Origin of the sequence: Paraburkholderia sp. J12, from assembly GCF_905220215.1 — a bacterium.
In the GTDB taxonomy this organism is placed as follows: domain Bacteria; phylum Pseudomonadota; class Gammaproteobacteria; order Burkholderiales; family Burkholderiaceae; genus Paraburkholderia.
The window spans coordinates 448298-677118 of record NZ_CAJMZC010000002.1 but is presented as its reverse complement, the minus strand read 5'-3'; the positions used below and the strand labels follow the sequence as shown (position 1 = coordinate 677118).

The following is a 228821-nucleotide window of genomic DNA, read 5'->3' as shown; positions in this document are numbered from 1 at the left end:
ACCGGCAAGCCCGGCATCGCGTTCGTCACGCGCGGCCCCGGCGCCACGCACGCCTCGATCGGCGTGCACACGGCCTTCCAGGACTCCACGCCGATGATCCTGCTGATCGGCCAGGTGGCGCGCGAACAGATGGACCGCGAGGCCTTCCAGGAGATCGACTACCGGCGCATGTTCGGCCAGATGGCGAAGTGGGTCGCGCAGATCGACGACCCGCGCCGCGTGCCCGAATACCTGAGCCACGCGTTTCATGTGGCGACCTCGGGCCGGCCCGGTCCGGTGGTGATCGCGCTGCCCGAGGACATGCTGAGCGAACCGTTCCCCGCCGCGCAGGCGCAAGTCGTGGCGCCCGCCGCGCAGCGCGTGCAGGCCTCGCCCTCGGCCGTGCAGATGGAACGCTTACGCACGCTGCTCGCGAACGCGAAAAAGCCGTTCGTGATTGCAGGCGGCCACGGCTGGACGCCCGAGGCGTGCGCCGATCTGCAACGCTTCGTCGAGAACTGGCACCTGCCCATCGGACTCGCGTTCCGCTTCCAGGACACGCTGAACAACGATCACCCGAACTACGCGGGCGACGTGGGTCTCGGCGTGAATCCGGCGCTCGCGCAGCGCATCCGCGAGGCAGACGTGCTGCTCGTGCTCGGCCCGCGCCTCGGCGAAGCGACGACGGGCGGCTATGCGCTCTTCGACATCCCGAAGACGAAGCAGACGTTGATCCACGTTCACCAGGGCGCGGAAGAACTGGGCCGCGTCTATGCGGCCGATCTGCCCATCGTCTCGGGCCTGCCCGAAATCGCGGCGCAGCTCGCGGCACTCGATGCCCCGGCGAGCTCCGTATGGAGCGGCGCCGCCGAAGAGGCGCACCGCGCGTATCTCGCCTGGCGCGAGCCGCGGCCCATGCCCGGCGACGTGCAACTGGGCGACGTCATGCAGCAGCTGCGCGCGCGCCTGCCCGACGACGCGATCATCACGAACGGCGCCGGCAACTACGCCACCTGGCTGCATCGTCATTACGCGTACCGCCATTTCCGTTCGCAGCTTGCGCCCACGAGCGGCGCGATGGGTTACGGCGTGCCCGCGGCCATCGCGGCGAAATCGCTCTACCCTTCGCGCACGGTGGTCGCGCTCGCCGGCGACGGCTGCTTCATGATGTCGTCGCAGGAGCTCGCCACGGCCATGCAGTACGGCCTGGCGGTGGTGTTCATCGTCGTGAACAACAGCCATTACGGCACGATCCGCATGCACCAGGAGCGCCACTATCCGGGCCGCGTGCACGGCACGCAGCTCACGAATCCGGATTTCGCGGCCTTTGCGCAGTCGTTCGGCGCGCACGGCGAAACGGTGGAATCGACGGCTGCATTCCTGCCCGCGCTGGAGCGCGCATTGAATGCAGGGCGCCCGGCGCTCATCGAAATTCGCATTCCGAAGAATGCGAGCACGCCGACCGCCACGCTCGAGCAGATTCGCGACGCGGCGCTGAAGGCTTAGCACCCAAACAGCCCGCAAACGGCCCGCACAAAGAAAAACCCCTGCAGGAACGCATTCCTGCAGGGGTTTTTTGACTTTCGCACGTGGACGAAAGGCGGTGCACCGCCCTTCGCTCACGCCGCGAGGCGCGTTACTTGCCGCCCACGCTTTGCAGCGTCGTCCACTTGCCGTCGACAACCTTGTACAGCGTGATGCCGCCGTTCTTCAGGTCGCCCTGGTTGTCGTACGCCAGATCCTTCGTCGTCACGGCCGGCATGCTGGTCTTCGCGAGGAACGGCAGGTACTTGGCCGGATCCGTCGAGTTCGCCGCCTTCATCGCCGCGAACATCGCCATCGCGCCGTCGTAGGCGTACGGCGAGTAGGTCTGGACGTCTTCGCCGAAGCGCTTCTTGTACTTCTCGACGTAGTCCTTGCCACCCGGCATTTCGTCCAGCGGCAGGCCGGCGAGCGAAGCCACCGTGCCGTTCGCCGCGTCACCCGCGATCTGCAGGAAGGTCGGCGTGTGCACCATTTCGCCGCCCATCAGCGGGGCCTTGATGCCGAGCGACTTCATCTGCTTGACCATCGGCGCCGCTTGCGAGTCCGCGCCGCCGTAGTAGATCAGATCCGGGTTTTGCGCCTTCAGCTTGGTCAGGATCGACTTGAAGTCCACGGCCTTGTCGTTCGTGTACTCGCGGTCGATGATCGTGCCGCCGGCGGCCTTCGCGGCCTTCGAGAACTGGTCGGCGAGACCCTGGCCGTAGGCCGTGCGGTCGTCCACCACGGCGATCTTCTTCATGCCGAGCTGCTTGACTGCGAACGTGCCCGCCACCGAACCTTGCTGCGTGTCCGAGGTCATCATGCGGAACGTGGTCTTGAAGCCCTGTTGCGTGTACTCGGGCGCCGTCGCCATGGCGATTTCCGGAATGCCGGCGTTCGCGTAGATGCGCGAAGCGGGAATCGTCGTGCCCGAATTGAAGTGGCCGAGCATGCCCTTGATGCCGTCGTCGACGAGCTTCTGCGCGACGGTCGTGCCCGTGCGCGGGTCAGCCTGGTCGTCGGCCGAGTCCAGCACGAAGTGCACCGGCTTGCCGCCGATCACCGGTTTGGTGGCGTTGATGTCTTCCACGGCGAGCGTGATGCCGTTCTGGAAGTCCTTGCCGTAGTGGGCCTGCGCGCCCGTCATCGGGCCTGCGAAACCGATCTTGACGTCCTCCGCCTGCTGCGCGTGCGCGGTCCCCGCCAGCGACATGGCCGCGACGATCGCGGCGCCTGCCAGCTGCTTCATGGTGTGTTGCATAGCTTCTCCTTGATACCAGGTATGGATGGAGCGGCTTCGGGCCGGGGGCTTTGCCGCTTCCTTTTGTCCTGAGACGACCGGACGAATTATGGCCTTAGCTCAACCGATCGTCATCAGATTTGCATTGCCGCCGGCCGCGGCGGTGTTCACGCTGACCGAACGCTCGGTGAGGAGACGTTCGAGGGCGTAATCTTCGTCGCCGTTCGCGAGCGCGTGAGCCGCCACGCCCTGCACCGAAACAATCGGGCCTGGGCGCTTCGCGACTTCCTTCACGAGGGCGAGCAGCTCGTCGCTGTCCCCTTCGAAGAGGACGGCGTCGTATTGCGCGTCGGCGCCCTTTTGCACCGCGGCGTAGGCCTTCAGCGATGCCGGCAGCGCCTGCACGAGCGCCTCGCCTGCCGCGCCCGAGAAGAGCGCGCGGTTGCCGGTTGCCAGCACCACGGCGAGTTGCGCGCGGGCGCCCGTTGCCGTCGAGGGCACGCACAGCACCGTGCCGCGCGCCGAAAGCGTGTAGGTGTTGCGCTCGCCCGTGGGGCCGGGCAGCACGGCGGTGGCGCCGGCCAGCACGTATTCGAGGTAGCCCTCGCAGCGGGCGGCCAGCGCGGGTTCGCGCTCGGCGATCAGCCAGTCGCGCAGCGCGGCGAGCGCCGAATGGGCCGACTGCGGCGCCGACTGCGAACGCTCCGCATTTTCGCCGCCTGCGCCGTTGGCACTGTTGGCACCGTTCGCGCCGCCTTGCGGCGCATCGACCACGAGTGCCGCCGTAAGCGACTTCGGCAAACCGGCCGGACGCGTCGCGAGCAGACGCGACAGATAGAGCGCGCCACCGGCCTTCGGACCCGTGCCCGAAAGCCCTTCGCCGCCGAACGGCTGCACGCCCACCACGGCGCCGATCACATTGCGGTTCACGTAGATGTTGCCCACGTGCGCGCGGCCGACCACGTGCGCGATGGTCTCGTCGATACGCGTATGAATGCCGAGCGTGAGGCCGTAGCCCGTGCCGCGAATCTGTTCGAGCAGGCGGTCGAGCTGGCTGCGGCGATAGCGGATCACGTGCAGCACCGGGCCGAACACTTCGCGCTTAAGTTCGTCGAGGCTCTCCACTTCGATGAGCGTCGGCGGCACGAACGTGCCTGACGCACAGCCGTCGGGCAGCGGCAGCTGCATGACCTTGCGGCCCTTCTCGCGCATCGCTGCGACGTGCGTGTCGATGCCGCGTTTCGCTTCCACGTCGATCACGGGGCCGACATCGGTCGAGAGACGATCAGGATTGCCAATCGACAGTTCCTTCATCGCCCCGGTGAGCATTTCGAGCGTGCGCTCGGCCACGTCGTCCTGCAGGCACAGCACGCGCAGCGCCGAGCAGCGCTGGCCGGCCGAGTCGAACGCGCTTTGCAGCACGTCGGCCACCACCTGCTCCGCGAGCGCCGACGAATCGACGATCATCGCGTTCTGGCCGCCGGTTTCGGCGATCAGCGGGATCGGGCGGCCTTCGGAGTCGAGGCGCTCCGCGAGCTTCTTGTTGATGAGGCGCGCGACTTCGGTCGAGCCCGTGAACATCACGGCGCGGGTGCGCGTGTCGCCGACGAGGGCCGCGCCCACGGTTTCGCCGTCGCCGGGCAGCAGTTGCACGGCACCGGCCGGCACGCCGGCTTCGCGCAGGATGCGCACGGCCTGGGCGGCGATCAGCGGCGTCTGCTCCGCGGGCTTCGCGAGCACCGTGTTGCCGGCGGCCAGCGCCGCGGCCACCTGACCCATGAAGATCGCGAGCGGGAAGTTCCACGGGCTGATGCAGACCACCGGGCCGAGCGGGCGATGCGTGTCGTTCGAGAACTCGTCGCGGATCTGCGTGGAGTAGTAGCGCAGGAAATCGACGGCCTCGCGAATCTCCGCCACCGCGTTCGGCAGCGACTTGCCGGCTTCGCGCACGATCAGGCCCATGAGCGTATGCATCTGCGCTTCGAGCAGGTCGGCGGCGCGGGCGAGGCAGTCGGCGCGCGCTTCCACGGGCGTGGCCTGCCAGATCGGCGCGGCGGCCACCGCGTGCGCGAGCGCGGCGCTCACGTGCTCGGCGCTCGCTTCGACCACGGTGCCCACGAGGTCGCGGTGATCGGCGGGGTTGCGCACTTCGCGCGCGTCGCCCACGGCGATCTCGTTGTCTTCGAGCATCGGCGCCGCGCGCCAGTGGTGATGCGCGCTCGCGAGCAGCGCCGACGAGAGCGACGCGAGGCGATGCTCGTTCGACAGATCGAGGCCCATCGAGTTGAGGCGCTCGCTGCCGTACAAATCGCGCGGCAGGGGAATCTTCGTGTGCGGCGCGCCCGGCGGCACGACCTTCGCGGCATCGTCCACGGGATTCGTGACCAGCTCGCTCACCGGAATGCTTTCGTCGGCGATGCGGTTCACGAACGAGGTGTTCGCCCCGTTTTCCAGCAGGCGGCGCACGAGGTACGCGAGCAGCGTTTCATGCGTGCCGACCGGCGCATAGACGCGGCACGGACGGTTGAGCTTGCCGGCCGAGAGCGGACCCGTGACCTCTTCGTAGAGCGGCTCGCCCATGCCGTGCAGGCACTGGAACTCGTACTGGCCAGGATAGTAGTTCTGACCCGCGAGGTGGTAGATCGCCGAAAGCGTGTACGCGTTGTGCGTGGCGAACTGCGGATAGACGGCGTCGGGCGCGCCCAGCAGCTTCTTCGCGCAGGCGAGGTACGAGACGTCGGTGTAGATCTTGCGCGTATAGACCGGATAGCCTTCGAGGCCGTCCACCTGGGCGCGCTTGATTTCGGAATCCCAGTAGGCGCCCTTCACGAGGCGCACCATGATGCGGTGACGGCTGCGGCGCGCGAGATCGACGATGTAGTCGATCACGAACGGGCAGCGCTTCTGGTACGCCTGCACCACGAAGCCGATACCGTTCCAGCCTTGCAGCTCGGGATCGAAACAGAGCGCTTCGAGCAGGTCGAGCGAAAGTTCGAGGCGGTCGGCTTCTTCGGCGTCGATATTGAGGCCGATGTCGTAGCGGCGCGCGAGGATCGCGAGCGAGCGCACGCGCGGCAGCAGCTCGCTCATCGTGCGTTCCTGCTGCGCGCGCGAATAACGCGCATGCAGCGCCGAGAGCTTGATCGAGATGCCCGGGCCTTCGTAGATGCCGCGGCCGCCCGCGGCCTTGCCGATCGCATGGATGGCCTGTTCGTACGACGCGTAGTAGCGCTGCGCGTCGGCTTCGGTCGTGGCCGCCTCGCCGAGCATGTCGTACGAGTAGCGGAAGCCGCGCGCTTCGAACTTGCGGCTGTTCGCGAGCGCTTCGGAAATGTTTTCACCCGTGACGAACTGCTCGCCCATCAGGCGCATGGCCATGTCCACGCCCTTGCGGATCAGCGGCTCGCCGCCCTTGCCGATCATGCGCGTGAGCGCCGACGAAAGCCCCGTCTCGCTGTTCGTGGTGACGAGCTTGCCGGTGATCATGAGACCCCAGGTGGCCGCGTTCACGAAAAGCGACGGCGCGTGGCCCACGTGCGATTTCCAGTCGCCCTTGCTGATCTTGTCGCGGATGAGCGCGTCGCGCGTGGCGCGATCGGGAATGCGCAGCAGCGCTTCGGCGAGGCACATCAGCGCCACGCCTTCCTGGCTCGACAGCGAGAACTCGTGGATCAGCCCTTCCACGCCGCCGCCCGTGCGCTTCGCGCGCAGCGTTTCGACCAGACGCGTGGCGAGCTTCGTCACGTCGCCCGTGAGGTTGGCGGGCAGGCGCGCTTCGCCGATCAGGAACGGCACGCACTCCGGCTCGGGACGGCGATACGCCGCCGTAATCGCCGCGCGCAGCACCGACTGCGGTTGCACGTTCTGCGCGAATTCGAGGAAGGGGTGCGACGCCGCTTCGTCCTCGGCATCGACGGTGGCGCCGTCGGCCAGATCGGTAGCACCGACGTGGCCCGACAGTTCGGCGGGCAACTGGCCATGTTCGATCTTTTCCAGGTAGGCGAAGATGGCCTGCTTGATGAGCCAGTGCGGCGTGCGCTCGAGGCGCGTGGCGGCGTCTTTCAGCCGGGAGCGGAGGAGGTCGTCAACCTTGACGCCGAGGGTGGTGCTAGCCATGTTTCCTTCGTATGCCGGCTGATCCGCACCGGCCAAAGACAAAAAAGTTGGCGAATCGTAACCCTCCAATTAAAAAGGTGCAACCATCCTTTTAAGATGGTTGCACCACTCTGAAGCCCTTGTGGCGCCGGGGTTTGCGCCGGATCCGCGCCAGCCGGGCGCCGCCGGTTGCGCTCAGTATTTTCCCTGGCCCAAACTTTTTTTGACAACCCTTATCGAAACCGCCGCCGCGCCGTTATACATAGCGTAACTACGGGGAAAGCAGTCATTACAAGCGGTGGGGTCTTGAAATGGAAAAAGTCTTGGTGGTGGCGGGGATCTGGAGCATGTGCGCGTTGTGTGCCGTCCTGTTCATACGCGGTGCGACGGCGCCGGCCATGCGGCGGGTGAAGGTGGACGAGGCCGAAAGAGCCGATACGGTCCAGTGATTGCGGCCGTGGGGGAAAGGCCAGAGCGCGAGGCGCTCCGGGTCAGGCCGATTCAGGCCGATCAGGCACGCTGAAGCGGGATCGAAAACGCTCAGGCGCGGGCAACGAACTGCCCGCAGTAATCGCCCGGCGAAACCAGCCGGTCGTGAAGCCCGCACAGGCGGCTTGCGGCCACGCTCGCGCCAAAACCCGAACTGAACACGATCAGGCCGGCAACGCGCTGCTCCAGCACGTGCCGGTCGTCCTCGCGATGGGCGCAGCGCGCGCACGCCGGTGCGGCGGGCGGTGCTACCGCTGCCGTCGCGGCCATCGCTGCCGTCTCGTGAAAGCCGGCCGCCTCGTCGAAGCCGGCGGCCTCGCGCAGAAGCGCCGCGCGCCGCGCCACCTTGCTCATCGCGAGGCCAGCCCGAGGCTGTTCCAGTACGGCGCGAACAAATGTGCGGAGAGCGCATAGCCCAGCACGATATTGACCGCGACGCCCGCCGTGAAGGCGAGGAACGGCTTCGTGCCGGTGGCGGAAAGCGCGCGCAGCCGCGTGGTGAGCCCGATGCTCAGAAAGCAGAACGTGAACGCCCAGGTGCGCAGTGCCGTGATCGGCGCGACGAATTCGGGCGTGACCACCTTGCGGTAATCGGCGAGCGAGTAGTGACTCGCAATCCACGTCACCAGCGCCGAGGCGACCACGAAACCGATCACGAACTTCGGAAAGCGCGCCCAGATTTCTCGGACATCGGCTTTCGCCTTCACGCCGCTCTCGTCGGTTTCCCAGCGCGTTGTCGCGACGAGCGCGAGCAGGAAAGCCCAGATGCCGATCCAGATATCGCGCCCCACCACCTTCATCAGCGTGAACGCCTGCACCGAAGCCTCGGGTGCGCCCGCAATCGCCCCGGCGGCGTGCTTCGCGAAGTCGCCATAGGCCTGGGCCGCGGCGATGCCGGCGGCGTCGGCGAATTCCGAGGTGCCGATCCACGCCCCCGCCACGGCGGTCGAAAGACCGAGCGAGCGCGAGGCGAACGGCAGCACGAAGATCATCACGATGGCCCAGAGCACGACGAGCGTGATCGCCACCGAAGCCTGCTCGCGCTTCGCCCGCACGGCCCCGGCGATCGCGATGGCCGCCGAGACGCCGCACACCGCCCCGCCTACGCCGAGCACGGCGGCAAAACGCTTGTCGAGGCCGAGCGCACGTCCCGCGAGAAAGATCACGAAGAACGTGACGAGCGAGACGATGGAAGCCTGGCCAACCGCCACCGGGCCCGCCCAGACGAGCAGCGTGAACGGCAGCGTCGCGCCGAGCAGCACGATACCCACCTTGATATAGAACTCCACGCGCAGGCCCGCCTGGAACCACTCGGGCAGCGTGAACACGTTCGAGATCACGAGGCCGAGCGCCAGCGCGACGAGCGGCGGCTCCAGGTTCAGGCGCGAGGCGCTGGTCCATGCGCCCACGGTGAAGATGAGCGTGGCGGCGACGAAGAGGATCAGGAACGCGGGCAGGAAGTGCGCAAGACGCTGCCTGAGCGCCGCGAGGCTCACGCCGAACAGCACGGCAAAGACGACGAAAAGCGCGACGTAGTTCGGCAGATGACGCACGAGGTCGGCGCCGGCCTGGCCGATATCGGACCACTTCGCCGGCGCGACGGCGAGCCACTTGATGCTGCTGCCGCTCGCAAAAAGCGCCCAGGCGACGACGATGACGAACAGGCCGATCCAGACGGCCCACCAGTCCTCGGTGGAAAAGAGTCCGCCGCCGCGCGAAGTCGTGGTCGTCGTAGCTGTCGTGCCCGACTGCGGGGGTTGCGCCGGCGCGTGGCCTGCCGGCAAGGTGTGATTGGTGTCGCTCATTGCGTCATGCCCCTGGTGGTAGAGATGCCCCGGCACGGCGCGTCGGTATCGAGCGAAATTGTTGTTAAAACCGTGCCGATTACGCGAAATATAGGCGTGTCGATTCGGAAAGCGAAACGATCATTCGCTCTATGGATATGAGGGAAAGTGATGGAGCGGGCCGCGTCGAAGGAACCACCGACGTGCCCGCCCAGCCGCTAGATGTCGAGCGGATCGACTTCGAGATTCCAGCGCAGCACGCCGCGCATCGATCTCAGCACCGGCTGCCAGGCGCGCAGCGTGGCCTGGAGCGCCGCGCGCGACTGGCTTTCGACGAGCAGCTGCGCGCGATGGACGTTCATGACTTTCACGATCGTCAAGGGCACCGCGTCGTAGGCGGTCACGCGCCCGGCCGCGGGAATGTCGCTCAACGCGGCAGCGGCCTCGCCGAGAAACGCCAGCGCCGCTTCGAGGGTGCGCCCTTCGGCGCGCAGCAGCGCCTGATAGACGAACGGCGGCAGATGCGCGTCGCGCCGCTCCGCGAGCTGCGCGTTCGCGAAACCCACGTAGTCGTGGCGCGCCAGCGCGTGATAAAGCGCGTGACGCGGGTAGCGCGTCTGCACCATGACCTCGCCGGGCAGGCCGGCGCGCCCCGCGCGGCCGCTCACCTGCATGAGCTGCGCGAAGAGGCGCTCGCTCGCGCGGAAGTCGTGGGAAAAGAGCGCATTGTCGGCATTGATCACGCCCACCAGCGAGACGCGCTGAAAGTCGTGCCCCTTCGCGATCATCTGCGTGCCGACGAGGATATCGACGTCGCCCGCGTGCACATCCGAGAAAAGCGCCTGGGCGCTGCCCTTGCGGCGCGTGCTGTCGGCGTCGATGCGCAGCACGCGCGCGCCCGGCACCGCGCTCGCGAGCGCTTCCTCGATGCGCTGCGTGCCGCGCCCCATCGGCGCGATATCGACGTTGCCGCAGTCGGGACACGAGCGCGGAATGCGCGATTCCCAGCCGCAGTGATGGCAGCGCAATGCGTGCTCGGGCTTATGCAGCACCACGTAGGCGCTGCAGCGCGGACAGCCCGCCACCCAGCCGCAGGCGTCGCACGAGAGCACCGGCGCATAGCCGCGCCGGTTCAGGAACACGAGGCTCTGCTCGCCGCGCTCGAGCCGCGTCTTCATGGCCGCGACGAGCGGCCCCGAGAGGCCCTCGAAGGATGCCCGGCCGCGCCGCCGCTCTTCTTCGAGGTCGATGAGACGCACGGCGGGCAGCACGGCGTCCGCCACCGCGCGCCGCGCGAGCGTGAGGCGCGTGTAGCGGCCCTGCTCCGCCTGCCACCAGCTTTCGAGCGACGGCGTCGCCGAGCCGAGCACCACCGGAATCTCCAGTTGCTTCGCCCGCCACACGGCCAGATCGCGCGCCGAATAACGCAGGCCTTCCTGCTGCTTGTAGGCCGGGTCGTGCTCCTCGTCCACCACGATCATGGCGAGGCGCGGCAGCGAGGCGAGCACCGCGAGCCGCGTGCCGAGCACGATGCGCGCGCGGCCCGTGTGCGCGGCGAGCCAGTTGCGCGCGCGCTCGCCTTCGGCGAGGCCGCTGTGGAGCGTGACGATGGCGTCGTCGGCGAGGGTCGCGGCGAAGCGCGTACGGAACGCCGCCTCGAACTGCGGCGTGAGATTGATTTCGGGAACGAGGACAAGCGCCTGCGCATCGGGCTCGCGCTCGAGCAGCGCGGCAAGCGAGCGCAGATAAACCTCGGTCTTGCCGCTGCCGGTCACGCCGTGCAGCAGGAACGGCGCGAAACCACGGGCGGCGACGATCGCTTCGACCGCGTCGGCCTGCTCATCGCTCAACTTCGGGATCGGGACGTTGTCCCCGGTCGCAGGCGGGCTCGCCGCTCCCGATGCGGCGCGCGCGCCGAACTCGACGCGCTCGTATTCCACCCAGCCCGCCTCGTGCCAGCTTTCCAGTGTCGGCACTGCTTTCGGGTGCAGCGCCCGGGCGTCGGCGACATCGAGCTCACCCCGCTCGGCCAGCGCCTGCGCGAGCCGCCGCAGCGCCTGGGCACGGGCGGGCAGCGCGTCGGGCAGCGCCGCGCGGCCCGCCGGCAAGAGCCGATAGCGCTCCTCGGGGGCAAGCAGCCGCTCCCAGCGCGACGGATCGCGCAACGCCTGCGGCAAGGCGGGCAGCGCGACCTCACCCAGACCGCGCTGATAGTAATCCGCGGCGAACCCCGCGAGCGCGAGCCATTCGGCGGAAAGCGGCGGGCAGGCGGCACACACGGCGCCGACGTCGCGCAGCTTGTTAGCCGGGACTTCACTGTGTGCGCTCACTTCGCAAACAAGGCCAACCACGTCACGCCGGCCGAACGGCACGCGCACGAGCATCCCCGGCTGTGGCGCGGGGGCCTCCGCGGGATAGCGGTAGTCGTAAAGCGTCGGTAGCGGATGATCGAGCGCGACGCGGACGAACCCCGCGCTCACGGGTTTCTCCCAGGCGCCGTCTGTGCGCCACCGCATATGGGGCCGCACTTAAAGTAATACTTCACATTCCGCGCTAAGTTTTGGATTCCGCAGAACAATCGTGCCCCCAGCCGCGTGCCTGTGGATAACTTTGTTGAGAACTTGCCGCCGGCGCGCCGCTGGGGCCGCCGCATGGCCGTTGTGTTGGATGGCACACAAATCGCCGTGGAGCGCCGAAAGCCTTGTCTGTCAAGGGTTCGATTGTCAAATCGACGCCCACATTCTGCTGGAGCGGCAATTTTTTCCTCTTGCGCGCCGCAACGAGACAAGTGTGCATAAGTCAAGTCTTGACATCGGCGAAAGGGCGTCTGGATGGCCGTTTCGGCCCTGCTCCACCCTGACGCCCAGAGCCCACCACATTGCGCCGCAACAAAAACGTCACCGAATCCGCCTGCGCGCCGGTCAGCGCGCCTGATACCTCGCTGGATACTTCGCCTGGTACTTGTTTGCTACTGGTTTATTACTTGATACCGGCGTGGAGGGCCCGGCTGTGGCGATGCACCTCGTCCACCAGTTCCGCGACATGCTCCGGCGGCGTGAACTGCGAAATGCCGTGGCCGAGGTTGAAGACGTGGCCCGGATGGGCGCCGAAGCTCTCGAGGACGGCGCGCGCCTCGGCACGAATCGCAGCAGGCGAGGCGAACAGCACCGTCGGATCGAGATTGCCCTGCAGGGCGACGCGGCTGCCCACGCGCTCGCGTGCGCGGCCCAGGTTCACGGTCCAGTCGAGACCCACGGCATCGACGCCGGTTGCCGCGATCTCGTCGAGCCAGAGGCCGCCGCCCTTGGTGAACGTGATGACCGGCACGCGTTCGCCGTCATGCTCGCGCTTGAGGCCGGCGACGACCTGCTCGATGTACTTCAGCGAGAAACGTTGATAGGCGCCGTCTGCGAGCGCGCCGCCCCAGGTGTCGAAAATCATGACGGCCTGGGCGCCCGCTTCGATCTGCGCATTGAGATAAGCGGCCACGGCCTGCGCATTCACTTCGAGAATGCGCTGCATCAGGTCCGGCCGCGCGTACAGCATCGACTTCACCGTGCGGAAGTCGTCCGAGCCGCCGCCTTCGACCATGTAGCACGCGAGCGTCCATGGGCTGCCCGAGAAACCGATCAGCGGCACGCGCTGGCGTCCTTGTGCGTCGGTGAGCGCGCGACGGATCTCGCGCACGGCGTCGGTCACATAACCCAGCGTCGCGCCGATGTCAGGCACCGCGAGCTTCGCGACGTCGGCTTCCGTGCGCAGCGGATGCGCGAACTTCGGACCCTCGCCTTGCTGGAACGAGAGGCCGAGGCCCATGGCATCGGGAATCGTCAGAATGTCGGAGAACAGGATGGCGGCGTCGAGCGGGAAGCGTTCGAGCGGCTGCAGCGTGACTTCGGTCGCGTAGTCGGGGTTCTTCGCAAGCCCCAGAAAACTGCCGGCGCGGCTGCGCGTGGCGTTGTACTCCGGCAGGTAGCGGCCCGCCTGGCGCATCAGCCAGATCGGCGTGTACTCGGTCGGCTGGCGCAGCAGCGCGCGCAGGAAGGTGTCGTTCAGAAGGGTGTGAGCCACGGGCGGGAGCGCTTCACGCGCATCAGAATTCAGGAGCAAGCGTTCATTTTACCGGAGCGGGCGCGCGTCGATGGCGGTGATGGGCGGCATAACCGGCGCGCGGACGCCATCGGGTCAGCCGCGGCTTAACCGCCGCGCATGCGCAAGCTATCATCGAACGGCTTTCCAGATTCTTACATTGTCCCGGTTCGAGGAGACTCCATGAAGAAGAACAAGACCGCCGCGGTCCGCGCCGTTGCTGCCCTCGCCCTGCTCTGCGCCGGCGCCCAGGTGCCGCCGGCCAGTGCGCAGAGCGCAGCCGCAGTGGCGCCCGCCCCGTCCCGGCTCGACGACGTGATCGCGCGCGGCACGCTGCGCGCCTGCACGACCGGCGACTACAAGCCCTATTCGTACTACCGACCGGACGGCACGTTCGAAGGCATCGACATCGACATGACGGAGTCGCTTGCGAAGTCGCTGGGCGTGAAGGCCGAGTTCGTGAAGACGACGTGGTCGAACCTCATGAGCGACTTCCTCGCGAAATGCGACGTAGCGGTGGGCGGCGTTTCCACTTCGCTCGAGCGCCAGAAGCGCGCGTTCTTCACCGAGCCGTATCAGGTGGATGGCAAGGTTCCCATCGTGCGCTGCGACGACGTGGCCCAATATCAAACCGTCGCGCAGATCGACCAGCCCTCCACGCGCGTGATCGTGAATCCTGGCGGCACCAATGAACGCTTCGCGCGGCAGTTCCTGCCGCACGCGGCGCTCACGGTGTACCCCGACAACGTGACCATCTTCAAGCAGATCCTCGCGGGCAAGGCCGACGTGATGGTCACCGATGCCTCCGAGACGCTGCTGCAGCAAAAGCTCAATCCGGGCCTGTGCTCGGTGCATCCGGACCAACCGTTCCAGTATGGCGAGAAGGCATGGATGGTGCCGCGCGGCGACGTGGTGTTCCAGCAATACGTCGATCAATGGCTGCATCTGCTGCATGCGAGCGGCGAATACCAGACCATCTCCGACAAGTGGCTAAAGTAAGGCGGATGAAATGGCATGGCCGAAGCAGGCGGCCCGATGTCCGGTACGCCTGCCGCATCGCGTATTAAATGGCGAGAAGAGTTGCAACGGGGCATTGCAGTGTTTTGCGAAAACATGACTCGAATAAAGCGCGCTGAGCCGCCGCAATGCCATTCGCATTCATGCACGGCATGCATGCTTTTCGGTGTGCCGATCGTCGAATGCCCATGAGGCGGACATTCGCTCATGCACCGCGAATTACGCCGACGAATACGCTATGAACCCGTCTGTTCGGTAGCGCACACAGCGGTAAAAATGACCCCGCGATAACGATCAGGATGGCAAAAAATCCCGCAGAGCCTTATCTGGCGGGCGTTACAACCTGAAACACTTTGTTACCGCCAACCCCCATTAATTCGCCCACAATGCCTTCAACGGTTTCAACACGGATGTGGCAGGTGTCAGTGTGAGCGGACACAAATCACCGGCCGGTCGGCGTCATGCCGAAGCCCTTTCAAGGGGCATCCTTGTTGGAGCCGTGACCGGCGTCGTGTAGCACGTCACACACCCGGCTCCTCCTTTGGTCTCCTCGCGCTAACCCCGTAGCGTGTGGTTTTTAGCGGGCTCCAGGCCCGCTTTTTTTTCGTCCGCCTTTTTCTCCCTCAGTGCGTCTGCGCCGGGCCGGCATAGCCGGGACTATCGCCATGCCCCTTCGCTGCGACACTCAATTGTTCGGTCTCCCGATTATCCTCAAGAGATAGCGCCTGGCGTGCCGGCAAGGCACACCAGAGGCCCAGGCATCATGCCGTCTTTTGCTCGTTGAGCTTCAGCTCCTCGATCATGCGTGCACGCATGACGAACTTCTGCGCTTTGCCTGTGACCGTCATCGGCAGTTCGTCCATGAAGCGGATGTACTTCGGGATCTTGTAGTGGGCAATCTGCCCCTGGCAGAAGGCCTGAATGTCCTCGGCGCTGGCCGCTTCGCCCGGACGCAGGACGATCCACGCGCAGACCTCCTCGCCGTACTTCGCATCGGGCACGCCGAACACCTGCACGCTCTGCACCTTCGGATGCCGGAACAGGAATTCCTCGATCTCGCGCGGATAGATGTTCTCGCCGCCGCGGATCAGCATGTCTTTCAGGCGGCCCACGATGTTGCAGTAGCCGTCGGTGTCGAGCGTCGCGAGGTCGCCGGTGTGCATCCAGCCGTCGACGATCGACTCGGCCGTTTTCGCATCGTCGCCCCAGTAGCCGCGCATCACCGAATAGCCCTTCGTGCACAGCTCGCCCGTTTCGCCCACGGGCACCACGTTGCCGAGCGGATCGACGATCTTCACCTCCAGATGCGGCTGGATGCGTCCCACCGTGGTCGTGCGCTTGTCGAGCGGGTCGGTGGTGGAACTCTGGAACGACACTGGGCTCGTCTCCGTCATGCCGTAGGCAATCGTGATTTCGGCAAGATGCATCTTCGAGACGACGCGCTTCATCGTTTCGATCGGACAAGGCGAGCCGGCCATGATCCCCGTGCGCAGGCGCGAGAGATCGAAGCGCGCGAAGTCGGGATGATCGAGCTCCGCGATGAACATGGTGGGCACGCCGTGCAATGCCGTGCAATGCTCTTCGGAAACGGCTTCGAGCGTCGCGCGCGGGTCGAACGCCTCGCCGGGGAACACCATGTTCGCGCCCACGGACACGCAGGCCAGCACCGCGAGCACCATGCCGAAGCAGTGATAGAGCGGCACCGGAATGCACAGCGAATCCGCCTCGCTCAGACGCATCGCCATGGCGATGTAGCGGCCGTTGTTGACGACGTTGCGGTGCGTGAGCGTCGCGCCCTTCGGATTGCCGGTCGTGCCGCTCGTGAACTGGATGTTGATCGGGTCGTCGGCGTCGAGCGTGGCGCCCAGAGCGTCGAGTTCCGCGCGGCCGTTCCGGGCGAGCCGCTCACGCCCGAGCTCGATCACTTCGCTGAAGTTGAGCATGCCGGGCGTTTCGCTGTCGCACATGCGTATCACGGCACGCAGTTCGGGCAGCTTCGCCGCATGCAGATCGCCGGGCCTCGCATCCGCGAGCTCGGGCGCCAGCGCCTGCAGCATCTCCAGGTATTTCGAGGTCTTGAAGCTCTCGGCCGCGACGATCGCCTTGCAGCCGACCTTGTTCAGCGCGTATTCGAGCTCGGCGAGCCGATATGCGGGATTGATGTTGACGAGCACGGCGCCGATGCGCGCAGTCGCAAACTGGGTGAGGAGCCACTCGACCCGGTTCGCGGACCAGATGCCGACGCGGTCGCCCTTGCCGATGCCAATCGCGAGAAACGCCGCGGCCAGCACATCGACTTCTTCGGCGAATTCGCGCCAGTTCCAGCGGATGCCCTGCTCGCGAAACACCACGGCCGGCCGCTCCGGAAACCGCGTTGCCGTCTCCCACAGGAAAGCGCCGATGGTGGCGTCGGAAAGCGGTGTGTCGGCCGTACCACGGACGTAGGACAGTCCGTCTTTCGGCGCGACGAGCGCTTCGCGCGCACCTGCTGCATCGATTGCGTCGATTGCCATGCTGGCCGTCTCCCCGGGAGTCTGGCTCCCGTTTGAAATGTATTTGAAAACCGATTTTGCGCCCGTCCCCTGGGCTGCGGCATCAAGTTTTACCCGCAGCGCATGGGTCACGAACCGGCACGAAGCACTCGCTATTGCCATCCTCGAAGGCATGATTTCGCATTACCTTTCCGTAAACGTCAAGTGATTCTTAAAAGTCATTCAAACGGGAGGCGCAAAGAAAAAGGGCTCCCGTACAGGAGCCCTTTTCACTTCGCACGATACGGCGCGGCGCGCAAGCGCCAGCCGTGTGTGCGCCAGCTTAATGCTGGTTCATTTTCCGCAGACGGTGGATCGCCGCGAGTTGCGCCACTGCGTAGGCCAGTTCAGCCTGCGCCGTTGCGTACTCGAGGTTCGAACCGGAATTCTGCAGTGCTTCTTCAGCGCGCTTGCGCGCTTCTTCGGCCTTCGCTTCGTCGAGATCCGCACCGCGGATGGCCGTATCGGCCAGCACCGTCACGACGCCCGGTTGCACTTCGAGAATGCCGCCGGCGACGAACACGAACTCTTCTTCGTCGTTTTCCGCGACGATACGCACGGCACCCGGACGGATCCGCGTGATCAGCGGCGTGTGGCCCGGCAGAATGCCCAGTTCACCGGCTTCACCCGGAAGCGCGATGAACTTCGCCCGGCCCTCGAAGATGCTCTCTTCGGCGCTGACGACGTCTACCTTGATGGTTGCTGCCATATGTGTCGACTCCTGTCGATCGGAGTCGGCGCTTCAGCGCTGACCCCGATCCCATGCACGGCTCGTTGAGCAGGTTGCGTGGGGCGAGACGCTTCGCGAACGAAGCCCTGCGCCCCTTTTCGGCAACTCAACCCTTACTGGATCTTCTTGGCCTTTTCGAAGGCTTCGTCGATCGTGCCGACCATGTAGAACGCCTGCTCCGGCAGGTGATCGCACTCGCCGTCGACAATCATCTTGAAGCCGCGGATCGTTTCCTTCAGCGGCACGTACTTGCCCGGCGAGCCCGTGAAGACTTCCGCGACGTGGAACGGCTGCGACAGGAAACGCTGGATCTTGCGCGCGCGGGCGACGGCCAGCTTGTCTTCCGGCGACAGTTCGTCCATGCCCAGAATCGCGATGATGTCGCGCAGTTCCTTGTAGCGCTGGAGCGTCTGCTGCACGCGGCGCGTGATCGAGTAGTGCTCTTCGCCGATCACGTTCGGGTCGATCTGGCGCGAGGTCGAGTCGAGCGGATCCACTGCGGGGTAGATACCGAGCGAGGCGATGTCACGCGAAAGCACGACCGTTGCGTCGAGGTGGCCGAAGGTCGTCGCGGGCGACGGGTCGGTCAAGTCGTCCGCAGGGACGTACACGGCCTGAACCGACGTGATCGAGCCCTTCTTCGTGGACGTGATGCGCTCTTGCAGCTTGCCCATTTCTTCAGCCAGCGTCGGCTGATAGCCCACTGCCGACGGCATACGGCCGAGCAGTGCCGACACTTCGGTACCGGCCAGCGTGAAACGGTAGATGTTGTCGACGAAGAACAGCACGTCGAGGCCTTCGTCACGGAAGTACTCGGCCATCGTCAGGCCGGTCAGCGCGACGCGCAGACGGTTGCCCGGCGGCTCGTTCATCTGGCCGTACACCAGCGCGACCTTGTCGAGAACGTTCGAGTCCTTCATTTCGTGGTAGAAGTCGTTGCCCTCACGGGTACGCTCGCCCACGCCCGCGAACACGGAGAAGCCGCCGTGTTCCTTCGCGATGTTGTTGATGAGCTCCATCATGTTGACGGTCTTGCCCACGCCTGCACCGCCGAACAGACCCACCTTGCCGCCCTTGGCGAACGGGCAGACCAGGTCGATCACCTTGATGCCGGTTTCGAGCAGTTCCGCGGACGGCGAGAGCTCGTCGAACGCCGGCGCCTTCTGGTGGATCGCGCGCTTCGTTTCGCTGACGATCGGGCCCGCTTCGTCAATCGGGCGGCCCAGCACGTCCATGATGCGGCCGAGCGTCGGCTTGCCGACCGGCACGCTGATCGGCTCGCCCGTGTTCTTCACCACGGTGCCGCGGCGCAGGCCGTCCGACGCACCCAGACAGATGGTGCGCACGACGCCGTCGCCAAGCTGCTGCTGCACTTCGAGGGTCAGTTCCGTGCCTTCGAGAATCAGTGCGTCGTAGATCTTCGGCATGTGCTCACGCGGGAACTCCACGTCGATCACGGCGCCGATGCACTGTACGATCTTGCCTTCCGGCAAAGCAGTTGTACTCATCGATTTTCCTTTCAATACCTGAATTCTTCAGTCGCGCAAAGGCGCAGTCTCGAGCCGGGTTCCCGTCCGCTTACACGGCGGCGGCGCCGCCGACGATCTCCGACAGTTCTTTCGTGATCGCGGCCTGCCGGCTCTTGTTGTACGACAGCTGCAGTTCGCTGATCACCGTCTTGGCGTTGTCCGACGCGGCCTTCATCGCGACCATGCGCGCGGACTGCTCCGACGCCATGTTTTCCGCGACCGCCTGGTACACCAGCGCCTCGACGTAACGCACGAGCAACTCGTCGACGACCAGTTGCGCATCCGGCTCGTAGATGTAATCCCACGATGCTTTCGGCGTGCCCTCTTCGGCGTCAAAGTCTTCTGACGACAGCGGCAGCAGCTGCTCGATCACCGCTTCCTGCTTCATCGTGTTGACGAAGCGCGTGTACGCGAGATAGACAGCCGACAGCTTGCCTTCCGAATACAGATCGAGCTGCGCCTTCACGGCACCGATCAACTTTTCGAGGTGCGGCGTGTCGCCGAGCTGCACAGCCTGCGAGACCACCTTCGCACCGAGACGGTTCAGGAAACCGAGGCCCTTGCTACCGATCGCGGTGGCTTCGACCTTCACGCCCTTGTCGTCCAGCTCCTTGAGCTTGTGCAGCGTCGCGCGCAGCACGTTGGTGTTCATCCCGCCGCACAGACCCTTGTCGGTCGTGACGAGGATGAGACCAGCCGACCCGGCGCCTTCGTTCGGTGTCATGAACGGATGGCGGTACTCCAGGTTTGCACGGCTCATGTGCGCGGCGATGGCGCGGACCTTGTCGGCATACGGGCGAGCCGCGCGCATGCGTTCCTGGGCGCGGCGCATCTTCGATGCGGCCACCATCTCCATCGCCTTCGTGATCTTGCGCGTGTTTTGCACGCTCTTGATCTTGCCGCGAATTTCCTTCATTCCAGCCATAGCTTGCTCCTTTGTCGACCCGGGTCAGCGCTTGCGTGCCAACCCGAGTCCCAGTCCGTTTATCGTCTTGGATTCCCGGACGGATCAGTATGCGCCGGACTTCTTGAAGTCCTTGATCGCAGCGTGCAGCGCGTTTTCGTCGTCCTTCGACAGATCCTTGGTGTCCTCGATACGCTTCACGAGGTCAGCATGGCTCGTCTTCAGGTATTCGCGCAGGCCCTTTTCGAACGGCAGAACGTCCTTCACTTCGAGGTCGTCGAGGTAGCCGTTGTTCGCCGAGAAGAGCGCCACGGCCAGCTCCCACACCTGCAGCGGCTGGTACTGCGGCTGCTTGAGCAGTTCCGTCACGCGGCGGCCGCGCTCGAGCTGCTTGCGGGTCGCTTCGTCGAGGTCCGAGGCGAACTGCGCGAACGCTGCCAGTTCACGGTACTGCGCGAGGTCGGTACGGATACCGCCCGACAGCTTCTTGATGACCTTCGTCTGAGCCGCACCGCCCACACGCGAGACCGACACGCCGGCGTTGATAGCCGGGCGGATACCCGCGTTGAAGAGGTCGGTTTCCAGGAAGATCTGGCCGTCGGTAATCGAAATCACGTTCGTCGGAACGAATGCCGTGACGTCGCCTGCCTGCGTTTCGATGATCGGCAGCGCGGTGAGCGAACCCGTCTTGCCCTTCACTTCGCCGTTCGTGAACTTCTCGACGTACTCGGCCGACACGCGCGCAGCGCGCTCGAGCAGACGCGAGTGCAGATAGAACACGTCGCCCGGATAAGCTTCACGGCCCGGCGGACGGCGCAGCAGCAGCGAGATCTGGCGATACGCCCAGGCTTGCTTGGTCAGATCGTCATAAATGATCAGCGCGTCCTGGCCGCGGTCGCGGAAGTATTCGCCCATCGTGCAGCCCGAGTACGGCGCGAGGTACTGCAGCGCGGCCGATTCCGAAGCCGAAGCGGCCACGACGATCGTGTACTCCATCGCGCCCGTTTCTTCGAGCTTGCGCACCACGTTCTGGATCGACGAAGCCTTCTGGCCGATCGCGACGTAGATACAGATGAGGTTCTTGCCCTTTTGGTTGATGATCGTGTCGACGGCCACCGCGGTCTTGCCGCACTGACGGTCGCCGATGATCAGCTCACGCTGGCCACGGCCGATCGGCACCATCGAGTCGATCGACTTGAGGCCCGTCTGCATCGGCTGCGACACGCCTTCACGCCAGATCACGCCCGGGGCGATCTTTTCGATGGCGTCGGTCAGCTTCGCGTTGACCGGGCCCTTGCCGTCGATCGGGTTGCCGAGCGGATCGACCACGCGGCCGATCAGTTCCGGGCCGACCGGCACTTCCAGAATGCGTCCCGTCGTCTTGACGATGTCGCCTTCCGAGATGTGCTCGAATTCGCCCAGAATCACCGCGCCGACCGAGTCGCGCTCGAGGTTCAGCGCGAGGCCGAAGGTGTTGCCCGGGAATTCGAGCATTTCACCCTGCATCACGTCCGACAGGCCGTGGATACGCACGATACCGTCGGTCACGGAGATCACGGTGCCCTGGTTGCGAACGTCTGCGCTCGCTTCAAGGCCCTGGATCCGGCTCTTGATCAGCTCGCTGATCTCAGAGGGATTGAGTTGCATTATTCGCTCCTGATGTTCAATTCTGTTGCGTGCCAGCCATGGCGCGCGATCAATGCGCTCAGGCGGTCAGTGCGACCTGCATGCTGGCGAGCCGCGCGCGGACCGAGCTATCGAGCACTTCATCGCCGACCGTGACGCGCACGCCACCGATGAGCGACTTGTCGACTTCAACCGTGGGCTTCAGCTTGCGTTTGAACTTGTGTTCGAGGTTGGCCACGAGGTCGTTCAACTGTGCGCCTTCGAGCGGAAACGCGCTGACGATCAGTGCGTCGGCTGCGCCCTCTTTGGCGTTCTTGAGCGATTCGAACTGCGCGTGGATCTGCGGCAGCAGCTCCAGACGATGACCCTCGACCAGCATCTGCACGAGGTTCTTCGCCTCGGCGCTGTCCTTGAGCGGCGACTTCACCGCCGACAGCAGCAGATCGACGACCTGGGCGTGGCTCACTTTCGGGCTCGACGCGACCGACAGCACCTCGGGCAAGGCCGCAACCTGCGCCAGCTCCGCGACGAGCGAGGACCAGGCAGCGACGTCACCGGCTTCGGCCACGCCGAACAGGGCTTCTGCGTACGGGCGGGCGATGGTTGCAAGTTCCGCCATGATCAGAGCTCGGCTTTCAGTTGATTCAGCAGGTCGGCGTGTGCCGACTGGTCGACTTCGCGCTTCAGGATCTGCTCGGCGCCCTGCACGGCGAGTGCAGCCACTTCCGCGCGCAAACCTTCGCGCGCCTTGATGACCTGCTGCTCGGCGTCGGCCTTCGCCTGGGCGACGATGCGCGACGCTTCCGCGTGCGCCTGGCCCTTGATTTCCTCGGCGAGTGCCTGCGCGCGCTTTTCGGCGTCGGCGATTCGCTGCTGGCCGTCAACACGGGCCTGCGCCAGTTCCTGCTCGACGCGCTTGTGCGCCGCAGCCAGTTCCTCTTGCCCCTTCTCAGCGGCCGACAAACCGTCGGCAATCTTCTTCGAGCGCTCGTCGAGGGCGTTGACCATCGGCGGCCACACGAACTTCATCGTGAACCACGCGAGGATCAGGAACACGATCAATTGCGCAAACAGGGTTGCGTTGAGATTCACGGTGTTTCCTTCCAAACGTTGCTATAGAGATGCCCGGCAATCGGTGGCTGGATCCTGTGGATCGCCACCCCGGCCGAGCATCCCGTCACTGGTCCCACGCCCCGCCGGGTTGGCGGACTCCCTCGTCGGAGTCGCTGGCGACAAGTCGCCGCCAATCCCAGTATGGGCGAGACGCGGTAATCCAGGGAAACTTATCCCGCGATCTTCGACAACAGCGGGTTGGCGAACGCGAACAGCATTGCGATACCCACGCCGATCAGGAATGCCGCGTCGATCAGGCCAACCAGCAGGAACATCTTCGTTTGCAGCGGGTTCATCAATTCAGGCTGGCGTGCGCATGCCTCGATGTACTTGCCGCCCATCATGCCGATACCGATACATGCGCCACAAGCGCCCAGACCGATGATGATGCCGATACCGATGGCGGTCGGCCCCTGGATGAGAGCGGTCAGAGCGTGGATGTTGGCGAACAATTCTTGCATGATTATTCCTCTGAGAAGACTTGATTACTTGATTTAAAAAACCGCAAACCTGTTAGAAAAACCGGTAAAGCGAAACCAGAACCACAACCTGATGTTCGGGGTACTGCAGGGCTTAGTGCTTGTCGTGCGCCTGACCGAGATAGACCAGCGTCAGCATCATGAAGATGAACGCCTGCAGCAGCACGATCAGAATGTGGAAGATCGCCCACACACTGCCCGCAATCACATGTCCGATGAAGCCGAGCACGCCGAAATCGAGGCCGAAACCCCACATGCCGCCCAGCAGCGCGATCAGCAGGAACAGCAGTTCGCCGGCGTACATATTGCCGAACAGCCGCATGCCGAGCGAAACCGTCTTGGCGACGTATTCAATGATGTTCAGAGCCAGATTGGGAATCCAGAGCAGCGGATGTGCGCCGAACGGAGCCGTCACCAGTTCGTGCAGCCAGCCGCCCAGACCCTTGATCTTGATGCTGTAGTAGAGCATCAGAATGAAGATGCCGAGCGCCATGCCGAAGGTCGCGTTGATGTCGGCGGTCGGCACGATGCGCTGATGCGGAATCACGGAGGAAAGGCCGAGCACGCCGATGACGCGCGTCGCCAGATCGACCGGCAAGAGGTCGAGCGAATTCATCAGGGCGACCCAGATGAAGACGGTCAATGCCAGCGGTGCGATAAAGGTGCGGCTGCCGTGAATCATGGTCTTGGATTGATCCTCGACCATCTCCACCAGCCACTCGATCGCGCACTGGAAACGCGACGGCACGCCCGACGTGGCCTTGCGCGCAGCCAGCCACAGAATCAGGATGGTGGCGAGCCCGGTCAGAATCGACCAGAACAGCGTATCGTAATTGATGATGGAGAAATCGACGACGCTCGACTGGGGCTTGCTCGAGAAGAACGTCAAGTGATGCGTGATGTATTCCGCAGGATCGAGCAGGCGCGATTCACTTGCTGCCATTTTTTCTTACACCCTAGCAATATTAAAATACGTTCTGTCTGCCGCCCTCGGTCCATCGGCACGCCGGCCGCCAGGGCGCGCGCACGAATACCGAACTCGACAGACACTGATCAAAACGCCAGTGCGACCCAATATGCCTTGAGCCCCACCGCATAGGCCGCCAGCATCGGCAGCCAGTGCACTTCGTGATACGTCTCGCCGATAACGACAAAGAGCGCCAGCGTCATGCCGGTCTTGAGCGCCTCGCCCGCGACCAGCGCCATCCTCGAGCGGCTTCCCGCGCGCTTCAGGTACAGCGCAAACAGGCCGCCCGGAACCCAGCACGCGGCGCCGCCGAGCAGAGCCGACAGTGCGGCATGCAGAGACTGGCCGAAAAACAGCCAGACGACAAGCGCCACCAACACCGACAAAGCTATTTGTGCTGCCACGACCCGCAGCGGCGTTACGCGCGACGGGCGATCCACTCTCGGGCCGAACAGTTTCCTGGCTTCATCCCGGGTGAGTGGTGTAATTGTGTTTTCTTGATCGAGGTCCCAGTCGTTTCGCTGGGATAAGGTTCGATCGGTTCGATCGTCGGAGCGCTGGTGCGCCCCGCGCGGCGCTGCCGCCTCGGACGGCGGCAGATCAGGCGATTTGCGCATCATGCAGATCCTTGGTACGGCCCACGCCTTACACAAGGCCTTCAGGCACATCAAACTGTCAATCCGGCCAGATTGTAAGCGATAGTGGCAGGTGATTCAAGATTTTGGACTGCTCGGAAACGCCTATGAAACAACGCCTCATGATGCGAAAAAACGGGCTTTCGGCGTCACTGCGGGCGATGACTGTAAGGTGCGTCGCGCACGCGGGGAAAATGGGCAATGCCTATGCAATGCGGCTAAAAATGTGACAGCCACCAACCGCCCGCTGCGCCGCCGAGCAGCCAGAACGGTATCGAATAGAGGTGAAACGGCAGCCACACGCCGCGCTCCCCGGCAAGGCGCACGGCAATCAGATTGGCGAGCGAGCCGATTGCGAATCCGAAACCGCCCACGCTCACGCCGAAAGCCAGCGCCCGCCAGTCGTGCGTGAAGCCCGCGAGCACGATAGCCGCCGGAACATTACTGATAATCTGCGACAAAACTGCCCCTGCGACATATGCGCGCAGCGGCGTCTCCAACGCGAGCTCGCCGAGCAAACCGTGGATCCACGGCAACGCGGCGGCGCTGCGCAAGACGACGAACATCAGCACGAAAATGCAGAGCAACAACCAGTCGATCTTCAGCACGATACGCGCACGCCAGACCAGGAAGCCCGCCGCGACGCCCGCGAGCGCAATGCCCGCGTGATGCGCATCGGCGAGCAGCACGAACGCAACGAAGAGCACCCCGGCGACGCCAGCGAGCGGGCGATCCACCGGATGCGGATCGGCATCCGTCGAGAGATCGAGCGGCCGCGACTTGAAGACAAGCGCGGCAAGCGCGAACAGCATCGCCATCAGCATGGCGCAAAGCGGTGCGAGCGCGACCACGAAGCGGCCGAACGAAACGCCGCTCAATTGCCAGAGAAAGAGATTCTGCGGATTGCCGAGCGGAGTCAGCACCGAGCCCGCGTTCACCGCAAGCGCGATGACGATCACGAGCTGCCTGAGCGGCAACGGCGTGAGCCGGTGCAACGAGAGCACCAGCGGCACGACGACGAAAAGCGCCACGTCGTTCGTCACCACTGTGGCGAGCGCCGCGGCCAGCGCGACCAGAAACAGGGCCAGCGCACGCTCGGAATGAATCCGCCGTACGAGACGATGCGCGAGCCAGGTCAGGAGTCCTGAATATTCGATGGCCTTCGTCAGAATCAGCAGGCCCGCGAGCGTCATCACCGTCTGCCAGTCGACCAGCGCGGGCAGCGACATCCAGGCGCGCGGCGCTAACCCCTGAAGCAGCACGAAGGCCACGACCAGAATCGCGAGCACCGGCTCGGCGGCGACGAGCGCGCCGGCGCGGCGCAACAAGCCGCGCGGCCCGGACTCCAGTGGGCCGTCGTCGCGCGCGTCCGGCGCGGACGACTCAGGCCGCTGTTTCGCCACGCAGGCGCAGCAGGATGCCGTCGAGTGCATCCAGGTCGCCGAAATCGACGGTCAACTGTCCTCGCCCTCGCCTGCCCAGCTTGATTTTCACCGTGGCGGCCAACAGGTCGGAGAGTTCCTCTTCGAGCCGCCGCGTATCGCGGCCGCCATCGTGGGGCGCCTTCGCCTTCACTGCGGGCGCGGCCTTCGTCGTGGTCGACACGAGCTTTTCGGTCTCGCGCACCGACATTCGCTTGTTCACGACCTGGTTGGCAAGCGTGATCTGCGTCGCGGCATCGACGGCGAGCAGCGCGCGCGCATGTCCCATGTCGAGGTCACCCGCGAGCAGCATGGTCTGCACCGGCGCAGCCAGATTCAGGAGACGCAGCAGATTGGACACGGCGCTGCGCGACCGGCCGACTGACTCGGCCGCTTGCTCGTGCGTAAAACGAAACTCGTCGAGAAGACGCTGGATGCCCTGCGCCTCTTCCAGCGGATTCAGATCTTCGCGCTGGATGTTCTCGATCAGCGCCATCGCGGCGGCGGCCTGATCCGGAACGTCCTTCACGAGAACCGGCACTTCGGTCAGCCCGGCGATGTGCGCCGCGCGGAAGCGCCGCTCGCCCGCAATGATCTCGTAACGATCAGTGTCGATCGGGCGCACGAGGATAGGCTGCATCAGGCCTTGCGCGCGGATGCTCGCGGCCAGTTCCTGCAGCGCGCCCTCGTCCATGCGCGTGCGCGGCTGGTATTTGCCCGCCTGCATCTTCGTGAGGGGCAGCGTATTGGGTGCGCCCTCGATCTTCACGGCCTCCGTGATGTCCGCGCTGCCACCCAGCAACGCCTCCAGTCCGCGGCCCAACCCTTTCTTCCGTGCTACTGCGTTCATCGTGCTTCCTCAGTCTGCATTGGCCGCCGCGCGCGTCAGAGCGCACGCACCCGCTCGATCATCTCGGCACCGAACTGCACATACGCCTGCGCGCCGCGCGACGCGCGATCGAACACGACGCCCGGCAAGCCGTAGCTGGGCGCCTCCGCGAGCCGCACATTGCGTGGAATCACCGCGTCGAACACCTTGTCGCCAAAGTGCTCTTTCAATTGCTCCGACACCTGCTGCTGCAGCGTGATACGCGGATCGAACATCACGCGCAAAAGACCGATCACCTTCAGGTCGCGATTCATGTTCGCGTGCACCTGCTTGATCGTGTTGACGAGATCGGAAAGACCTTCGAGCGCGAAATACTCGCACTGCATGGGAATCACCACACCGTGCGCCGCGCACAAGCCGTTGAGCGTGAGCAGCGAAAGCGCCGGCGGGCAATCGATCAGCACGAAGTCGTAGTCGGCATCGACCTGCTCCAGCGCGTTCTTCAAACGGCGCTCGCGCTGCTCCATCGAAACGAGCTCGACTTCCGCACCGGCCAGCTCGCGGTTGGCCGGCAGCACGTCGTAGCCCACGGCTTCCGGGCGCTTGCGTGCGTCGAGCACCGTGATGCCGTCGACCAGCACTTCATATACGGTGTTCTCGCAGGCGGCCTTATCGATGCCGCTGCCCATCGTGGCATTGCCTTGCGGGTCGAGATCGATGAGAAGGACACGCTGTCCCTGCGATGCGAGGCTCGCGGCGAGATTGACCGTTGTCGTCGTCTTGCCGACGCCGCCCTTCTGGTTCGCAACGCAGAAGATTTTTGCCATCTTTCGTGTGTCCCTTTTACTGCCTTAAATAGTTTGCTTACGTTATAGCGTCTCGGCCGCGGTATCAATCCGGTCGTTCGGCCAACGTGCGGGGCAACCCGCGCATCAGGCCGCCACCGGTTCGACCGCCACTTCAACGAGGTGACGCTCGGCCTCCAGCATCGGCACGTCGAGGCGCACGGTCTGCCGCACCTCGGCGCCCGCGGGCAACCGCTCGATTTCGCCGTCGGGGCGCACGCCCTTCATCGCCCAGATCGCCCCGCCCTCGGCAACCAGATGCCGGGCCAGTGTAACGAAATCGGCGAGTTCCGCGAATGCCCGCGAGACGATCAGATCGAACTTTTTTGGTACTTCGACCCCGGGACGCAGTGACTCGACGCGCCCGGTGATAACGGAGAGATTCGTGAGACCCAATTCGGCCTTCGCCTGGGACTGAAAGGCCGTCTTCTTGTGCACGATGTCGTTGAGCGTCACCGACCAGTCCGGCCGCGCGATAGCGATGACGATACCCGGCAGTCCGCCGCCCGAACCGACGTCCAGCACCGCGGCCCCATCGCGTGCGGGCAGGTGCGGCAGGATCGAAAGGGAATCGAGAATGTGCTGGATCAGCATCTGGCGCGGGTCGCGGATCGCGGTCAGGTTATAGACTGCGTTCCACTTGGCCAGCAGCGCCACGTAGTCGAGCAACTGCACGTGCTGCGGCTCGCTCAGTTCCACGCCGAGCGCCTGCGCGCCCTCCTTCAACATCTGCGCCAGGGCGTCGCGATCCGCGACGCCGGGTTGCCGCGCGCGGCCCGTCATTGCGCCACCGGGGTGTTATCCGTACCGGCGTCGGCGGAATTCTGGCGTCGGCGGCCCAGACCACGCTTCAGATGCACCATCAGCAACGAGATCGCCGCGGGCGTGACACCCTGAATGCGCGATGCCTGGCCGATGGTCTCCGGTCGATGCTGCGTCAGCTTCTGACGCACTTCGAACGACAGGCCGCGCACCTCGGCGTAGTCGATGCCTTCCGGCAGGCGCGTGTTCTCCTGCGCGCCGTTGCGCTCGATCTCATCGGCCTGACGATCGATGTAGCCCTGATATTTGATACCGATCTCGATCTGTTCCTTGATCTGACCAAGCAGGACTTCGTCGTCGGCCAGCGGCGCTTCGGGCGCACAGGCGCCCTCGCGCAGACCGCACACGCCGTCGTAGCTGACACCCGGACGGCGCAGCAGATCCGCGAGGTTGTACTCACGGTCGATCGGCTTGCCGAGCAATGCGGTCGCTTCGTCGACAGAGAGAGTCTTCGGATTCACCCAGGTCGACTTCAGGCGCTCTGTTTCACGTGAAACAGCGTCGCGCTTGCGGCAGAACGCATCCCAGCGGACGTCGTCCACGACGCCAAGCTCGCGGCCGATTTCCGTCAGACGCATATCGGCATTGTCTTCACGTAGGCTCAGGCGATACTCGGCGCGGCTCGTGAACATGCGATACGGCTCCGAAACGCCACGCGTCACGAGATCGTCCACCAGCACGCCGAGGTAAGCCTCGTCGCGGCGCGGTGTCCAGGCGTCCTTGCTCTGGACTTGCAGGCCCGCATTGATCCCTGCGAGCAGGCCTTGAGCCGCCGCTTCTTCATAGCCGGTCGTGCCATTGATCTGGCCCGCAAAGAACAATCCCTGGATTGCCTTCGTTTCCAGCGAAGCCTTTAGGCCACGCGGATCGAAGTAATCGTACTCGATGGCATAACCGGGACGCAGGATGTGCGCGTGCTCGAGACCGCGCATCGAATGCACGAGATCGAGCTGAACGTCGAACGGCAGGCTCGTCGAGATCCCGTTCGGGTAGAACTCGTTGGTCGTCAGGCCTTCCGGTTCAAGGAAGATCTGATGCGATTCCTTCGACGCGAAGCGATGGATCTTGTCCTCGATCGACGGGCAGTAGCGCGGCCCCACCCCTTCGATCACGCCCGTATACATCGGCGAGCGGTCGAGACCGCTGCGGATGATGTCGTGCGTTTTCGCGTTCGTGTGCGTGACCCAGCACGGAATCTGGCGCGGATGCTGTTCGGCACGGCCGAGGAACGAAAACACCGGTACCGGATCGAGATCGCCTGGTTGCTCTTCGAGCACCGAAAAATCGATCGAGCGGCCGTCGATGCGTGGCGGCGTGCCCGTCTTCAAGCGGCCTTGCGGCAGCTTGAGCTCCTTCAGGCGGGCGGAGAGCGTCACCGCTGCCGGGTCGCCCGCGCGGCCACCCGTATAGTTGTTCAGACCCACGTGGATCTTGCCGTCGAGGAAGGTCCCCGCGGTCAGCACGACCGCCCGGCCGAGAAAGCGGATACCGACCTGGGTCACCGCTCCGACCACGCGATCGCCCTCCACCATCAGATCCTCAACCGCCTGCTGGAACAGCCAGAGGTTGGGTTGATTCTCCAGACGCCGACGGATGGCCGCCTTGTAGAGAATACGATCGGCCTGGGCGCGTGTCGCACGCACGGCGGGGCCCTTCGACGAATTGAGGATGCGGAACTGGATGCCGCCCTCGTCGGTGGCCGCAGCCATTGCGCCGCCCAAGGCATCGACTTCTTTGACCAGATGGCCTTTGCCAATGCCGCCGATGGACGGATTGCAGCTCATCTGACCGAGCGTCTCGATGTTATGCGTGAGCAGGAGCGTCTTGACGCCCATGCGGGCGGCAGCAAGCGCGGCTTCGGTGCCGGCGTGACCGCCGCCGACGACGATTACATCAAACTCTGTGGGATAAAGCATGGCCGGACCTCACGCACGGCAAGCCGCGTGAGCCTTCTCGAAATAAGTGGGATAGGCGAATTATAACGGTTTCAGGTTTTGGGCCGTTCACGCCCGAATTTCGTTCCATGCTTTCCGACGAAAGAACGAAAAAAAGCGGGGTGTTTCACGTGAAACACCCCGCTTCGTGAACAACATACAGACAACCTAAGCAGACTTCTTCGCCAGTCCGAGATAGGTTTCGATAACGCGGGGATTCTGTGCAAGCTCCGCGGCTGGCCCTTCCAGCGCCAGATCGCCCGTTTCGAGCACGTAGCCGTAGTCGGAAACCTGCAGGGCGGCGCGGGCGTTCTGCTCGATCAGGAGCGTCGCGACGCCGGTCTGCCGCAGCGCACTGATGATGTGGAAGATTTCTTTCACGATTAGCGGCGCCAGACCCAGGCTCGGTTCGTCAAGCATCAGCAGATCCGGCTTACCCATCAGCGCACGGCCCACCGCGAGCATCTGCCGTTCGCCGCCCGAAAGCGTCCCGGCCGCCTGCGTCCGCCGCTCCTTGAGCCGCGGAAACAACTCGAACACGGGGTCGAGCTGATCGAGAAAATTACGCTCTCCAGCCTGCTTGCGGCGATACGCGCCCAGCACGAGATTGTCCTCGACGGTCATCGAAGCGAACAACTCCCGCTTCTCGGGCACGAGGCACATGCCGCGCGCGACGCGACGCTCGATCGGCAATGTACCGACTTCGTCGCCCAGGTAAGCAATCCGGCCGCTCGCGTGCCCGGTTACAGGCAGCGCACCCATGATGGCATTGAGCAACGTGGACTTGCCGGCGCCGTTCGGCCCGATCACCGAGACGATTTGCCCCGCCCCCACCTTGATAGCCGCATGGTGCAACGCTTCGATCTTGCCGTAACGAACCGAGAGATTGGAGACTTCCAGAACAGGAGTTGCACTCATCACTCCACCCCACCCAGATAAGCTTCCAGTACGGCCGGATCCTTCTGCACGTCCTCCGGCAAACCTTCCGCGATACGCGTACCGAACTCCATCACAACCAGCCGGTCCGTGAGGTTCATCACGAAATCCATGTCGTGTTCCACCAGCAGCACACTCATCCCCTCTTCCCTCAGCTTGCGCAGCAACGCCGCCAACTGCTGCTTCTCCTGATAACGCAGACCCGCAGCTGGTTCGTCGAGCAGCAGCAGGGTCGGATCGCAGCAGAGCGCCCGCGCGATTTCGAGGATCCGTTGCTGGCCGAGCGCGAGGCTGCCCGCCTCTTCGTACATGTGCGGCTCGAGGCCGACGCGCCGAAGCTGCTTCGCCGCTTCGCTCATGAGCCGCCCTTCTTCGGCGGCATTGAGCTTCGCGACGCTGCGCAGCACCCCCGCATGGCCACGCAGATGCGCGCCGATCGCGACGTTTTCGAGCACCGTCATCGTCGGCAGCAGCTTGACGTGCTGGAACGTGCGGCCGATGCCTCGCGCAACGATTTCACGTGAAGTGAGCCGGTCGATGCGCTCGCCGCGGAATGTGATTTCGCCGCTCGTCGGTTGCAGCACGCCGGTCACGAGGTTGAACGTGGTCGATTTGCCGGCGCCGTTCGGCCCGATCAGCCCGACGATCTGCCCCGCCCTCACCTCGAAGCTCACATCGTTGACGGCCACGAGACCGCCGAACTGCTTGCGCGCCTTATCGACGGTCAGCAGCAATTCGCCTGCGGCCGGCTTGCTGCGCTGCGGCAACGGTTCGGCGTCTTCGGGCACATGGGCTTGCGGACCGCGCGGAAAGAAACGCGCGACGAACGGCCAGACGCCGCGACGCGCGTACTGCAGCAGCAGCACCATCAGAATGCCGAACACGATGATCTCGAAGTTGCCGTTCTCGCCCAGCAGCTTCGGCAGGATCGTCTGCAGCCAGTCCTGAAGCACGGTCAAGATCGCGGCGCCCAGCACCGCACCCCAGACGTGGGCCACGCCGCCCACCACCGCCATGAACAGATACTCGATGCCGTGATTCAAGCCGAACGGCGTGGGATTCACGGCTCGCTGCAAATGCGCGTAGAGGAAGCCGGAAACGGCGGCGAGCACGGCCGCATAGACGAAGATCACGACGCGCATCCACGCCGTATTCACGCCCATCGCCTCGGCCATCAAGCCGCCGCCGCGCAGCGCCCGGATCGCCCGCCCGGTGCGACTATTAAGCAGATTCTGAACAGAGACGACCGAGAGCAGCACGACCACCCAGATCAGGTAATAGATATGCCGCCCGGACTCCAGCGCGAAACCGAACACGTTCAGCACCGGAATGCCGTTGATGCCGTCGTACTTGCCGAGCGCGTCGAGATTGCCGAACAGGAAGTACAGCGCGAGGCCCCAGGCAATCGTGCCGAGCGGCAGGAAATGGCCCGACAGCCGCATTGTGACGAGTCCGAGCATGAGCGCCACGAGCCCCGTCACCACCACGCCGACGATCAATGCGAGCCACGGCGACACGCCGTACTGCGTCGTGAGGTACGCGGTGGCATATGCCCCGATCCCGACGAAGGCCGCCTGCCCGAAGCTCGTCATCCCGCCGATACCGGTGAGCAGCACGAGCCCGATGGCGACGATCGAATAGAGGCCGATGTAGTTGAGCAGCGTGATCCAGTACTCGGGCACCTGCACGGCGCCCGGCAGCACGGGCAGCGCGAACATGACCACGAGGAACAGCCAGAAGAAGCGGTTGTGCATGATGATCCGTTTCATCGCGTCACTCCTCTTCTTCCTCGGCGTGCGGCGTCGCAAAACTGCGCCACAGCAGCACCGGAATGATGAGCGTGAACACGATCACTTCCTTATAGGAGCTCGCCCAGAACGACGAATACGACTCGAGCAGTCCGACGAGCACCGAGCCCGCGGCAGCGAGCGGATAGCTCACCAGACCGCCGATGATCGCGCCCACGAAACCCTTCAGGCCGATCAGAAAACCCGAGTCGTAATAGATGGTGGTGAGCGGCGCGACGAGGATGCCGCACAGCGCGCCCAGCCCCGCGGCGAGCGTGAACGCGAGCCGCCCGGCCTGCGTCGTGCCGATGCCGACGAGCCGCGCGCCCAGCCGGTTCACCGAGGTGGCGCGCAGCGCCTTGCCCGAGATCGTGCGGCCGAAATAGAGATACAACGCGACGATCAGCACGGCCGCCGTGCCGATCACCCAGAGGCTCTGCCCCGAGATCGAAAGGCTGCCGATGTTGAACGTGGCGTCGGAGAACGCGTTGGTGCGCGAGCCTTCGGCGCCGAACATCACGAGTCCGAGGCCGACCATCGCGAAGTGCACCGCCACGGCGACGATCAGCAGCAGGAGCGTCGTGGCTTCGGCGATGGGCTCATAGGCGAGCCGGTAGATGAACGGTCCCATCGGCACGACGATCGCCAGCGCGAGCGCGATCTGCACGAGCATCGGCAACGGCTGCGCGGCGAGCCCGCGCGTGAGCGCAAAGAGCGCGAGAGGGAACAGCAGATACTTTCCGGCGAGCGTGACGAGCGTACGGGCCGCATGCCGGCGCCGCCCGGCGTGCCGCACGAACCCCGCCGTCTCCACGACGAAGCATGCCGCGCCGAGCGCCATGAGCAGCCAGCAGGTGGCCGGAAACTTCTGCGATTGCAGCGCGGCGAGCGTGAGCGCGCCATACGAGACGAACTCGCCCTGCGGAATGAAGATCACCCGCGTCACGGAAAACACCAGCACGAGTGCCAGCGCCAGCAGCGCGTAAATGGCACCGGTGGTAATGCCGTCCTGCGCGAGGATCGCGGCGATCGATAAATCCATACACCCCTCTTCCTGGAACTCTGGAAACCCGGAACGTCGAACGACGGAAATGCGGCAAGTGCGGAAAGCGCCGCCGGCCAGCCGGCCGGCGGTATGCCACGGCATGCGGTGCCGGGCAGTGAGATCGAAACAATGACGTGCAGGCGAGTTCGCGTTTCAGGCGGAACCGTCTTCCACCGGGACTCGCCGCAAGCGGTCCCGGCCGCCGACAGTCCGCGCTCATGCGAGCAATGTCGTCACTCGCCCTGCAGCTTCCACTTGCTGTCGACAATCTCCACGATCACGCGGGCACGGTCGTCGAGACCGTTGTGATCGGCGGCGGTCGTGTTCATGATGCCGTGCGAGAGCGGCAGCTCCTTCACGTTCTCGAGCGCATCGCGCAGCGCGACGCGAAACGCTTCGGTGCCCGGCTGGCCCGACTTCAGCGCGACCGGAATCGCGCGCTGGAGCATCTGGCCGGCGTCCCACGCGTGGCCGCCGAACGTCGCGACGGAACCGGCACCGTAGGCCTTCTCGTAAGCCGCCTTGTACGCCAGCGCCGACTTCTTGACCGGATTCGTGTCCGACAGCTGATCGGCCACGAGGATCGGACCGGCGGGCAGCAGTTCGCCGTCGCAATCCTTGCCGCACACGCGCAGGAAGTCGTTGTTGGCCACACCGTGCGTCTGATAGATCTTGCCCTTGTAGCCGCGATCCTTCAGCGTCGTGGCGGGCAGCGCCGCCGGCGTGCCGGAACCGGCGATCAGCACGGCATCCGGATTCGCGGACATCAGCTTGAGCGCCTGGCCCGTGACCGAAGAATCGGTGCGGTTATAACGCTCGGTCGCGACTATCTTGAGGTTGTGCTTCGCCGCCGCCGCGCTGAACTCCTTGAACCAGCTGTCGCCATAGGCATCCGTGAAGCCGATGAAACCCACCGTCTTCACGCCGTGCTTCTCCATATAGCCGGCCAGCGCGTCGGCCATCAGGCTGTCGTTCTGCGGCGTCTTGAAGGCCCACTTGCGCTTGTCGTCCATGGGCTGGATGATCGCGGCCGATGCCGCAAGCGAGATCATGGGTGTCTTGCCCTGCTCCACCACGTCGAGCATCGCGAGCGAGTTCGGCGTCACGGAAGAGCCGATGATCGCGTCCACGTGATCTTCGTCGATCAGCTTGTGCGTGTTCTGCACGGCCTTGCTCGTATCCGATGCGTCGTCGAGCACGATGTACTGCACGCTCTTGCCCGCGATCTCCTTGGGCAACAGCGCGATCGTGTTTTTCTCGGGAATGCCGAGCGAAGCCGCCGGTCCCGTCGCCGAAAGCGTCACGCCGATCTTCACCTGCGCCACGGCCACCCCGGCCGTGCCCATCAGCGCCGCTGCGAGTCCGGCGCTCACTGACCTCAAAGCCCACTTCATCGTTTTCATTGCGCGTCTCCAAACGCTTTGCCTGCGTGTCGATTGACCTGGCGCCGATCACTAATATCTTCGTAAATCTGCGCTGGCCCTTGAGTGTAGTAATCGGGATCGCGCGTGTAACGCATGGTTTTCCCTGCCTGTTGCGCGAACCGCTTTATCGGCTCCCTGACCGCTTTTGTGTGCCGCTGCTGCCCGCTCAGTGCAACAAAAAAGGGCACGCCGGTTAACCCGCTGTGCCCTTTTCCGATGCTTTGTCGTATCCGTCGCACCGGACTTTCGGAAGGTCCGGGTCGAGCGATTGCGATAATGCGCCGGCCGCGACCGGTGCATTATGCCGACCAGATAGTCAGCGAATGCCGAGTGTAGCGGACCGGCTGTTGCGCCCGCAAGCGCTTTCCAAAGCCTTACAAAGCGTGTCAGGGCGACGAGAAAATGCGTAATGCCCAAAGCCATGCCGCACGCGGCTTTTGCTTCGCAGCAGATCGATTTGCGTAAATCGGGGAAAGGGAATGGCGCGCGCAAGAGCAACTAGAAAGCGCGAGAGAAAAGCAGAAAACGGGAAAGGCGGGGGAAAGATAATCGACGAAAAACCGTCGGCTAAAATGAAAAGCGCTGTTGGGCTCCCGCCCAACAGCGCCTTCTTGTCCGGGCACTTGGTGCCTCAGTTGTCTCCTCGTTCTCCACCTGCAAATTCGGTGCATCAGAACTGGGTGAACTTTAACTTTCCGCCCCCTCTGCTACAACTAGCATTTACCCTAGTGGTGCAGCGCAGCACCGATTTGGGGCGAGCCGACACGATTCTGTCGCACTAGCGGGCTTCGTTCATGCGCAATTCCGGCATGCAGCGCCGCACACAAGTCAGCCACGTCACGCCCGCAGCGGCTTCACCCGCGCCACGATCTCACCGACGATCCCGCGCCGGAACGCCAGCACGCAGGCAATGAAAATGAGGCCGGTCACGATCGTTGCGGACTCACCGAGCGAGTTGAACCAGTCCACGCCCGTCACCGAAGCGAGCGCGCCGCCGATATCGCCCAGCCGGTCCTCGAGCGAAACGATCAGCGCCGCGCCGAGCAGCGGCCCGAACAGCGTGCCCATGCCGCCCACCAGCGTCATCAGGATCACGAGGCCCGACATGGTCCAGTAGGCGTCGCCGAGCGTCTCGAAGCCCAGCACGAGCACCTTGAGCGAACCGGCGAGACCCGCGAGCCCGGCCGAGAGCACGTAGGCGAGCAGCTTGAAGCGGTCGGTATCGTAGCCGAGCGAAATGGCGCGCGGCTCGTTCTCCTTGATGGCGACAAGCACCTGCCCGAACGGCGAATGCACGATGCGCACGATGAAGAGGAACGCGAGCACCATCACGACGAGCACGACGTAATACAGCACGAGATCCGACGAAAGCGACAGCAGGCCGAACAGCTTGCCGCGCGGCACGCCCTGCAAGCCGTCTTCGCCGTGGGTGAACGGCGCCTGCAGATAGACGAAATAGACCATCTGCGCGAGCGCGAGCGTTACCATCGCGAAGTAGATGCCCTGGCGGCGAATGGCGAAGATGCCGGTCACGAGGCCCAGCACCGTCGCCGCCACCGCGCCGGCCAGCACGCCCAGTTCGGGCGTGAAGTTGAGCGACTGCATCGCGTAGCCCGTGACGTAGCCCGCCGTGGCGAGAAACATGGCGTGGCCGAACGAGAGCAGCCCCGTGTAGCCGATCAGGAGATTGAACGCGGCGGCGAAGAGCGCGAAACACAGCACCTTCATCACGAAGAGCGGATACACCCCGGCGAACGGCGCGACCAGCAGGCCCACCAGCAGCAGTCCATAGAGCGCTTTTCTTTGCATCACCGTTCCTTGCCGAAGAGGCCTGCGGGGCGAATCAGCAGCACGATCGCCATGATCACGAACACCACCGTGGCGGACGCCTCGGGCCAGAACACACGCGTAAAGCCTTCGATCACGCCCAGCAGCAGGCCGGTGAGAATCGATCCCATGATCGACCCCATGCCGCCAATCACGACCACGGCGAATACCGTGATGATCATCGGCTGGCCCATCAGCGGCGACACCTGGATCACGGGCGCGGCAAGCACGCCCGCAAACGCCGCGAGCGCGACGCCAAAGCCATAGGTGAGCGTGATCATGAGCGGCACGTTGATGCCGAAGGCTTCCACGATCTTCGGGTTTTCCGTGCCCGCGCGCAGGTACGCGCCCAACCGGGTCTTCTCGATCACGTACCAGGTAGCAAAGCACACGCTGAGCGACGCCACGACCACCCACGCGCGATAGTTCGGCAGATACATGAAGCCGAGATCGGTTGCGCCGGAAAGCGCCTCGGGCACGTCGTAGGGCTGGCCCGACGAACCATAAACCGAACGGAACACGCCCTCCACCACGAGCGTCAAGCCGAAAGTGAGCAGGAGTCCATACAGATGATCGAGCCGGTAGAGCCAGCGCAGCATCGACCGCTCGATCAGGATGCCGAACGCGCCCACCACGAGCGGCGCAACGACGAGCATCGCCCAGTAGGGCAGATTGAAGTACGCAAGCCCCATCCACGTGAGCATTGCGCCCAGCATGAACAGCGCACCGTGCGCAAAGTTAATCACGTTGAGCATGCCGAAGATCACCGCGAGGCCAAGGCTTAAAATCGCGTAGAACGACCCGTTCACGAGCCCGAGCAACAACTGGCTCAGCATGGCCGGCAACGGAATGCCAAAGATAGTCATGGAAGCTGCCACCCCCTCAAGATCGCATTCGTGCGGCACGCGGCGCGCCGGCCGGGTCGCCCCGACCCCGGTCCTGCCGCGCCGCGTGCCGCGCTGGCGCTGCGGCTACTTCCAGAGCGCGCAGCGGCTCTCCTGCTTCGTCGTATAGGCCTGCTCGCCCGGGATCGTCTGCACGACCTTGTAGTAGTCCCACTGGCGCTTCGACTCGGACGGCTTCTTCACCTCCACCAGATACATGTCGTGGATCAGCACGCCGTCCTGGCGGATATAGCCGCCCTTCGTATAGAAGTCGTCGATCTTCGTCTTCTTCAACTGCGCCATCACCTTGTCGGCGTCGGTCGTGCCGGCCGCCTGCACGGCCTTCAGGTAGTTGGTCACGGCCGAGTAGTCCGCCGCCTGCAGCTCGGACGGCATCTTCTTCATCTTGTCGTAATAGCGCTGCGACCACTGGCGCGTTGCGTCATTCTGGTCCCAGTACCAGCCGGTCGTCAGCACGAGGCCCTGGGTCGTTTCGAGCCCGAGGCTGTTCACGTCGGGCAGGAACATCAGCAGCGCGGCGATCTTCATCGTCTTCGTGATGCCGAATTCCTTCGCAGCCTTGATCGAGTTGACCGTGTCGCCGCCCGCGTTCGCGAGGCCGAGGATCTGCGCCTTCGATGCTTGCGCCTGCAACAGGAATGAGGAGAAGTCGGAAGCGGAAAGCGGGTGGCGAACCTCGCCGAGCACCTGGCCGCCGTTCGCCTTCACAACGTCGGCGGTGTTCTTTTCGAGCGACTTGCCGAACGCGTAGTCGGCCGTCAGGAAGAACCAGGTCTTGCCGCCCTGCTTGAGCACCGCGAGGCCCGTGCCCTTCGCGAGCGCCACCGTGTCGTAGCCGTAGTGAACCGTGTACGGCGTGCATTGCTCGTTGGTCAGTGCGTCGGTGCCGGCGCCGGTGTTGAAGTACACCCGCTTCTTCTCCTGCGCGACCTGATTCATCGAGAGCGCGGTGGCCGAGTTGGTGCCGCCGAGCAGCATGTCGATCCCGTCGCGGTCCATCCACTCGCGCGCCTTCGAAGCCGCGATGTCCGCCTTGTTCTGGTGATCCGCGTACAGGACCTCGATCGGCTTGCCGAGCACCTTGCCGCCGAAGTCCGCCACCGCCATGCGAATCGCTTCGAGACCGCCCTGGCCGTCGTCGTCCGCATACAGGCCCGACATGTCGGTGATGAAACCGATCTTCACCGTATCGTCGGCGGCCTGCGCGCTGCCTGCGCCCATCACCGTTGCAGCCGCTGCGGCGGCAAAGAGCGTGGCGAGCCGCGCGAACGTCGTTTTCTTCATTGCAGTCTCCTTCTTTTCTGGTTGCGTTGTTATCCGGGCTTTACAGCGGAGGCAAAACAGCGAAGCAGGCACATCGCGCGCGGCACGGCAGGCTCATTCCCGCCGGCCGCAACGCGCGTTCCTCTGGATCCTAGACACCGAGCAGGTCGTGCAGCACGGGCATCTTGGCGTCGAGTTCGGCAACGCCGAACTGCTCGACGATATGGCCGTGTTCCATCACGTAGAAGCGGTCGGCAAGCGGCGCCGCAAAGCGGAAGTTCTGCTCGACCATGACGATCGTGTAGCCGCGCGACTTGAGCATGAGTATCATGCGCGCGAGCGCCTGCACGATCACGGGCGCGAGGCCTTCGGAGATCTCGTCGAGCAGGAGCAGGTTCGCCCCCGTGCGCAGGATGCGCGCCACGGCCAGCATCTGCTGCTCGCCTCCCGAAAGCCGCGTGCCCTGGCTGTGGCGCCGCTCAGCGAGATTGGGAAACATGGCGTAGATCTCGTCGAGCGACATGCCCGGCGCGTTCGCGTTGACCTGCGGCGGCAGCAGCAGGTTTTCCTCGCACGAGAGGCTCGCGAAGATGGCGCGCTCTTCGGGGCAATAGCCCACGCCGCAGTGTGCGATGCGATAGGTGGGCATCTGGATGGTTTCGCGGCCGCCGATGCGGATCGAACCCGTGCGGCGCCCCGTGAGACCCATGATGGCGCGCAGCGTCGTGGTGCGCCCCGCCCCATTGCGTCCGAGCAGCGTGACCACCTCGCCGCGCCCGACCGTGATATCCACGCCGTGCAGAATGTGCGATTCCCCGTACCACGCCTGCAATCCCGCAATCGCGAGCGCGGGCTCGCCGGACGCCGCGGCGCCCTCGGTCACCGGTTCTTTTTCCGTCACCGTGCTCATGCGTGGGCTCCTGCCAGGGCCGCATCCGCGCTGCCCATATAGGCCTCCGTCACGAGCGGATTCTTCGATACTTCGGCGTAGCTGCCTTCGGCCAGCACCTCGCCGCGTTGCAGGACGGTGATCGTGTCGGAGATGCCCGCGATCACGTTCATGTTGTGTTCGACCATCAGGATCGTGCGGCCGCTCGATACCTTCTTGATGAGCGCCGTCACACGGTCCACGTCTTCGTGGCCCATCCCCTGGGTCGGCTCGTCGAGCAGCATCAGTTCGGGCTCCATCGCGAGCGTCGTGGCGATTTCGAGCGCGCGCTTGCGTCCATAGGCCAGCTCGACGGTGGGCACGTCCGCGAAATCGGTGAGGCCCACCTGGGTGAGCAGATCCATGGCGCGGTCGTCCAGTTCGGCGAGCGTGCGCTCGCTCTTCCAGAAGTGATAGGCGGTGCCGAGCGCGCGTTGCAGCCCCACCCGCACGTTCTGCAGCGCCGTGAGATGCGGAAACACCGCCGAGATCTGGAACGAGCGGATGATGCCGCGCCGCGCGATCTGCGCGGGCCGCTCGTGCGTGATGTCGATGCCGTTGAAGACGATGCGCCCGTCGCTCGGTTCGAGGAATTTGGTGAGCAGGTTGAAGCAAGTGGTCTTGCCTGCCCCATTGGGTCCGATCAGCGCGTGTATCGTGCCGCGGCACACGCGCAGGTTCACTCCATTCACGGCCGTGAAGCCTTTGAACTGTTTGGTGAGGCCGCGGGTTTCCAGAATCGTGTCGCCGAGAATCATGTCCCCTTCCACGCGATGTAATGGCTAGCTACGCACGTTGTTCGCGCGAGCCGCCGCACGAATGCCGACAGCGGCGGGTGCATGTGCTTTTCAGCATCGCTGGAAGCGTCTCCACACCAACCGTTTCCGCGCATTGTCTCGCCAATGATGCACCGCAATCATTGGGATTTGCACTTAGGGTTCGTGGCCGCCGGGGCGCTCTGTGACAGCGCGGGGATGGCAGCCGTTCGACGCACGATGAATGCGCGATCACGACACATTGCCGGTGCGTTCGCGAAGACAGTCAACGCGTTCAGGAGCTTGGGATGAGCGACGGCGCGCGCGCCCGGAACCCCGGGTGCGCGTCCTGGATAGTGCGCTGCGCCGACCGTGTTTCAGCGCATCGGTCAGCTCACGGTCAACGGTGCAGCGGCATCGACGCTCGGGCGTGCGCTCGCGCCTTCTTTACGGTCGGCGCGCATCATGGCCGCGGCGCGTTCGGCAATCATCAGCGTCGGCGAATTCGTATTGCCCGATGTAATAAACGGCATCACCGATGCATCCACCACGCGCAGCCCCTCCACTCCGCGCACGCGCAGGCGCGAATCCACCACGGCGTCGGCATCGTCGGCGCGGCCCATGCGGCAGGTGCCCACCGGATGGAAGATCGTCGTGCCGATGTTGCCCGCCGCCTCGCGCAGCTGCGCCTCGGTCTGGAACGCCATGCCCGGCAGGATTTCCTCGGGCCGGTAGCGTGCGAGCGCCGCCGAGCCCGCAATGCGCCGCGTGAGGCGCAGCGCGTTCGCGGCCACGCGCCGGTCGTGATCGGTGGAAAGGTAGTTGGGCGCGATCGCGGGCGCCGCTGCGGGATCGGCGCTGGCGATGTGAATGCTGCCGCGCGACGTGGGCCGCAGGTTGCACACCGAGGCCGTGAAGGCGTTGAAACGGTGCAGCGGTTCGCCGAAGCGGTCGAGCGAGAGCGGCTGCACGTGATATTCGAGGTCGGGACGCGTGAGCGCCGGGTCGTCGGGGTCGGACTTCGCGAAGGCGCCGAGCTGGGACGGCGCCATCGACATCGGCCCGCTCTGGAAGAGCGCGTATTGCAGGCCGATCATGAGCTTGCCCCACCAGTGCGCGGAAGCCGTGTTGAGCGTGCGCACGCCGTTCACGCGATACGCCATGCGCAGTTGCAGATGGTCCTGCAGGTTCTCGCCCACGCCGCGCAGATCCTGCACGACCGGAATGCCGAGGTCCGCGAGCCGCCCTCCCTCGCCGATGCCGGAAAGCTCGAGCAATTGCGGCGAGTTCACCGCGCCCGCACAGAGGATCACTTCGCCGCGCGCACGCGCCACGTAATCGACGCCGCCTCCCCGGTATTCGACCCCCACGCAGCGCTTGCCTTCGAAGATCACGCGTTCGGTGAGCGCGCCGGTCACGGTGGTGAGATTCGGCCGCTTCATCGCTGCGCGCAAAAACGCCTTCGATGCGTTCCAGCGCACGCCGCGCTTCTGGTTCACGTCGAAATAGCCGACACCGCTGTTGTCGCCGCGATTGAAGTCGTCGGTAGCGGCAATGCCCTGTTCCGTGGCCGCCTCGGCGAACGATTCGAGGATCTTCCACTTGAGGCGCTGCTTCTCCACGCGCCATTCGCCGCCCGAGCCGTGGAATGCGTTCGCGCCGCCGTGATAGTCCTCGCTGCGCCGGAACACGGGCAGCACGGCGTCCCACGACCACGACGAATCGCCGGTCACGCGCGCCCAGGCGTCGTAGTCCTCGCGCTGGCCGCGCATATAGATCATGCCGTTGATCGACGACGATCCGCCCAGCACGCGCCCGCGCGGATACGCCAGCGCGCGCCCGTTCAGGCCCGCTTCCGCCTGCGTTTTATAGAGCCAGTCGGTGCGCGGATTGCCGATGCAGTAGAGGTAGCCGACGGGGATGTGAATCCAGTGGTAGTCGTCCTGGCCGCCCGCTTCGAGCAGCAGCACGGAGACGTCCGGATCTTCGGTGAGACGGTTGGCGAGCACGCAGCCCGCCGTGCCGGCCCCGACGATCACATAATCGAACTCGCCTTCGAGGCGACGCGAGGACGATCGTCCTTCCGAGGGTTCCTGGGTCGCGGGCATGGTTGTCTCCTGCTCGATGGCCTGACTGGGTTCGGCCTGATTGTTCTGGCGTTTCTGGTGCGGGTGACGCGATTGCGCGTCGCCCTCACCCTTTATTACGTTCTACTACGCATGACGATTCCGCCCACTCACTTCGCGACGGGCATCGTGAATTCGGCGCCCTTCGCGATGCTGTCCGGCCAGCGCTGCATGATGCTCTTGTAGCGCGTGTAGAAGCGCACGCCTTCTTCGCCATACGCATGGTGATCGCCGAACAGCGAACGCTTCCAGCCGCCGAACGAGTGCCATGCCATGGGCACCGGAATCGGCACGTTGATCCCCACCATGCCCACCTTGATCTGGCGCGAGAACGCCCGCGCGACGCCGCCGTCCGAGGTGAAGAGCGACACGCCGTTGGCGAACTCGTGGCGATTGATCAACTCGACCGCGCTCGCGAAGTCGGGCACGCGGACGACCGAAAGCACCGGGCCGAAGATCTCTTCCTTATAGATCGTCATATCGGTCTTCACATCGTCGAACAGCGTGCCGCCGAGGAAAAAACCGTCCTCGTGACCGTCGACCGCATGCGTGCGGCCGTCCACCACGAGTTTCGCGCCCGCGCTCACGCCGGCGTCGATATAACCCTTCACTTTCGCGCGATGCGCGCCCGTGACGAGCGGGCCCATTTCGGACGCGCTGTCCATGCCGTTGCCGATCTTCAGCGCCTTCACGCGCGGCGTGAGACGCTCGACGAGTTCGTCGGCGATATGGCCCACGGCCACGGCCACCGAAATCGCCATGCAGCGCTCGCCCGCCGAACCGTAGGCCGCGCCGATCAGCGCATCGACGGCCTGGTCGAGGTCGGCGTCCGGCATCACGACGAGGTGGTTCTTGGCGCCGCCGAGCGCCTGCACGCGCTTGCCGTGCTTCGTGCCTTCCGTATAGATGTATTCGGCGATCGGCGTGGAGCCGACGAACGAGAGCGCGGTGACGTCGGGATGCGCGAGAAGCGCGTCCACGGCCACCTTGTCGCCGTGCACGACGTTGAAAACGCCGTCGGGCAGGCCCGCTTCCTTGAGCAGTTCGGCGAGGCGCAACGACGCCGAGGGATCGCGCTCGGAAGGCTTCAACACGAAGGTATTGCCGCACGCGAGCGCCACCGGAAACATCCAGCACGGCACCATCATCGGGAAGTTGAACGGCGTGATGCCGGCCACGACGCCAAGCGGCTGGCGCAGGTTCCAGTTGTCGATCCCGCCGCCGATCTGGTCGGTGAAATCGGTCTTCAGCAGATTCGGAATGCCGCACGCGAATTCGACGATCTCGATGCCGCGCATCACCTCGCCCTTCGCGTCCGAAAACACCTTGCCGTGCTCGCGCGTGATGAGTTCGGCGAGTTCGTCGTGGTGCTGGTCGAGCAGATCCTTGAACTTGAAGAGAATGCGCGCGCGCTTGATGGGCGGCATCTCGCTCCATGCGGGGAATGCCGCGTTCGCCGCCGCGACGGCGGCATCGACTTCGGCGACGGTGGCGAGCGGCACGCGCACGCTCACTTTGCCGGTGGCCGGGTTGAAGACGTCGCCATAACGCTCGCCCGTGCCGCTTTGCGGCCGGCCGTCGACGTAGTGCGTCAGCGTGCGCACGGCCGCGTCGTTCAGATGTGTCTCGCCCATGTGTGCCTCTTTTGTCGGTTCGTCTGAATCCCGCCTGAATCGTCTGAATCTCAAAAGGAAGCGTAATCGCCAATACGCACGCCGATCCAATGATTAATGCTCAATAGCGATATAAGGCGGGTTAATATCACGAGATGGACCTGACCTTGCTCCGCGCCTTCGTCACGGTCGCCCGCGAGGGCAATCTCACGCGCGCGGCCGGGCACCTGCATCTGACGCAGCCCGCCGTGAGCCTGCAGATCAAGCACCTCCAGGAGACGCTGGGCGTCGCGCTCTTCACGCGCACCTCGCACGGCCTCGCGCTCACGCGCGACGGCCAGGCGCTGCTGCCGCATGCCGAACGGGCGCTCGCCGCCGCCGGCGACGTGCAGCGCGCCGCTGCTGCGCTGCGCCACGAAGTGCGCGGGCGCTTGCGCATCGGCACGATCCTCGATCCCGCGTTTCTGCGCCTCGGCGGCTTCCTGCGGCAACTGGTGGAAAACTGGCCGCGGATCGAAACGGCGCTGCGCCATGGCATGTCGGGCTGGGTGCTCGACCAGGTGCGGGCCCGCGAGCTCGACGTGGGCTACTACATCGGCCAGCCAGGCCCGGATGCGGCGACCTTCCACACCATCACGCTCACGCGCTTCCAGTACCGGGTGCTGGCGCCCGCCGGCTGGAAGGACCGCGTGAAAGGCGCGCGCGACTGGCGCTCGCTCGCCGCGCTCCCCTGGATCTGGACGCCGCCCGCCTCCGCGCACAACCGGCTCCTCACGCACCTGTTCGAAGCGGCGAACGCGAAGCCCGTCAAGGTCGCCGAGGTGGACCAGGAGCCGTCGATGCTCGATCTCGTGAAGTCGGGCGTCGGGCTCACGCTGGCGCGCGACGCCACTGCGATCGCCGAAGCTCACGCGCACGCGCTCACCATCGTGGAAGGCGTGACGGTGCCCACCGAACTCACCTTCATCACCCTCGATTCGCGCCGCGACGAACCGGCCATCGCGGCCGCGCTCAAGGCCATCGAGACCCAATGGGCGATATGAGCGCCGCTCATGAGGGCGACGCGCCACGGCAAGGCGGCAACCGGCGCGGTGTAACAGCGCGGTCACGCAAGTTTTGCTAGATTCGAATTTCGCCCGCGCGAATCGTACTGCCGCTGCATCCCAGGCGGCCTCACGAGCCATATCGCAACCCCGCAACCCCGCAACCCGGGCGCCGCGCGGCGAGCGTGGAGCCTCGCTCGCCAGAGCGCCTCCGCCCCCCTTCGTATCCCCGACAGACAGGAGCTTGCATGGCCCGCAACATCGAAATCAAAGCCCGCGCCCGCGAATTCGACGCGCTGCGCGAGCGCGCCGCCCAGATCGCCCCCGACGCTCCGCTGATCTTTCGCCAGCAGGACTTCTTCTACGACGTCCCGCGCGGCCGCCTCAAGCTGCGCCAGTTCGACGACGGCACGCCGCCCGAGCTGATCTTCTACCAGCGCGACGACCGCGACGGCCCGAAGGCCTCCTACTACACGCGCAGCCCGGTGACCAACGCCGAGGCCATGCATTCGCTCCTCGCCACGGCGCTGACCACGCGCGGCATCGTCTCGAAGGAGCGCCACGTGTACCTCGTGGGCCGCACGCGCATCCATCTGGACCGCGTGGACGGCCTGGGCGATTTCGTCGAGCTCGAAGTGGTGCTGGGCCCCGACGACGACGAACAGGGCGGCGAGGCCGAAGCCCATGCGATGTTCAAGAAGCTCGGCGTGGAGGAAAGCGACCTGGTGGCGCTCGCCTATGTCGATCTGCTCAACACGCCGGTCGCGGCTTGAGTTCCAGGCACCCGAGATAACCCGAAGTCAGGGCGCGCTCGCGCCCGGCTCCAGGTGAGAGAGCGGCAGCGGCCCGTTGCGCTTGAACGTGGTGAGCACGATGTTCGAGCGCACGCTGTCCACGCCGGGCACGCGCATCAGCTTCTTCATGACGAACGACGACAGCGCGTTCAGATCCGGCGCCACGATACGCAGCAGATAATCGGCGTCGCCCACCACCGCATGGCATTCGAGCACTTCGGGCAGCACGTCGATCTGCTGCTGGAACTGCTCGATGATCGAGTCGCCGTGATGCTTGAGCTTCAGGCTCGTGAACGCGGTGACGCCCAGGCCCAGCTTCTCGGGCCGCAACACGACGCGATACCCGTCGATCACCCCCGAAGCTTCGAGGCGCTGCAAGCGCCTGCCGATCTGCGAAGGCGAAAGCGGCACCTGCTCGCCCAGTTGCTGGTGCGTAGCGCGGCCAAAGCGCTGCAGGACGTCCAGCAGCGCGAGATCGAAGTGATCGAGTTCAAGCATGAATGAAATTCGCATCGATTCCGTATTTGATGCGTGATTATTGCATATTGAAACCTCACGGCGTCCAATACGCGCACATGCCGCGCGCCTCCCGCTCTACACTTGCATCTCCGTAATCGTATTGAGTGGAGCGTTACAAACATGGCCGCCGCTGCCGCCACCGCGAAGCTGCAGGAGCAGTTCGACGCCGGGCTGGAGACCCGTCCCGATTTCACGATCGACCAGCCGCTCGCCCGCTACGGCGCCGTCGATCACGCCGTCTGGGACCAGCTGTACCGCCGGCAGACCACCCTCCTCGCGGGCCGCGCGAGCGATGCCTTTCTCGCGGGTGCGGAAAACATCGGGTTGAACGTCGCGCACGTGCCGTCGTTCGAGGCCGTGAGCGCGCGCCTGATGCCGGCCACGGGCTGGCGCATCGTGGCAGTGCCGGGCCTCGTTCCCGACCGCATTTTCTTCGAACACCTTGCTAACCGGCGCTTTCCGGTGACCTGGTGGATGCGCCGACCGGACCAGCTCGACTATCTGCAGGAGCCGGACTGCTTCCACGATCTGTTCGGCCACGTGCCGCTCCTCACCGACCCGGTCTTCGCCGATGCCATCCACGCTTACGGCCGGGCGGCGCTCGCCGCGCACGAGCGCGACCCGCGCGCGCTCACGCTGCTCGCGAGGCTCTACTGGTACACGGTGGAATTCGGCCTGATGCACGAGGCGGGCGCACCGGATGGCGTGAAGATCTACGGCGCGGGCATCGTCTCCAGCAAGGGCGAATCGCTCTACAGCGTGGAAAGCGAGGCGCCCAACCGCATCGCCTTCGATCTCGACCGGGTGCTGCGCACGCGCTATCGCATCGACACGTTCCAGAAGACCTATTTCGTGATCGAGTCGTTCGAGCAGCTTTTCGAAGCGCTGGGCGATGGGGTCGCCGCACGTCTGGCCGATCCGGCTGCGCTGCTCGATGCGTCACCGTTCGGCGCCGGCGACGTTCTCGCAGACGATACGGTCCTCACGCGCGGCACGGGCGCAGGCTGGCTGGAAGACGGGGACATCTAGGCGCCAGGTCGTTGCATCGCGAGGCAACGTCACGAGAAGCATCGAACGCCGGACGCTGCGGGCTCGCCTGCCCGCCTGTCCGCTTCGCTCGCACCCCGGCGCCATCCGTGAAAAAATGACTGATCGGCCCCGATAACCCGCACCGGGCCCGCATCACGACAGGTGTAGACATGATCAACCGACTCACATCCGAAGAACGCGCCACCCAACTCGCCGAACTGCATGGCTGGCAGGCCGTGGCCGGGCGCGACGCCATCCAGCGCAGCTTCCGCTTCGCCGACTTCAACGAAGCCTTCGGCTTCATGACGCGCGTGGCCATCAAGGCCGAACAGATGAACCATCATCCCGAGTGGTTCAACGTCTATAACCGCGTCGAGATCACGCTCTCCACCCACGACGCCAACGGCCTCACTTCGCGTGACATCGCGCTCGCGCGCTTCATCGACTCGATCGCGCCCGGGCCGCTCAGCGTGTGAGCCAAAACCCGGATTTGAAAGCATAATGCAGGGTGTCAGGCGTCCAAACCTTCAGGGTTGAAGGCCGTTCATGAGGGATACGTAAGACTCCCATGCCGTGCGAGCGGCGGGGTCCAAACGTTCAGGTGATATGGCGTTCTGACGCTGTACAATCAGCAGCGCATACGGCTTGGAGAGCGCGCTAGCCTCCTTGCACAACGTGAGTTCATCGCCGCTCGAAGGCGAGCGGTTGCGCCAGAAGTTAATCGCGGCTTCGAGTTCGGTGATCGAAATATCGGACATGTTAGTCGTGACTCGCGCAGCCCTCGCACGCTTCGCATGTAGCGCAGCTCAGCCGCTGTGCAATTCCGGGAGACCGGCAGCGCTTGGCGAACTGCGTGCCTGAAACGCTAAACCCATTGTACTTGAGCGAATCCCATGCGACTCCTTCTGATCGAAGACGACCGCCCCATCGCACGCGGTATCCAGTCCAGCCTCGAACAAGCCGGCTTCACGGTCGACATGGTCCACGACGGCATCTTTGCCGAACAGGCTCTCACGCAGAATCGCCATGAACTCGTGATTCTCGATCTGGGCCTGCCCGGCATCGACGGCATGACGCTGCTCTCGCGCTTCCGTCAAAGCAACCGGCATACGCCCGTCATCGTGCTCACCGCGCGCGACGAACTGAACGACCGCGTTCAGGGCCTCAACTCGGGCGCCGACGACTACATGCTCAAGCCGTTCGAGCCCGCCGAGCTCGAGGCGCGCATCCGCGCCGTGATGCGCCGCAGCGGACCGCACGGCGACGTGCCGCGTCCCGAAGTGTCGCTGGGCGGCGTGCGCCTGTCGGGCGTCGATCGCCGCATCTTCAACGACGACAAGCCGCTCGAACTCTCGCCGCGCGAATTCGCGGTGCTCGAAATGCTGCTGCTGCGTCACGGCCGCGTCGTCAGCAAGGCCCAGTTGCAGGACCACCTCACGCACTTCGGCGGCGATCTGGGCGACACCGCGATCGAAGTGTATGTGCACCGCGTGCGCAAGAAGCTCGAAAACTGCCGCGTGGAAATCGTCACGGTGCGCGGCTTCGGCTACCTGCTGCAGGAAATCCGCCAGGCCGCCTGACGCAGACCGAGACCGGCAGACCAGCGGATGGGGGGCCGGGGCCGGCACGTGCCCCCGCCCCGCCCTTCCTGCCGCGCGGGCGGCCGCCCGCGTACAATGAATGGATCCAGCCGCATGGCACGCCATGCGGTGACGCGCCGCGCGCAAACGATCCATTCCTGGTCCAACATCATCATGTCTCATCCGGCCGCAAACAGTCTGCGCCGTACGCTGCTGCGCCGCCTGGCCGCCCCGTTGTCCCTGCTCGCGCTGATGAGCGGCCTGATCGCCTACTGGCTCGCGTGGCAATACACGCAGAACGTGGTTGACCGCTCGCTCGCCGACCTCGCCACGGCCATTTCCAGGCAGATCCAGATCGCCGGCACCGACGCGCCCATCACCGTGCCGCCGCTCGCGCAGGCCATGTTCTCCGACCCGATCGAGCACCTCGTCTATCGCATCAGCGACGGCGAGTCGGAGATCGCCGGCGACCACGATCTGCCGCTTCAGGGCACGAACGTGCGCCGCATGCACTTCGCTTATGTCTTCGAAACCGTGTATCAGGGTGTGACCGTGCGTGTTGCGCAGGTGCGCGTGCCGCAGGCGAGCGGCAATCCCATCGTGGTCGAGGTGGGGCAGCCCGTGCATCATCGCCTGCGCATCGCCGCGGAATTTCTCATCGCCATCATGATGCCGCTGCTGCTCTTGCTGCTGGCCGGCTGGGTGATCGTGTGGCGCGTGGTGAACCAGCAGCTCAACCCGCTCAGCGATCTCGCCGATTCGCTGAACCGCCAGACCCACACCTCGCTCGAGCCGGTGGACGAAACCTATGTGCCGGTCGAGATCCGTCCGCTCACCGGCGCATTGAACGCGCTGCTCGGCCGCCTAAAGACCGCGCTCGAAGGCCAGCGCAAGTTCATCGCCGACGCCGCGCACCAGCTGCGCACGCCGCTCACCGCCGTGAAGCTGCACGCCGAGCAGGCGGCCAACGCGCGCGAACCGCAGCAGGTGACCAACGCCGTGCGCGAGTTGCGCGCTGCCGCCGATCGCGCCGTGCGGCTGTCCAATCAGCTGCTCTCGCTCGCGCGCGCCGAACCGGGCGAACAGGCCGCGCGCTTCGTCGAAATCGACATGGCCGCACTCGCCTTCGAGACCGGCGCCGAATGGGTGCCGCGTGCGCTTGCGAGCCACGTCGATCTCGGCTTCCAGCGCCTCGATGCCCCCGAGAACGACCGGCCGCTGATGGTGCGCGGCAACCCGGTGCTGCTGCATGAAGTAATCGCGAACCTGCTCGACAACGCGCTCAAGTACGTGCCGCCCGCGCGGGTCGACGGCGGGCGCATCACGGTCACGGTCACGCAGGCGATCGCCGATGGCGTCCCGATGGCCGAGATCATCGTCGAAGACAATGGACGCGGTGTGCCGCTCGCGCAGCAGACCGACCTGTTCAAGCGCTTTTTCCGCGGCGACGGTCAGAGCGAAAGCGGCGTCGATAGCGGCGCGGGCCTGGGTCTCGCGATCGTCCACGACATCATGGCGCTCCATCGCGGCAGCGTGCATTACGAAGACGCGCCGGAAGGCGGCGCGCGCTTCATCGTGCGCGTGCCGCTTATGGGTCGTCGCATCGAGGCAGCAAGCCCAGGCGCAAGCGCTGCCGAAAAACACGAGCCGCGGACCACCACGCAGTCGAAGAAGGCCGCCAATCAGGCGCCCGTGGATCTGTAGCGCACGCCCGCAATCTGTGCGCCAAGCAACAAGGGCCGCACGTCGAAGTGCGGCCCTTGTTCGTTTTGCAGCAGTTTTGCAGCAGGTTGTGCGCCTTGCCTGCGCTCACTTCTTTTTCTTGCCCTTCTCCGCTTTCCCGGACTTCGCCGCCTTCTTGCCCTTCTCTTTGTCCTTCTCCTTCTCGGGCGCCGCGAGCATCGTACCGCGGCACTTGCGCGCGCCGCATCGGCATTCGTATTCGCGCTTGAGCTTGCGCGTCTGCTTCGCGTCGATCACGAGACCGTAGTCGTAAAACAGCTCCTCGCCCTCCGCGATATCGCGCAGCGCGTGAATGTACACGTGACCGTCGATCTCTTCGGCTTCGCAGTTCGGCGCGCACGAGTGATTGATCCAGCGTGCGTTGTTGCCGTTCACCTTGCCGTCGATCACACCGCCTTCGTCGAGCGCGAAATAGAACGTGTGATTCGGTTCGTCCGGATTGTGCGGATGGCGCCGCAGCGCCTCCTTCCAGGAGATGCGCTCGCCCTTGTATTCGATCAGGCGCACGCCCGCTTCGATCGGCATCGCCGCAAACACGCCCTTACCGTGCACGCCGGACTGACGTACCACGATCTTGCGTCCACTCATTGAGAATCCTTGTGATGTACGGGGGAGACCCTCCCGGCTGAGGCGAACGGCATTCACGCAACGCGACGATCGACAGCGCCGCGTTGCCTGTGCGTCTCCCTACGCAAACGCGGCGCCCTGAAGGCGCCGCGCGCGTGCCACGCCCGGGCGCGCCACAACTCGAATCGTACACGCTCGCGGCGTCTTCGTTCAACTTGTCGACGCGGTGTGTCGAGTCGTATGCCGCGTGTGCCGCGTGCCACCTCATACGATGCACGCCGCCAAGCGACGATCAACGCTGCCCGATCTTCGTCTCGCCAAAGAGGCTTTTCTGATCGCGCGGCTGCGAGCGCCAGTATTGCGGCGGCGCGTTCACGCTGGCGCCGAGCTGCGCCGCAGCGTGCCACGGCCAGCGCGGATCGTAGAGCATCGCACGCGCCATGGCGATCAGATCGGCGTCGCCGTCGGCAATCACCTGATTGGCCTGCAACGGATCGGTGATGAGGCCCACCGCGATCGTGACCATGCCCGTGGCCTCTTTCACCTTGCGCGCGAACGGCACCTGATAACCGGGGTCGAGCGGAATCTTCTGCAGCGGCGAAACGCCGCCCGAGGATACGTCGATCCAGTCCGCGCCGCGCGCCTTGAGGGCTTCGGCGAACGCGACGGTATCGTCGGGCGTCCAGCCGCCTTCGACCCAATCGGTCGCCGACACGCGCACCCCCACCGGACGATCTTCCGGAAACTCCGCGCGGACGATATCAAACACTTCCAGCGGAAAACGCATGCGGTTTTCGCGCGAGCCGCCATATTCGTCGCTGCGTTGATTCGCAATCGGCGAGAGAAACTGGTGCAGCAGATAACCGTGCGCGGCATGCAGTTCGATCGCATCGATGCCAAGCCGTGCCGCCCGGCGCGCCGACGCCCTGAACGCTTCGCGAATGCGATTGAGGCCGGCCACGTCGAGTGCGAGCGGCGGCGGTTCGTCCTCCTTGTGCGGGAGCGCCGAGGGTGCCCAGGGCAGCCAGCCGCCTTCGGCCACCGGAATCAGTTGACCGCCTTCCCAGGGCACATGGCTCGACGCCTTGCGCCCCGCATGCGAGAGCTGCATGGCAACGCGGATCGGCGAATGGCGACGGATAGCGGCGAGCACGGGCGCGAGCGCCTCTTCGGTCACGTCGTCCCACAAGCCGAGATCGCCCGGCGTGATGCGTCCATCCGGTTCCACCGCGGTGGCCTCGATGCACAGCATCGCCGCACCGGAAAGCGCGAGATGTCCAAGATGAATCATGTGCCAGTCGTTGGCTTCGCCGCGAACGGCCGAATACTGGCACATGGGCGAGACGACGATGCGATTGGCGAGCGTCATGCCGCGCAACGCGAGCGGAGTAAAGAGCGGGCTCATGGGAGATATCGCGAACGGGACAAGGAGCGTTCGAGAATAGCACGCAGACTTTTCGCGCGCAGACGCGCGGCCAAAGCCACGTGGACGGACCAAAGCGGGCTTCGATTGCGCCGCCCGCGCGACGCTGTTTCAGAGAGGCTTAAGGCTGCGCAGGCGTATCGACGGCATCGAGCCATTCGCCGAACATGCGGCTCGCCTGCTCTTCCAGACGTGGGCCGAGGCGCGCCGTATCCGCGCGCAAGGCATTGATGTCGACGCCCGCATGGGCGATCTCGGCCGCGTGCCCGATCAGCCAGGGCTCGAAACGATCGGCACGGACTTCGGGATGGCACTGGAGCGCGAGCACGTGCTTGCCCCATGCAAAGGCCTGGTTTTCGCAAACCGGCGTCGACGCGAGGCGCGTAGCGCCCTGGGGCAGATCGAAGGTATCGCCATGCCAGTGCAGCATGGAAGTGGCTTGGCCGTCCAGGTGACGGACCGGCGACGCACGGCCGGCATCGGTGAGCGTGAGCAGCGACCAGCCGATCTCGGCCTGCTGCGCCGCGTAGACGCGCGCGCCGAGCACGCGTGCGATCAACTGCGCTCCGAGGCAAATGCCGAGCGTCGGGAGACCGGCAGCAATGCGCTTTTCGATGAGGGCCGCAAGCGGTCCGAGCGTGGGATAACGGGCGTCGTCGCAGGCATTGATCGGGCCGCCGAGAATCACCATCAGCGAAGCCGAAACAGGATTAAGCGCATGCAGGCGCGCAAAGCCGACATCGAGGTAGCGCACGAGCCGGCCGCGCTCGCCGAGCACGCGCTCGAAGCTGCCGAGGTCCTCGAAATACACATGGCGGACAGCCAATACTTCGCGATTCATCGACGCTTTCCAGTTCGGCGAGGCTTGTCGGCCAGAAAAAACGGACGCGCCGGCGGCAGTGCGCTACCGGCGCGCGGCGGCGCCCGCTCATCGGAGCGAACGGCCGCAGGTCGCAGGAATTACGCCGCGAAGATCTTCCAGTTCTTCTTCTGCGTCGTCGCGTCGGCCTGTTCGTACACCGAACAATCGAGACGCAGATCGGTATCGGTCATGTCGATCCCGAGCAGCTTGCAGTGATGCGGCACCTTCTTCGGGTTCTTGCTGACCTCGAAGTGCGAGCAGGTGAGGCACATCCGGTGCTGCGGAATGGCTTCCTGGACTTCGAGCTGATAAACCGTCTTGAGGAGCGTGCGGTAGAACGTCGCCTGCTCGTCGCCACGCAGCGTGCCGACCGCCTTCGCGAGAAAGTCCGGCCATTGCGCCGCCTTCTTCGCCGCCGTGCGGCCACGCGACGTGAGGCGCACCGCGAGGGCGCGGCCGTCGTCGAGCGCGCGGCGCTTTTCCACCAGACCCTTGGTCTCGAGCGTGCTCACCGCGTCGCTGGTCGTCGCGGCAGTCAGCGCCGTCTCCCGTGCGATCTCGCCGAGGCGCATCGGCCCCTTGCGCTGCATCAGCAGCACGAGAATTTCGCCCTGGGTCGGCGTGAGTCCCGCCCCTTCGGCCCAGTCCCATGCCTGGCTCCGCATCGCCGTGCTGAGTCGCAGCAGGCTATGGGTCACCCGCCCGGCTGCCTGCTCTCCATATACGCCTTCGCTCATAGTCTTTCGCTGGTTATTGGCAGCTTGCGCTGCGTCGTCGGCCGCCGCATAGGCCAACGGACTTGTGGGAAACCTGCGTCCGGTATTCCGGATCGCAAACCATCTCAAAAAATTACTGCTTCTTCCCACCGCTTGGCTGGTGGTTTCGACAGTCATTTTTTCTCGCCGCTACAGCTTCGGGCGCGGTCTTCACCCCGCGGCCTTCGCGACAAAACGACATTCTATGCGAGAGTAGCAAATCGCACAGCTAAGTTATCCAACGTGGATTGTGGATAACCCGTTGATAAGCGCGCTAATAGTATGTGGGTAAGCTTTTGATAACGCACGGGCCCGCATTGGCGCTTTCCCAGGTTATCCCGTATTTCTCGTCCGAACGCAACTGGAATCTGCACGGCTGTCGCGTGGCCGTCATTTCGCAGACCTTTGAGTTTTCAGGCTTTTCGGCCGTTACCCACAGCCCGCACCGGTTAGATTAATTTTTATTGCTCGGGAATACATCAATCGGGAGTCCGGTGAAATCCTGGAGGACGTCGAAATGAACGATCTCGCCGCGAAAAAATATTCCGGTTAGCCGCCGTGGCGCGCGTTTTAACCCCGATGGGCGTGCCAGGTCACGAACGCCGCACAGGAAAGGCACGAGCGAGGGCACCGGAAAGCGCCCTCGCACGCGAGTCAGGTATCTCGGGCGCTGATCTCAGGCACCCGCATCAGGCACGCCAGCGCAGGCACTGCTGGCGCACCGCCTCGTGCAAAGACTTCTCCTGCGCAACCACCCCGCGCAGCCACGTGGCGTCGTTGGCCTGGCCGCGCGCAATCGTGCCGATTTCTGTGAGCGCCCGGGTCGAGCCCAGCGCTTCGCCGTGCGGGGCGATCCGCTCGAGCGTATCGAGGATGTCTTCGGAGATGGTGCGCCGCTCGCCCGTCTGGGGATTCACGCAGGTGCCGGCGAGACCGAAACGGCAGGCCTGGAAACGGTTGAAGGTGTAGACGAGATAGTCGTCCTCGAGCGGCATGATCGGCCGGTCGGTGAGCAGATGGCGCGCGAGCGTCTGGATGTAGCAGGCAATCGCCGCGGCCCGCTCGACCGAAAGCGGCGTGTCCATCACGCGCACCTCGATGGTCCCGAAGCCGGGCTTCGGCCGGATGTCCCAGTAGAAATCTTTCATGCTGTTGACAACACCGGTGTGCACCATCTTCGAGAAGTACTCCTTGAAGTCTTCCCAGCTCAGCACGAACGGCGCGCGCCCCGAAAGCGGGAACGCAAACACGGAATTCAGGCGTGCCGAGTGAAATCCGGTATCGACGCCCTGCACATAAGGCGACGAAGCCGAAAGCGCAATGAAGTGCGGAATGAAACGCGAGAGCGAATGCAGCAGGAACAGGGCGCTGTCCGCGTCCGGGCAGCCGATATGCACGTGCTGGCCGAACACGGTGAACTGCTTGGCCAGATATCCGTAGAGTTCCGAAAGGTATTGAAAGCGCGGCGTATCGACGATACGGCGGTCGCTCCATTGCTGGAACGCATGCGTGCCGCCGCCGCACAGACCGACGTTGAGCCGGTCGGCGGCCGCGACGAGCGTGTCGCGAATCTTGCGAAGATCGGTCACGGCCTGCTCGTGCGTGGTGCAGATGCCTGTTGAGAGCTCGATCATGCTTTCGGTGATCTCGGGCGTGATGTTGCCCGGAATCTCCTGATCCTTGACGAGACGCATCAGGTCGCTGCCGGCCTTCGTCAGATCGTAGTCATGCGTGTTGACGATCTGCATTTCGAGTTCGATCCCGAACGTGAACGGTTTCGAATCGACAAATGATTCCAGTGACATGGCATCCCCATGCGAGAAAGTTGCGGGTACGGGCGCACCGCCTCCGGTGGCTCGAAGTGCGGTGCGCAGTGCTACCGCAGCACTGCGGTAGCGGCCAGAATCGATGGCTGAAAACGGCTATTCCTCGCCGCGCTCGCCCACGAGCGCCAGCGCGCGATAGACGAGCCACGGTCCGACGAGCTGCAGCACGACGATCGCGCACATCACGATCGCCCGCAGATGCGGATCGAAGTTCGGATAGAGTTCGTAGGTGTCCTCCATGAGCAGGAGCGCGAGTGCCGACATCGGCGTCAGCGCGACGCCCAGCGCCACACCCTGCTTCCACTCCAGTCCGCTCGGCTTCGCGAAGATCAGCACACCGACCAGTTTCCCGACGAATCGCGCGACGATGAGCCCGGCCGCGGCCACGCCGCCCACCAGGATGTCGTGCCATTCGAATGTCGTGAGCGTGAGCACGAAGAGAATCACGGTGAGCAGCCAGCCGGCCGTGCCGAAATGTTGCGGCCACAACTGGGGGCGCGCTTCGAGATTCTTCACGATGATGCCGGCGGCGAGCAGGCTCAGGATCGTCGAAAGCTTGAGCACGTGCGCAATGCCGATCGCGAGCAGCACGAGGCCGAAGAGTGCCACGAACGAGTGCTCGTCCTGCGGACTCAGCCGCCGGTAAAACAACGTGCAGGCCCGCGCGAGCCCATAGGCCACGATCAGCGATCCCACGAGCAGATACAGCGGCTGCAGGATGGTGGCGATCACGTTGCCGTAAATCTCCTGATGCAGCCAGCCCGAAGCGAGTTTTTCGACGACGACCGCGTACATGCTGTTCAACGCGGTGAGCGTGAGAAGCCGCTGCGTGACCTGCCCTTCGGCGCGCAATTCGGTCTTGAGCTGGATCACCATGGCGGGCGACGTGGCCATGGCGATCGACGCCACGACGAGCGCCACCATCACCGGCACGCTCAGGAACAGCAGCACGGCGAGCACCAGCACGAAGGTGAGCGTGGCTTCGGCGAGGCTCGAAAGAATGAGCCACGGATTGCGGCGGATCCAGCGCAGATCGAGCCGGCTACCGAGTTCGAACAGCAGCAGGCCGAGCGCGACGTCGAGAAGCGGCCGCGCAGCCTGGGCAACTTCGGTATCGATAACGCCAAAACCCGCCGAACCGGCAATCAGGCCGATGACGGCATAGCCCGAGATGCGCGGCAGTCGCCACGCCCGATAGCAGAGCTCGCCGCATAACCCGGCGGCGAGCAGCGCGAGACCCGCCCAGAAGATACCGTCGAGCTGCAACGGCCAGGCGGGAAAGAACGAAAACGCCGACTTCATCTTGTTGGCTTCTCCTTGCGGTCCGGCTGTCTGGTGGCAATCGATCACAACGGGGACGCAGCGAGGCACAGGCAAGCGGCGTGCCGCATGGGTTTCCGTCACCCGGCGCGTGGCCCTTCGGCCCCGTTAGTCCCTTGGTTCCGTGGGTCCCTTGGGTCCCTTTAGCCAGACGATTCGATACCGGTGCGCGCTTCGCCGGCTTTAGCGTTCGACCATGCGGCTGCATGACTGCGCAACGGCGGGAAAGCACGGCGCCGGCGTGCCGGAAACGGCAGACAACCGGTGCGGGCGTGTACGTGAGATGGCTTGCGCCCGCGATGGATGAACGAACGCTGCCGTCTCTCCTGTGCACTCAGAGTCAGGACAGGTGGCATCCGTTCCTTGGACGCGTCGGCCGTCGATTGCGGCACGCGACGCGGAAAGAACGGCGATTGTGCCATAGCTTTTTTGCAATTGGCCTCGCATCCGGCACAGGTATTCCGAAACGGTAATTGCGTCCGTTTTCTCGCGAAGCCGGAAAAAGTGACCGTACGCCATCGATCGCGTAGCGAACCGTACGGTGAGGAACATTGCGCGAGAGCGGTGGCTTCAGCTTTGGGTTTACGGTTTACCGTATGTATACGTAGTAGAAGTTAACAAGGGGGCGGCATTCCTGTGGACAACCCTGAATAACTTCGGCAGATCATGGACTTGGCGCTCGTACAACCGGTCGCAAAGCATGTGCGGCGCAGTCTGCGTTCCCGGGGTAACTTTTGGGCCAACCGGAAGGTCTTGCGAGTTACCCCGTTTACGTCCACATCGGTTCCACACGCGTTGCGCCTTCAATCCGCGCGGTTATCCACAGACCGGGGTGGATAACCTGGGTGCCGCAGCCGTGCGGGTTTGCTTCAAAGATTGCGCTGGCGCAAGGCGCGCTGGAGAAAGCGCGCGGGATCGAGCTGATCGGCGAGCTCGCGTTCGAGCGGCCACGGCTCGCCTTCCAGTTGCGAGGCAATGAGCTCGGCACCCAGCGCCGACCATACGAGTCCGCGCGAACCATAGGCGTAGGCGCCGTAAAGACCCGGTACGCGCGGCAAGTCGAGCGGCCATGCGCCGGCGAGACGTTGTGCGTTCTCTCGCGCCGCGGCTTCGTCGCCGAGCTGGCCGATCATCGGCAGGCGGTCGCTCGTCACGCAGCGAAATGCGACGCGGCCGCTGCATTCGTCTGCATGGCCGGCGTCGCAGACCGCTTCGAGTTCCGGCAGCATCGCGGCGACGCGTTCCAGGTTTTCCACGTGTCCGGCGGGACGCAGGGCGAGGTCGTCGTCGTCGACTTCGTAGGTGGCGCCGGCGAGTGTCACGTCGTTCGCGAGCGGTACGGCATAGCCCTCGCCAATCACGGGTACGCGCAGGCCGGCGAGCGGGCTATGCGGGACGAGCGTGAGCTGTCCGCGCACGATGCGCGTGGGGGCGTGGTCGAGCGATGCCGCGCGCGAGGCGTCGTGCGCATTCGCGAAGATCACGATGCCGGCTTGGGCGACAAGTACGCCCTGTTCGTCGAATACGCACCAGTCTTCGCCCGAGCGTTCGATGCGCGCCGCCTTCACGCCAAAGCGGGCGTCGAGCAGCGGGCCGGCCGCCGCGCATTGTGCGCGGCACAACGACGCCGGATCGATCGCACCGCCCAGCGGATAGAACCAGCCGCCCTGCGCGAGCGCGACGCCCGCGATCTGCTGGGCCGCTTCGCGCGAAACCGCATGGGTGAACTCGTTGGGATAACCGAATGAATCGAGTGCGGCGGCGACGGCGCGCGATTCGTCGTCGGTGGCGAGGTGCAGCAGGCCCGTGTGCGAGCGCGCGGATGCGAGACCCGCCGCGTCGAGTGCGGCCCAGCGCTGCCGTGCGTACAGAAAGCCCGCACGCGTGATGCGCGAGGCGCTGCTGTCGTCGCGCGAGATCAGCGGATGAAAGACGCCGGCCGGATTCCCCGAGGCTTCCTGCGCCGGTGCGGCGTTGCGCTCGAGCAGCGTCACACGCCAGCCGCGCGCGGCAAGCCGTTCGACGAGCGCGCAGCCCGCAAGCCCCGCGCCGATGACGATCGCGTGACGCTCGTGCACGGCAGCCGGCAGCGGCGGTTCGTAACGCCGCACGCGCCAGCGCGGCGCGAAACGGCCCACGAGCATGGCGCGCTTCGAGTCGAAGCCTTCCACCTTTTTGTATTCGAAGCCGTTCGCGAGGAGTGCGCGTTTGACGTCGCCCGAACTGCTCCACGTCGCGAAGGTTGCGTTTTCGCCGGCAACCCGGGCGAGCGCCTTAAAGATGGCCGGCGACCAGATATCGGGATTTTTCGCCGGTGCGAAGCCATCGAGGTAGAAAGCGTCCGCGCGCACCCACATTTTGGGAAGTACCTCGGGCGCGTCGCCGAAGACGAGCGTCAGGGTCACGCGGCCGCCTTCGAATTCGAACCGATGGGTGCCCGGCACGAGTATCGGCCAGGCGTCGGCAAGTTCGTGCGCGAGCGCGGCCAGCGCGCCATGAGGTGCGTGCGCAACGACCGCATCGAGCGCCGTGCGCAGATCGTGCTGCGTAAAAGGATGCTTTTCCACCGAAACGAAATGCAGCCGCTCGCAACGCGCGGGATCGCTTCGCCATGCCAACCAGCTGACGAGGAAGTTCACGCCCATGCCGAAACCGGTTTCCAGCACCGTGAAAACCCTGCGACCGTGCCAGCGTTCGGGCAGTCCGTTGCCGTGCAGAAAGACGGCTTCGGACTGGGCGAACGCACCGGATGCGCTGTGATAAATGTCGCCGTAAGCGGGAGAAAATGGCGTACCGTCCTCGCGAAAAGCGAGTGTGGCGGGAGTCAGGATGGCGGTCATAAGGATCGCGAACGGGCAGGACGGTGCAGTGAAACGCGGTGAGAACGGTGAATCGCGCGGCAATCAAGGTGGCAGTCGAGTGGGAACCGGGTTGCAGCCGGGTCGTAATCGAGCCGCGATCGAGCACCGGCGCGACCGCTCCAAACCCCCGTCCGGCCTGGCTTTCCGGGGCGCGGGCGTTGGCTGGACGCAACGCATGACTGTTAGAAATGGTCAGCGCGGCGGTCTTTTCGAGGGCGGCGACGGAAAAAAACGGGCACCAGGCCCAAATTCGGGTGAATACCGGTTCAAATCTTCGAAACCCTTGTCGTTATTGGGTTTGCGCTGCGCTATCATAGCAAGCGCCGCCCAGGGAAGCGGCAGCACGGCCGTCGTAGCGAGGAGCAAGCTTCCGCGCCACGACGCGAACCAGCCGGGGTGCTCCGGAACCGTCGCTGCTCGACGGCGCGGCACGCGACCGTATAATCGGCGCGTTCGCGCTGTTCGTGTCAACCTAAACTGATAAGGAACTTCTCAATGAATAAACAGGAACTGATCGACGCCGTCGCAGCACAGACGGGCGCTAGCAAGGCGCAAACCGGCGAGACGCTGGACACGCTCCTCGAAGTGGTCAAGAAGGCTGTGGCAAAGGGTGACGCCGTGCAGCTGATCGGCTTCGGCAGCTTTGGTTCGGGCAAGCGCGCGGCACGTACGGGCCGTAACCCGAAGACGGGCGAAACCATCAAGATTCCGGCTGCCAAGACGGTCAAGTTCACCGCTGGCAAGGCGTTCAAGGACGCCGTCAACAAGCGCTAACGGATTGCCGCTTTAAGTTGACACCCGCCCCTGGCGGGTTTTTTTTCGCCCGCGTTTGTCGATGCCGCGCGAAACGGACCGTAGAAAAGCAGGCGAAAAAGCAACGGCGCCGCGTCGATATCGCTTCGACGTGGCGCCGTTTTCTTTCTCGGTTGCACAAGTTGCGCGCGAGACGGACTCAGTGCCGATGCACGATCTCGCCGTCACCGTCGTGATCGTGATGGTGATCGTGTTCGTCGTCGTCGAAGTCCCAGTCGGGAAACGGGTCGTCGTAGTGCTGCCAGGCATCGGGGCCTGCGGCGAATTCGGCGTCGGTGAGCAGGCATGCATCGAACTTCGCCTGCCACGCGTCGCGATCGAGATCCACGCCGATCAGCACCAGTTCCTGGCGGCGGTCGCCGATGCGCGTGTCGTTCGCGTCGCCGAACCAGTCGGCCGCGATTTCGCGTTCGAGCTCGTCGTCCTGCGGCCATTCTTCGCGGGCAAGCGCGGCCCACCACGTGCCGGCCGGTCCGTGACGACACACGCCGCCTGCCTGCGAGAGCGAGCCCGTGATGTCGTTGCGCGATGCGAGCCAGAAGAAGCCCTTCGAGCGCAACACGCCCGACCACTCCTGATTCAGAAGCGCCCACAGGCGCGCGGGGTGAAACGGCCGACGCGCGCGATACACGAAGCTGCCGATGCCATAGGCGTCGGTGTCGTCGCGATGCGCGTGGCCGCAATCGGGATCGCCGCAGCCCGCGTGATCGTCGCGATCGTGGTCATGCTCGTGCCGGTTCTCGCGCAGCGTCGCCTGCCAGCCGGGCGCGCTTGCCGCCTCGTCGAAGTCGAAGCGGCCCGTGTTGAGCACCTGATCGAGCGGCACCTCGCCAAAGCGGCTCACCACCTGCACCGCGCGCGGATTGATCTGCTTGAGGATGTGCTGCAGGCGCGCGAGTTCATCGGCGCTCACGAGATCGGCCTTGTTCAACACCAGTACGTCGCAGAATTCCACCTGCTCGATCAGCAGTTCGACGATCGTGCGGTCGTCGCCCTCGTCCACCGTTACGCCCCGTTCGGCGAGCGGATCGGCGCTCGCATAGTCGCGCAGGAAGTTGAACGCGTCGACCACCGTGACCATGGTGTCGAGCCGCGCGAAATCGGCGAGCGCATGACCTTCTTCATCGGCGAAGGCGAAGCTCTCCGCAACCGGCATGGGTTCGGCCACGCCGGTCGATTCGATCAGGATGGCGTCGAAGTGCTGACCGGACTGCGCCGGGTCGGCGAGACGCCTGATCCCGCTGAGCAGGTCCTCGCGCAGCGTGCAGCAGATGCAACCGTTCGACAGTTCGACGAGCCCTGACTCCTGCTGCGTGAGTGAAGTGGGCGACGCGAGCGCGGCGGCATCGCGCACCAGCGCGGCGTCGATATTGACGGCGGCCAGGTCGTTGACGATCACGGCCACGCGCAGGCCGGCGCGATTGGCGAGGATGTGGTTGAGCAGCGTGGTTTTGCCCGCGCCCAAAAACCCGGAGAGCACGGTGACGGGCAGTGGCGGCTGGTTCATTGCAGTGTGGGAGTCAGAAAGACGGAGACGGGCCGCGCGAACGCGGCGCTAGAACGCATTGTGCATCATGCGGGCACACCGCGCAGGCAGACCGTGGAGTGCCCGGCGGTCTACTTGAGGAAATTCCATTGCCGAAGGATATCGGCGATCTGCTGCGCGTAGCGGTCGCGCAGCGTCGGCGTTTCGGAATGGTAGGCCCCCACCGCGGCCCAGGTGTTGCCGTACTTGTTCATCTGCTGGCGCAGATGCCACGCGGCGATATAGACGTTCTTGCACGGCTCCATCAGCGTGCTCTGCGAGATGCCGTATTGCGAGAGCCTGGCGAGATGCACGGAATTGATCTGCATGATGCCGTAATCGGTGGAACCGTTAGCATTCCTGTGTACTGCGTCCGGGTGGTTGTGCGATTCCTGCCAGGCAATCGCGCGCAGGATCAGCGGATTGACCTTCTGGTAGCGGGCGGCCTCGTCGAAGCAGTCGGCGCGCGCGAGCGTGCTGACACCGGCCAGCGCGAGCGTGGCGGCAGCGGCAAGCGAACGGGACCAGACCTTCTTCATAGGCGGCGAGCAAAAACGGACGAAGGCATTGCGGGCAGGAACGCCACAGAGCCAGGGAAACTCCTGATACGGCATGACCCTTGTGGCACGGCCGGCGTGGACTGCTTTCGCGTGCCCGAGGATCGCCCGTATCATACCGGCCGCTTATGACGCGTCAAGGCAGGGTGTCCATCCGGACGATGGCTTGCCGGATCGGAGGAGATCGGGAAGAGGCAGCGGAGCGCAGGAAAGTGCCGGGCCCGTCGTCGGATACCTTACAAATTACTTGGGATTATGCAAGACCACTAGAAGAAAACCCCAGACGTCCTTTTCTTGTGACATTTTCGACACGAAAAGCTGCTACTGTTGCGTTTTTTTGCTGATCATCGGGGTGCCGAGGGGACACAAGGCGGCAACCGGAGCGGCCGGCAGCGCCAGCCGTTCGTTCATCACGCACGAACACGCACAAACACGCACGAATGGCCGGGGGTGTCCGCCGCCGGCTTCGATATGACATCCATGAGAAGAAATCGTATGGCTTTGCGTCGCGTCGCCACGGCGCTGCTCGTGAGCGGACTCATCTCGGCGCAGCTCGCGCACGCCCAGGTGACGCTCAATTTCGTCAATGCCGACATCGACCAGGTGGCGCGCGCGATTGGCGCCGCGACCGGCAAAACCATCATCGTCGATCCGCGTGTGAAGGGGCAGCTGAACCTCGTCTCGGAGAACCCCGTTCCCGAAGACCAGGCGCTCAAGACGCTGCAGTCGGCGTTGCGCATGCAGGGCTTCGCGCTCGTGCAGGATCATGGCGTGCTGAAGGTCGTGCCCGAGGCCGACGCCAAGCTCCAGGGCGTGCCCACCTACGTCGGCAACGCGCCCGTCGCGCGCGGCGACCAGGTGGTCACGCAGGTGTTCGTGCTGAAGAACGAGTCGGCCAATAACCTGCTGCCGGTGCTGCGTCCGCTCATCTCGCCGAACAATACGATTGCGGCCTACCCGTCGAACAACACGCTTGTCGTGACCGACTACGCCGACAACGTGCGCCGCATCGCCTCGATCATCGCGGGCGTGGACACGGCCGCCGGCCAGCAGGTGCAGGTCGTGCCGCTGCACAACGCCAATGCGCTCGACATCGCGCCGCAAATCTCGAAGATGCTCGATCCGGGCGCAATCGGCGCCTCGGATCCCTCGCTGAAGGTTTCGGTGGTGGCCGACCCGCGCACCAACTCGCTGATGCTGCGCGCTTCGAACGCACAGCGGCTTGCTGCCGCGACCCAGCTCGCGAAGCAGCTCGACGCGCCCACCAGCATGCCCGGCAACATCCACGTCGTGCCGCTGCGCAATGCCGACGCCGTGCAACTCGCGAAGACGCTGCGCGGCATGCTGGGCAAGGGGGGGAACGATTCGTCGTCGTCCAGCAACAGCGCGGATTCGTTCAATCAGAACGGTAGCGGCGGCGGTGGCGGCGGTGGTGGCACCTCGACGGGTATGGCCGGCACGCCGCCGCTGCCCAACTCGCTGGGCGGCGGCAGCTCGTCCTCGTCGAGCAACCCGCTCTCGGGCGGCACGTCTTCGGGCGGCAACGAAGCGCCGTTCAGCAGCGACAAGGACAAAGGCGACGACAATTCGGGCGGCGGCATGATTCAGGCCGACGCGCCCACCAACTCGCTCATCATCACGGCGCCGGACCCGGTGTACCGCAACCTGCGCGCCGTGATCGACCAGCTCGACGCACGCCGCGCGCAGGTTTATATCGAGGCGCTGATCGTCGAGCTGAATTCGAATACGAACGCCAATCTCGGCATCCAGTGGCAGATCGGCACGGGCTCGCTGCTTGCCGGGACCAATCTTGCCGCCGGCTCCGGGAACAACATCGTCAACCTGACCGCAGCGGCGGCGACCGGCGGCCTCGCCGGCGCGCTCGCCACCGCGAATCCGGCCTTGCAGCAGGGCCTGAACGTTGGCTGGGTGCACAACATCTTCGGCGTGCAGGGACTCGGCGCGTTGCTGCAGGCGCTCTCGCAGTCGGCCGACGCCAATGTGCTCTCGACGCCTAACCTCATCACGCTCGACAATCAGGAAGCGAAGATCGTGGTCGGCACGAACGTGCCGATCCAGACCGGCTCGTACTCGAACCTCACGAGCGGCACGACGGGCACGGCCTTCAACACCTATGATCGCGTCGATGTCGGCCTCACGCTGCACATCAAGCCGCAGATCACCGACGGCGGCATCCTGAAGCTCCAGCTCTATACGGAAGATTCGGCGATCGTGAATGGCACGACCAACGTGTCGACCAACCCGGCGGGCCCGGACTTCACGAAGCGTTCGATCCAGTCCACCGTGCTGGCCGACAACGGCGAAATCATCGTGCTCGGCGGCCTGATGCAGGACAACTACCAGGTCAGCAACAGCAAGGTGCCGCTGCTCGGCGACATTCCGTGGCTCGGCCAGCTGTTCCGCTCCGAAAACAAGACGCGCTCGAAGACCAACCTGATGGTGTTCCTGCGCCCGGTGATCATCAACGATCGCAACACGGCGCAAGCGGTGACGGCGAACCGCTACGACTACATCCAGGGCGTGACGGGGGCCTACCAGTCGGATAACAACCTGATCAAGGACAAGGACGATCCGGTGGTGCCGCCCATGCCGGTGGGTCCGGCCGAAGGCGGTTCCGCGCTGAACCTCTTCGATATCGACAAGATGCGGCGCGAACAGGTATTGCGCTCGCTGCCCGCCGCGCCGGCGGGTGGCGCCGGGGCCGCGCCGGGCGCCGCGGCCGGCGTGAACACCTATGCCGTGCCGAACACGTCCGCCGGCGCCGCGCAGATGCAGCCCGCCCAGCCGGCCGTGCCGGTGCAGACGTTGCCTGCGCAACCTTTGTTGACTTCGCCGGGAGTGCAATAGTGAGTACGCCGCGAACGCCTGGCAGCGCATTGCCGGCGACGGCGCAGGCGCAACACGCCGTGCGCGAGGCGCCCTCGCCGCTCGCGGCGCGTCTCGTGCCGTACGGCTTTGCGAAGAGCGGCCAGATCCTCGTGGCGCACCAGCAGGCCGACGGCCTCGAAGTGTGGATCAGCGAGCGCACGAGCGGCGCCGCCATCGCCGAAATTGCGCGTAATTTCGGCGCCGTGCGTTTCGTGCGCATTGCCGCCGACGAGCTCGCGCAAGCGATCAACCAGGCCTACGCGCGCCAGGACGGCAGCGCGGCCCAGGTGGTGGGCGAAGTGGAAGGCGAAGTCGACCTGTCGCGGCTCATGCAGGATATTCCCGAAGTGGAAGACCTGCTGGAGTCCGAAGACGACGCGCCGATCATCCGCATGATCAATGCGCTTCTCACCCAGGCCGCGCGCGAGCAGGCCTCCGATATCCACATCGAGCCGTTCGAGAACGCCTCGGTGGTGCGCTTTCGCGTGGATGGCACGCTGCGCGACGTCGTGCGCCCGAAAAAAGCGCTGCACGGCGCGCTGATCTCGCGGATCAAGATCATGGCGCAGCTCGACATCGCCGAAAAACGGCTGCCGCAGGATGGCCGCATCACGCTGCGCGTGGGCGGCCGCCCCGTGGACGTGCGCGTGTCGACGCTGCCCACCGGCCACGGCGAACGCGCCGTGCTGCGTCTCCTGGAAAAGGACGCGCAGCGCCTGAATCTGGAAGCGCTCGGCATGGCCGCTGACACGCTCGGCAAGTTCGACCAGCTGATCGCGAAGCCGCACGGCATCGTGCTCGTCACGGGGCCCACGGGCTCAGGCAAGACGACCACGCTTTATGCGTCGATGTCGCGGCTGGAGACGGCCACGACCAACATCATGACGGTCGAAGACCCGATCGAGTACGACCTCTCGGGCATCGGCCAGACCCAGGTGAACGAGCGCATCGGCATGACGTTCGGGCGCGCGCTGCGCTCGATCCTGCGCCAGGATCCGGACATCATCATGATCGGCGAAATCCGCGACCTCGAAACCGCGCAGATCGCCGTGCAGGCCTCGCTCACGGGCCACCTCGTGCTCGCCACGCTGCACACCAACGACGCGGCCTCGGCCGTCACGCGTCTCACCGACATGGGCGTCGAGCCGTATCTGCTCGCGTCGTCGCTGCTCGGCGTGCTCGCGCAGCGGCTCGTGCGGCAGCTGTGCCCTGTATGCAAGGAAGAGCGTACCGAGGACGATGGCCGCGCGCGCTGGCATCCGGTGGGATGCGAGCGTTGCGGTCATTCGGGCTACTCGGGACGGCGCGGCGTGTACGAACTGCTGCTGATCGACGAACCGATTCGCGCACTGATCCACCGCAATGCAGCCGATGCGGAAATTTTCGCGGCCGGCCGCGCCCAAGGCATGCGCACGCTGCGCGAAGACGGTGAACGCTGGCTCGACGCGGGCACGACGTCGCTCGAAGAAGTGCTGCGCGTGACCGGCGGCGCGTAAGGCATCGAAGAAGAGAGGCTCAAGCAAGATGCCGGCATTCCGTTTCGAAGCGATCGACGCCGCGGGCAAGGCCCAGAAAGGCGTACTCGAAGCCGACAGCGCGCGCAGCGCACGCACGCAGCTGCGCGGCCAGGGGCTCACGCCGCTCGTGGTCGAGCCGGCGGCGAGCCGCACGCGCGGCGCGCGCCAGCAGCGCCTCGCGCTCGGCCGGCGCCTCTCGCAACGCGAGCAGGCCATCCTCACGCGCCAGCTTGCGAGCCTGCTGGTAGCGGGGCTGCCGCTCGGCGAAGCGCTCGCGGTGCTCACCGAGCAGGCCGAGCGCGATTACATCCGCGAACTGATGGCGGCGATCCGCGCCGAGGTGCTGGGCGGCCATTCGCTCGCCAATGCGCTGGCGCAGCACCCGCGCGACTTCCCCGATATCTACCGCGCACTGGTGGCGGCGGGCGAACATACGGGCAAGCTCGGCATCGTGCTCTCGCGGCTGGCCGACTACATCGAGCAGCGCAACGCCCTCAAGCAGAAGATCGTTCTCGCGTTCACCTACCCGACCATCGTCACGATCATCGCGTTCGGCATCGTCACGTTCCTGCTGAGCTACGTGGTGCCGCAGGTGGTCAACGTGTTCGCGAGCACGAAGCAGGAGCTGCCGTTTCTCACCATCGTGATGATGGCGCTCTCCGGCTTCGTGCGGCATTGGTGGTGGGCGGTGCTGATCGCCGTGGCGATACTGGTGTGGATCGTGCGCGCGATCCTGCGCCAGCCCGGGCCGCGGCTGTCGTTCGATCGCTGGGTGCTCACGGCGCCGCTCGCGGGCAAGCTCGTGCGCGGCTACAACACGGTGCGCTTCGCGAGCACGCTCGGCATTCTTTCCGCGGCCGGCGTGCCGATTTTGCGCGCATTGCAGGCCGCGGGCGAAACGCTCTCGAACCGCGCGATGCGCACCAACGTGGATGAAGCGATCGTGCGCGTGCGCGAAGGCACGTCGCTTTCCCGCGCGCTCGGCAATACGAAGACGTTTCCGCCGGTGCTCGTGCACCTGATCCGCTCGGGCGAGGCGACCGGCGACGTGACGACCATGCTCGACCGCGCCGCCGAAGGCGAGGCGCGCGAGCTGGAGCGCCGCACGATGTTCCTCACGAGCCTGCTGGAGCCGCTGCTGATTCTCGCAATGGGCGGCGTGGTGCTCGTGATCGTGCTTGCGGTGATGCTGCCGATCATCGAGCTGAACAACCTCGTCCAGTAGCTTTCGCTAGCGGACGAGGCGTGCGCGGATGGGTTAGCGGACGTAGATGGTGGGCCCGGCGGCGTTGGCCGGCAGGAAGATTTCGGAGTGCACGCCGTGGCGGTCGATGACGATCGAGCGGGGGCGCACTTCGGCGAGCCGGGCGTCCTGGCCGATGGGGCCGCCGAGCGAAATGGCTCTCGCCGGGTCGCCGCCGACGCTCACGATGGCCGCCGCGCCCTGCTGGAGGGCGAGGATGCCGAAGAGGTGGATGTCCTGCACCGGGTTGTGATCGAGCCGGCCGCCGAAGAGCGTGGCGGCCTGGTCGAGCGAAACGGGGGCATGCGCCGCGGCGGCTTCGGTCGGCGTGGCGCGGCTGGTGGCGAGCGTGAGCCCCCACCACGTGGCCGTGGCGCAGAACACCGCGAATGCGGCGAGGGAGAGGAGTCGGATTTGCAGGGCGTTCATGCGCTCCATTGTACGGAGTATTGTGAATTTTTCGACGGCGTGCGGGTATGCCCGAAAGCCGTCACCGCGTGACATTACAATGACCCGCCACGTGACTGACTGCACGTAGGGTGGAATGCGGCGCCGGGACGGGCGCCGCGACGTTCAATTGCCAGGAGGGAAGCAAGCCATGTCCATGTGGGTTCAACGTCGTGCTGAAATCGAGGGGTTGCGCGCCCGCCGCCGCCGCGGCTTTACCCTCATCGAAATCATGGTCGTGATCGCGATTCTCGGCATCCTTGCCGCGCTGATCGTGCCGAAGATCATGAGTCGCCCCGACGAGGCGCGTCGCGTCGCCGCGCGCCAGGACATCGGCACGATGATGCAGGCGCTCAAGCTCTACCGGCTCGACAACGGCCGCTATCCGACCCAGGACCAGGGTCTGCAGGCGCTGATCCAGAAGCCGACCACCGACCCGGTGCCGAACAACTGGAAGGACGGCGGCTATCTCGAACGCCTGCCGAACGATCCGTGGGGCAATCCGTACCAGTACCTGAATCCGGGCGTGCACGGCGAGATCGACGTGTTCAGCTACGGCGCCGACGGCAAGCCCGGAGGCGAAGGCAACGACGCCGATATCGGGTCCTGGCAGTAACGCGGCCTGGCGCGGCGGGCAGACCCGGGAATCCCGCGAGGTTCCGCTTGCCCGCCCTGCTCTTCAGGATCGCCGCCCTCCAGGTTGCTGCAAGCCACGCATCATGCGCCAGACTTTCCCGCCTCGCTACACGCCTCGTTACACGCCTCGTTACACGCCCCGCGCGACGCCCACCGGCGCCGCGCGCGCAGGTGCGCGCACGCGCGGCTTCACGCTGCTCGAAATGCTGGTGGTGCTGCTGATCGCGGGGCTCCTGATCTCGCTGGCGTCGCTCTCGCTGTCGCGCAATCCGCGCACCGATCTCAACGAGGAAGCCCAGCGTCTCGCGCTGCTGTTCGAAACGGCGGGCGACGAGGCGCAGGTGCGCGCCCGGCCCATCGCGTGGCAGCCCGTCTCGGGCGGCTTTCGCTTCGATGTGCGAACCGAGGACGGCTGGCGCCCGCTGCGCGACGACCTGCTCGGCCCGCGCGGCTGGGAAGGCGGCGTGACCGGCGTCTCGATCGCCTACCCGGGCGGCGACGACACGCATGCCAATCGTCTCGTCTTCGGCACCGAGGCCGTGGACGTGCCGGTCCAGGTGACGCTCTATTCCGCAGTCGGGCGCGCGACCATCGTCGGCACCGGCAGCGGCCGCTTCGAGGTGCGCTGAGATGCGGCCCATTGCACGCCATCATGGCGCGGCCCGCGCGGCCGGAACGCGCGGCTTCACGATGATCGAGGTGCTGGTGGCGCTCGCGATCGTCGCCATTGCGCTTGCGGCCTCGCTGCGCGCGGTGGGCAGTCTCGCCGCGAGCGAAGCCGATCTGCATGACCGGCTGCTCGCAGGCTGGAGCGCCGACAACGCGCTCGCGCAGCTGCATCTCGCGCACAGCTGGCCCGACCTCGGCGAGCAGCGGTTCGACTGCTCGCAGGCCAATCTGCGGCTCACCTGCGTCGAGACGGTGAGCGCCACGCCCAATCCGGTGTTTCGCCGCGTGGAGGTCTCGGTGACGACACCGGGCCGCGCCGGCAATCTCGCGCAACTCGTCACGGTGCTCGCCAATGAGACGAACCGCTCGCTGTGACCGTGCGCGCACCGCGCGCGGCTTCACGCTGATCGAACTGCTCGTGGCCATCGCGATCCTGGCCGTGGTGGCGATCCTGTCGTGGCGCGGGCTCGACCAGATCATGCGCGGCCGCGACACGATCACGCGTGCGATGGCCGACGAGCGCGTGTTTGCGCAGATGTTCGACCAGATGCGCATCGACTGCCGCCAGGCGGCCTCCGACGACGAAGCGGGCGCCGCCGCGATTTCGCTGGACGGCGGCGTGCTGCAGATCGTGCGCGCGTTCGCGGTGCCGCCGGGCACGGCGCCGCGCCTCCAGGTCGTGCGCTATCGCGTGACCGAGGGACGCGTGGTGCGTTATGCCTCGCCGCCCATCGCCAATCTGGGCGAATTGCGGCGCGCGTTGCGCGGCGGCGAAAGCGGCGACTGGAACGCGCTGCCGATGATGGGCGGCGTGGGCTCGATCAGCGCGCGGCTCTACGTGCCGAAAGTCGGCTGGACGTCGAGTATGCAGGACGTGCGCGCGCAGCTCACGGCCAACATCAATAACCTCAAGGTGCCGCAGCTCGGCAACGCGCCGCTGCCGCGCTCGGTGACGGGGCTCGAAGTGCGCGTGGGCGCCACGTCGTTGCAGTGGCCCGTCACGCGGGTCTTCCTGGTAGGGGAATGACCATGCCGACCGGACGCATGCCGATCCCCTCTCCTCGTCCGCTGCGACTGCGGCCTCGCGCGTCGCGGCGCGGCGCGGCCATCATCACGGCGCTGCTCGTGGTGGCGCTTTCCGCGATCCTCGTTTCGGGCATGCTGTGGCGCCAGCAGGTGCAACTGCGCCGTATCGAAAACCAGCGGCTCATCGCGCAGGCGCAGTGGATCGCCCGCGGCACGCTCGACTGGACCCGCCTCGTGCTGCGCTCGGAAGCCGATACGTCGCCCACCGTCACGTATCTGGGCGGCGCCTGGGGCGTGCCGGTCGCGCGCACGCGCCTGTCGGACTTCCTCGGCCAGATCGGCGACGTGCGCGCCGAACAGGGCGCGGCCACCTACCTTTCTGGCTCTATCGAAGACGCGCAGGCGCGCTTCAATCTGCGCAATCTGGTGTCGAGTCCGGCGCCGGGTGCGCTCCAGCTCAACGTCACGCAAGTCGCGGCTTTTGCGCGCCTGCTACAACTGCTCGGGCTCGACACCTCGCTCGCGAAGAACACGGCGGTCTATCTGCGTGCGGGCCTCTCGTATTCGGCTACGCGCTTTCAGACCGGCACGACCGCCGGCGCCACGGCTGCCGCCCAGCCGCCCGTGGGCGGTGCGGCGGGCGGCGCGACCTTCACCGACAACCCGGGCCTCGACGACAGCAACGACAACAGCGGCGTCGCCCCGCTCCTGATGACGAACGTCGATGCGCTGCTCGACGTGCCGGGCTTCACGCCCGAGGCGCTCGCGCGGCTGCGGCCCTTCGTGACGATCCTGCCCACCACCACGCCCGTGAACATGAACACGGCGAGCGCGGAGGTGGTGGCGGCGATCGTGCCGGGCATGAGCCTCTCGAGCGCGCAGACCTTCGTGGCGCGGCGCCAAAGCGTGTTCTTTCGCAACGTGGGCGACGTGCAGCTCGCCTTGCAGGGCTCGGGTGTGCCGCAGGCGGCCATCGACACGACGCTGTGCGACGTCAACACGAGTTATTTTCTGGTCCACGGGCGCGTCGATCACGAACGCGCCGAGGTGGACCGCACGACGCTCGTCTGGCGCGATACGCTCACCCATACGACGCGTGTGGTGCGCGTAAGCGACGACCCATGAAACCGATTCAGTCCAACATCGAAACGAGGTGCCTTTGAGCACGCTGATCGTCCTGATGCCGCCCCGAGACCCGGCGGTCCACTCGCAGGAATGGCAGTTGCCGGAACTGCCGTTCCTGCTGCTCGACAAGGCGGGCAACACGCAGCGCGCGGGCCGCGCGGCGCTGACCCTCTTGCCGCGGGCGTCCGCCACGGTCCTGCTTGTCGCCGCGCGCGACATCCTGAACGTGCAGGCAAGCGTGCCGCCGCTCAAGGGGCCGCGGCTGCGCCAGGCCCTGCCGAACGTCGTCGAGGATCAACTGATCCAGGACCCGCAGACCTGTCACCTCGCACTCGACCCGCGGGCGCTTGCCGACGGCCGGCATGTCGTCGCGGCGATCGATCGCGGCTGGTTCCGCTTTCTGGTCGAGGGCTTTGCGGCTGCGGGGCATCGCAACCTGCGCGCCGTGCCCGTCACGCGCTGTCTGCCGCAGCCGGAGGCTGCCGGGGCCGCCCAAGCGCAGCAGGTCAAAGTGGAGCCATCCACGGCGTCGTCGGGGTCCGCGGGATCCGCCGAGTCCTCGCCTGCTGCGGCCGTCGAACCGGTGATTGCCTGCGTGTTCGGCCCGGTCATTTCGACGGCTCCCACGCTGCTCGCGGGCGGCGCGCCCGATCAGGCGTTTGCGGCGCCGGGCGCGGCACTCGAACTCGCGATCGTGCGCGGCGCGACGGCACAAGGCTTCGCGGTGCCCGCCGCAAGCGCGGCCGCCACGATCGCGGCGCTGGCCGGCGACGCGCCGGTGACGCTCTATGTGCTCACCGGCCTGCCGGGCGAACCGGCCGGTGCTGCGCGGGCAGCGAACGCCTGGATGGCGCCACTGCCGGGCGCGCAGCCGCTCACGTTCGAAACGCTCGCGCGGCGTGCGCTCGCCTGCCGTTTCGATCTTTGCCAGTTCGAGTTCGCCTCGCAGCCGTGGCGCCTCGACCGCGCCGCGCTGCGCCGCCTGCGCCTGCCGATCCTGCTCGTTGCGGCATCGATCGTCGTGGCGATCGTCGGCGCGAATCTGCAGTGGCTCATGCTCGCGCGCCAGCGCGATGCGATCGAAGCGCAGATGACCGAGTTGCTGCTCAATGCCTTTCCGAAAACGACGGTCGTGCTCGATCCGGCGGGCCAGATGACGCGCCAGTTGCAGCAGCTTCGCCTTGCCGCCGGCGAGCCTTCGCCCGGCGATTTCCTCGCGCTCGCCGATGGCCTCGCACGCTCGCTCGGCCCCGTGCCGCCGAACGCCATCGCCGCGATCCACTATCACGACCGGCGCCTCGACGTGACTTTCAAGCCAGGCGTCAACGTCGATGCGGGCCTCACCGCGCGGCTCGCCCGCAATGGTTTGACGGGCGCCGTGGACAGCAGCGGCGGCAATGGCGGCAACGGCAGCAACTGGACGATCAGGAGCGCATCGTGAACACAACGGCTTTGAGCGGCGCCTGGGCCGAATTCTGGGAAGCGCGTTCGGCGCGCGAAAAGATGCTGCTGACCTGGGGCGGCGCGGTGCTCGCCGTGGCGATCGGCTGGTCGGTGCTGTGGGCGCCGGCTGCGGACGGCCGCGCCCAGCTGCACGAGCGCCTGCCGGGGCTCAAGCGCGAACTCGCGCAGATGACGGCGCAAGCCGACGAAGCGCGCGCGCTCGCGGGCGCGGCGGCGAGCGTCGCGCCGGACGGCCAGGCGCTCAAGGATGCGTTGACGTCGTCGCTTGCCGATCACGGCCTGCAGGGCGCGCAGGTGCAACTGATCGGCACGACCGTGCAGGTGCAGATGAAGAACGCGTCGTTCCCGGCCTTCACGGGCTGGCTCGACGACGTACGCAAGCAGTTCAAGGTGCAGGTGGTCGAGGCGCAGATGAGCGCGCTCAAGACCGATGGCCAGGTCGATCTGACCGCGTCGCTGCAGCCGGCGAACGCGCGGTGAGCGCGACTTTGGAGACCTTTGCATGACCTACTGGATGCGGCGCGCGCGCGCCGTGTTGCCGTGGCTTCTGGTGGGCGCGATCTCGAGCGGCGCGGTGCTGCTCGCCCGCCTGCCGGCCGCCTGGATCGCGCCGCAGTTCGCGCGCGCGACCCAGGGGCACGTGAATCTCATCGATCCCGCCGGCTCGCTCTGGCGGGGTTCCGCCACGCTGATGCTCGCTGCCGGCCAGGACGCTACGGGGGCGACCCTGCTGCCGGGTCGCATCGAATGGCAGACGGCGTTCTGGCCGCTCTTCCTCGGCCGCGTCAGCATGCGGATGCGCCAGAGCGAGGCGATGCCCGACCCGGTTCAGGTCGACGCGACGCTCAGGAGCGCCACCGTGACGGCCGGCGCGATCGCCGTGCCGGCTTCGCTGCTGGTGGGGCTCGGCGCGCCCTTCAATACGCTCGACTTCGACGGCAACGTGCGGCTCGCGTGGAGTCCGTGGCGCACGTTCGGCACGGATGCGTTCGGCCGCCTCACCGTCTCGCTCACGGACATGAGTTCGCGCGTCTCGCTCGTGAAGCCGCTCGGATCGTATGAAGTGGTGCTGCAGGCGCAAGGCGCCTCGTCGACGCTCGATCTCACGACGCAGAAAGGGCCGCTGCTCTTGAACGGGCACGGCACGTTCTCGCGTGCTTCGATGTCGTTCGAAGGCACCGCGAGCGCCACGCCCGAGCAGAGCGACAACCTTGCGGGTCTTCTGAATCTGCTGGGCCGGCCTACCGGCCCCGGTACCGTCGCGCTGACGTTCGTCCACTAGGCGCCGCGCGGTTTTCCCGCGCTCGCCCGGCCCATGTCACTTAAACGGGGGCGCCGTTGCGCGCCCCGCTCTGCCCTTGTGCGCCGGAGGCCGGAACCGGAACCGGGACCGGCGCGGGCGCGCTCATGTCGCCTGTCTCGCGATCCATCTGCGCCACGTTCCATCCGCCGCCCAGCGCCTTCACGAGCCCCACCGACGACACCATGCGCTCGCCCGCCAGGTTCGCGAGCTTCTGCTGCGCCTGGAAGGCCGTGGTCTGCGCGGAGAGCACGTTCTGGTAGTCGGTCGTGCCCACCTTGTACTCGTTGACGACGATGGCGAGCGCGTGTTGCGCCGACTCCACCGCCTGCTGCTGCACGCTCACTTCCTGCGCGAGGATGCGTTGCGACGCGAGGTTGTCCTCGACGTCCTGGAACGCGGCCAGCACGGTGCCGCGATAGGTGGCGACCTGCTGGTCGTAGGCGGCGCGGGCGGCTTCGGTCTGGGCGCTGCGCAGGCCCCCGTCGAAGATCGTCCCCGCGAGCGACGGCCCGAGCGTCCAGAAGCGCGACGGCAATTGCAGAAGCTGCGAAAGCACCGAGCTTTCGAAGCCGCCCGATGCCGAAATGGTGAGCGACGGAAAATACGCCGAGATCGCCACGCCGATTTGCTCGTTGGCGGCCGCGGCCTTGCGCTCCGCCGAGGCGATGTCGGGACGCCGCTCGAGCAGCGCCGAGGGCAGCGAAAGCGGCACGGTGGGCGGCGTGGCGTCGAGCGGCGACGGCGGGATCGAGAACGTGGAGGCCGGCTGGCCGACCAGCACGGCGATCGCATGCTCGTTCTGCGCACGCGCGACACCGTTGTCGATGGCCGAAGCCTGCGCCGACTGAAGCTGGGTCTGCGCCTGGATCACGTCGGCGCGGCCGGCCACGCCTTGCGCGTACTGGTTCTGGGTGAGCGCCAGGGTCTTCTGGTAGGCGCGCACGGTGTCGTCGAGGAGCTTTTGCTGCGCGTCGAGCGAGCGCAGCGTGAAGTATGTCTGCGCGAGCGTGGCCTGCGCCGACAGGCGCGCGTTGGCCAGATCGGCGGCAGCGCCCTGCTGGCTCGCTTCCTGCGCCGCCACGGTGCGGCTCACCTTGCCCCACAGGTCGGGTTCCCAGGTCGCGTCGAGGCCGAGATTGAAGTTGTTGTTGATCGTGCCGCTCGGGAAGCTGCCGTTCGCGTTGCTCACGCGCGTCGGCGTGCGCGAACGCGTGGCGCCCGCCGACGCGCTAATCACGGGGAAATACGCGGCCCGCGCCTCGCCCACCAGCGCGCGCGCCTGCCGGTACGCGGCGGCGTATTGGGCGACGGTCTGGTTCTGCGTGTCGAGCTGGTCTTCCAGCGCGTTGAGCGGCGCGTCGCCGTAGATCGTCCACCAGTCGCCGCGATCGGCTTCGTCGGCGGGTTGCGCGACCTTCCAGCCTTCGGGCGCTTCCTTGAACGAAGCCGGAATGGCCGCCGTTGCGGGCCGCTGGTAGTTCGGGCCGACGGCGCAGCCGGCGAGCTGGAGCGCCAGCGCGGCCGTCGCGCAGGCGAGCGCCGTCACGCGAACGGGAGAGACCGAATGGAACGAGCGGAACGAACGGACGATGAAGCGAGGCATGCAAGCAATCCTGTCGATGCAGCCGTCACGACGTGAGTACGACTGCGATGGGCTTCGGGACCGGCTGCGCGGCGTGGCGCGCGGTAGCGCATGGCGGGTTGCGTGTCGCGGCAATGGTAGCGCACGCACCGCGCGCTGCGCGGGACGCGCAAGGGTAATGCAAGGATGGGTGGCGGTGTGTTACGTCAGGCGATGCGCAGGTTACGCATCGTTACGGCGCCAGCGGCGCAGCGCCTTCAGCGCGTAGGCGCCGGCGCGCGTGTGCGGCGTGTAGCCCGCGCAGGCTGCCCGGCACGCGGCCTGGCGGCCTGCGCAGACCACGGCGGTGGACGTCGCGCTCGATGCGTGCGCGTGCTTTGCCCGCAGGCGCTGCACTCCCATGAAGAGCAGAACGGCCAGGGAGCCGCCGGGCAGCACGAACATCGCCGCATAGACCGCGAGCTTGCGCCAGCCCGCCGCGCGACCGGCCGCGCCGGCTTGCGCGAAGGCGAGCCGGGCGGTGTCGGTCACGGAGCGGCCAAGGCCGCCGAGGGCATTTTTCAGATACAGCATGGCGCGGTCGAAAGCGGAATCAGGGATTGGGAGCAATGAACTGGTTGCCTGACATAATATTGACTAAGCAATCAATTGACAAACGGATTTGCAATGCAGCAATCTTCGTGTTGTTTTTTGTCCAGTCGATGACGACTGCCTACCGGATTGACTTGGCTGCTTAGGCAGCTAAAATTCAGCAAATCCTGTTTCCCGGCAATCCGGCCGGCTGCGCCGATTTCTCCAACCCGCCTCGCGCCATGAGTGAAGCCCCATTTGTTCCCGTCCGGATCGGCGCCGAGCCGAGCCTCGGTTATTTCCTTTCGACGGCCCGTAACGTGCTGGCCACGCGGATGGACCGCGCCGTGGCGCCGCTCGGGCTGACGTCTTCGCAGATCGGCGTGATCCTGCTGCTGTGGTTCGAGCGCGCCCGCACGCCCAACGAGATGTCGCGGGTGCTGTCGTGCGACACGGGATCGATGACGCGCATGCTCGACCGGCTGGAGAAAAAGGGCTTTCTCGAGCGCCAGCGCAGCCTTGCCGACCGGCGCGTCGTGGAACTGGCCCTGACGCCGTTGGGCCGGGAAGCGGCGCAGCAATTGCCCGAACTGATCTCCCAGGTATTGAGCGACCAGTTGCGCGGATTTTCCGCCGACGAAGTCGCCACGCTCGTCTCGCTGCTGCAGCGCTTCATCGCCAACGACCCGGACACGGATGCCCTGTGCCAGGGCGATAGCGGCTGCCCGGCACAGCAGCTGGCCACACAACAGGAACACAAAGCGTAAGCGCGCGGCCGGTGCAATCCGCGCCCTTCTTGCATCGCAATAACTGTCTGGGCAGAAAATGCCACGGCATTGATCGACGAACGAGGATCCACGACCGATGAACGCCTCCACCACGGCGCCTTCAGGCGCTGCCGAGCCCCTGCCGCTCTCCGGCGGCACGCTCGCGCTACTCACCGTTGGCCTCGCGCTCGGCACTTTCATGGAGGTGCTCGACACCTCCATCGCGAACGTTGCGGTGCCAACCATCTCCGGCAACCTGGGCGTCGCCAACAGCGAAGGCACCTGGGTGATTTCGTCGTATTCGGTGGCCTCCGCGATCGCGGTGCCGCTCACCGGCTGGCTCGCACGACGCGTGGGCGAAGTGCGGCTCTTCACGCTTTCGGTGGTGCTGTTCACCATCGCCTCGGCGGCGTGCGGGTTCGCCGCGAACTTCGAAACGCTGATCGCGTGCCGGCTTCTGCAGGGCCTCGTGTCCGGGCCGATGGTGCCGCTCTCGCAGACCATTCTGATTCGCTCGTACCCGCCGGAAAAGCGCGGCCTCGCGCTCGGTCTCTGGGCGATGACGGTGATCGTCGCACCGATCTTCGGCCCCGTGATGGGCGGCTGGATCACCGATAACTACACGTGGCCGTGGATCTTCTACATCAACGTGCCGATCGGCCTCTTCTCCGGCGCCTGCGCGTTCGTGCTGCTGCGCGGCCGCGAGACGAAGATCACGAAGCAGCGCATCGACGCGGTGGGTCTCGCGCTGCTGGTGATCGGCGTATCGTGCCTGCAGATGATGCTCGACCTCGGCAAGGATCGCGACTGGTTCAATTCGAAGTTCATCGTCACGCTCGCGATCGTGGCGGCCGTGTCGATTGCGTTCATGCTCGTCTGGGAGGCGACGGAAAAAGAGCCCGTCGTCGATCTCTCGCTGTTTCGCGACCGCAACTTCGCACTCGGCGCGCTGATCATCTCGTTCGGCTTCATGGCGTTCTTCGGCTCGGTGGTCATCTTCCCGCTCTGGCTGCAGACGGTGATGGGCTACACGGCCGGCATCGCGGGTCTTGCGACGGCGCCGGTGGGGCTGCTCGCGCTCGTGCTCTCGCCGCTGATCGGACGCAATATGCACCGGCTCGATCTGCGCATGGTCGCAAGTTTCGCATTCCTTGTTTTCGCGTTCGTCTCGATCTGGAATTCGACGTTTACGCTCGACGTGCCCTTCAACCACGTGATCCTGCCGCGTCTCGTGCAGGGCATCGGCGTGGCGTGCTTCTTCGTGCCGATGACGACCATCACGCTCTCGAGCGTCTCCGACGAACGGCTCGCCAGCGCTTCGGGGCTCTCGAACTTCCTGCGCACGCTCTCAGGCGCGATCGGGACGGCGGTGAGCACGACGTTCTGGGAAGACGACGCGATCTATCACCACGCCGTGCTTTCGGAGTCGGTGAGCCAGTATTCGCAGAACACCAACGCCTATAGCGATACGCTGTCGAGCATCGGCCTCGCCGGCCAGGCCGTGACCGCGCAACTGAACGAGGTCGTCACGCAGCAGGGCTACATGATGGCGACCAACGACTTCTTCCGCATCTCGTGTGTGGTGTTTCTCGTGCTTTCGGTGCTCGTGTGGATCACGAAGCCTCAAAAGGGCGCGGGCCCGTCCATGGGGCATTGACGGGCCCGCGGGTGCAGCCTTGACGCAGCGATATGGTTGCGGCGCGCGCAGGCCCTCGGTCGAAGCCTGCCTGAAGCGACAAGGAACTGATTCGGAATGCGGACGAATTTCACGTCCGCATTCCAGAGGCTGCGTCAGGGCGAGGTAGCCGGCTGGGCGCCGCTGGCTGCGGGTACCGCCGCTTCGTCGGCGTCCGCTCCGGACAGCGGCGTATCGACGCCCGTGCGCACGTATTGCTTGAAGGCCGCGCCGGCCTCCCACGGATTCGGCTTGCAGCCGAGCGAGCTGTCGCAGTGCGCCGCGAAACCGATCGTGGCGGTGCCGTCGTTATTCGCCGTCTTCGTGATTTCGTAGGCCAGCAGCCGCTTGCCGCCGCCCGGGCCCGAGGTCTGGATCAGCGTATCGGTTGCCGTCTGAACTTCGTACTTCGAATGGCTGCGCACCCAGTCCTGCGAGCGCTGCCACCACAGATCGCACTGTGCCTTGTCCGAGCACGTGAGCGGCGCCGTGGCGATCTGCATGACGTCCGGATTCACCTGGCCGCGCGTGGAGCAGGCCGCTGCCGTCGCGCAAAGCAGGATCAGCAGGGTTCGTTTCATTGCGGGTAGTCCTCCCTGTGGGCGCCGCACACCGAGCGCACCAACGCACCGGGGCGCGGCCATCATTGTCGATAAGTATTGGACCGCGCGGGCGGGCTTTTCGTTTCGCGCAAATGCGGTGCCCGGTGCCCGGCGCCGCTCGGCGAGGCGCGGCGGTTAAACGCTGAAGCGGTTGAGCGTGTACGCGCGATAGGCGGCGACGAAGGCATCGAACGAACCGATTTCCTGGCGCTCGAGCCGTGCCTGTTTGTCGAGCGACTCGCGCGCCAGCGTGTCGAAATGCGCGGTCAGTTCCGCGTCGAGCGGGTGCGCGAGGAAATGCGCGGCATGACGCTCGCTTTGCGCCAGCGCAAATTGCAGGAAGGTCTGCTTGTTCTCGCGCAGGGTTTGCAGCACGCGCGCCGACGGCGTAAGCGACGCATCGGCGAGCTTCGCGCGTTGCGCCGCCACGGCGCGACGATGTTCGTCGCCGCCGCGCACCGCATCGAGCGCGGCAGCGGTCTGCCCGATCTTCGCGAAGAGTTCGTCGGCCCAGTCCAGCATCGGCACGTCGTTGCCGTCGCGCTGGAGCGTCAGCCCCGGACGGCGGCCTTCCTTCGTGACGAGGCCGAAGTTCGCGTTGGCTTCGGCGCCGGCGGCCGCGGGCAACGGCGGACTGTCCTCCAGCGCGCAGGCCAGCAGATAGGCGTCGAGAAAACGTGCGGTCGGCAGCGCGATGCCGGTGGGCTCGAACGGGTCGATGTCCATGCAGCGCACTTCGACGTACTGCACGCCGCGCGCAGCGAGCGCGGAAAGCGGGCGCTCGCCCGGATAGGTGACGCGCTTGGGCCGGATCGTCGAGTAGAACTCGTTCTCGATCTGCAGCACGTTCGTGTTGATCTGCACCCACTCGCCGTTGCGGTGCGTGCCGATCGCCTCGTATGGCGGATACGGCTCGCTCACCGCTTCGGCGAGCGCCCCGAGATAGCCGGAGAGGGTGTTGTAGTCGGCGTGCAGCGCGGACTGGCCCGTGGTGTTCGAGTAGCCGAGGTCGCTCATGCGCAGGCTCGTCGCGTACGGCAGGTAGAGCGTTTCGCTGTCGAGCGTTTCGAGCGTATGCGGACGGTCGCGCAGAAAGCGCGCGTCGAGCGCGGGCGAGGCGCCGAACAGGTACATCAGCAGCCAGCTCGTGCGGCGGAAATTGCGGATCAGCGCGAGATAGCGTTCCGACTGATAGTCGACCGACGTGGCCGGCGAGTGCTCGTGCGCGTGCAGCACCTGCCACACGGTTTCGTCGAGCGAATAGTTGTAGTGGATGCCGGCGATGCACTGCATCGTGCGGCCGTAGCGCAGCGCGAGACCGAGGCGATAGATGTGCTTGAGGCGCCCGATGTTCGAGGTGCCGTATTCGGCAATGGGGATGCCTTCGTCGGTGGCGGGCAGGAGGCCCGGCATCGACTCGTTCCACAGGATTTCGCCGTCGCGCGCGAGCACGGCATAGACGTAGCGATGCAGTTCGTCGAGCCGCTCGAGCGTGATGGACGGATCGCGCTCGGCCGACGTGATGATCTCGATCAACGCTTCCGAATAGTCGGTCGTCAGCGACGGGTGTGTGAGCGCCGAGCCCAGCGCGGCCGGATGTGGCGTCATTGCGAGCTGCCCGTCGCGCGTCACCCGCAGGCTTTCCTTTTCGATGCCGCGCAGACCGCGTGCGAGCGCGTCGCGGTGCGGCCCGGCGCTCAGCACGGCAAGGCGCTGCGCGAGGACGTCGTTCGTGCGGATAGAGGTCGTGTCTGACATTGAGGCTGGTCGGGCGGAAGCCGGCGGCGCCCTGTTTGCGTGCGCGCGCCAAGGTGGATATTTTCGTTAGCGGGCACTTTAACATCTCGCCGGAAGACCTGCTTGCGGCCGATTTGGCCGTCTTCGGGCCATCTTCGGACCGGTTTGGGACGGCTTCTCGCGCCGATTGGCGGGGATCGCGCGCACCGTCCGTTGTGGACCGACGACCCGCCTCGCGCGGGTTTGCGCAGACTGCGTTTCGCCTAACCGCCGCGTGCGGCTCCCGCGCGATCGGCGATTTCGTTCCACAGATGCATGGCCGCATAGGCGCGCCACGGTCGCCAGGCGTCGCTGCGCGCGCGTTGCTGCGTGGCGCGGGCGAGGGCAGGGTCGCGTTGCGCGATGGCTTGCATGAGCACGAGGTCCGTGGCGGGCCAGGCGTTCGCGTCGCGCCATGCGCGCATGGCGACGTATTCGACGGTCCAGGGGCCGATGCCGGGCAGGGCGAGGAGGGCGGCGCGCATGTCGTCCAGCGCGGGAGCGGCGTGTGTCGGCGCGCCGTTTGCCTCGTCGTGATGTCGCTCGATGGCTACGGCGCCGCTCGCCACGGCGGCGGCGAAACCCTGCAGCGCCGCGACGCGCTTGCCCGGCATGCCGATGCCGGCGAGATCCGCCGCGGCAAGGGCGGCGGGCGTGGGAAAGCGCCAGGCCGTGCTCGCATGGGGATGCCCCTCGATCGGCTCGCCGACGCGCTGCACGAGGCGTCCCACGATCGTCGTGGCGGCCTTCACGCTCACCTGCTGTCCGACGATCGCGCGCACCACGAGCTCGAATCCCGACCACGCGCCCGGCACGCGCAGGCCGGGCACCGCGGCAATGAGCGGCGCGAGCCAGGGATCGGCGGCGAAGTGCTCGCCGATGGCGGCGGGATTCGCGTGCACGTCGAACATGCGGGCGAGCGGGGCGGCGAGCGCCGCGGCATGCGCGCTCACCGGGCCTTCCACCTCCACGACGAGACAGCGCCGCCGCGGGGGGCGTTGCACGGCGAGCGTGCCGCTCGCACCGCGGTACTCGATGGCGCGGCGCCAGGTCCCGTCTTCGACGGCCTCGACGCCCGGTGTCGCGCGGCCCGCGAAGAAACGCAGCATGCGGGGCCAGTCGTAGGGCGCGCGAAACGGGAGTTCGATCGTGGCGCGATCGGGGAATGTCTCGGGCGGTAGTGGCTCTTTCGTTCGTGCGCGCATCAGGGGGGGCAGGGGGTTTTGACGTGGGGGATTCGGCTGGACTCAGGCGGCGGTTTCCGGGGTGTTGGCGTGCGTATCGCGCCGGCCGAGGCGCGACGTGGACGTTTCGGCCGAAGCCCCGCCCGGTGCAGCGCACCCCTTCGATTCGGCGTCGAGCAGCGCGGCCTTGCGTTCGAGGCCCCAGCGGTAGCCGGCGAGGGAGCCGCCCTTCTGGATGACGCGATGGCAGGGAATCGCGAGCGCCACCGGGTTCGACGCGCAGGCGCTCGCCACCGCCCGCACCGCGCGCGGTGCGCCCAGCGTTTCGGCGATCTGCGTGTAGCTGCGTGTCTCGCCATAGGGGATCCGCTGCAGGGCTTCCCAGACACGCTGCTGGAATGCCGTGGGCGCGATGTCGAGCGGCAGGTCGAAGCGCTCGCGGCGGCCGTGCAGATAGGCGTCGATCTGGGCGATGAACGGGGCGAGGGCCTGGGTATCTTCCACACGGTCCGCGTTCGCGAAGTCGTCGTTCAGCGCTGCCGCGAGCGTGGCCGCGTCGTCGCCGAAAGCGATCCGGCAGATGCCCCGCGCCGTGGCCGCGACGAGCACGACGCCAAGCGGCGTCGGCGCGCTGGCATAGCGGATCGTAAGACCCGCGCCCTTGCGGCGATACGCCGAGGGCGCCATGCCCAGTTCGGCGGGCACGCTCTCGTAGAGCCGCGAGGACGAGCCAAAGCCCGCATCGGTGCTCGCACGCGTGACGCCCGCGCCCTGCGTGAGCGCATCGCGCAGCGCGGCGCCGCGGCGTGCCGCCTGATACTGACGCGGCGAAACGCCGAGCACGCGCTTGAAGAGGCGCTGCAGGTGGAATGGGCTCAGGTGCACGGCGTCGCCGAGTTCGGCGAGCGTGAGACGTTCCTGCGGGTCGGCGTCGAGCGCCGCGCAGGCGCGCCGCACGATCTCGAGCTCGCGCGGCAGGCCGCCGGGGCGGCAGCGCTTGCATTCGCGAAAGCCGGCGGCGCGGGCGGCATCGGCATCGTCGAAGAAAGCGACGTTCTCGCGGCGCGGCAGACGCGACGCACACGACGGCCGGCAGAATACGCCGGTCGTGCGCACGCCGTAGAAGAAGGCTCCGTCGGCGCCGGCATTGCGCGTGGCGATGGCTTCCCAGCGATCGGCTTCGCTGGCGAAGGCGGTCGGAGCAGAGGACGAGGCGGCGAGTGGGGACGCGGCGGCGGTCATGACGTGACTCCCGGAATGGTTGGTTTCGACGGTTCCCACTGTAGCCACGCGACTGCGCTGTCGCGCGCCGGATCTTGCGCTGTCATTTCGTTGCCCGCGCCAATTGCCTCGCCATGATCTGGCCCTGATGCCCCTCGTTGGTGCGCGCCGGCTGTCGTGCGACAAAATAGCACCATTGCGGGTTTTCCCTTAAAAAGTTGTTGCGTCGCGTCAGGCGGCTGTGTATAGTGGTTTCTGTCTCCTCCATGTCTCCTCCTGATATGGATTAAGCCCGCTCACAGCAGCGGGCTTTTTTTCGTCCAGCGATTTTGCCTCGCCCGCCGGAATCCTCGTCCCGATTCTCCGCTTCTTTTCGCGCCCTTGCGGCCCGCAGCCCGACTAGCGCCAGCTTGTGTACGATGGCATCGAGCCAGCGGCTAGCTGACCATGCGTGGCCATTGCGCGACCAATGCGCACCAGCCCTGCGGAAAACGAGAGAGATCCGTCATGCAGATCCAGATTCGCGAAATCGATCACGTCGTCATTCGTGCCGCCGATGCCGCGGCGCTCACGCGCTTTTACTGCGACGCGCTGGGCTGCACGGTGGAGCGCGAGCAGCGCGATCTGGGGCTCGTGCAATTGCGGGCAGGGCGCTCGCTGATCGATCTGGTGGCCATAGGCGGGCCGCTCGATCGCGAATCGGGCAAAGGCGATCCGGCCGGCCGCAACATGGACCATCTGTGCCTGCGCGTGGAACCGTTCGACGGCGCCGCGCTCAAGGCGCATCTGGAGCCGTTCGGTGCCCGGCCCGGGGACGTGGTGGAGCGCTACGGCGCGGAAGGACACGGGCCTTCGCTTTATCTGTTCGACCCGGAAGGGAATATGGTGGAACTGAAGGGGCCGCCGGGGGCGCCGGTTTCGCGCTGAAGCCTCGCGATCCCCCGGCTGCGCTCAGACTTTCTCCGGCGCCTTGAGCACGGTCCACTCGATGGCCACGGGCTCGTCCGTGCCGTTGCCGATCCACGCCGCGCCGTCCTGCACCGTGCACTGCAGGCGCATGGTGCGCTCGGTGAGCTTGCCGAGCGCCTCGGCCACTCCGTCCGCGAGCGACCACACGGTCACGTTGCGCAACCGTTCGACCTTGCCCCGCACGCCTTGCCACCAGATATCCGAGGTGCGGCCCGCGTAGGCGATCACAACCACCTCTTCGGCCCGACCGCTCGCCTTGGCAATGCGGCGCTCGTCGGGCTGGCCGACTTCGATCCACGTTTCGATCGCGCCCGTATAGTCCTTGCGCCAGAGATCCGGTTCGTCGGTATCGGACAGGCCCTTGCAGAACTCGAGCCGCTCGTGGGCGAACAGCGCGAACGCGGCGAGGCGGACCATCATCCGCTCGTCGGTCTCGGACGGATGGCAGGCGATCGTCAGCGCATGGTCGGCGTAATAGTGCCGGTCCATGTCCGCGATCTGCAGTTCCGCTTTGTAGATGGTCGATTTGAGTGCCATGCCAATTCCCGGGCCGCGCAAAAGCCGCCGCGCAAAGCCGCACATGATAGCGAAGATTGGGCGAGCAAGTGACGTGCCGACACGACGTTTGCTACGCCATGCCTAAGCGATAGTGGGTCGGGAACGTGACGGCGGTTTGACAGCTGCGCGGTGCGATCCGATGGGTTTTGTTCGTTCGCAGGCCTGAAAAAGCCATGGCCCGGCGTCGATTGCCAGGCCACGCGTGTCGCGGCGGCAGGGCGTTACTGCTTGATGAACCGGTCGCTGGTCCAGAGGCCCTGGTCGTCGTCGCTATTCGCGGCATTCACGAATTCGACATCGTGACCGATCACGCGTATCACGCGGAACGATTGATCATCCGGCGTCGAGAGGCACTGGAAGCCGGAGAAATACTCCTGCATCTGCTGATGTTCGCCGGCCTGTTCGTGCTGTGAAACTGCGTCGAGATTGTCTTTCGACAGGCAGCCGTACGAGCCCGGCTTGAGGTGCACGGTTTGCTGCGGCTTGACGGTGGCGTCCTGTGCGAGGGCGGATGCGGCGCAAATCAGGCCGGCTGCGGCGACAGCCATTGCGGATAGCATTTTCATGTTCTGCCTCCTGCGGGTCGTGTCTCAGGTTAGCTATGTATTTAACTCCCACGCTGAACCCGCAATTTTTACTCTAGAAGAACGATAAAGGACTTCAAGAACATCTCGTGTGCGAGCGCAACAGCGGCCGATTGCTGCAATGCGCAATCGACACGCTACACGGTGAAATTTGCCGTAGAAACAGCGCCTTTTGGCGTCGATATCGTGCAATCCGAAACGCTTTTCCGGGCGGGTTAGCCGCATCGGTCAAGGCACACTCGAATTACACCGAATTACAGGCCCGAGAATATCCGGCGATTTAAATGCTTTAATACAATCGACTTCACCAATGACGCGGCGCACATAAATTCGTAATTGCGCGGATTGGCAAGCGGCGGATTAATCCCACGACTGCTGAATAAAAACGATGCCAGCCCTTCGGCGCTCAGGAAATACCGGCCCTTCAAGGAGATTGCCGGGAGCCTTGCGCGTCGCAAAACTTCGTGGATAAATCGGGCTTCCTTCTGGAGACTCCCATGACTTTTGCCCACTGGCTGCCGTTCGCGATCGCTTCGGCCATCCTCGTCGCAATTCCCGGTCCCACCGTCCTGCTGGTCGTTTCGTACGCGCTCGGCCACGGCCGCCGCTATGCGCTTGCCACCACGGCGGGCGTTGCGCTGGGAGATTTCACGGCGATGACCGCGTCCATGCTGGGTCTCGGCGTGATCCTCGCGGCCTCCGCGACGCTCTTTTCGATGCTCAAGTGGGTCGGCGCGGCCTATCTGATCTATCTCGGCATCAAGCTCTGGCGCGCGCCCGTGATGGACGCCGACGCCGCCGACACCTCGGAGACGCGCACCGGCCGCATTTTCGCGCACGCCTACGCGGTTACCGCGCTCAACCCCAAGAGCATCATCTTTTTCGTGGCGTTCGTGCCGCAGTTCATCGACGCGCATACCGCCACGCTGCCGCAGATCGTCATCTTCGAAGCGACCTTCCTCGTGCTGGCGACGCTCAACGCCTGCGGCTACGCGCTGCTCGCCGCCGCCGCCCGCAAGGCGGTGCGCAACCCGCGCGTGCAGCGCACCGTCAACCGCACGGGCGGGTCGCTCCTGATCGGCGCCGGGCTGTTCGCGGCGGCCTGGAAGAAGGCCGCGGCCTGATTCCGGCTCTGTGCACCGGTGCCGCCCCAGGCGGGCACATATCCTGCTGATGTCACGGCGAGCGGAGGCCATCCGCTCGCGCGGCGAGTCAGTATTCGCCCACAGTGCAAACTGTCGCGCGGCGACTACAATAGAAGCGCAACCGCTTGACATCCAGGAGGTAATCGTGATCGAACACGTAATACTGGGCGCGTTTCTGGTGATACCCCTCGTCATAGTCGTTTTTCTGTTTTCCGACGAAATTCTCGAGGAGCACAGGCAACGCGTGGAAGCGGGAGCTCCCCATATCGACTGGCGCCATCCGCTGCGCAGCATCCTGCACCACTAGGCGGGTGCCGCCCCGGCGCGACGCGCCCGGGGACGCGATGACGAAAGGAGGCACTCGTGGAAACCGGGTTCCCCTGGATGACGTATTGCGTCGCGCTCTTCGTGCTTGTCGTGTTGTCTCTTGGTCTCAGCCTGCTTTCCCCGCATAGCGAGGGAGGCAGGCCAATCGGGCCGCGCCAGTTCGGGCTGCCCCCGGATGGGCCGACGCATGAGGCCGTGCCGCCTGGCAGTGCCGACCCGCATCCCACCGGCGAACACGCGCACTGAGCGCGTGCGTTGTCCCACATCTTTCTCCCTACGTTTTCCCCCGTAACTCCGTGTTACCCGATGTAGCACCTGTATCGGAGCGTCGCGTCCACAATCGCCCGCATGTTCTCAAACGTGCTCGAGGAGAGCGACATGCAAAAGATAGCGGCCGTGGTGGTGTTGGCGGGTTCTCTCGCCGTGGCGGGGCCGGCCAGCGCGCACGACCACAGCGGCGACGTGGTGGGCGCGCTGATCGGCGGAGCGTTGATCGGGGCCGTAGTGGGGGCGGCGGTCAACAACGCAGCGGCGCCGGTGTATCAGGCGGCCCCGGTTTATGCCCCCGAGGCGCCTGCGCCCGCCGCTTATGTGCAGGCCCCGGCGCCCGCCTATGCGGCACAACCCGCGCCGGCCTATGCCGCGGCGCCGGCCGGCGGCTATTGCTACGACCGTTACTCCGGCGGTTATGTCGCGTGCGCGCCCGCCGAACCGGCACCGCCGCCCCCGCCGCCGTACGACGGCTATTCGCAGCCTGCGGGTTGGTAATCGCCTTGCTTCGGTCTGCGAAGCAAACGAACGGGTCCGCAACGCACAGGCGTGCTGCGGACCCGCTATCGCCGAGGGAAGCTTGGTGCGGCTTGCCGTTACACGCTGCCTTTACCCCGTCTGCTCCACGGGCCTGACGCGCAAGCTGAGTTTTTGGGTGAGCCGGATCACGTCGATCTCGACTTCCCGGTCGATACGCGAAGCGTCGAGCAAGCGCTGTAACGCGTCGATACTGTCCACCGGCATGCCGTCGATCGCGACGATCGTGTCGTCCACGCGCAGGCCGCCCACTGCGGCGGGACTGCCCTTCACGACCTCCATTACCCGCACGCCGCTTGCCGAGCCGAGATCGAAGTAGCGCTGCACCTTGCGCGCGAGCGGCACGCTGGTGCCCGCGATGCCTACGTGCGCGCGCCGCACGCGGCCATGCGCGAAGAGCTGCGTGATGACCCATTTGGCCGAATCGATCGCCGTGGCGAAGCAGATGGCTTGCGCGCCGGGAATGATCGCCGTGTTCACGCCGATCACCTGGCCTGCCGAATTGACGAGCGGGCCGCCCGAGTTGCCGGGATTGAGCGCGGCGTCGGTCTGGATCACGTCGTAGATCATGCGGCCCGACGTCGAGCGCAGCGAGCGTCCGAGCGCCGAGACTACGCCTGTCGTCACCGTCTGCGCGAGGCCGAGCGGACTGCCTACCGCAATCGCGATCTGGCCGACCCGCAGGCGCGCCGACTCGCCGAGTTCGGCATGCGGCAGGGCCTCGGCGGCGCCGATGCGCAGCACGGCGAGATCCGTGCTGGGGTCGTCGCCGACCAGGTCGGCCGAATACGTCGCGCCGTCGGCGAGCGTGACGCGCAGGCTGCTCGCGCCGTGGACGACATGGCTATTGGTCAGCAGATAGCCGTCCGGCGTGAACAGAAAGCCTGACCCGCTGCCGCTGCGCGCGGCTGCGTTGCCGCCGGCGCGGCGTTCGACGGCGATGAAGGCGACGGCAGGTTGAACACGCTCGAGCGCGCCGATCACGGTGCGCGAATAGGCGTCGAGCAAGGCGTCGTCGCCGGCGTCGGCGCGCGGACTGGCGCCGTCGGCAGCGGCGCGAGCCAGATCGTCGATAAAAGAAGGACGGCTGCCCACGATCAGCATTCTCCGATGAAAACTGGGCAGTACATGCAGGGAGGCCGACGGGTTTTCAAGAGGGGGTGCCGATGGGAGCCGTCAATAGGGCATCGACGCTTGTTTGTGCTGAGGAAAGCGGTGTTTTCGCAGCTTCGGTCGCTTAATGGGCAAAGTGTGGCCGCCGCAAAGGTTAACGATTGTCAAAAATACGTCTCGCGCATTGAAGGCGGTCACTTGAACATTGAGAATGAAACTGCGGCGACGTCCCCTCGCGCCGCGTAGTAGTGGCAAGCTCTTTCGCCGCGGCGTAGCCGCGGCTTTTTTTGTCCCTGCGATTCGTGCGATGACGGCCCCAGCGTCACTGGACCGTGCCGACGAGCAAGAACGCGTCGGAGCGGTCGGCGAGGGTGCCGGTCGCGACAAGCTTGCCGTTGTTCACGAGCAGCACGCCTGTCATCGACTGTCCCGCATCGACGCAGGGCGCGCCGCCGAACGTGACGGTGAGGTCGTAGACGTTGCCGTTCGCGTGAGGTTTCGCGGTGCCGCTGAAGCGGCATCCGCTCGAACCGCTGCCGACCAGCGCGCCGCTTGCGCTGAGCGTGACGCTCACCGAAGCATCGACCGCGTTCAGCGAGCCGGCTGCGCCCTGATACGTGCCCGCGATGGCGCCGGGATTCGGCGTCTGGTCGTAGACGGTGCTGTAGGTGCCGGAGAAGCTCGTGTAGCCGGTGGTGCCCGAAGCCGGAGTGAGGGTTCCGGTCAGATTACTTTTCGCGGTATAGATCGCCGAGATGGTGCTGTTGACCACGGTGCTCGTGCCGAGGAAGTAGTTCTTCGCGTTCGTCGAGTTGAACTGGCCGCTGGCGGCCGTTGCGGTGCCTTGCACGACGCCGAAGCTGCCCGTGATGCTGTTCGCCCAGATGAAGTAATACGCGCCCGAATCGAGGACGACGCTGGTCACGTTGTCGTTGACGCTGTCCATGCCCGAATAGAAGCCCTGGGCGTCCGTCACCGGCGCAGGTGCCGGCGCCGGAGGCGGCGGTACGTTCTGGTTGCCCCACCCGCCGTCGCCGCATGCGCCCAGCAATGCCGCCGACATGACCCCGAGTCCAATCGCTATTGTTCTTTTCATTGTGTTTTTCAGTTCGCTGCCCGCTTTTATCCGGCGCGGGTTTTGCCGTTTGAGGCAAGGCGCGGTTCACCGCCGGCCTGGCAACGTTAGCCTACCGTATCCCGGAAACTTCGAGACCGCAACGCCGTTAGCCGACCAGTTCCGGGCGCATCGGGTCCGGAGCGGCACGTGCGGCCAGCCAGTCCGCCAGGCCATCGTGCGTCATAGGTCTTGCATGCAGGAATCCCTGCAACTCGTCGCAACCTATGCGGCGCAGGGCATCGGCTTCCCGTTCGCGTTCCACGCCCTCGGCGACTACCCGTAGCCCCAGCTCATGTCCCAGGTCCACAATCGCCTTGATGACCGCAAGATCCGCCTGGGCTTCGAGCCTGTTGTGGACGAATGTCCGGTCGATCTTGATCCGGTCGAGCGGGTACCGGTGCAGATAGCTCAGACTCGAATAGCCGGTGCCGAAATCGTCGAGTGAGAACGTCACGCCGAGTGCGCGAATCGCGTGGATGGTCTCGAGATAGTGTTCCGCACTCTCCATCAAGACCGTCTCCGTGATCTCGAGCTCGAGGCTTTTCCCATCGACGTCGTGTTTCGCGAGACTGTCGCTCAGACACGTGACGAGTTTCGCGTCGTCGCGCAGCTGCACAGCGGAGAGATTGATCGACACGCGCATGCCGGATAGACCGGTATCGCGCCATCGCGCGATTTGTCGGCACGCCTCCTCGATCACCCACGCGCCGATGGGCACGATGAGCCGCGTTTCCTCTGCAATGGGAATAAACTCGGACGGCGAAACCTGCCCGAGTTTCGGATGTTGCCAGCGCAACAGCCCCTCCACGCTCTTCAGTTCGCCGGTCGACGCATCCACGCAAGGCTGGTACGCAAGCCAGAATTCCCCTCTCTCGACTGCCGCGCGCAAATTTACCTCGAGCTCCAGGCGGTGGCGGGTGCTTTCGGCCATATCCTGCGAGAAAAACTTGACGAGATTTCGACCGCCGGCCTTGGCGCGATACATCGCAGCATCGGCGTTCTGCATCAGCGTCTCGATGTCGCCTCCGTCCTCCGGGTACATGGCAATACCGATGCTGCAGGCAACCTGCAACGTCATGCCTCCCACGGCGTGCGGCTCGCGCATGAGCGGCAGCAGTCGTTCATCGATGAGCGCCGCAACGTCCGCTACGCTGCGCACCGACGACAGCAGAACCGTGAACTCATCGCCGCCGAGGCGGCTGACCGTATCGTCCGCACGAACGGACTGGAGCAGGCGGCGCGAGATCGAGCGCAACAGACCGTCGCCGGCATGATGTCCGAGTGTGTCGTTGATGTCCTTGAATCGGTCGAGATCGATGAACAGCACGGCGAGACGCTCCCCGGCATCACGTGCGCCTCCGATGGCTGCTCCGAGACGTTTGGCGAACAGGGCGCGATTGGGCAGCTCCGTCAGCACGTCGTGTTCGGCGAGAAACTGAATGCGCGCTTCGCTCTTTTTGCGGTCGGTAATATCGATCAGGGTACAAATGTAGTGCGAGGCCCCTTCGTGTTTGTCGCGCACTGCGCTGATCATGAGCCATACCGGATAGTCGCCGCCCGCGCGCCGCAGCACGATCGCTTCGCCGTTCCAGACACCGGAGATGTCGACTCGCGCAGCAAGTTGCGCAATCAGCGGGCCGTCTCCCGCATTACCGGAGAGGAATTCAGGTACCGCACCGCAGACGTCTTCGGGACGGTAGCCCGTCGCGCGATAGAACGACGCGTTTGCGGTAAGAAGACGGCGCCCTCCATCGAGAATGAGGATGGCTTCTGACGACGCCTCGAACACTTTCGCCCATAGTTCCAGACGTTGCTCCATCAGCTTGATCTGGTTGATCGGCGTAAAGGCCGTGAGCACGGCGTCACGGCCCTGGAACCTGAGGCGGCGCGCCGAAAGCATGACCCATGTCGGCTCTTCGCTCGCCACCCAATGCACTTCGAATTCATCGATGGTGCCGCGGTCGGAAAGTTGCTGGAAAAAGCGGGCACGGACCGCGGAATCGAGCCCGCGTGCCCACGGGTCCGAGGTACAGCCATTGAGCCAGTAAAGTGCGGGGCTGTTGGCGTGCAGCACTTCGTGGCCCGGCACGGCGGTCACCATCATCGGGACCGGTGTCGCCTCCACCAGCGCGTGCTGGGCTTCCGAGGCGCGCGCGGTCGCAGCAAGCTCCTTCTGCACATCGCGTTCGTGGTCCAGCTGTTCGAGCATTTCGTTAAAACCCGTGACGAGCTGCCCTATTTCGTCCTGACTCTGCCACGAAGCACGCAAGCCGTGATCGCCCGTGCGCCGCACCTTGTCCATCACGCCCGCGAGATGGCGCAACGGACGCGAGATCTGCTGCGCAACGAGATAGACCATGGTGAGGATGCCGCACAGCAGGCACAACGCCGTGCCGAGATGCATCGCCATACGCGCGAACAGGCTGTGCACGCGCGCGCGCAACAGCACGTCGAGTTCAGTGCCGGTTGCCCGCCATGCGTCGCCCACATGCCCAATGAGTTCCTGTTGCGCGGCATTGGCCAGCGCGTTGGCCGATGCGCTGCCGGCATTGCCGGCGTCGCTTTGCGCAACGACGGCGCGTGCCGCTTCGCGGTAGGCGTCGATCGACACAAGCATACGATCGATCGACGCCGAAAGCCGTTGCTTCACGTCCTCGTTTGCCGCGCCCGCTTCAGCGAAGTCGGAGCGCACCCCCTGAGTCACCACGTCGAGCTGGCCTTCCAGCACGAGATACCGAGTGTTGAGCTCGCGGCGGTCCTGGGCATTGGCGGCTCCCTCATGAAGAAGGTGTCCGATGTCATCGACGGTGACGATCAACGCGGGATAGCGCAGGACCGATAAAGACATCGAATAGTAGCTGTCGAGATCCGGGTCCAGAATGAGGTTGGACTGGTTGCCGACTCGCGTAACGAGCTCCCGGCTCTCCTCAAGCGCAGCATGCACGGCTTGCGGGGCGGGCGGTTGCCGCGCGCGCGCGAGCGCCTCCAGCGCAATGCGCACGCGCTCGTTGAGTTCACTGCTCTTCATGCCTGCCCCGAACTTCGCCTCGGCCGACGCGAGCGCCAGTTCGGCACGTCTCATGCGCTCCGGGTCCACCTGGACCCCGGCACCATTCATCGCGATCTCGATCAGCGCATCGCGCACGGTACCGAGGTATGCATTACCCACGATCTCGTTCTGCGAGAAGTCAATCGATATGTACTTTTCGTGGATGAGGATGCCGCTGATGTAGACCACCGCGCTCAGGTCGAGCAGATAGATCAGCAACAGCTTGCGGCCCACCCTCAGGCGACCGAGGAACCGGAAGAACGGATTCTGTTTCATGGCACGCGGAAAATGGCACTGAATTACACGCCTCCTGCGGCTACGGAAGACGAGCGCATCCAACAATCGGTGGCTCGCCTTCGAGCGCGCCTGACCACTGCGTATCGGCAACGCGAGCGGCGCCCTTTAGCGCATTATTGGGATTTCACCGCTTTGGCACACGAATCGTCCAGCGCGGTGCATCGCGCACAGTGCTGGCGTGGTTGCCGGGACAACCAGGTTCGCAGCGGGCCGTCAAGTCATGTCAGCGATCAATCCCGCCGAGGTAAACACGTCTCGCCGTCGTTTATTCCACTCGCCGCATCAGGCGCCGGACTGCGCGTTTGCCGCTGCGAACGGCCATATACGAATGAATTCAAGGTGGAGGCGATCAGGCTCGGCGGGACAGCCGGGCCGCACAGGCTCGGGTATCCTTGGCGACGTCAGGAGACGGGCGCTGGCGTAGCCGCAGTTCCGAAGACGCTGGCGAGGCGGGTACGCAAGTTCGCGCGATGCGCCCGATCGGCGAACTGAAGGCGGAAGAATAACCGGCTGCGCAAGGAAGAAGGCCACGGAGAACGAGATTCTCCGCAAAGCAGCCGAGTATGGTTGGGCAAAAAATGGATAGCGCACTCGCCCATGCTGCCGGAGGCATGAAATGAGCGGCGAGTATCGGTCAAAACACAGTCTTATGCCTGCCCGCCAGTTTAAGCGAGAGGCTATGTCCGGTATTTCAGCGGGCGGCCCCAGGAACTGAAGAGATTCGACCGGTCGAGGCCTGGCCTGAAAACTCCGTTTTCAGGTCGAAAATAAATGACGCGTCGGGAACCCGAATACTCCGCATCGTGATTGCACCGCTCTTTGACCATTCGCCCCGGCATCGAGTGGTGCGGGTGGACCAGACCCCGGCCAGCGCGCCGGAGCCACTCGTGCTCCAGCGCGCGAAGCCGCCCCGCGCCAAACTCAGAATCGATGAATCATCGCGACACGTCCGACCATCTGGTTCGGGCCGCTCGACGTCCCCGCGGAAGCCACCATGCTCGCGAAGTCGAAGCCCGTGTGCGTGTTGGCGCTCACCACATGCTGGTACGCGGCCTGCAGATACACCGAGGTGCGCGAGCTCAGGTCGTAGTCGAGCATCAGCGAAAGCTGGTGCCACTTCGGCTGAAATTCGCCCATGGTCGAGTGCAGATGCGCATCGGTAAAGGTGTACGCCCCGGCGAGCCAGAAGGTCGACGTGAAAAAGTATTTGGCATTCAGTTCGAAGTTGTCGAATTTCCACGACTGCCATATACCGCCGCCCGGTAGCTGGGTTTGGCCCGCGCCGAAGTAGACATTCGAAGTCGGGTCGTAGACGTCGACGTGCGACCAGGCGAAGCCGACCTTGGTCTTCGCGAACGCATACGACACCGCCGCGTCCACATCCTGCTGGGACGATCCCGCGAATACGGAATCGGTCGCCGCAGCGCCGTTCGCCGAGCCGGGCTGGTTCATCTTCAGGTACGCCAGCACGGCGGTGAAACCGTCCACCCGGTACTGTGCGGCCGCCGAGTACATGCGGTTATTCGCGAAATTCGTGTCGTTGCTGAAGCCGTACATCGCCTCGGTCTTGAGGCCATGCCAGTCCGGGCTCGTGTACTTCACCGAGTTGTTGATCCGGAAATCCCAGTCCGTATTGTCGTTGTCGAACGGGTGGGCCGACACGTCGCCGGCTATGCCACCGGCCGCCGTCATGCCGCTGAACAGGTCGACGGTCGGATCGTACTGGCGCCCGAGCGTCAGCGTGCCATATTCGTCGGAGGCGAGCCCTACGTATGCCTGACGGCCAAACAGCCGGCCGCCCTGTCCGGCGGTTCCGTTGTTCACATTGAAGCCGTTTTCGAGCCGGAAGATCGCGTGATAGCCTCCGCCCAGATCCTCGCGGCCGGACAGGCCCCAACGGCTGCCCACCGTATCGCCGCTTTTTGTTTGCCATGCGCTGTGGCCGTGCGTGTTGCTGGTGAAATTGATGCCTTCGTCGATGAGCCCGTACAGAGTGACGCTGTTCTGAGCACGCGCCGCGGCAGATATACAACTGAGCACGAGTGCTGCGATCATTGCCTTCTTCATCAATTGACTCCCGTTTGTCGTCGTTGAAGTGGTGAAGCCGTTCTTGCCGATGCAGGGTCGAAGCAAGCCCGATATGTCTGCGCGGACGGGCAAGACGAAACGCGCGGGCATGCCCTTACCGCCGCGGTCGCTGCGGACCGCGGGGAAATTCGAAACGATGGCTCAGTAACCGAGCGCCGGATCGACGCTCCGTGGCGTGCGTCCGCTCGCGCGCCACGCGCGCACGTTTTCCGCCACCACTTGCGCTGCCGTGTGGAAATGGGTCGGTGCCGAGATGTGCGGCAGCACCGTCACGCGCGGATGGTCCCAGAAGCGCGATGCCGGCGGCAGCGGCTCCTCGTCGAATACGTCGAGCACCGCGTGCGAGAGATGGCCGCGATCGAGTGCATCGATCAGATCGTCCGCGACGACCACGGGGCCGCGCGCGAAGTTGATCAGCGCCGCGCCCGGCTTCATGGCGGCGAATCGCGCGCGGTCGAGCAGGCCGCGCGTGCTCGCGGTGAGCGGCACGAGACAGACCACGATGTCGCTCGCGCTCAGCATCTCGCTCAAGCCTTCGGTGCCGCAGTAGGCGCGCACGCCGGGCACCGATTTGGGCGTGCGGCTCCAGCCGGCCACCTCGAAGCCCGCGTCGCACAGGCGCCGAGCCGCCTCGCCGCCGAGCGTGCCGAGCCCCACGATGCCCACGCGCATCTCGGCGGGCCGGCGGTACGAGTGCTGCAGCCACTGGCGCTCGCCTTGCTGACGCCGGTAGCGCGGCATGTCGCGCTGCAGGTAATAGGTCCACGCGAGCACGGCCTCGGCCATGGTGCGCGATAGTTCGGGATCGACGAGCCGCACCACGGGCAGCTCGTCCGCGGCCCGGCCGGCGACGATCTGCTCGACGCCGGCCCACAGGCTCTGCACCCAGGCGAGATTCGGCAGCGCCGCGAGATCGGCCGGATCGGGATTTGCCACGATCGCCACGCGGCTGCGTGCGCGCTCGTCGGGCAGCATGTCGCGAAACCGCACGATCGTTTCGTCAGGCATGGCCTCGGCGAGCGCGGACAACCAGGCCGCTTCCTGTTGCGCGGCGACGCGCGTGACTAGCGTGATGGGGTTTGACATGGACATCGCATGACGGACAGGGACGACCGCGTCAGTGCCGCGCGCACCAGCAGGCGCGGCACCGTCACGGAGCCGGGAAATATCGGGGACAGCGGCGGTAAGCGCGCGCGTCAGGTGCCGGCCTGTTCGGCCTCCATTTCGGCCATATCCTCGAAACGGTCGGCGATGCGCGGATGCGCGCGGCCGCCGTCGGCCGCGCCTATGGCGATCAGGACCTCGTCGGGACCGGGCGCGTCGGAGATCTGGAACGTCGCGGTAAGGAAGTGCGAACGCTTGCCGGTCTCGGACTTGTGGATCATCGGCAGTGAGACCATCGCGCCCGGCCCGAGGCGCGTGTTCGTGAAACTGAGAAACGCTGTGCCGTTTGCGGCTTCCCGGTACATATTGCCGAAACGCAGCGTATGGATCAGCGCCGACGCATGCTCGATCTCGCCGTTCACGCCGACCGCGGCGGCCTTGCCGTAAGCCTGGATGCGCTCGGGCGGCATCACCGCAACGAGCCGGCGCGTGAGTTCTGCGCCGAGTGCGGGCGCGAGGCGCAGGATCTCGGGGCGCAGGTTCTCGACGAACCCCTGCCCGGCCCACGGATTACGAAGCACCGCGGCCACGACCACCATCGTAATCGGCCGCTCGGCCTCCTTGCTGCCCTCAATGTGCGTTTCCTCGACAAAAGTCGCGATCTTGCGGACTCCGGTTTCCATCTGCGTACTCCATGAGTGAGTGATCGGTACGAGTACGAATGCTAGATAGCGCAGATGGCCGCGTCTTCCGCCGTTTCGACGGAAGCAGGTTTTTTTTGACACTGCGATAAGTCGTATATTGGTTGACGGAGATCAAAGGAGGAGCCGCTAATGTCCTATCAATTGTCGCGGATGGCGTCGCTTCGAGACGCCGTGAGCCAGATCAATTCGGACGGCGACATCGATACGCTGTTGCGCAGTCTTATCGAGTCAGCGTGCCGTCACGGGGCGTGGGATCTTGGCGCGATCCTGAGTGTGGATGTGCCGCACGGGTATGCGCTCGTGATCGCGCGCCACGACGCGACGCTGCTGCGCCGCCCGCTCGAAGATCGCTGGGAGCTCGCGACGAGCCCGGCGCTGGTCGCGCTGCAGCGCAGCGAGCCGGTCTATATTCGCGACGCGCGAGAATCGACCGAGTTCACCGGCTACCGGCGCGAGGCGCACGAGCGCGGCTACTGCACGGTATTGGTTTTCCCGATGGAGAGCCACGACGCCGAAGGCCGGCCCATGGTGCTTTCGGTGTCCTCACGCCGGGTCCGCGACGTGAGCGACGAGGACCTCGCGTTCATGGCCGTCATCGTGCATCTCGGCGCGATTGCGATCGAGCGCGCGCATCGCCAGCGCACGCAGGCGCTCGCGGCCGAACAGCTGCGCCGCGTGCTCGCGGTGCAGGGCTCGATGCTCAAGGAGGTGCTCGCGGGCGGCCCCATGGAAACCCTGACGTCGATGCTCGGCGACTTGCTCGACGCGCCCGTGCTCGTGATTGACTTCTTTGGCGGAGCCGTGCTCGGCCAGCGTTCTCCCGCGCCGCAACTTTACGACGACGACGCGTGGCAACGCCTGATTGCGGGCCCGCCCGGGCGGCAAATCCTGTTCGACACGCGCGAGTCGGTCGGTGGCGGCGGCAGCGGCGGCGCGCGGCGCCGCATCACCCTCGGCGTGGACGAGCGGCTCGTGCTCGACGCTCAGGTCGAGCCGCTCACGGTCGACAGCGAGGTCGTGGGCGCACTGCTCACGTTTGGCCAGCGCGATTCCGGCGACCTGCAAAAGCTCGCGATAGAGAATGCCAAGTTCGCGCTCGGCGTGCAGCTTATGCGCAGCGTGATCCGGTTCCGTTTCGAAACGCGCACGCTGACCGAGCTGTTCTTCGAGATCGTCGAACGGCGCTGGCGCGACGAGCACGACGTGCTTGGCCGCGCGCGCCGGCTCGGCCTCGCGCTGAATGCGCCCATCCGCATGATCGTGGTCGATTATCCGCAGCGCGCGGGCGCTTCCGGCGACGGCTCCGTCGAAGGCCATCGCGCGGTGACGATGCTCGCCGCGCAGCACAAGATCGCGTTGCACGTGGTCACCGTCGGTGGCGGTCTCGTGTGTCTCGTGCCCGACGAAGGCGACAACCCGATCGAACGTCTCCTGCACTTCGCGCGGCGCATGATCGATACGCTCACGCGCACGTTCGGACGCGAACCGATCCTCGTGCTTGGCGATACCAGCAAAGGACTTGAAGAGCTCGCGCGCGAATGGGAACGCTGCTGGCGCATGATCCGTATCGCGCGCGCGTTCGGCAAGAGCGGCGCGCTCGGCGTGCCCGAACTCGGGCCGCTGCCGATGCTAATCGGCGCGGCCGACTCGCCCGATGTACGCAGCTTCGTGGACGGCACGATCGGCCGCATCATCGAGTATGACCGCAAGCATCATTCATCTTATCTCGACACGCTGACCGCCTATATCCGGTCGGGCTGCCGCAGCCAGGCCTGCGCGGACGCGATGAGCCTGCACGTGACCACGCTGCGCTACCGGCTCTCGCGCATCTCCGACCTGTTCGGTATCGATGTGGAGACGCACGATCGCCGCTTCGCGGTCGAGCTCGCGCTGCGCCTGCACAATCTGCTCGAGAGCAGCCTGCCCGCGCAGGCCGACGAGCGTGAACTCGCGACCACCATGCCACGAACAGGAGGTTAAGCAGCAAGTCCTCTCCTGCGAACCGGAGGATGAATCGGCGCAAGCCATCGCATACAGTCATTTCAACGCAATGACGTTTCGAGGTGACAGTATGCAAGTGGAGCACGCGGACCCGACGAACCGCGCCGACACCAGGGAAAACCATCAGGGCGACCGGGACCATTGCCGGACCGTCATCGATCCGATCGCGCTGCGGCGCGCGTTCGGCACCTTCGTCACCGGCGTGACCATCGTCACGACGCGCGACGACGAAGGCCGGCCGCGCGGCATGACGGCGAACTCGTTCGCGTCGGTCTCGCTCGATCCGCCGCTGCTGCTCGTGTGCATCGGCCGCAGCGCGAGTAGCTTTCCTGTGTTCAGTACAACAGATCATTTCGCGATCAACCTGCTGCGCGACGTGCAGACCGATGTCTCGAACCTGTTCGCGTCGAAGTCGCCGGACAAGTTCGCGTCGATCAGCCACGATCCCGTGCATACGGGCGCGCCGGTCCTGACCGATTGCCTCACCTGGTTCGACTGCACCGTGCACGACCGCGTGGAGGCCGGCGATCACATGATCCTGATCGGCCGCGTGCAGGCGTTCGGCACGAGCCCGTCGGCGCCGCTCGGCTTTTGCCGCGGCCGCTATGCGCAGGTCAAGGATCCGCTGCCGGCGGGCTGGCTCTCGTCGCACGACATGATCGTCGGCTATCTGATCGAGGCCGACGGCAAGCTGCTGCTCGTCGAGGACGGCAAAGGCGGCTGGGTGCTGCCCGGCGCGCCGCGCCGCCCCTTGAAGGGCCGCCTGCCGGTGGCGGGCGGGCGCGAGCTTGCGCTGCTGCCCGACGAGACCTTCCTGTACTCGGTCTTCGACGTGGACGGCACCAACTCGGGCTACCTGATGTATCGCGCGCGGCTTGCCGAGCCCCGCGACGCGCTCGGCCTGCCCGATGGCTGCCGCTTCTTCCCGCTCGACGCGCTGCCCTACGACGAAATCGCGCCCGTGGAGGTGCGCTCGATGCTGCGCCGCTTCGCACGCGAGAGCGCGGGCGGCCGCTTCGGTATCTACATGGATACGCACGACGGCGGCCGGGTCGCGATGGTGAGTGCGACCGAGCCGTGGTCACAGCATGTGCAACCTTGAACCAAAGGACATCATGAAAACGACAGTCGAACGTTTGCAAGGCTCGCGTCAGGAGCTCTTCATCGACGGGCAGTTCGTCGCGCCGAAGCGCGGCGAGTACGTGCCGAGCTACGACCCGACCACCGGCGCGCCGTGGTACGAGTTCGCCCTGGCCGGCGCCGAGGACGTGGACGCCGCGGTGCGCTCGGCGCAGGCCGCGCTGAAGTCGAACGCGTGGCGGCGCATGACGCAGACCGAACGCGGCAAGCTCGTGCGCCGACTCGGCGAGCTCGTGCTCGAACATGCCGACGAGCTCGCGCAGATCGAATGCCGCGACAACGGCAAGCTGCTCAAGGAAATGCGCGCGCAGATGCGGGCCATTCCCGACTCGTACCTGTATTTCGCCGGCATGGCCGACAAGCTGCAGGGCGACACGATTCCGGTCAACAAGCTCGACATGCTGAATTTCAACCAGCGCGAGCCGATCGGCGTGGTCGCGATGATCATCCCGTGGAACTCGCCGCTGATGATGCTCACGGGCACGCTCGCGCCGTGCCTCGCGATCGGCAACACCGTGGTCGTGAAGCCCTCGGAGCACGCGAGCGCGTCGACGCTCGCGCTGGCCGAGCTCGCGATCGAGGCCGGCATTCCGCCGGGCGTGTTCAACGTCGTGACCGGCGACGGTGCAGTGACCGGCGACGCACTCACGTGCCACCCGGGCGTCGCGAAATACGTGTTCACGGGCAGCACCGGTACGGGCCGCAAGATCGCCAGCAACGCCGCGCAAAATCTCGTGCCGTGCCAGATGGAGCTCGGCGGAAAGTCGCCGCACGTGGTGTTCTCCGACGTGGACATCGAGCGCGCCGTGAACGGCGTGGTCTCGGGCATCTTCGCGGCCGCGGGCCAGACCTGCGTGGCCGGCTCCCGCTGCTTCGTCGAGGCGCCCATCTACGAGCGCTTCGTCGAAGCGCTGGTCGAGCGCACGCGGCGCGTGAAAGTGGGCCATCCGATGGCTGACGACACCGACATCGGTCCGCTCGCGCTCGCGGCCCAGCTCGCGAAGGTGCAGCACTACGTGGGCTCGGGCGTCGAACAGGGCGCGCGCCTCGCCGCGGGCGGCCGCCGCCCCGCCGACCCCGCACTCGCCGCGGGCTGGTACTTCGAGCCGACTGTGCTGACGCAGGCCAACAACGACATGCAGTTCATGCGCGACGAGATCTTCGGGCCGGTGGTCGGCGTGATGCCGTTCACGACCGAGGAGGAGCTGATCACGCTCGCGAACGATACGGAGTACGGACTGGCCTCCGGCATCTGGACCCGCGACATCGACCGTGCGATGCGTTTCGCGCGCGACATCGAGGCCGGCACCGTCTGGATCAACACCTACCGCTCGGCTGCGTACATGTCGTCGAACGGCGGCATGAAGCACAGCGGCTACGGCCGGCGCGGCGGCTTCGAGGTGATGCGCGAGTTTTCGCGGCTCAAGAACGTGGTGCTCGATTATTCGGGCGCGATGCAGGACCCGTTCGTCATTCGCCTGCGCTGAGCGCGGCCCGACGATTCCATACCGACAAGAGGCTTTTTATGAAATTCGCTGTTTCGCTTAGCATGGAGCGTTTTTCGCCCGAGGACTCGATGGCGGACGCGCGCGCGCAGATGCTCGCACTCGCCCGGGTCGCCGACGAAGGCGGCTTCGAAACCCTCTGGACCGCAGAGCATCACACGATCGAATGTACGATCTCGCCGAACCCGTTCACGGTGCTCACGTGGCTCGCCCAGCATACCGAGCGCATCCGGCTCGGCACGGCGACCCTCGTCGCGCCGTACTGGTCGCCGATCCGGCTCGCCGGCGAGGCCGCGATGTGCGACCACCTGACCGGCGGCCGGCTCGAGTTCGGCATCGCGCGCGGCGCGTACCAGTACGAGTTCGACCGCATGGCGGGCGGCATCCCGCAGCAGGAAGGCGTCGCATACATGCAGGAACTCGTGCCTGCGGTGAAGAAGCTCTGGCAGGGAGACTACGCGCACGACGGTCATTACTGGAAATTCCCGCTCGCGACCTCGGTGCCGAAGCCGCTGCAGCAGCCGCATCCGCCGATCTGGGTCGCCACGCGCGATCCGTCGAGTTTCGACTGGGCCGTGGGCATCGGCGCGAACATTCTGTCGACGCCGCTGTCCGCGCCGGCCTCGGAGGTCTCGGTGCTGGGCCAGAAGTTCCGCAAGGCCGTGGCCGACCATCCCGAGCATCCGCGTCCGCGCTTCATGATGCAGCGCCGGACCTGCGTATACGACCGGGCCGCGGACTGGGAGCTCGCGGTGCGCCACAGCGTGGACTACGGCCGCCGCTTCGAGAACCTGATGCAGAACATCGGCACGGTCACGAACGGTTTTCCGGAGGCGGTACCCTACGAAACGGTCACGAATCGCGCGAACTACGATCCGCACGCGATCCGCGAGAATCTGATGTTCGGCACGCCCGACGAGGTGATCCGCAAGCTGCAGATCTACGAGGACGAAGGTGTCGACCAGTACTGCCTTGGCCTGTCGTTCAACCTGCCGTTCGAACTGCAGATGAAAACACTGCGCCTGTTCATTGACGAGGTCATGCCGCACTTCGCTGCGCGCGAGCGCGCAGCCGCGGTCCGTTCGGCGCCGCTCGCGGCGGCGGAGCATTGAGCTTGGCTGCCGACTTCTCTCCCCGCACGCCCGTCGATGAAGACGGCACGCTCACGGTCGACGGCGTGACGTTGAACTACCGTGTCCAGGGCGACGGCCCGCGCGCGCTCGTTTGCATCCACGGCGTGGGCTCGTACCTCGAGGCGTGGCAGAGCACGATCGACGCGCTCGGCGACGGCTTTCGCGTACTCAGCTTCGACCTGCGCGGCCACGGCCGTTCGACGCGCGTGCGCGGCCGCTATGAGATCGACGACTTCGTGGGCGACGCGCTCGCGCTGGTCGACCACGTGGGTTTCGAGCGCTTCGATCTGGCCGGTTTCTCGCTGGGCGGGTTGATCGCGCAGCGCTTCGCGCTCACCCATCCACAGCGACTCCGGCGGCTCGTGCTGCTCTCGACGGTCGCGGGCCGCACACCGGAGGAGCGCGAGCGCGTGCTCGCACGGCTCGCGGCGCTGCAGTCGGGCGAGCGCGGCGCGCACTACGATGCGTCGCTCTCGCGCTGGCTCACCGAGGCGTTCCAGCAGCACAACCCCGAGCTCGTGACCGAGCTGCGCCGCCGCAATGCCGGGAACGATCCGGACTGTTATGCGGCCGCGTACCGGGTGCTCGCGCAGACCGACTTCGGCGGTCTGATCGACCAGATCACGGCGCCCACGCTGATCGCCACCGGCGAGGACGACGTGGGCTCGAATCCGCGCATGGCACGCTATATGCACGAGTGCATCCGCCACTCGCGCCTTGCGATCCTGCCGGGCCTGCGCCACTCGATCCTGACCGAGGCGCCGCACCAGGTCGCGGCGCTGATGCGCAGCTTCCTCGTCGCCGGCGATGACGAGGCGGAGGGACTGCAATGATTGTCGAGGAACGCATCTACCGCATCCGCAACGGCCGCATGGCACGCTATCTGCAGCTCGTGCGCGACGAGGGGCTCGCGATCCAGCAGCCGATCCTCGGGCACCTCGTCGGCTACTTCACGACCGAGATCGGCACGCTGAGCCAGATCACGCACCTGTGGGCCTATGCGAGCCTCGAGGACCGTACGCGCCGCCGCGCGGCGCTCGCGGCCGACGCGCGCTGGCTGGCTTTCCTGCCGAAGCTGTCCGAGAACATCGAGCACGCCGAGAACCGTATTCTCGTGCCGACCGACTTCTCGCCGCTGCACGCGCTGCCGCCTTCCATCGATTTACGAGAGGAGTCCCATCCATGACCGATCGACTGAAGATCGAACGCCTGTACAAGGTTTTCGCCGACCGGCCGGCCGCCGCGCTCGACATGCTGCGGCGCGGCGCGAGCAAGGCCGACGTACTGCGCGAGACCGGCCAGGTGGTCGGCCTCGACGATGTCTCGCTCAGCGTGCCGTCCGGCGCGATGTACATGATCATGGGGCTGTCGGGCTCCGGCAAGTCGACGCTCGCGCGTTGCGTGAACCGTCTGAACGAGCCGAGCGCGGGCCGCATCCTGCTCGACGACGAAGACCTCTGCTCGCTCGGCGAAGCGGCGCTGCGCGAAGTCCGGCGCAAGCGCATCTCGATGGTGTTCCAGCACTTCGCGCTGCTGCCGAACCGTCGCGTGATCGACAACGTCGAGTTCGGGCTCAAGCTGCGCGGCGTGACTCCGCGCGAGCGCCGCCGGCGCGCCGAGGAGGTGCTGGAGGTCGTGGGCCTCGCGCGCTGGGCCGCGAAGATGCCGCACGAGCTGTCGGGCGGTATGCGCCAGCGCGTGGGCCTCGCGCGCGCGCTCGCGACCGACGCCGACATCCTGATCATGGACGAAGCGTTCAGCGCGCTCGACCCGCTGATCCGCGCCGAAATGCAGGACGAGCTGCTGCGCCTGCAGCGCACGCTGCACAAGACCATCCTGTTCATCACGCACGACTTCCAGGAGGCGCTCAAGCTCGGTACGCGCATCGCGATCATGTCCGAGGGACGGCTCGTGCGCGAAGGCACGCCGCAGTCCATCGTGCTCGAGCCGGGCAGCGACTATGTCGCGGCGTTCACGCGCGACGTGGACCGCGCGCGCCTGTTCGATGCAGCCTCGTCGATGACCGCGCTCGTGCCGCTCGTGCAGGGCGAGAGCTGGACCGTGCTCGGCGGCGCGTCGGACGGCCATGCCGCCGATCGTGGACCGGGCTTCGTGGTCGACGCGCACGCGCGCGTGCTCGGCACGATCACGGCGGCGCAGATCGACAGCGTGCGCGACGGCGCGGCGCTACCGGAGCTGGACGGTGCGTTTAGCTGCGTGCCGTCGCATGCGAAACTGATCGACGTGGCCGGCCGCTTCGGCGGCGCGCCTGCGATCGGCGTGATCGACGAAACGGGCCGGCTGGTCGGCCGGCTGGAAGCGGGGCAGGTCCTCGCACGCATCGGCGCCGGCGGCGCCAACGGAGTTCGCCATGTTTAAAGCCGATGATCTGGCGGTCCTGCCGATCGCGCAGTGGATCCAGCTGGCCGTGCAGTGGGTGGCGCAGCATCTGCGTCCCGTGTTTCTCGTCATCAAGTGGCCGATAGAAAAGTTGCTCGACTTCAGCGAAGACGCCTTGCACGCGGTGCCCTTCCCCGTGTTCGTTGCAGTCGTCGTGCTGATCGTCTGGCGCATCGCAGGCAAGGCGATCGCCGCGTTCACGGGCCTCGGCCTCATCGCGATCGCGGCGCTCGGCGTATGGTCCGACGCGATGACGACGCTCGCGCTGATCGCGACCGCAATCGTGTTCTGCGCAATCGTCGGCGTTCCCGTGGGCGTCGCGTGTGCGCGCAGCAACCGCGTGTGGCGCATCGTGCGGCCGACCCTCGATATCATGCAAACCACGCCGACTTTCGTTTATCTGGTGCCGGTCGTGATGCTATTCGGCGTCGGCACGGTGCCGGGCGAAGTCGCAGTCGTGACCGCCGCCATGCCGCCGCTGATCCGCTTCACGCAGCTCGGCATCCGCATGGTCGATCACGAACTCGTGGAGGCCGGCCTCGCGTTCGGCGCGGATCGCCGCCAACTGCTCTGGGAAGTGCAGCTGCCGCTCGCGGTGCCGACCATCCTGGGCGGCCTGAACCAGACCGTACTGACCGCGATGGTGATGTCGGTGGTCGTCTCGATGATCGGTGCGGAAGGCCTCGGGCTCGTCGTGCTGCAGGGACTCGGGCGGCTCGACGTGGGCCAGGCGGCCGTGGGCGGCATTGCGATCGTGCTGCTAGCAATGATGCTCGACCGCGTGACGCAGAAGCTCGCCCAGCCGCGCGACGGCGACAAGGGCATGCTGCGCGCGGCCGTGGCGCGGTTGTTTCGCGGCGCACCGCCGTCGAACGACACGCTGCCCGAGCACATCGACCCGAAGGAAGCGCTGTAAACGCAGAAGCAGGCCCGTCGGGCGGCCCGCCTGTGCGGCGGCCCGACCGCCGCATGTGTCTCGCCAGCGAGAATGCCATGCGGCTCACCACGCGCTCCGTGCCCATGCGGGGCTTTTCGACCACGAAGAAACAACAGCGGGAGTTTCGATGAGAAAGATGGCAAGGGCGTGCGCCGCGGTGGCGCTCGCCGTACTGGCGACGGGCGCGTTACCGGCAGCGGCGCAGGACGCGCCGGGCAAGGGCAAGACCGTGCATTACGCGCAAGGCGACAGCTTCGGCGGCAATTACGTCGCCACGCAGATCGTCATGCAGGCCATGAAAATGCTCGGCTACGACGTGAAGCTCACGACGATGAACACGACGCTGTTCTTCCAGGCTGCCGCGCAAGGCGACGAGGATCTCGCAACCGACGTGAACCTGCCGCAGCGCGAGCCGGGCTTTCGCGCGGTGGAGAAGGACGCGCAGATCGTCGGCACCGGCATGATCGTCGAAGGCGGCATCAACGGTTATCTGATCGACAAGAAGACCGCCGACCAGTACCACATCACGAGCCTCGAGCAGTTCAAGGATCCGAAAATCGCAGGCCTGTTCGGCCAGGACGGCAAGGCAGAGCTGATCAGCTGCGATCCGGGCTGGAGTTGCGGTGACGTGGTGGATTATCAGCTCGACAAGTTCGGACTCCAGAGTACCGTGCGATCGGTTCGCGGCAAGTACGAGGCGCTCATGGTGGACGTGGTCTCGCGCGTGCGCGATGGCAAGCCCGCATTCTTCTACGCGTGGAGCCCGTCGTGGACCGTCAACATGCTCGTGCCGGGCAAGGACGTGGTCTGGCTGCCGACGCCTGCCGACGCGCTGCCGCCCAATGTGCCCAACAAGGGCTCGGCGCTGATCCCGGGCGTGAAGGGCTGCGCGGGCGGCGCCGATCCGTGTCGCATGGCGATGGCTTCGTGGAACTGGGGCACCGTCGCGAACCGTCAGTTCATCGCGGCCAATCCGGCTATTCGCGTGCTGATCGAACAGATGAAGTTCCCGACTGCGACCTGGTCGTCGTGGGAATACGCGATTAGCAAGAACGGGGGGTCGAACGCGCTCGTCACGAAGCTCGCGAACGAATGGATCGCGGCCAACAAGACCCAGCTCGACCAGTGGGTCAGCGTCGCCGCAAAAGGGCACTGAGTCTCGGCCCCGGCGTTCTGTCGGGGCCTGTCTTCCACGACTGGATAAAAACGCCATCGCCGGAGCTTGCAGTCTTCCGGCGATGGCGTTCTCACACCCGGGTTCCGCTCAATCGAGCCCGCCCTGGCACAGATACTTGATGACGAGATAGTCGTCGAGCCCATACTTCGAGCCCTCGCGGCCGTAACCCGAGGCTTTCACGCCGCCGAACGGCGCGGCCTCGCTCGCCACGGCGCCCTCGTTCACGCCGATCACGCCGGCTTCGAGTCGCCGCGATACGCGCTCGATGCGACGCAGATCCTGCGTATAGAAGTACGCGGCAAGGCCGAACGGCGTGTCGTTGGCGAGCCGGACCACCTCGTCCTCGTGGTCGAAGCTAAACAGCGGCGCGACAGGACCGAAGGTTTCCTCATGACAGACACGCATGCCGACGGCAGCGTCGGCCAGCACGGTCGGTGCGTAGTAGTTCGGCCCGAGCGAGAGAAGGCGTTCGCCGCCCGCGAGGACGCGTGCGCCGCAGCGCACCGCGTCTTCGACATGCTGGGCGATCTTGTCGACGGCGCGCGCGTTGATCATCGGTCCGATCTGCGCATCCGGGTCGGTTGCGGGCGCAACTTTCAGCGCGCGTACGCGCCGCGCGAGCAGTGCAGCGAAGCGCTCGTATACGCCGGCCTGCACGTAGACGCGATTCGGGCACACACAGGTCTGGCCGCCGTTACGGAACTTCGCGGCCATCAAGCCCACGACCGCCGCGTCGAGATCGGCGTCCTCGAATACGATGAACGGCGCGTTGCCGCCGAGCTCGAGCGAGAGCTTCTTGAGCGTGGCCGCCGACTCGCGCGCGAGCACACGGCCCACGGCCGTCGAGCCGGTGAACGTGATCTTGCGCACGCGTTCGTCGGCAAGCCAGTCGGCCACCGCTTCGATACCGTTCTCGCGCGAGGCCGCGATCAGGTTCAGCACGCCGTTGGGCAAGCCGGCTTCCTGCGCGAGCGCTGCGAGGGCGAGCGCCGTGAGCGGCGTGTCCTCGGCTGGCTTCGCCACCACGGTGCACCCGGCCGCGAGCGCGGGCGCGATCTTGCGCGCGATCATCGCAAGCGGAAAATTCCACGGCGTAATCGCGGCGACTACGCCCACGGGTTCCTTCACGACGCTCATGCGCTTGCCGCGCTGTTGCGCCGGGATCAGGTCGCCGTAGACGCGCGTCGCCTCATCGGCAAACCACGCGACGTAAGACGCGCCGTAGGCGACCTCTCCGCGGGCCTCGGCGAGCGGCTTACCCTGCTCGTTCGACATGAGCTTCGCGAGGTCGTCGGTATGCGCGACGATCAGCGCATGCCAGCGCCGCAGGATCGCGGCGCGTTCTGCCGGCAGCCGATCGCGCCAACCGGGCAGCGCGGCCGCGGCCGCATCGGTAGCGGCACGTGCGTCGACCGCGTCGCTGTTCGCGACCTCGGCCAGCAGCGCACCGGTTGCCGGATCGGTCACGGCGAAACGCGCGCCGCTCGCGGCGGGGCGCCATTGACCGTCGATCAGGTTGTGCGGGCGAACGAGGTCGCCGCGCGTGAGCGTCAAGGCCATTGTATGAGCTTCTCCATGGGGAACACGCGCGCGGCGATTCGCGCGCGTCGGATCAGGCGTGGGCGGTCCCGGCGGCGGCACGCAGCGCGGCGCGCACCTCGGGCAATTCGAGCACATCGTCGAGCGTCTGCTTCACGCGTTCGAGCAGCGTCTCGCATTCGGTGTCGGTCAGGCACAGCGCCGGCGCGAAGCCGAGTATGTTGTCGCCGAACGCGCGGAACACGATGCGGTTGCGCCACGCGGCCTCGGCAATGCGGCTGGGCAGTCCGAGCGATGCGTCGAACGGTTGCCGCGTCGACTTGTTCGCGACCAGCTCGAGCGCGCCGAGCAGGCCGCGATGACGCGCGTCGCCGACGAGCGGATGCGCGGCCAGGGCATCGAGCCCGGCACCGAACTGTACGGCGCGCTCGACGCCATTCGCGAGCAGTCCGCCCTCCTGATAGAGCCGCATCACTTCGAGGCCGATCGCCGCGCTGACCGGATGGGCCGAATAGGTCTGACCATGGCCGACCGGCACGTCGGCGGCTGCGCCGTCGGCGATGGCCTGATAGATCGCGTCGGACATCAGCACGGCGCCCATTGGCGCGTAGCCTGAGGTGAGCCCCTTCGCAACCGTCATGAGGTCGGGTTCCACGCCTTCGGTCTCGCACGCGAACAGCGGACCGGTGCGGCCGAAGCCCGTAATGACTTCATCGGCGACGAACAGGATATCGAGCCTGCGACACGCCTCGCGCATCGCCGTGAGCCAGCCGCGCGGCGGCACGATCACGCCGCCGGAGCCCTGCACCGGCTCGCAGAAGAAGGCGGCGACGTGGTCGGCGCCGAGTGCATGGACCTTCGCTTCGAGCGCGGCCACCGAGGCCGCGATGATGGCTTGTGGATCGTCGGGCGTCGCGCTGCGATACGGATAGGGCGACGGAATATGATGTTGCGTAGGCAACGGCATGTCGAAGTTGCGATGGAACGCGGCGAGCGCCGTCAATCCCGATCCGAACGACGACGAGCCGTGATAGCCGCGCTCGAGCGCGATAAAGTGTTTCTTCGCGGGTTTGCCGAGCGCGTTGTAGTAGTGCGTAATGAAGCGCACTGCGGAATCGACCGCATCGGAGCCGCCCAGCGAGAAATACACGTGTTCGAGCGAGCGCGGAGCGGCCGACACGAGCCGTTCGGCGAGCTCGATCGCGCTTGCCGAGCCAAAGTGGAAATAGCCGGTCGCATAGGGCAGCTTCGCCATCTGCTTCGTCGCGGCTTCGATGATCGACTGCTGGCCGTAACCGGTATTCACGCACCAGAGGCCCGCGAACGCGTCGAGAAATGTGTTTCCGTCGATGTCGGACAGCCACACGCCCTGTCCGTGATCGAGAATCGTGACGCCACGCGCTTCATGCGCGCGGTAGCCAATAACGGGATGAATCAGATGCCGGCGGTCGGCCTGGACCAGGATGTCCTTTTGCATGAGGGACCTCGATAGGGAAACGGATGGCGGTCCGCCACGGCCGGGCCGTGTACGTGCCAAACAGCAATCTATCTCCCGGCCCGGCGCAGGTCTTCCATGGAAAGCAAGCAAGAAAATGCCGCTTTATCATCGAAGACGAGGGCTGCTCCCTCACGGCGGCATCGCGCCGCAATCAACGGCATTGTGAAGGGATCGGCTGCTTGATCTGAAGATGCGTGGCGTTTTCCTCCTGCGGTGGCCCGGTGTACGATTATTCACATTTCGTGTTGAGTGTATTTACATCGGCAAGGCGGGCTAGCGCTGTGCTTTGGGGCAAGCTGGAGACAATCCCAGGCACAGACTATGCCCCGATCGAGTAACAGCAAGGAAAGGGAGAACTCGGACATGAGCCGGACATTCAGGATCGCCACCATTCCGGGCGACGGCATTGGCCAAGACGTCATGCCCGGCGTGCCGGGTTCGCTGGCGAACCGCAAGCCCGGCGACGTCGACTTCCTCGTCGTGCGCGAAAACGCCGAGGGCAAGTACAGTTCGGTGGGTGGCAAGATGTTCGAGGGCATGGAGCGCGAGTTCGTGCTGCGGAAGTCGGTGTTCAGGAGCGACGGCGTGGACCGCATTCTCAAGTATGCGTTCGAGCTGACCGGCACGCGAGCGCGCAAGAAGTTCGCGGCGGCCCACGACGCGATCATGCGTGCGATCGGGCCGGTGCTCGTGAAAGGGCCGCGCACGCCGGGCAGGGTTGGCACGGCGAATACGGGCGCGGCAGGTGAAGCGATCGCGGCCGCGCTATGACGAAAATGGCAGTATCACCCAAAGCGCCGAAAGCCACGGCTTCGCCAGAACTCGACGACCTACGCGTGTTCTGCATCGTTGCACACAAAGCGAGCTTCAGCGCAGCGGCTAAAGCGATTTCGGCTTCGCCGGCATACGTGAGCAAGCGCGTAAGCGTGCTCGAGGAGCGCCTCGGCACGCGGCTGTTGCACCGGTCGACGCGGCGCGTCGCGATGACTGAGGCGGGCGAGCGCGTTTATGCATCGGCAGCCAGGATTCTTGAAGACGTAGAGCGGCTGGTGGAAGATGTCTCCGTCACGCGGCGCATCCCGCGCGGCACGCTGCGCGTGTCGAGCAGCTTCGGTTTTGGCCGCAACTTTGTCGCGCCCGCGCTTGCTGGCTTGTCCGAGCGTTATCCGCAACTGAGTGTGCAGCTCGAACTGTTCGATCACCTCGTCGATGTGGCAGGTGAGGGCTTTGATCTCGACGTGCGTATCGGCGACGAGATAGCCGGCCATCTGATTGCCCGGTGTCTTGCCAGGAACTATCGCGTGCTATGCGCCGCGCCCGCCTATCTCGAGCGACACGGGACGCCAAAGACGGTCGCGGATCTTGCGAAGCACGCGTGCCTCGCGATCAAGGAGCGCGACCATCCGTTCGGCATATGGCGTCTGGACGTGCGCGGCGAAGCGGCTTCGGTAAAGGTGGCCGGGCCGCTCTCCACCAATAACGGCGAAGTGGCTGTGCAGTGGGCACTCGCTGGGCGCGGCATTGTGCTGCGTTCGCTGTGGGACGCCGGCCCCCTGCTGGAGAGCGGGCGCTTGCAGCGCGTGCTGCCTGACGTCACGCAGTCAGCCAATATCTGGGCTGTATATCCGGCGAGACTCGCACAATCGGCAAAGGTGCGCGTATGCGTGAATCATCTGGAAGAAGCGTTCTCGCGCATCGGGATTTTCGTGCCGACGAACGGCAGTGAGAATGAGCGCGGCTGAGCGGTTATGCAGCCCGACGCTGGGTTGTGGAGCGCAACTTTGGGGATGATCCGTTGGCGCCGGTTAGTCCGCGACTACGGGCAACGCACCGACGTGTCCGAAGCCGTGAGCTATATCGCGGAGGGAAGCCTGCTGCTACGAAGCATTTTGCATTCCTGATTTTTAAAAACGGATCATGTTCAAGGTGCTGAAACGGGCGTACACGGCGGCGTTCAGACTGACCGCCGTGCAGTGGGTCAAAGATGGCCAGGGAGTGGTCATGGTGGTCCGACGGTGGGGGATACCAAGCGGTTGCAGGCAACGCTGAGCGCGAATAAGCGCCTCAAAAAATTCCGCCCGATTGTCGAGTTTGCCCATCAATACGCGCGGGAAAAGCGCCCGGCCGACAAGGGATAGCGAGCGCTCTTCGGCTTCGGGGCTTTGATACGGGTATCAGTCAGGGAGACGACGGTTTTGGGAATTTTTGGTACAAAGATCGTTAGACGGTTTGGGAAAGCATTCGATCAATAATTACTTCCCGATACAAAACCGGCTAAAAATCACCCCCAACAAATCGTCCGAAGTGAACTCGCCGGTAATCGAATTGAGCGATTCCTGCGCAAGCCGCAGTTCCTCGGCAAAGAGGTCGAGCGACTGCGCGTTCTGCTCCGCATGCGCCGCGGCCTGCGCGAGATGCTCGCGCGCGGCGCGCAGCGCAATCAGGTGACGCTCGCGCGCGAGGTACACGCTCTGCGCGTCGGCCTGCCAGCCTGCAATGCGCAGCAGTTCCGCGCGCAGCAGCGCAATGCCGTCGCCCTGTTTCGCCGAAAGCCGCACCTCGCGCAACTCGCCGCCATCCGTGAGTTCGAGCGTGGACGCAGCAGGCGCCGCACCCGTCAGATCGGTCTTGTTGAGCACGCGCACCACCGGCACCCCAGCCGGAAAGCGGGCCGCAATGGCTTCGTCGTCCGCGCTCATGCCCGTGCGTGCGTCGAGCAGATGCAGCACCACATCGGCGCGCCCGATCTCGCTCCACGTCCGCTCGATGCCGATCTTCTCGACTTCGTCTTCGGTGTCGCGCAGGCCCGCCGTGTCGATCACGTGCAGCGGAATGCCTTCGATCTGGATCGTCTGCGAAATCTTGTCGCGCGTGGTGCCGGCCACCGGCGTGACGATCGCGAGCTCCGCGCCGGCCAGCGCATTCAGCAGCGACGACTTGCCGACGTTCGGCTGCCCCGCGAGCACGACCGATAACCCTTCGCGCAGCAGCGCCCCTTGCCGCGCCTCGGCGAGCACGTGATCGAGCTGCGCGCGGATGTGCGTGAGCTTGCCGCGCGCGTCCGCGGCTTCGAGAAAGTCGATCTCTTCTTCAGGGAAGTCGAGCGTGGCCTCCACGAGCATGCGCAGCGTCACCACGTCGTCCACGAGCGCGTGGATATCGCGCGAGAACGCGCCTTCGAGCGAGCGGCCCGCGGAGCGCACGGCCGCCTCGGTGCTGGCTTCGATCAGGTCGGCCACGGCTTCCGCCTGCGCGAGGTCGAGCTTGTCGTTGAGGAACGCGCGCCGCGTGAATTCGCCGGGCTCGGCCAGACGCAGGCCGAATGCGCGTCCCGCGTCGATGCAGCGCTGCAGGACGAGTTGCAGCACGATCGGGCCGCCGTGACCCTGCAGCTCGACCACGTGCTCGCCCGTGTAGGAGTGCGGCGCCGGGAAGTACAGCGCGATGCCGCGGTCGAGCGCCTCGCCGTTGCCGTCGAGGAACGGCACGTAGCTCGCGTGGCGGGCGGCGAGGGTCTGGCCGGTCAGGGCCTGCATCAGCGCTTGCGCACCCGCCGCGCCGGCACGGCCCGCCGAGACGCGCACGACGCCGATCCCCCCGCGTCCGGGCGCAGTGGCAATGGCGACGATGGGATCGGAGTCGGTAGCGAGCATGGCGGACGGGAAAGTAGAGGAGGGTGGCCGGCGCAAAGTGCGTGGAATTGTATCGCGGCGCGCAGCGGCGTTTTTCATTGCCGCGCGCTGAGACGATTCCGTATCTATCTTGAATTAGCTAAGACTGGTCTTGTTGATGCCTGTCAGAATTCGGCGAAAAAATAGGCCGAAATCTGTCAGATCGTCTGAAGAGCAAGGGTTTCAGTCATGAAGAGAGGCATCATCCGGATTGGTGGATCGCGTCATTTTCATCTTATACAAGCTAAATATGGCGTGAACGGTTGTCTTCTTCGTCGAAAGCCGATTGCACAATCCCGGTCATGCCAACCCCCGAAGAAAAAGCCGCCTTTTCCGAACGTCTCAGGTTCGCGATGAAGCGCGCACCGGAAAAGCCGCAGGGCGCCACCGATCTGGCCTTGCACTTCAACCTGCGCCATCACGGCGAGCATCCGGTTTCGCCGCAGACCGCGCACAAGTGGATGAGCGGCCGCACCATTCCCACCGACGACAAGCTGCGCACCCTGGCCGAATGGTTCAAGGTCGACGTCCACTGGCTGCACTACGGTCCGCCGCCGGGCGGCACGCCGGCGGTGCCGAGGCCGCTGCGCCGCGACGAGAAATATCCGCTGTCGCAGGAGAGCATCGAACTTGCCTCGAAGATCGAAGCGCTGAGTCCGCATCACCGCTATCTGGTTCAGGAGCTCATCGCCGAGTTCTACGGCGATAGCGAGCACCGCTGAGCGCCATCAGTATGGCATCGTCGCCATAACAAAAAAGCCGCCCGGCTCGACGCCGGGCGGCTTTTTTTGCGGTGAGGCTGCGGGAAGCGCTACGCGCTTCAGCTGGCGGCCTTCTCCTGCTTCTTGCCCTTGCCCATCATGCGCGTGATGTAGTACTGCTGCGCGATCGAGAGCACGTTGTTCACGACGTAGTACAGCACGAGGCCCGCCGGGAAGAAGAAGAACATGACCGAGAACGCGATCGGCATGAACATCATCATCTTGGCCTGCACGGGGTCCGGCGGCGTCGGGTTGAGCTTCGTCTGCACGAACATCGAGACGGCCATCAGCACCGGCAGGATGAAGTACGGGTCTTGCTGCGAGAGGTCGTGAATCCAGAGAATCCACGGCGCGCCGCGCATTTCCACGGACGAGAGCAGCACCCAGTAGAGCGAGATGAACACCGGAATCTGGATCACCACCGGCAGACAGCCGCCGAACGGGTTCACCTTCTCCGTCTTGTAAAGCTCCATGAGCGCGGCGTTCATCTTCTGCGGGTCGCTCTTGAAGCGCTCGCGTAGCGCCTGCATGCGCGGCGTGATTTCCTTCATGCGCGCCATCGACTTGTAGCTGGCGGCGGAGAGCGGGAAGAACACGGCCTTGATGAGCAGCGTGAGCAGCACGATCGCCCAGCCCCAGTTGCCCACGTAGCTGTGGATCTTCTCGAGCAGCCAGAAGAGCGGCTTGGCGATGATCGTGACCCAGCCGTAGTCCTTCACGAGCTCCAGACCCGGCGCGACGCCTTCGAGCATGCGCTCTTCTTCCGGACCGGCGAAGAGGCGGGCTTCGATGTTGTCGGTCGCACCCGGCGCGATCGCGCCGAGCGGCTGCTTCACGCCCACGCGGTAGAGGTCGTTGTCGAACTTCTCGACGTAGATGTCACGCTTGACACCCTGCTGCGGGATCCACGCCGTCGCGAAGTAGTGCTGCACCATCGCGATCCAGCCGTTGTCGGCCTGGCTTACGTAGTCCGCCTTGTTCTTGTCGATGTCGCTGAAGGTGATCTTCTGGAAGTGGTGCTCGTTCGAGTACACCGCCGGTCCGATGAAGGTGTGCGAGAAGCGCGGCGTTTCCACCGGCTGGCTGTCGCGCACGAGCTCCATGTAGAGCGTGGGCGACACCGGGGTCGTGCCCACGTTCTGCACCTTCGTATCCACGCCGATCACGTAGCTGCCCTTCGTGAACGTGTAGGTCTTCGTGACCTTCACGCCGCCCTTTTCGGGCGAATCGAGGCTGATCTGGAGCGTGCTGGCGTCGCCCGTCAGGTCGCGCGGGCCGGCCACCGGCGTGAACACGTCGGTGTGGTTCGGGAAGTCGCCGCCGAGCAGACCCGTGCGCGCGAGGTAGGTGTGGTCCTTCGTGTGATCGAAGAGCGTCAGGTACTCGCCGGGCTGCTTGCCGTCGGTTTCCTTCACGAGCGAGAGCTTCACGAGCGTGCCGCCGCGCGTGTCGATATCGCCCTCGTACACGTCGGTGCGGAAGTGCACGAGCTGGGCCGCGGCTTCGGCCGGCTGGGCGGTGCCCGCCGGCGCCTGGCCGGCGGCCGCGGCCGGCAGGTCGGAAGCGGCGCCCGAGGCGCCGGTGGTGCCGGCTTCAGGCGGCGCGCTGGCGGCGCCCTGCGTTTGCGTCGCGCTCGGGAAGAACATCGACGGGCGTCCGTGGTCGCGTTGCCAGTTGTCGTACAGCATGACCGCTGACACGAAGAAGATGACCCATAGGACGGTGCGTTTGATATCCATGCGTTGTCTCAGTGTCGATGGAGTGGCGCATCAGCGCTTGTTCGGGGTGACAGGCGGGACCGGATCGAAGCCGCCCGCACTAAACGGGTGGCAGCGGCACAGCCGCCGCGCGGCGAGGTAAGTCCCGCGCGCGGCGCCATGATACTGGATTGCCTCGCGTGCGTAATCCGAACAGGAGGGATAAAAACGGCAGCGGCTGCCGAGCAGGGGGCTCACAGCCAGCTTGTAGAAGCGCAGTAATGCGATCAGTACCGTTTGCATGGCGTGGCGGCCGGACTGCACCGCTCTGGAAGACTAACGTCGGACCGCGCCCGTGAGCGCGGCTTATGCCTGGCTTATGTCGTCTCTGACTGCGGCGTAGCGCCGCGGCGGGCGACTTCGCGCGCCGCCTTGCCGAGCAGCATCTCGATCTCGTCGCGGCACAGCGCCTTCAGCGGCGGCGACGAGGCGCCCGGCAGCGCCTTGCGGTCGAACTTCGTATGCAGGCGCAGCAGCAGGTCGAAGCCTTCGAACTGCTCGCGGCGCACCCGAAACGCCTCGCGCGCGATACGGCGCACGAGATTGCGCGTGACCGCGCGCGGCGCGTACTTCTTGCCGATCACGAGCCCGAGCCGCGCGGCGCCGCCGGTCGGCCGCCCGTACATCACGAAGTGCGTCGAGCGGCGCCACGGGCGCAAACGAAAAACGGATGAGAACTCATCCGTTTTCAGTAGCCTTGCGGCTTTCGGGAAAGCGGCTTGCGTTCGTAACGACATGCTGTGCCGATCGTCCCCGGTTCGGTCCGAAATCGTCGCGGCGTGCGCCGCGCCTGCACTGAAATCCGCACTGGCTACGAGCGCGCGCGGCACTGCGGGCAGCACGGCGGATGGCGATGCCACGCTCGCGCCTGCCTGACCGGAACGGCCGGAACGATCCGAACGACCCAACCGCGGGTGCCCGACTTAGACGGCGAGGCGCTTGCGACCCTTCGCACGGCGTGCGTTGATCACTTTGCGGCCACCGGCGGTCTTCATGCGGACGCGGAAACCGTGGGTGCGCTTGCGACGGGTAACGGAAGGTTGGAAAGTACGTTTCATGTTGCTCTCACTTGTTGAGTTTGACCGCGGCGAGCATCGCGGAAAAAAGCAATGGCCGGTGGTACTAGGGATTGGTTTTCGCGGAACCCGCTATTTAAGCCGGTTTTTTGTTAGCCGTCAACAGGTTAGGACGCTCAAACGTGGGGACAGGTCCTGGCGGCGCACCGCTCGCCGCGATGATCCGTCCCTGTGGATAACTTCCTGGACGGGCAATTTCGGCGTTAGAATCTCGCCTATCCCAAGAATCCTGCATGCCTCTCCGGCCAGCCTGCCAGCCGCAAAACCCTTGCCGCGCGGGCTTCCGGAGCATTTGTCGTCGGCCGTCAGGGCCTCGCCGCACCCAGCCCGGTGCAGCAAGAGCGGCGCGACGGCAATCCATGCAGACAAAACGAACACAGCAACTCGATGAACGATTTCTGGCAACACTGTTCCGCACTGCTGGAGCGTGAGCTAACGCCCCAGCAGTACGTGACGTGGATTAAACCGTTGGCCCCGGTTGCCTTCGACGCAGCGGCGAACACGCTACAGATCGCCGCTCCCAACCGTTTCAAGCTCGACTGGGTCAAAAGCCAGTTTTCGGGCCGGATCTCCGATCTGGCGCGCGACTTCTGGCAGGCTCCAATCGACGTCCAGTTCGTCCTCGACCCGAAGGCCGGCCTGCGCGCGCCCGCAGCCGCCGCGCCGCGCGCGCCGCTGGCCCCCCACGCCCCGCACGCAGGAGGCGCCGAACCGCTGGCGGCCGCTTCCGCCCCGGCCAGTCTCGCAGCGAGCCTTGCCGCCGGCTTTTCCGGCGCAGCGCAAGCTGCCGCGTCCGCGGCCCAGGCCGCCCGCGCCAGTGCGGCCGACAGCGACGCCGCCGACCTCGATCTGCCGAGCCTCGACGCCAACGAAGCCGCCGCCGGCCGCCGCACGTGGCGCCCGGGCCAGGGCGCAGCGGCGGCCGCGTCGAGCAACGAAGCCGACCCGACCTACGAACGCTCGAAGCTGAACCCGGTGCTCACGTTCGACAACTTCGTGACCGGCAAGGCGAACCAGCTCGCCCGCGCGGCGGCCATCCAGGTGGCCGACAACCCCGGCATCTCGTACAACCCGCTGTTCCTGTACGGCGGCGTGGGCCTCGGCAAGACCCACCTGATCCACGCGATCGGCAACCAGCTGCTGCTGGACAAGGCCAACGCGCGGATCCGCTACATCCACGCGGAGCAGTACGTCTCCGACGTGGTGAAGGCCTACCAGCGCAAGGCGTTCGACGACTTCAAGCGCTACTACCACTCGCTCGACCTGCTGCTGATCGACGATATCCAGTTCTTCTCGGGCAAGTCGCGCACGCAGGAAGAGTTTTTCTACGCGTTCGAGGCGCTGGTCGCCAACAAGGCGCAGGTGATCATCACGAGCGATACGTACCCGAAGGAAATCTCGGGTATCGACGACCGCCTGATCTCGCGCTTCGACTCCGGCCTGACCGTGGCGATCGAGCCGCCCGAGCTGGAAATGCGCGTGGCGATCCTGATGCGCAAGGCCCAGTCCGAAGGCGTGAGCCTGAACGAAGACGTGGCGTTTTTCGTCGCCAAGCACCTGCGCTCGAACGTGCGCGAGCTGGAAGGCGCGCTGCGCAAGATCCTCGCGTACTCGAAGTTCCACGGCCGCGAGATCTCGATCGAGCTGACCAAAGAGGCGCTGAAGGACCTGCTGACGGTGCAGAACCGCCAGATTTCGGTCGAAAACATCCAGAAAACGGTCGCCGACTTCTACAGCATCAAGGTCGCCGACATGTATTCGAAGAAGCGTCCTGCGAACATCGCGCGGCCGCGCCAGATCGCCATGTACCTCGCGAAAGAACTGACGCAGAAGAGCCTGCCGGAAATCGGCGAACTCTTTGGCGGGCGCGACCACACGACCGTGCTGCACGCGGTGCGCAAGATCGCGGACGAGCGTAGCAAGGACGCCCAGCTCAACCACGAACTGCACGTGCTGGAGCAGACGCTCAAGGGCTAGGGCGCGCAGCGGCCGCGCGGGCGACCACCTGCGCGGCCCCACCTGGGCGGCCCCACCTGTTTATTTCGCGGATCAGCCCCAATTTAGGGAAACGGGCCGTTTTCAGGCACAATATGGGTTTAACCGTCCGGTGATTCCGGGCGGAATTCACGATGCGGCCAGTGCCATGGGCGGCTGCCCGGAATGACGCGACAGCGACCGCAACGGCGGGCGCCGGGGCGGTTTCGGGACGGGGTGCGCAGGCCGTCACTTCAACGAAGGAACTCTATGCAACTGGTCAAGACCGAACGCGATAACCTCCTCAGGCCGCTGCAAACGGTGAGCGGCATTGTCGAACGCCGCCACACGTTGCCGATCCTCGCCAATCTGCTGATCACCAAGAACGGTTCCGACGTTTCGTTCCTCTCGACGGATCTCGAGCTGCAGATCACCACCCACGCCGATTTCGGCGTGGGTAACGACCAGGTCGCCACGACCGTCGCCGCCCGCAAGCTGCTCGACATCCTGCGCGCGATGCCCGACGGCCAGGTCACGCTGTCGCTCGCGGACAAGCGCCTCACGGTGCAGTCGGGCAAGAGCCGTTTCGCGCTCCAGACCCTCGCCGCCGACGAATTCCCCACGGTCGCCCAGGCCAAAGACTTCGGCGCGAACCTTTCGGTTCCGCAAAAGACCTTCCGGCAACTGCTCGGCATGGTGTATTTCGCCATGGCGCAGCAGGACATCCGCTATTACCTGAACGGCATGCTGCTCGTCGTGGACGGCGACCAGCTCATGGCGGTCGCCACCGACGGCCACCGTCTCGCGTTCTCGTCGATGAAGATCGAAGGCTCGTTCGCGCGCCAGGAAGTCATCATCCCGCGCAAGACGATCCTCGAGCTCCAGCGCCTGCTGGAAGACATCGACGACGTGCTGAAGATCGACATCGGCTCGACCCAGGTGAAGTTCACCTTCGGCCAGGTCGAACTCGTCTCGAAGCTCGTGGAAGGCAAGTTCCCCGACTTCCAGCGCGTGATCCCGAAGGCGCACAAGAACACCTTCCAGATCGGCCGCGAAGAACTGCAGCGCTCGCTTCAGCGCGCGGCCATTCTCACGTCGGACAAGTTCAAGGGCGTGCGCTGCATCATCGAGCCGGGCCAGCTCAAGATCATGTCCACGAACGCGGACCAGGAAGAGGCTCAGGAAGAACTGGAAATCGCCTACCAGGGCGACACCATCGACATCGGGTTCAACGTCACGTATCTGCTCGACGTACTCGCGAACCTGAAGGTCGACACGCTGGAGGTGAGCCTCGGCGACGCCAGCTCCAGCGCGCTCATCACGATTCCCGAGAACGAGGAATTCAAATACGTGGTGATGCCAATGCGCATTTAAAAAGCGCGACAGAAGAAGAACTCCAGGGGGCGCAGCGCCCCTTTGGCGTTTTTATGGCTTTTCGAAAAGCACCGAGCAGTAACGCTGGCAGTACAGCAGAACCGGAAAAATTCCATGACTGATACGAACAACTCGCAACCCGACAACAGCTACGGCGCATCGTCGATCCAGATCCTCGAAGGTCTGGAGGCCGTGCGCAAGCGGCCCGGGATGTATATCGGCGACACGTCGGACGGCACCGGTCTGCACCATCTCGTCTTCGAAGTGCTGGACAACTCCATCGACGAAGCGCTCGCAGGCTACTGCAACGACATCCACGTCGTGATTCACGCGGACAACTCGATCTCCGTCACCGACAACGGCCGCGGCATTCCCACGGACGTGAAGATGGACGACAAGCACGATCCGAAGCGCAGCGCCGCCGAAATCGTGATGACCGAGCTGCACGCAGGCGGCAAGTTCGACCAGAACAGCTACAAGGTCTCGGGCGGCCTGCACGGCGTGGGCGTGTCGTGCGTGAACGCACTGTCGAGCTTTCTGCGCCTCACGGTGCGCCGCGACGGCAAGAAGCACTTCATGGAATTCCACCGCGGCGTGCCGCAGAACCGCGTGCTCGAGGAGCGCGACGGCGTTGCGGTCTCGCCGATGCAACTGCTGGGCGACACCGAAAACCGCGGCACCGAAGTGCACTTCATGGCCGACGAAACGATCTTCGGCAGCGTGGAGTACCACTACGACATTCTCGCGAAACGCATCCGCGAACTCTCGTTCCTGAACAACGGCGTGCGCATTCGCCTCACCGACCAGCGCACGGGCAAGGAAGACGACTTCGCGTTCGCGGGCGGCGTGAAGGGTTTTGTCGAGTACATCAACAAGCAAAAGCAGGTGCTGCACCCGAACATCTTCTACGTGCAGAGCGAGAAGGACGGCGTGGGCGTGGAAGTGGCCATGCAGTGGAACGACAGCTACAACGAAAGCGTGCTGTGCTTCACGAACAACATTCCGCAGCGCGACGGCGGCACTCACCTGACCGGCCTGCGCGCGGCGATGACGCGCGTGATCAACAAGTACATCGCCGACAACGAGATCGCCAGGAAGGCCAAGGTCGAAACCTCGGGCGACGACATGCGCGAAGGCCTTTCGTGCGTGCTCTCCGTGAAGGTGCCGGAGCCGAAGTTCAGCTCGCAGACCAAGGACAAGCTGGTGTCCTCGGAAGTGCGCGCGCCGGTGGAAGAAGTCGTGGCAAAGGCGCTCGAAGAATTCCTGCTGGAAACGCCGAACGACGCGAAGACCATCTGCGGCAAGATCGTCGATGCGGCGCGTGCGCGCGACGCCGCGCGCAAGGCGCGCGAAATGACGCGCCGCAAGGGCGTGCTGGACGGCGTGGGCCTGCCCGGCAAGCTCGCGGACTGCCAGGAGAAGGACCCGGCGAAGTCGGAAATCTACATCGTGGAGGGCGACTCGGCAGGCGGCTCGGCCAAGCAGGGCCGCGACCGCAAGTTCCAGGCAATCCTGCCGCTGCGCGGCAAGGTGCTCAACGTCGAGAAGGCGCGCTACGACAAGCTGCTGTCCTCCGAGCAGATCGTCACGCTGATTACGGCGCTCGGCTGCGGCATCGGCAAGGACGACTACAACCTCGAGAAGCTGCGCTACCACCGCATCATCATCATGACCGACGCGGACGTGGACGGCGCGCACATCCGCACGCTGCTGCTCACGTTCTTCTATCGCCAGATGCCGGAGATGATCGAGCGCGGTTACGTGTACATCGCGCAGCCGCCGCTCTACAAGCTGAAGGCGGGCAAGGACGAGCGCTATCTCAAGGACGACTCCGACCTGAACGCGCACATGCTGCGCCTCGCGCTGCAGGGCTCGGAACTCGTGCCGACCGAAGGCGGGACGCCGATCGCCGGCGACGCGCTCGGCGAACTCGCGCGCTCGTACCAGCTCGCGCGCGGCGTGGTGGATCGCCTGAGCCGTCTGTACGACGAGCGCGCGCTCGAGGCGATCATGGACGGTGTGTCGATCGACCTGTCGAGCGAAGAATCGACCGAGGTTTCGGCCCGCGCGCTGGAAGCGCAGCTGCGCGACGATCCTTTGAAGCCCGAAGTATCGGTCGTGCCGATGTACGACCCGGTGCGCGAGCAACGTTCGCTGCGCGTGGAGCGGCGCCATCACGGCAACGTGAAGGTTTCGGTGATCGACGAAGAGTTCCAGCTTACCGCCGATTATCAGCAGCTCGTGAATACGGCCAATACGTTCAAGGGTTTGATCGGCAAGGGGGCTGTGATCAAGCGCGGTGAGCGCAGCATGGCGGTGAACGACTTCAAGAGTGCGATGAAGTGGCTCATTGCCGATGCCGAGCGCAATGTTTCCAAGCAGCGCTACAAGGGGCTTGGCGAGATGAATCCCGGGCAGCTTTGGGAAACGACCATGGATCCGGCGGTGCGTCGCTTGCTGCGCGTGCAGATCGAAGACGCGATTGCCGCGGATGGCATCTTCACGACGCTGATGGGCGATGATGTTGAGCCGCGGCGCGCGTTTATCGAGAGCAATGCGCTGCGGGCGGGGAATATTGATGTTTGAATAGCCTCATCGTCTGAGAAGTGCGGACCCATAAGCCGAAAAGCTTATGGGTCTTTTTTATTGTGGTCCGGATTTGCGAGGAATGCTTCGACGGACACCACCTCGGAAACGTTTCGAGGAGATACTTCTACAAAGCCAAGCTGTCTCGCCGGACGTTGGCACGCCATGATCGAGCCAGGAGAAAATCCTGCATAGACGGCGGATCGGCTCAACACGTTTTAAAAGTTGCGGACCCCAGGGACATGACACTGCATACGCTCAAACCGTGGACTCGAACGCCGTTCGAGCTTCTCAGTCACGCCGAGGGGCATCGCAGACGCGGCACCGATTTCGACAAGCGCGTCGCGCTGGTCGGGTTTGACAATAGCATCGAGGTGTCGGTTATCACATACCTTGGGCTCAACCCAATTCAGCGTGAGGGGCGATCGTTCGAAAAGACAAAAGTCGAGCATTGGAAACGAAACTTCCATTCTGGATTTTCCGGCTGTTGATCGCTGCTTTGTGACTCGCCCGATTGCACCTTCGATCTGCAGCGCGATCATCTCGATCGTCGGCAGACCGTACCCAGGGAAAACTGAGGGAGTTGTCGTGGATTTTGGCCAGAATACGTGGCCAAATCTCGTCAATGATTGAAACCGCACCTGGCGGATGCGAACGACTGGGCCTTTTTGAACAAGGCGATAATCTCGGCTCCCTCACTCGCCGATACAGCAGAGCCCGCATGCCAAAAATCCACCTGACCCGCGTCGTCCGCTCCGACGCCCACGGCCTCATCGCCGCCAACCACGAAAGCCAGTCTTACCACCATCCCTGGGTCGCGTCTTTCACCGACCAGGGAGGCTTCGACGCCTGGTTCGGGCGCACGCTCACCGGCCCCGCGATCGGCCTCATTGCGCGCGAAGCCGAGTCGAACGACATTGTCGGCGTGGTGAATCTCAACGAAATCGTCGCCGGGGTGTTTCAGAGCGCCTATCTCGGCTACTACGGCATGCAGCGATACGCCGGACGGGGCTACATGACCGAAGCGCTGCGCGCGGCAATCGACTACGCGTTCAACGACCTCGGGCTGCATCGCCTCGAAGCGAACATCCAGCCCGGCAACGAAGCGTCGATCGCGCTCGTGCGGCGCCTGGGGTTTCAGAAGGAGGGATTCTCGCCGCGCTATCTGCGCATCGACGGCGAATGGCGCGATCACGAGCGCTGGGCGCTGCTTGCCGACCTGCCGCGTTAGCGCGCTGACGACCTATCCACAAGGTCATGCGGATAACTCGCGGACAACCCGGCTGAATACTTGTGAACCGAATGGGGACAAGTGAAGCGGCGCAGCGCAGCCCGAAAAGTTATCCGCCACCGCGCAATGTTGTTCACGCCCGCCGCTCGCACTTATAAAACACCTAGCTCTTTGACAACCCAATAGTTTTTCCCGCTTATCCACAGGAAATCCAGGGGCTTGTTAACTATTACTACGTTTATATACAAGTAAACAAGAAAACCTTAACGACATCGCCAAAGCCGGCGGACCGAAGCCCGCTCCAGCAGCAGCATCGAAGCCTCACAGCTCAAACCAGCGGCAAGCACAGCTCCGTGAGCAGCGCTTCGGGTGCCACTTCGTCGGGCGTATTCCGATACACCTCGAACGAAGGGACATTGAAATCGGCCTGATGGCCCGAGTTCGGCAGCCACTCGGCGTAGAGCCCCATCCAGGCCGCCTTCAGGCCTTCGTACGGCCCCTTGTGCAGCAGCACCGCGTGCTTGCCGCCGCGCAATGCCATCCGCTGTACGGGCGAAGCGGGTGCGACGCTTGACGGTTCGGCAAGCTGGATCGCCGCCTTCGAACGCAGCTTCGACGCCTCGACGCGGTCCGGATCGTCGTAGAAGATGCCGACCAGCGTCGAACCCGCCGTAGACACATTGCGCTGACCAAGCCATTGCGCGAGCGTGGCATACGCATCGCCGATCTTCGGATACGGGCCGATGTGCTCCACCGCGAGGAGATCCATCGGCTGGAGGGTGACAATCTTGACGTCGCTGGCTTGCATGGCGGTGCCTCCGTGAAAGTAGGCGGCACGGCCGCCCTGGCAGGAGGACTGACGATAGCACCGACGTGGGCGAGGCGCGCGGCGCGCGTCCCGCAGGCGCGTGCGTATCACGCATCCGCCCGCGCGACCGGGTGTTCGGCGAGCCATGCGTTCTCATCGTCGTCGAAAAGCCGCGAGCGCGTGAGAAAGCGCAGGCCCGTGGGGCGTTCGAGCGAGAACATGCCGCCGTTGCCGGGCACGGCGTCGATGATGAGCTGCGTGTGCTGCCAGTATTCGAACTGGGCGGCGCTCATGTAGAACGGCATGCCGCCGATTTCGCCGAGGTGCACGTCGGCGCCACCGACCGAAAATTCGTTGGCCGGAAAGCACATCGGCGCGCTGCCGTCGCAGCAGCCTCCGGACTGGTGAAAGAGCAGCGGACCGTGCTGGCTCGCGAGTCCTTCGATCAGCGTGAGCGCGGTTGGGGTGGCAATGACACGGGAAACGGCGCGGGAAACCATGCGGAACGCACTCCTTGCGTGAAAGGAAGAGGCGGGCGGCGAGTGCAACCACTCGCCGCCCGCGCGCCGGATCGGCGCAATCAGAAGAAGCCGAGCGGCTTGTCGCTATAGCTCACGAGCAGGTTCTTCGTTTGCTGATAGTGGTCGAGCATCATCTTGTGATTCTCGCGCCCGATCCCCGACTGCTTGTAGCCGCCGAACGCCGCGTGGGCCGGATACGCGTGATAGCAGTTGGTCCACACGCGCCCCGCCTGGATGGCGCGCCCGAAGCGGTAGGCACGCGTGCCGTCACGCGTCCAGATGCCGGCGCCGAGGCCGTAGAGCGTGTCGTTGGCGATTTCTAGGGCTTCGTCTTCGGTCTTGAACGTCGTCACCGAAACCACCGGCCCGAAAATCTCCTCCTGGAAGATGCGCATCTTGTTGTGGCCGCGGAAGACGGTGGGTTTCACGTAGTAGCCGTCGCCCAGTTCGCCCGCGAGTCCGTTGCGCGCGCCGCCCGTCAGGCATTGCGCGCCTTCCTGCTTGCCGAGGTCGATGTACGAAAGGATCTTCTCCAGCTGCTCCTGCGAGGCTTGCGCGCCGATCATCGTCTTCGGGTCGAGCGGGTGGCCCTGGACGATCGCCTCGACGCGCTTGATCGCGCGTTCCATGAAGCGGTCGTAGATCTTTTCGTCGATCAGCACGCGCGACGGGCAGGTGCACACCTCGCCCTGGTTCAGCGCGAACATCGCAAAGCCTTCGAGCGCCTTGTCGAAGTAGCTGTCGTCGTGGTCGAGCACGTCGGCGAAGAAGATGTTCGGGCTCTTGCCGCCCAGCTCCAGCGTGACCGGGATGATGTTCTGGCTCGCGTACTGCATGATGAGCCGGCCGGTCGTGGTTTCGCCGGTGAAGGCAATCTTGGCGATGCGGCGGTTCGAGGCCAGCGGCTTGCCTGCTTCGAGGCCGAAGCCGTTCACCACGTTCAGCACGCCCGGCGGCAGCAGGTCTTGGATCAGCTCGACGAGCACGAGGAACGACGCGGGCGTCTGTTCCGCGGGCTTGAGCACCACGCAGTTGCCGGCGGCGAGCGCGGGCGCGAGCTTCCACGCTGCCATCAGGATCGGGAAGTTCCACGGAATGATCTGGCCGACCACGCCCAGCGGCTCGTGGAAGTGATAGGCGACGGTATCGTGATCGATCTCGGAGATGCCGCCCTCCTGCGCGCGCACGCAGCCGGCAAAGTAGCGGAAGTGGTCGGCGGCGAGGGGGATGTCGGCGGCGAGCGTTTCGCGCAGCGGCTTGCCGTTGTCGATGGTCTCGGCCACCGCGAGCGAGTGCAGGTTCTGTTCGATGCGATCGGCGATGCGGTTCAGGATGTTGGCGCGTTCGGTGGCCGAGGTCTTGCCCCAGGCGGTCTTCGCCTTGTGCGCGGCGTCGAGCGCGAGTTCGATATCGGCTTCGCGCGAGCGGGGAATCGAGGTGAACGGATGGCCGGTGATGGGCGAGATGTTGTCGAAATACTCGCCGCCGAGCGGCGCCACCCACTCGCCGCCGATGAAGTTGCCGTATTGTTTCTTGTAGGGGAATGCGATGTTCAGGAACTGCATCTCCGAGTGATTCATCGTCGTGCTCCTCTCTGTTCTCGATGTCGATATGGACGGGCGCGGCGCGCCGCGCTACCGGCACGCGCTTACGCCAGAAGCGTGCCAGTGCGCGTGGTATGCCGGCGCGTCAAGGCGCCGCGCGCCTGAGGAGACGGCGTGCGGGAGGCGAGAACGGCGGGGGAGCGGCGAGCGGTGCGTCGGAACTGAGCGGTTTTGCGCGGCACTGTTCAAAAATTGAACAACGAAGACAGGAAATTCCGCATTCGGGCCGCCAATGCTGTAGTCTTGGCGGCCGTTACAGTCAGGAGAATCTGCATGTCCGAATCATTCGTTTGCCGCAACCAGTCGTGCGGCACGCCCTGGGAACAAAGCGAGGTGGTCATCAAGAATGAGGGCCAGGGGCCGTTGTTTCGCTGCCCGCTTTGCGGCGCCCGCAACTACCTCGAGCAGTTCGAGGACGACGACGGCAACGTCGTCTACGAACAGGTGGACGGCAAGCCGTTCCTGTGAGCCCGCGAGCGTTCGCGGCTAAAGGATCTGGGTTGCGAGCGTGACGCCGAAGAAAAAGCCGCCGACCACACCGACCGCCCGGCCGACGAGCAGCGAGTTCAGATCCTCCTCGAGCATCAGCGGGTCGCGCCGGCTGCGCAGGACGGTTTTGAGCAGTAACGGGCGGCCAAGGACTGCGCACGCCGAAATCAGTACCGGCAAGGCGAGCCGCAGCGCCAGGTCGACATGTTTCTCGGGCGGAATATCCAGCCAGATCAGGAGCAGGAGAACGGCAGTCGTGACGATCGCGCCGACGATCGCCCCCGACACGAGCCGGTCGGTGGGGTGACCGTGCAGCATGATTTACCTCGCAGGAGCAGTTGACCTGACTATCATCAAGTTTTGATCAGAAAAATCCTATAAGAACAGTCTGAAACGGGAGGAGAGATGTGGACGGAGGTGTATCGAATATCGTTCGGAGTACGATATAAAAATGCGCCGGAAACCGGCAGAAATGCGCAGCTGGCGGCCATGGGCATTCGCAGTAATGTGGCCCCATTTTCACCCCCGACTACTCCTACCTACCTAGTCAGGTAGGCTGGTTTCCGTGTCAGAGCGTCCTACATTACCTCCATACGATAAGAAACCAGCTTGGACGTACGGGGGAAGTCATGACATTCGTCGAACAGGAAATCGCGCACATCGCGCGCGTAATGCCGCCGTCGCTCACCGGCGACTTCGAAACGCCCGTCATGGGCGTCGCCTACTGGCGCAAACGGCTCTATACCCTGCTCAAGCAGAATCACCTGACCCATGTTCAACTCGGCACGGTTGATACGCTGCTGCGCCAGCTCGACGGTTTCGAGGCGCGCGGGCGCTGGATGCCTCAGCGCGCCACGAAGGCGTTGCGCGTGAAGGCGCTGGCCTGAGCGTGGTGGCGCGCGGCGAGCAGTGGGAGCCTTCGCCGTGGGTGTTCGGCAGTCAGACCGCCGAGGACGGCAGGCTGGCCGAACACGTCCACGATTCGGTTGCGCACTTCGCGTCGTGGCTTTGTGCGCTTTATGAGCCGCGCGGCGTTTACTGCGATGGCGAGAAGTACTACGCCGAAGCCGGATATCTCAACGTCGACGCGGCGTAACGACGCTTCACGGTGCATTACCCAGGAGCACATGCGCCACCCACGCTTCCATCGTCGGGCGGCGCCGTTCCAGCAGGTGCGTACGGTAAACCCTGGCAAAACGTGTCGATCTACGCCAATCGCGCCGAATCGCTCTCCGCGGGCGACCAGGCGCCGCAAGGTTCGAAGAACCACGGCGCCATGCTCGCGCCGGAACGCACGAAGCAGTCGAAGTGGATATCAAGTACGACATCGGCAGCTATGGCGCCTCGTTCGCGGCCTTCCAGCTCGATAAGTCGCAGACCTACATCAATAGCGCCGGCTACTTCAGCGCGAACGGCACCGAACGCCACCGCGGACTCGAAGCCTCGATCTCCGGCGAACCATACAAGGGGGGGCGTGTGATCGTGTCCGACCACGTTCCGCGCGAATGTGCTCAACGTGGCGAACAAGGCATATTGGTCTTCGGCGACGCGATCGGCGGATCCTCATCCGGCACGACGCCCGTCAGCGCCGACACCGCAAATGCGGTGATCGGCACCACGTCCATGAACCGCACGCCGTTCATGGACCCCAGAATCCGGTTGCCGGAAATCCAGCGGAGACGGGGAGCCGGTCCGCCATGGCGGACCGGCCAGGTCGGAACGCGGAGAACGTGGTATCCGCTATCGTGCGCTACGCCCTCACGACTTCATCTGCTGCTGCATGTCGCTGCAGATGGCGGCCTTCTGCTGTTCGTACTCCTTGGGATTGCTCGCCTTCATCTGCTGCATGCCATTGACGGACTGCGCGGCCTGCTGCCAGCCTGCGCTCCAGTCTTTTTCGAAGTCGGGATCCTGAGCGAACTTCTTGCTCGCCGATGTCTTGTAGTTCGACACGGTCGAGGCATCGATATTGCATACTTCCTGGGCCACGCGCGCATTGGTGGCGGAGAATTGCACGCCCATCTTCGCGAGCTTCTGGGGGTCCTGGCTCTGCGCGTGCGCGACGCCCGAGCCCAGTGCGAAAGCCGCTGCCGCAAGCAGAGCGGCGGGAGCGCTGAACAGCGTATCGGTGCGAGTTTTCATCGGCGTATCCTCGATTGTTTTGTTGGAGTGGAAACTTGGGCTCGTCTCAGTGCACCGCGCTGACGGTGAGCGTGATCGTTCTGCCGTTCACGGTCGTATCCTGACGCATCACGAGACCCGTGGACGGACAGAAATGATCGACCACGTGCGACTTCATCGAAAGGTTGGCCATGTGCCCCATCAACTGCGCATTGTCGGCCTGGGTGCTGCGGTCATAGGTGACGGGCCAGCACACGATCGTCCCCACCGCGGTCGGCAGTTGCTCCTGTTTGCCGACCACCTTGTCGCTCGTCACGGTGACGAACTTCGGCACGTTCATGCCGCCGACGGCCTGCCCGCCATTCGCGGGCGTGCCCGACATCGCCCCTTCCGTATGCGTGCCCGCGATACGCTGGCCCTCGCTCGTGATCTCGCCCACATAGCTGAGCACGCCGGTGGTTTGCGACGAGAGCGCGGCGCCAAAGCTGGCCATGCCGCTCGCGCTGTGCAGGGTGCCGGTATTCTTCTCCGCGGCGGCAATCGCCTTGCCATCGGCAATCTCGAAGCCGAAGTCCGATTCGCTTTGCATAGGCTGGCCGCCCATCGACATCTTCATCACGGCATGCACCTGGCCGTTACAGTTGTTACCGTCACGTTTCGAAAACTGCGTGACCGTATAGGTCATCGAGCGCTGGCCGGGTGCGAGCGTGCTGGTGTATCCGCCTCCCTGATGCATCCATGGCGCATCGCAGGCCGCCGCGGCATACGCGTGCGTCCCGGCTGCCGCCCCCACGGCGGCCAGCGCCGCGCTCAACGCGCAGCGCAGCAGGTACCCCTTGCGCGCTGCGGCCGGGCTGGAAGGACGGTTGCTGTCGTGCATGATTCGTTCTCCGCTGACAGTGGTGAAACACGCATCCTGGAGACCTCCTCAGGGAGCGTCAATAGTCTGGCGATACCCGGTCAGTGTCATATGTAACGTCGGGCGCGCCGCCGGTCCAGTGTCGTTCCGCGGGCCGAAGAGCGTCCGGAACGCTGCGTAACGAGCGAGAACGCGCGGCACATAGGCCTCGGTCTCGGCGAAAGGCGGGATGCCTCCGTAGCTGCGCACGCTGGACTCTCCCGCGTTGTAGGCAGCCAGCGCGTAGGGCAGATTGCCGGAGAATTGCTGGAGCAACTGGCTCAGATACAGCGAGCCCGCCGCAACGTTCTGCACAGGGTCGTTCGCATTCGATACGCCGAATCGCATGGCGGTGGCCGGCATCAGCTGCATCAATCCCCGTGCGCCCGCAGACGAAAGGGCATTCCGGTTGAAACCGGATTCCACGTCGATCACCGCGGCCACGAGCGCCGGATCCACGTTCGTGATATGCGAAACCGCGCGAATGATTGGCGCCACCGTCGCGTAGTCGCAATCGGCGCAGGCAGGCGCAGACGGCAAGGGAAATGGCTGGAATGCCGTAGTGAGCCGCGCGCCGCTTAGCACGACGCCGCGCGCCTGCGGCCTGTCTTGCGCCGTGACTTGCTGGAGCGAAGCCGGCACGGCGGAGCGCATGGTGGCGGCGCGCACGCCGCTCACTGTCTGCCCGCGGCCGCCGACGATATAAATCACGCCGCCTGCGCGTGCGGGAACGCTCGTGCCGGATAAAGCCAGGCCGAGCCCGATTCCCGCAGCGGCGACAGCAGCGCGCGCGTACCTCATTGCTTGACGAGTTCGACGCGCCGGTTCTGCGCGCGCAGCACATCGCTCGTATTGGGCACAAGCGGCTGCGCCGAACCATAGCCCTTCGCCGTCAGCGAGTTGGTCACGCCCGCACCCTTCAGATACGCTGCGACAGCCTCGGCCCGCGCCTGTGACAGCGCCAGGTTGTGCGCATCGCCGCCCGTCGAGTCGGTGTGCCCGGCCACTTCGATCTTCCAGTCCGCATGCTGCTTGAGCAGCGCGGCCATGCGATCGAGCACCGGTTTCGCATCGGCGCGCAGCGTACCCTTGTCCAGGTCGAAGTTCACGCCATAAAGCTGGACATGACCGGTCTGCTCGAGTTGCGAGGCCACGGCGTCGCCCGCCTGACCGGTGGTATCGCACGTGAGCCGCGACGGCCCGACCCGTTCGCCCGCACTTTCCTCGACACTCGAGAACGTATGCGCGTCGGCCTTGAAGAGCGCCGAGAACACCTGCTTGCCGTCCGGGCTGAAGACCATGATGCCCGGCATGCTCGTGTTCGACTGCTGCTCGTTGCGTGCGAGCCTGAGGTAGCCGCCCTGATCGATCCCGCCAACGATCGTCCCCAGCACCTGCGCAACGCGAACGGGATCGCTACCCTGCGACTCGAAGTAGCAGCCCTCGACACCTGCGCCGTTCTGCTCGAGCAGAACGTAACCGCTCGAGCCGAAGTTCAGCGGAAAGTGATAGAGGCCTGCTACCTGCCGCACCGACGCCGCCGCACCCGGCGCGCCATAGGCGGAAAAGCGCGACAGGCCGATTCCATAGGGCGCCTCGTCCGGCGTGGAAGAGAGCGTCAGCCGCAGAAAGCCCGCCGTCACCGGCTGCTGCAGCGGCGCACGCAGCACGACTCCGGGGCCTACGGTATCCGCGCCGGGAAAATCGGCGTCGTAAGCGATGCTCCACGGACCGTTCGCGCTTGCCGCGGTCTCGACCTTCACGTGATGCGGCGTCACCTTGAGCTGCGGACTGCTGACGAAAGCGAACGAGTGGATCTGCGCATCGCCCGGCAGTGCGAGCACGAGTTCGTAGTGGTTGCCGTTGGCCTGGATCCCCGGCGAATCGGGCACGCCGTCCACGAGCCGGAACCAGTCGGTATCGTTCTGGCCGACGGCAAACGCGCCGGCACTCAGGCTTGCCACGTCGGTCTGCTGGGTGTCGTTGGTAGCGGTGTCGCTGGCCGGTGCGGCATCGGTGGCGGAGGCCGCAGGCGTCGCGTCAACCGATACCGTCGTGGCGGACGCGACGGGTGCGTCACCCGCTTCGTCATGCTTTCGATGACAGCCCGCCATCAGCAGTGTCGCAGCGGCGATAACGGTAAGGACGCTCGATCGGTGACGAGTAAAAACGGTAACTGACGGTGGGATCAATTCATTGTGCTCCTGATTGCTGTGCATGCGTAAGGATATGGATCTCGTCAAGATCGGTCCGGATGCGCGCCTGCAGCTGGTTCAGTTGGGTCCGGCTCGCGCCACTGCGTTTGGCGGCGTCGAATCCGGCGAGTGCGTCCTTGAGGTCGGCCTGCGCCTGCATGCGCTGCGCGTTGACCAACTGGTGCGCGCTGTTGTCCGCCTGGTCGTTCGCGGTGCCGTCCGCGTTGAGCAGGTTCGCGCGCAACCGGTGGTCGCCGCGCACATCGTCTGCGAGCATACCAGGATCGCCGGTGGACAGTGCCGCATTCATCGGCGCATGCGGGCGCGAAAGGCTCGCTTGTATGCCGGACGCATTGCCGGCCAACCCTGCGGATGCGGATGCGGACACGGGCGGGGCAGCGGTGGCCGCCGCTGCCGGAGTCGCCGGCACCGGCGCATCCGGCTTGAACGTGCGCGACGTGATGATCTCCACGCCGTCCTCGTGCTGCACGGTCACCGTCTGCATCGCCGCAACCGGCATGGCCGCCGCGGCAACAGGCGTGACCGCCTGCGCGCGCGCCAGCCCGCAGAGCGAGAGCGAAAGGGCAAACACCACCCATCTGCCGGTGCGCCCGCGGCGGATCGCACGCGCGTTGTTCCGCTCGAGCATCGATCAGCCTCCGCGATACGGCGATTGCATCCGCACGATCGCCTCGGACTCGATCGGGATCCGGAAGTCGCCCGATATGGCCGAATAGCCGTAGCAGCCGTTCATTTTCGTCGGCAGGCCGAGTCCGCCAGAGTTGCCGGTCGAGTAGATGTTGCTGATGCCGTTCACCAGATAGAAGATGACACGATTGATGAATGGCACGTACAGGTCGTAGCAATACGTAACACTGATCTTCAACAGGTTGGCATCCTGGATCGAGAGACCCGAGCTCGATCCGGTTTGCGTGTTCCGGTACATGAGCGTGTCGTTCGGAATTTCGGTCACTGTCTTGCCGGCATAGTAGTTGGCGCGCCCGAAATCCGAGAGCGCCGCCCCGGTGGGGCTGATGACGGCCAATGTGGTGATGCCGGGGTTGCGCGCCTCGATGGTGGCGGTCGCCACGGCCATCTGCTGCGTCGCAAGGCCTGTCGAATGTGCGAAGAGCGGCGCGATACCGCGCCCGAAGCCGTTGAGCATCGCAGTTTTCTGGCCATTCTCCACCGCCCCGGCGCGCGCTGCCATCAGCGTTGCGTAGTTCACCGTACTTTTTGCCTGGTAGAGCAGCGCGAACTGGATCAGTCCGAGACACAGCAGAAGCAGTACCGGCAGCGCGATGATGAACTCGGTAGCCGACTGGCCGCGCTGCCCTCGTCTGCGTCCCGCGCGCCCGCTGCGTGGGCACGGTTGACGATACGCCCGCTTCATCGCGCCTCCTCCGGGTCGATTATCAGTTGAAGGCCCGGCACAAGACCCAGCGCCTCGCCGCGCCCCGCCTGCAGCTCGAGCACGGCGGCGGCGCGCCAGTGCGCACACAGCCGCCGCGGACGCACATGATCGCGTATGGCCACGATCCGGCACTCCCGGTCGACGAACACCACGTCGATGGGCACGTGCATAAACCAGGTGTGGACCGAATTGCACGGCCGAATGAGTAGCGCATCGCGCACCGCAATCGACCTGCGTCCCATCCAGCCTTTCATCCGGTCGAACATGCCGGTGGCGATGCGAAGGTCGAGCGCGAGCGGCTTGCCTTGCGCCGATATACGCGCGGCCTTCACAGCAGCCCCTCCTGCATGAACTTCATCACGATAGGAAAGCCGAGCACGATGAAGGTGATCGGGAAGATGAAGACCACGAGCGGAAAGATCAGCTTGACCGGTGCCTCCATGGCCTGCTTCTCGGCGCGCTGGAAGCGCTCGGTACGACGCTGCTCCGACTGGAATCGCAGCGTCGTCGCAATGCTGCCGCCCATGCGTTCCGACTGGACCACCGAGCTCACGAAGTTGGTCACTTCGCGAATCTGGAGGCGATCGTCCATGCGGCGCAGGGCGTCCGCGCGTGGCAGACCCGACTTCAGGTCGCGCAGCACGTGTTCGAACTCGCGCTTGAGCGGCCCGGCGGGGCCTTTGCTCACCGCCTGCGTGAGCGCGCCGTTCAGGTTCAGCCCCGCTTCCATGCTGAGGGTAAGAAAGTCGAGATACACCGGTAACTGCTTTTCCACCTGTTTGACGGTGCGCGTGCGGATGTCGCGCAGCCACAGGCGCGGCAGCAGCGAGCCCAGCAGGCCGGCTGCGAGCGGCAGCAGCAGACTGTCGCTGCCAAGCCAGTGCTCCACGAGCAGCGACAGCGAGAACGCAATCGCCGCGGCGACGAGCGACAGCGAAATGAACTGGCGTGCCGAGAGCAGGTAGCTGCGCCCGGTCAACTGCAGCTGGAGTTCGACATGCTTCGCCACACTCGCCGGATAAAGCCGCCCGAAATGGAAGTCGAGAAAGCGCACCAGCGGCCAGAGCACACGCAACGGCGTTGAAAGCGGATCGAGGAATTCCCGGTCTTCGCCCGGCACCCGCTTGCCGAGCACCGAGAGCGACCGCACGATCAGGCCCAGAAACAGGATGAGCCCCAGAAACAGGCCGAAAGCGAGAATGATAGGCGTAGGCATCGTGATCACACGTCGATGTTCGTAATCTTGTTGATCGCCTTGTAGCCGAGGAATTCCATCACCGCGATCACCGCGAGCGTGGCCCAGCCTATGGGCTTGTTGAAGAGCGGCGCCATCGCCGTGGGCTCCATGTGCGAGAGCACCACCATCAGGAAGACCGGCAAAAGCGTCATTACCCATCCCTGCGCTTTGCCCTGGGCCGTGAGCGAGCGGATCTTCCCCTCCATCTGCTGTTTGTCGCGCAGGGTCCGCGCCACCGTTTCCAGCGTTTCCGCAAGATTGCCGCCGACTTCCCGCGAGATCGAAATCGCCGCCGTCGCCATCAGAAAGTCCTGCATCGGAATGCGCTTTTCCATGTGCGTAAGCGCGTCGGCCATATCGACGCCCAGACGGATCTCGCGAATCAGCAGCGCCAGTTCCTGGGAGATGGGCGGGCGCGACTCCTGCGCCGCGCTTTCGAGCGCGACCGGAAAGCTCGCGCCGGCCCGCAGCGCGCTCGACACCATCAGCAGCGCGTCGGGCAACTGCTTCTCGATCTGATGCAGCCGGCGGCTCTGGATACGGCGCACGATAACGCGTGGCGCAAGCAGGCTCGCCGGAATCGCAATGGCCGTGAGCACCACGTTCTGCGTCACCACGTACACGGCAACGGGAAGCGCGAGCACGGCGAGCGCGCTTAACGCCGCAACCTGCTGCGTGCCGATGAAAATGAACAGATCCGCGAGGTTCGAGCCCACCTCGTCGCCCACTCGCGCCGTGCGGCGCAGGAACCACGTCTTGCCCTGCGAGACGACACCCCACAGCACCACGGTCAACAGCACGAATATCGTGCCCAGCATCCATGCCGTATTCATCGGGACACTCCGCTCACTCCTGGAAGATGGACGTGTCCACCGCAATGCCGCGGCGGATCAGGTCCTGATAGAAGTCGGGAATGTAGCCGGTGGAGTGGAACGTACCCTGTACCTTGCCTTCGCTGTTATAGCCGCTTTGCCGGAACACGAACACGTCCTGCATCTGCACGGTGCCGGATTCGATGCCGCTCACCTCGGTCACGTGCGTGACGCGCCGCGTGCCGCAAGAGAAACGCGTCTGCTGCACGATCAGATCGACTGCGGACACCACCTGCTCGCGAATCGCGTGGACCGGCAAATCGAGGCCCGCCATCAGCGTCATCACTTCGAGACGCGAGAGGCAATCGCGCGGCGAGTTGGCGTGCGCCGTGGTAAGCGAACCGTCGTGGCCCGTGTTCATGGCCTGCAGCATGTCGAGCGCTTCGCCGCCCCGGCACTCGCCGACGACGATCCGGTCCGGCCGCATCCGCAGCGTGTTCTTCACCAGATCGCGAATCGGCACGGCGCCCTTGCCTTCCATGTTGGCCGGGCGCGCCTCCAGCGAGACGAGGTTGCTTTGCGAAAGCTGCAGTTCCGCCGCATCCTCCACGGTCACGATTCGTTCGTTATCCGGAATGAAATTCGAAAGCACGTTGAGCAGCGTCGTCTTGCCCGACCCGGTTCCGCCCGAAATCACGATGTTGGCGCGCCGCTCGACGGCCACGCGCAGGAATTCCAGCATCGGCAGGGAGAGCGAACCGAAGCGCGCGAGGTCTTCGCCCTGCAACTTGCGTTTGGAGAACTTCCGGATCGTGATGTTGGGTCCCTTGAGCGCGAGCGGCGGAATCACGGCGTTCACGCGCGAGCCGTCTTTCAGGCGTGCATCGACCATGGGCGAGCTTTCGTCGATGCGCCTGCCCAACGGCGCGACAATGCGCTCGATGGCGCCCAGCACGGCCTGATCGTCCGTGAAGATCGTGGACGATTTGGTCAGCTGGCCGCCTCGCTCGATAAAAATCTCGTTGTGGCGGTTCACCATGATTTCCGTGATCGTCTCGTCGGCGAGCAGCGATTCGAGTGGCCCCAGACCGATCACTTCGTCGAAAATGCTCTTGAAGAGCGCTTCGGTGGGAATGCCCGGGCGCTCGAAGAGCGGATCCGATGAAAGCACCGTGCGCAGCAACCCGCCCACCGTGGTGGAGAGTTCTTCCTCGCTCATGCGCGCGACGTTCAGGCGGCGCAGGTCGATCGCCGCAATCAGGCGCGCGTGGCCGGTCTTGCGCAGGTCGATGCCCTCCGGCGTATTGAGCCACTGCAAGTCGCCGGGCTCGGTCCCGGGGCCGGCCAGCGCCGCGCCGGCGGCCACCGGAACGACGGGCGCGGCAGGCTGCGCCCGCGTAACCGGCGCCGCGGCAGGACGCTCGTGCGGCACGGCCACGACGCTGTCCGGCAGCGTGTCCGCCATGGCCAGCCCATCGGTTCCCGTACCCAGGAACCGGGTCGCTTCCACCCGGGGGACTTCGTCCTGCTTCACCAGCTGTGGGGCGACGGATTCGCGTCCGGCGGCCAGCAGCGGTTCCGGGCGCATCACGACAGCCTCCGCTCGCGCAGCATTAGTCGCGTCCTCCACCTTGCGTCCGTGCCCGGCGCCGGCTTCCACCAGATGCAGCGGCTGAACCGCCGCACGTCCCGAGCGCGTCACGGCGATCCGAAACGACGCGATCTCGATCTCGTCCGTGTCCGTCAACGGGCCATACGAGGTGATCGGCTGCCCGTTCACGAGCGTAGAGGCAATGCCGCCTTTGTCCTCGATGTACCAATGCCCGTTGCGCGGCTCGATCACCGCCTGGATCTTGCCGATCAAGAGGCCCTTGAGCACGATCCCGCACCCCGGATCCTTGCCGAGCGTCGCACCCGCCTTCAACGTGTGGATCTGGGCTTTCCCGTCGCGGCCCGTGACCGAGACCTGCAATTGCTGGATGTCTTCCATCGCACACCCCCCTTCGTTCGTCGACTGCGTCAGTGGCCGTACATCGCGCGGCCGGATTCATCGGGCGGCGGCGAGAGCGCATTGCGGCGGGCCTGTTTCTCGTCTTCCTCGCGCAGCGCTTCGGTACGCCTCTGGTTCGCTTCGGGCAGCGGACTCGGGTCGCCGTACTCGCTGCGATAGTCCGCCTGAATGTCGGAGCCGCTCGTCGTCATCTGGGTAATCTTGTCGCTCCCGGAATCGACGATGTAGGGCGTGACGAGCACGATGAGGTCGCTCTTGTTGTTGCGGAAATCGCTGGACTTGAACAGATGCCCGAGCACCGGCAGATCGCCGAGCAGCGGCATCTTGTCGATCGCCGTCGAGGCGTCGGCGTTGATCAGCCCCGCAAGCGCGAGGGTTTCGCCCGGGCGGATCGAAAGCTGCGACGTGGTGCGCCGCGTGATGAAGGCGGGATAGCCCTGCACCTGCACGGTGGGGTCGATCTGGCTGATTTCCGTGAGCAGGTCGGTGGAGATGACGTCGTGCGCGTCCACCGTCGGCGCGATCTCGAGGCGAATGCCGTACTCCTTGTAGATCACGTCCTGCGCGCCGAAACCGGCGGACACCGGAATGGGCACTTCGCCGCCCGAAAGGAACGTCGCCTTGCCGCCGCTGCGCGAGTTGAGTTCCGGCGACGCGAGGATATAGGCGTCGCCATCGTCCACCAGCAGATTGATCTTCGAGAAGATCGACGTCGCGATGCCGAGAAATGCGCCGCTCGCCGCGCCGCCCGCCGAACTGGGCGCATTGTCGAACGAAGCCGTGCCCGTATCCGGGAACGGCTTGTAGCGGCCCGTGCGCACCGCGTTGCCCGCGAACGACGCCTGCGGACCGTTGATCTGCTGGTCCCATGCGATGCCGAGATTGCGCTCGGCGGTCTTCGAGATTTCGAGGATGTCCATCTTGAAGTGAACGGTCTTCTTGAGCGAAGCGCCGTCGTCGGGCTCGATCAGGTTGACGACATCGGGCATGTTGCCGAGCGCGGCTTTCACGAGGTCCTGCTGCTCGGGGTGGACCTTCCCGCGCACCACGAAGCGGTTGCCGTCGGCATCGATATGCAGGTCCTCCACGAAGCCCAGCGAATGCTGAAGCCGCGAAAGCGTGGTCGCGCGATCCTGCTCCGAGACGGAAATCTTGCTGCGCAATACGATGCCCGACTCGTTCCAGACCACGAGCGACGTATCGCCCGATTGCTGCGCCAGCAGGAGGAGCTGGTGATCGACCACGGACGCGTTGACCACGTCGCCGTTACCCACGGCCACGCGCTTGACCTTGCCGGCCACCGGAATGACCTTGACCTCGCCCTTGTAGAGATAGAGCGTAGAAGGCACACCCTGCGCATATTCGACAACCGGATCGCCGTCGTCGTCGGCGCTATCGGCCGCCGCACGATACTTCACACGACGTATCGCCGCGGGAGGAAGCACGGGGGCCCGGGTCGCCTGCACGGCCGGGGCCGGCAACGCGCCTTGCGCCGGAACCGGCGGGGCGCCTTCGGCCGGTGCGGCGGGAATCGAGGCCGGCGCCGAGGCCGCGCTCGCGGCGGCGGCAGCGATCGGCGAGGGCTGGGCCCCGGGCGCGGACGCCACCACGGTGCCGCTCGCCACCGCTTCCGATTCGGCGTGCCCGTGGACGGACGGCACGACGAGACTCATCGCGCAAAACAGGTGCACTCCCCGAACGATGTGCCTCGTTCTGCGTTGTCGGTTATTCGTCATGGTTGAATAGCTTCTGATTGGAATAGAGGATCCCTGCATCGAACCGGCGCGGCGGTCACTTTGCGCTTGCGGACCCATTAATGGCGTTCTGAATCTGCTGCATGGCGCGCTGCTGGGCGTCGCTTAGCGCCGCCATGCGCTGCTCGACGTCGGTCACGTTGTGCGCACGCGTACCCGCCGGCGCACCCGGCAGTTCCTTCCCGTCGAGCGGCGGCCGCGTCGAGACACTGCTCTCGCCCTTTCCGCCCACGATGTACTGAATCCCCCCGCTGTCGTCGTCGCCAAAGAGCGCGGCCTGCTGCACCGAAACGGGTGGCGTCGCCGCCTTGTCTGCACGGTTGCGCAGCACCGCCCGCAGCGTGCCCACTTTCTGCGCGAGCGCGATCTTCGCCGCTTGCTCCGGATTCACCTGCAGGGTCACGCTGTCATATCCCGTACGCTGCTGCGTCTCGTCCTGCCGCGAGATCTCCTCGCCGTAGTCGCGCGGGCGCGTATCCCGGCCGGTCGCGATCACCACGAGATCCGACAGCAGAAGGTTCGCCGATTGCCCCGGATCGCCGGAGCCCTTGTCACCGCTCGACGGTGCGATCAGAAAGAGGTCGATGCGGTTGCCCGGCTGCAGCATGTTGTCGGCCGAATTGGTGGCGTCGATGTCGATCGTGAGCGCGCGCGTGCCGGGCTTGAGCATGTCGCTGAAGTCGCGCACGTTATAGGCGGAAACGTCGGCGCGGCGCACCGGCGTGCCATGCTTCACGGGGCGCACCAGGGTGAGGCCGTTCATCGAATCGAAGTCCTTCGCCAGCACCGTGTCGTCGTAGACGAAATCGGCGGGAACATCGCGTGCAGCGAAGTTTTCCGAGTTCAGCGGCGTGCCGGGCTTGAGGTCGGCGACCGGAACGACCACCGAAACCTGATTCTGCGTCTGCATGGACTCCATCAGCGATTCGCGCATCGCGGCTTCGCGTCCGGACATATAGCGGAACATCCACCAGGTGAGCAGCGCCGCAGCAATGACGGCAACGCCGAGCAGGACCCAGGGGTTGTTGACGAGCGTGTGTGTTTTAATTCTTTTCAACATCATGATGAGCCACGTTTGACTGGTTCAGGGCATGGACAGCGCGTACGAGTACGCGGAATAAAAAGACTTGAAAGCGGCCAGCAACTGCGCCATGACCGAGTGATCGCCGCCAATCAGCGCAACGACGATAAGCAGCACGATCAGCACATATTCGACGTAGGCTTGCCCGGCGGCGCGTGAGCGCGGACGCGGCACACGCCGCGAGCGTGTATGGCGTGCCCCGGCCGCCTTATTCATAGGAGACATTGATCACCACCGAAGTCGAGCCCCGTGCCTGCGTGAAGGCGGCATCGAGGCGGTAGGCGTCCTTCTGCACGGCAATCGCGTAGCCGAACGGCGCACTATTGGGGCGGCCGATCGCCGGACCGCCGGCAATCGTGTGCCAGCCCTCGCGCTTCAACTGCTCCGCATAGGTGGCGCTCGCCTCCTGCGACGACGCTGCGGGCAACGACATCTGCACGGTACGCGCCACCGTTGCGCCATCGTTGCTCGTCATGTCCAGCAGGATCTTGCCCTGCGGCAGCGGATAGTTCGCAGGCCGTAGCATGCGCGGCAGCGTCTTCGCCTCGCCAAGACGCATGGCGCTGTAGAGCCCACGCACCGGCGCGGACTGCCCCAGCGGCAACTGCAGCGTGTAGCTGCATTGCGAGGACATGCCGCTGACCATCAAGGTCGACTTGTCCTGCATCCGGTGCGCGGCCACACCGTGTTTCGTCCAGTACTGGACGAAGGCATCGGCGACCTGACTCGACGAAAGATTGAACGTAATCAGCGCCGCCTGCGCAGGCGTTCCGTTGATCACCATGTCGCGTCCGATCCAGGCCACCTTCTCGCCAGCCACGGGAATCTCGTCGCAAGTGTCATCGGCCAAAGCGTGCGGCGCAGCACAGGCGAGCACCCACGCAAGCGCCGCAGCGCACACTGCTCGCGCCGGCAATGCTGCTCTGGATCGCCCGCTGCGAGCGATCCGCGCGACGAAAGCCCCCAACGCGTCCATCATCGGTTCCCCAGACGATCTTGCGGCACCACGTCCGGCTCGATGCGGCCGAGGTCCAGATGTGTAATGTCGACACCGAATGCCGCCAGTCCGTCGAGTCCGTACTCGATCACCGAGCCCTTCGCCGTCGGCACGGCGTCGGCAATCATCGCCTTGGCCTTGTCGCTGCCGTCCGGCGTCCACGTGTTGGTCAGCAACACGTTGCGATCGGCAAAAGTCACGCCTTGCCAGGAAGGCCACAGTTGCGTGAGCGTTGGATTGTCATAGCCCATGTGCAACGAAACGGTGGCCGTCTGCTGGTTATTCACCGGGAGAGCGAACCCGAGGCCCACGCCGCTGACCGAGCCGAGCATGCCGAGCGCCTTGTCGGCGATCGTGCCGGTTCCGCCGCTCGATGAACTCACCTGGAGATCGTTGTACTGCCGCAGCATGTCCTTGCCCGCCACGTCGCGCCATTCCGGTTCGGGTGTCGAGGCAAGCGCGTTGGCCGATCCATCGTTCGCGGTGAGTTTCGTGTCGTGCCCCAGCACGCGCTGCGCAACCTCGCTGCGGATCCGGGCATCGCTCTTGGTGATCGCGGTGCCATACGTCGGCGACCAGCTGGTGTCGTCGAAATACACGGTCCGCTCCCATGCCGCGTAGCGCGAAGCCGAAAGCGTGCGGTCGCGCGCGTCGCTCAGATGGCCGATCATGTTCAGCGCGAGAAACGCGAAGATGAGCGCGCTGCCAGCGACCACCAGCGCCTCCACGAGCGCCTGTCCGCGCTGCGCGCGATAGCGGCGCGAGCGTCCAATCGACGTCCGGTGCGACCGGTTCATGGCGCCCCCGCCGATTGAGCGAGGTCCGCAGCCTCGACCGCCGCCAGATTGGTGTCCACCAGTGAGGACTGCCAATAGGGATTGAAGAGGCTCGGGTACTCCCACCTGTTGTCGCTGCGCCGCCAGTTGACGAGGTTGATCAGCGCGCCCGCCGCCCCCGCCGACGCGTCGGCCGGACGGATGAAGTACGCGCTCGCGCTCGAAACCGCACGCAGCTGGTTGTTCGCGGTGCCGTCCGTCACCTGCAGCTGTCCACTCGCGATCTTGATCTGATCGGTGGTGGATACCGAGGACGAGGGGCGCTGCACTTCCACCGTGATCGCTGGCGCACGATTGAAGTCCGTGCCGTTGGCAGGCGTCTTGAGCGTTGCAAGCTCGAGATATGGCTGCAATCCGGCGTTGTCCGACGAGAGCGAGCTTCCCGGCCCCTGGGTATATTGCTTGCGGGCGGCGATCCGCGTCAGCACGCTCGTGAGAGAACCGCCGAAATTGTCATAGCCGCCATACCCGCTGGTGCCGGGATAGGATCCGGCCGGGCCGTCCGCCGCGCCGCCCGACCCGGCCGCGTCGATGATCGGACCGCCCACCGCCCCGATCTCGAAATAGCAGATCCAGCCGCCATTCACGTCGGTCGCATCGAGGCCTTCCCAGCCGCGCTTGTCCTGGCGAAGCTGGGTGCCGCCGAGGTGGTTGTTGTCCGCGCCAATGAAGCTGGCACCCGGGCACCATTCGATGATGCTGGCAACGAACGGGTCGCGGATGTTCGCGCCGCGCTGCTGCACGAACTGATCGAGCGTCGTCTTGTCCGTTACGACGTCGGCGAACCGGTCATCACCCGTCGCCCCGGCCGGCGTGTTGCGCTTCATGAAGTTGAACGTCGAATTCAGTGCAAGCGCTCCGCGCGTAGCGAAGTAGGTTTTGGTGACGTGCGAGTTGGGTTCATTGGCCTGCGCAACTTCCTCCGCCACCACGGGTATCTGCAGCACGATGGAATCGTGAAATGCCGCCTGCTCGGTGCTAAGGACGCTGTCGAACCCATCGAGGGCGACTGTGGCGAGGCGCGTGGCGATATCGAGCGCACTCTTCGCTGCATTGAGCAGGGGGCCGCCGGTTTCCTTCGGCATGATCCATGGCTCGGAAATCGCCGCCGACGACTCAATGAACTCGTCGAACCTGTGCGTGTTCGCATAGGTGCCGGCCAGCTCGTCCACGTACGACTTGATACTGACCATTTGCGCGACCGCCACCTGATTGGCAATCATCGCGCGGTTGGTATAGGCGGCGAAATTCAGGTCGCGGGCCTGCAGCACGCCCACGCTGTACGCGGCGGAGTCGGCCGTGTCCTGCTCCTTGGTCTTGGCATGCGCGAGCTGAGCCGCATTGAATGCCAGATACAAGGCGGCCGCGCCGACCACGAGAAAGACCAGGGCGAACGGCAACGCCTGCCCACGCTGCCTGCCGCGGCCGCGAAGCCGTTCGGGATGGACTTTCATCGCTTGGCTGCACCGGGGCCGGTTAGTGGTTGCCGTTGTTGTACGTGCTCAAGGTCTTGTTCTGATTGGCCTTCGAGCTCGCATTGCCAGCCGACGTGTCCGCATTCTTGATGGCGTTTGCCGAGTTCGAGTCGCCGGCCATTTCCAGCGCGAGACCGGCCGTCTGGTTGCGGATGGTCTGGCCAAACGCGGCATACACGCCGATCGCGGCAACCGCGATGAGCGCGACGATGATGATATATTCGGTCATGCCTTGACCGAGCTGGCGACGGCGGCGGGAAATGGATTTAGCCGCGGGTCTGGATTTAAACATAATGAACTCCTGTAAACTGTTAAAAGCCAATAAATAATGACACCGCCGTGAAAGTGGCGTGCGGACGCAAACCACCCGACTCTGTTCAAGCAACGAATTAAAATAAAAAGACAAAGCTATCCCGCGCCAGGATATACAAGGCGAAATGGAAGCCAGATTTTCAACGGGGCTGCAAAACAGCCACCAGCAAGGCTCACGGCCTGTTCAGCTATTTATTTGCTGGACTTCAGCACGAAAAAATTACCTCACCCGCTATTTTTTCTCCGGTTGCACGCAGTTTTTACTTATCCTCTGTACAAAACGTGTAACACGGCGTAAGAATATCTTCGAGCTCGTTGCGCAGTCAACGGAATAATTTGTAACAGAGATTAAAGCTGCCAGCAATATTGCTTTATCCGGTTGAGAATTAGGCACGCATCTACCCATCCGATAATCAGACTATCGAATCGACGATTAAATGGACAGGCTAACCAGTATTCGAATATTTATCGCAGCGGTGGACGAAGGCAGCTTCGCCGCGGCTGCGCGGCGTTTTGGCCTGTCCGCTGCGATGGCAGGCAAGTATGTGAGCGCGATCGAGACGGAACTGAATGCGAGACTGCTTCAACGCACCACGCGGCGCCTTACGCTCACCGATATCGGCTCGACCTATTACGAGCGGTGCAAACGGATTCTCGAAGCCTATGACGAGGCCAATCGCGAGGCCACCGATGCCAGTCGGACCGCGCATGGCGTGTTGCGCATCGCCGCCCCTGTGACGTTTGGGTCGATGCATCTTGGCGGCATCATCGCCGAGTATCTCGAAGCGCATCCGCACGTGAACATCGAGATGTCGCTTGGCGACCGCTATGTCGATCTGCTCGAGGCCGGTGTCGACCTGGCAGTGCGAATCGGGCGCCTGCCCGATTCCGGCTTGATCGCCCGTCAGCTCGCGCCGTGCCGGATGGTGATCTGCGCCTCTCCTGACTACCTCAAGCGCCACGGCACCCCGCGCACCCCGGACGATCTTCGCCAGGCGCCGCGGCTCACGTTCAGCGAGGCGGTTTCCAGGGGCGACTGGACACTCGTCGACGCCAAGAATCGCGAGTACGTGATCAACGGCCCAAGCCGCATGGCGGCCAACAATACCCAGATGTTGCTTGCAGCCGCACTCGCTGGCGCCGGCGTTGCCTATGGGCCTACTTTCGTCTTTGGAGAGCAGATCGCGTGCGGAAAGCTGGTCGAATTACTTCCCGAATACCATGCCTCGGAGATCGCGATCCAGGCCGTATATCCCGGCACCCGGCATCAGCCGCTCAAGGTGCGCCGCTTCCTCGATTATCTGGTGAGCGCATTCGGCGACGAACCGCCATGGGACAGGCAGCCGCCTCAACGCAAGGCCATTTCCGGCCGCGCTGTCGACGAGACGAAGCGATCGAATTCATAATCGAATAGCGATTCGCATGCTTTCAATTCTTCTCGTGGCGAGAATAGCAATGGGGTCGATCGCGGCGCCCTTATGCGACGAAGCAACTGGCTCCGACAATAGGGTTTCGCCCACGGTGCCTTTCTGCGAGACGCAGCTTTTCTCCGCAGGCTTGCTCGGTGTTTCGTTGACTTCCTCATCAATAGCTTGACCCTTGAGAGCCTGTGCAAGCGCCCGCATAGAGGACTAAAACTCGATCCCTCAAGTATTTCGAAACCTGATCAATATCGGGCAGATTCCGATATAGATGAATGTTCGTCGCCCCTTCGTGAGGCGGGCCTATCTCGACTCCGCTTCCGGTGAACTTCAGCGTAATCTTTTCGACGCGGAAGCCCATCGCTTTTGCTACAAAAAAATGGCCGGCTTCGTGCTGGCCGATGGCCTGATATTTATCGACCTCTTGTTCTGGTAGGCCCATGTCTCGCCTGTAGTGTTTTCTTATGTGGCCCAGGCATCGAGCGCGAGCGTTTTCGATCGCCGCAAGCACGTCATCGGCGTGAACAGGCCGTGGCGCGGCGCAGTCAGATACCTGCTGCCATCAACAACAGGCCGACCGCCGCAGGCAGCGCCTGAATGTAGAGAATCTTGCGGCTCACGGTTAATGCGCCGAAGAGACCCGCAATCAGCACGCACACAAGAAAGAAAATCTTGAACGCGGGCGAATGCAGGATCAGACCGGCGATCAGGCCCGCCACGAGAAAGCCGTTGTAGAGCCCTTGGTTAGCCGCCAGAACCTTGGTCTGCTGCGCGAAATCGGCCGTGGTGCCGAAGGCTCGCCGGCCAGTGGGCTTGTCCCACAGGACCATTTCCAATACGACGATATAAAGGTGTATTGCGGCGACGAGGCCGATTACGATGTTGGATAGCATAGGGTGGGTTCGGTTCTGTTGGGTCGCTCAAGCATAGTCGTTTTGCACGTGTGGCGGCAATCCATCGGCGGCAATTGCGTTTTCCTATGCGCCGGTCCGCCGACAGGTGGCCTTCCATTGGTTTCCCGGACGGGTTCACTAGCCTGTAATGCGCTGCTCGAACTGAACCGGGCTAAGGAAGTTCAGTGTTGAATGCCGCCGATACGGATTGTAGAAGCGCTTGGTGTAATCGAACACATCTGCCCGAGCCGCATTCCGGGAGCGATAGACGTTTCGGCTGAGCCGCTCCGTTTTCGGGGTACTAAAGAAGCTCTCCAAATCGCCTCGGCGGCTCGTGCTGCGGGTATGCCTTCTTGCTTGAGCGAGGACTGGAAGTCATCGCTGGTGTACTGACTGCCCTGGTCGCTGTGGTGTATCAATTCGGCAGGTCGGCCGCGATGCCAGAGGGCCATCAGCAAAGCGTCTGCAACCATCCTGGCCTGCATCGTATCGCTCGTCGACCAGCCAACGATACGACGCGAGAACAGGTCCATGACCGCCGCGACGAGCAACCAGCCTTCGGCCGCCCAGATATAGGTGACGTCTGCAACCCACTTCTGGTTTGGCGCATCGGCTTCAAACTGGCGTTGTGGATGGTTCGGCGCGATGCCATGCGCTGCTGATGTACAGGTGCTCCCCGGCGTTCGCCGTCGTCGTTGACGAGCTTGCAGTCCTGCCAGTTTCATCAATCGGGCCACCCGATTGCTGACGAATCTCGATTATGTCCGCGAGATGTTCGATTTGCTCGAGGCAAAGCTGAGCGCAGGAGCCAATTATGCGGTGCTTGCCGGTCTGACGAAGGGTCCGGACTTCGATGTCAAGGATGGAACGTTGAAGACGATGATGTCAAAGATCCATGCCGAGCGGAAGGTGCTTCGCGTCAAGTGTCCCTGCTGTCAATCGGAGGTTCCCGAATCGGAGATTGGTGAGCAATACCGCAACGAGATTGCGGTGCAGGCTGGCGACGTTATCGCAAGCTTAGTGTAAATCTTCTATCAATGTCGACGAGGACGCGTGGATGGCGGCAAGTACGGCTGTGCCGTTCACCATGGCAACCCGGCGGTTGCCCTGACGCCTGCCCACGGGGGAGAGTTAGCGGCAGCCAGCTCTCTGGCCGGTCATGGCGTTGCGGTTTTCGGCTGCCAGCTTGCGCAGGGTCCCGAGCCGCGCTGGCCGGTGCCGACGCACGGTCCGTCGCAGCTCGGGCAAACATGGCGGTTGATGACTGCATCGTCGACCCGCCAGACGCTGGCGGTTACGGCATGCGTGTCGCGACGGAGGGCCCGGGGCAGGTTTCGACGTAAAGCAACCGGCAGGCTGGCCTGAAGGCGGATTACATGTCAGTTGCGGTCAGGGCCACGGTAAAAATCCCGTGCTGTCTGAGGCGGTCGTCCGATGAGACGTTCGAGGTCACGCGTGACCTCGGAGAACTCACCCGCCGCGATCGCCTTGAACCATGCCGCGAAAAAGTGCGCCACCGCCTCCGGGAATCCTTCCTTGATGCGTGCTTCGACGAACTCGGCAACGGAGACTGCACGGTAGTCGACCGGTTGCCCGCTGGAGACGGACATCGCCTCTGCGATGTCCGCCATTCCGACCGCCTCGCTGCCGCCAAGCGTATACAGCTTGCCTGCATGAGCGTCGCCGGACAGCACCACAGCAGCACCTTCCGCAAGATCGCGCCGGCTGGCAAAAGCAGCAGGAGTATCGCCCGCAGGCACGCGGATGCCCGAAGCAGTCACGTTCTTGCCGAACGGTAGCGTGTCGAAATACATCGTGTTTCGCAAAATCGTGACGTCAAGATCCGAGGCTTGCAGCAGCGCTTCCGTGTCCCGTTCCCATTGCGTCACTGGAGGAATTTCGACGTTGCTGCCTTTGGCTTGCTGGAGCGAGACATAGTGGAGATGTCGCACGCCGGCCCGTTTTGCCGCGTCGACGACGTTCGCATGCTGCCTGAATGCATCGCCGAACGCTGGCGCAGATACCAAAAGCAATTTCTCCACTCCCGCGAAGGCGCGCTCGAGCGAAATCGGGTCGAAATAGTCCCCGCTCCTGACTTCGACGCCTCTCCCCGCAAACGACTTCAGTCTGGCCGGATCGCGAGCGAGCGCAACGATATTGTCAGCGGGAAGACGATGGAGGAGGAATTCGACGACCTGGCTACCCAGCGCGCCGCTTGCTCCCGTAACGAGAATCCTGGTCATGGCGAGTCCTTATGCGACGGTTTCGGAAGGTGTGTCGAACTGATCGGCCTTCCCGCCGGTGTACATCTGGCGGGTTTCGGGGTCGTTGATCATCGTGTGGGGGAAGCCCGACGGAATTGTGCTCACTTCGTCCAGATGCCCGATCTGCTGGGGTGACAGTGTCACGTTTGCTGCGGCCAGATTGTTTTCAAGCTGGGCCAGCGTGCGCGGCCCGATGATCGGGAGCGCACCCTTCGCCGCCACCCAGGCAATGGCGATTTCGCCCGGTGTGACACCGACGTCCCGTGCCACCGCGATCAGTGCATCGAGGATGGCTGTACGTTGGGGGGAATTTTCGGCCTGAAACACCTTTCCACCGAACCCCTCCGCGCGGCCTTTCTCACCCTGGCGATACTTGCCGGTCAGCATGCCACCACCAAGCGGCGACCACGCGACGACACCGAGGCCGAGCGCCTGGCCGGCCGGAAGAAGCTCCTGCTCGGTACTGCGCGCGACGAGGCTATGTTCAACCTGAAGACCCGCGATAGGTGCAGCACCGCGCAGTTCGGCGATCGTCGCAGCCCGGGCCACGCGCCATGCCGGAAAGTCGGACAGGCCTGCGTACAGAATTTTTCCGGCCCGCACCAAGTCGTCGAAGCCACGCACGATTTCTTCGACGGGTGTGACTCCATCGGAGACATGAGCCCAGTACAGGTCGATCCGGTCAGTCCTGAGGCGCTTCAGGCTCGCCTCGACTGACGCGACCATCGCCTTGCGGCTGTTGCCAGTCACGAGAATGCCGGAACTGTTGTCCGTGCGCATCGAGAACTTGGTGGCGAGCACAAAGTCATCGCGCCGGCCGCCCAGCAAATCGCCGAGTATCTCCTCGGACTCTCCAAACTGATAACCATTGGCGGTGTCGATGAAGTTGCCGCCCGCATCAGCGTAGGCGTCGAAGATACGACGGGCTTCATCGGGTGTGGCGCCATGTCCCCAGCGCGTGCCGAAATTTCCCGCGCCCAGCACCAGCTCGGAAACACGCAGACCGGTATGCTTTCCAAAAAGCTTGTAACGCATGAATCGTACTCCTTAATGAATAGATAAAACCTCTTTAAGGTTCGAAGATGCTGCGGAGTCGGACCGCGGCGTACCACCGGGCGAGGGCCGCCCCCTCCCGCTGCATGTGCGACGCAGATCTGTCGTCAGCGTGGATTTCTAAGGGGCTTCAGCATCAGCACCGCTGTCGCAGCCAAGCAGACTGTTGACGGCTGCATCGAGTATTCGACCGGAAAGGACTTCGTCTTCAACGAGGCGGGACAGCAGAAGGGCACCGACCATCGTCGAAAGCATAACGACGGACTCGGTTTGCGGTCTGCGGGTGGGCGACGCTTGCCCGGCACGATCGAGTACTGCTATATACGACCTGATACCCGCTTCGAAGCTTCGGATCAGGTCCGGGTTGCGCCGCGCAGCGTCGGCGCCAAGGGAGGGGAAAATGCAGCCGGTACCGATCTGGTCGCGGTGCGGGCGCGACAGGTATCGCGTGATGACGGTGGCTAATGGATCATCGCCACCGTTGTCCACCATATCCGACAATCCTTCTGCACTATCTGTCAGCACACGGTTGCAGGCTTCAACCGCAAGGTCGTCTTTCGACCTGAACTGCTTATAAAACCCGCCCTGGGTGAGGCCTGCCGCGCCCATCAGATCGTTTAGGCCGATACCGTCGAAACCGTGCTCGCGAAACAGCCTGCCGGCGGCTTCGATGACCTTGCGTCGATTCTCTTCTGCTTGCGCGCGACTGACTCTCATAGCTTTTCCAACTGGTTTGGCTGGATTTATTATATTGTGACCGCAATCTATTTGCAATGGGCCTTCTGACGTCGCCATTTACTGCCGTTCGGGTACCGCACGCCGCAAGCAATCGCGATGAGCGAGGGTGACATTTAAATTCCAGGAGGCGGGAGTGGGGCTACGTTTGCTCGCCTACCGGCGGGTAGGGATGAAAGCCGGGAAGTGAGCTTGACCATTCAGGAAGCACGCGGCCCGTAGCCTTGGCTATGTTCTTTGCAGAGGATTTTCGCGACGTGCGTGGGGTGGGTCGAGGGAATTCATCTGCGTCATGCCATCCTGGACAAGCGTTTCAGTAACGCTCCGCCAAGGCAGTAGAGCCGGCGTGATCGACAAGATCACGCCGGCAGACGCGCGGTCAGCTTCTGATAAAGGAAAGCAGGTCGGCATTAATCACATCCGCGTGGACAGTCAGCATGCCATGCGGATAGCCCGGATAGACCTTGAGTGTTGAGTTCTTGATTAGTTTTGCCTGGAGCAGCACGGCGTCCTCATACGGCACGATCTGATCGTCGTCGCCCTGCATGACGAGGGTAGGGACATCGATTGCTTTCAGGTCCGCGGTCTGGTCTGTTTCCGAGAATGCCTTGATGCACTCGTAATGTGCGTTGGCTGCGCCCATCATGCCTTGGCGCCACCAGTTGTCGACGACGCCGTCGAGAACCTTTACACCCGGGCGGTTGAAGCCGTAAAAGGGGAGGGGTACCTCGCGGAAGAATTGTGCCCGGTTAGCTGCGAGTTGCGCTCGAAGCCCGTCGAAAACATCGATCGGCGTACCGTCGGGATTGCTGTCGCTTTTGACCATGATTGGCGGGACGGCACTCACGAGTACCGCCTTGGCTACCCGGCCTTTGCCGTAACGGGCCACATAGCGTGCCACTTCGCCGCCGCCGGTCGAGTGGCCGATATGGATCGCGTCTCGCAGGTCAAGGTGCTCGACGACGGCCGCTACGTCTGCGGCGTACGTATCCATGTCGTGACCGCCGGACGTCTGGGTCGATCGCCCGTGGCCTCTCCGGTCATGGGCGATGACGCGATAGCCATGCTGGAGAAAAAACAGCATCTGGGTATCCCAGTCATCCGAACTGAGCGGCCAGCCGTGGTGGAATACGATGGGCTGACCTTGACCCCAGTCTTTGTAAAAGATTTCGGCGTGATCTTTCGTTGTCACAAAAGGCATTTGTTTCTCCTATGACGTGCAGAGGTAGGCCGGGCCGTCCAGATGGCCTGGCGGGAAAACCGGATGCCTTGCCGGCACCGGCATTTCTGGCTTCCAGGCATTCCATTACTTTCCGATCGGCCCGCATCCGCAGCAGCTGCAGAAGGAGGGGCGGTCGGGCGTTACGCGAAATGAAACACGGGTCCTGTGCCGCTTTGGGTGTCCAGCTTTATCCCGGCGCAACGGTTTTCGTCTTCGACGCCGCGGAATAGCGGAAGCGTCACCACTATCGTCGAGCGCGTGATAGTGGAATCGGTCCGTGCGTCATGAGAGGGGAGGCGCACATGGCCCGCTCATGGATCTCGATATATGCTCTGATGTCCTTTCAGAGGTCAGGGTCATCGCCGGGCTATCCGGGCAGCGCTGGTGTCGAGCGAGGGGAAAAACACAACCATCGCCAATACGGTCCCGGTGAGACGGAGGCAGGTCCTGGCAGATGAGGGTTGTCTCGATGATCGTGCGCCGATTTTCCTCCGCCTGAGCGCAACTTGCCCTCATGAGATTTTCCTCAGATAGCTCGCGTCGATTATATTGCAGTCGAAATCTATCTGCAACGAACAGTTTTGTACTTCGTATGCGTCATGGTCGCGCGCTGTTGGTTGTCCCGCCGTGTAGGAAGATGCGGCCACGGCACTTGACAGAGGTAGGACGTTTCAACGAGTCGCGCGCTGGGAAGTGGGAACCGTATGCATCCGCTGGCTCTGCTCCTCGCACGGTTACCTGCTTGATGGCTGGGTGTTGATTTTCACGCAGTCTTAACCCGCTGGGGATGCGGACAAAATCCTGGACTACTTTGGAGGTAGTTCATGTATTCGTACGAAGACCGCGTTCGGGCGGTCGAGCTGTACCTGAAGCTTGGCAAGCGCATCAAGGCGACAATCCGCCAGTTGGGTTACCCGACGAAGAATTCTCTTAGGGCTTGGTGTGAGGAATTCGAGAAGAGCGGCGATCTGCAGAAAGAGTATGTTCGCGCTAAGTCGAAGTACTCAGGGGAACAGAAGAACCTGGCACTCGAGCATTACGTCAATCACGGGCGGTGCTTTAGCTTCACCCTCCGGGCATTAGGCTACCCCTGTCGCCAGATACTGACGGCGTGGGTTCGCGAGCGCTATCCGGAAACCAGGAAATACGTGGTTGGCAAACGAGGGCGACCGATCGCGTCATTAGCCACCAGGCAGACCGCGGTGTACGAACTGTGCACACGGCAGGGAAGCGCACAGGCGGTGGCGCGAAAGCTGGACGTCGACAGGGGGACCCTGTACAACTGGAAGAACCAGTTACTCAGCCGGGAGGCCCCTGCATCCATGAAATGCAACAAGGGATCCCCATCTTGCAAACCGGGACGCCACTTTGACCCGCCGCGAGAATCTACTTGCAGAGTGCGCGTACAAATGACAATCCTTAACGAGATTCAACGGTGGTCGGAAGGGTTGCCGGCATGGCAACAGCACGCAATCGCGATCTTGTACGAGCGGGCGGAACTCTCAGCCCATGAATGGGAGCGTCTATGTCTTGCTCAAGGCAGCACACGGCATCCCAGATGCCAAGAATCGTGAACATCGGTCGTTGACTGCCGAGCAGGTCGCGGTCGCCCAGATCAGCGCGTCAAGGGTCCAACTACACTCGATCAAAGACCTTAAGGGCGTCAACGCGTTGGCTGAAGGGAAGACTCTCTCGTTCTCTCCAGATGGACTTACCGTGATTTATGGCGACAACGGCGTGGGCAAGTCGGGCTACTCACGGGTTTTAAAGCAGGCCTGTCGAGCTAGGGACCAGTCGGAAAAAATTCGTGGCAACGTCTATGTAAATTCGATCCTTCACGAGACGCCATCGGCGACATTCAATGTGACTGTTGACGGTGTTGCCGCTGAGTTCTCATGGGAGGAGGGTACGGCTGCGCCCGCAGAACTCTCGACTATTGCTATCTTTGATTCGCACTGTGCTCGTGCATATGTCGACAATCACGGCGATTTTGCCTACGCACCTTATGGTCTGGACATCCTTGAAGGCCTCGCAAAGGTTTGCGCGCATCTAAAGGAACGGGCGAATGCTGACATGCGTGCGAGCCAGCCCAAGACGGATGTCTTCAGTAACCTCTCTCGGAGCGCTACCGAGGCCGGTCGCTTGGCACTGGGTCTGTCTGCCAAGACGCAAAAGGCGGATGTGGAGCGCTTAGGAACGCTCTCGGAGGCCGAAACGCAAAGACTCGATTTGCTCACCAAGATGCTCGGCGAAGCAGATCCAAAGAAAAAGGCTGCGGAGCTTCGCGCTAAAGCACTTCGCATTGATGGCCTTGCACGAAAAACCGCCGAGGCGTTGATCGTTGCGTCGGACCAGAAGATTACTGATCTTCGCACTCTGATCCAGAGGTCCGAAGTTGCAAAGGCCGCAGCAGCAGCGGCTGCCAAACGATTCGAGGCTGCGGGTGGCCTCGAAGGCACTTGCAATCAGGCATGGGGCGAGTTGTTCGGAGCCGCGCGCGCGTTTTGCGCCACCTCAGGGCCGGTCAAAGCGTTCCCTAAGCTGAGTGCGGACTCCAGTTGCCCGTTGTGCCAGAACGCGCTTGGCACCGACGGAGCTGCGCGGCTGCTGGCATTTGACGAGTTTATCCAAGGCGAGGCCACCGCCGCAGCGACGAAGGCGCGGAAGGAGGCGGTAGATGCATTCAGAGTCATCGCTGATGCCCCGCTTGACCTCGCCCTAGACGAAGCACTCAAGCACGATCTGGAGTCGCAGCAGGAGCTAATCGAAGGATGTGCTGCTGTACAGGTCACGGTGCGCGCTCGCCGCGAGGCAACGCGAGCCGCCGCAACCCCTGGCAGTGGCAGCATGTGGGACCAAGTACCCGCCATGGTCAACAGCCCGGTCGAAGGCCTTGTATCGTTGGTTGCACAATTGCGCGACACGGCGAAGGCGCTGGAGGGGACCATGGACGCGAAGGAAAGGGCGACCACCTGTCGATCCGACGCTCCTCCTGATAGGGATGCCGCTTTTCGGGGACAATCTCTTTGCGGTAGCGTTTTAGCGCTTCGGCCAAGGTCGTGCGCTCAGCTTCTGAGCGATCTACGAATGAACCGGAATCCATCTCGCCTTCGACGCGGCGAGCCCACTTCTGGGCCTGCTGCTTCGTGTCGAAAGTGCGGTAAACCGGCTTGTATCCACGCCGACGGATCTCTGCGCGCCAATATTCCCCGCGCATGACTGATGTATGCCATACCAGACTCCATGCGAAAGATTGAGATCGCTTGGTCTGGATTCTTCCGTTCCGGCAGATTTCCGGCAAAGGCCAGTTTTTGACGCCTGCACATGTGGGCTATAGACGAAAAAAAAGCACCGCGATCGCTCGCAAGTGCTTGATTTCCTACAGCTAAATTCGTTGGTGGGGCGTGAGTGACTCGAACACTCGACCTACGGATTAAGAGTCCGTAGTTTTATTTTTCGCTCACCAAAAAATTAATAAAATCAAGATGTTATGCTGCTAAAAATTGCACACGGCTTGCACATGGTAGTGGATTTTTGGGTCATGTGCAATGCCATTGCACATGAATGTGCACGGCTCATTTGACCAAGCTGAGCTGCGCGGTATGCGTCGAGCCTGCCGCCGCGCCGCCGGTTCCGACAATCACGCCGCCGCAGCGCTTCATGACTGGAACGACGTGCGCCAGGTGCGGAAAAGCTCGCGTAAACACGTCAGCATTCTCAATCGTGACGACAGACTCGCCGTCGTCTAGCCGGCTGCTCAGGCCGTGCGCACTCAGATAGTCTTTGTGAGCGAGCATCTCCCGGTACGTCTGCATACCGGCGCGCACGCAGAAATCGTGGTCACACACAGTCTCGATAGTGTTCCCGCAGGGCATCTTCGTCTTCAGGAAGCTGTACAGCGCCTGGCGGTCTTGTGCAGCGGTGCTCGCGTCAGCATTGCTCGATACGAGTCGCAGCGTAGTCGTGGTGGTCTGCTCGCTCATGGTTTGTAAGCTGTTGTGTGGCTAATCCGTAAGTGTATTGAGCGCATCGCCTGAGAGGTCGGAATGCGCGCCTAGGCTATGCGCAAAAACAGCGGCGAAAATGCGTAGGGTAGGTGAGCTCTCCGACGTTAGAGAAGAGTCATATGGTTGACCGGTGTCCTCCGACTTCGTAGATTGTCGCCGCCGCTACTGCACGTTGCTAACTGGCGCTCACGTTCCCGTAATCTGAATCCGCCCGGCAACGACTGACGGACGGGTCGCACGAATCCACTGTTCAGGCGCATCTTCGGTCGAGGGCAATTCTTCTGCGGCTCCGCCAATCGCGACCGCCAGTTGGGGATAGAGTGGACGCATTTCCTCCGCATCTCGTGTAATCCACTCCGGCGTCGCGTCCACCGTCATCCGTTGAATCTTGCGCCCGCGGACTTCGACATAACCACGTCCGAGCGCGGCCAGCATTGGCAAACTGGAGCTGCCACCAGTTAGAATGACCTGTAGGCGCACAGGGTCCATGGCGAGGTAATTGAGGTAGGTGTCGTCCACCGCATCGAGTGCCTCGCGAAAGCCCCGCTCCAGATGCTCGGCAAAGTTACAAACGGCCGTTCAACTGCAAAATTCTTCCTGCGTGATGGTCCCGGATGTGCTGTCGGAGAGTCGGTATTCGAGTTTTCCGGTCCTGAATAACACTTCCTTGAGCACGCGAATACGGCGGCGCAGGTCGAGCGCGACGATTCTTCCCTGCAGTGTGGTCGAGTCAATCGAGCCTCGGTCCATGATGAATTTCTGAAGCAACTGGTCAATCTTGTCGCCCGCATAATTGAGCCCGCGCACCGATGCTGCGACCTGAAATACCTTTGGTTCATTGACGCTCTGATTGCGGAGCGCGAAGAACAGGCCAAAGTCAGTTGTGCCTGCACCGGCATCCACCACCATGTAGGCGTCAATCCGATTCTCACTTACCTCAATCGGCGTCGCTGCAACGGCAACAGGTTCGGGTACGCCCTCAGCTACCAAATGGTCTGGGCGTTCACCGAGACGCTTCAACTCATCAATTGTCGCCTTCAAGCGCGCAACGGGAATGCCGCCGCCCCATTGTCCTGAAAAGGTATCGGCAAGCACTTGGGCCTCGGCGAGTAGACCCTTCATCAGGCTATCAACCCATTGCGCCTGCTGCTGGTCCTTGCCACAGGGGCGCGCAAACCGCCGCCGAGCATAGCGGGCCGCGGGCTTCCCTTCGGCGTCTCGTGCGACGAGGCAAATACCCGTCATGTCGGTCAGAAAGGCTAGATAGGCTCGCAGCAAATCGCCTTCCGTCAACCTGACGTCCGTCGGGTTATACGTCTTGTGCAACAACTCGGCGTCCAGATTGCCGTCGTCCCGAAGGCTTAGCCAACTCTTGATTGAATCAAGCCGCTCACGCCCAGTCTCCTGTGCGTTGACGCTCTTGTCGATAGCTTCGAAACCGAAATACGTTTGACCGTCATCGTCAATGAAGACCGACGAGGGCAGCGTATAGCCCTCCCTTCCCGCGGCCATTCCCAGTTCAAGGTCCAGATGGTCACCCCTGCCGGAAGTTGCGAAGGCCTTGGACATCGCGGTGCCGAAATCTAGGCACAGCAAGACGTCGCGCTCGCTGGACATATCTTGCTTCAGGGAGTCGAGCACCAGCTCCACCGTGGGTGCGGGTGGGGCGGGATGCTCGAGTGGAGCAGCAGGTCTCTCGGCGGCAGGTGCCTCCTCGTTTATTGTCACCTCCCCGGTAAGGTAGTGGACAGCAAGAGCCAGCGCGTCACGTTCCGGGCCGGATATGGTTCCGACTTGCTGGTTCTTCGCACGGTCCAGCAAACTCGCCAGCAGATAGCCAGCAATCTTCTTGTCCATCTGGTCCCCTTTGTCAAAACAACTGCTTACTCGACGATGCCCCTGAGCAGCACATCCCCGACCGCACCATCTCCGCGAACCCTGACAACCGCCGGCTGCCGGACCACCATGCGTGCCCGTGGACTGTCGCTAACCACATCAAAGAACTTAGGCGAAACCTCCATCTCCTCTCCAGGCGTACCGAACAACTGAACATTGCGCAGCGAGGCAACCTGTTCCACCTGCACGGCAGCCTGTTTGACACGTTCGAGCAGGCCCTGTGTGGGGGACACGAGCGAGGGTTCGAAAATCTCCAGGCCGGAAAGTAGTCGCTCACGCATCCCTTCACCGGCATGACGAGCCAGCCTTGCCGCCTCAAGCGCAAGCCCAATGGCGGCATCCGCACTGCTAGCCTCGACCTCAACAGCAGCAGTGCGCAAGTCGCGCTCGGGCCGAGCGCGACCAGTCTCCAGCCAGGCACGCACTTCTTCATCGAGTTCTGGATGCCGCGCCGCCAAGTTCTTGGCGATGGCCCGGGCTCGCTCTGGATACTTGCACAACACGTCGAGTTGTTCGCGCAACGGCTGATTCCGTTTTCCCTGCCGCCCGAGCAGCAGAAGCGCTTCAGTGACATCTGTCACTAGGCGCTCAAGCGGCTTGGCCAAGGCGTCTGGCCAGCCGCTTCCATCGAAAAACCGTCGGCAGTAGCTGACAACCTGATACATCGTCGGCTCCGCTACAACAGAAAGGCGGGTTCTCACAATGTCATGGACCGTCAGCAACACCTCACGGGTTAGTTCTGTCTTCGCCTTGTCATCCTGCGGTTTTCCGGTCGCATTCAATGGTCCAGAAACCAGCGACATAAGAGCTGGTCCAGGGTCTACTCCCGCTTCCAAGTCAGATTCGACCAGTACCGCACGAAGGCTAGAGAGGGTTCGGGTCAGCCTTTTTGCTAAAGAGTCGCCCGGAGACTCGGTCGAGGGCTTCACACGAATGAACGCTTGTGCCAAGCCAGTGAGCGCGTCTGTCAGCGTGTGTGAACGGGGCAGCAATGCGCCAATGAGTTCCGTGCGAGCCTTTTCGCCCTGCTCCTCGTCGGCGACGGAGCAAGCCAGATAGTCGGGCAACCACGCTCGCTCAAACAATGCGCAGGCGCGGGCGACGTTGAGCCTGTCATCTGCCTCCTGCAGGAGCGAAAGCGCGGGCAACTCGTCGATAAATGCCGGTTCGAGCGCTTTTGTGATGGTGGGCAACCACCGCTTGATGACCTGCGCAAGCCGAATCGACTCGGCAATTGCAACGAGACGGAGCCGGTCGTCCGGATGATGGCAGGCATCGTGAAGCAGCCTGTCCCGCCCCGCGATGACAGCCGGATGCTCGGCCTCCTTCGGCAGAAACTTAACGGCAATCAGGCCAGTCAGGGCATCGCGCCGCTGCTCTGGTGAAACGTCACCGGCGAACGTGGCGAGCAGCGCTGCACTTTGGGCGTTGCTTGATGGCGCGTCTGACATCGGTTTTCCGTATGACTATTAAAGGCAGATATTGTACGGTCCGAGACGCAGTCTGAACCTAGCGGCCTCTTCTGCATCATCACTCGATGAGGCCCTAGTCCTGCCACGCCAATGCAGCAGTCAGCTATCGATGGCGCCGACGACGGCACCTATCGCCTCTTGCCGTGAGGCAGATTGTAACTTCACGATGGGGATAATCATGAGCACCATCGCTGGCTATACTCAAATGCAAGCAACTCTCTGCTTGCATTTCCTCAGGTATTTGGCTTTCGGGGTGGTTAGCTGAATCTCTCGCTGCTACCCCGCTTTTTTTACAAGCGCCGCCTCGTTTGCCGGCCAACGGGCTACGATGTCACGACTCTGCGCCCCAGTTCTTGTCCTGGTAGCCAGCGCCGCAGGCAGAGCATGTTTGTGTTGCAGCATATGACGCGGAGCGTCATTTACATAAACATCATAATCTTCAAAGAATAGGTCGCTAACTCAGACGGACGCCATAAATGACATCTACATATATATGCTTCGAAGGGACCTCGAAGGGGCTTCGAAGCATCTTTCATCCCGTCGGAATGAGCTAGCCTGGCCTCGAGCGAGGCTCGGTCTATATCACCGCTGGTGGCGGTAATCATTTGACTCGTTTGTGCTTATACCTATCTGCAGGAGTCGTTCCTGTATTAGGAAAAACAGGAGTCAAGGTGCAAACAACGAAGATGGTTTTCTGCCCGCTGTCTGGAGAGCGTGGGCCGGTGCCGGACATTGCTGCCGCCTGGCGCGAACAACATCGAGTTGCCTGGATGTTCAACCCATGGACCGGTGAGCCTCGGGGCCTTCGTGACATCGAACAGGATGTCGACGGCCGGTGGATTCTTCCGCCAGGCGAGCAGGTGGATGAAGAGTGGGACCGGCATTTCATCAAGTTGTGCCGGGCGGATGGTGCGCTCGGACAGTTCCGGCTGGCAGGGTGGAGCGGCATGGTCGATATGCAGCAACTGGTCGTCACAATCTTTAAAGACGAGCAGGCCTTGATATTCAGGCTGACCGACCCTGACGAAGAGGAACGTTTCTACACTCTGCTGCATGATGAAGCTTGGCGCCGCATCACGTCCTGACCCTAAGCCCGCCTTGAGCGGGCTTTTTACGCGACCTTTCTCTCGATGGTCTGTCATTGCAGTTCACGCATATGAGGGTTGCGGGCGGCTGGAAAGCCAGCGTTTCGCTGGAAGGGTGTGCGCCCGTGCGGCACGAAAGACGTTTGCTTCATTTTCAAATGTATCGTGATACATTTTTCTGATACATTTCTCCAAACCAATACAAAGCAGACCCACATGACCGACAATCTGTTCGCCATTTGTGAGCCGCGTGCTGACGTTCTCAAAGGGGCCCTGCGAGAGAGCGATTTTGCCGCCGACCTCGCGCAAGTGCTCAAGGGGGATGCGCCGGATGAATACAAGATTCCTGCGCTCTTCTTCGCCAATACCTATCCGACCAAGGGGCTGAAAAATGTCCTCAAACTGGTCGCGCTCCGTGTGCTTGGCCGCCCGGAACAGGTCGGCGCCATCTTTCGGTTGGACACGCAATTTGGTGGTGGTAAAACCCACACCCTGATTGCACTCGCACATGCCATGCAAGGTCTGCAAGGCGTCGCCAACGCAGACGAGTTTCTCGAGGCTGCCTTGCGGCCTTCATCCCCCGTTCGCATCGCCGCGTTCGACGGTGAGAACGCTGACCCGGCAAATGGACGGCGGCTCGAAGATGACATTCGCGCCCACACGCCTTGGGGCGAGTTGGCATATGCCTTGGGTGGCCCCGAAGGTTATCGCCTAGTCGAGGCTAGTGACCGTGAAGGCATCGCTCCAGGCGCGGATACTTTGCGCGAACTCATCGGTAGCGAGCCCGCACTCATCCTGGTCGATGAAATTGCACCTTACCTGCGCAAGGTTTCAGGGCGCAATGTGCAGCGTGCGGCCGAACAGCTTGCTGCCTTCCTCACAGCTTTGATGAAGGCGGTCGAGAGTTCGCCCCATGCGGCGCTCATCTTCACTCTAGCGGTCGGGAGAGATGGCAAGGCGACCGACGCTTACGCTCGCGAAACACAGGAAATCGCAGCATTCTTTGCAGAGGCGGAAAGTGTCGCCGCGCGCAAGGCAACGGTCATTGACCCTACCGAGGACGACGAGACTGTCAAGGTCATCTGCCGACGCTTGTTCGCGCATATCGACCGCGACAAGGCGGAACAGGTCATCGCGCAGTACAAAGCCCTCTGGGACAGCAATCGCGAGCAACTTCCACCCGCACCTGCGCAAGATAGGCGTATCGACGAGTTCCGGGCGGGCTATCCGCTGCATCCTGAGCTCGTCAAAGTCCTTACCCAGAAGACTGGAACACTGGGTAACTTCCAGCGTGTGCGCGGCATGTTGCGCCTTCTGGCCCGAACTGTCGCACGGTTGTGGGAGCTACAGCCCGCCGATGCTTACGCGATTCAGACGCAGCACATTGACCTGGGCTTCGAACCCATTCGCCTTGAACTCATCACGCGCTTGAAGCAGGACATTTATGTGCCTGCCATCAAGGGCGAAATTGCCGCTGTCGACACTACACCTGCCTTGGCTGAACAACTCGACGCGGGGCCGTTCAAAGGGCTTCCTACTTACGGCTCGTATGTTGCGCGCTGCGCTTTCATGCACACCCTGGCGTTCAATGAGAGCCTCCGCGGTCTGAATGTGGAAGAACTGCGCTACGCCATTCTTGGCCCCGGCACTGACATCGCGTTCATCGACGACGCCCGCAAGCGTTTCGTGACGGACTCGGCGTATCTGGATGACCGCCCAGGCGCACCGATGCGTTTCCTTGCCGAGGCGAACCTCACGCAAATCATCCGGCGGGAAGAAACCAATACCGACCGAGACGAGGTGCGTACGCGCCTCAACAGCTACATCCGTGACCTGTTCTCCGGTCCGAACCTGAATCTCATCCCGTTTGCCTCCGGTGCCCACGACGTAGCTGACGACGACGGCAGCGGCCGCCCATACTTGGTCATGCTGGGATACGACGCCGTTCAGGTATACAGCGACGCCGTGCGTGTTGACCCGCTGGTTGAGCGAATCTATATGCACAAGGGTGCAGGCAACGACTGGCGCCACAACCGAAACAACCTCATGTTCCTGGTGGCCGATGCCGCAGGCACGCCTAACATGAAGGCCAAGATGCTGCGGAACATCGCGCTCGAGACCCTTCGGCAGACGGAAAAGCTCAAGGACCTGGCGGACTACCAAGTCGACAAGCTGCGGGAATTGCACGAGCGCTCCAAACAGGAGCTTGCGGTAGCCGTTCAACAGTGTTTTCGCCACATTTTCTATCCGTCGCGCAACCGGCTGGATGGCGCATCGTGCGACCTCGCTCACACGGTAGTCGATATTCAGACCGCGTCAGACCGCCCTGGTGATGGTCAGCGGCAAGTCGTGACACAACTTCAGAACGCGAGCAAGTTGCGCTTGCCAGCCGACCAGCCGGACTCACCTGTATACGTGCGTGACCGCACTCCGCTTAAGAAAGGTCAAATCACGACGGCTGCCTTACGTACGGAGTTCCGGCAGGACCCCTCGCTGCCGATGCTGGTCGGGGATGACGTATTTATCAAAGGCATCCGCCTCGGCATCGACCAGGATGTCTTCGTCTACCAGTCCGGAGAATTGCTGCGCGGCAAGGGCGACCCGCATGCCGAAATCAAGGTAGACGAGCAGTCCTTTCTCTATACCACCACCTACGCCCGCGACCACAACATCTGGCCACGTCCGGAGCCGACATCACCGGCAGAGCGGGGCAGTGAAAGCGAAAGCAGTTCCGGCGGCGCAGGAGTCGGCTCATCGACCGGTGGCTCTCGAAACACGGGGGACGTTGCGCCGCCACCGACAGCGCCTTCGCCTAACTCCGTTGAAGCCGAAGACGTTCTCAAGGCCGCGCTGACTCAGGTATTCGAGAAAGCACAGCACAACAAGATTCAGGCATTCGCGACGATGACCATCAAGCCTTTCGACAAAGGTGATGCCTTAAAGCTTATGCCATTGGTTAAGTCTGTGCCAAATGCACAGAAACGTGTAGAACTGGAGGCGTCCTTTGAGACCTCGACCGGGTCTACGGCTGGGGTTGAGTTCGGGGGCGACATTGACGACGCCATCGTGCTCAAGGACTACCTGGAACCGCAGTTCCGCGCTGCCAGCGATAGCGACGCTGTCGTGACTTTCATCCTGCGCTTCGAGCCACCGCTACAGGTGCAAGGCGCGTCGGCGGATGGACTTATCCAGCGACTGACACGACTCGTGTCGACTGCGGCGCACGTTATCGCGACCGGCATAGACACGTAGGAAATCAAGGAGCAGCATGGGAAAAGTCACTACATTGCGTAGCGTGAGCAGCAAACAACATTCCGCGCTTCCGCACTACGAGCTGCGTGCGCGTCGCCTCGCCGGCACCGATATGGAAATCGAAATCTGGCAGTTGCCGGCCAGTGCCACGCCGCACATCAAACAGCCCACTTACATTGCCGGGCTGCGTGGCCGCAACCTCTCGCTCATCGAGCACCGTCTGCTGCGTCGCATGAAGCAGGTACGAATCGACCTTCTGAATCTACCTGCGATTGACGCTTTGCGTGTTCCTGTCGACGAGGACATGGCCATCAACCTCGGCCTGTTCCTGCGCGTGCTGGCGCCGATGCGCAATCGTGAGCACATCGCCGCCGTAGCCGCGGGTATAGAAGCAATGACGAAGGAAGAAGCCGGCTACTGGCTTGGCATGGCGATGCATCGCAAACACCCCCGACGTGTGCTGATGGCGCTGCGTTTCCTGTTGATTGAGCCGAGCCGGTAAGGCGCGCACATGCGTGAAGTCACAGAAGTCCGCGCACTCCTTGAGCGACTGGAGGCCGAGGAAGCCGATGCCCTAGAGGCCCAGGACCTTGATTTCAAGGAATGGCCGGCCGAATCCAGGCAGGCCATCCGGCTCGCCGTTGATATAGCTGTCTGCATGGCCAATGGCGGTGGCGGCACAGTCGTATTTGGCGTACGAGACAGAGTGGTCGGTCGAGCCAAGGCCATCATCGGTGTGCCTCCGGAGGCCGATAGCCATCAGCTCAAGCATGACATCTACGAGCGCACGGCCCCCAAGCTGACGCCTGAGGTGTTCGAGCTGCATGTGCCAGAAGGCACAGGTCGGTTGCTCGTCATGCAGGTACATGGAGGTCTGCCGCCTTATACCAATACCTCTGGTAGTGGCTCGGTACGCAAGGGGCGTGACTGTGTGCCGCTCACCGGCGACTTGCGCGACAAACTGATGGTCGAACGTGGCAGCGCCGACTACTCAGCAAGCACGCTCCCGGAAGCGCCGGAAACGCTTATCTCGGCTGCTGCCATGGAGCGCTTGCGCGACCTGGCACGCGAAGAGCAAGCTCCTACAGACCTGCTGCGACGGACTGACTTCGACCTGCTTGCTTCGCTCGACCTGTTGCGCGAAGGACGCCTGACGCGCGCCGGTTTGCTTATTGCAGGGCAGACCGACGCCATTGCACGCCATCTATCCAATTTCGGCTGGACGCATGAACGCATGCGCAGCGCCACCGCCTATGACAACCGAGTGGATGGCCGTGAGCAAAATGCGCTCGCGCTGCCTTTGGCCTTGTCTGCACTGGAGAGCAGCATCAATGCGGACAATCCCATCACGACGGTCGAGCATGGACTCTATCACCTGGAGTACCGTGCCTACCCGACGATTGCTTTACGTGAGGCCTTGCTGAATGCGTTGTCGCACCTCGATTTGAGACTCGCGAGTCCAGTGCTCGTAAAACAGTATCCGCGGCGCTTGGAAATCACCAACCCCGGCGGATTCGTCGGCGGCATTACGCCGACCAACATCCTTCACCATCCACCATTAGCCAGGAATCCGCTGCTGGTGCAGGCCTTGGCCAAGCTACGTTTGGTCAACCGCAGCAACCTAGGTATTGGCCGCATGTTCGAATCCATGCTCATCGAGGGCAAGGAGCCGCCGCACATCATCGACGAAGAAAGTGCTGTTCGCGTTGTTTTCAAGCGCCAGGAAACTGCCCAGCCTTTCCGCCAGTTCATTGCTGAAGAAGGCAAGGCAGGCCGAGTGCTCGACGTGGACCATCTGCTCGTATTGCGCTATCTGCTGAGCCATCCCGAAGTCGACACAGTGACGGCAGCCGAGCTTTGCCAGCGGCGCGATGCGGAGATGCGCGACATTCTCGACGAGATGGTGCAAGTCTTCGACTACCTCGAGCGAGGTGGGGTGGGACGTGGCACCTGGTGGCGCATGAAGCCTGCCCTGCATCGGCGACTGGAGGGGCTGGGCCACGCAGAGCGTGACCAGCGTATCGACTGGGATGTTGCCAAGACTCGTGTGCTTAACATGCTCACGCAGCGTGTCAAGCGCGGTGAGCCAGGTCTTACCAACGCCGACATTCGCACGGTCACGGCCTACAGCCGCCTGCAGGTCAACCGTCTCATTCACGAGCTCGAAACCGAAGGTGTGCAGCTCAGCGGTCATGGCCGCGGTGCCCGTTATACCTACGTACCAGAACAGAATCAGGAAGATAAAAACACATGACTCAACCAGACAATTTCTCTGCCGCCACGCTTGCCGTGAACTCGGACGGAGGTTTGCGATGAGCCGCCGCCTGATTGAGTCCTGGTTGCCAATCGCTGCGCTCGGTGAAGAGAGCGTGCGCGAACGCCGCTCCATGACAGCACTGCCGCCGACCTATTACCTGCATGTGTGGTGGGCCCGTCGCCCGCTGGTGGCTTCGCGTGCGGCCATTCTGGCCTCTTTGTTGCCGGAGGACGCAGACCAAGATAAGTTCTTGCACATGGTGGGGATTCACGGAGACCCCGTAGCATCCCGGCGCCGTATTGATGCGGCTCGCCGGAAAGGCGAGCGCTTCGAGGGAGAGGCGTACAGCTATGCTCGCGCATTCAGCTATGTACCCAATGAAGAAGACCGTGCCTGGGCCAAGGCTGAACGCCGCCGCATCGGTCCAGAGAACGTTGCGGTACTGGACCCCACCGCAGGTGGCGGTTCCATTCCGTTTGAATCAGCGCGTCTCGGCCACGAAACGTATGGTAATGACCTGAACCCCGTCGCGGCACTCATTGAGCGAGCGACCATTGACTTCCCGATGAAACACGGGCTGGCGGTGCAGCGCGAGTTCAAGCGAATCGCGGAGGAATTTGTCCAACGCCGCGAAGAGCAATTGTTGCCCTTCTTTCCCGAAGAGCCAGCAGAGCGGGCCATTCCGACGAACTACATTTGGGCACGCACGGTGCGTTGTCCGCACTGCGAAGGTATCGTCCCGCTGTCTCCAAACTGGCGTCTCGCTCCGGATGGCACTGGTGCTCGCCTGCACCCGCATCAAGGAACTGGTGTGGGCGACAAGTCGCGCTACGTCAGTTTCTCCATCGTCAGTAAAGTGAAGGAACAATCGGCGGGGACGGTTTCCGCGGGTGACGCAACTTGTCCGTTCGAAGATTGCGCGCGGCTGATTTCCGGCGACTATATCAAGCTGGAGGCACAGGCCGGTCGCATGGGCGAGCAACTCTACGCCGTGGTCTTCAAGAAGAAGGTCATTACCGGGTACACCAAGGCCGGTAAGCCAAAGGAAAAGTGGGTGCGCGGCTACCGTGCTCCGCGCGCCGAGGACGATGTGTCGGAGCTGGTCCAGACTAGGCTGGCCGAGCAGATGCCGGTTTGGGAGGCACTGGATTTGGTGCCCACAGAGAAGGTTCCAGAGGACATCAACGATGACCGCCCAATTCAATATGGCATGCCGCTGTGGCGGGACATGTATTCACCGCGTCAGCTTTTGGGACATGGAACAGCGGTTGAAATTTTCCGAGAATTGATTGACGAGGAAAAGGCTGCGGGGCGTTGGAATGACGTGGTTGCCGCAGCCTTCTGCTACTTGTCTTTTTCGTTCGACAAGCTGCGAGACTACAACTCGCGTATGGCGCGCTGGCACGTCAATCGCGAAGTCATGGTCAATACTTTCGACCGCCATGATTTCTCATTCAAGTGGTCCTACGCCGAAATGGCACCACTCATTGTCGGCCTTGGATATGACTGGGCCATCGAACAGACTGCCAAGTGTATCGGTGAACTGGTTGAGTTGGCACGCCCGGATACGACGGCAACGCCCGAGGCGCCTGACCTTTTCAGTGCTCCGACGACAAGCAGGAGGTTCACGCCGCCGCCTGTTACGCTGACCTGCAAGTCAGGCGACAGCCTCGACCATATTGCCGATGCCAGCATTGATGCAGTAGTGATGGACCCACCGTATTACGACAATGTCATGTATGCGGAGCTATCTGACTTCTTCTACGTGTGGCTCAAGCGCACTGCGGGCTATATCTATCCAGAGTTCTTCCGCCGTCCATTGACCGACAAGGAAAATGAGGCGGTTGCCAACCCGGCCAAATTCAAGGGTGAGAAAGGCGCGAAGGCGTTGGCCGGCCGAGACTACCAGCATCGAATGGCTGCCATCTTTACCGAGATGCGCCGCGTGCTAAAGCCGGACGGCATTATGACCTTGATGTTCACGCACAAGGCCACAGGCGCTTGGGATGCATTGACCAAGGGGCTGATGGAAGCCGGTTTCGCCATTACGGCTTCTTGGCCGCTGAACACCGAGGCCGAAGGCAGCATGCACATCAAGGACAAGTCCGCCGCTAACTCGACGGTCTTCCTCGTTTGCCGGCCGCTCAATAATCAGGGAACGGAAACGCGCTACTGGGAAGATGTGGAACCCAAGGTGCGCGCTGCCGTACGCGAGCGCATCGGCGCTTTCCAGAAGGGCGGCATTCGCGGGGTGGACCTCTATCTTTCCTGCTTTGGTCCGGCGCTGGAAGTGTTTTCGCAAGCGTGGCCACTGGTGCGTGGTACGCCACGCCAGGATGTCGAGCAGACACGCCGCAAGCGCCGGCAGGCAGAGATTTTCGAGGAGGAGTATGACCCCTTCGCGGTGTCGCCCGAAGACGCACTGGTGGCGGCGCGCGCTGAAGTGAAGAACTGGCGCTTGTCGCAGTTGGCGCATGCCAAGCGCAATGTCGAACTCGATAACCTCACGAGTTGGTTCGTGCTGGCCTGGGATGCCTTTGAGGCACCGGTCTTTCCGTATGACGAGGCCAACAAGCTGGCCAAGGTGTGCGGCGTTGACATGGAGCGCGACGTCATCGGCAAGCTTGCCGAGAAAAAGGCATCCGACGTGGTGCTGTGGGACGCAGTGACCCGCGCAGCCAAAGGCTCGCTGGGCTTGCCAGACGGGCGCGACTCGATGATGGACGCTTTGCACCAATTGGCGAAGACTGTGCGCAGCTCGTCACTGGAGTCGGCCAATGAGCTATTGGTCAAGCATGGGCTGGCGAACGAGCCTGCCTTCCTGACAGCGCTGGAGGCTGTGCTCGAAGTACTGCCCGTGGGTAAGGCGTGGAGCGGGTTTGACCTGCCCGATGCCGCGACAGGGGCGGGGGCCGACTTCGACGCCCTGGAAAACTTGCGTCGTCTGGCACTGGCTGAAAAGGTGGCCGAGCCTGAGCAATTGAAGATGTGGCAGGAAGAAAACATCGCGCAGGAATAAGACATGCCTTTGCTGACCGACTTTGCTTGGCTGAGCAAGTACGACTACGACGATGGCCCGCTCGTCGAGCAATTTTATGTGCATGCTTTGTCATGCGCGCAGCGCTACGACCGCGTGACCGGATATTTCACCGCCACAGCGCTAGCGATTGCGGCGCGTGGTATCGAGGGCTTGGTGCTCAACAACGGGCGCATGCGCATGGTAGTTGGCTGCACGCTGGACGAAGCGGAAGTCAATGCTATCGAGCGCGGCCAGACCTTGCGCGATACGGTGGAAGCCAAGCTGTTAACCATGCCACTGCGTGGCGAGACGGTACGCGAGCAGGAAGCACTGGCTTTGCTGGCTTGGATGGTGGCACGTGGCTACCTGGAAATCAAGGTAGCCGTGCCCTGTGATGCGCACCGCAATCCGGTGAGTAGCCACGCCATCTTCCATCCGAAGGCCGGCATCATTGAAGATAAGACAGGAAGCAGGCTCGCATTCGCTGGTAGTGTCAACGAGACGGCCTACGGGTGGCTGCACAACTGGGAGAGCTTTCACGTCTTCTGTGACTGGGATGGCGACCAGAAGCACGTTGAGGGAGAGGAGCGCAGCTTCGCGCGCTTGTGGGCGGACAAGGCCAAGCGAGCGGTAGTGATGGATGTGCCGTCTGCCGTGCGTGAAAACCTGTTGTGTTTCCTGCCGTCAGACGAGGAGGAGCCCGAGCGCCTGAAGCGCGCGCGTTTGCAAGGCACGGATGCTTCTTCAACAGAGGGCGAGCCACCGCGCCAAGTGACGGCTGTCAAACAGCCGTCCGTTGAAGAGCTCCGCCGCAACATTTGGCAAACCATTTGGGCGGCGCCCCGACTGCCCGGTGGCGAGCGCATCGCCGAGGCGACCAGCGCGATTACGCCATGGCCACATCAGGTGCGCGCCTTCCAGCGCATGCTGGAGCACTGGCCGCCGCGTCTTCTTATTGCGGACGAGGTAGGGCTAGGCAAGACCATCGAAGCAGGTTTGCTGCTGCGCTTCGCCTGGCTCTCGGGACGTGCAAAACGCATTCTCGTGCTCGCACCGAAAGCCGTCATGACTCAATGGCAGATTGAGTTGCGCGAGAAGTTCAACCTCAACTGGCCCATCTACGACGGCAAGCGGCTGACTTGGTATCCATCGCCGATGATGCGCGGGCATGCCGAGAAGGATGTGTCGCGCGATGAGTGGCATCACGAGCCGTTCGTCATTGCGTCTAGTCATCTGATGCGCCGTCGTGACCGTCAACGCGAACTTCTGGATGTTGCCGAGCCTTGGGACCTCGTTGTGCTCGACGAAGCGCACCACGCGCGACGTAAGAGCCCAGGCGGAACGCAGGAAGGCCCACCTAACCTTTTGTTGCAGCTCATGCAACGCCTGCAGGCCCGCACGCAGGCGCTACTGTTGCTGACGGCGACGCCGATGCAGGTGCATCCGGTGGAAGTGTGGGATTTGCTCGCGCTACTGGCAATGCCACAGGAGTGGAGCCGCACCGCCTTCCTGGAGTTTTTTCGCAAAGTGGGCAATGAGAACCCCTCGCACGAAGATTTCGAGTTTCTCGCCAGCCTGTTCCGTGCCGCTGAAACTGCGTTCGGCGAAGTCCGACTGGAATCAGCCCAGCGCCGCGCTCCGGGCAACAGCGCACTCAAGGCCAAGCGCATCCTGCGCTCGCTGCGCGAATCGGCCTCCACACCGCGGCGTCAGCTATCCGCCGAGGAACGACGTAGCGCGGTGAGCATCATGCGGGCTTATACGCCCGTGGCAGGACTGGTGTCACGTCACACGCGTGACCTGCTGCGCGAGTACCATCGCCGGGGCATGCTCGGGACACCGATTGCCTCGCGTGAGGTTGTCGACGAGTTTCTCGACATGACGGATGAAGAGGCGCGGGTGTACGGCGCGCTCGAGGCCTATATCTCGACAACCTACAATAATGCCCAGGCTGACAAGCGCACGGCTGTAGGTTTCGTCATGACCATCTACCGCAAACGCCTTGCGTCGAGTTTCTACGCGCTGCGTCGAACGTTGGAGGAGCGCCTTGCCTTCGTGAAAGGGCAGGCACGTTTACCTTTCGATGAATTGCGTTCGAGCGAGGATGCAGAAGACGACGTCGACGAGACGGGTGATACTGCTGACGATGAAGTAGTGGACCGGCAAAAGGAAGCAGCCTTGCAGCTCGAAGAGCAGACAGACATCGCGGACTTGCTCGCCCAGGTAAGACGCCTGCCGGTGGATACCAAGGCGAAACGTCTAGCCGATGTGCTCCGTGCGCTGCAAACCGGCAGTTACCACGCAATGGACCATTCGCTGCTGCCAGCGTATCCGCAGGCGATTGTTTTTACGCAATACACAGACACTCTCGACTACTTGCGCGATTTTCTGAAAACCGAAGGTTTCTCCGTGCTGTGTTATTCAGGCCGTGGCGGTGAGTGGTTACAGCCCGATGGTCAATGGAAGACGTTGACGCGTGAGGAGACCAAGCGGCGCTTCAAGGCTCAGGACGCGCAGGTGCTGGTGTGTACGGACGCCGCAGCAGAAGGCCTAAATTTCCAGTTTTGCGGCGCACTCATCAATTTTGATTGCCCTTGGAATCCGATGCGCATCGAGCAGCGCATCGGGCGTGTCGACCGTCTGGGACAAGCTTTTCCGCGCATCGCCGTGGTCAATCTGATGTACGAAGGCACCGTGGAAACGGACGTCTATCGTGCGCTGCGCACGCGTATCAATCTCTTCACTTCGATTGTGGGGCCCCTGCAGCCCATCTTGGCGACGATGCCTGCGAGGATTGCCGAAGTTGCACTGGCCAGTCCGGACCACCGGGAACAGGCTCGGGCAAACTTGGTTAGCCAGTTGCACCAGGCTGTCTCCCAGCCACCTGCCGATGCGTTCAGCCTAGATGGAGCACTGGAGGCAGCTCTGGAGATGTCGGAGCGTGCGCCAGCGCCTTACGGCCTAGAGGAGCTCGGGCTGCTGCTTGACCGCGCCCCCATGCTGCTGGATGGTAGTGAGGCGCATCGTGTGAGCAGCAAAGAGGTCTTCTGGGCCGAGCCGGGTGCCCCCCGCATTCGTGTCACGACCGACCCGGATTTTTTTGACGAGCATCCGGAATCGGTCGAGTTTTGGACGCCAGGCAGTCCAGCCTTTCCACGTATGCCGACGAATCTTGAAATCCCAGAGGAAATAGGGCTGAGTCTTCAGGACTATCTGCGTGCGGGCTAGCCACGTACAGAGCTTGGCGCGCGGCGCGCACGAATCGCGAAGCGGCGGGGCGGGCGATTGATAAATATCGTTTACTGTTTGAGACCACCTCACCTCTTGCAGCCAAGTATGAGCAGGGCGTCTTCGAGAATGCCCTGCTGGCGATGACAGGCCCATGTAGGGCGAAGATATTTGGTCAATGTCGCGTAGGGGCGACTCCACTGGCATATTCCAGAAGAAAGCGGCACGCCAGTTCTCGGGCTTTGCTTTCAGACAAGCCGTAATATGGGGAATGTCGTCCGCCAACGTGGAGGTCAAGCCAATATGGCCCGGATGTGAACTTTGATGGCTGGTAATTCAGGCGGCGGCGCAGTAGTACCCGGACCGTTGTGCCGTCTTCATGGAGACGTGACGCCTGTTCGAAATTCTCGACGACCTCGAATTTTGCTTCGTTTTTCAAGCCGAACTCCTCTGTAAATCAGTTGGAGCTCCCATCATTACTGAAATTCATTGCCAAGAAAATATAACCATTTTGTGAGTATTGTATACCGTAAAAAGGTTATAAGCTTGGTGCATCAGTGCTTATGTGCCGGGAATGAACATCTCTAATGAGTTTGTATAGTTCAAAACTGAAAATTTGCCAACTTGACGGCGGTGCTATCAAAAATAGTCCGGAGTTGTAAAGCTAATGGAGCGTGGTGACCGCCGTAGGTAAACGAAGAGGTCTGGTTGTTCCGGGCTTTTTCTTTAGTACAGCGGCAGTCCAGGCAGCTTTTTAGACAGCTTCTTCAGCTCGGGAATATAGCGCACGAGATTCTTGTTCTCGAGCACAGTAGCGTAAGTCATCTTAGTCATACCGAACGAGTGTCCGCCGGTGGACAGAACGATGCCCATTCGATTGCATAGCTGCAATGTTTCCCAGAAGTGGTCTACCGTCGGAACATTGCCATCAACATCAGGCGTTATTGCTGTCTCAGCGAGGGCTAGGCGTTCACGCAAAGACTTTCCCTCGTGCACATATTCGAGTATCAGCTTGCGCGCGTGGTCAGCTTCAGCTTGCGTCAGCAGCGTCGCTGGAACGACGAAGTTATCGTCCGGTTCAACGGGCCCGGCTGCTTTTTCGAACGCTGCCGCAATGCGTGCAGCAATAGGGTCCACCGGCGTAGCGTCGGGGACGCTCTCCGCCTGAGCTGCGGAGACAGTTGCTACCTGGGGCGGAGTATCAGGCTCGGCATTGCCGGTTGCTCCGCCATGAACCAGGCGCAGCGAGAATTTTCGGTCGTTCACAGTGCATTTCCGTTGGTGCGTCGCGTGAGTATACGCTCTTGGCCAAGAAACTCTTGAATAACGTCGCGTGCTCCGCTATGGCTCCCGCCTCCGCTCCGAAGCCGTAATAAAGGAATGATGTGCGAGGAGGGAAAGCAAAGTCAGGCCGATTAATGTTTCATTTATTTGAATATAAATTCAATAGAAAAAAATCATGGGAAAATATCTGCCGAGGTCGCTAGGCATTTTTAGCAGCCGTTCAATAAATGGGCGCATGGGGCTTCGAAGCGGCTTTCATCGGCTTCTGGTGAGCTATACGATGCTGTAGATGGCAATTTCGTTACCGCACAATCTCACCAAAAGCACGGGGTTTTAAAATGCGCAATTTCGTTATGGTCTCGCCGAATTTCTGGATTGGGCAGACTGGTCGTGACCTCGCACGCGCTGGCAATGCTGCTCAACTGACGGCTCTCTACTTGCTCAGCAATCCACACGCGAATTACACCGGTTTGTACCGTTTGCCGCTGATTTACATCGCGAACGACTTGAACATGTCGCAAGACGCTGTGCGCGCCGCCCTCGTCGCTATCGAGAAGACCGGCTTCGCGAAGTACGATGAGAAGAGCGAGTACGTTTGGATTGTCGAGAGTGCGCGCCATCAGCTGGGCGAGCTCAAGGCGAACGACAACAAAGTCAAGTACGTGAACAAAGAGTTCGCTGCCATCGGCAAGAGCTGCCCGTTCATCGTCGAGTACTTCGAGAAGTACGGCGCTAGCATGCACCTGAAGCCGCGCAAAGATATGCCGCAGGCGGCTGTGCAGAAGGATGCTGAGCCGGCTGCGGTGGTCGAGCAAGCTGCGGCGGTGGTCGAGGCCGTGGAAGCCGTTCAGCACGTTGCAGCGGTTGAGCCGCCGGCACCGGCGCCGGCACCGACGGCGCGCGAGGTGGCTCGTGTGAAGTTCTACGATGAGCTGTCGAAGTTCGTGAGCGAGCGCGTCACGAACGGTTTCGAGACGTACGCCGGAAACGCGACTGTCAAGCAGCTCATCAACTTCGCTGAAAGCGAAGGGCACGAAGACGCAATCAAAGTCATGAAGCTTGCGCTCGAAGCTCACGATTACGACGTCGTCGACATCGACATGTACGCTCGCGAGATTATCGACATCTGAGCGAACGAGCCCCGGCCCTGCGGGGCCCGCAGCCAGGGATGAGGCCTGCGAGCGTAGCGAGCCGCCCGTTTCCGGCTCGTTGGCCAGAAACATCGCAGATGCGCGTAAACGACAGTTTTTGGTCTAGCCGCTGAAACTGCTTGTAAACGTGATAGCGAGTGCCTATAGTGAATCGCATCACATAGGATAATCAACGTGTTCGACGACGGATTTGGCGGTTTCAACAACCATTTTGGCAGCGGCAACAACTTCGCAGCGCCAGGCTTCGACACGTGCAGCTACGACTGCTCGAGCAGCTTCGACAGCTACACGCTACATGTCGACCCGCTCGCGTACGTGCAATTCCCAGCGGGAACAGGCGTCATTTTCGACCCTACCGCAGTGAACGCAGGCGTCGGCTTCGCGAACATGGCGATGGCGGAGCACGCCGCCTCGGTGCAGCTCAGCGAAGACAACTTCCGGCGCGTGAGCGCAGTGTTCGAGCAGTTCAATCTGCCCGCCCGCCAGCTCGACGCGGACGGCTGGCCTGAGCTGACGCGCAACGACATCTACAGCATGTCGAGCGACGAGCACCAAGCGTATCTCGAAGCTCGAGACGACTATTATCGTGAAAACCAGCTGTACGACTACGCGCCTGAAGCAGTTCTGCGCCGAAAAAACGAGCGATTCATTGAAGAGGCTCGAAAATCGTGCGGATATACTGGCTATGTCGACGAATCCGGCTGGTGTTGCGTTAGAGCCGTTGAGCGTTACGACTGGTTATTCGCAGATTGGAAGCGATACTATCAATATATGTATCGCTTCTATGAGCAGAACAACAATAAAGACGAATATTATCGTCGGATTTTCCGGATAAGGCAGCGAATCATCGACAAGTTTATTCCGGGTTGCACGGAGCTTGTTTTGCCTTACGTCGGAAAGGCGTATTACGATTCGCTGAGCGACGATGCAGCAAATGAATATGCTCATCTGTTTATGCTGCATCGCGCCAGCGTTTCAGCTATTGGCGGTCAGTGACAGCCGTATCCGCACATGTACGCTGTCACTTCTTCATAATCAGCTCGAGATTTAGCCAGTTTTCGAGCTACGTCGTACGGACGCCCGAAAGAGATATGCTGCCGCATTGCATCCGCGCCGTCATCCATCAGGTCGTAGATATAATCCGGCTCGCTATTCAGCTGGAGCGCAGCATCAAGCTCCGAAATTGGGTCTGCAATAAGCGTTACAGTTTCAACGTGCCCCCGGGCTAGACCGGTTTCTGTCGATATAAATCGGTAACCCCGGGCAGCCAGAGATGCTGTCGCATCCGATAGTTCTACATAATGCTCGCTTTCTATTGCGTCGCTTATCGCTTCGCATAATGCTTCGTCGCGCTCGAAGCGTCCCAGGCTTTCGCGTCGAATAACTGTGCCTTTTTCATCTGTTACAGTGATGACAAATACATCGTCAATGACATAGTTTCCGACACGAAACTCGAGTCCGAATGGCAATGTGCCGTTATAAGGACTCTTTCCAGAAATACTCTCTGAAAAAGAGTCCGCCAGCGCGCCGCCGACAGATTCAAACTCTAATTCATCGACAGCAGCTATCATGATTAGCCCTTATGCGTCTCGTTAATACCCCATGCTTTTCTAAAAATATCAAGCTCTTCTTCAGACATCTTATGTTCGTACTTGCTCGCAGCGTATCTGTTTTCCATGCGAACTTTGTTAGCGAGTCTGTCAAATACTGCGCGCATTTCCTCTGCTGTGGCTAATCCTTCATCATATATTTCGAGTGCAGCAGTGCTTTTATGCCCGGTTTGCTTCTTTATCGTGCCGTAAGGTATATTCGCTTCAATCGAACGGCTAATATATTCGCGTCGGCCAGCGTGCGCATAATAATCCTTTGGTATTATATCTTTCTTGCGAAGAAGTTTTACTCCTGACTCGTAGTTATAGAACGCATACTCGCCTTTCTTCGATATAGTCCAGAATAAAAATGGACTTTTCGCGTGCACTTGCTCCAGCTGTAATCGTATTAAATCTTCAGCGTCGGGCGGAATGTGAATGCAGCGGTCTGTGTGATTTTTCGTATCTCGGAACGTGATATTCCGCTTCTCTACATCAACGTCAGACAGTAATACTTGTTTCAGCTCACCCGGACGGCATCCGAGTTGGCGAATAAGCAGTGTAAAGCGCGCCGCCATCGCAATCCGCAAATCCCAGTGCTCCGCGGAGATTCGCAATTTCGTCTGCTCTATATCAGTTACTCGACGCTTTCTACGCTTAGTAGCCGGGCGCGATATGCTCGATACGAAGTTTTCACGGATTATCCGGCGTCGCTTTGCAAACTCTACGACAGAAGCTAAAGCAGCAACTTCGAGGCGCACGCTCGTGTTACTCATTTTGCGCTTCGTGCGCTCCGAAACAGATTGTAGTCGCGTGTCGATATAATCGTATATAAGCGACGTATCAGCTTCTAGTTCGAATACCGTCTTGTTGCCGAATGCGGCGAGCACATGGGTCATGCGCCCGCGCTCGGTAATCTGAGTCTTGAGCTTCTTGTCGGAGAACAGTGCGGACGCTTCGTACTTCGTCCACAGCTCACGAATCGTGTGCCGCTCAGTCGACTCGGCAGGAGCCTTGAGATACTCCTGCTCGGCTGCCTTCGCAGCTTCTTGCGTGTCGTGTAGCTCGTCGACTTTAAGTGTCTTGCGTCGAATCTGAAGACGCCACCTGCCGGATGGCAACTGGACGATGCTCATAGTAGTGTTTCCTCGCTTTCCCCGTGTGCAATCGAATTGCACACGGATTATCCACGAAAGCAACAAAAAAGCCGCCTAGCGATGTGCTTAGGCGGCTTCTCTGCAGTCGACGAATCGACTGTAACTACTTGATTTCGTAGAGATTCGGTGCGGCAAGAAGCTCTACTGTATTGGTGGTGGGGCGTGAGTGACTCGAACACTCGACCTACGGATTAAGAGTCCGCTGCTCTACCAACTGAGCTAACGCCCCAACAGAAGCGAAATTATGCAGGATATTTTTGATCTTGCCAAGACCTTTTCGCAAAATTCCTGAGAAAAGTGGTCGGGAGCTCGCCGACCCGCCCCGACGGGATAGCCGCAGACGCCCCAGGCTTCGCCCTGTATCCGTTTCCCCGCTGCACCGTGCTGTCCCGGTATGATGTCGCCACTATCTGGATCTTGAGCCGCGCGCCGTCCTTTCTGCTTTTTGGAGCCGCCGCCCGGCCTGCTTTCTGAAAGGCAATCAATGGACGAGAAGGCAATTCACGCGCTGCTCGAGCGCGTGCTTGCGCCGTGGGTGCGCGCGCTCGGGCTGACGCCCGTCGAAGTCGGCGAAGACAGCGTCACCCTGCGCCTGCCGTTTTCCGGCGAACTGCGCCACGCGGGCGGCGCGATTAGCGGCCAGGTGTTCATGGCCGCGGCCGATACGGCGATGATCGTCGCCATTTCGGTGGCGCTCGGCGAATTCCGGCCGATGACCACGGTGGCCCTCAACACCAGTTTCATGCGCGCCGTGCGCAAGGGCGACGTGCGCGTCACCGCCCGGGTGCTGCGCATGGGTCGCAACCTGGTGTTCGGCGAGGTGGAACTCTACGACGAAGACGGCCGCATGGCCGTTCATGCAACATCCACCTATGCGCTGCTCGACGAGGCGCGCCCGTAGCTCATTGGCTGGAAGGAAGCTCAACGCATGTTCGATCAGGTCGTTTTCGCCGGCGGCGGCAACCGCTGCTGGTGGCAGGCTGGTTTCTGGGATATCGTGCAGCCCGGATTGCAGATACGCCCCCGCGTCATCACCGGCATTTCGGCGGGCGCCGCCACCGCGTGCATGCTCTACACGCGCGACGCCGACTGGGTGATGCGCTACTACGAAGAGGCGCTGCGCCACAACAAGCGCAACGCGTACTGGGGCAATCTGCTGCGCGGCGAGTCGGTGTTTCCGCACTACCGCATCTATCGCCAGGCGCTGCTCGACATTTACGGCGAACGGTTCGGCAAGCTCAAGGACGCGCCCGAGATCCGCATCGGCGTGTCGCATATGCCGCGCTGGCTCGGCGCGCGCAGCGCCGTGGCCGCGGGCCTGATTGCGTACAACATCGAAAAGCACATTCGCAAGACGCTGCACCCCACACTAGGTCGCAAGCTCGGCTTTCGTCCGGAGTTCGTGACTGCGCAAAACTGCGAGAACGTCGAGGCACTCGCCGACCTGATCCTGCAGTCGTCGTGCACGCCGCCGTTCACGCCGGTTTTGCGCCGCAACGGGCGTCCCGTGCTCGACGGCGGCATGGTCGACAACGTTCCGGTGGATGCCCTCGACGAAACGCCGGGTCGCGTGCTCGTGATGGTGACGCGGCTCTATCCGCGTCCGCAGATGTTCGTCGTGCCGCATCGCGGGCCGCAGGGGGAGCAGCAGCGGCTTTACGTGCAGCCTTCGGCTCGCGTGCCGATTTCGAGCTGGGACTACACGAGCCCGCATCAGATGCAGCACGCCTACAACCTCGGCCGCGTGGACGGCGAGCGTTTCCTCGAGCGCCTGCCCGCGGTGCTCGAGGCTGCCGCGCACGTGTGAGCGGCTATTTCCGTCGATAAGCGCGGGGCGGCTGACCAGCCGCCCTGGGCGTTGCGCTTACTTGCGTCGACCGCCTTGCAGCGCGTCGGGATTCGCGACGCTCGACGTTTCGCCCGAATCGAACGCGATGATGTTGCGGAACGCCGCGCTGAAGTACAACTCGTAGCTTTCGCGCTCCACATAACCGATGTGCGGCGTGCAGATCACGTTCTCCATGCGCAGCAGGCTGTAGCCCTGCAGGATCGGCTCGCTCTCGAACACGTCGATCGCCACCATGCCCGGCCGGTTGTGCGAAAGCGCGCCGAGCAGCGCGTTTTCCTCCAGCAGTTCCGCCCGGCTCGTGTTGACGAGCAGCGCCGTGGGCTTCATGCGCAGCAGATCTTCCTGTTTCACGATGCCGCGCGTGTCGTCGTGCAGACGCAGATGCAGCGAGAGCACGTCGCTCTCTTCGAATAGCGCTTCGCGGCTTGCCGCTGCTTCGTAGCCGTCCGCGCGCGCGGCTTCAAGCGAGTGCTCGCGGCCCCACACCAGCACGCGCATGCCGAACGCCTTGCCATAACCCGCCACCAGCCGGCCGATCTTGCCGTAGCCCCAGATGCCGAGCGTCTGGCCGCGCAACACCTGGCCGAGCCCGAAGTTGGGCGGCATGGCCGAAGTCTTCAGCCCCGACTGTTGCCAGGCGCCCTGCTTGAGGTTGGCGACGTACTGCGGGATGCGCCGCTGCGCGGCCATGATGAGCGCCCACGTGAGCTCGGCGGGGGCGATGGGCGAGCCCGTGCCTTCGAGCACCGCGATGCCGCGCTCGCTGCACGCGGCGATATCGATGTGCGAGCCGGCCCGGCCGGTCTGGCTGATCATGCGCAGATGCGGGAGCTTGTCGAGCAGTTGCGAGGTGATGCGCGTGCGTTCGCGAATCAGCACCAGAGCTTCGACTTCGGAGAGGCGGCTCGCGAGCTGCCCGAGTCCACGCACGGTGTTGTTGAAGACCTTGACCTCGTGGTCGGCGAGCAGTTCAAAGCAGTCGAGCTTGCGGACGGCGTCCTGGTAATCGTCAAGGATGGCAATTTTCATGGCACGGGTTTCTGGTGTGCCGCACCGTTGGCGGTGCGGCTCGGTGTTCATCTGGTGGTTATCCCACTATGCAGCGCGCGGAAGGCTGGTATGAATAGGGGAAGCCTCCGGGGAAAGCCTTCGCTCAAGACCCGGAGCCGTTTTTCGCTCGTTGTGGGCACCACCGTTGCGCTTGTGCACGAGGGTTCCGGCACGGGCCTTGCCGCGAATAATTTGAGATTTTTAACAGCTTGTTGGGTTGCGATGCAAGCCGCTTTACAGACGGTTTCGAACCCCAGGCTGAAAAGCCCTTGACGACCTGCCCAACTGTGCGAATCGACAGGATATTGATTGCCGTCAAATGTCGCTTTCGCAGGAGTTGCGCCTCTCGCTAGCAGCGTCGAAAAGGGCCGAATCCTTTTTACAGCCCTAAGATTGGAGACTGCTCGATGAACCATCCCGACTTCAACATCCAGGCCGCAGCGCAGGTGCCTGCCTGGGTGCGCCACCGAAAACTGGTGGAATGGGTGCAGAAGGTCGCCGCGCATACGCAGCCCGAGCGCATCGTCTGGTGCGACGGCTCGCAGGAAGAATACGACCGCCTGTGCCAGCAGATGGTCGATGCCGGTACCTTGCGCAGGCTCAATCCCGCGAAGCGTCCGAATTCTTACCTCGCCTGGTCGGATCCCTCCGACGTCGCACGCGTGGAAGATCGCACCTTCATCTGCTCGCAGCGCAAGGAAGACGCCGGCCCGACCAACAACTGGATCGCGCCGGCCGACATGCGCGCCACGCTGGACGGCCTGTTTGCGGGCTCGATGCGCGGCCGCACGATGTACGTGGTGCCGTTTTCGATGGGGCCGCTCGGCTCGCCCATCGCGCATATCGGCGTGGAGCTGTCCGACAGTCCTTATGTGGCCGTGAACATGCGCATCATGACGCGCATGGGCCGCGCCGTGTACGACGTGCTCGGCGAGGACGGCCCGTTCGTGCCGTGCGTGCACACGGTGGGCGCGCCGCTGGCGGCGGGCCAGCAGGACGTGCCCTGGCCGTGCAACGACACCAAGTACATCGTCCACTTCCCCGAAACGCGCGAGATCTGGAGCTACGGCTCGGGCTACGGCGGCAACGCGCTGCTCGGCAAAAAGTGCTTCGCGCTGCGCATCGCTTCGACCATGGGCCGCGACGAAGGGTGGCTCGCCGAGCACATGCTGATACTCGGCGTGCGCTCTCCCGAAGGCCGCAAGTACCACGTGGCGGCGGCGTTCCCCTCGGCGTGCGGCAAGACCAACTTCGCGATGCTGATTCCGCCGCCCGCCATGAACGGCTGGGAAATCACGACGATCGGCGACGACATCGCCTGGATCAAGCCGGGTGCCGACGGCCGCCTCTACGCGATCAACCCCGAGGCGGGCTACTTCGGCGTGGCGCCGGGCACGAGCGAGAAGACCAACTACAACGCCATGGCCACGCTCAAGGCGAACGTGATCTTCACGAACGTCGCGCTGACCGACGACGGCGATGTCTGGTGGGAAGGCATGACCGACACGCCGCCTGCGCACCTGACCGACTGGCAGGGCAACGACTGGACGCCCGGGATCGCGAAGGAAACGGGCCGCAAGGCCGCGCATCCGAATGCGCGCTTCACGGCGCCGGCTTCGCAATGCCCGTCGATCGACGCGCAGTGGGAAGACCCGAAGGGCGTGGCGATCGACGCATTCGTGTTCGGCGGCCGCCGCTCGACCACGGTGCCGCTCGTGACCGAAGCGCGCAACTGGACCGAAGGCGTCTACATGGCCGCGACCATGGGTTCGGAGACGACGGCCGCCGCCGCGGGCCAGCAGGGCGTGGTGCGCCGCGATCCGTTCGCCATGCTGCCGTTCTGCGGCTACAACATGGCCGGGTACTTCGACCACTGGCTGAACGTGGGCGCGAAGCTCGGGCGGCTGGGCGCCACGCTGCCGCGCATCTTCTGCGTGAACTGGTTCCGCAAGGGGCCGGATGGCAAGTTCGTGTGGCCGGGCTTCGGCGAGAACATGCGCGTGCTGGAGTGGATGGTGCGGCGTATCGAGGGCGGGGCGCAGGGCGAGACGCACGCGTTTGGCGTATCGCCGCGCTACGGCGATCTCGACTGGCGCGGCCTGGACTTCACGCCGACCCAGTTCGAGCAGGTGATTTCGGTCGATGCCGAGGCCTGGCGTGCCGAACTGGCCCTGCACGCCGAGTTGTTCGAGACGCTTGCGCAGGGGCTTCCGCAGGAGCTGCAGCAGACGCGCGAATCGCTGGAGCAACGGCTCGACGCGTGACGGTGCCTGATTCTTCTAGAATGTGAGCGCTCACTGACAATTCGCCGGCAAAAAAAGGTCGCCCACGGGCGGCCTTTTCTATTCACCCGCTGCGGCGCTATGTCGCTGCATTGCGGAAAATTGTTTCTTGACGAGAAACAATAAGCCTCCTTCGTCTTCGTTCCCCAACAAAGTCGAAGAAAATATCGAGAAAACTAAAGGTTTTTGGGCAACTTCTGCAGGAATTCCCATGTCGTAGGAGAATTCGCGGTTCGCTTCGCTGATGTCGGCGAGCTGTAACACAAGGCAGGAGTTGTCTCATGGATCATTTGCAGTCGATGCGGGTATTCGTCAAAGTGGCCGACCTCGGCAGTTTCGCCCGGGCCGCCTCCGCGATGGATATCTCCAACGCGGTCGCGACGCGTCACGTCGCCGACCTCGAAGGCCGGCTTGGCACGCGTCTGCTCAACCGCACGACCCGCAGCCTTTCGCTGACCGAATCCGGTCAGGTTTATCTGGAACGCGCCCGCCAGATTCTCGACGAGCTCGAAGACGTCGAACAAATGGTGGTCGCCCGCAATCACGAACCCGTTGGCACGCTGCGCATCGTCGCGCCTGTCGTATTTGGGCTTCACAATCTGGCCCCCGTTCTGCAGAGTTATACGGAGCGCTATCCGCAGGTCGTCCCCGACGTCACGCTCGTGGATCGCCAGGTCGATCTGGTGGAAGAGGGCTTCGATCTGGGCGTGGTCACCGCGCGGCAGATGCGCAGTGCGAGCATCGTCACGCGGCGCCTCACTACGGGCTGCATGATGGTGTGCGCGACGCCGGCCTATCTGGAGAAGCACGGCACGCCCACGCGGCCCGAGCAGTTGATGGAGCATCCGTCGCTTTCGCTGCCCTCGGAGTTCTGGGGCGACGAGCGCGTGTTCACGGGGCCGGACGGTGAAGTCCGCGTGCGTCCGACCAACGTGATCGTGGCGAACAATACGGAAATGCTGCGCCAGTTCGCGCTGCTCGGCATGGGTATCGCGATACTGCCGAGCTATCTGATTGGCCGCGACATGGCGCGCGGGCGCCTCGTTCGCGTGCTGGGCGACTACCGTCTGCCGCAGATCGAGATCAACATCGCCTACCCGAGCCGCCGCCATCTGCCGGCCAAGGTGCGTACGTTCATCGACCATCTGGTGGAGCATTTCAGCCAGGCCGGCGAATTGCACGATGGCCTCGTCCGTCCCGCGGCGGCGCCGGTTCGGGGCGCCGTGCCGCATACGGTCGCACCGGAGGTATTCGACGGCGCCGAGCCGCTTGCGAATCTGCTGGATGGCGAACGTGCGCCGAAGTCGGCGCGTGCCTCGGCGCCTCGCACCCGGACTTCGGCGATCTCGCCGCTATAAGCCGTCTATTGCTGACAAAGGCAATAAAAAAGCGCGATCTCGTTTGAGATCGCGCTTTTTGTTTTGCAGCTGCGGAAGCGGTCTTGCTTTACCGCTGCCCGTGGCTCACGAACCGGTTTTGCGCGCCGGCGTCTTGCGAGCGGCGGTCTTGCGCGCCGCCGTCGTGGACTTGGCCGCAGCGGTCTTGCGAGCGGCCGGCCTGGCGCCTTCTTCGGCGGCGTCGTTCGCGGCTTCTGCGGCCGGTGCCGCGTCAGCCGAAGCGGCCGACTTGCGAGCGGCGCCCTTCGCCGCCGTTTTCGCACTGGGTTCCTTCTTCTCGAACTCGAAGCCGATCTTGCCGTCGCTCTGCTTGACGAGGAATGCCTTGAAGTTGCGGCCCGTCCGCGAGGACTTGAAGTTGGTCAGCAGGTCCGTGCGGCCTTCCGCGAGGAGCTTCGCCATCTGATCGCGCGTGATTTCCTGCTGGAGAATCACCTTGCCCGAACGGAAGTCGCAGGTCTTCGGATTGGCCACCGAATGCTCGCAGACGTAGCTCATGCCGTGCTCGAACACGCGGCCGCGGCACTTCGGGCAGGCGCCCACCGGCTCCTGCTCCGAGAAGTCCGGCGCCTCGCCGTCTTCACCGCCCTGGTCCTGGCCGAAATCGAACTCGAGCTTGTAGTTCTTCGTTTCGTCGTCGAACGAGAGCTTGAGGATGGCCGAGAACGGACGGCCCATCTTGCTGCGAAAGCCCGAGAGCGGTCCGATGGTCTTGTTCTGCAACAGCTCTTCGACCTCGGGGATCTCGAACTGACGGCCGCCGGGGATCTTCGAAATCGAGAACTCGCACTTCGTGCACGCGAAGCGGCGGTAGTTCTCCTTCACCTGGCCGCCGCAATTCGGACACGGCGTCTGAAGCGTCGCGTAGTCGCCGGGGATGGTGTCGGAGTCGTATTCCTTCGCGCGCTTCACGATGGTCTGCGTCATGCGGGCGATTTCCTGCATGAACGCGTCGCGCGGAAGTTTGCCGCGCTCCATCTGCGAAAGCTTGTACTCCCACTCGCCGGTGAGTTCGGGCGCCGTGAGTTCCTCCACGCCGAGGCCGCGCAGCAGCGTCATGAGCTGGAACGCCTTGGCGGTCGGGATCAGGTCGCGGCCTTCGCGCACGAGATATTTTTCGCCGAGCAGCCCTTCGATGATCGCCGCCCGCGTGGCCGGCGTGCCGAGGCCCTTGGCGGCCATCGCCTCGCGCAGCTCTTCGTCGTCGACGAGCTTGCCCGCGCCTTCCATGGCCGAGAGCAGCGTCGCTTCGTTGTAGCGTGCAGGCGGCTTGGTGACGAGCTGGTGCGCGGCGATCTTGTCGGTCTTGACCTTCTCGTTCTTCTGCACCGGCACGAGGTTGGCGTCGTCGCCGCCCGCGTCGCGGCCGTACACCTGGAGCCAGCCCGGCTCGACCAGCACCTTGCCTTCGGTCTTGAAGTGATGCCCGGACACCTCGGTGATGCGCGTGGTGACGCGATACTCGGCCGCCGGGAAGAACACGGCGAGGAAACGCTTCACGACGAGGTCGTAGAGCTTCTGCTCCGGCTCGGAGAGCGACTTCGGCGCCTGCAGCGTGGGGATGATGGCGAAGTGGTCGCTGATCTTCGAATTGTCGAAGATGCGCTTGTTCGGCTTCACCCAGCCCTTGTCGAGCACCTGTTTGGCATGCGGCAGGTAGTTGTTGCTCTCCTTGAGCATCGCGAGCGTGTCTTTCACGGTGTCGAGGTAGTCCTCGGGCAGCGCGCGCGCGTCGGTACGCGGGTAGGTGAGCACCTTGTGTTTCTCATACAGCGCCTGGGCGAGGCCGAGCGTGTTCTTGGCCGAAAAGCCGAAGCGGCCGTTGGCTTCGCGCTGCAGGCTCGTCAGGTCGAAGAGCGCGGGCGAGAGCTGCGTGGACGGCTTCGATTCCTCGCTGACTATGCCCTCGCGGCCGTGGCAGGCCGCGACGATCGTCTCGGCGGCCGGCAGGCTCCAGAGGCGCGAATCGCGCTTTTCCGGATCGAATTCGTCGCGCTTGAACTTGGGGTCGAACCAGCGGCCTTCGTAGAAGCCGCCCGCGCAGACGAACTCGGCGCGCACTTCCCAGTAGTCGCGCGGCACGAAACGGCGGATTTTCTCTTCACGTTCGACGACGATCGAGAGCGTAGGCGTCTGAACCCGGCCGACGGTGGTCAGGAAGAAGCCGCCGCCCTTGCTGTTGAACGCCGTCATGGCGCGCGTGCCGTTGATGCCCACGAGCCAGTCGGCTTCGGAGCGGCAGCGCGCGGCGTCGGCGAGCGGCTGCATGTCGTCGTCGCTGCGCAGTTGCGCGAAGCCGTCGCGAATGGCGGCCGGCGTCATCGACTGGAGCCACAGGCGCTGGACCGGCTGTTTGGCCTTCGCGTGCTGCGCGATCAGGCGGAAGATCAGCTCGCCCTCGCGCCCCGCGTCACATGCGTTGATGAGGCGGTCGACATCCTTGCGCTTCATCAGCTTCGTGAGCACCTTGAGCCGCGATTCGCTCTTGGCGATCGGGTTCAGATCGAAATGGGGGGGAATGACCGGCAGGTGCGCGAAGCTCCATTTGCCCCGCTTGACCTCGTACTCTTCCGGCGCGGCGATTTCCAGCAAATGGCCGACCGCCGACGAAAGAACGTAGTCATCGCTCTCGAAATATTCGTCATGCTTGGTAAATCCGCCCAAAGCGCGCGCGATGTCGTTCGCGACGGACGGCTTCTCGGCGATGATCAGAGCTTTCGACATGACTTGTATAGGTGGGTGAATCCGGTTTAGCGGCGCTTGTTAACGACGGCTTTATAGCACATGGCGCGCCGGGGGCGATTTTCGTCTCTGATTTTCGTCTCTATTTATTGCCGGGGCCGCCGCTGCCCTGGTTGCTGCTGCCGTTGCTGCCGATTTTGCTGCTTCGGCGCTTTGCTGCCTCAGCCTGGGCGCCCAATCATAAAGGTGCGGCGAACCGGCCGGCAAGCGTGGCCCTGGCCAGGGGCAGATGATTCGTCGCGTTTTGTTTACACGGCGTTGCGCGTGCTTTCGTCGGGCTTTCGGCGCAGGGCCTAAGCTTCGGCGAGCGCGGGGCGCAGCTTCGGCGCGTCCTTCACGCCCGGCAGCGCGGTGAGATCGGCCAGCATGCGTTCCACCACGGCGCCATGCGGCAGCACGGTGCCGAAGAACCGGGTGGCGCCGGCGTCTTCGATCAGGATGGTGGGGAAGTTCTCCACGTCCAGATCGTCGAAGCGGTCGGCGTGGGTCTCGATGTCGATCCACGCGAAGCAGATCTCGGGGTGCGCTTCCGCGATGCGGTCGAAGGTCGTCCGGTAGTCGCGGCAGGTGCCGCACCATTGCGCGCACAGGCATGCCACGAACAGCGTGTCGCGGTCGGCGACGCGCCCGGCGATCCGGTCGGCATCGGTGTCGAGGTCTAGCGCGGGCATGGTCGTTCCTTGCTTTCTCTTCTATATAGCGGTGTTGCAGTTGGCGCGAATGTAACACGGCGGCGCTAGCGAGGTATCGCCCTCACGAACCAGCCGCCGGGCAGTGCATGGAGGCTGCCGGCCAGTTCCAGTTGCAGCAGCGCCGCCTGAAGCGCCGATTCCGCCATGTCGGTGCGTGCGGCGAGGATTTCAAGCGTGGCCGGTGCATGGCCCAGGGCGTCGAGGAGGCGCTGGGCCTCGACGCCAGAAGCAGGGTGCGAGGCGGGCTGGCTCTCGGGCGCAGGCGGGAGCTTGAGGGCTGCGGTGGGCGGCATGGCGCTCGCCGCGGCAGTTGCGGCGGCCGGGTTTCTCGTGCGTTCCGGGGCAGCGCCCGCACGCGGCTGCGGTTGTATGACACCGAGCGACGCCAGCACTTCCTCCGGCGTCTCGACGAGCTGCGCCCCTTGCTTGATCAACGCGTGGCAGCCGCGCGTGAGCGGCGCGTGAATCGACCCCGGCAGCGCGAAGACGTCGCGCCCCATTTCGTTCGCCAGCCGCGCGGTGATGAGCGAGCCCGAGCGCATGGCGGCTTCGACGACCACCACGCCTTCCACGAGCGCAGCGATCACGCGGTTTCGCTGCGGGAAGTTAGCGGAGCGCGCGGGCGTGCCGAGCGGCCACTCGGAGGCGATGGCGCCGTATTCGGCGATCTGCGCGGCGAGCGCGTGATGCGCGGGCGGATACACGCGATCGGCACCGGTGCCGATGACCGCGACGGTGCCGCCCGTTTCGCCCAGCGCGCCCCGATGGGCGGCGCCATCCACGCCGAGCGCGAGCCCCGATACGACCGCGATGCCCGACGCGGCGAAGGCCTGCGCGAACCGGCCGGCGTCTTCGAGCGCCTGCGGCGTGGCGCTGCGGCTGCCCACCACGGCGATGCTGCGCGCGTGCAGCAGCGCGAGGCGCCCCTGCACATAAAGGAGCGGCGGCGGGTCGGGCATGGTGAGAAGCCGCGCCGGGTAGGCAGGATCGGCGAGGGTGACGAGCGTGTTGCCGCGTGCCGCGCACCATGCCTCGAGCGCTTCGCGCTGTGCCGCGAAATCCGGCGCTGGCGGGGCGAGGGCGGCGCGCGCGGCTTCGGCGCCGGCCACCGTGGCAATCGCGGCGAACGCCTGCGCGAGCACGTTCTGCGGCAGTCCAAAGGCGCCGAGCAGCGCACGCAGCGCCACCGGTTTCAGGCCGCGCGCCGTGGCAAGCCGAAGCCAGGCGGCCCGTTCGTCCGCGTCGAGCGGCAAGGTGGCAGGCATGGAGGCACTCCCACGCCGGGCGCGTTGCAACCCGTCGTGATAAAATTTTCACCATCCGAAATACACAGCGGCGCTTCCCGCGAGGCGTCGCGCAGACGTAAGCGATTGGCCTGCGGGGCGGGCGGCGGCGCGTTGAATCCGGCCGTTTAGTCCGTATATCCTCTCCGTCCCGTAGCGGGCCGACAAGCTGGCCGAACGGCCAGTCTGCGCGATGCCGGACGTTCCCGGCGCCCCGAGAAACTCCGTCAAATCATGGCTCTACTGAACATTCTTCATTACCCGGACAAGCGCCTGCACAAGGTCGCCAAGCCGGTCGAGGTCTTCGACGACCGCATCCGCAAGCTCGTGGCCAACATGGCCGAAACCATGTATGCCGCTCCCGGTGTCGGGCTTGCCGCCACCCAGGTGGACGTGCACGAGCGCGTCGTGGTGATCGACGTTTCCGACGCGCACGACGAACTGCGCGTGTTCATCAACCCGGAAATCGTCTGGTCGAGCGACGAGCGCAAGATCAACGAAGAGGGCTGTCTCTCGGTGCCGGGCATCTACGACAACGTGGAGCGCGCGGAAAAAGTGCGCGTGCGCGCGCAGAACGAAAACGGCGAAACCTACGAAGTGGATTGCGAGGGCTTGCTCGCCGTGTGCATCCAGCACGAGATGGATCACCTGATGGGCCGCGTGTTCGTCGAATACCTCTCGTCGCTCAAGCAAACGCGCATCAAGAGCAAGATGAAGAAGGCCGAACGCGCGATGTGAGGCGTTCGCGCCCGCATCTGCACCGCTGCGCCGTTTCCTTCATCGACTTCCTCCGAGCGCCATGAGCCATTCCCTTCGCGTCATCTTTGCCGGCACGCCGGAGTTCGCAGCCGCGGCGCTCGCCGCGATCCACGAGGCGGGCTTTGCCGTGCCGCTCGTGCTGACCCAGCCCGACCGTCCGGCGGGACGCGGAATGAAGCTGCAGGCCAGCCCGGTCAAGCGCTACGCGCAGGAGCATGGTCTTGCGGTCGCGCAGCCCACCTCGCTGCGCCGCGCGGGCAAGTATCCCGAGGAAGCGGCCGCCGCGCTCGAACTCATGCGCGCGACGCCGCACGATGTGATGGTCGTGGCGGCCTACGGCCTGATCCTGCCGCAGGAAGTGCTCGATATTCCTCCGCACGGCTGCATCAACATCCATGCTTCGCTCCTGCCGCGCTGGCGCGGCGCCGCGCCGATCCATCGCGCGATCGAAGCGGGTGACGCCGAGACCGGCATCACGCTCATGCAAATGGACGCAGGCCTCGATACCGGCGCGATGATCTCGGAAGCCCGCACGCCGATCGCTGCCGGCGATACCACGGCCACCCTGCACGACCGGCTCGCGCAACTGGGCGCGCAACTGATCGTCGAGGCGCTCGTGAAGCTGGAGCGCGACCACGCGCTGCCGGCCACGCCGCAACCGGCCGAAGGCGCGACCTACGCCGAAAAGATCGGCAAGCAGGAGGCGCTGCTCGACTGGCGCCGGCCCGCGGACGTGCTGGCTCGCCAGATTCGCGCCTTCGACCCGTTTCCCGGCGGCGCCGCGACACTGGACGGCGCGCAGCTCAAGCTGTGGGCGGCCGAGCCGGCCGACGGCGCCAAGGTTCCCGCCGACGCCGCACCGGGCCAGATTCTGGAGGCCACGCCTGCCGGCGTGGTCGTTGCCTGCGGCGAGGGCGCGCTGCGCGTGACGCAATTGCAGAAGCCGGGCGGCAAGCGCCTGCCCGCGCGCGAATTCCTGGCGGGTTTGCCGCTCGTGGCCGGCCAGCGCTTCGAGCTTGCCGATACACCCGCAGTCTGAGCGGCAGCGCCATCGTGTGCCAGTCGTCCGTTCGGCCAGTGTCTCGCACCGTGCGAGGCGCGTTAGAATCGACTCGCCTGATTCGTATTTCCTGAGGACGTCATGCTTGGCATCACCCATTTCGGCTTTTTCTGCGTCGCGGTTTTTCTGCTCAACGTGACGCCGGGGCCGGATACCGCCTATATCGTCGGCCGCAGCGTTGCGCAGGGGCGCAGCGCGGGTCTTGTTTCGGCGCTCGGCATCTCGGCCGGGTGCTGCGTCCATGCGCTCGCCTGCGCATTCGGCCTGACCGCCCTGCTGGCGGCATCTGCCACGGCGTTTACCGTTGTCAAGTTCGTCGGCGCGATCTATCTGGTTTATCTGGGTACGCGCCTGATCTTCTCGAAGGCCGAAGCCCCGGCGCAGGCGCCCGAAACGGCAACCGCGCGCACCGCTGCGCCGCGCCCGTTGCGCCAGCTCTTCCTGCAAGGCTTCTGGACCAACGTGCTCAATCCCAAGGTCGTGCTGTTCTTCGTCTCGTTCTTCCCGCAGTTCGTGAGCGCGGAAAGCGGGCACAAGGCGCTCGCGTTCCTTGCGCTCGGCGTAGTGTTCCTGCTGATGAGCACGGTCTGGAACAGCTTCGTCGCATGGGTTGCGGGCAGCGTCACGCGGCGCTTTTCGGGCAAGCCGGGCGTCAAGAAGTGGCTGGACCGCACCGTCGGCACGGCCTTCGTCGGCCTTGGCGTGAAGCTCGCCACGGCTACCCGCTGAGATTGAATTTTTCGTGTCCGCCCACATCTAACAAATCGCTTACAATGCGATCGCCGCCGCCTTTGATCTGAGGTCCGGCGCGAGACCGACGATTTGAATCCTATCTGGGTGAAGGAGCACATCACATGTTCAACTGGGTCAAAACCGCGATGTTGATGGCCGCGATTACGGCCCTCTTTATCGTGATCGGCGGCATGATCGGCGGGCAGCGCGGCATGATGTTCGCGCTCGTGATCGCGCTCGGCATGAACTTCTTCTCGTACTGGTTCTCGGACAAGATGGTCCTGCGCATGTACAACGCGCAGGAAGTGGACGAAACCACAGCGCCGCAGTTCTACCGCATGGTCCGCGAGCTGGCCACGCGCGCAAACCTGCCCATGCCACGCGTGTACCTCATCAACGAGGACGCGCCCAACGCCTTTGCCACGGGCCGCAATCCCGAACATGCGGCCGTCGCTGCCACCACCGGCATCCTGCGCGTGCTTTCCGAGCGCGAGATGCGCGGGGTGATGGCGCACGAACTCGCGCACGTGAAGCATCGCGACATTCTGATTTCGACGATCTCCGCCACCATGGCCGGCGCGATTTCAGCGCTCGCGAACTTCGCGATGATCTTCGGCGGCCGCGACGAGAACGGTCGCCCGGCCAACCCGATCGCGGGCATCGCCGTCGCGCTGCTCGCGCCGATTGCCGGTGCGCTGATTCAAATGGCCATTTCGCGGGCGCGCGAATTCGAAGCGGACCGCGGCGGCGCACAGATCTCGGGCGATCCGCAGGCGCTCGCTTCCGCGCTCGACAAGATCCACCGCTACGCACAGGGCATTCCGTTCCCGGCGGCCGAAGAGCACCCGGCCACGGCGCAGATGATGATCATGAATCCGCTCTCCGGCGGTGGCATCCAGAATCTGTTCTCGACGCACCCGGCCACGGAAGAGCGCATCGCGCGCCTCATGGAAATGGCGCGTACGGGTCGCTTCGACTAGGCGCTTCGCTTCGCGATCCCATCGCTCGTCATCGAAAGAGCAGGCCCGTGGGCCTGCTCTTTTCATTTGAGCGCCACTGAATCCACGGAGCACCAACTGAGTGTCAGCTGAGTGCGAACCGAGCGTCAACCGGTTGCCGGGTAAGCGCCAACGGCTCCGCACCGCGCGACATCAAGGCCCACACAGCGGGTTCCGGGCGTTGCGCCTACGCCACGCTACAATGCATCGTTTGCGCCGTGCGGCTCTGTGCGGCGCGCTTCCGGTTTTTTCATGACTTCCAGCTCTTCCCGGCGGCCTGCCGCCCCGTCCCGCGGCACCCGCACGGGCCACCCGCGCAGGAACGCGCAGCAATCGGGTCCCGGCGCCGCCGCGTACACGGCCGCGCATCTGGCACCCGATTCACTCGGCTTCGCGCTCGACCTGGCCGCGCAGGCGGTTGGCGCGGTGCGCGCCGGCGCGGCGCTGCCCGCTGCACTGACCAGCGCGTTCGCCGCCTTGCCTGCCGACCTGGCACCGCTTGCGCGCGGCGCCGTACAGGACATCGCCTATCGCACCATGCGGCGTCTCGGCCTCGTGGACTGGCTGATCCGGCAGCGCGTGAGCAAGGCGCCGCCTGCGCCGGTGGCCAACCTGCTGGCGTGCGCGTTCGCGCTGCTCGTGGACGACGAGGCGAGCGCGGCCTATACGCCGTTTACCGTCGTCGATCAGGCCGTGAGCGCGGTGGGCGCGCGTCGCGAGGCGGCCTTCGCGAAGGGCCTCGTGAACGCCGTGCTGCGCGGTTTCCTGCGCGAGCGCGAGGCGACGCTCGCCGCCGCGCAAAGCGACGAGGTGGCGCGCTGGAACTATCCGCGCTGGTGGATCGACGCCGTCCGTGCAGCCGCGCCCGGCGCCTGGCCGTCGATCCTCGCGGCCGGCAACACCCAGGGACCGCTCACACTGCGCGTGAACGCGCGCCGCACGACCGCGGCCGACTACGTGCAGCGTCTGCAGGCTGCGAATATCGATGCCGCACAGATCGGCGAACATGCGGTGCGCCTCGCGGCGCCGCTGCCCGTCGATCGCATTCCGGGCTTCATGGACGGCGATGTCTCGGTGCAGGACGCCGGCGCGCAGGTCGCGGCGCCGTTGCTGAACGTGCGCGACGGCCTGCGCGTGCTCGACGCCTGCGCTGCGCCCGGCGGCAAGAGCGGCCACCTGCTCGAACTGGCCGACGTCGACCTGATCGCGCTCGAAAGCGACGCGACGCGCGCGCCGCGCATCGGCGAAAACTTCGCGCGCCTCGGTTTTGCCGCCGACGATCCCGCGCATCCCCAACGGCGCGCGCAGGTCGTCGTGGGCGATGCGGGCGATCCCGCCGCCTGGTACGACGGCCAGCCGTTCGACCGCATCCTGGCCGACGTGCCGTGCTCGGCCTCGGGCATCGTGCGCCGCCATCCCGACATCCGCTGGCTGCGCCGTCCGACCGATATCGCGGCGCTCGCCGAAGAGCAGCGCCGTATCGTCGACGCGCTGTGGCCGCTGCTCAAGCCGGGCGGCGAGCTTGTGTACGTGACCTGCTCGATCTTCCCCGAGGAAGGCGAGGCGCAGGCGCTGTGGTTTGAAAGCACCCACGCGGATGCGGTACGATTGGACGCGCCGGGGCAACTGCTGCCTGCGGCAATCGGCGCGCCGGCCGGGGGGGCAGACAGCGGCGCAGCCGGCGAGGCGCGGCCTCCTGCGGCCGGCAACGATGCGGATGCCCGCGCCGTGCCAGGCCGCACCGCCGATCACGACGGATTCTTCTACGCGCGCTTTCAGAAACGGTGATCATTAAACGCTTCTTCCCGCTGCGGCTCGCGGCGCTGATCTGGATCGTGCTCGCCGCCGGCTTCATCGCCGCGACGCCGGCGCGCGCCGATTCGATCGCGGTTCAGCGTGCGTCGCTGCAAGCCGACGGCACGGGCTGGAGCCTCGACGCCCGTTTCGACTTCGACCTGAACAGCAGCCTGGAAGACGCGGTCAACAAGGGTATCCCGCTCTACTTCACCACCGACTTCGAACTCACGCGAGCGCGCTGGTACTGGTTCGACGAGCAGCCGGTGAGCGTCTCGCAGAGCATCCGCCTCTCGTTTCAGCCGCTCACGCGCGAATATCGCGTGTCGACGGGCGGCCTGCAGCTCGGCTTCTCGACGCTTTCGGAGGCGCTCGCCGTCATCAAGCACGTCACGTCGTGGCACGTGATCGACCGCGGCGACGTGCATCCCGGCGAGACCTATACCGCTTCGGTGCGCATGCAACTGGATGTCGCGCTCATGCCCAAGCCGTTCCAGATCGACGCGGTCAACAACCGCGACTGGAACCTCGCTTCCGACTGGAAGCGCTTTAACTTCACGGTGACCGAACGTGCTAAATAAAGTGCGCCGCGCCACCAGTGTCAGCAGCATCGTGGTCAGGCTGCTCGTGTCCACCGTCGCGTTCACCGCGACGCTCCTGCTCGTGCTGCTTGCCGCCGCGAGCGCGAACACCGAGTTCTTCGACCGCTATTACGGCTGGCTCTACGCGGCCAACATCGTCGTCGCGCTGATCTTCCTCTCGGTGGTCACCGCGCTCGTGATCGTGATCGCCGTGCGCCTGAGGCGCGGCAAGTTCGGCACGAGGCTGCTCGCCAAACTCGCGTTCTTCTTTGCGCTCGTGGGGGTGGTGCCGGGCGGCATCATCTATATCGTTTCGTACCAGTTCGTCTCGCGTTCGATCGAATCGTGGTTCGACGTGAACGTCGAAACCGCGCTGACTTCCGGCCTCAATCTCGGGCGCGGCATGCTCGACGCCTCGCTCTCGGACCTGCAAACGAAGGCGCGTCTGATGGCCGAGCAGATCGCGAGCGGCGACGCCGCGGGCACGACCCTCACGCTCCTGCGCACGCGCGACCAGTTCGGCGTGCAGGACGCCATGATCGTCGCGCCGGTGGGCAGCATGTCGGGCGCGGCGCCCGACATGCACGTGGTCGCGCAGGCCTCGAGCAACTTCTCGTCGCTCATGCCCGCCGACGTGCCCACGCCGCTCATGATCGACCAGGCGCGCGGCCGCGGTTATGCAGCGATCGAAGGCGAAGTGGACGGCGATCCGAAAGAGCATGGGCCGAAGGGCGCGTTGCGGCTGCGTGTCGTGACGCGCATCCCCGATGGGAACACCACCGATCTGCAGCCCACCGAGCGCTTCCTGCAACTGGAGCAGCCGGTGCCCGCGGGGCTCGCGCGCAATGCGGATGCCGTGCAGCGTGCGTATCGCGAGTATCAGGAGAAGGCGCTGGGCCGCACGGGCCTGCGCAAGATGTACATCGGCACGCTCACGCTCGCGCTCTTCCTCGCGACCTTCGTGGCGATGATGCTGGCGCTCGCGCTCGGCAACCAGCTCGCGCGGCCGCTCTTCCTGCTCGCGCAGGGCACGAAGGAAGTGACCGAAGGCGACTACACGCCGAAGCGCGAAATCAAGTCGCGCGACGAACTGGGCTTTCTCACGCAGTCGTTCAACGCGATGACGCGCCAGCTTTCCGAAGCGCGGCTCGCCGTCGAGAAGAACCGCATCGCGCTCGAGCATTCGAAGGCCTATCTCGAAAGCATTCTCACGAACCTCACGGCGGGCGTGTTCGTGTTCGACCGCCAGTTCCGCCTGACCACGGCGAACCCCGGCGCGGAGCGCATCTTCCGGCAGCCGTTCGAGTCGCAGCTGGGCGTGCCGCTCGACCACATCGGCGTGCTGGCGGAGTTCGGCGCGATGGTGCGCAAGGCCTTCGCGGACCAGGAAGCGGCGATGAGCGACGGCGACAAGCAGCACCGCCACTGGCAGCAGCAGTTCTCGGTGCCGATTCCCGGCGAGACGGATCCGCTCACGCTGCTCGTGCGCGGCGCGCGCCTCGTCTCCGACACGGGCCGCGACGCGGGCGACATGCAGACTTCGGGCTACGTCGTGGTGTTCGATGACATTTCGGACGTGATCTCGGCGCAGCGTTCGGTGGCCTGGGGCGAAGTGGCGCGGCGTCTTGCGCACGAGATCAAGAACCCGCTCACGCCGATCCAGCTTTCGGCAGAACGCCTGCAGATGAAGCTCTCGGACAAGCTCGCGCCCGCCGACGCCGAAGTGCTCAAGCGCGGCGCGACGACCATCGTCAACCAGGTCGCGGCGATGAAGCAGATGGTGGACAACTTCCGCGACTACGCGCGCACGCCGCCCGCGGTGCTCGCGAACCTGCAGCTCAACGATCTCGTGAGCGAGGTGCTCACGCTCTACGGGGCGGAAGAAGGCAAGAGCGCGATCAAGGTGGAGCTTTCGGCGCTGCCGGTGATCCGCGGCGACGCGACGCAGCTGCGCCAGGTGATCCACAACCTGCTACAGAATGCGCAGGACGCGGTGGCGGACACGCCGGGCCCACGTGTCGTGCTCGAAACGCGCGCCGTAGAATACGGAGACCCGGACGCGGACGGGCATACGCGCGTGGCGGTGCGCCTCACGGTGTCGGACAACGGGCCGGGTTTCCCGGCGCGCATCCTCACACGGGCCTTCGAACCCTACGTGACGACCAAAGCCAAAGGAACAGGACTCGGGCTTGCGATGGTCAAGAAGATCGTCGACGAGCACGGCGCGCGCATCGACATCCGCAACCGCATGAAGGCGGGCGACGTGATCGAAGGCGCGCAGATCTCGATTCTCTTTCTCCAGCTGGCGGGTGACCCCACTCCGGACGCGGCAACGCCTGCCACGGGCGAGCGCGGCGCGCGTGCGGGCATGGAGCCGGGAACAAAAGCAACAGTGCAGACAAGGGCAGCGTAAATGGCAACCATCCTGGTGGTAGACGATGAAATGGGCATCCGGGAATTGCTCTCGGAGATCCTGAGCGACGAAGGACACGTCGTGGAGCTCGCGGAGGACGCGCAGCAGGCGCGCGAATTCCGTTTGCGTCAGGTGCCGGACCTGGTGCTGCTCGATATCTGGATGCCGGATACCGACGGCGTCACGCTGCTCAAGGAATGGGCGGCGCAGGGCCAGCTCACGATGCCGGTCATCATGATGTCGGGACACGCGACGATCGACACCGCCGTCGAGGCGACCAAGATCGGCGCGCTGAACTTCCTCGAAAAGCCGATCGCGCTGCAAAAGCTGCTGAAGGCCGTGGAGCAGGGTCTCGCGCGCGGCACCGCGGCGAACGTGGCGCCCCAGGCGGGCGGCAAGCCCGCGGCGGGCGGGCCGGCCGTGGTCGCCTCCGCGGCGGCGCTGCCGGTGATCGCGGGCGACGGTGCGACGCTCGCCGCGCCCCCCGCGCAAACGGCCTCGATTTCCTTCGACATCCCGCTGCGCGACGCGCGCGACGCCTTCGAGCGCGCGTATTTCGAGTACCACCTCGCGCGCGAGAACGGCAGCATGACGCGCGTGGCCGAGAAAACCGGGCTCGAACGCACGCACCTGTATCGCAAGCTCAAGCAGCTGGGCGTGGACCTCGGCAAGAACAAGGGCGAGTGAGGCGCGGCTTCGACCGCGCTTTGCTCGCCGCAATCCCCGTCGTCTCTTAAAGGGGCTTGCGAAAGCTGTCAGGACCCGCTATACTTTCCCTTCTTCGTTGGCCCGGTAGCTCAGTTGGTAGAGCAGCGGATTGAAAATCCGCGTGTCGATGGTTCGATTCCGTCCCAGGCCACCAGAATTTGAGCCCCAGGAGATCGCCAGATTCCTGGGGCTTTGTCGTTGTCTGTGCGTGGTTCTGCAGGCGGGTTCTGCGGGCGGCGGCATCTGTTGGACGATCAGCGGTATAAGCGTGCGCCGATCTTGTCCGCGAGGCCGGCGGCCTATACTGCATGGGCCGGCACGGCGCCGGTCCCGCGCAGCCGAAAGCGCCTGCCCCCAAGCGGCGGGCGGCCTTCGCGAAGCCGCACGGGAACCTCACACACGGAGTTTCACGGTGACACGAACAGACGCTAAAAACGGCGCACTCGTGCTGTTTTCCGGCGGCCAGGACTCGGCCACCTGTCTCGCATGGGCGCTCGACCGCTACGACACCGTCGAGACGCTCGGCTTCGATTACGGCCAGCGCCATCGCGTCGAACTGGAGTGCCGTGAGGGCTTTCGCGCCGCCATCGCGCAGGCGTTCCCCGAGTGGGGCCAGCGCCTCGGCGACGATCACATGATCGATCTCTCGGTGCTCGGCACGATCAGCGATACGGCCATGACGCGCGAAATCGAGATCGAGACCGCGGCGAGCGGCCTGCCGAATACGTTCGTGCCCGGGCGCAATCTGATGTTCATGCAGATCGCCGCGGCGATCGCCTATCGGCGCGGCCTGCGAGTGCTCGTGGGCGGCATGTGCGAAACCGATTTCTCGGGCTACCCCGACTGCCGCGACGACACCATGAAGGCGCTGCAGGTGGCGCTGAACCTCGGCATGGACAGCCGCTTCCTGCTGGAAACGCCGCTCATGTGGCTCGACAAGGCCGACACCTGGCGTCTCGCGCAGCAACTGGGCGGCGATGAACTGGTCGAGCTGGTGCGGGTCGAGACGCATACGTGTTATGTCGGCGAGCGCGCCGAGTTGCACGAGTGGGGTTTTGGCTGCGGCGAGTGCCCGGCCTGCAAGTTGCGCAAGCGCGGCTACGAAGCTTTCCTCGCGGGCGAGAAGGTCACCGAAGCGCCGGTTTGAGCGCAGTCCGGGTGCCGGTTTGACTGCCGCTCTGACTGCGTGCGGCGCGTGGGGCCTGTGAGAGCGGACAGCCTTCGGACCGTCCGCCGCTCGCACATGAGGCAAGTGCCGGGGGAAGTGCCGGAACAAGCGCCGAACTCACCATCACGATCCGATCAGGTAGCAGGATGACTTACGCGGTAAAGGAAATTTTCTACACGTTGCAGGGCGAAGGCGCGAACGCCGGGCGTCCGGCCGTGTTCTGCCGGTTCGCCGGCTGCAATCTGTGGTCGGGCCGCGAGGAAGATCGCGCCGAGGCCGTATGCCGCTTCTGCGACACCGATTTCGTCGGCACCGACGGCGAGAACGGCGGCAAGTACCGCACGCCCGAAGAACTCGTGGCGATGATCGCGTCGCTCTGGCCCGAGGGCGAAGGCAACCGTTTCGTGGTGTGCACGGGCGGCGAGCCGATGTTGCAGATCGATCAGCCGTTCGTCGACGCGCTGCACGCGGCCGGCTTCGAGATCGCCATCGAAACGAACGGTTCGCTGCCGGTGCTGGAGTCGATCGACTGGATCTGCGTGAGCCCGAAGGCCGACGCGCCGCTCGTGGTGACGAAGGGCAACGAGCTGAAGGTGGTCGTGCCGCAGGAAAACCAGCGCCTGGCCGATTATGCGAAGCTCGACTTCGAGTACTTCCTCGTCCAGCCGATGGACGGCCCTTCGCGCGACCTGAACACGAAGCTCGCCATCGACTGGTGCAAGCGCCACCCGCAATGGCGCCTTTCGATGCAGACTCACAAGTACCTGAACATTCCCTGATTTTTCCCCGATTTTTCCCTGAAGCACCGTGCTCACGATCACCCGAAAACTCGAATTCGACGCGGGCCACCGCATCCCCGACCACCGCAGCCAGTGCCGCAACCTGCACGGCCATCGCTACGTGCTGGAAGTCACGCTGCAAGGCGACACCGTGGAGACCGAGGGCGCGCCCGACCGCGGCATGGTGATGGACTTCGCGGACGTGAAGGCGCTCGCGAACCAGCATCTCGTCGATCGCTGGGATCATGCGTTCATCGTCTATGAAGGCGACACGCAGGTGCGCGGCTTTCTCGACACCATGCCGGGCCACAAGACGGTCGTGATCGACCGTATCCCGACGGTCGAGAATCTCGCGGCCATCGCGTTCGAGATTCTCGCGAACGTGTACGACGCGCACTACGGCGTCAATCTGCAACTGCACAAGGTGCGCCTCTACGAGACGCCGAACTGCTGGGCCGAAGTCGTCCGCGACTGAAGCCTGCGCTTTCCCGCCCCCAAAGCCGGGTTTTCCGTCCGGCGGCCCGATTTATTGTCGCGGTATGATCGCTACCGCCAGGCCGCGCACCACCGCGCGCGGCCGGAAACCATAACGGAGCGAGACATGCGGGCCGTACCGTTGCCGGGAGCGTGTGCCCCCGCGCACCGTGCGCATCCGGCAGCCTCGCCGGGAGCCGGGCGATGAGCACCTTCACCAATCCCCTCAAGGAACGCCTCAAAGAAGCGGGGCCGCTGTTCGGCCTGTGGCTTTCGATGGGCAGCGAGACCGCCGCCGAAGCGCTCGCGCACGCCGGTTTCGACTGGCTGCTGATCGACATGGAGCACGCGCCGAACGACAGCGCCGACACCGTCGCCCAGCTGCGCGCGATTGCTGCGGCGCACCTGCCGACCGAGCCGGTGGTGCGTCTGCCGACCAGCGAGCCGTGGCTCGTCAAGCGCGTGCTCGACGCAGGCGCGCGCACGGTGATGTTTCCGAATATCGGCTCGGCCGAGGAAGCGGCGCTGGCCGTGAGCTACACGCAGTATCCGGGCGAGCACACGCCCAGCGGGCGCCGCGGCGTGGCGGGCGTGGTTCGTGCTGCGGCCTATGGCATGCGGCGCGACTACCTGCACGGCGCGAACGCGCAGATCGCGACGATCCTGCAAATCGAATCGGCCGCGGCGCTTGCCGAGGTCGAGCAGATTGCCGCGACTCCGGGCGTGGACTGTCTTTTCGTCGGCCCGGCCGATCTGGCCGCGAGTCTCGGCCATCTGGGCGATTCGAAGCATCCGGACGTGCAGGCCGCGATGGCCCGCATCGTCGCGGCGGCGCGCAACGCCGGCGTCGCGACCGGCATTTTTGCGATGGATGCCGCGCAGGCGAAGCAGTATCGCGAACAGGGTTTCAGTTTTATCGCGTTGGCCGCCGATGTCATCTGGCTCGTGCGCGCGACGCGTCAGGCGCTGCAGGAGGCGAGATCGTGAAGCGTAGGGTAGTGATGAAATTGGCGCGTGCCGCAGTGGCCTGCGGCGCCGTGACGGCGGCGATGGCGTGTCTCGCCGCAGGGGCATCCGGCGCGAAAGTATCGAGCGCCGGCGCCGACCCGCAGACGGCGAACGCCGTCGCGGACTACAACGCGGGCAACCTGGGCGCCGCGCGCACCGAATTCAGCGCGGCGGCCGCACGCGGCAACCGGCTCGCGGAGTTCGACTACGCGATGATGCTGCTCAACGGCGAGGGCGGCGCGGCCGATGTCGGCGAGGGCCGCAAGTGGCTGCACAAGGCCGCCGAGGCGAACATGTCGCACGCGCAGTACGTCTACGGGAAGATGTACGACGATGGCGATTTCGTCGAGAGGAATCCGGCGGAGGCACACCAGTGGTTCCTGAAGGCGGCGAAGCAGGGCCACACCCAGGCGGAGCTCGCGCTTGCCAACCAGTACCTCGACGGACGCGGCACCGCGCGCGACAACAAGCAGGCGTTTTACTGGTACAAGAAGGCCGCCGAAGGCGGCGACATGACCGCGCAGTACGTGGCCGGTTCGTTCTACGAGCGCGGCGGCGACGGTGTGCCGAAGAACATCAACGTCGCCCGCGCGTATTATGCGGCGGCGGCGGCACAGGGCGACCAGGTGGCGCTGCTCAAGTACCGGCAACTGAGCGCGCAGTTGCAGAAGTCGGCGCCGGGCGCGACGCAGTGAGGACGGCGCAGCGCGCTCCGGTTCAACAGCAAACGCGCGGAAAGCGCGCCGCCGCAACTAGCTCTGCATCAGCCGCTTCTGGCGGCCCACACTCATGATGAGCCCGATCGCGACACCGAGCGTCGTGAGCGCGGTGCCGCCATAACTCATGAACGGCAGCGGCACGCCCACCACGGGCAGGATGCCGCTCACCATGCCGATGTTCACGAACGCATAGGTGAAGAAGGCCATGGTGAGCGACCCGGCCAGCAATCGCCCGAACAGCGTCGCGCCGTTCGCGGCGATATAGAGCCCGCGCGCGATCAGACACATGTAGAGCGTGAGCAGCACGAGGCCGCCCGCCATGCCGAACTCTTCCGAGAACACGGCGAAGATGAAGTCGGTGTGCTTTTCGGGGATGAACTCGAGGTGCGACTGCGTGCCCTTGAGCCAGCCCTTGCCGAGCGGGCCGCCCGAGCCGATCGCGATCACTGCCTGGATGGTGTGGAAGCCCTTGCCGAGCGGATCGGAGGTGGGATCGAGCAGCGTGCAGATGCGGTGCTTCTGGTAGTCGTGCATGAGCGGCCAGTTCACCTGCGGCTGGCAGATCTTGTCCTGGAACGCGGCGATCGACCCGACCGCGATGACACCCGCGATCAGCACCGGCACGATCAGCTTGAACGAGAGCCCGGCGAAATAGATCACGAACAGACCCGCCGCGAACACGAGCACGGCGGTGCCGAGGTCCGGCTGCTTGGCGATGAGGCCCACCGGCACGAGCAGGATCACGAAGCCGACCACGAAGTCGTACCAGCGCATCACGCCTTCGCGCCGCTGGTAGTACCAGGCGAGCATGAGCGGCGTGGCGATCTTGAGAATCTCCGAGGGCTGGATCACCACACCCACGTTGATCCAGCGCTTCGCGCCCTTGCGCGTGAGCCCGAACAGCGCCACCGCCACCAGTAGCGCAATCCCGAAGGTGTACGCCGGCACGGCGAAGCGCATGAGCGTGGTGGGCGGCACGTTGGCGAGCGCCCACATCAGCACGAAGGTCAGCATGATGTTGCGCAGCTGGTCCTCGACCCGGCCCGGCATGTCGATGGTGGCGCTGTAGAGCGTCACGATTCCCACGCACAGCAGCAGGAACACCGTGAGCGCGAGCGGCCCGTCGAAGCCGATGAACATCTTGCGGATCGTCTCAAGCACCGCGCGCTTGTCGATCTTGTCGAACTGAAGAAATGGCATGGCGGACTCCTTACTCGTCGATGCCGCCGGTGGCGGGCTTCGGCGGTGCCGGCTGGGCGTCGTCGCGCGGCGGCGCGGCGAGCGTTGCGTCGGGCTCGCTGGCCGGACGGCGCGGGCGATGCGGCGAATTGCGGTGCGCGGCGCTGGCCGCGTTCGCGCTGCTGGCGGGGGCGGCGCCCGAGGCGCTAACGGACGGTGCTGCCGCTTCGGACGCGCCGGAAGCCGCCGCGGCGGCAGAAGCGGCGGCCGCCGCCGAAGCCGCGCCGGGAATGGGCAACGGCGCGAAGCCGGCGGCCACCTTGACCGGCTGCGTATCGGAAACCGGCTCCGGCACGCCGATCACGGGCGCGGAGGCTTCCTGCGCCGCCGAAGCCGCCGCGGCCACTTCGGCCTGCAGCGCGCCGGGCTTCTGCCGGTCGAGGAGGTAATAGTCGAGCACGCGGCGCGCGATCGGACCGGCGGCCTGCGCACCCCAGCCGCCGTTTTCGACGATCAGCGCGACCGCGATCTGCGGCTTGTCGGCCGGCGCGAACGCGATGAAGAGCGCGTGGTCGCGCAGGTGTTCGGCGAGCGCGTGCGCCTGATACTTGCCGCCCTGCAGCGAGAACACCTGGGCCGTGCCGGTCTTGCCCGCCGAGGTGTAGGGCGCATTGGCGAAGATCTGGTAGGCGGTGCCCGACGGGTTCATCGTCACGCCTTCCATGCCGCGCTTCACGACGTCGATATCGGCCTGCGAGACGTTCAGGCGCCCGCTTTCGCTCGGCACGGTGAGGCGCTCGTCGTGCGTGATCGGATTCTCGATTTCCTTGACGAGGTGGGGCTTCATGAGAATGCCGTTGTCGGCGAGCGTGGCCGTGGCGTGCGCGAGCTGCAGGATCGTGAACGAGTTGTAGCCCTGGCCGATCCCGAGGCTGATGGTCTCGCCCTCGTACCACCTCTGCTGCTCCGGCTTGCGGTAGGCCTTGCGCTTCCACTCGGTGGAGGGCAGGATGCCGCGCGCCTCGCCCGCGATGTCGATGCCGGTAATCTGGCCGAAGCCGAGCGGCTTCATGAAGTTGGCGATCGCATCCACGCCCAGGTCGTGCGCGAGCATGAAGAAGTAGGTGTCGTTGGACACCATGATCGCGCGGTTCATGTCGACCCAGCCCTGGCCGCTGCGCACGTCGTTGTTGAAGCGGTGGCCGCCGAACATGTAGTAGCCGGGGTCGGAGAAGCCCCATTGCGGCGTGCGCTTGTGCAGCGTGAGCGCGGCAAGCGCCATGAACGGCTTGTAGGTCGAGCCCGGCGGATAGGTGCCGTGCAGCGGACGGTTCAGCAGCGGGTGGTCGGGCGAGTTGTTGAGATCGTCCCAGGTTTGCTGGTCGATGCCGTCCACGAAGGCGTTCGGGTCGAAGCTCGGCGCCGAGACGAACGCGAGGATGTCACCGGTGGAAGGCTCGATGGCGACGAGCGCGCCGCGCTTGCCCGCGAAGGCCTGCTCGGCCACTTCCTGCAGGCCGATGTCGATCGAGAGCACGAGGTTGTTGCCGGGCGTGGCCTGGGTGCGCGAGAGCGTGCGCACGGGGCGGCCGCCCGCCGTCACTTCCACTTCCTCGAAGCCGGTCAGGCCGTGCAGCTCGGTTTCGTAGCTCTGTTCGACGCCGATCTTGCCGATGTAGTCGGTGCCGTTGTAGTTGTTCGCGTCCAGACGCGGATCGTAGTGCTCCTGATCGCTGTCGTTCTGGTCGCTCATGTCGTCGATGCGCTCCTGGTCGCGCTGCGAGATGCGGCCGATATAGCCGATCACGTGCGCGGCCGTCGGCCCGAGCGGGTACTGGCGGAACAGGCGCGCACGCACTTCCACGCCGGGGAAGCGGTAGCGCTGCGCGGTGAAGCGCGCGACTTCGTCGTCGGTGAGGCGCGTGCGGATCGGCAGGCTCTCGAAGTTCTTCGAATCCTCGAGCAGCTTCTTGAAGCGGCGGCGGTCGCGCGCATCGATCGGGATCACCGTGGAGAGCTGGTCGATCGTGTTGTCGAGCGTGTCGGTGAGCTTCGAGGGCGTGATTTCGAGCGTGTAGGCCGAATAGTTCTTCGCCAGCACGACGCCGTTGCGGTCGGTGATGATGCCGCGGTTGGGCACGATGGGCGCGACCGAAATGCGGTTTTCGTCGGCCTGCAGCGAGTACTTGCTGTGGTTCCACACCTGCAGGTACAGGAAGCGGAAGGCGATCAGCCCGAAACAGACGAACACGAACAGCCCCGCCGCCGCGACGCGCAGGCGGAACTTCGAGATCTGCTGCTGGGTGTCCTTGAATTCGGTCATGCGATCAGTCCGGCCCGCGCGAGCGGATGAGCGGGCCGGGGTACGTGAGAGGTTTTCAAGCGTCTTCCTGCAACGAGCGGCGCGCGCCGCTCAGATGGGCCGGGTGTCGTCGGGATCGACGGGGCGGCGCTGCGGCAGGAGCAGCAGGATGCTCGCCACGGGCCACAGCACGGCGGCTCCGAAGCCGCTCACGAGGTAATCCCAGCCCGGGAACGCGGCGCCCATCAGCAGCCGGATCACGAACGGCACGACCTGCGCGCCGACCAGCATCGGCATCACGGCGAACATCTGCACGCCGAGCGACATCCACAGCACGCGGCGGTGAATCGTGATCGCGCCGTACGAAAGCAGCGTGTACGCGAGCGCGTGCTCGCCGAGCAGGTTGGCGTTGTGCACGTCCATCAGGAGGCCGAGGCAAAACGCGATGCCCATGCCCACCTTGCGCGGCTGGTGAATGTTCCAGAACAGCAGCACGAGCGCGACGAAATCGGGCACGCCGGGCAGCTTGCCCCACGGCAGCAGGTTCAGCAGGAACGCGGCGGCGAGGCTGAACGCGATGAAGTACGGGTTGACCGGCTGGAGAATGTATTGCGGGCGCGGCATCAGTGGGCTCCCTGCGCCTGCGGCCTGGCCGGCTTTGCGTTCGCGGATGCGCTTGCCGGTGCCGCGGCAGCCGGTTTGGCTACGGCGGTCTTCGATTTGTCGTCGGCCTTTTTGTCGTCCGCTTTCTTGTCGCTGCCCCTGGCCGGCTTCTTCTTGTTCGCGGCTTTGGCCGCGGCTTCGGACGCGGCGGCGGCAGCCTCGGCGGCTTCGACCGGATTGGGCGGCACCTGCGGCGTGAAGTGCAGCACCAGCACCTGGCGCGCGCCGCGCACCGCCGCGAGCGGCACGCACACCACGCGCGCGAAGGCGGTGTCGGCCTGCTTGTCCACGCGCAGCACCTTCGCGACCGGCAGCCCTTGCGGATACACGCCGTCGAGCCCGCTCGTCACGAGTTCGTCGCCGGTTTGCACGTCGGCGCTGATCGGCACGAAACGCAAATCGAGCAACGCGCCCTGGGGCGTGCCGTAGATCACGCTGCGCAGCCCCGTGCGGACGATCTCGACCGGCACGGCCTGATCCTTGTCGGTGAGCAGCGTCACTTCGGACTGCATCGGAAAGACGCGCGTCACCTGGCCGATCACGCCGTCTTCGCTCACCACCGGCGCGCCGTTCAGGATGCCCTGCTGCGAGCCGCCGCCGATCACCACCTTCTGCGTGAACGGATCGCGCGTGTCGTACTGGATTTCGGCCGGCGTGGTCTGCGCGCCGATGCGCTGCGACAGATCCAGCAGCGCACGCAGATGCGTGTTTTCGGCCGCGAGCGAGGCCGCTTCGTTGGCCTGCTGCGAGAGCTGGAGATTGCGCGCGTGCAACTGCGTGTTGTCGGCGCGCAGCGTGGCGCTCGTGACGGCGAGGTCGGCGGCGCCCATAAAGAGGTCGCGCGGCACGAGGGCCGCGCGCTGCAGCGGGTAGAGGCCTGCCCCGAGCACACCGCGCACGATTTCGAGCGTCTTGAAGCGGGCGTCGGAGATCAAGAGGGCGAGCGACAGCACGACGAAAAAAATCAGCCGTGCGATTGCCGAGGGGCCTTGCTTGAACAGGGGCGGCGGACTGTATTCCATGGTCGGCGCCGGGGGCGTGTGCGAAAGAGTGAAACGGCGGCGCCGGGAAGGGCGCCTGTCAGCGGACGGCGCGGCGGCCGGGATGCCGCCTCGCGAGGCTTGCCAGGCTCACCCGATCGAGCCGCGCCGACTGCATGAAGAGCGTTACGCTCACTCGTACGAGAAGATGCTGCCGAGCTTGTCCATGCGCTCGAGCGCCATGCCCGAACCGCGCACCACGCAGGTGAGCGGATCTTCGGCGACGAGCACCGGCAGGCCGGTTTCTTCTGCGAGCAGGCGGTCGAGGTCGCGCAGCAGCGCGCCGCCGCCCGTGAGCATCATGCCGCGCTCGGCGATATCGGCGCCCAGTTCCGGCGGCGTCTGCTCCAGCGCGATCTTCACCGACGAGACGATCTGGTTCAGCGGGTCGGTGAGCGCTTCGAGAATTTCGTTGCTGGAGATCGTGAAGCTGCGCGGGATACCTTCGGAAAGGTTGCGGCCCTTCACTTCCATTTCCTTGACTTCGGAACCCGGGAACGCCGAGCCGATTTCCTTCTTGATCGCTTCGGCCGTTTGTTCGCCGATCAGCATGCCGTAGTTGCGGCGGATGTAGTTGACGATCGCTTCGTCGAACTTGTCGCCGCCCACGCGCACCGAGCCCTTGTACACGATGCCGCCGAGCGAGATCACACCGACTTCGGTCGTGCCGCCGCCGATGTCGACGACCATCGAGCCCGTGGCTTCCGAAACCGGCAGACCGGCGCCGATCGCGGCGGCCATCGGTTCTTCGATCAGGTACACCTGCGAGGCGCCGGCGCCGTGCGCGGCTTCCTTGATGGCGCGGCGCTCGACCTGGGTGGAGCCGCACGGCACGCAGATGATGATGCGCGGCGAGGGCGAGAACATGCGCGATTCGTGAGCGGTCTTGATGAACTGCTTGATCATCTGCTCGGTGACGGTGAAGTCGGCGATCACGCCGTCTTTCATCGGGCGGATCGCCTCGATGTTGCCCGGCACCTTGCCGAGCATCTGCTTGGCTTCCTTGCCGACTGCCTGGATGGTTTTCTTGCCGTTCGGGCCGCCTTCCTGACGGATCGAGACAACCGAGGGTTCGTCGAGCACGATGCCCTTGCCGCGCATGTAGATGAGCGTGTTGGCCGTGCCGAGGTCGATGGCGAGGTCGTTGGAGAAGTAGCTACGCAGAAAACCGAACATTCAAAAATCCTGTCTCGCTTGTGGCCGACCTTCGCGGGAATGGTCCAAGGGCGGCAGCGGAAAAAATAACAGCCTCAGGCCGGGCGCGAGGCGCGCCGCGAGGAACCTGACACTGCGGGGATCGTTACCGGAGGGCCGCCCCGTGGCGAGCCACCTTCGTGCCCTTCTTGCGCATCGGCCACACCTTCTGGGGTGCGAAATGCCGCAAGTGGCGGTGAAAGGCGCGCGCAAGGCGGTCCGGGTTTGGGTCGAACGCGTAATGATACCTTATAATTTTGCCTGTTTTGCAGGATCCGAAAGGCAGTTTTTGACAACGCCGAAGCTTTCCTCGAAAGGCGGATCCGGCGCGATAAACCGCTGTTGCAGCACCGTTTTTTTCGCATTGCCGCAACGGCCAGAGCAACCGCCTTTTTTTCCGGTGACCGCATGGCCCTGACCCTGAACGATGTGAAGCGCATCGCGCATCTCGCGCGCCTCGAACTGGCCGACGCCGAAGCCGGCAATACGCTCGAACAGCTGAATAACTTCTTCGGCCTCGTCGAGCAGATGCAGGCCGTGGATACCACGGGCATCGCACCGCTCGCGCACCCGATCGAGCAGATCGAGGACGTGGCGCTGCGCCTGCGCGAAGACGCCGTGACCGAAACCGTCGACCGTGATGCACTGCAGCGTCCGGCGCCCGCGGTGCAGGATGGCCTGTACCTCGTGCCCCGGGTGATCGAATGACGACTACCACGTGCGACCCGATAAATGACCGGGCCGCCGGGCGTTTCGTTCCCGCCGCCTGAAAAAAGCCTCGCGGCGGCTCTCCGATTCTCGCGGGGCGCGGCCAGTCCGGCCCCGAGAAGGCGACCCGGCAGCCCCGGCTCGCCGCCTACGTTCTTCCAGGAACTACGCAATGCATGAAAAAAGCTTGACCGAACTGCGCGCCGCGCTGGCCGCGAGGGAATGCTCCGCAGTCGAGCTGGCGCAGCTCTATCTGGGTCGAATCGACGCCCACCGGGCGCTGAACGCGTTCGTCGACGTCAACCCCGAGTTGACGCTCGCCCAGGCGAAGGCCGCCGACGCGCGCCTTGCCGCCGGCGAAAACGGCCCGCTGCTGGGCCTGCCGCTCGCGCACAAGGACGTTTTCGTCACGCGCGGCTGGCGTTCCACGGCCGGCTCGAAGATGCTTGCAAACTATGTGAGCCCGTTCGACGCCACCGTGGTCGAGCGGCTCGAGCGCGCGGGCATGGTGTGCGTGGGCAAGACCAACATGGATGAGTTCGCCATGGGCTCGTCCAACGAGAACTCGCACTTCGGCCCCGTGCAGAACCCGTGGGACACGAAAGCGGTGCCGGGCGGCTCGTCGGGCGGCTCGGCCGCGGCCGTCGCCGCGCGCCTCGCGCCGGCCGCGACGGGCACGGACACGGGCGGCTCGATCCGGCAGCCCGCATCGTTCTCGGGCGTGACCGGCATCAAGCCGACCTACGGCCGCGTGTCGCGCTACGGCATGATCGCGTTCGCCTCGTCGCTCGACCAGGGCGGCCCGTTCGCCCGGAACGCCGCCGACTGCGCGCTGCTGCTCAACGCCATGGCGGGTTTCGACGAGCGCGATTCCACGAGCCTCGTGCGCGACGACGAGGACTACACGCGCCATCTCGGCCAGACGTGGAGCGCCGACGCTCCCGCCGGCAAGCCGCTCGCGGGCCTGCGCATCGGCCTGCCGAAGGAGTACTTCGGCGCGGGTCTCGCCGACGACGTGCGCGCGGCCATCGACGCGGCGCTCAAGGTCTACGAGTCGCTCGGCGCGACGCTCGTCGAAGTGACGCTGCCGAAGACCGAGCTCTCGATTCCCGTGTACTACGTGATCGCGCCGGCGGAAGCCTCGTCGAACCTCTCGCGCTTCGATGGCGTGCGCTACGGCCACCGCGCGGCCGAATATCGCGATCTGCTCGACATGTACAAGAAGTCGCGCGCCGAGGGCTTCGGCCCCGAGGTGAAGCGCCGCATTCTGGTGGGCGCCTACGTGCTCTCGCACGGCTACTACGACGCCTACTATCTGCAGGCGCAGAAGATCCGCCGCATCATCGCGCAGGACTTCCAGGAAGCGTTCAACCAGTGCGACGTCATCATGGGTCCGGTGGCGCCGAGCGTGGCGTGGGACATCGGCGCGAAGGGCGACGATCCGGTGCAGATGTACCTCGCGGACATCTACACGCTTTCCACGAGCCTCGCGGGCCTGCCCGGCATGAGCGTGCCGTGCGGCTTCGGCGCGGGGGCGAACGCGCAACGACCGGTCGGTCTGCAGATCGTCGGCAACTATTTCAACGAGGCCCGCATGCTGCAGGTCGCCGACGCCTTCCAGCGCGCGACCGACTGGCATCGCAAGGCGCCGGCAGGGGTATGAGCATGAGCACGCAATGGGAAGTCGTCATCGGTCTTGAAACGCACACGCAGCTCTCGACCGTATCGAAAATTTTCTCGGGAGCATCGACGCAGTTCGGCGCGGCCCCCAACACCCAGGCCTGCCCCGTCGATCTCGCGCTGCCGGGCGTGCTGCCGGTGATGAACCGCGGCGCCGTGGAGCGCGCGATCGAGTTCGGTCTCGCCATCGGCGCGACGATCGCGCCGCGCAGCATCTTCGCGCGCAAGAACTACTTCTACCCGGACCTGCCGAAGGGCTATCAGATCAGCCAGTACGAGATCCCGGTGGTGCAGGGCGGCCAGATCACGATCCAGGTGCCGGCCAACGAGAAAGCCGGCAAAGAAGCGTACGAAAAGACCATCAACCTCACGCGCGCGCACCTCGAAGAAGACGCCGGCAAGTCGCTGCACGAAGACTTCGCGGGCATGACGGGCATCGACCTGAACCGTGCGGGCACGCCGCTGCTCGAAATCGTCACGGAGCCCGAAATGCGCAGCGCCGCCGAGGCGGTGGCTTACGCGAAGGCGCTGCACACGCTCGTGGTCTGGCTCGGCATCTGCGACGGCAACATGCAGGAAGGCTCGTTCCGTTGCGACGCCAACGTCTCCGTGCGCCCGGTCGGCCAGAAGGAATTCGGCACGCGCGCCGAAATCAAGAACCTGAACTCGTTCCGCTTCCTCGAAGAGGCGATCCAGTACGAAGTGCGCCGCCAGATCGAGCTGATCGAAGACGGCGGCACGGTCGTGCAGGAAACGCGCCTGTACGATCCGGACAAGCGCGAAACGCGCTCGATGCGCAGCAAGGAAGACGCGCACGACTATCGCTACTTCCCCGACCCCGACCTTATGCCGCTCGTGATCGATGCGGCATGGATCGAGCGCGTGAAGGGCGGGCTGCCCGAGCTGCCCGCCACGATGCAGACGCGTTTCGTCGAGCAGTACGGCGTGAGCCCGTACGATGCGGGCGTGGTGACCTCGAGCAAGGCGATGGCCGCGTACTTCGAGGCCGTGGTCGCGAAGACGGGCGCGGGCCAGGCGAAGGCCGCTGCGAACTGGCTCATGGGCGAGGTCTCATCGCAACTGAACCGCGAGGGGCTCGAAATCGACGCCTCGCCGGTCTCGGCTGCTCAGCTCGCGCTTTTGCTGCAGCGCATCGCGGACGGCACGATCTCGAACAAGATCGCGAAGGAAGTGTTTCTCGCGATGTGGGAAGAGAAAGCCGCGGATGAAGGCGCCGCCGACCGCATCATCGAAGCGAAGGGCCTCAAGCAGATCTCGGACACGGGCGCGCTCGATGCGATCATCGACGAGGTGCTCGCCGCGAACGCGAAGTCGGTGGAAGAGTACCGCGCGGGCAAGGAGAAGGCGTTCAACGCGCTGATCGGCCAGGCGATGAAGGCGACCAAAGGCAAGGCGAATCCGCAGCAGGTGAACGAGCTGCTCAAGAAAAAGCTATCCTGAGCGTCCGTCCGCCACCGTCTGTGGATGTGAAAGGGCGGCGTCGCTCCGGCCAGCCAGGCCGGGTGCGGCGCCGCCCTGCCGTTTGCGCCGCCCGGAAGTTCATCGGGCCTCCGTAACACGAACCACGGACAGGTCAATTCCGAGGAGAACAACACATGGCGAAGTCCCCGAGTCTCGACGATTACCGCGTGCCGTACTTCGGCGACAAGAAGGCGGCGAAATTCTCGCTTGAAGCGATCGATCCGACGGCCAAGCCGTTCTCCACGGGCAGCAAGGACGGCGACCGCGACCGGCTTGCCGAGATCGGCGCGAAGATCGACGTGCAGCAGGAGCGCCTGCATGCGCAGCGTCACCAGCGCGTGCTGCTCGTGCTGCAGGGCATGGATACGAGCGGCAAGGACGGCACGATCCGCGGCGTGTTTCACGAAGTCGATCCGCTCGGCCTGCGCATCGTGCAGTTCCGCGCGCCCACGCCGATCGAAACGTCGCGCGACTTTCTCTGGCGCGTGCATCTGCAGGTCCCCGCGGCGGGCGAGCTGGCCATCTTCAACCGCAGCCACTACGAAGACGTGCTGGTGCCGCGCGTGATGGGCCAGATCGACGCGGCCGAATGTGAGCGCCGCTATCGCCAGATCCGCGACTTCGAGGCGATGCTCGCGGAAACCGGCACGACCCTCATCAAGTGCATGCTGCACATCTCGAAGGACGAGCAGAAGAACCGCATCCAGGCGCGTATCGACGATCCCACCAAGCACTGGAAGTTCGACGTCTCCGACCTCGAAGCGCGCAAGCACTGGAGCGCGTACCAGGCCGCCTACGCCGACGCGCTCGCGGCCACGTCCACCGAGCATGCGCCGTGGTACGTGATTCCGGCGGATGCGAAGTCGCACCGCAACGTGATGGTGGGCGAGTTGCTGCTGCGCCTCATGGAAGGCCTCAAGCTCGAATACCCGCCCGAGAAGCCGGAACTCAAGGGCCTCAAGATCGAGTAGCCCGACGGCCGGTGCAGGCGAATCTGCGCCAACCCAGAGACAACGATAAGGAAACAGAACATGTTGCGTGTGATCACCGCGAATCTGAACGGCATCCGTTCGGCGGCGAAGAAGGGCTTTTTCGACTGGTTCGGCACCCAGAAGGCCGACGTGCTGTGCGTGCAGGAAATCAAGTGCTCGCAGGACGACATGACGCCCGAGTTTCTGGCACCCCATGATTTCAAGGGTTATTTCCAGCATGCGGTGAAGAAGGGCTATAGCGGCGCGGGTCTCTATACGCGCCACGAGCCCGACGAGGTGATCATCGGCTTCGGCAGCGAGGAGTTCGATCCCGAGGGGCGTTATGTCGAAGCGCGCTTCGGCAAGCTCTCGATCATTTCGGTGTACGTGCCATCGGGGTCGAGCGGCGAGGAGCGCCAGGAGGCGAAATACCGCTTCATGGACGAGTTCATGCCGCATCTCGCCGAACTCAGGCGCGAGCGCGAAGTGATCGTGTGCGGCGACGTCAACATCGTCCACAAGGAAATCGACATCAAGAACTGGAAGGGCAACCAGAAGAACTCGGGCTGCCTGCCCGAAGAGCGCGCGTGGCTCACGAAGCTCTTCGACGACGTCGGTTACGTGGACGTGTTCCGCACGCTCGATGCGCGCCCCGAGCAGTACACGTGGTGGAGCAATCGCGGCCAGGCGTACGCGAAGAACGTGGGGTGGCGTATCGACTACGAGATCGCCACGCCGGGCGTGGCGGGGACGGCGAAGCGTACGTCGATCTTCAGGGACATCAAGTTCAGCGACCACGCGCCGCTGACGATCGATTACGACTGGAAGATCAAGGGTTGAGGCGAGCGCGGGTTGCGGCGGCCACACCGGGGGCCTGACGGCCCCGGTTCACGCCGCGACAATGCGAAACTCTGTCGCCTTGACCACCGGCCGGACCAGATTTTTCTCGCGCTTCAGATCAACGATCCCATAGTTGGACATCGTTCTCAGGGTGCGCGAGAGGTTGCTCGGCTTGCGGCCCGTTGCCTCCGCGAGTTCGGCAATCGACTGTGGTTTCGTTTCTGTGATGACGCGCAGCAACGCGCGGTTGTCATCGCTCAGCACTTCAGCCAGCGACTTCATCGAGGTGAACCAGATCTTGGGTTCGCTCGACTTAGGCTTGTATTCGCCGCGTGCGATCGCCAGTACGCGGGCTCGAATTTTCTCTTGCGGCATGATGCCAATCACGATGGATTTCATCATTTCCTCATTTGGGAAAGGACGCGATCTGTGTCTGCGAAGAAGTCGACCAGCAGTTGCTGTGCGTCCTTGAATTCGTATGGCACGCCCTTGTCGGAGACATGCCGGTGCTTGTGGTCGTAGGCAAGGATACGGCCGGCATACTTGAATTTTTTTGGCGGCTTGACGGCATGTGCATTGTCGTAGCCGAGAATGCGATTTCCATAGGGCTCGTGCAACGTGAGTGAATACCTGATGCCGTGAGGGATCTCATCGGATACATCGACCCGCCACGCTTCGAGTTTGATCCAGTAGCCGTTTCCCTGATCGAGTACCGAGCCATTGAGGTCCAGCAGCGTATCAATTGCGATATCTCTTTTTCTTGGCAATATATCACCTGCTCATAGGGTTTGCCATCGGCCGCTGGCCTCGCGCCCTCGACTAAGCGGGGTCAAAGCAGCGCGAAATATGCGCGTTTCGGCCTGTTGCGCCTCAAGGCGCCGCCACCTTGCGCCGCTGCGGCACGCCGATGCCGGCGTAATCGGGCAGTTCGTCCACCGGTTTGCCGATGGCCTTGGCGTAGAGCGGCAGCATGTCGGGCAGCCGCTTGATGATGTCCGCGCGCCGTGCCGGCGTGTACGGATGCACGTAGATGAAGCCCTGGTCGTGGTCGTTCTTCGTCGCGGCGGCGAGCTTGTCCCAGAGCGTGACGGCCGCGCGCGGATCGAATCCGGCGCGCGAAGCGATGTCGCTGCCGATCACGTCGGCTTCGGTTTCGTCGGCGTGGCCGTAGTGCATCTCGAAGAGCTGCGTGCCGATACCGAGCGGAAACACGCCCAGATCCGCGAGCCCGAAGAGTTGCGGCACCGTGCCGGCCTCGATCTGCGCGGCCTGCTGCTGTCCCAGCCGCTCGCGCATGTGCTCGCGCACCGCGTGTGCAATCTCGTGGCCGAGCAGCATGCCGAACTCGTTGTCGTTGAGCTTCACGCGGTCGAGCAGCCCGCCGTACACCACGATCTTGCCGCCCGGCAGGCAGTACATGCGGATATCGGGCGAGCGGATCACCGCCACTTCCCATTTCCAGCTCTTCACCCGGTCGCTCCACTTCTGCGCATAGGGCGCGAGGCGGTCCACGAACAGGCGCACGCGTTGCACGCGCGGGTCGGTGTCGGGATAAAGACGGTCGGAGTGCGCCGCGCCGCGCACGATCTCGGCGTATTCGGCGGCGGCCTGGTCCTCGAGCATCGGCGAGGGGATCAAGTTGCGGTACACCGCGCTGTTGCCGAAGCGCACCTGCCGGTTCGCGCTCTGCGCAGCGGCGCCCGATATGCCCGAAGCGCCCGCGGCGGCCGCGCTGGCCGTCTGGGCCGCGCCCGGGGCGGATCCCTGTGCAGATCCCGTGGGCTGGCCCGGCGCTTGTCCTGAAGTCTGTCCCTGAGTTTGTCCCTGCGCCGGCGTCTCGGCCCCGGATGGCGCCGTAGCGGGCGCCGCCGGCGCGGCGGGCGTGGCCACGGGCGGGACATTGTCGGCGAACGCCAACCCTGCGTGCAAACCGGACAGCGTCGCGATCGCCAACTGGAGCGCCCCGGCGAGCGTGCGCACGCGCCCGGCCCCCCGACGCGCGCGGCGGGACGCACGACGCTGGATGCGCACGGCAGGCTGTAACGGGGTCAAGACCGGATTCTCCACGGGGCGATACGAACCAGCAGGAGCATACCCGGTACGGCTAACGCCGTGCATACGATGAAGTAGTCGAACCAGCCGATTTTCGCCACCACGTACCCGCTTGCCGCCGAGGCGAGCGTGCGCGGCACGGACGCGAGGCTCGTGAAGAGCGCGAACTGGGTGGCGGTGTAGCGCGGATCGGTGGTGCTCGCGATATAGGCGGTGAAGGCCGCGAGCGTGAGGCCGGTCGCGAAGGTCTCGAAGCCGTACACGAGCGCGAGCGCCACGGCGCGCGGATCGAGCGTCGGATGGGCCTCCATGCCGAGCGCGCCCGCGGCCTGGGAGACGGCGTGACTCACGGCGAGCACGCCGTCGTAGATCGCCGCGAGCGAGGGCGAGCCGGGCCCCAGCTGGGCGAGCCATGCGAAGCCGAGCGTCGAGACGATCTGCAGGACGCCGAAGATCCACAGCCCGCGCCCAATCCCGATCTTCACCAGCGCCACGCCGCCGATGATGCCGCCCGCGAGGCTCGCCCCGAACGCGGTCATCTTGGCGATCACGCCGATCTCGGTGCGCGTGTAGCCGATGTCGAGGAAGAACGACGTCGAGAGCGTGGTGGCCATCGTGTCGCCGAGCTTGTAGAGAAAGATGAACCCGAGCACGAAGAGCGCGCCGGTCCAGCCGTCGCGCTGCACGAATTCGGCGAAGGGCTGCACGATGGCTTCGCGCAGGTTCTTCGGCGGCGTGCCGTGCACCTCGGGCTCGCTCACCACGAGCGACATGACCATGCCGGGAATCATGAATGCCGCCGTGACGACGAACACGGTGCTCCAGGGCAGGTGATCGGAGAGGATCAGCGCGAGCGAGCCGGGCACGAGCGCGGCGATCTTGTAGGCGTTCACGTGGACCGCGTTGCCGAGGCCCTGTTGCGTGTCGGTGAGCAGTTCGCGCCGGTAGGCGTCGATGGCGATGTCCTGGCTCGCGCCGAAGAACGCGACGAGCGCCGTGAGCGCGGCCACCGTCCAGATGGAGTCTTTGGGCGAGACGAAGCCGAGCGTGGCGATCGCCCCGGCCACGAGGATCTGCGTGACGAGCATCCAGCCGCGCCGCCGCCCGGGGCGCCAGCCCGGCAGGCGCGGCACGTAGCGGTCCATGAGCGGCGCCCACACGAACTTCCAGGTGTAGGGAAACTGGATCAGCGCGAAGAGGCCGATCTCCTTGAGGTTCACGCCTTCGGAGCGCAGCCAGGCCTGCACGAGATAGACGAGCGTGAAGAGCGGCAGCCCCGAGGTGAAGCCGAGGAACACGCAGATCAGCATGTGCGTGTTCAGGTACGCGCGCCAGCCGGGGTGATTTTCGTGAGCAGTAAGGGCGGGGGCCTCGTGGGGCGGATTCGGCATGTCGTCCGGGGTGGCGTCGGGGTTTTGGTCTGGACCGGGCAGAAAAACGCACGACGCCGCTCTACGACGTCATTTTTTCTTCACGCGATAGACCGCAAGACTACCACGCCAGTTCACGCCCCAACGAACGGTCTGACCGCCGTGGAGCACGGCGCGGTCGAGAATTTCGATGCCCACTTCAGGCGCGAGCGCTTCGAAGTCCTTCACGGTGAGCACACGCACGTTCGGTGTGTTGTGCCACTGGTAAGGCAGCGATTTCGACACCGGCATGCGCCCGCGCAGCACCGAAAGCCGGTGCGGCCAGTAGCCGAAGTTCGGGAACGAGACGATGCACTCCTTGCCCACGCGCGCCGTCTCGCGCAGGATCGCCGCGGTCTGGTGAATGGTTTGCAGCGTCTGCGAGAGGATCGCGAAGTCGAAGCTCGCGTCTTCGAAGAGGCGCAGCCCGTCTTCGAGGTTCTGCTGGATCACGTTGATGCCGTTGCCCACCGAAGCGAGCACGCCCGCGTCGTTGATCTCGATCCCGTAGCCCGTGCACTCCAGCTCCTCGGTGAGCAGCGAGAGCAGCGCGCCGTCGCCGCAGCCGAGGTCGAGCACCCTGGAGCGCGGCTCGATCCAGCGCGCGATGGTGCGGAAGTCGGGACGGGCGGAAAGACTGTCGAATGCGCTCTGGTTCATGCGCCCACCTCGTTGGCAATGCGTTCGTAGTAAGCGCGCATGACGTTGTGATAGCGCGCGTCGTCGAGCAGGAAAGCGTCGTGGCCGTGCGGCGCGTCGATCTCCGCGTAGGTCACCTGGCGCTTGTGGTCGAGCAGCGCCTTCACGAGTTCGCGCGAGCGCGCGGGCGCGAAGCGCCAGTCGGTCGTGAAGCTCGCCACGAGGTACTTCGCCTTCGTGTGCGCGAGGGCCTTCGTGAGGTCGCCCTCGTGCGCCTTGGCCGGATCGAAGTAGTCGAGCGCGCGCGTGATGAGCAGATACGTGTTGGCGTCGAAGTAATCGGCGAACTTGTCGCCCTGGTAGCGCAGATAGGACTCCACCTCGAATTCCACGTCGAAGTTGAAGTTGTACGCATCCACGGCGCCCTCCGCGCGGCGCAGCGCCCGGCCGAACTTCTCGGCCATGTCGTCGTCGGAGAGATAGGTGATGTGGCCGATCATGCGCGCCACGCGCAGACCGCGCTTCGGTTTCACGCCGTGCGCGTAGTAGTCGCCGCCATGAAAGTCGGGGTCCGAAAGAATCGCCGAACGCGCCACCTCGTTGAACGCGATGTTCTGCGCCGAGAGCTTGGGCGTGGAGGCGATCACGATGCAGTGGCCAAGACGGTCCGGATAACGCAGGCTCCAGGCGAGCGCCTGCATGCCGCCGAGGCTTCCGCCCATCACGGCGGCAAACTTCTCGATGCCGAAGCGGTCGGCCACGCGCGCCTGGGCATCCACCCAGTCTTCGACGGTGACAACGGGAAACTTCGCGCCGTAGGGAGCATCCGTGGCGGGGTCGAGGCTCATCGGCCCGGTGGAGCCGAAGCACGACCCCAGGTTGTTCACGCCGATCACGAAAAAGCGGTTGGTGTCGAGCGGCTTGCCCGGTCCCACCATGTTGTCCCACCAGCCCACATTCTTGGGATCGTCCGCGTACACGCCCGCGACGTGGTGCGACGCATTGAGCGCGTGACAGACGAGCACCGCGTTGCTGCGCGCGGCATTGAGCGTGCCGTAGGTTTCGACCATGAGGTCGTACCCGGCCAGGGTCATGCCGTTCTGCAGTTGCAGGGGCTCGTCGAAATGCAGTGTTTGTGGAGCGACGACGCCGATCGATTCCATTCGTTCCGCCTTGTATTCGGGCGGCTAAACGGTGTCGGCGAGCGCGGAGTGCAAGAGGGGTGGCGCGGCTGACGACCTCTTTAGCCGCATTTGTAATGAACCCGCGAGCCATGGCTTTCGGGTTCGCGCGCCCGCAATCGAGTCAGCAAATCGGCGCGCTGGTGTTTCAAAACGAACGCAGAGTATAACGGAAAACGCTCGCGGCAACGCAGCGGACGAACCGCCGCGCGGGCGTGGGGCCAGGAGGGGCGCGGCGGCGCGCCACTGCACTGCGCGCTGCCGCCGCTTGGCGCACAGGCGCCTAAGACGCCTGGCTGCCGGCCGGATGCGCGTTGCGCCAGCGCCGCAGCTGGAAGCCCGCAAAGATCATCAGGACGCCGTAGAGGATGGCGTAGCTGGCGATCACCCAGATCAGCGAGAGGGCGCCGGCACCGGGGAACATGGCGATGAAAAAGCCCACGGCGGCCGAGAGCAGCCCGGAAAGCCCCACGGCCCACGGATGCGCGATGGCGTGGCGGTACTGGATCGCGTAGATGATTTCGAAGATGCCGATGGCGAGCGCCCAGAAGCCGATTATCATCACGAGGATGATGGCGGTTTCGCCGGGCCAGAAGAACGCCACAAGGCCCGCGATCACGCCGATCAGGCCCACGACGATATAGGTCCAGCGCCGCGTGCCGCCGCCGCGCGCGCCGTAGAGCAGCGCGAAGGCGCCATCGACGATGGCGTAGGCGCCCCACACGATGGCGAGCGTGAGCACGGTGAGGCCGGGCAACGCAAAGGCGAGGATGCCGAAGACGATGGCGGCGACGCCGCGGGCAATGAGCCAGCCCCAGTGGGCGGAAAGGCCTGAGAGCAGCGGCAGGGCAGCGGAAGGCAACGGACGGTTCATGCGGTTCTTCTCCTCGGGACGAAGCGCACCGGCCGCGCGGGCCGCCGGAACTGCGGGGGCCCTGAGGACCGCTCCGCAGCGAGCGGCGCCGTCGTTGCCGGGATGCGCCTTACTGAAGAATCACGCGAATCTGCTCTTCGGCGTGCTCGCTGGGCGAGCGCGTGAAGCCGCTTTGGGCGTAGCGGTGCCAGCAGCCCATCACGTAGCGGACGACCAGATTCGCGCGCACAGCCGGATCGTACCCTTTCGGCAGGGCGGCTGCCTCCAGCGTGTCCGCGGTGTCCGCGCCCTGGGCGGCTTCGGCCACGCTCACGCGCAGGCATTGGCGCAACGAGGCCTCGATGCGGTCGAGCATCTGGTTCACGCGCTCGGCGAGGCGTTCGTGCTCGCCCACGAGCGCTTCGCAGGTCAGGACCCGCGTCATGCCGGCGTTCTTGGTGGAGAAGTTGATGAGCATGAGCGTGATCGCGCGCGCCTGGAGCATGCCGCTCGGCTCCTTCGCGACGATCTGGTTGATGAGCGCGAAGAGTGTCTGCTCGATGAAGTCGATGAGGCCCTCGTACATCTGGGCCTTGCTCGCGAAGTGGCGATAGAGCGCCGCTTCCGAAACGCCGAGGCGTGCGGCGAGCGACGCCGTGGTGATCTTCTCGCCGCGCGGCGTCTCGAGCATCGAGGCGAGCGTCTGGAGGATGTGGATGCGGCGTTCGCCCGGTTTTGGGCGGGCGGCGCGGCGCACCGTGCCGGATGGGTCTTCTGTTACGGCTGCGTCACGCGTTTCGGTCGGCTGCATGAATGTCGCCCTCGGTTTTCGCTTCGGACTCGCCGCCCGAGCCTGCCCGCCAGGATAACCCAAAGCACCTCAGGTCCGCCCGGCGGTGACGTCGTCACCCCGTGTGCCGCAGTCTTCCCGACTGCAGGCCCGTTTGTAGCGATTTTAACGAACGAATGCGGTGATCGACATAGTGGGGCCGCCCCCGGCCCGACAAACGCAGCGACGGCGACCGCGCGGGCAGATGCCCCGTGATCCAGACCGTCTGGATGCCGAGCTGCCGGTAGCGTTTCAGATGGCCGTGCGTGTCTTCGATCAGGATCGCGTCGGCGAGCGACGCGCCCGCGCGGCGCAGCGTCTCGCGCAGCATCGCGCGGTCGGGCTTGGCGCGCCAGCGGCTGCGCGTGCGCATATGCTCGATGGCGATCACGCGCTCGAAGATCCGCTCGATGCCCAGTTCCGCGAGCACCGCGCGCGCGTAGGCCTCGGGCGCGTTGGTCAGCACGATCTTGCGGCCCGGCAGCGCGCGCAGCGTGCGCGCGAGGCCGCGCTCGGCGTAGACCATGTTCGGCAGGTCGGGGAAAGTGTGGACGACCTTCAGGAAGTCGTGCGGATCGATCCGGTGATGGCGCGTGAGGCCGAGCAGCGCCGCACCGTAGCGCTGCGTGTAGCTCGTGCGCAGGTGGTTGGCCTGGTCGCGGCTCACGCCGAGCGCGTCGATGATGTACTGCGTCATGCCCGCGTTGATGGCCGGGAAGATCGCGCGCGACGCCGCGTGCAGCGTGTTGTCGAGATCGAAGAGCCAGACTGGGCCGCGTGAGGTAGGGGCGCCGGTGGCGCGCTGTGGCCGGCGGGGACGCGGGCGGGGGACGGTCATGGCCTCTGGAAAGGTTGGCGGCGCCCGACGCAGCTGCATCGGGGCACCGCACCCTCGCCCCGGGCGAGCCGCTCCGGCTGGCCCGGGAGCAGGGGACTCAATGCGAGCGGATCATCGTGCCGAACGGCTGTTCGGTCAGGATTTCGAGCAGCACCGAATGCTCGATGCGGCCGTCGATGATGTGCACCGAGCGCACGCCGCTCTTCGCGGCGTCGAGCGCCGACGCGATCTTCGGCAGCATGCCGCCCGAGATCGTGCCGTCTTCGAAGAGCGCGTCGATCTCGCGGGCCGAGAGGTCCGTGAGCAGGTTGCCCGCCTTGTCCATCACGCCGGGGATGTTCGTCATCATGACGAGCTTTTCGGCGTTGAGCACCACGGCGAGCTTGCCCGCCACGAGATCGGCGTTGATGTTGTACGAGAGGCCGTCTTCGCCAAAGCCGATCGGCGAGATCACCGGAATGAACGCGTCGTCCTGGAGCGCCTTCACGACCGCCGGATTGATCGCTTCCACCTCGCCCACCTGGCCGATGTCGATGTACTGGCCCGGGTTGTCGCGGTCCGGCATCATCAGCTTGCGCGCGTGGATGAGGCCGCCGTCCTTGCCTGTCAGGCCCACGGCATGGCCGCCGAAGTGGTTGATGAGCGTGACGATGTCCTGCTGCACCTCACCGCCGAGCACCCATTCCACCACTTCCATGGTTTCCTCGTCGGTCACGCGCATGCCCTGGATGAAGGTGCCCTGCTTGCCGATCTTCTTGAGCGCCGTGTCGATCTGCGGGCCGCCGCCGTGCACGATCACCGGGTTGATGCCCACCAGCTTGAGCAGGATCACGTCGCGCGCGAAGCCCTGCTTGAGCCGCTCTTCGGTCATGGCGTTGCCGCCGTATTTGATCACCACGGTCTTGCCGTGATACTGACGGATGTAGGGCAGCGCTTCGGCCAGAATTTCGGCTTTCAGGGTCGGGGCGATCTGCGAAAGGTCGAGGGGCTCGGACATGGCGGCGGGAATAGGCGAGGAGTCGTGGCAAAAACGGTCGAAACAGGCCGAATTGTACAGGACTGGCGCGCTGCAACAGGGTTTTCGCGAGGGCCGCCGGGCGTGCGCGCAACACGCCGGGAGGCACGTCCGGGGGCTCCGTCACACGGACGTCACGTGCGGTCCGGACTCGGGTTTCGGCTCGCTTCCTCCCACCCGGGCAACCCAGGCACTCCGGGCGCGCTGTGGCATCATTTCCTTACCGCCGACGCCGGCATCACAAGGAGCGCGCCCCCATGACCGCCTCCGCCCACGCCACTCCCGACATGAAACGCGCCCGCTGCCCGCGCTGCGGCAACGCGTTCGACTGCGGCCGGCACACCGAACCCTTCGACTGCTGGTGCCGCACGCTCCCCGCCCTGCCGGCGAGCCAGCTGGATCCGCGCGGGCGCTGCCTGTGCCCCGAATGTCTTGCCGAAGCGGCCGCCGCCGCTTCCGTCACCCCGGTCATCCGGGCTGCGCCTGCCGACACAGGAGGCCACGGCACGCCGGGCCGCTAGCGCGGCTGGCGGGGAGCCCGGACGAGCGCGCGAAGATCGGCGGCGACCTCTTCCAGCACCGGCTCCCATTGCCGGAACGTCTTTTGGCGATAAAGCGTCGTATTCGGATACCACGGGCTGTCGCGCCGCTCGAGTTGCCAGACCCAGTGTGGGTTCACGTCGAGCAGGACCCACGTCCGCTGGCCGAGTGCGCCCGCCAGATGCGACATCGACGTGCAGACCGAAATCACCAGATCGAGCGAATCGACGAACGCGGCGGTGTCGTCGAAGTTGCGCCATTCGCCGCTGTAATCGGCTATCTCGAGGCCGGCGGCGCGCGCGGCGGCCACGTCGGCTTGCGCGTCGGGTTGCAGCGAATAGAACGCGGCGTCGTCGCCGAAGCCCCGCAGGTGCGCCGCGAGTGCTCCGATATCCACGCGCCGGAACGGATTGCGCTTGTGCGTGAGGCTGCCCGTCCAGGCGAGGCCGACTTTCAGGCGGTGCTCGCCCGCCAGTCGCTCGCGCCAGCGTGCGGCGGCGTCTCGCTCAGGAGCGAGATAGCCCGTCGGCCCCGGGATGGAATCTTCCCGCGTGCCGAAGATGAGCGGCAGGCTCAGCAGCGACACTTCGCAGTCGTGGGCCGGCAGCGCTTCGACGCCGCCGCCTGCGCTGTAGCCGTCGCAATGCGCGCCGAGGCTGCGTTCGAGCAGCGCGCCCATCTGCGGAAACGAATTCCAGATGAGGCGCCCTCCCTCGCGGTGCACGCGCTCGGCGAGGAGCGGCACGTAGCGGCAGAACTGCAGCAGGTCGCCCATGCCTTGCTCGCCCCACACCAGCAGCGTGCGGCCCGTGATGGGCTCGCCTTGCCACTGGGGCTTCGCGAACACGGGCCGCCCCGCCTTCAACTCGCTCGCGCCGAGCCAGCGCGCTTCGTGGCCGATCCAGCCGTTGGCGAAGTCGCCGCGCACGAGCTGGATCATGGACAGGTTGACGCGCATCGAGGGATCGTTCGGCGCATACTGGCAGGCGGCCTGCGCCGCCTGCTGCGCGTCGTCCCACTGCTGCATTTCCTTGAGCGCCATCGCGTAGTTATTGAGCGCGAGCGGATCGTGCGGTGCGAGCGCGAGGGCCCGCCGGGCCGCCTCGGCCGGACGCCCGGCATCGGTTTCGTCGGGGCGCAGCTTGGCGAGGTTGATCCACGGCTTCGGATCGGACGGGTTCTGGGCGACGGCGTCCTCCAGCAGTCGATGGATTTCGTCCGCGCCGGAATTGATCTGCATCAAGGAAATCGCGAGATTATTGCGGAGATGCGGGAAATCGGGAGCGATATCAAACGCGCGGCGGTATGGTTCCACCGCATCGGCATGGCGCCCGGCGAACTGCAGCGCGAGCCCCACCATGAAGTGCGCATCGGCGCGTTCGGGCGCGAGTCGCGCGACGGCGGCGGCAATGCGGGTGGCATCGGCGAGCTGGCCGGTTTCGAGCGCCGTGCTCACCATATTGGCGAGCGTCACGGCATCGAGCGCGCGCAGCGCTGCAGCACTGCGCTCCAGCAGGGCGCGGGTGGCGGTGTCGTCGGCGCGCGGCTCCGCAGCGGACCCGGATGCCGCGTCCGTGAAATCGAGAAACACCTGCCACAACGGTTGGAGTGAATTGCGGATGTCGTGTTGCATCGGTTTGCC

General features: G+C 64.4%; 203 protein-coding genes, 2 tRNA genes and 4 pseudogenes (1 of these 209 cut by a window edge). 86 read left to right on the top strand and 123 right to left on the bottom strand.

Annotated features, from left to right (window positions below; translation table 11 throughout):
- Positions 1-1485, top strand: partial view of a thiamine pyrophosphate-binding protein gene (locus U5760_RS08065; RefSeq protein WP_322010879.1) — the 3' portion only. Its footprint begins 222 nt before the window's first position; the window shows 1485 of its 1707 coding nt (coding positions 223-1707); its start codon lies off the left edge, out of view; its stop codon occupies positions 1483-1485.
- A 130-nt stretch (positions 1486-1615) separates the two neighbouring features.
- Here U5760_RS08065 and U5760_RS08060 read toward each other — a convergent pair whose 3' ends face one another.
- The gene (locus U5760_RS08060; protein WP_322010877.1) at positions 1616-2764 is read right to left on the bottom strand and encodes a branched-chain amino acid ABC transporter substrate-binding protein; all 1149 of its coding nucleotides are present in this window, start codon (positions 2762-2764) and stop codon (positions 1616-1618) included.
- A gap of 99 nt (positions 2765-2863) precedes the next feature.
- Positions 2864-6859, bottom strand: a complete 3996-nt coding sequence (gene putA, locus U5760_RS08055) for a trifunctional transcriptional regulator/proline dehydrogenase/L-glutamate gamma-semialdehyde dehydrogenase (protein WP_322010875.1) — start codon at positions 6857-6859, stop codon at positions 2864-2866.
- Positions 6860-7149: 290 nt separating this feature from the next.
- Between putA and U5760_RS08050 the strand changes: the two genes are divergently transcribed.
- Complete coding sequence (locus tag U5760_RS08050; protein WP_322010874.1) at positions 7150-7287, top strand: hypothetical protein; 138 nt, start codon at positions 7150-7152, stop codon at positions 7285-7287.
- A gap of 91 nt (positions 7288-7378) precedes the next feature.
- On the opposite strand, the gene U5760_RS08045 is transcribed toward U5760_RS08050, so the two are convergent.
- The 4 genes from U5760_RS08045 to hemE form a co-directional block, all read right to left on the bottom strand.
- A complete protein-coding gene (locus U5760_RS08045) occupies positions 7379-7681 on the bottom strand; it encodes a hypothetical protein (protein ID WP_322010873.1) in 303 nt (100 codons plus the stop codon).
- Positions 7678-9132 (bottom strand): YeiH family protein, encoded by a 1455-nt coding sequence (locus tag U5760_RS08040; protein ID WP_322010872.1) that lies wholly within the window; start codon positions 9130-9132, stop codon positions 7678-7680. Before U5760_RS08040 ends, U5760_RS08045 begins: the two co-directional genes overlap by 4 nt.
- Before the next feature lie 197 nt (positions 9133-9329).
- A complete protein-coding gene (locus tag U5760_RS08035; RefSeq protein WP_322010870.1) occupies positions 9330-11627 on the bottom strand; it encodes a primosomal protein N' in 2298 nt (765 codons plus the stop codon).
- Positions 11628-12090: 463 nt separating this feature from the next.
- Positions 12091-13182, bottom strand: a complete 1092-nt coding sequence (gene hemE, locus U5760_RS08030; RefSeq protein ID WP_322010868.1) for a uroporphyrinogen decarboxylase — start codon at positions 13180-13182, stop codon at positions 12091-12093.
- A 201-nt stretch (positions 13183-13383) separates the two neighbouring features.
- Between hemE and U5760_RS08025 the strand changes: the two genes are divergently transcribed.
- Positions 13384-14199: a transporter substrate-binding domain-containing protein gene (locus tag U5760_RS08025; RefSeq protein WP_322010867.1), complete on the top strand. Its 816-nt coding sequence runs from the start codon at positions 13384-13386 to the stop codon at positions 14197-14199.
- A gap of 779 nt (positions 14200-14978) precedes the next feature.
- Here U5760_RS08025 and U5760_RS08020 read toward each other — a convergent pair.
- The gene (locus U5760_RS08020) at positions 14979-16730 is read right to left on the bottom strand and encodes an AMP-binding protein (RefSeq protein ID WP_322010865.1); all 1752 of its coding nucleotides are present in this window, start codon (positions 16728-16730) and stop codon (positions 14979-14981) included.
- Between U5760_RS08020 and U5760_RS08015 the strand changes: the two genes are divergently transcribed.
- Positions 16729-16917, top strand: coding sequence for a hypothetical protein (locus U5760_RS08015; protein ID WP_322010864.1), 189 nt, complete (start codon positions 16729-16731; stop codon positions 16915-16917). The two genes, U5760_RS08020 and U5760_RS08015, sit on opposite strands and share 2 nt — an antisense overlap.
- 114 nt (positions 16918-17031) lie before the next feature.
- Here the strand turns inward: U5760_RS08015 and U5760_RS08010 are convergent, their stop codons facing one another.
- The 25 genes from U5760_RS08010 to U5760_RS07890 form a co-directional block, all read right to left on the bottom strand.
- Entirely contained in the window at positions 17032-17457 is a 426-nt protein-coding gene (locus U5760_RS08010; protein WP_322010862.1) for a F0F1 ATP synthase subunit epsilon, read from the bottom strand.
- A 134-nt stretch (positions 17458-17591) separates the two neighbouring features.
- The gene (gene atpD / locus U5760_RS08005; RefSeq protein WP_322010861.1) at positions 17592-18986 is read right to left on the bottom strand and encodes a F0F1 ATP synthase subunit beta; all 1395 of its coding nucleotides are present in this window, start codon (positions 18984-18986) and stop codon (positions 17592-17594) included.
- A gap of 70 nt (positions 18987-19056) precedes the next feature.
- Positions 19057-19932, bottom strand: a complete 876-nt coding sequence (gene atpG, locus U5760_RS08000) for a F0F1 ATP synthase subunit gamma (protein WP_322010860.1) — start codon at positions 19930-19932, stop codon at positions 19057-19059.
- 84 nt (positions 19933-20016) lie between these two features.
- Positions 20017-21558, bottom strand: coding sequence for a F0F1 ATP synthase subunit alpha (gene atpA, locus U5760_RS07995; protein WP_322010859.1), 1542 nt, complete (start codon positions 21556-21558; stop codon positions 20017-20019).
- A 58-nt stretch (positions 21559-21616) separates the two neighbouring features.
- Entirely contained in the window at positions 21617-22156 is a 540-nt protein-coding gene (locus U5760_RS07990; protein ID WP_322010858.1) for a F0F1 ATP synthase subunit delta, read from the bottom strand.
- A gap of 2 nt (positions 22157-22158) precedes the next feature.
- Positions 22159-22629, bottom strand: a complete 471-nt coding sequence (locus U5760_RS07985; protein WP_322010857.1) for a F0F1 ATP synthase subunit B — start codon at positions 22627-22629, stop codon at positions 22159-22161.
- A 191-nt stretch (positions 22630-22820) separates the two neighbouring features.
- Positions 22821-23111, bottom strand: a complete 291-nt coding sequence (atpE, locus tag U5760_RS07980) for a F0F1 ATP synthase subunit C (RefSeq protein WP_322010856.1) — start codon at positions 23109-23111, stop codon at positions 22821-22823.
- A 112-nt stretch (positions 23112-23223) separates the two neighbouring features.
- On the bottom strand, positions 23224-24072 hold the full coding sequence (gene atpB / locus U5760_RS07975; RefSeq protein ID WP_322010855.1) for a F0F1 ATP synthase subunit A: 849 nt from the start codon (positions 24070-24072) through the stop codon (positions 23224-23226).
- Positions 24073-24182: 110 nt separating this feature from the next.
- Positions 24183-24716 (bottom strand): ATP synthase subunit I, encoded by a 534-nt coding sequence (locus U5760_RS07970; RefSeq protein WP_322010853.1) that lies wholly within the window; start codon positions 24714-24716, stop codon positions 24183-24185.
- 233 nt (positions 24717-24949) lie between these two features.
- Positions 24950-26080, bottom strand: a complete 1131-nt coding sequence (locus U5760_RS07965; RefSeq protein WP_415914065.1) for an SLC13 family permease — start codon at positions 26078-26080, stop codon at positions 24950-24952.
- Positions 26081-26114: 34 nt separating this feature from the next.
- On the bottom strand, positions 26115-27002 hold the full coding sequence (locus tag U5760_RS07960) for a ParB/RepB/Spo0J family partition protein (protein ID WP_322010852.1): 888 nt from the start codon (positions 27000-27002) through the stop codon (positions 26115-26117).
- Positions 27003-27037: 35 nt separating this feature from the next.
- Positions 27038-27808 carry a ParA family protein gene (locus U5760_RS07955; RefSeq protein WP_322010851.1) on the bottom strand — a complete coding sequence of 257 codons (771 nt, stop codon included), beginning with the start codon at positions 27806-27808 and terminating at the stop codon, positions 27038-27040.
- Positions 27809-27913: 105 nt separating this feature from the next.
- Entirely contained in the window at positions 27914-28609 is a 696-nt protein-coding gene (gene rsmG / locus U5760_RS07950) for a 16S rRNA (guanine(527)-N(7))-methyltransferase RsmG (protein WP_322010850.1), read from the bottom strand.
- On the bottom strand, positions 28606-30564 hold the full coding sequence (mnmG, locus tag U5760_RS07945; RefSeq protein WP_322010849.1) for a tRNA uridine-5-carboxymethylaminomethyl(34) synthesis enzyme MnmG: 1959 nt from the start codon (positions 30562-30564) through the stop codon (positions 28606-28608). Before mnmG ends, rsmG begins: the two co-directional genes overlap by 4 nt.
- Positions 30565-30750: 186 nt before the next feature.
- Positions 30751-31500 (bottom strand): ABC transporter ATP-binding protein, encoded by a 750-nt coding sequence (locus U5760_RS07940; RefSeq protein WP_322010848.1) that lies wholly within the window; start codon positions 31498-31500, stop codon positions 30751-30753.
- On the bottom strand, positions 31500-33287 hold the full coding sequence (locus tag U5760_RS07935) for a branched-chain amino acid ABC transporter ATP-binding protein/permease (protein ID WP_322010846.1): 1788 nt from the start codon (positions 33285-33287) through the stop codon (positions 31500-31502). The genes U5760_RS07940 and U5760_RS07935 overlap by 1 nt, the downstream gene beginning before the upstream one ends.
- Before the next feature lie 4 nt (positions 33288-33291).
- Entirely contained in the window at positions 33292-34347 is a 1056-nt protein-coding gene (locus U5760_RS07930) for a branched-chain amino acid ABC transporter permease (protein ID WP_322010845.1), read from the bottom strand.
- A gap of 236 nt (positions 34348-34583) precedes the next feature.
- The gene (locus U5760_RS07925; RefSeq protein ID WP_322010844.1) at positions 34584-35753 is read right to left on the bottom strand and encodes an ABC transporter substrate-binding protein; all 1170 of its coding nucleotides are present in this window, start codon (positions 35751-35753) and stop codon (positions 34584-34586) included.
- An 858-nt stretch (positions 35754-36611) separates the two neighbouring features.
- Positions 36612-37583, bottom strand: a complete 972-nt coding sequence (locus U5760_RS07920; protein ID WP_322010843.1) for a branched-chain amino acid ABC transporter permease — start codon at positions 37581-37583, stop codon at positions 36612-36614.
- A complete protein-coding gene (locus U5760_RS07915) occupies positions 37583-38467 on the bottom strand; it encodes a branched-chain amino acid ABC transporter permease (protein WP_322010841.1) in 885 nt (294 codons plus the stop codon). Before U5760_RS07915 ends, U5760_RS07920 begins: the two co-directional genes overlap by 1 nt.
- Before the next feature lie 105 nt (positions 38468-38572).
- Positions 38573-39790: an ABC transporter substrate-binding protein gene (locus U5760_RS07910; protein WP_322010840.1), complete on the bottom strand. Its 1218-nt coding sequence runs from the start codon at positions 39788-39790 to the stop codon at positions 38573-38575.
- A gap of 130 nt (positions 39791-39920) precedes the next feature.
- A complete protein-coding gene (locus tag U5760_RS07905) occupies positions 39921-40679 on the bottom strand; it encodes an ABC transporter ATP-binding protein (protein WP_322010839.1) in 759 nt (252 codons plus the stop codon).
- Positions 40676-41455 carry an ABC transporter ATP-binding protein gene (locus U5760_RS07900; RefSeq protein ID WP_322010838.1) on the bottom strand — a complete coding sequence of 260 codons (780 nt, stop codon included), beginning with the start codon at positions 41453-41455 and terminating at the stop codon, positions 40676-40678. Before U5760_RS07900 ends, U5760_RS07905 begins: the two co-directional genes overlap by 4 nt.
- 386 nt (positions 41456-41841) lie before the next feature.
- Positions 41842-43560, bottom strand: coding sequence for a GMC family oxidoreductase (locus U5760_RS07895; RefSeq protein WP_322010836.1), 1719 nt, complete (start codon positions 43558-43560; stop codon positions 41842-41844).
- A 128-nt stretch (positions 43561-43688) separates the two neighbouring features.
- A complete protein-coding gene (locus tag U5760_RS07890) occupies positions 43689-45212 on the bottom strand; it encodes a CoA-acylating methylmalonate-semialdehyde dehydrogenase (RefSeq protein ID WP_322010834.1) in 1524 nt (507 codons plus the stop codon).
- Between the two features lie 134 nt (positions 45213-45346).
- Between U5760_RS07890 and U5760_RS07885 the strand changes: the two genes are divergently transcribed.
- Together U5760_RS07885 and U5760_RS07880 are read left to right on the top strand one after the other, a co-directional pair.
- Positions 45347-46234 (top strand): LysR family transcriptional regulator, encoded by an 888-nt coding sequence (locus U5760_RS07885; RefSeq protein WP_322010832.1) that lies wholly within the window; start codon positions 45347-45349, stop codon positions 46232-46234.
- 248 nt (positions 46235-46482) lie between these two features.
- Positions 46483-47007, top strand: coding sequence for a class IV adenylate cyclase (locus U5760_RS07880; protein ID WP_322010831.1), 525 nt, complete (start codon positions 46483-46485; stop codon positions 47005-47007).
- A 27-nt stretch (positions 47008-47034) separates the two neighbouring features.
- Here the strand turns inward: U5760_RS07880 and U5760_RS07875 are convergent, their stop codons facing one another.
- The gene (locus tag U5760_RS07875) at positions 47035-47526 is read right to left on the bottom strand and encodes an Lrp/AsnC family transcriptional regulator (RefSeq protein ID WP_322010830.1); all 492 of its coding nucleotides are present in this window, start codon (positions 47524-47526) and stop codon (positions 47035-47037) included.
- Positions 47527-47667: 141 nt separating this feature from the next.
- Between U5760_RS07875 and phhA the strand changes: the two genes are divergently transcribed.
- A complete protein-coding gene (phhA, locus tag U5760_RS07870) occupies positions 47668-48576 on the top strand; it encodes a phenylalanine 4-monooxygenase (protein WP_322010829.1) in 909 nt (302 codons plus the stop codon).
- Between the two features lie 152 nt (positions 48577-48728).
- Positions 48729-49052: a 4a-hydroxytetrahydrobiopterin dehydratase gene (locus U5760_RS07865; protein ID WP_322011083.1), complete on the top strand. Its 324-nt coding sequence runs from the start codon at positions 48729-48731 to the stop codon at positions 49050-49052.
- Positions 49053-49103: 51 nt separating this feature from the next.
- On the opposite strand, the gene U5760_RS07860 is transcribed toward U5760_RS07865, so the two are convergent.
- The gene (locus U5760_RS07860; RefSeq protein ID WP_322010828.1) at positions 49104-49334 is read right to left on the bottom strand and encodes a DUF3717 domain-containing protein; all 231 of its coding nucleotides are present in this window, start codon (positions 49332-49334) and stop codon (positions 49104-49106) included.
- Between the two features lie 135 nt (positions 49335-49469).
- Here U5760_RS07860 and U5760_RS07855 point away from each other — a divergent pair, with 135 nt between their 5' ends.
- The gene (locus U5760_RS07855; protein WP_027815974.1) at positions 49470-50156 is read left to right on the top strand and encodes a response regulator transcription factor; all 687 of its coding nucleotides are present in this window, start codon (positions 49470-49472) and stop codon (positions 50154-50156) included.
- Between the two features lie 174 nt (positions 50157-50330).
- On the top strand, positions 50331-51860 hold the full coding sequence (locus tag U5760_RS07850) for a sensor histidine kinase (RefSeq protein ID WP_322011082.1): 1530 nt from the start codon (positions 50331-50333) through the stop codon (positions 51858-51860).
- 105 nt (positions 51861-51965) lie between these two features.
- On the opposite strand, the gene U5760_RS07845 is transcribed toward U5760_RS07850, so the two are convergent.
- The 7 genes from U5760_RS07845 to mnmC form a co-directional block, all read right to left on the bottom strand.
- Positions 51966-52487, bottom strand: coding sequence for an SET domain-containing protein (locus U5760_RS07845; RefSeq protein WP_322010826.1), 522 nt, complete (start codon positions 52485-52487; stop codon positions 51966-51968).
- Between the two features lie 271 nt (positions 52488-52758).
- Positions 52759-53871 (bottom strand): NADH:flavin oxidoreductase/NADH oxidase, encoded by a 1113-nt coding sequence (locus U5760_RS07840; protein ID WP_322010824.1) that lies wholly within the window; start codon positions 53869-53871, stop codon positions 52759-52761.
- A gap of 139 nt (positions 53872-54010) precedes the next feature.
- A complete protein-coding gene (locus U5760_RS07835) occupies positions 54011-54730 on the bottom strand; it encodes a glutamine amidotransferase (RefSeq protein WP_322010822.1) in 720 nt (239 codons plus the stop codon).
- Between the two features lie 119 nt (positions 54731-54849).
- Positions 54850-55488, bottom strand: a complete 639-nt coding sequence (locus U5760_RS07830) for a MarR family winged helix-turn-helix transcriptional regulator (RefSeq protein ID WP_322010820.1) — start codon at positions 55486-55488, stop codon at positions 54850-54852.
- A gap of 707 nt (positions 55489-56195) precedes the next feature.
- Positions 56196-57311 (bottom strand): YbdK family carboxylate-amine ligase, encoded by a 1116-nt coding sequence (locus U5760_RS07825; protein WP_322010818.1) that lies wholly within the window; start codon positions 57309-57311, stop codon positions 56196-56198.
- 117 nt (positions 57312-57428) lie between these two features.
- A complete protein-coding gene (locus tag U5760_RS07820; RefSeq protein ID WP_322010816.1) occupies positions 57429-58634 on the bottom strand; it encodes a cation:proton antiporter in 1206 nt (401 codons plus the stop codon).
- Positions 58635-59521: 887 nt separating this feature from the next.
- Positions 59522-61492 (bottom strand): bifunctional tRNA (5-methylaminomethyl-2-thiouridine)(34)-methyltransferase MnmD/FAD-dependent 5-carboxymethylaminomethyl-2-thiouridine(34) oxidoreductase MnmC, encoded by a 1971-nt coding sequence (gene mnmC, locus U5760_RS07815; protein WP_322010815.1) that lies wholly within the window; start codon positions 61490-61492, stop codon positions 59522-59524.
- A 516-nt stretch (positions 61493-62008) separates the two neighbouring features.
- Between mnmC and U5760_RS07810 the strand changes: the two genes are divergently transcribed.
- A complete protein-coding gene (locus U5760_RS07810) occupies positions 62009-62287 on the top strand; it encodes an HU family DNA-binding protein (RefSeq protein WP_027793103.1) in 279 nt (92 codons plus the stop codon).
- 178 nt (positions 62288-62465) lie between these two features.
- On the opposite strand, the gene U5760_RS07805 is transcribed toward U5760_RS07810, so the two are convergent.
- The gene (locus U5760_RS07805; protein ID WP_322010813.1) at positions 62466-63833 is read right to left on the bottom strand and encodes a GTP-binding protein; all 1368 of its coding nucleotides are present in this window, start codon (positions 63831-63833) and stop codon (positions 62466-62468) included.
- Between the two features lie 110 nt (positions 63834-63943).
- Positions 63944-64390, bottom strand: coding sequence for a lytic transglycosylase domain-containing protein (locus tag U5760_RS07800; protein ID WP_322010811.1), 447 nt, complete (start codon positions 64388-64390; stop codon positions 63944-63946).
- Between the two features lie 513 nt (positions 64391-64903).
- Between U5760_RS07800 and gspD the strand changes: the two genes are divergently transcribed.
- The 3 genes from gspD to gspF are packed head-to-tail and all read left to right on the top strand — an operon-like array spanning position 64904 to position 70039.
- The gene (gene gspD, locus U5760_RS07795) at positions 64904-67276 is read left to right on the top strand and encodes a type II secretion system secretin GspD (protein ID WP_322010810.1); all 2373 of its coding nucleotides are present in this window, start codon (positions 64904-64906) and stop codon (positions 67274-67276) included.
- Positions 67276-68793 (top strand): type II secretion system ATPase GspE, encoded by a 1518-nt coding sequence (gene gspE, locus U5760_RS07790; protein ID WP_322010809.1) that lies wholly within the window; start codon positions 67276-67278, stop codon positions 68791-68793. The genes gspD and gspE overlap by 1 nt, the downstream gene beginning before the upstream one ends.
- Positions 68794-68821: 28 nt before the next feature.
- Positions 68822-70039, top strand: a complete 1218-nt coding sequence (gene gspF / locus U5760_RS07785; RefSeq protein WP_322010808.1) for a type II secretion system inner membrane protein GspF — start codon at positions 68822-68824, stop codon at positions 70037-70039.
- A gap of 33 nt (positions 70040-70072) precedes the next feature.
- On the opposite strand, the gene U5760_RS07780 is transcribed toward gspF, so the two are convergent.
- Positions 70073-70486, bottom strand: a complete 414-nt coding sequence (locus U5760_RS07780) for a hypothetical protein (protein ID WP_322010807.1) — start codon at positions 70484-70486, stop codon at positions 70073-70075.
- 169 nt (positions 70487-70655) lie between these two features.
- Here U5760_RS07780 and gspG point away from each other — a divergent pair, with 169 nt between their 5' ends.
- The 8 genes from gspG (at position 70656) to U5760_RS07740 (ending at position 76706) form a co-directional block, all read left to right on the top strand.
- Positions 70656-71120 (top strand): type II secretion system major pseudopilin GspG, encoded by a 465-nt coding sequence (gene gspG / locus U5760_RS07775; protein WP_415914057.1) that lies wholly within the window; start codon positions 70656-70658, stop codon positions 71118-71120.
- A 103-nt stretch (positions 71121-71223) separates the two neighbouring features.
- Complete coding sequence (locus U5760_RS07770; RefSeq protein WP_322010805.1) at positions 71224-71769, top strand: GspH/FimT family pseudopilin; 546 nt, start codon at positions 71224-71226, stop codon at positions 71767-71769.
- Between the two features lies 1 nt (position 71770).
- Positions 71771-72184, top strand: coding sequence for a type II secretion system minor pseudopilin GspI (gspI, locus tag U5760_RS07765; protein ID WP_322010804.1), 414 nt, complete (start codon positions 71771-71773; stop codon positions 72182-72184).
- Entirely contained in the window at positions 72162-72836 is a 675-nt protein-coding gene (locus U5760_RS07760; RefSeq protein WP_322010802.1) for a type II secretion system protein J, read from the top strand. The genes gspI and U5760_RS07760 overlap by 23 nt, the downstream gene beginning before the upstream one ends.
- Before the next feature lie 17 nt (positions 72837-72853).
- Entirely contained in the window at positions 72854-73960 is a 1107-nt protein-coding gene (gspK, locus tag U5760_RS07755; RefSeq protein WP_322011080.1) for a type II secretion system minor pseudopilin GspK, read from the top strand.
- A gap of 34 nt (positions 73961-73994) precedes the next feature.
- Positions 73995-75401 carry a type II secretion system protein GspL gene (gspL, locus tag U5760_RS07750; protein WP_322010800.1) on the top strand — a complete coding sequence of 469 codons (1407 nt, stop codon included), beginning with the start codon at positions 73995-73997 and terminating at the stop codon, positions 75399-75401.
- Entirely contained in the window at positions 75398-75904 is a 507-nt protein-coding gene (locus U5760_RS07745) for a type II secretion system protein M (protein WP_322010798.1), read from the top strand. The genes gspL and U5760_RS07745 overlap by 4 nt, the downstream gene beginning before the upstream one ends.
- 22 nt (positions 75905-75926) lie before the next feature.
- Complete coding sequence (locus U5760_RS07740) at positions 75927-76706, top strand: type II secretion system protein N (RefSeq protein WP_322010797.1); 780 nt, start codon at positions 75927-75929, stop codon at positions 76704-76706.
- Positions 76707-76746: 40 nt separating this feature from the next.
- Here the strand turns inward: U5760_RS07740 and U5760_RS07735 are convergent, their stop codons facing one another.
- Positions 76747-78330 carry an efflux transporter outer membrane subunit gene (locus tag U5760_RS07735; protein WP_322010796.1) on the bottom strand — a complete coding sequence of 528 codons (1584 nt, stop codon included), beginning with the start codon at positions 78328-78330 and terminating at the stop codon, positions 76747-76749.
- Between the two features lie 201 nt (positions 78331-78531).
- Positions 78532-78882 carry a hypothetical protein gene (locus U5760_RS07730; protein WP_322010795.1) on the bottom strand — a complete coding sequence of 117 codons (351 nt, stop codon included), beginning with the start codon at positions 78880-78882 and terminating at the stop codon, positions 78532-78534.
- A gap of 239 nt (positions 78883-79121) precedes the next feature.
- On the opposite strand from U5760_RS07730, the gene U5760_RS07725 reads away from it, so the two are divergent.
- Both U5760_RS07725 and U5760_RS07720 read left to right on the top strand, forming a co-directional pair.
- Positions 79122-79646: a MarR family transcriptional regulator gene (locus tag U5760_RS07725; protein WP_322010794.1), complete on the top strand. Its 525-nt coding sequence runs from the start codon at positions 79122-79124 to the stop codon at positions 79644-79646.
- 97 nt (positions 79647-79743) lie between these two features.
- Entirely contained in the window at positions 79744-81303 is a 1560-nt protein-coding gene (locus U5760_RS07720) for a DHA2 family efflux MFS transporter permease subunit (protein ID WP_322010793.1), read from the top strand.
- A gap of 134 nt (positions 81304-81437) precedes the next feature.
- On the opposite strand, the gene U5760_RS07715 is transcribed toward U5760_RS07720, so the two are convergent.
- The 5 genes from U5760_RS07715 to U5760_RS07695 all read right to left on the bottom strand — a co-directional run bounded on the left by U5760_RS07715 (position 81438) and on the right by U5760_RS07695 (position 86372).
- Positions 81438-81902, bottom strand: a complete 465-nt coding sequence (locus tag U5760_RS07715) for a hypothetical protein (protein ID WP_322010792.1) — start codon at positions 81900-81902, stop codon at positions 81438-81440.
- Between the two features lie 156 nt (positions 81903-82058).
- Positions 82059-83681 (bottom strand): glutamate--cysteine ligase, encoded by a 1623-nt coding sequence (gene gshA, locus U5760_RS07710; protein WP_322010791.1) that lies wholly within the window; start codon positions 83679-83681, stop codon positions 82059-82061.
- 242 nt (positions 83682-83923) lie between these two features.
- Positions 83924-84904, bottom strand: coding sequence for a DNA-3-methyladenine glycosylase family protein (locus U5760_RS07705; protein ID WP_322010790.1), 981 nt, complete (start codon positions 84902-84904; stop codon positions 83924-83926).
- 42 nt (positions 84905-84946) lie between these two features.
- Entirely contained in the window at positions 84947-86125 is a 1179-nt protein-coding gene (gene ada / locus U5760_RS07700; protein ID WP_322010788.1) for a bifunctional DNA-binding transcriptional regulator/O6-methylguanine-DNA methyltransferase Ada, read from the bottom strand.
- An 82-nt stretch (positions 86126-86207) separates the two neighbouring features.
- A complete protein-coding gene (locus tag U5760_RS07695; RefSeq protein WP_322010786.1) occupies positions 86208-86372 on the bottom strand; it encodes a hypothetical protein in 165 nt (54 codons plus the stop codon).
- Between the two features lie 239 nt (positions 86373-86611).
- Here U5760_RS07695 and U5760_RS07690 point away from each other — a divergent pair, with 239 nt between their 5' ends.
- Complete coding sequence (locus U5760_RS07690) at positions 86612-87031, top strand: VOC family protein (protein WP_322010785.1); 420 nt, start codon at positions 86612-86614, stop codon at positions 87029-87031.
- Between the two features lie 24 nt (positions 87032-87055).
- Here the strand turns inward: U5760_RS07690 and U5760_RS07685 are convergent, their stop codons facing one another.
- Positions 87056-87610 (bottom strand): YaeQ family protein, encoded by a 555-nt coding sequence (locus U5760_RS07685; protein WP_322010784.1) that lies wholly within the window; start codon positions 87608-87610, stop codon positions 87056-87058.
- Between the two features lie 242 nt (positions 87611-87852).
- Positions 87853-88197 (bottom strand): surface attachment protein Sap1, encoded by a 345-nt coding sequence (gene sap1, locus U5760_RS07680; protein WP_322010782.1) that lies wholly within the window; start codon positions 88195-88197, stop codon positions 87853-87855.
- A gap of 515 nt (positions 88198-88712) precedes the next feature.
- On the opposite strand from sap1, the gene U5760_RS07675 reads away from it, so the two are divergent.
- The 4 genes from U5760_RS07675 (at position 88713) to U5760_RS07660 (ending at position 90455) form a co-directional block, all read left to right on the top strand.
- Complete coding sequence (locus U5760_RS07675) at positions 88713-89339, top strand: LysE family translocator (protein ID WP_322010780.1); 627 nt, start codon at positions 88713-88715, stop codon at positions 89337-89339.
- Positions 89340-89505: 166 nt separating this feature from the next.
- On the top strand, positions 89506-89667 hold the full coding sequence (locus U5760_RS07670; RefSeq protein WP_027815941.1) for a hypothetical protein: 162 nt from the start codon (positions 89506-89508) through the stop codon (positions 89665-89667).
- Positions 89668-89723: 56 nt separating this feature from the next.
- Positions 89724-89933 (top strand): hypothetical protein, encoded by a 210-nt coding sequence (locus U5760_RS07665; protein WP_322010779.1) that lies wholly within the window; start codon positions 89724-89726, stop codon positions 89931-89933.
- A 132-nt stretch (positions 89934-90065) separates the two neighbouring features.
- Positions 90066-90455, top strand: coding sequence for an ecotin precursor (locus tag U5760_RS07660; RefSeq protein WP_322010778.1), 390 nt, complete (start codon positions 90066-90068; stop codon positions 90453-90455).
- Positions 90456-90566: 111 nt separating this feature from the next.
- Here the strand turns inward: U5760_RS07660 and U5760_RS07655 are convergent, their stop codons facing one another.
- The 6 genes from U5760_RS07655 to U5760_RS07630 all read right to left on the bottom strand — a co-directional run bounded on the left by U5760_RS07655 (position 90567) and on the right by U5760_RS07630 (position 99945).
- Positions 90567-91589 carry a S1C family serine protease gene (locus U5760_RS07655; protein WP_322010777.1) on the bottom strand — a complete coding sequence of 341 codons (1023 nt, stop codon included), beginning with the start codon at positions 91587-91589 and terminating at the stop codon, positions 90567-90569.
- Between the two features lie 340 nt (positions 91590-91929).
- The gene (locus U5760_RS07650; protein WP_322010776.1) at positions 91930-92703 is read right to left on the bottom strand and encodes a hypothetical protein; all 774 of its coding nucleotides are present in this window, start codon (positions 92701-92703) and stop codon (positions 91930-91932) included.
- A 127-nt stretch (positions 92704-92830) separates the two neighbouring features.
- Positions 92831-96049: an EAL domain-containing protein gene (locus tag U5760_RS07645; protein ID WP_322010775.1), complete on the bottom strand. Its 3219-nt coding sequence runs from the start codon at positions 96047-96049 to the stop codon at positions 92831-92833.
- 942 nt (positions 96050-96991) lie between these two features.
- Positions 96992-98137, bottom strand: coding sequence for a porin (locus U5760_RS07640; protein ID WP_322010773.1), 1146 nt, complete (start codon positions 98135-98137; stop codon positions 96992-96994).
- Positions 98138-98299: 162 nt separating this feature from the next.
- The gene (locus U5760_RS07635; protein ID WP_322010772.1) at positions 98300-99244 is read right to left on the bottom strand and encodes a glyoxylate/hydroxypyruvate reductase A; all 945 of its coding nucleotides are present in this window, start codon (positions 99242-99244) and stop codon (positions 98300-98302) included.
- Between the two features lie 110 nt (positions 99245-99354).
- Complete coding sequence (locus U5760_RS07630; RefSeq protein WP_322010771.1) at positions 99355-99945, bottom strand: amino acid synthesis family protein; 591 nt, start codon at positions 99943-99945, stop codon at positions 99355-99357.
- A gap of 150 nt (positions 99946-100095) precedes the next feature.
- On the opposite strand from U5760_RS07630, the gene U5760_RS07625 reads away from it, so the two are divergent.
- From U5760_RS07625 to proX, 9 genes are all read left to right on the top strand, one after another.
- Positions 100096-101946 carry a helix-turn-helix domain-containing protein gene (locus U5760_RS07625; protein ID WP_322010770.1) on the top strand — a complete coding sequence of 617 codons (1851 nt, stop codon included), beginning with the start codon at positions 100096-100098 and terminating at the stop codon, positions 101944-101946.
- 91 nt (positions 101947-102037) lie between these two features.
- Positions 102038-103069: a flavin reductase family protein gene (locus U5760_RS07620; RefSeq protein ID WP_322010766.1), complete on the top strand. Its 1032-nt coding sequence runs from the start codon at positions 102038-102040 to the stop codon at positions 103067-103069.
- Between the two features lie 13 nt (positions 103070-103082).
- On the top strand, positions 103083-104594 hold the full coding sequence (locus U5760_RS07615) for an aldehyde dehydrogenase (protein ID WP_322010765.1): 1512 nt from the start codon (positions 103083-103085) through the stop codon (positions 104592-104594).
- 38 nt (positions 104595-104632) lie between these two features.
- Positions 104633-105724, top strand: a complete 1092-nt coding sequence (locus U5760_RS07610; RefSeq protein WP_322010764.1) for an LLM class flavin-dependent oxidoreductase — start codon at positions 104633-104635, stop codon at positions 105722-105724.
- A gap of 2 nt (positions 105725-105726) precedes the next feature.
- Positions 105727-106578, top strand: coding sequence for an alpha/beta hydrolase (locus U5760_RS07605; protein WP_322010763.1), 852 nt, complete (start codon positions 105727-105729; stop codon positions 106576-106578).
- Positions 106575-106931: an NIPSNAP family protein gene (locus tag U5760_RS07600; RefSeq protein WP_322010761.1), complete on the top strand. Its 357-nt coding sequence runs from the start codon at positions 106575-106577 to the stop codon at positions 106929-106931. The genes U5760_RS07605 and U5760_RS07600 overlap by 4 nt, the downstream gene beginning before the upstream one ends.
- Positions 106928-108124, top strand: coding sequence for a betaine/proline/choline family ABC transporter ATP-binding protein (locus U5760_RS07595; protein ID WP_322010760.1), 1197 nt, complete (start codon positions 106928-106930; stop codon positions 108122-108124). Before U5760_RS07600 ends, U5760_RS07595 begins: the two co-directional genes overlap by 4 nt.
- Entirely contained in the window at positions 108117-109061 is a 945-nt protein-coding gene (locus U5760_RS07590) for a proline/glycine betaine ABC transporter permease (RefSeq protein ID WP_322010759.1), read from the top strand. Before U5760_RS07595 ends, U5760_RS07590 begins: the two co-directional genes overlap by 8 nt.
- A gap of 148 nt (positions 109062-109209) precedes the next feature.
- Entirely contained in the window at positions 109210-110238 is a 1029-nt protein-coding gene (proX, locus tag U5760_RS07585) for a glycine betaine/L-proline ABC transporter substrate-binding protein ProX (protein WP_322010758.1), read from the top strand.
- 108 nt (positions 110239-110346) lie between these two features.
- On the opposite strand, the gene U5760_RS07580 is transcribed toward proX, so the two are convergent.
- Positions 110347-111819: an NAD-dependent succinate-semialdehyde dehydrogenase gene (locus tag U5760_RS07580; RefSeq protein ID WP_322010757.1), complete on the bottom strand. Its 1473-nt coding sequence runs from the start codon at positions 111817-111819 to the stop codon at positions 110347-110349.
- 52 nt (positions 111820-111871) lie between these two features.
- A complete protein-coding gene (locus U5760_RS07575) occupies positions 111872-113275 on the bottom strand; it encodes an aspartate aminotransferase family protein (protein ID WP_322010756.1) in 1404 nt (467 codons plus the stop codon).
- 438 nt (positions 113276-113713) lie between these two features.
- Between U5760_RS07575 and U5760_RS07570 the strand changes: the two are divergent.
- From U5760_RS07570 to U5760_RS07560, 3 genes and pseudogenes are all read left to right on the top strand, one after another.
- A pseudogene (locus tag U5760_RS07570) lies at positions 113714-113950 on the top strand (isocitrate/isopropylmalate family dehydrogenase); the annotation flags it as partial.
- Positions 113951-114072: 122 nt separating this feature from the next.
- Positions 114073-115038, top strand: coding sequence for a LysR substrate-binding domain-containing protein (locus U5760_RS07565; RefSeq protein ID WP_322010754.1), 966 nt, complete (start codon positions 114073-114075; stop codon positions 115036-115038).
- Positions 115039-115046: 8 nt separating this feature from the next.
- Positions 115047-115197: pseudogene (locus U5760_RS07560) on the top strand (IS5/IS1182 family transposase); the annotation flags it as partial.
- Positions 115198-115548: 351 nt separating this feature from the next.
- Here U5760_RS07560 and mnmE read toward each other — a convergent pair.
- Entirely contained in the window at positions 115549-116949 is a 1401-nt protein-coding gene (gene mnmE / locus U5760_RS07555) for a tRNA uridine-5-carboxymethylaminomethyl(34) synthesis GTPase MnmE (protein ID WP_322010753.1), read from the bottom strand.
- A 320-nt stretch (positions 116950-117269) separates the two neighbouring features.
- Between mnmE and U5760_RS07550 the strand changes: the two genes are divergently transcribed.
- The gene (locus U5760_RS07550) at positions 117270-117689 is read left to right on the top strand and encodes a transcriptional regulator (RefSeq protein ID WP_322010751.1); all 420 of its coding nucleotides are present in this window, start codon (positions 117270-117272) and stop codon (positions 117687-117689) included.
- Between the two features lie 98 nt (positions 117690-117787).
- On the opposite strand, the gene yidC is transcribed toward U5760_RS07550, so the two are convergent.
- From yidC to rpmH, 4 genes are all read right to left on the bottom strand, one after another.
- Entirely contained in the window at positions 117788-119467 is a 1680-nt protein-coding gene (gene yidC / locus U5760_RS07545; RefSeq protein ID WP_322010749.1) for a membrane protein insertase YidC, read from the bottom strand.
- Positions 119468-119497: 30 nt separating this feature from the next.
- Complete coding sequence (yidD, locus tag U5760_RS07540; protein ID WP_027793133.1) at positions 119498-119728, bottom strand: membrane protein insertion efficiency factor YidD; 231 nt, start codon at positions 119726-119728, stop codon at positions 119498-119500.
- Between the two features lie 74 nt (positions 119729-119802).
- Positions 119803-120222, bottom strand: coding sequence for a ribonuclease P protein component (gene rnpA / locus U5760_RS07535; protein WP_322010748.1), 420 nt, complete (start codon positions 120220-120222; stop codon positions 119803-119805).
- Positions 120223-120408: 186 nt separating this feature from the next.
- On the bottom strand, positions 120409-120543 hold the full coding sequence (gene rpmH, locus U5760_RS07530) for a 50S ribosomal protein L34 (RefSeq protein WP_026120950.1): 135 nt from the start codon (positions 120541-120543) through the stop codon (positions 120409-120411).
- Between the two features lie 405 nt (positions 120544-120948).
- Here rpmH and dnaA point away from each other — a divergent pair, with 405 nt between their 5' ends.
- The 5 genes from dnaA (at position 120949) to U5760_RS07505 (ending at position 127726) form a co-directional block, all read left to right on the top strand.
- Entirely contained in the window at positions 120949-122538 is a 1590-nt protein-coding gene (gene dnaA / locus U5760_RS07525) for a chromosomal replication initiator protein DnaA (protein ID WP_322010747.1), read from the top strand.
- A 267-nt stretch (positions 122539-122805) separates the two neighbouring features.
- A complete protein-coding gene (gene dnaN / locus U5760_RS07520; protein WP_322010746.1) occupies positions 122806-123909 on the top strand; it encodes a DNA polymerase III subunit beta in 1104 nt (367 codons plus the stop codon).
- 114 nt (positions 123910-124023) lie between these two features.
- Positions 124024-126495 carry a DNA topoisomerase (ATP-hydrolyzing) subunit B gene (gene gyrB / locus U5760_RS07515; protein ID WP_322010744.1) on the top strand — a complete coding sequence of 824 codons (2472 nt, stop codon included), beginning with the start codon at positions 124024-124026 and terminating at the stop codon, positions 126493-126495.
- A gap of 242 nt (positions 126496-126737) precedes the next feature.
- Positions 126738-126986 carry a hypothetical protein gene (locus tag U5760_RS07510; RefSeq protein WP_322010742.1) on the top strand — a complete coding sequence of 83 codons (249 nt, stop codon included), beginning with the start codon at positions 126738-126740 and terminating at the stop codon, positions 126984-126986.
- Between the two features lie 230 nt (positions 126987-127216).
- The gene (locus tag U5760_RS07505) at positions 127217-127726 is read left to right on the top strand and encodes a GNAT family N-acetyltransferase (RefSeq protein WP_322010740.1); all 510 of its coding nucleotides are present in this window, start codon (positions 127217-127219) and stop codon (positions 127724-127726) included.
- 328 nt (positions 127727-128054) lie between these two features.
- On the opposite strand, the gene U5760_RS07500 is transcribed toward U5760_RS07505, so the two are convergent.
- The 3 genes from U5760_RS07500 to adh form a co-directional block, all read right to left on the bottom strand.
- Positions 128055-128534 carry a GyrI-like domain-containing protein gene (locus U5760_RS07500; protein WP_322010739.1) on the bottom strand — a complete coding sequence of 160 codons (480 nt, stop codon included), beginning with the start codon at positions 128532-128534 and terminating at the stop codon, positions 128055-128057.
- A gap of 107 nt (positions 128535-128641) precedes the next feature.
- Positions 128642-129034: a DUF779 domain-containing protein gene (locus U5760_RS07495; protein ID WP_322010738.1), complete on the bottom strand. Its 393-nt coding sequence runs from the start codon at positions 129032-129034 to the stop codon at positions 128642-128644.
- An 80-nt stretch (positions 129035-129114) separates the two neighbouring features.
- Positions 129115-130635, bottom strand: a complete 1521-nt coding sequence (gene adh / locus U5760_RS07490) for an aldehyde dehydrogenase (RefSeq protein WP_322010736.1) — start codon at positions 130633-130635, stop codon at positions 129115-129117.
- Between the two features lie 297 nt (positions 130636-130932).
- On the opposite strand from adh, the gene U5760_RS07485 reads away from it, so the two are divergent.
- Entirely contained in the window at positions 130933-131127 is a 195-nt protein-coding gene (locus tag U5760_RS07485) for a hypothetical protein (protein WP_322010735.1), read from the top strand.
- Between the two features lie 18 nt (positions 131128-131145).
- Here the strand turns inward: U5760_RS07485 and U5760_RS07480 are convergent, their stop codons facing one another.
- Complete coding sequence (locus tag U5760_RS07480) at positions 131146-131466, bottom strand: hypothetical protein (RefSeq protein ID WP_322010734.1); 321 nt, start codon at positions 131464-131466, stop codon at positions 131146-131148.
- Between the two features lie 311 nt (positions 131467-131777).
- Here U5760_RS07480 and U5760_RS07475 point away from each other — a divergent pair, with 311 nt between their 5' ends.
- Both U5760_RS07475 and U5760_RS07470 read left to right on the top strand, forming a co-directional pair.
- A complete protein-coding gene (locus U5760_RS07475; RefSeq protein WP_322010733.1) occupies positions 131778-132035 on the top strand; it encodes a hypothetical protein in 258 nt (85 codons plus the stop codon).
- 2 nt (positions 132036-132037) lie between these two features.
- Positions 132038-132244, top strand: coding sequence for a hypothetical protein (locus U5760_RS07470; protein ID WP_322010732.1), 207 nt, complete (start codon positions 132038-132040; stop codon positions 132242-132244).
- Between the two features lie 415 nt (positions 132245-132659).
- Here U5760_RS07470 and U5760_RS07465 read toward each other — a convergent pair whose 3' ends face one another.
- The 18 genes from U5760_RS07465 to U5760_RS07380 form a co-directional block, all read right to left on the bottom strand.
- Positions 132660-132791, bottom strand: a complete 132-nt coding sequence (locus tag U5760_RS07465) for a hypothetical protein (protein ID WP_322010730.1) — start codon at positions 132789-132791, stop codon at positions 132660-132662.
- 115 nt (positions 132792-132906) lie between these two features.
- On the bottom strand, positions 132907-133290 hold the full coding sequence (locus U5760_RS07460) for a hypothetical protein (RefSeq protein WP_322010729.1): 384 nt from the start codon (positions 133288-133290) through the stop codon (positions 132907-132909).
- 46 nt (positions 133291-133336) lie between these two features.
- Positions 133337-134149, bottom strand: a complete 813-nt coding sequence (locus tag U5760_RS07455; RefSeq protein WP_322010727.1) for a hypothetical protein — start codon at positions 134147-134149, stop codon at positions 133337-133339.
- Between the two features lie 48 nt (positions 134150-134197).
- The gene (locus U5760_RS07450) at positions 134198-134878 is read right to left on the bottom strand and encodes a lytic transglycosylase domain-containing protein (RefSeq protein ID WP_322010725.1); all 681 of its coding nucleotides are present in this window, start codon (positions 134876-134878) and stop codon (positions 134198-134200) included.
- Between the two features lie 86 nt (positions 134879-134964).
- On the bottom strand, positions 134965-136281 hold the full coding sequence (locus U5760_RS07445) for an OmpA family protein (protein ID WP_322010723.1): 1317 nt from the start codon (positions 136279-136281) through the stop codon (positions 134965-134967).
- Between the two features lie 79 nt (positions 136282-136360).
- Positions 136361-137011 (bottom strand): hypothetical protein, encoded by a 651-nt coding sequence (locus U5760_RS07440; protein WP_322010721.1) that lies wholly within the window; start codon positions 137009-137011, stop codon positions 136361-136363.
- A 3-nt stretch (positions 137012-137014) separates the two neighbouring features.
- Positions 137015-137755 carry a TadE/TadG family type IV pilus assembly protein gene (locus tag U5760_RS07435; protein WP_322010720.1) on the bottom strand — a complete coding sequence of 247 codons (741 nt, stop codon included), beginning with the start codon at positions 137753-137755 and terminating at the stop codon, positions 137015-137017.
- The gene (locus U5760_RS07430) at positions 137752-138108 is read right to left on the bottom strand and encodes a DUF192 domain-containing protein (protein WP_322010718.1); all 357 of its coding nucleotides are present in this window, start codon (positions 138106-138108) and stop codon (positions 137752-137754) included. Before U5760_RS07430 ends, U5760_RS07435 begins: the two co-directional genes overlap by 4 nt.
- Positions 138105-138992, bottom strand: coding sequence for a type II secretion system F family protein (locus tag U5760_RS07425; protein WP_322010716.1), 888 nt, complete (start codon positions 138990-138992; stop codon positions 138105-138107). Before U5760_RS07425 ends, U5760_RS07430 begins: the two co-directional genes overlap by 4 nt.
- Before the next feature lie 5 nt (positions 138993-138997).
- Complete coding sequence (locus U5760_RS07420) at positions 138998-139846, bottom strand: type II secretion system F family protein (protein WP_322010715.1); 849 nt, start codon at positions 139844-139846, stop codon at positions 138998-139000.
- Positions 139847-139859: 13 nt separating this feature from the next.
- Positions 139860-141815, bottom strand: a complete 1956-nt coding sequence (locus U5760_RS07415) for an ATPase, T2SS/T4P/T4SS family (RefSeq protein WP_322010713.1) — start codon at positions 141813-141815, stop codon at positions 139860-139862.
- Positions 141816-141844: 29 nt separating this feature from the next.
- A complete protein-coding gene (locus tag U5760_RS07410) occupies positions 141845-143497 on the bottom strand; it encodes a type II and III secretion system protein family protein (protein ID WP_322010712.1) in 1653 nt (550 codons plus the stop codon).
- Between the two features lie 130 nt (positions 143498-143627).
- The gene (cpaB, locus tag U5760_RS07405; RefSeq protein ID WP_322010711.1) at positions 143628-144653 is read right to left on the bottom strand and encodes a Flp pilus assembly protein CpaB; all 1026 of its coding nucleotides are present in this window, start codon (positions 144651-144653) and stop codon (positions 143628-143630) included.
- A gap of 21 nt (positions 144654-144674) precedes the next feature.
- On the bottom strand, positions 144675-144896 hold the full coding sequence (locus U5760_RS07400) for a hypothetical protein (RefSeq protein WP_322010709.1): 222 nt from the start codon (positions 144894-144896) through the stop codon (positions 144675-144677).
- Positions 144880-145491 (bottom strand): hypothetical protein, encoded by a 612-nt coding sequence (locus tag U5760_RS07395; RefSeq protein WP_322010708.1) that lies wholly within the window; start codon positions 145489-145491, stop codon positions 144880-144882. The genes U5760_RS07400 and U5760_RS07395 overlap by 17 nt, the downstream gene beginning before the upstream one ends.
- Positions 145492-145646: 155 nt before the next feature.
- On the bottom strand, positions 145647-146465 hold the full coding sequence (locus U5760_RS07390; protein WP_322010707.1) for a hypothetical protein: 819 nt from the start codon (positions 146463-146465) through the stop codon (positions 145647-145649).
- Positions 146462-147958, bottom strand: coding sequence for a pilus assembly protein TadG-related protein (locus U5760_RS07385; protein ID WP_322010706.1), 1497 nt, complete (start codon positions 147956-147958; stop codon positions 146462-146464). The genes U5760_RS07390 and U5760_RS07385 overlap by 4 nt, the downstream gene beginning before the upstream one ends.
- A gap of 22 nt (positions 147959-147980) precedes the next feature.
- Positions 147981-148208 (bottom strand): pilus assembly protein, encoded by a 228-nt coding sequence (locus U5760_RS07380; RefSeq protein WP_181565636.1) that lies wholly within the window; start codon positions 148206-148208, stop codon positions 147981-147983.
- 520 nt (positions 148209-148728) lie between these two features.
- On the opposite strand from U5760_RS07380, the gene U5760_RS07375 reads away from it, so the two are divergent.
- Complete coding sequence (locus U5760_RS07375; RefSeq protein ID WP_322010704.1) at positions 148729-149697, top strand: LysR family transcriptional regulator; 969 nt, start codon at positions 148729-148731, stop codon at positions 149695-149697.
- A gap of 178 nt (positions 149698-149875) precedes the next feature.
- Here the strand turns inward: U5760_RS07375 and U5760_RS07370 are convergent, their stop codons facing one another.
- The 3 genes and pseudogenes from U5760_RS07370 to U5760_RS07360 form a co-directional block, all read right to left on the bottom strand.
- Complete coding sequence (locus U5760_RS07370) at positions 149876-150154, bottom strand: hypothetical protein (RefSeq protein WP_322010703.1); 279 nt, start codon at positions 150152-150154, stop codon at positions 149876-149878.
- A gap of 103 nt (positions 150155-150257) precedes the next feature.
- The gene (locus U5760_RS07365; RefSeq protein ID WP_322010702.1) at positions 150258-150605 is read right to left on the bottom strand and encodes a DUF1304 domain-containing protein; all 348 of its coding nucleotides are present in this window, start codon (positions 150603-150605) and stop codon (positions 150258-150260) included.
- A 138-nt stretch (positions 150606-150743) separates the two neighbouring features.
- A pseudogene (locus U5760_RS07360) lies at positions 150744-151348 on the bottom strand (IS3 family transposase); the annotation flags it as partial.
- On the opposite strand from U5760_RS07360, the gene U5760_RS07355 reads away from it, so the two are divergent.
- Positions 151347-151631, top strand: a complete 285-nt coding sequence (locus U5760_RS07355) for a hypothetical protein (RefSeq protein ID WP_322010701.1) — start codon at positions 151347-151349, stop codon at positions 151629-151631. The pseudogene U5760_RS07360 and the gene U5760_RS07355 overlap by 2 nt on opposite strands.
- A 353-nt stretch (positions 151632-151984) precedes the next feature.
- On the opposite strand, the gene U5760_RS07350 is transcribed toward U5760_RS07355, so the two are convergent.
- The 4 genes from U5760_RS07350 to U5760_RS07335 all read right to left on the bottom strand — a co-directional run bounded on the left by U5760_RS07350 (position 151985) and on the right by U5760_RS07335 (position 155858).
- Entirely contained in the window at positions 151985-152848 is an 864-nt protein-coding gene (locus U5760_RS07350) for an SDR family oxidoreductase (RefSeq protein ID WP_322010699.1), read from the bottom strand.
- 9 nt (positions 152849-152857) lie between these two features.
- Positions 152858-153904, bottom strand: a complete 1047-nt coding sequence (locus U5760_RS07345) for an aldo/keto reductase (protein WP_322010697.1) — start codon at positions 153902-153904, stop codon at positions 152858-152860.
- A gap of 138 nt (positions 153905-154042) precedes the next feature.
- Positions 154043-154639, bottom strand: a complete 597-nt coding sequence (locus U5760_RS07340) for a TetR/AcrR family transcriptional regulator (RefSeq protein WP_322010695.1) — start codon at positions 154637-154639, stop codon at positions 154043-154045.
- A 397-nt stretch (positions 154640-155036) separates the two neighbouring features.
- Complete coding sequence (locus tag U5760_RS07335) at positions 155037-155858, bottom strand: alpha/beta hydrolase (protein ID WP_322010694.1); 822 nt, start codon at positions 155856-155858, stop codon at positions 155037-155039.
- A gap of 845 nt (positions 155859-156703) precedes the next feature.
- On the opposite strand from U5760_RS07335, the pseudogene U5760_RS07330 reads away from it, so the two are divergent.
- Positions 156704-157228, top strand: a pseudogene (locus tag U5760_RS07330) (IS3 family transposase); the annotation flags it as partial.
- Between the two features lie 160 nt (positions 157229-157388).
- The gene (locus U5760_RS07325) at positions 157389-159098 is read left to right on the top strand and encodes a hypothetical protein (RefSeq protein WP_322010693.1); all 1710 of its coding nucleotides are present in this window, start codon (positions 157389-157391) and stop codon (positions 159096-159098) included.
- A 356-nt stretch (positions 159099-159454) separates the two neighbouring features.
- On the opposite strand, the gene U5760_RS07320 is transcribed toward U5760_RS07325, so the two are convergent.
- The 4 genes from U5760_RS07320 to U5760_RS07305 all read right to left on the bottom strand — a co-directional run bounded on the left by U5760_RS07320 (position 159455) and on the right by U5760_RS07305 (position 163233).
- Positions 159455-159862, bottom strand: a complete 408-nt coding sequence (locus tag U5760_RS07320; RefSeq protein WP_322010691.1) for a hypothetical protein — start codon at positions 159860-159862, stop codon at positions 159455-159457.
- A gap of 210 nt (positions 159863-160072) precedes the next feature.
- Positions 160073-160405: a hypothetical protein gene (locus tag U5760_RS07315; RefSeq protein ID WP_322010689.1), complete on the bottom strand. Its 333-nt coding sequence runs from the start codon at positions 160403-160405 to the stop codon at positions 160073-160075.
- A 60-nt stretch (positions 160406-160465) separates the two neighbouring features.
- On the bottom strand, positions 160466-161743 hold the full coding sequence (locus U5760_RS07310; RefSeq protein WP_322010687.1) for a hypothetical protein: 1278 nt from the start codon (positions 161741-161743) through the stop codon (positions 160466-160468).
- A 26-nt stretch (positions 161744-161769) separates the two neighbouring features.
- Positions 161770-163233 (bottom strand): hypothetical protein, encoded by a 1464-nt coding sequence (locus U5760_RS07305; protein WP_322010685.1) that lies wholly within the window; start codon positions 163231-163233, stop codon positions 161770-161772.
- Positions 163234-163925: 692 nt separating this feature from the next.
- Here U5760_RS07305 and U5760_RS07300 point away from each other — a divergent pair.
- The 6 genes from U5760_RS07300 to U5760_RS07275 all read left to right on the top strand — a co-directional run bounded on the left by U5760_RS07300 (position 163926) and on the right by U5760_RS07275 (position 176095).
- Entirely contained in the window at positions 163926-164339 is a 414-nt protein-coding gene (locus tag U5760_RS07300) for a hypothetical protein (RefSeq protein WP_322010683.1), read from the top strand.
- A gap of 216 nt (positions 164340-164555) precedes the next feature.
- Positions 164556-167591, top strand: coding sequence for an ATP-binding protein (locus tag U5760_RS07295; protein WP_322010681.1), 3036 nt, complete (start codon positions 164556-164558; stop codon positions 167589-167591).
- A 16-nt stretch (positions 167592-167607) separates the two neighbouring features.
- Complete coding sequence (locus U5760_RS07290; RefSeq protein ID WP_322010679.1) at positions 167608-168093, top strand: hypothetical protein; 486 nt, start codon at positions 167608-167610, stop codon at positions 168091-168093.
- A 9-nt stretch (positions 168094-168102) separates the two neighbouring features.
- Positions 168103-169845, top strand: a complete 1743-nt coding sequence (locus U5760_RS07285) for an ATP-binding protein (protein ID WP_322010678.1) — start codon at positions 168103-168105, stop codon at positions 169843-169845.
- 58 nt (positions 169846-169903) lie between these two features.
- Positions 169904-172867: a DUF1156 domain-containing protein gene (locus U5760_RS07280; RefSeq protein WP_322010676.1), complete on the top strand. Its 2964-nt coding sequence runs from the start codon at positions 169904-169906 to the stop codon at positions 172865-172867.
- Positions 172868-172870: 3 nt separating this feature from the next.
- Positions 172871-176095, top strand: a complete 3225-nt coding sequence (locus U5760_RS07275; RefSeq protein WP_322010675.1) for a DEAD/DEAH box helicase — start codon at positions 172871-172873, stop codon at positions 176093-176095.
- A gap of 726 nt (positions 176096-176821) precedes the next feature.
- On the opposite strand, the gene U5760_RS07270 is transcribed toward U5760_RS07275, so the two are convergent.
- Entirely contained in the window at positions 176822-177361 is a 540-nt protein-coding gene (locus U5760_RS07270; protein WP_322010674.1) for a hypothetical protein, read from the bottom strand.
- A gap of 356 nt (positions 177362-177717) precedes the next feature.
- Here U5760_RS07270 and U5760_RS07265 point away from each other — a divergent pair, with 356 nt between their 5' ends.
- Positions 177718-178509 (top strand): hypothetical protein, encoded by a 792-nt coding sequence (locus U5760_RS07265; RefSeq protein ID WP_322010673.1) that lies wholly within the window; start codon positions 177718-177720, stop codon positions 178507-178509.
- Between the two features lie 195 nt (positions 178510-178704).
- Positions 178705-179526 (top strand): hypothetical protein, encoded by an 822-nt coding sequence (locus U5760_RS07260; protein ID WP_322010672.1) that lies wholly within the window; start codon positions 178705-178707, stop codon positions 179524-179526.
- Here U5760_RS07260 and U5760_RS07255 read toward each other — a convergent pair.
- The 3 genes from U5760_RS07255 to U5760_RS07245 all read right to left on the bottom strand — a co-directional run bounded on the left by U5760_RS07255 (position 179520) and on the right by U5760_RS07245 (position 181505).
- Complete coding sequence (locus U5760_RS07255) at positions 179520-180101, bottom strand: hypothetical protein (RefSeq protein ID WP_322010671.1); 582 nt, start codon at positions 180099-180101, stop codon at positions 179520-179522. The two genes, U5760_RS07260 and U5760_RS07255, sit on opposite strands and share 7 nt — an antisense overlap.
- 2 nt (positions 180102-180103) lie before the next feature.
- Positions 180104-181255, bottom strand: coding sequence for a tyrosine-type recombinase/integrase (locus U5760_RS07250; protein ID WP_322010669.1), 1152 nt, complete (start codon positions 181253-181255; stop codon positions 180104-180106).
- Positions 181256-181429: 174 nt separating this feature from the next.
- Positions 181430-181505, bottom strand: a tRNA-Lys gene (locus tag U5760_RS07245).
- 255 nt (positions 181506-181760) lie between these two features.
- Between U5760_RS07245 and U5760_RS07240 the strand changes: the two genes are divergently transcribed.
- Both U5760_RS07240 and U5760_RS07235 read left to right on the top strand, forming a co-directional pair.
- The gene (locus U5760_RS07240) at positions 181761-182177 is read left to right on the top strand and encodes a PaaI family thioesterase (protein WP_322010667.1); all 417 of its coding nucleotides are present in this window, start codon (positions 181761-181763) and stop codon (positions 182175-182177) included.
- Between the two features lie 27 nt (positions 182178-182204).
- On the top strand, positions 182205-183083 hold the full coding sequence (locus U5760_RS07235; RefSeq protein ID WP_322010666.1) for a patatin-like phospholipase family protein: 879 nt from the start codon (positions 182205-182207) through the stop codon (positions 183081-183083).
- A gap of 57 nt (positions 183084-183140) precedes the next feature.
- Here U5760_RS07235 and U5760_RS07230 read toward each other — a convergent pair whose 3' ends face one another.
- Positions 183141-184154, bottom strand: coding sequence for a D-2-hydroxyacid dehydrogenase family protein (locus tag U5760_RS07230; protein ID WP_322010665.1), 1014 nt, complete (start codon positions 184152-184154; stop codon positions 183141-183143).
- A gap of 428 nt (positions 184155-184582) precedes the next feature.
- Between U5760_RS07230 and U5760_RS07225 the strand changes: the two genes are divergently transcribed.
- Positions 184583-186439 carry a phosphoenolpyruvate carboxykinase (GTP) gene (locus tag U5760_RS07225; RefSeq protein ID WP_322010664.1) on the top strand — a complete coding sequence of 619 codons (1857 nt, stop codon included), beginning with the start codon at positions 184583-184585 and terminating at the stop codon, positions 186437-186439.
- Between the two features lie 299 nt (positions 186440-186738).
- Complete coding sequence (locus U5760_RS07220) at positions 186739-187815, top strand: LysR family transcriptional regulator (RefSeq protein WP_322010663.1); 1077 nt, start codon at positions 186739-186741, stop codon at positions 187813-187815.
- Between the two features lie 105 nt (positions 187816-187920).
- On the opposite strand, the gene U5760_RS07215 is transcribed toward U5760_RS07220, so the two are convergent.
- The 3 genes from U5760_RS07215 to dprA all read right to left on the bottom strand — a co-directional run bounded on the left by U5760_RS07215 (position 187921) and on the right by dprA (position 192553).
- The gene (locus U5760_RS07215; protein ID WP_322010662.1) at positions 187921-190578 is read right to left on the bottom strand and encodes a DNA topoisomerase III; all 2658 of its coding nucleotides are present in this window, start codon (positions 190576-190578) and stop codon (positions 187921-187923) included.
- 311 nt (positions 190579-190889) lie between these two features.
- Positions 190890-191267, bottom strand: coding sequence for a thioredoxin family protein (locus tag U5760_RS07210; RefSeq protein ID WP_322010661.1), 378 nt, complete (start codon positions 191265-191267; stop codon positions 190890-190892).
- 65 nt (positions 191268-191332) lie between these two features.
- Positions 191333-192553, bottom strand: coding sequence for a DNA-processing protein DprA (gene dprA, locus U5760_RS07205; RefSeq protein WP_322010660.1), 1221 nt, complete (start codon positions 192551-192553; stop codon positions 191333-191335).
- Positions 192554-192805: 252 nt separating this feature from the next.
- Between dprA and def the strand changes: the two genes are divergently transcribed.
- The 14 genes from def to U5760_RS07135 all read left to right on the top strand — a co-directional run bounded on the left by def (position 192806) and on the right by U5760_RS07135 (position 205740).
- Positions 192806-193309 (top strand): peptide deformylase, encoded by a 504-nt coding sequence (gene def / locus U5760_RS07200; RefSeq protein ID WP_322010659.1) that lies wholly within the window; start codon positions 192806-192808, stop codon positions 193307-193309.
- Between the two features lie 61 nt (positions 193310-193370).
- Positions 193371-194369 carry a methionyl-tRNA formyltransferase gene (fmt, locus tag U5760_RS07195; protein ID WP_322010658.1) on the top strand — a complete coding sequence of 333 codons (999 nt, stop codon included), beginning with the start codon at positions 193371-193373 and terminating at the stop codon, positions 194367-194369.
- 102 nt (positions 194370-194471) lie between these two features.
- A complete protein-coding gene (locus U5760_RS07190; RefSeq protein WP_322010657.1) occupies positions 194472-195119 on the top strand; it encodes a LysE family translocator in 648 nt (215 codons plus the stop codon).
- 125 nt (positions 195120-195244) lie between these two features.
- Positions 195245-196102 (top strand): zinc metalloprotease HtpX, encoded by an 858-nt coding sequence (htpX, locus tag U5760_RS07185; RefSeq protein WP_322010656.1) that lies wholly within the window; start codon positions 195245-195247, stop codon positions 196100-196102.
- Positions 196103-196372: 270 nt separating this feature from the next.
- Complete coding sequence (gene rsmB / locus U5760_RS07180; protein WP_322010655.1) at positions 196373-197908, top strand: 16S rRNA (cytosine(967)-C(5))-methyltransferase RsmB; 1536 nt, start codon at positions 196373-196375, stop codon at positions 197906-197908.
- Positions 197905-198495 carry a DUF4390 domain-containing protein gene (locus tag U5760_RS07175; protein ID WP_322010654.1) on the top strand — a complete coding sequence of 197 codons (591 nt, stop codon included), beginning with the start codon at positions 197905-197907 and terminating at the stop codon, positions 198493-198495. The genes rsmB and U5760_RS07175 overlap by 4 nt, the downstream gene beginning before the upstream one ends.
- The gene (locus U5760_RS07170; protein ID WP_322010653.1) at positions 198485-200908 is read left to right on the top strand and encodes a PAS domain-containing sensor histidine kinase; all 2424 of its coding nucleotides are present in this window, start codon (positions 198485-198487) and stop codon (positions 200906-200908) included. Before U5760_RS07175 ends, U5760_RS07170 begins: the two co-directional genes overlap by 11 nt.
- Complete coding sequence (gene esaR, locus U5760_RS07165) at positions 200909-201595, top strand: response regulator transcription factor EsaR (protein ID WP_322010652.1); 687 nt, start codon at positions 200909-200911, stop codon at positions 201593-201595. It begins immediately after the preceding gene.
- Positions 201596-201694: 99 nt separating this feature from the next.
- Positions 201695-201770, top strand: a tRNA-Phe gene (locus U5760_RS07160).
- Positions 201771-202028: 258 nt separating this feature from the next.
- Complete coding sequence (gene queC / locus U5760_RS07155; protein ID WP_322010651.1) at positions 202029-202763, top strand: 7-cyano-7-deazaguanine synthase QueC; 735 nt, start codon at positions 202029-202031, stop codon at positions 202761-202763.
- 167 nt (positions 202764-202930) lie between these two features.
- Complete coding sequence (gene queE, locus U5760_RS07150) at positions 202931-203563, top strand: 7-carboxy-7-deazaguanine synthase (protein WP_322010650.1); 633 nt, start codon at positions 202931-202933, stop codon at positions 203561-203563.
- Between the two features lie 28 nt (positions 203564-203591).
- Positions 203592-204038, top strand: coding sequence for a 6-carboxytetrahydropterin synthase QueD (queD, locus tag U5760_RS07145; protein WP_322010648.1), 447 nt, complete (start codon positions 203592-203594; stop codon positions 204036-204038).
- Positions 204039-204241: 203 nt separating this feature from the next.
- The gene (locus U5760_RS07140) at positions 204242-205024 is read left to right on the top strand and encodes an HpcH/HpaI aldolase family protein (RefSeq protein ID WP_322010646.1); all 783 of its coding nucleotides are present in this window, start codon (positions 204242-204244) and stop codon (positions 205022-205024) included.
- Positions 205025-205038: 14 nt separating this feature from the next.
- Positions 205039-205740 (top strand): tetratricopeptide repeat protein, encoded by a 702-nt coding sequence (locus U5760_RS07135; RefSeq protein ID WP_415914064.1) that lies wholly within the window; start codon positions 205039-205041, stop codon positions 205738-205740.
- 57 nt (positions 205741-205797) lie between these two features.
- Here U5760_RS07135 and rodA read toward each other — a convergent pair whose 3' ends face one another.
- From rodA to U5760_RS07110, 5 genes are all read right to left on the bottom strand, one after another.
- Positions 205798-206964 (bottom strand): rod shape-determining protein RodA, encoded by a 1167-nt coding sequence (rodA, locus tag U5760_RS07130; protein ID WP_322010644.1) that lies wholly within the window; start codon positions 206962-206964, stop codon positions 205798-205800.
- Positions 206965-206974: 10 nt separating this feature from the next.
- Positions 206975-209266 carry a penicillin-binding protein 2 gene (mrdA, locus tag U5760_RS07125; RefSeq protein ID WP_322010642.1) on the bottom strand — a complete coding sequence of 764 codons (2292 nt, stop codon included), beginning with the start codon at positions 209264-209266 and terminating at the stop codon, positions 206975-206977.
- A 90-nt stretch (positions 209267-209356) separates the two neighbouring features.
- On the bottom strand, positions 209357-209869 hold the full coding sequence (mreD, locus tag U5760_RS07120; protein WP_322010640.1) for a rod shape-determining protein MreD: 513 nt from the start codon (positions 209867-209869) through the stop codon (positions 209357-209359).
- Complete coding sequence (mreC, locus tag U5760_RS07115) at positions 209869-210930, bottom strand: rod shape-determining protein MreC (RefSeq protein WP_322010638.1); 1062 nt, start codon at positions 210928-210930, stop codon at positions 209869-209871. The genes mreD and mreC overlap by 1 nt, the downstream gene beginning before the upstream one ends.
- Positions 210931-211080: 150 nt before the next feature.
- Entirely contained in the window at positions 211081-212124 is a 1044-nt protein-coding gene (locus U5760_RS07110) for a rod shape-determining protein (protein WP_004189550.1), read from the bottom strand.
- Positions 212125-212550: 426 nt separating this feature from the next.
- Between U5760_RS07110 and gatC the strand changes: the two genes are divergently transcribed.
- From gatC to U5760_RS07085, 5 genes are all read left to right on the top strand, one after another.
- Complete coding sequence (gene gatC, locus U5760_RS07105) at positions 212551-212850, top strand: Asp-tRNA(Asn)/Glu-tRNA(Gln) amidotransferase subunit GatC (RefSeq protein ID WP_322010636.1); 300 nt, start codon at positions 212551-212553, stop codon at positions 212848-212850.
- 172 nt (positions 212851-213022) lie between these two features.
- The gene (gene gatA, locus U5760_RS07100) at positions 213023-214513 is read left to right on the top strand and encodes an Asp-tRNA(Asn)/Glu-tRNA(Gln) amidotransferase subunit GatA (RefSeq protein ID WP_322010635.1); all 1491 of its coding nucleotides are present in this window, start codon (positions 213023-213025) and stop codon (positions 214511-214513) included.
- Positions 214514-214515: 2 nt separating this feature from the next.
- Positions 214516-215991 (top strand): Asp-tRNA(Asn)/Glu-tRNA(Gln) amidotransferase subunit GatB, encoded by a 1476-nt coding sequence (gatB, locus tag U5760_RS07095; RefSeq protein WP_322010633.1) that lies wholly within the window; start codon positions 214516-214518, stop codon positions 215989-215991.
- A gap of 155 nt (positions 215992-216146) precedes the next feature.
- Positions 216147-216983: a PPK2 family polyphosphate kinase gene (locus tag U5760_RS07090; RefSeq protein ID WP_322010631.1), complete on the top strand. Its 837-nt coding sequence runs from the start codon at positions 216147-216149 to the stop codon at positions 216981-216983.
- A 60-nt stretch (positions 216984-217043) separates the two neighbouring features.
- Positions 217044-217823: an exodeoxyribonuclease III gene (locus tag U5760_RS07085; protein ID WP_322010630.1), complete on the top strand. Its 780-nt coding sequence runs from the start codon at positions 217044-217046 to the stop codon at positions 217821-217823.
- A gap of 48 nt (positions 217824-217871) precedes the next feature.
- Here the strand turns inward: U5760_RS07085 and U5760_RS07080 are convergent, their stop codons facing one another.
- From U5760_RS07080 to argB, 10 genes are all read right to left on the bottom strand, one after another.
- Positions 217872-218222 (bottom strand): helix-turn-helix domain-containing protein, encoded by a 351-nt coding sequence (locus U5760_RS07080; RefSeq protein WP_322010629.1) that lies wholly within the window; start codon positions 218220-218222, stop codon positions 217872-217874.
- Positions 218222-218590, bottom strand: a complete 369-nt coding sequence (locus U5760_RS07075) for a toxin-antitoxin system TumE family protein (RefSeq protein WP_322010627.1) — start codon at positions 218588-218590, stop codon at positions 218222-218224. The genes U5760_RS07080 and U5760_RS07075 overlap by 1 nt, the downstream gene beginning before the upstream one ends.
- Positions 218591-218693: 103 nt before the next feature.
- Positions 218694-219875 carry a M48 family metallopeptidase gene (locus U5760_RS07070; RefSeq protein ID WP_322010626.1) on the bottom strand — a complete coding sequence of 394 codons (1182 nt, stop codon included), beginning with the start codon at positions 219873-219875 and terminating at the stop codon, positions 218694-218696.
- Entirely contained in the window at positions 219872-221266 is a 1395-nt protein-coding gene (locus tag U5760_RS07065; RefSeq protein ID WP_322010625.1) for an AmpG family muropeptide MFS transporter, read from the bottom strand. The genes U5760_RS07070 and U5760_RS07065 overlap by 4 nt, the downstream gene beginning before the upstream one ends.
- 69 nt (positions 221267-221335) lie before the next feature.
- Entirely contained in the window at positions 221336-221944 is a 609-nt protein-coding gene (gene metW / locus U5760_RS07060) for a methionine biosynthesis protein MetW (protein ID WP_322010623.1), read from the bottom strand.
- Positions 221941-223086 (bottom strand): homoserine O-succinyltransferase MetX, encoded by a 1146-nt coding sequence (gene metX, locus U5760_RS07055; RefSeq protein ID WP_322010622.1) that lies wholly within the window; start codon positions 223084-223086, stop codon positions 221941-221943. Before metX ends, metW begins: the two co-directional genes overlap by 4 nt.
- Before the next feature lie 301 nt (positions 223087-223387).
- Positions 223388-223978 (bottom strand): HdeD family acid-resistance protein, encoded by a 591-nt coding sequence (locus U5760_RS07050; protein WP_322010621.1) that lies wholly within the window; start codon positions 223976-223978, stop codon positions 223388-223390.
- Between the two features lie 109 nt (positions 223979-224087).
- Positions 224088-224768 (bottom strand): nucleoid occlusion factor SlmA, encoded by a 681-nt coding sequence (gene slmA, locus U5760_RS07045; protein WP_322010620.1) that lies wholly within the window; start codon positions 224766-224768, stop codon positions 224088-224090.
- Positions 224769-224862: 94 nt separating this feature from the next.
- Entirely contained in the window at positions 224863-225624 is a 762-nt protein-coding gene (locus U5760_RS07040) for a pyrimidine 5'-nucleotidase (RefSeq protein ID WP_415914056.1), read from the bottom strand.
- A gap of 97 nt (positions 225625-225721) precedes the next feature.
- Entirely contained in the window at positions 225722-226621 is a 900-nt protein-coding gene (gene argB, locus U5760_RS07035; RefSeq protein WP_322010617.1) for an acetylglutamate kinase, read from the bottom strand.
- 275 nt (positions 226622-226896) lie between these two features.
- Between argB and U5760_RS07030 the strand changes: the two genes are divergently transcribed.
- Positions 226897-227160, top strand: coding sequence for a cysteine-rich CWC family protein (locus U5760_RS07030; protein ID WP_322010616.1), 264 nt, complete (start codon positions 226897-226899; stop codon positions 227158-227160).
- On the opposite strand, the gene U5760_RS07025 is transcribed toward U5760_RS07030, so the two are convergent.
- A complete protein-coding gene (locus tag U5760_RS07025; protein ID WP_322010614.1) occupies positions 227157-228812 on the bottom strand; it encodes a tetratricopeptide repeat protein in 1656 nt (551 codons plus the stop codon). The two genes, U5760_RS07030 and U5760_RS07025, sit on opposite strands and share 4 nt — an antisense overlap.
- Positions 228813-228821: the final 9 nt, after the last annotated feature.

What these genes read in the sequence shown, in the direction of transcription:
- U5760_RS07435 (WP_322010720.1), bottom strand. Translation starts at nt 137,755, where the DNA reads ATGAAGCGGGCGTATCGTCAACCGTGCCCACGCAGCGGGCGCGCGGGA.
- U5760_RS07480 (WP_322010734.1), bottom strand. Translation starts at nt 131,466, where the DNA reads ATGCTGCACGGTCACCCCACCGACCGGCTCGTGTCGGGGGCGATCGTC.
- U5760_RS07440 (WP_322010721.1), bottom strand. Translation starts at nt 137,011, where the DNA reads ATGCTCGAGCGGAACAACGCGCGTGCGATCCGCCGCGGGCGCACCGGC.
- U5760_RS07080 (WP_322010629.1), bottom strand. Translation starts at nt 218,222, where the DNA reads ATGAAATCCATCGTGATTGGCATCATGCCGCAAGAGAAAATTCGAGCC.
- mreC (WP_322010638.1), bottom strand. Translation starts at nt 210,930, where the DNA reads ATGGAATACAGTCCGCCGCCCCTGTTCAAGCAAGGCCCCTCGGCAATC.
- cpaB (WP_322010711.1), bottom strand. Translation starts at nt 144,653, where the DNA reads ATGATGTTGAAAAGAATTAAAACACACACGCTCGTCAACAACCCCTGG.
- U5760_RS07630 (WP_322010771.1), bottom strand. Translation starts at nt 99,945, where the DNA reads ATGGAAACCGGAGTCCGCAAGATCGCGACTTTTGTCGAGGAAACGCAC.
- U5760_RS07390 (WP_322010707.1), bottom strand. Translation starts at nt 146,465, where the DNA reads ATGAACCGGTCGCACCGGACGTCGATTGGACGCTCGCGCCGCTATCGC.
- U5760_RS07695 (WP_322010786.1), bottom strand. Translation starts at nt 86,372, where the DNA reads ATGGAGGAGACAGAAACCACTATACACAGCCGCCTGACGCGACGCAAC.
- U5760_RS07420 (WP_322010715.1), bottom strand. Translation starts at nt 139,846, where the DNA reads ATGAATACGGCATGGATGCTGGGCACGATATTCGTGCTGTTGACCGTG.
- U5760_RS07290 (WP_322010679.1), top strand. Translation starts at nt 167,608, where the DNA reads ATGGGAAAAGTCACTACATTGCGTAGCGTGAGCAGCAAACAACATTCC.
- U5760_RS07740 (WP_322010797.1), top strand. Translation starts at nt 75,927, where the DNA reads ATGACCTACTGGATGCGGCGCGCGCGCGCCGTGTTGCCGTGGCTTCTG.
- U5760_RS07375 (WP_322010704.1), top strand. Translation starts at nt 148,729, where the DNA reads ATGGACAGGCTAACCAGTATTCGAATATTTATCGCAGCGGTGGACGAA.
- U5760_RS07475 (WP_322010733.1), top strand. Translation starts at nt 131,778, where the DNA reads ATGACATTCGTCGAACAGGAAATCGCGCACATCGCGCGCGTAATGCCG.
- U5760_RS07935 (WP_322010846.1), bottom strand. Translation starts at nt 33,287, where the DNA reads ATGAAACGGATCATCATGCACAACCGCTTCTTCTGGCTGTTCCTCGTG.
- U5760_RS07335 (WP_322010694.1), bottom strand. Translation starts at nt 155,858, where the DNA reads ATGCCTTTTGTGACAACGAAAGATCACGCCGAAATCTTTTACAAAGAC.
- U5760_RS07770 (WP_322010805.1), top strand. Translation starts at nt 71,224, where the DNA reads ATGCGCCAGACTTTCCCGCCTCGCTACACGCCTCGTTACACGCCTCGT.
- U5760_RS07705 (WP_322010790.1), bottom strand. Translation starts at nt 84,904, where the DNA reads ATGCGCGCACGAACGAAAGAGCCACTACCGCCCGAGACATTCCCCGAT.
- U5760_RS07275 (WP_322010675.1), top strand. Translation starts at nt 172,871, where the DNA reads ATGCCTTTGCTGACCGACTTTGCTTGGCTGAGCAAGTACGACTACGAC.
- U5760_RS07835 (WP_322010822.1), bottom strand. Translation starts at nt 54,730, where the DNA reads ATGAATCGCGAAGTATTGGCTGTCCGCCATGTGTATTTCGAGGACCTC.
- U5760_RS07500 (WP_322010739.1), bottom strand. Translation starts at nt 128,534, where the DNA reads ATGCAAGCCAGCGACGTCAAGATTGTCACCCTCCAGCCGATGGATCTC.
- U5760_RS07365 (WP_322010702.1), bottom strand. Translation starts at nt 150,605, where the DNA reads ATGCTATCCAACATCGTAATCGGCCTCGTCGCCGCAATACACCTTTAT.
- U5760_RS07085 (WP_322010630.1), top strand. Translation starts at nt 217,044, where the DNA reads ATGTTGCGTGTGATCACCGCGAATCTGAACGGCATCCGTTCGGCGGCG.
- U5760_RS07875 (WP_322010830.1), bottom strand. Translation starts at nt 47,526, where the DNA reads ATGCTTGAACTCGATCACTTCGATCTCGCGCTGCTGGACGTCCTGCAG.
- U5760_RS07250 (WP_322010669.1), bottom strand. Translation starts at nt 181,255, where the DNA reads ATGAGCATCGTCCAGTTGCCATCCGGCAGGTGGCGTCTTCAGATTCGA.
- U5760_RS08040 (WP_322010872.1), bottom strand. Translation starts at nt 9,132, where the DNA reads ATGAGCGACACCAATCACACCTTGCCGGCAGGCCACGCGCCGGCGCAA.
- U5760_RS07415 (WP_322010713.1), bottom strand. Translation starts at nt 141,815, where the DNA reads ATGGAAGACATCCAGCAATTGCAGGTCTCGGTCACGGGCCGCGACGGG.
- U5760_RS07625 (WP_322010770.1), top strand. Translation starts at nt 100,096, where the DNA reads ATGTCCTATCAATTGTCGCGGATGGCGTCGCTTCGAGACGCCGTGAGC.
- dnaA (WP_322010747.1), top strand. Translation starts at nt 120,949, where the DNA reads ATGAACGATTTCTGGCAACACTGTTCCGCACTGCTGGAGCGTGAGCTA.
- U5760_RS07610 (WP_322010764.1), top strand. Translation starts at nt 104,633, where the DNA reads ATGAAATTCGCTGTTTCGCTTAGCATGGAGCGTTTTTCGCCCGAGGAC.
- U5760_RS07425 (WP_322010716.1), bottom strand. Translation starts at nt 138,992, where the DNA reads ATGCCTACGCCTATCATTCTCGCTTTCGGCCTGTTTCTGGGGCTCATC.
- U5760_RS07565 (WP_322010754.1), top strand. Translation starts at nt 114,073, where the DNA reads ATGGCAGTATCACCCAAAGCGCCGAAAGCCACGGCTTCGCCAGAACTC.
- U5760_RS07600 (WP_322010761.1), top strand. Translation starts at nt 106,575, where the DNA reads ATGATTGTCGAGGAACGCATCTACCGCATCCGCAACGGCCGCATGGCA.
- argB (WP_322010617.1), bottom strand. Translation starts at nt 226,621, where the DNA reads ATGTCCGAGCCCCTCGACCTTTCGCAGATCGCCCCGACCCTGAAAGCC.
- U5760_RS07825 (WP_322010818.1), bottom strand. Translation starts at nt 57,311, where the DNA reads ATGTCACTGGAATCATTTGTCGATTCGAAACCGTTCACGTTCGGGATC.
- U5760_RS07280 (WP_322010676.1), top strand. Translation starts at nt 169,904, where the DNA reads ATGAGCCGCCGCCTGATTGAGTCCTGGTTGCCAATCGCTGCGCTCGGT.
- U5760_RS07905 (WP_322010839.1), bottom strand. Translation starts at nt 40,679, where the DNA reads ATGAGCACGGTGACGGAAAAAGAACCGGTGACCGAGGGCGCCGCGGCG.
- U5760_RS07320 (WP_322010691.1), bottom strand. Translation starts at nt 159,862, where the DNA reads ATGAGCGAGCAGACCACCACGACTACGCTGCGACTCGTATCGAGCAAT.
- U5760_RS08050 (WP_322010874.1), top strand. Translation starts at nt 7,150, where the DNA reads ATGGAAAAAGTCTTGGTGGTGGCGGGGATCTGGAGCATGTGCGCGTTG.
- rnpA (WP_322010748.1), bottom strand. Translation starts at nt 120,222, where the DNA reads ATGTCGTTACGAACGCAAGCCGCTTTCCCGAAAGCCGCAAGGCTACTG.
- U5760_RS07265 (WP_322010673.1), top strand. Translation starts at nt 177,718, where the DNA reads ATGCGCAATTTCGTTATGGTCTCGCCGAATTTCTGGATTGGGCAGACT.
- U5760_RS07780 (WP_322010807.1), bottom strand. Translation starts at nt 70,486, where the DNA reads ATGAACGCCCTGCAAATCCGACTCCTCTCCCTCGCCGCATTCGCGGTG.
- metX (WP_322010622.1), bottom strand. Translation starts at nt 223,086, where the DNA reads ATGGAATCGATCGGCGTCGTCGCTCCACAAACACTGCATTTCGACGAG.
- U5760_RS07720 (WP_322010793.1), top strand. Translation starts at nt 79,744, where the DNA reads ATGAACGCCTCCACCACGGCGCCTTCAGGCGCTGCCGAGCCCCTGCCG.
- U5760_RS07065 (WP_322010625.1), bottom strand. Translation starts at nt 221,266, where the DNA reads ATGCCGAATCCGCCCCACGAGGCCCCCGCCCTTACTGCTCACGAAAAT.
- fmt (WP_322010658.1), top strand. Translation starts at nt 193,371, where the DNA reads ATGAGCCATTCCCTTCGCGTCATCTTTGCCGGCACGCCGGAGTTCGCA.
- U5760_RS07615 (WP_322010765.1), top strand. Translation starts at nt 103,083, where the DNA reads ATGAAAACGACAGTCGAACGTTTGCAAGGCTCGCGTCAGGAGCTCTTC.
- atpD (WP_322010861.1), bottom strand. Translation starts at nt 18,986, where the DNA reads ATGAGTACAACTGCTTTGCCGGAAGGCAAGATCGTACAGTGCATCGGC.
- U5760_RS07970 (WP_322010853.1), bottom strand. Translation starts at nt 24,716, where the DNA reads ATGATGCGCAAATCGCCTGATCTGCCGCCGTCCGAGGCGGCAGCGCCG.
- dnaN (WP_322010746.1), top strand. Translation starts at nt 122,806, where the DNA reads ATGCAACTGGTCAAGACCGAACGCGATAACCTCCTCAGGCCGCTGCAA.
- U5760_RS07385 (WP_322010706.1), bottom strand. Translation starts at nt 147,958, where the DNA reads ATGAAAGTCCATCCCGAACGGCTTCGCGGCCGCGGCAGGCAGCGTGGG.
- queE (WP_322010650.1), top strand. Translation starts at nt 202,931, where the DNA reads ATGACTTACGCGGTAAAGGAAATTTTCTACACGTTGCAGGGCGAAGGC.
- U5760_RS07920 (WP_322010843.1), bottom strand. Translation starts at nt 37,583, where the DNA reads ATGCAAAGAAAAGCGCTCTATGGACTGCTGCTGGTGGGCCTGCTGGTC.
- U5760_RS07890 (WP_322010834.1), bottom strand. Translation starts at nt 45,212, where the DNA reads ATGGGCGAGACACATCTGAACGACGCGGCCGTGCGCACGCTGACGCAC.
- U5760_RS07810 (WP_027793103.1), top strand. Translation starts at nt 62,009, where the DNA reads ATGAATAAACAGGAACTGATCGACGCCGTCGCAGCACAGACGGGCGCT.
- U5760_RS07800 (WP_322010811.1), bottom strand. Translation starts at nt 64,390, where the DNA reads ATGAAGAAGGTCTGGTCCCGTTCGCTTGCCGCTGCCGCCACGCTCGCG.
- U5760_RS07345 (WP_322010697.1), bottom strand. Translation starts at nt 153,904, where the DNA reads ATGCGTTACAAGCTTTTTGGAAAGCATACCGGTCTGCGTGTTTCCGAG.
- U5760_RS07840 (WP_322010824.1), bottom strand. Translation starts at nt 53,871, where the DNA reads ATGAGCCCGCTCTTTACTCCGCTCGCGTTGCGCGGCATGACGCTCGCC.
- gyrB (WP_322010744.1), top strand. Translation starts at nt 124,024, where the DNA reads ATGACTGATACGAACAACTCGCAACCCGACAACAGCTACGGCGCATCG.
- U5760_RS07285 (WP_322010678.1), top strand. Translation starts at nt 168,103, where the DNA reads ATGCGTGAAGTCACAGAAGTCCGCGCACTCCTTGAGCGACTGGAGGCC.
- gatB (WP_322010633.1), top strand. Translation starts at nt 214,516, where the DNA reads ATGAGCACGCAATGGGAAGTCGTCATCGGTCTTGAAACGCACACGCAG.
- phhA (WP_322010829.1), top strand. Translation starts at nt 47,668, where the DNA reads ATGGCCGCCGCTGCCGCCACCGCGAAGCTGCAGGAGCAGTTCGACGCC.
- gspK (WP_322011080.1), top strand. Translation starts at nt 72,854, where the DNA reads ATGCCGATCCCCTCTCCTCGTCCGCTGCGACTGCGGCCTCGCGCGTCG.
- U5760_RS07050 (WP_322010621.1), bottom strand. Translation starts at nt 223,978, where the DNA reads ATGAACCGTCCGTTGCCTTCCGCTGCCCTGCCGCTGCTCTCAGGCCTT.
- U5760_RS07595 (WP_322010760.1), top strand. Translation starts at nt 106,928, where the DNA reads ATGACCGATCGACTGAAGATCGAACGCCTGTACAAGGTTTTCGCCGAC.
- U5760_RS07955 (WP_322010851.1), bottom strand. Translation starts at nt 27,808, where the DNA reads ATGGCAAAAATCTTCTGCGTTGCGAACCAGAAGGGCGGCGTCGGCAAG.
- U5760_RS07310 (WP_322010687.1), bottom strand. Translation starts at nt 161,743, where the DNA reads ATGGACAAGAAGATTGCTGGCTATCTGCTGGCGAGTTTGCTGGACCGT.
- U5760_RS07900 (WP_322010838.1), bottom strand. Translation starts at nt 41,455, where the DNA reads ATGATTCTCGGCGACACGATTCTGGAAACCCGCGGCCTCACCAAACAG.
- U5760_RS07990 (WP_322010858.1), bottom strand. Translation starts at nt 22,156, where the DNA reads ATGGCGGAACTTGCAACCATCGCCCGCCCGTACGCAGAAGCCCTGTTC.
- gatA (WP_322010635.1), top strand. Translation starts at nt 213,023, where the DNA reads ATGCATGAAAAAAGCTTGACCGAACTGCGCGCCGCGCTGGCCGCGAGG.
- gspG (WP_415914057.1), top strand. Translation starts at nt 70,656, where the DNA reads ATGTCCATGTGGGTTCAACGTCGTGCTGAAATCGAGGGGTTGCGCGCC.
- U5760_RS07350 (WP_322010699.1), bottom strand. Translation starts at nt 152,848, where the DNA reads ATGACCAGGATTCTCGTTACGGGAGCAAGCGGCGCGCTGGGTAGCCAG.
- U5760_RS07485 (WP_322010735.1), top strand. Translation starts at nt 130,933, where the DNA reads ATGTCCGAATCATTCGTTTGCCGCAACCAGTCGTGCGGCACGCCCTGG.
- U5760_RS07925 (WP_322010844.1), bottom strand. Translation starts at nt 35,753, where the DNA reads ATGAAAACGATGAAGTGGGCTTTGAGGTCAGTGAGCGCCGGACTCGCA.
- U5760_RS07590 (WP_322010759.1), top strand. Translation starts at nt 108,117, where the DNA reads ATGTTTAAAGCCGATGATCTGGCGGTCCTGCCGATCGCGCAGTGGATC.
- metW (WP_322010623.1), bottom strand. Translation starts at nt 221,944, where the DNA reads ATGAACCAGAGCGCATTCGACAGTCTTTCCGCCCGTCCCGACTTCCGC.
- mrdA (WP_322010642.1), bottom strand. Translation starts at nt 209,266, where the DNA reads ATGACCGAATTCAAGGACACCCAGCAGCAGATCTCGAAGTTCCGCCTG.
- U5760_RS07675 (WP_322010780.1), top strand. Translation starts at nt 88,713, where the DNA reads ATGACTTTTGCCCACTGGCTGCCGTTCGCGATCGCTTCGGCCATCCTC.
- U5760_RS07640 (WP_322010773.1), bottom strand. Translation starts at nt 98,137, where the DNA reads ATGAAGAAGGCAATGATCGCAGCACTCGTGCTCAGTTGTATATCTGCC.
- atpB (WP_322010855.1), bottom strand. Translation starts at nt 24,072, where the DNA reads ATGGCAGCAAGTGAATCGCGCCTGCTCGATCCTGCGGAATACATCACG.
- U5760_RS07650 (WP_322010776.1), bottom strand. Translation starts at nt 92,703, where the DNA reads ATGAAAAGAACAATAGCGATTGGACTCGGGGTCATGTCGGCGGCATTG.
- U5760_RS08010 (WP_322010862.1), bottom strand. Translation starts at nt 17,457, where the DNA reads ATGGCAGCAACCATCAAGGTAGACGTCGTCAGCGCCGAAGAGAGCATC.
- U5760_RS07400 (WP_322010709.1), bottom strand. Translation starts at nt 144,896, where the DNA reads ATGTCTCCTATGAATAAGGCGGCCGGGGCACGCCATACACGCTCGCGG.
- U5760_RS07235 (WP_322010666.1), top strand. Translation starts at nt 182,205, where the DNA reads ATGTTCGATCAGGTCGTTTTCGCCGGCGGCGGCAACCGCTGCTGGTGG.
- U5760_RS07465 (WP_322010730.1), bottom strand. Translation starts at nt 132,791, where the DNA reads ATGAACGGCGTGCGGTTCATGGACGTGGTGCCGATCACCGCATTTGCG.
- U5760_RS07850 (WP_322011082.1), top strand. Translation starts at nt 50,331, where the DNA reads ATGTCTCATCCGGCCGCAAACAGTCTGCGCCGTACGCTGCTGCGCCGC.
- U5760_RS07930 (WP_322010845.1), bottom strand. Translation starts at nt 34,347, where the DNA reads ATGGATTTATCGATCGCCGCGATCCTCGCGCAGGACGGCATTACCACC.
- mnmE (WP_322010753.1), bottom strand. Translation starts at nt 116,949, where the DNA reads ATGCTCGCTACCGACTCCGATCCCATCGTCGCCATTGCCACTGCGCCC.
- U5760_RS07880 (WP_322010831.1), top strand. Translation starts at nt 46,483, where the DNA reads ATGGCCCGCAACATCGAAATCAAAGCCCGCGCCCGCGAATTCGACGCG.
- mnmC (WP_322010815.1), bottom strand. Translation starts at nt 61,492, where the DNA reads ATGACCGCCATCCTGACTCCCGCCACACTCGCTTTTCGCGAGGACGGT.
- esaR (WP_322010652.1), top strand. Translation starts at nt 200,909, where the DNA reads ATGGCAACCATCCTGGTGGTAGACGATGAAATGGGCATCCGGGAATTG.
- U5760_RS07190 (WP_322010657.1), top strand. Translation starts at nt 194,472, where the DNA reads ATGCTTGGCATCACCCATTTCGGCTTTTTCTGCGTCGCGGTTTTTCTG.
- mreD (WP_322010640.1), bottom strand. Translation starts at nt 209,869, where the DNA reads ATGCCGCGCCCGCAATACATTCTCCAGCCGGTCAACCCGTACTTCATC.
- U5760_RS07110 (WP_004189550.1), bottom strand. Translation starts at nt 212,124, where the DNA reads ATGTTCGGTTTTCTGCGTAGCTACTTCTCCAACGACCTCGCCATCGAC.
- U5760_RS07460 (WP_322010729.1), bottom strand. Translation starts at nt 133,290, where the DNA reads ATGAAAACTCGCACCGATACGCTGTTCAGCGCTCCCGCCGCTCTGCTT.
- U5760_RS07510 (WP_322010742.1), top strand. Translation starts at nt 126,738, where the DNA reads ATGACACTGCATACGCTCAAACCGTGGACTCGAACGCCGTTCGAGCTT.
- rsmB (WP_322010655.1), top strand. Translation starts at nt 196,373, where the DNA reads ATGACTTCCAGCTCTTCCCGGCGGCCTGCCGCCCCGTCCCGCGGCACC.
- U5760_RS07505 (WP_322010740.1), top strand. Translation starts at nt 127,217, where the DNA reads ATGCCAAAAATCCACCTGACCCGCGTCGTCCGCTCCGACGCCCACGGC.
- U5760_RS07140 (WP_322010646.1), top strand. Translation starts at nt 204,242, where the DNA reads ATGAGCACCTTCACCAATCCCCTCAAGGAACGCCTCAAAGAAGCGGGG.
- U5760_RS07295 (WP_322010681.1), top strand. Translation starts at nt 164,556, where the DNA reads ATGACCGACAATCTGTTCGCCATTTGTGAGCCGCGTGCTGACGTTCTC.
- yidC (WP_322010749.1), bottom strand. Translation starts at nt 119,467, where the DNA reads ATGGATATCAAACGCACCGTCCTATGGGTCATCTTCTTCGTGTCAGCG.
- yidD (WP_027793133.1), bottom strand. Translation starts at nt 119,728, where the DNA reads ATGCAAACGGTACTGATCGCATTACTGCGCTTCTACAAGCTGGCTGTG.
- atpG (WP_322010860.1), bottom strand. Translation starts at nt 19,932, where the DNA reads ATGGCTGGAATGAAGGAAATTCGCGGCAAGATCAAGAGCGTGCAAAAC.
- U5760_RS07575 (WP_322010756.1), bottom strand. Translation starts at nt 113,275, where the DNA reads ATGCAAAAGGACATCCTGGTCCAGGCCGACCGCCGGCATCTGATTCAT.
- U5760_RS07215 (WP_322010662.1), bottom strand. Translation starts at nt 190,578, where the DNA reads ATGTCGAAAGCTCTGATCATCGCCGAGAAGCCGTCCGTCGCGAACGAC.
- U5760_RS07135 (WP_415914064.1), top strand. Translation starts at nt 205,039, where the DNA reads ATGAAATTGGCGCGTGCCGCAGTGGCCTGCGGCGCCGTGACGGCGGCG.
- U5760_RS07370 (WP_322010703.1), bottom strand. Translation starts at nt 150,154, where the DNA reads ATGGGCCTACCAGAACAAGAGGTCGATAAATATCAGGCCATCGGCCAG.
- gspF (WP_322010808.1), top strand. Translation starts at nt 68,822, where the DNA reads ATGCCGGCATTCCGTTTCGAAGCGATCGACGCCGCGGGCAAGGCCCAG.
- U5760_RS07860 (WP_322010828.1), bottom strand. Translation starts at nt 49,334, where the DNA reads ATGTCCGATATTTCGATCACCGAACTCGAAGCCGCGATTAACTTCTGG.
- U5760_RS07645 (WP_322010775.1), bottom strand. Translation starts at nt 96,049, where the DNA reads ATGAAACAGAATCCGTTCTTCCGGTTCCTCGGTCGCCTGAGGGTGGGC.
- U5760_RS07305 (WP_322010685.1), bottom strand. Translation starts at nt 163,233, where the DNA reads ATGTCAGACGCGCCATCAAGCAACGCCCAAAGTGCAGCGCTGCTCGCC.
- U5760_RS07455 (WP_322010727.1), bottom strand. Translation starts at nt 134,149, where the DNA reads ATGCACGACAGCAACCGTCCTTCCAGCCCGGCCGCAGCGCGCAAGGGG.
- U5760_RS07730 (WP_322010795.1), bottom strand. Translation starts at nt 78,882, where the DNA reads ATGCTGTATCTGAAAAATGCCCTCGGCGGCCTTGGCCGCTCCGTGACC.
- U5760_RS07805 (WP_322010813.1), bottom strand. Translation starts at nt 63,833, where the DNA reads ATGAACCAGCCGCCACTGCCCGTCACCGTGCTCTCCGGGTTTTTGGGC.
- U5760_RS07210 (WP_322010661.1), bottom strand. Translation starts at nt 191,267, where the DNA reads ATGCCCGCGCTAGACCTCGACACCGATGCCGACCGGATCGCCGGGCGC.
- U5760_RS07580 (WP_322010757.1), bottom strand. Translation starts at nt 111,819, where the DNA reads ATGGCCTTGACGCTCACGCGCGGCGACCTCGTTCGCCCGCACAACCTG.
- sap1 (WP_322010782.1), bottom strand. Translation starts at nt 88,197, where the DNA reads ATGAAAATGCTATCCGCAATGGCTGTCGCCGCAGCCGGCCTGATTTGC.
- U5760_RS07635 (WP_322010772.1), bottom strand. Translation starts at nt 99,244, where the DNA reads ATGTCAAACCCCATCACGCTAGTCACGCGCGTCGCCGCGCAACAGGAA.
- htpX (WP_322010656.1), top strand. Translation starts at nt 195,245, where the DNA reads ATGTTCAACTGGGTCAAAACCGCGATGTTGATGGCCGCGATTACGGCC.
- U5760_RS07255 (WP_322010671.1), bottom strand. Translation starts at nt 180,101, where the DNA reads ATGATAGCTGCTGTCGATGAATTAGAGTTTGAATCTGTCGGCGGCGCG.
- U5760_RS07380 (WP_181565636.1), bottom strand. Translation starts at nt 148,208, where the DNA reads ATGACCGAATATATCATCATCGTCGCGCTCATCGCGGTTGCCGCGATC.
- proX (WP_322010758.1), top strand. Translation starts at nt 109,210, where the DNA reads ATGAGAAAGATGGCAAGGGCGTGCGCCGCGGTGGCGCTCGCCGTACTG.
- U5760_RS08045 (WP_322010873.1), bottom strand. Translation starts at nt 7,681, where the DNA reads ATGAGCAAGGTGGCGCGGCGCGCGGCGCTTCTGCGCGAGGCCGCCGGC.
- U5760_RS07690 (WP_322010785.1), top strand. Translation starts at nt 86,612, where the DNA reads ATGCAGATCCAGATTCGCGAAATCGATCACGTCGTCATTCGTGCCGCC.
- U5760_RS07240 (WP_322010667.1), top strand. Translation starts at nt 181,761, where the DNA reads ATGGACGAGAAGGCAATTCACGCGCTGCTCGAGCGCGTGCTTGCGCCG.
- U5760_RS07225 (WP_322010664.1), top strand. Translation starts at nt 184,583, where the DNA reads ATGAACCATCCCGACTTCAACATCCAGGCCGCAGCGCAGGTGCCTGCC.
- U5760_RS07735 (WP_322010796.1), bottom strand. Translation starts at nt 78,330, where the DNA reads ATGCCTCGCTTCATCGTCCGTTCGTTCCGCTCGTTCCATTCGGTCTCT.
- U5760_RS07025 (WP_322010614.1), bottom strand. Translation starts at nt 228,812, where the DNA reads ATGCAACACGACATCCGCAATTCACTCCAACCGTTGTGGCAGGTGTTT.
- U5760_RS07960 (WP_322010852.1), bottom strand. Translation starts at nt 27,002, where the DNA reads ATGAACGCAGTAGCACGGAAGAAAGGGTTGGGCCGCGGACTGGAGGCG.
- ada (WP_322010788.1), bottom strand. Translation starts at nt 86,125, where the DNA reads ATGACCGCCGCCGCGTCCCCACTCGCCGCCTCGTCCTCTGCTCCGACC.
- gspI (WP_322010804.1), top strand. Translation starts at nt 71,771, where the DNA reads ATGCGGCCCATTGCACGCCATCATGGCGCGGCCCGCGCGGCCGGAACG.
- U5760_RS07685 (WP_322010784.1), bottom strand. Translation starts at nt 87,610, where the DNA reads ATGGCACTCAAATCGACCATCTACAAAGCGGAACTGCAGATCGCGGAC.
- U5760_RS07340 (WP_322010695.1), bottom strand. Translation starts at nt 154,639, where the DNA reads ATGAGAGTCAGTCGCGCGCAAGCAGAAGAGAATCGACGCAAGGTCATC.
- U5760_RS07660 (WP_322010778.1), top strand. Translation starts at nt 90,066, where the DNA reads ATGCAAAAGATAGCGGCCGTGGTGGTGTTGGCGGGTTCTCTCGCCGTG.
- U5760_RS07620 (WP_322010766.1), top strand. Translation starts at nt 102,038, where the DNA reads ATGCAAGTGGAGCACGCGGACCCGACGAACCGCGCCGACACCAGGGAA.
- U5760_RS08035 (WP_322010870.1), bottom strand. Translation starts at nt 11,627, where the DNA reads ATGCGGTGGCGCACAGACGGCGCCTGGGAGAAACCCGTGAGCGCGGGG.
- U5760_RS07445 (WP_322010723.1), bottom strand. Translation starts at nt 136,281, where the DNA reads ATGGCGGGCTGTCATCGAAAGCATGACGAAGCGGGTGACGCACCCGTC.
- U5760_RS08025 (WP_322010867.1), top strand. Translation starts at nt 13,384, where the DNA reads ATGAAGAAGAACAAGACCGCCGCGGTCCGCGCCGTTGCTGCCCTCGCC.
- adh (WP_322010736.1), bottom strand. Translation starts at nt 130,635, where the DNA reads ATGAATCACTCGGAGATGCAGTTCCTGAACATCGCATTCCCCTACAAG.
- U5760_RS07725 (WP_322010794.1), top strand. Translation starts at nt 79,122, where the DNA reads ATGAGTGAAGCCCCATTTGTTCCCGTCCGGATCGGCGCCGAGCCGAGC.
- U5760_RS07040 (WP_415914056.1), bottom strand. Translation starts at nt 225,624, where the DNA reads ATGACCGTCCCCCGCCCGCGTCCCCGCCGGCCACAGCGCGCCACCGGC.
- U5760_RS07495 (WP_322010738.1), bottom strand. Translation starts at nt 129,034, where the DNA reads ATGGTTTCCCGCGCCGTTTCCCGTGTCATTGCCACCCCAACCGCGCTC.
- U5760_RS07855 (WP_027815974.1), top strand. Translation starts at nt 49,470, where the DNA reads ATGCGACTCCTTCTGATCGAAGACGACCGCCCCATCGCACGCGGTATC.
- U5760_RS07940 (WP_322010848.1), bottom strand. Translation starts at nt 31,500, where the DNA reads ATGAGTGCAACTCCTGTTCTGGAAGTCTCCAATCTCTCGGTTCGTTAC.
- U5760_RS07910 (WP_322010840.1), bottom strand. Translation starts at nt 39,790, where the DNA reads ATGAAGAAAACGACGTTCGCGCGGCTCGCCACGCTCTTTGCCGCCGCA.
- U5760_RS07895 (WP_322010836.1), bottom strand. Translation starts at nt 43,560, where the DNA reads ATGCCCGCGACCCAGGAACCCTCGGAAGGACGATCGTCCTCGCGTCGC.
- U5760_RS07550 (WP_322010751.1), top strand. Translation starts at nt 117,270, where the DNA reads ATGCCAACCCCCGAAGAAAAAGCCGCCTTTTCCGAACGTCTCAGGTTC.
- U5760_RS07760 (WP_322010802.1), top strand. Translation starts at nt 72,162, where the DNA reads ATGAGACGAACCGCTCGCTGTGACCGTGCGCGCACCGCGCGCGGCTTC.
- rpmH (WP_026120950.1), bottom strand. Translation starts at nt 120,543, where the DNA reads ATGAAACGTACTTTCCAACCTTCCGTTACCCGTCGCAAGCGCACCCAC.
- dprA (WP_322010660.1), bottom strand. Translation starts at nt 192,553, where the DNA reads ATGCCTGCCACCTTGCCGCTCGACGCGGACGAACGGGCCGCCTGGCTT.
- gshA (WP_322010791.1), bottom strand. Translation starts at nt 83,681, where the DNA reads ATGTCAGACACGACCTCTATCCGCACGAACGACGTCCTCGCGCAGCGC.
- def (WP_322010659.1), top strand. Translation starts at nt 192,806, where the DNA reads ATGGCTCTACTGAACATTCTTCATTACCCGGACAAGCGCCTGCACAAG.
- rodA (WP_322010644.1), bottom strand. Translation starts at nt 206,964, where the DNA reads ATGCCATTTCTTCAGTTCGACAAGATCGACAAGCGCGCGGTGCTTGAG.
- atpE (WP_322010856.1), bottom strand. Translation starts at nt 23,111, where the DNA reads ATGCAAGAATTGTTCGCCAACATCCACGCTCTGACCGCTCTCATCCAG.
- U5760_RS07885 (WP_322010832.1), top strand. Translation starts at nt 45,347, where the DNA reads ATGGACCTGACCTTGCTCCGCGCCTTCGTCACGGTCGCCCGCGAGGGC.
- U5760_RS07830 (WP_322010820.1), bottom strand. Translation starts at nt 55,488, where the DNA reads ATGAGCGAAGGCGTATATGGAGAGCAGGCAGCCGGGCGGGTGACCCAT.
- U5760_RS07915 (WP_322010841.1), bottom strand. Translation starts at nt 38,467, where the DNA reads ATGACTATCTTTGGCATTCCGTTGCCGGCCATGCTGAGCCAGTTGTTG.
- gspD (WP_322010810.1), top strand. Translation starts at nt 64,904, where the DNA reads ATGGCTTTGCGTCGCGTCGCCACGGCGCTGCTCGTGAGCGGACTCATC.
- U5760_RS07715 (WP_322010792.1), bottom strand. Translation starts at nt 81,902, where the DNA reads ATGAAACGAACCCTGCTGATCCTGCTTTGCGCGACGGCAGCGGCCTGC.
- U5760_RS07845 (WP_322010826.1), bottom strand. Translation starts at nt 52,487, where the DNA reads ATGAGTGGACGCAAGATCGTGGTACGTCAGTCCGGCGTGCACGGTAAG.
- gatC (WP_322010636.1), top strand. Translation starts at nt 212,551, where the DNA reads ATGGCCCTGACCCTGAACGATGTGAAGCGCATCGCGCATCTCGCGCGC.
- U5760_RS08015 (WP_322010864.1), top strand. Translation starts at nt 16,729, where the DNA reads ATGCTGGCCGTCTCCCCGGGAGTCTGGCTCCCGTTTGAAATGTATTTG.
- U5760_RS08060 (WP_322010877.1), bottom strand. Translation starts at nt 2,764, where the DNA reads ATGCAACACACCATGAAGCAGCTGGCAGGCGCCGCGATCGTCGCGGCC.
- U5760_RS07820 (WP_322010816.1), bottom strand. Translation starts at nt 58,634, where the DNA reads ATGAAGTCGGCGTTTTCGTTCTTTCCCGCCTGGCCGTTGCAGCTCGAC.
- mnmG (WP_322010849.1), bottom strand. Translation starts at nt 30,564, where the DNA reads ATGCTTTATCCCACAGAGTTTGATGTAATCGTCGTCGGCGGCGGTCAC.
- U5760_RS07325 (WP_322010693.1), top strand. Translation starts at nt 157,389, where the DNA reads ATGAATGGGAGCGTCTATGTCTTGCTCAAGGCAGCACACGGCATCCCA.
- U5760_RS07220 (WP_322010663.1), top strand. Translation starts at nt 186,739, where the DNA reads ATGGATCATTTGCAGTCGATGCGGGTATTCGTCAAAGTGGCCGACCTC.
- U5760_RS07030 (WP_322010616.1), top strand. Translation starts at nt 226,897, where the DNA reads ATGACCGCCTCCGCCCACGCCACTCCCGACATGAAACGCGCCCGCTGC.
- atpA (WP_322010859.1), bottom strand. Translation starts at nt 21,558, where the DNA reads ATGCAACTCAATCCCTCTGAGATCAGCGAGCTGATCAAGAGCCGGATC.
- U5760_RS07230 (WP_322010665.1), bottom strand. Translation starts at nt 184,154, where the DNA reads ATGAAAATTGCCATCCTTGACGATTACCAGGACGCCGTCCGCAAGCTC.
- rsmG (WP_322010850.1), bottom strand. Translation starts at nt 28,609, where the DNA reads ATGACGGGCCGCGCGCGGCAACCCGGCGTCGCGGATCGCGACGCCCTG.
- slmA (WP_322010620.1), bottom strand. Translation starts at nt 224,768, where the DNA reads ATGCAGCCGACCGAAACGCGTGACGCAGCCGTAACAGAAGACCCATCC.
- U5760_RS07090 (WP_322010631.1), top strand. Translation starts at nt 216,147, where the DNA reads ATGGCGAAGTCCCCGAGTCTCGACGATTACCGCGTGCCGTACTTCGGC.
- U5760_RS08020 (WP_322010865.1), bottom strand. Translation starts at nt 16,730, where the DNA reads ATGGCAATCGACGCAATCGATGCAGCAGGTGCGCGCGAAGCGCTCGTC.
- putA (WP_322010875.1), bottom strand. Translation starts at nt 6,859, where the DNA reads ATGGCTAGCACCACCCTCGGCGTCAAGGTTGACGACCTCCTCCGCTCC.